At 51.8% G+C, this 230,686-nt stretch carries 172 protein-coding genes, 2 tRNA genes, 2 pseudogenes and 1 riboswitch (1 of these 177 running past the window's edge); of the genes and pseudogenes, 88 read left to right on the top strand and 88 right to left on the bottom strand.

What is annotated here, in order from left to right; translation table 11 throughout:
• Positions 1–1,933: the 3' portion of an NADP-dependent isocitrate dehydrogenase gene (locus tag J3P34_RS09310; RefSeq protein ID WP_210488089.1), read on the top strand. 293 nt of this gene lie to the left of the window's left edge; only the last 1,933 of its 2,226 coding nucleotides appear in the window; the start codon falls outside the window, past its left edge; the stop codon is at positions 1,931–1,933.
• A gap of 159 nt (positions 1,934–2,092) precedes the next feature.
• On the opposite strand, the gene J3P34_RS09305 is transcribed toward J3P34_RS09310, so the two are convergent.
• The 15 genes from J3P34_RS09305 to J3P34_RS09235 all read right to left on the bottom strand — a co-directional run bounded on the left by J3P34_RS09305 (position 2,093) and on the right by J3P34_RS09235 (position 20,395).
• Positions 2,093–2,851 carry an SGNH/GDSL hydrolase family protein gene (locus tag J3P34_RS09305; protein ID WP_246853630.1) on the bottom strand — a complete coding sequence of 253 codons (759 nt, stop codon included), beginning with the start codon at positions 2,849–2,851 and terminating at the stop codon, positions 2,093–2,095.
• A gap of 210 nt (positions 2,852–3,061) precedes the next feature.
• A complete protein-coding gene (locus J3P34_RS09300; RefSeq protein ID WP_210488088.1) occupies positions 3,062–3,541 on the bottom strand; it encodes a hypothetical protein in 480 nt (159 codons plus the stop codon).
• 182 nt (positions 3,542–3,723) lie between these two features.
• Positions 3,724–4,158, bottom strand: coding sequence for a contact-dependent growth inhibition system immunity protein (locus J3P34_RS09295; RefSeq protein ID WP_210488087.1), 435 nt, complete (start codon positions 4,156–4,158; stop codon positions 3,724–3,726).
• Positions 4,159–4,229: 71 nt separating this feature from the next.
• Positions 4,230–4,799: a hypothetical protein gene (locus J3P34_RS09290; protein ID WP_210488085.1), complete on the bottom strand. Its 570-nt coding sequence runs from the start codon at positions 4,797–4,799 to the stop codon at positions 4,230–4,232.
• Positions 4,800–4,913: 114 nt separating this feature from the next.
• A complete protein-coding gene (locus J3P34_RS09285) occupies positions 4,914–5,681 on the bottom strand; it encodes a leucine-rich repeat domain-containing protein (RefSeq protein ID WP_210488083.1) in 768 nt (255 codons plus the stop codon).
• Positions 5,682–5,762: 81 nt separating this feature from the next.
• Positions 5,763–6,500 (bottom strand): S1 family peptidase, encoded by a 738-nt coding sequence (locus tag J3P34_RS09280; protein ID WP_210488081.1) that lies wholly within the window; start codon positions 6,498–6,500, stop codon positions 5,763–5,765.
• Between the two features lie 296 nt (positions 6,501–6,796).
• Positions 6,797–7,864 carry an SDR family oxidoreductase gene (locus tag J3P34_RS09275; RefSeq protein WP_210488079.1) on the bottom strand — a complete coding sequence of 356 codons (1,068 nt, stop codon included), beginning with the start codon at positions 7,862–7,864 and terminating at the stop codon, positions 6,797–6,799.
• Between the two features lie 87 nt (positions 7,865–7,951).
• Positions 7,952–9,148, bottom strand: coding sequence for an MFS transporter (locus J3P34_RS09270; protein ID WP_210488077.1), 1,197 nt, complete (start codon positions 9,146–9,148; stop codon positions 7,952–7,954).
• A 385-nt stretch (positions 9,149–9,533) separates the two neighbouring features.
• Positions 9,534–10,748, bottom strand: a complete 1,215-nt coding sequence (locus J3P34_RS09265) for an alpha/beta hydrolase-fold protein (protein WP_210488074.1) — start codon at positions 10,746–10,748, stop codon at positions 9,534–9,536.
• A gap of 332 nt (positions 10,749–11,080) precedes the next feature.
• Positions 11,081–12,322 carry an alpha/beta fold hydrolase gene (locus J3P34_RS09260; protein WP_210488073.1) on the bottom strand — a complete coding sequence of 414 codons (1,242 nt, stop codon included), beginning with the start codon at positions 12,320–12,322 and terminating at the stop codon, positions 11,081–11,083.
• Between the two features lie 308 nt (positions 12,323–12,630).
• Complete coding sequence (locus tag J3P34_RS09255) at positions 12,631–15,591, bottom strand: M16 family metallopeptidase (protein WP_345890344.1); 2,961 nt, start codon at positions 15,589–15,591, stop codon at positions 12,631–12,633.
• A gap of 916 nt (positions 15,592–16,507) precedes the next feature.
• The gene (locus J3P34_RS09250) at positions 16,508–17,047 is read right to left on the bottom strand and encodes a hypothetical protein (RefSeq protein WP_210488072.1); all 540 of its coding nucleotides are present in this window, start codon (positions 17,045–17,047) and stop codon (positions 16,508–16,510) included.
• 66 nt (positions 17,048–17,113) lie between these two features.
• On the bottom strand, positions 17,114–19,057 hold the full coding sequence (locus J3P34_RS09245; RefSeq protein WP_210488071.1) for a DNA polymerase III subunit gamma/tau: 1,944 nt from the start codon (positions 19,055–19,057) through the stop codon (positions 17,114–17,116).
• A gap of 137 nt (positions 19,058–19,194) precedes the next feature.
• The gene (locus J3P34_RS09240; protein WP_210463383.1) at positions 19,195–19,857 is read right to left on the bottom strand and encodes an outer membrane beta-barrel protein; all 663 of its coding nucleotides are present in this window, start codon (positions 19,855–19,857) and stop codon (positions 19,195–19,197) included.
• Positions 19,858–19,960: 103 nt separating this feature from the next.
• Positions 19,961–20,395, bottom strand: coding sequence for a hypothetical protein (locus tag J3P34_RS09235; RefSeq protein WP_345890343.1), 435 nt, complete (start codon positions 20,393–20,395; stop codon positions 19,961–19,963).
• 182 nt (positions 20,396–20,577) lie between these two features.
• Here J3P34_RS09235 and J3P34_RS09230 point away from each other — a divergent pair, with 182 nt between their 5' ends.
• Together J3P34_RS09230 and J3P34_RS09225 are read left to right on the top strand one after the other, a co-directional pair.
• On the top strand, positions 20,578–21,387 hold the full coding sequence (locus tag J3P34_RS09230) for a nucleotidyltransferase (RefSeq protein WP_345890342.1): 810 nt from the start codon (positions 20,578–20,580) through the stop codon (positions 21,385–21,387).
• Positions 21,388–21,541: 154 nt separating this feature from the next.
• Positions 21,542–22,363 carry a metallophosphoesterase family protein gene (locus J3P34_RS09225; protein WP_210488070.1) on the top strand — a complete coding sequence of 274 codons (822 nt, stop codon included), beginning with the start codon at positions 21,542–21,544 and terminating at the stop codon, positions 22,361–22,363.
• A gap of 203 nt (positions 22,364–22,566) precedes the next feature.
• Here the strand turns inward: J3P34_RS09225 and J3P34_RS09220 are convergent, their stop codons facing one another.
• Entirely contained in the window at positions 22,567–23,313 is a 747-nt protein-coding gene (locus J3P34_RS09220; protein ID WP_210488069.1) for a class I SAM-dependent methyltransferase, read from the bottom strand.
• A 142-nt stretch (positions 23,314–23,455) separates the two neighbouring features.
• On the opposite strand from J3P34_RS09220, the gene pruA reads away from it, so the two are divergent.
• From pruA to J3P34_RS09205, 3 genes are all read left to right on the top strand, one after another.
• A complete protein-coding gene (gene pruA / locus J3P34_RS09215; protein ID WP_210488068.1) occupies positions 23,456–25,108 on the top strand; it encodes an L-glutamate gamma-semialdehyde dehydrogenase in 1,653 nt (550 codons plus the stop codon).
• Positions 25,109–25,422: 314 nt separating this feature from the next.
• A complete protein-coding gene (locus J3P34_RS09210; RefSeq protein ID WP_210488067.1) occupies positions 25,423–26,016 on the top strand; it encodes a GNAT family N-acetyltransferase in 594 nt (197 codons plus the stop codon).
• A gap of 50 nt (positions 26,017–26,066) precedes the next feature.
• Positions 26,067–26,555 carry a DUF4112 domain-containing protein gene (locus J3P34_RS09205; protein WP_210463389.1) on the top strand — a complete coding sequence of 163 codons (489 nt, stop codon included), beginning with the start codon at positions 26,067–26,069 and terminating at the stop codon, positions 26,553–26,555.
• A gap of 385 nt (positions 26,556–26,940) precedes the next feature.
• On the opposite strand, the gene J3P34_RS09200 is transcribed toward J3P34_RS09205, so the two are convergent.
• Positions 26,941–28,173, bottom strand: coding sequence for an ROK family transcriptional regulator (locus tag J3P34_RS09200; RefSeq protein WP_246853628.1), 1,233 nt, complete (start codon positions 28,171–28,173; stop codon positions 26,941–26,943).
• 215 nt (positions 28,174–28,388) lie between these two features.
• Between J3P34_RS09200 and J3P34_RS09195 the strand changes: the two genes are divergently transcribed.
• From J3P34_RS09195 to J3P34_RS09180, 4 genes are all read left to right on the top strand, one after another.
• Complete coding sequence (locus J3P34_RS09195; RefSeq protein WP_246853626.1) at positions 28,389–29,156, top strand: adenine nucleotide alpha hydrolase; 768 nt, start codon at positions 28,389–28,391, stop codon at positions 29,154–29,156.
• 162 nt (positions 29,157–29,318) lie between these two features.
• A complete protein-coding gene (locus tag J3P34_RS09190) occupies positions 29,319–30,704 on the top strand; it encodes a lysophospholipid acyltransferase family protein (RefSeq protein ID WP_210488064.1) in 1,386 nt (461 codons plus the stop codon).
• 802 nt (positions 30,705–31,506) lie between these two features.
• Entirely contained in the window at positions 31,507–32,235 is a 729-nt protein-coding gene (locus tag J3P34_RS09185; RefSeq protein WP_210488062.1) for an SGNH/GDSL hydrolase family protein, read from the top strand.
• Positions 32,236–32,333: 98 nt separating this feature from the next.
• Complete coding sequence (locus J3P34_RS09180; RefSeq protein ID WP_210488059.1) at positions 32,334–32,750, top strand: T9SS type A sorting domain-containing protein; 417 nt, start codon at positions 32,334–32,336, stop codon at positions 32,748–32,750.
• Between the two features lie 197 nt (positions 32,751–32,947).
• Here J3P34_RS09180 and J3P34_RS09175 read toward each other — a convergent pair whose 3' ends face one another.
• The 3 genes from J3P34_RS09175 to J3P34_RS09165 form a co-directional block, all read right to left on the bottom strand.
• Positions 32,948–33,949 carry a DUF6929 family protein gene (locus J3P34_RS09175; RefSeq protein ID WP_210488057.1) on the bottom strand — a complete coding sequence of 334 codons (1,002 nt, stop codon included), beginning with the start codon at positions 33,947–33,949 and terminating at the stop codon, positions 32,948–32,950.
• Between the two features lie 118 nt (positions 33,950–34,067).
• A complete protein-coding gene (gene uvsE, locus J3P34_RS09170; protein ID WP_210488055.1) occupies positions 34,068–34,961 on the bottom strand; it encodes a UV DNA damage repair endonuclease UvsE in 894 nt (297 codons plus the stop codon).
• A gap of 684 nt (positions 34,962–35,645) precedes the next feature.
• The gene (locus J3P34_RS09165) at positions 35,646–41,537 is read right to left on the bottom strand and encodes a carboxypeptidase-like regulatory domain-containing protein (protein WP_210488053.1); all 5,892 of its coding nucleotides are present in this window, start codon (positions 41,535–41,537) and stop codon (positions 35,646–35,648) included.
• Between the two features lie 225 nt (positions 41,538–41,762).
• Between J3P34_RS09165 and sucD the strand changes: the two genes are divergently transcribed.
• Positions 41,763–42,653 (top strand): succinate--CoA ligase subunit alpha, encoded by an 891-nt coding sequence (gene sucD / locus J3P34_RS09160; RefSeq protein ID WP_210488050.1) that lies wholly within the window; start codon positions 41,763–41,765, stop codon positions 42,651–42,653.
• Positions 42,654–42,749: 96 nt separating this feature from the next.
• Here the strand turns inward: sucD and J3P34_RS09155 are convergent, their stop codons facing one another.
• Positions 42,750–43,685, bottom strand: a complete 936-nt coding sequence (locus tag J3P34_RS09155) for a hydrogen peroxide-inducible genes activator (protein WP_210488048.1) — start codon at positions 43,683–43,685, stop codon at positions 42,750–42,752.
• A gap of 259 nt (positions 43,686–43,944) precedes the next feature.
• On the opposite strand from J3P34_RS09155, the gene J3P34_RS09150 reads away from it, so the two are divergent.
• The 4 genes from J3P34_RS09150 (at position 43,945) to J3P34_RS09135 (ending at position 46,610) form a co-directional block, all read left to right on the top strand.
• On the top strand, positions 43,945–44,421 hold the full coding sequence (locus J3P34_RS09150) for a Dps family protein (protein WP_210488046.1): 477 nt from the start codon (positions 43,945–43,947) through the stop codon (positions 44,419–44,421).
• 61 nt (positions 44,422–44,482) lie between these two features.
• Positions 44,483–45,040: a peroxiredoxin gene (locus J3P34_RS09145; RefSeq protein WP_123125458.1), complete on the top strand. Its 558-nt coding sequence runs from the start codon at positions 44,483–44,485 to the stop codon at positions 45,038–45,040.
• Positions 45,041–45,195: 155 nt separating this feature from the next.
• Positions 45,196–45,780 carry a carboxymuconolactone decarboxylase family protein gene (locus tag J3P34_RS09140; protein WP_210488044.1) on the top strand — a complete coding sequence of 195 codons (585 nt, stop codon included), beginning with the start codon at positions 45,196–45,198 and terminating at the stop codon, positions 45,778–45,780.
• A 20-nt stretch (positions 45,781–45,800) separates the two neighbouring features.
• Complete coding sequence (locus tag J3P34_RS09135) at positions 45,801–46,610, top strand: VOC family protein (RefSeq protein ID WP_246853624.1); 810 nt, start codon at positions 45,801–45,803, stop codon at positions 46,608–46,610.
• Positions 46,611–47,026: 416 nt separating this feature from the next.
• Here J3P34_RS09135 and rny read toward each other — a convergent pair whose 3' ends face one another.
• From rny to radC, 6 genes are all read right to left on the bottom strand, one after another.
• Entirely contained in the window at positions 47,027–48,619 is a 1,593-nt protein-coding gene (gene rny / locus J3P34_RS09130; RefSeq protein ID WP_246849988.1) for a ribonuclease Y, read from the bottom strand.
• A gap of 68 nt (positions 48,620–48,687) precedes the next feature.
• Entirely contained in the window at positions 48,688–48,978 is a 291-nt protein-coding gene (locus tag J3P34_RS09125; RefSeq protein ID WP_062542813.1) for a cell division protein ZapA, read from the bottom strand.
• 175 nt (positions 48,979–49,153) lie between these two features.
• Positions 49,154–49,450, bottom strand: a complete 297-nt coding sequence (locus tag J3P34_RS09120; RefSeq protein ID WP_123125455.1) for a hypothetical protein — start codon at positions 49,448–49,450, stop codon at positions 49,154–49,156.
• Position 49,451: 1 nt separating this feature from the next.
• Complete coding sequence (gene pheT / locus J3P34_RS09115; RefSeq protein WP_210488042.1) at positions 49,452–51,866, bottom strand: phenylalanine--tRNA ligase subunit beta; 2,415 nt, start codon at positions 51,864–51,866, stop codon at positions 49,452–49,454.
• Positions 51,867–52,302: 436 nt separating this feature from the next.
• On the bottom strand, positions 52,303–52,908 hold the full coding sequence (locus J3P34_RS09110; RefSeq protein WP_210488039.1) for a DUF1684 domain-containing protein: 606 nt from the start codon (positions 52,906–52,908) through the stop codon (positions 52,303–52,305).
• Positions 52,909–53,310: 402 nt separating this feature from the next.
• A complete protein-coding gene (gene radC, locus J3P34_RS09105) occupies positions 53,311–54,015 on the bottom strand; it encodes a RadC family protein (protein ID WP_210463402.1) in 705 nt (234 codons plus the stop codon).
• 149 nt (positions 54,016–54,164) lie between these two features.
• Between radC and J3P34_RS09100 the strand changes: the two genes are divergently transcribed.
• From J3P34_RS09100 to J3P34_RS09070, 7 genes and pseudogenes are all read left to right on the top strand, one after another.
• Positions 54,165–55,394 carry a metallophosphoesterase gene (locus J3P34_RS09100; RefSeq protein ID WP_210488037.1) on the top strand — a complete coding sequence of 410 codons (1,230 nt, stop codon included), beginning with the start codon at positions 54,165–54,167 and terminating at the stop codon, positions 55,392–55,394.
• A gap of 260 nt (positions 55,395–55,654) precedes the next feature.
• Entirely contained in the window at positions 55,655–56,467 is an 813-nt protein-coding gene (locus J3P34_RS09095; protein ID WP_210463404.1) for a hypothetical protein, read from the top strand.
• A 122-nt stretch (positions 56,468–56,589) separates the two neighbouring features.
• On the top strand, positions 56,590–57,240 hold the full coding sequence (locus J3P34_RS09090; protein WP_210488035.1) for a carboxypeptidase-like regulatory domain-containing protein: 651 nt from the start codon (positions 56,590–56,592) through the stop codon (positions 57,238–57,240).
• A gap of 87 nt (positions 57,241–57,327) precedes the next feature.
• A pseudogene (locus J3P34_RS09085) lies at positions 57,328–58,305 on the top strand (PLP-dependent cysteine synthase family protein); the annotation flags it as partial.
• 187 nt (positions 58,306–58,492) lie between these two features.
• Positions 58,493–59,749 carry a sensor histidine kinase gene (locus J3P34_RS22360; protein WP_210488031.1) on the top strand — a complete coding sequence of 419 codons (1,257 nt, stop codon included), beginning with the start codon at positions 58,493–58,495 and terminating at the stop codon, positions 59,747–59,749.
• A gap of 14 nt (positions 59,750–59,763) precedes the next feature.
• Entirely contained in the window at positions 59,764–60,195 is a 432-nt protein-coding gene (locus J3P34_RS09075; RefSeq protein ID WP_210488028.1) for a response regulator, read from the top strand.
• A 161-nt stretch (positions 60,196–60,356) separates the two neighbouring features.
• Positions 60,357–61,967, top strand: coding sequence for a DUF4832 domain-containing protein (locus J3P34_RS09070; RefSeq protein WP_210488026.1), 1,611 nt, complete (start codon positions 60,357–60,359; stop codon positions 61,965–61,967).
• A gap of 142 nt (positions 61,968–62,109) precedes the next feature.
• Here J3P34_RS09070 and J3P34_RS09065 read toward each other — a convergent pair whose 3' ends face one another.
• Positions 62,110–62,949: a sulfite exporter TauE/SafE family protein gene (locus J3P34_RS09065; protein WP_246853622.1), complete on the bottom strand. Its 840-nt coding sequence runs from the start codon at positions 62,947–62,949 to the stop codon at positions 62,110–62,112.
• A 278-nt stretch (positions 62,950–63,227) separates the two neighbouring features.
• A complete protein-coding gene (gene ade, locus J3P34_RS09060) occupies positions 63,228–64,886 on the bottom strand; it encodes an adenine deaminase (RefSeq protein WP_210488024.1) in 1,659 nt (552 codons plus the stop codon).
• A 111-nt stretch (positions 64,887–64,997) separates the two neighbouring features.
• Between ade and J3P34_RS09055 the strand changes: the two genes are divergently transcribed.
• The 6 genes from J3P34_RS09055 (at position 64,998) to J3P34_RS09030 (ending at position 71,722) form a co-directional block, all read left to right on the top strand.
• Complete coding sequence (locus tag J3P34_RS09055; protein ID WP_210463411.1) at positions 64,998–65,159, top strand: hypothetical protein; 162 nt, start codon at positions 64,998–65,000, stop codon at positions 65,157–65,159.
• 23 nt (positions 65,160–65,182) lie between these two features.
• Positions 65,183–65,878, top strand: a complete 696-nt coding sequence (cmk, locus tag J3P34_RS09050; protein ID WP_210488022.1) for a (d)CMP kinase — start codon at positions 65,183–65,185, stop codon at positions 65,876–65,878.
• Between the two features lie 20 nt (positions 65,879–65,898).
• The gene (locus J3P34_RS09045) at positions 65,899–66,792 is read left to right on the top strand and encodes a 4-hydroxy-3-methylbut-2-enyl diphosphate reductase (RefSeq protein WP_210463413.1); all 894 of its coding nucleotides are present in this window, start codon (positions 65,899–65,901) and stop codon (positions 66,790–66,792) included.
• Positions 66,793–66,868: 76 nt separating this feature from the next.
• Positions 66,869–67,411, top strand: a complete 543-nt coding sequence (locus tag J3P34_RS09040) for a DUF502 domain-containing protein (RefSeq protein ID WP_210488020.1) — start codon at positions 66,869–66,871, stop codon at positions 67,409–67,411.
• 467 nt (positions 67,412–67,878) lie between these two features.
• Positions 67,879–70,458, top strand: coding sequence for a family 20 glycosylhydrolase (locus J3P34_RS09035; RefSeq protein WP_210488018.1), 2,580 nt, complete (start codon positions 67,879–67,881; stop codon positions 70,456–70,458).
• A 127-nt stretch (positions 70,459–70,585) separates the two neighbouring features.
• Positions 70,586–71,722, top strand: coding sequence for a hypothetical protein (locus J3P34_RS09030; protein ID WP_210488016.1), 1,137 nt, complete (start codon positions 70,586–70,588; stop codon positions 71,720–71,722).
• A 184-nt stretch (positions 71,723–71,906) separates the two neighbouring features.
• Here J3P34_RS09030 and J3P34_RS09025 read toward each other — a convergent pair whose 3' ends face one another.
• Positions 71,907–72,254: a hypothetical protein gene (locus J3P34_RS09025; RefSeq protein ID WP_210488015.1), complete on the bottom strand. Its 348-nt coding sequence runs from the start codon at positions 72,252–72,254 to the stop codon at positions 71,907–71,909.
• Positions 72,255–72,707: 453 nt separating this feature from the next.
• Here J3P34_RS09025 and J3P34_RS09020 point away from each other — a divergent pair, with 453 nt between their 5' ends.
• From J3P34_RS09020 to J3P34_RS08990, 7 genes are all read left to right on the top strand, one after another.
• A complete protein-coding gene (locus tag J3P34_RS09020; protein ID WP_246853621.1) occupies positions 72,708–73,475 on the top strand; it encodes an alpha/beta hydrolase in 768 nt (255 codons plus the stop codon).
• Between the two features lie 607 nt (positions 73,476–74,082).
• The gene (locus J3P34_RS09015) at positions 74,083–75,291 is read left to right on the top strand and encodes a PQQ-dependent sugar dehydrogenase (protein WP_210488011.1); all 1,209 of its coding nucleotides are present in this window, start codon (positions 74,083–74,085) and stop codon (positions 75,289–75,291) included.
• Positions 75,292–75,320: 29 nt separating this feature from the next.
• The gene (locus J3P34_RS09010; RefSeq protein ID WP_246853619.1) at positions 75,321–75,842 is read left to right on the top strand and encodes an ATP-dependent zinc protease family protein; all 522 of its coding nucleotides are present in this window, start codon (positions 75,321–75,323) and stop codon (positions 75,840–75,842) included.
• A complete protein-coding gene (rimK, locus tag J3P34_RS09005; RefSeq protein ID WP_210463421.1) occupies positions 75,839–76,774 on the top strand; it encodes a 30S ribosomal protein S6--L-glutamate ligase in 936 nt (311 codons plus the stop codon). The genes J3P34_RS09010 and rimK overlap by 4 nt, the downstream gene beginning before the upstream one ends.
• Complete coding sequence (locus tag J3P34_RS09000) at positions 76,752–77,690, top strand: succinylglutamate desuccinylase/aspartoacylase family protein (protein WP_210488009.1); 939 nt, start codon at positions 76,752–76,754, stop codon at positions 77,688–77,690. Before rimK ends, J3P34_RS09000 begins: the two co-directional genes overlap by 23 nt.
• A gap of 110 nt (positions 77,691–77,800) precedes the next feature.
• Complete coding sequence (locus J3P34_RS08995) at positions 77,801–80,173, top strand: TonB-dependent receptor (protein ID WP_246853617.1); 2,373 nt, start codon at positions 77,801–77,803, stop codon at positions 80,171–80,173.
• A gap of 6 nt (positions 80,174–80,179) precedes the next feature.
• On the top strand, positions 80,180–81,127 hold the full coding sequence (locus J3P34_RS08990; RefSeq protein ID WP_210488007.1) for a DUF4249 domain-containing protein: 948 nt from the start codon (positions 80,180–80,182) through the stop codon (positions 81,125–81,127).
• Positions 81,128–81,302: 175 nt separating this feature from the next.
• On the opposite strand, the gene metF is transcribed toward J3P34_RS08990, so the two are convergent.
• The gene (gene metF, locus J3P34_RS08985; protein WP_210463424.1) at positions 81,303–82,256 is read right to left on the bottom strand and encodes a methylenetetrahydrofolate reductase [NAD(P)H]; all 954 of its coding nucleotides are present in this window, start codon (positions 82,254–82,256) and stop codon (positions 81,303–81,305) included.
• Between the two features lie 99 nt (positions 82,257–82,355).
• A complete protein-coding gene (gene metH, locus J3P34_RS08980) occupies positions 82,356–86,045 on the bottom strand; it encodes a methionine synthase (RefSeq protein WP_210488525.1) in 3,690 nt (1,229 codons plus the stop codon).
• Between the two features lie 80 nt (positions 86,046–86,125).
• Positions 86,126–86,233, bottom strand: a riboswitch (SAM riboswitch).
• 239 nt (positions 86,234–86,472) lie between these two features.
• Here metH and J3P34_RS08975 point away from each other — a divergent pair.
• A complete protein-coding gene (locus J3P34_RS08975; protein WP_210488005.1) occupies positions 86,473–87,516 on the top strand; it encodes an alpha/beta hydrolase in 1,044 nt (347 codons plus the stop codon).
• Between the two features lie 575 nt (positions 87,517–88,091).
• Here J3P34_RS08975 and J3P34_RS08970 read toward each other — a convergent pair.
• The 3 genes from J3P34_RS08970 to J3P34_RS08960 form a co-directional block, all read right to left on the bottom strand.
• Entirely contained in the window at positions 88,092–88,601 is a 510-nt protein-coding gene (locus J3P34_RS08970; protein ID WP_210488003.1) for a hypothetical protein, read from the bottom strand.
• 139 nt (positions 88,602–88,740) lie between these two features.
• Entirely contained in the window at positions 88,741–89,526 is a 786-nt protein-coding gene (locus J3P34_RS08965) for an SAM-dependent methyltransferase (protein ID WP_210463427.1), read from the bottom strand.
• Positions 89,527–89,723: 197 nt separating this feature from the next.
• Positions 89,724–93,347, bottom strand: coding sequence for an Ig-like domain-containing protein (locus tag J3P34_RS08960; RefSeq protein ID WP_210488000.1), 3,624 nt, complete (start codon positions 93,345–93,347; stop codon positions 89,724–89,726).
• 495 nt (positions 93,348–93,842) lie between these two features.
• Here J3P34_RS08960 and J3P34_RS08955 point away from each other — a divergent pair, with 495 nt between their 5' ends.
• On the top strand, positions 93,843–94,298 hold the full coding sequence (locus J3P34_RS08955; protein WP_210487998.1) for a hypothetical protein: 456 nt from the start codon (positions 93,843–93,845) through the stop codon (positions 94,296–94,298).
• Positions 94,299–95,090: 792 nt separating this feature from the next.
• On the opposite strand, the gene J3P34_RS08950 is transcribed toward J3P34_RS08955, so the two are convergent.
• From J3P34_RS08950 to J3P34_RS08925, 6 genes are all read right to left on the bottom strand, one after another.
• Positions 95,091–95,753, bottom strand: coding sequence for an oxidoreductase (locus tag J3P34_RS08950; RefSeq protein ID WP_210487996.1), 663 nt, complete (start codon positions 95,751–95,753; stop codon positions 95,091–95,093).
• A 9-nt stretch (positions 95,754–95,762) separates the two neighbouring features.
• A complete protein-coding gene (locus J3P34_RS08945; RefSeq protein ID WP_210463431.1) occupies positions 95,763–98,255 on the bottom strand; it encodes a DUF5916 domain-containing protein in 2,493 nt (830 codons plus the stop codon).
• A 33-nt stretch (positions 98,256–98,288) separates the two neighbouring features.
• On the bottom strand, positions 98,289–99,125 hold the full coding sequence (locus J3P34_RS08940; protein WP_210463432.1) for a CvfB family protein: 837 nt from the start codon (positions 99,123–99,125) through the stop codon (positions 98,289–98,291).
• Positions 99,126–99,658: 533 nt separating this feature from the next.
• Complete coding sequence (locus J3P34_RS08935) at positions 99,659–100,690, bottom strand: PorP/SprF family type IX secretion system membrane protein (RefSeq protein ID WP_210487995.1); 1,032 nt, start codon at positions 100,688–100,690, stop codon at positions 99,659–99,661.
• A gap of 11 nt (positions 100,691–100,701) precedes the next feature.
• A complete protein-coding gene (locus tag J3P34_RS08930; protein ID WP_210487993.1) occupies positions 100,702–104,529 on the bottom strand; it encodes a PKD domain-containing protein in 3,828 nt (1,275 codons plus the stop codon).
• Positions 104,530–104,679: 150 nt separating this feature from the next.
• Positions 104,680–106,557 carry a hypothetical protein gene (locus J3P34_RS08925; RefSeq protein WP_210487991.1) on the bottom strand — a complete coding sequence of 626 codons (1,878 nt, stop codon included), beginning with the start codon at positions 106,555–106,557 and terminating at the stop codon, positions 104,680–104,682.
• Positions 106,558–106,773: 216 nt separating this feature from the next.
• Here J3P34_RS08925 and J3P34_RS08920 point away from each other — a divergent pair, with 216 nt between their 5' ends.
• The 10 genes from J3P34_RS08920 to rodA all read left to right on the top strand — a co-directional run bounded on the left by J3P34_RS08920 (position 106,774) and on the right by rodA (position 118,545).
• Positions 106,774–108,039, top strand: a complete 1,266-nt coding sequence (locus J3P34_RS08920; protein ID WP_210487989.1) for a putative DNA modification/repair radical SAM protein — start codon at positions 106,774–106,776, stop codon at positions 108,037–108,039.
• An 80-nt stretch (positions 108,040–108,119) separates the two neighbouring features.
• Positions 108,120–108,263 carry a hypothetical protein gene (locus tag J3P34_RS08915; protein ID WP_190300266.1) on the top strand — a complete coding sequence of 48 codons (144 nt, stop codon included), beginning with the start codon at positions 108,120–108,122 and terminating at the stop codon, positions 108,261–108,263.
• Between the two features lie 16 nt (positions 108,264–108,279).
• The gene (locus J3P34_RS08910) at positions 108,280–109,116 is read left to right on the top strand and encodes a TIGR03915 family putative DNA repair protein (protein WP_210487987.1); all 837 of its coding nucleotides are present in this window, start codon (positions 108,280–108,282) and stop codon (positions 109,114–109,116) included.
• Between the two features lie 843 nt (positions 109,117–109,959).
• On the top strand, positions 109,960–110,571 hold the full coding sequence (gene purN, locus J3P34_RS08905) for a phosphoribosylglycinamide formyltransferase (protein WP_210487985.1): 612 nt from the start codon (positions 109,960–109,962) through the stop codon (positions 110,569–110,571).
• 222 nt (positions 110,572–110,793) lie between these two features.
• The gene (purH, locus tag J3P34_RS08900) at positions 110,794–112,323 is read left to right on the top strand and encodes a bifunctional phosphoribosylaminoimidazolecarboxamide formyltransferase/IMP cyclohydrolase (RefSeq protein ID WP_210487983.1); all 1,530 of its coding nucleotides are present in this window, start codon (positions 110,794–110,796) and stop codon (positions 112,321–112,323) included.
• Between the two features lie 635 nt (positions 112,324–112,958).
• Positions 112,959–113,987: a rod shape-determining protein gene (locus J3P34_RS08895; protein WP_149089326.1), complete on the top strand. Its 1,029-nt coding sequence runs from the start codon at positions 112,959–112,961 to the stop codon at positions 113,985–113,987.
• Positions 113,988–113,999: 12 nt separating this feature from the next.
• On the top strand, positions 114,000–114,905 hold the full coding sequence (gene mreC / locus J3P34_RS08890) for a rod shape-determining protein MreC (RefSeq protein ID WP_210487980.1): 906 nt from the start codon (positions 114,000–114,002) through the stop codon (positions 114,903–114,905).
• Positions 114,898–115,422 (top strand): hypothetical protein, encoded by a 525-nt coding sequence (locus tag J3P34_RS08885; RefSeq protein WP_210487978.1) that lies wholly within the window; start codon positions 114,898–114,900, stop codon positions 115,420–115,422. Before mreC ends, J3P34_RS08885 begins: the two co-directional genes overlap by 8 nt.
• On the top strand, positions 115,419–117,257 hold the full coding sequence (gene mrdA / locus J3P34_RS08880; protein ID WP_210487976.1) for a penicillin-binding protein 2: 1,839 nt from the start codon (positions 115,419–115,421) through the stop codon (positions 117,255–117,257). Before J3P34_RS08885 ends, mrdA begins: the two co-directional genes overlap by 4 nt.
• A gap of 10 nt (positions 117,258–117,267) precedes the next feature.
• Complete coding sequence (rodA, locus tag J3P34_RS08875) at positions 117,268–118,545, top strand: rod shape-determining protein RodA (RefSeq protein ID WP_210487974.1); 1,278 nt, start codon at positions 117,268–117,270, stop codon at positions 118,543–118,545.
• 218 nt (positions 118,546–118,763) lie between these two features.
• On the opposite strand, the gene J3P34_RS08870 is transcribed toward rodA, so the two are convergent.
• Positions 118,764–119,813: a hypothetical protein gene (locus tag J3P34_RS08870; RefSeq protein ID WP_210487972.1), complete on the bottom strand. Its 1,050-nt coding sequence runs from the start codon at positions 119,811–119,813 to the stop codon at positions 118,764–118,766.
• A 34-nt stretch (positions 119,814–119,847) separates the two neighbouring features.
• Here J3P34_RS08870 and J3P34_RS08865 point away from each other — a divergent pair, with 34 nt between their 5' ends.
• From J3P34_RS08865 to J3P34_RS08850, 4 genes are all read left to right on the top strand, one after another.
• Positions 119,848–120,168, top strand: a complete 321-nt coding sequence (locus tag J3P34_RS08865) for a 2Fe-2S iron-sulfur cluster-binding protein (protein ID WP_210463446.1) — start codon at positions 119,848–119,850, stop codon at positions 120,166–120,168.
• Positions 120,169–120,446: 278 nt separating this feature from the next.
• Positions 120,447–121,040 (top strand): thymidine kinase, encoded by a 594-nt coding sequence (locus tag J3P34_RS08860; protein WP_210487970.1) that lies wholly within the window; start codon positions 120,447–120,449, stop codon positions 121,038–121,040.
• Positions 121,041–121,832: 792 nt separating this feature from the next.
• A complete protein-coding gene (locus J3P34_RS08855) occupies positions 121,833–125,111 on the top strand; it encodes a S41 family peptidase (RefSeq protein WP_210487968.1) in 3,279 nt (1,092 codons plus the stop codon).
• Between the two features lie 270 nt (positions 125,112–125,381).
• Entirely contained in the window at positions 125,382–126,605 is a 1,224-nt protein-coding gene (locus tag J3P34_RS08850; RefSeq protein ID WP_210487966.1) for an RtcB family protein, read from the top strand.
• A 284-nt stretch (positions 126,606–126,889) separates the two neighbouring features.
• Here J3P34_RS08850 and J3P34_RS08845 read toward each other — a convergent pair whose 3' ends face one another.
• Entirely contained in the window at positions 126,890–128,029 is a 1,140-nt protein-coding gene (locus J3P34_RS08845; RefSeq protein WP_246853615.1) for a mechanosensitive ion channel family protein, read from the bottom strand.
• A gap of 250 nt (positions 128,030–128,279) precedes the next feature.
• Here J3P34_RS08845 and J3P34_RS08840 point away from each other — a divergent pair, with 250 nt between their 5' ends.
• Entirely contained in the window at positions 128,280–130,454 is a 2,175-nt protein-coding gene (locus tag J3P34_RS08840; RefSeq protein ID WP_210487964.1) for a bifunctional alpha,alpha-trehalose-phosphate synthase (UDP-forming)/trehalose-phosphatase, read from the top strand.
• Positions 130,455–130,743: 289 nt separating this feature from the next.
• On the opposite strand, the gene J3P34_RS08835 is transcribed toward J3P34_RS08840, so the two are convergent.
• Positions 130,744–132,528, bottom strand: a complete 1,785-nt coding sequence (locus tag J3P34_RS08835; RefSeq protein ID WP_210487962.1) for a glycoside hydrolase family 15 protein — start codon at positions 132,526–132,528, stop codon at positions 130,744–130,746.
• A 223-nt stretch (positions 132,529–132,751) separates the two neighbouring features.
• Positions 132,752–134,071, bottom strand: a complete 1,320-nt coding sequence (locus tag J3P34_RS08830; protein WP_210487960.1) for a leucine-rich repeat-containing protein kinase family protein — start codon at positions 134,069–134,071, stop codon at positions 132,752–132,754.
• Between the two features lie 187 nt (positions 134,072–134,258).
• Between J3P34_RS08830 and J3P34_RS08825 the strand changes: the two genes are divergently transcribed.
• The 9 genes and pseudogenes from J3P34_RS08825 (at position 134,259) to J3P34_RS22435 (ending at position 144,659) form a co-directional block, all read left to right on the top strand.
• Positions 134,259–134,498 (top strand): hypothetical protein, encoded by a 240-nt coding sequence (locus J3P34_RS08825; protein WP_210487958.1) that lies wholly within the window; start codon positions 134,259–134,261, stop codon positions 134,496–134,498.
• 855 nt (positions 134,499–135,353) lie between these two features.
• Entirely contained in the window at positions 135,354–136,109 is a 756-nt protein-coding gene (locus tag J3P34_RS08820; RefSeq protein ID WP_210487956.1) for a phosphoadenylyl-sulfate reductase, read from the top strand.
• A 17-nt stretch (positions 136,110–136,126) separates the two neighbouring features.
• On the top strand, positions 136,127–137,035 hold the full coding sequence (gene cysD, locus J3P34_RS08815; RefSeq protein WP_210487954.1) for a sulfate adenylyltransferase subunit CysD: 909 nt from the start codon (positions 136,127–136,129) through the stop codon (positions 137,033–137,035).
• 200 nt (positions 137,036–137,235) lie between these two features.
• Positions 137,236–138,513 (top strand): sulfate adenylyltransferase subunit 1, encoded by a 1,278-nt coding sequence (locus J3P34_RS08810; protein WP_210487952.1) that lies wholly within the window; start codon positions 137,236–137,238, stop codon positions 138,511–138,513.
• 77 nt (positions 138,514–138,590) lie between these two features.
• Positions 138,591–139,412 (top strand): uroporphyrinogen-III C-methyltransferase, encoded by an 822-nt coding sequence (gene cobA / locus J3P34_RS08805; RefSeq protein WP_210487950.1) that lies wholly within the window; start codon positions 138,591–138,593, stop codon positions 139,410–139,412.
• Between the two features lie 10 nt (positions 139,413–139,422).
• Entirely contained in the window at positions 139,423–141,132 is a 1,710-nt protein-coding gene (locus J3P34_RS08800; protein ID WP_210487948.1) for a diflavin oxidoreductase, read from the top strand.
• Positions 141,133–141,269: 137 nt separating this feature from the next.
• Positions 141,270–142,949, top strand: coding sequence for an assimilatory sulfite reductase (NADPH) hemoprotein subunit (cysI, locus tag J3P34_RS08795; RefSeq protein ID WP_210487946.1), 1,680 nt, complete (start codon positions 141,270–141,272; stop codon positions 142,947–142,949).
• Between the two features lie 207 nt (positions 142,950–143,156).
• Positions 143,157–143,744: pseudogene (locus tag J3P34_RS22440) on the top strand (precorrin-2 dehydrogenase/sirohydrochlorin ferrochelatase family protein); the annotation flags it as partial.
• A 93-nt stretch (positions 143,745–143,837) separates the two neighbouring features.
• The gene (locus J3P34_RS22435) at positions 143,838–144,659 is read left to right on the top strand and encodes a sulfite exporter TauE/SafE family protein (protein WP_428480448.1); all 822 of its coding nucleotides are present in this window, start codon (positions 143,838–143,840) and stop codon (positions 144,657–144,659) included.
• A 79-nt stretch (positions 144,660–144,738) separates the two neighbouring features.
• Here the strand turns inward: J3P34_RS22435 and J3P34_RS08785 are convergent, their stop codons facing one another.
• Positions 144,739–145,794 carry a homoserine O-acetyltransferase family protein gene (locus tag J3P34_RS08785; RefSeq protein WP_210487940.1) on the bottom strand — a complete coding sequence of 352 codons (1,056 nt, stop codon included), beginning with the start codon at positions 145,792–145,794 and terminating at the stop codon, positions 144,739–144,741.
• Positions 145,795–145,850: 56 nt separating this feature from the next.
• Between J3P34_RS08785 and J3P34_RS08780 the strand changes: the two genes are divergently transcribed.
• Both J3P34_RS08780 and J3P34_RS08775 read left to right on the top strand, forming a co-directional pair.
• Positions 145,851–146,291: an OsmC family protein gene (locus J3P34_RS08780; protein ID WP_246853613.1), complete on the top strand. Its 441-nt coding sequence runs from the start codon at positions 145,851–145,853 to the stop codon at positions 146,289–146,291.
• 224 nt (positions 146,292–146,515) lie between these two features.
• Positions 146,516–147,685, top strand: a complete 1,170-nt coding sequence (locus J3P34_RS08775) for a trans-sulfuration enzyme family protein (protein ID WP_210487938.1) — start codon at positions 146,516–146,518, stop codon at positions 147,683–147,685.
• A 346-nt stretch (positions 147,686–148,031) separates the two neighbouring features.
• Here the strand turns inward: J3P34_RS08775 and J3P34_RS08770 are convergent, their stop codons facing one another.
• From J3P34_RS08770 to J3P34_RS08760, 3 genes are all read right to left on the bottom strand, one after another.
• A complete protein-coding gene (locus J3P34_RS08770) occupies positions 148,032–148,451 on the bottom strand; it encodes a hypothetical protein (protein ID WP_210487936.1) in 420 nt (139 codons plus the stop codon).
• Between the two features lie 38 nt (positions 148,452–148,489).
• A complete protein-coding gene (locus J3P34_RS08765) occupies positions 148,490–149,389 on the bottom strand; it encodes a polysaccharide deacetylase family protein (protein WP_210487934.1) in 900 nt (299 codons plus the stop codon).
• Between the two features lie 271 nt (positions 149,390–149,660).
• Positions 149,661–149,852, bottom strand: coding sequence for a cold-shock protein (locus J3P34_RS08760; RefSeq protein ID WP_062542753.1), 192 nt, complete (start codon positions 149,850–149,852; stop codon positions 149,661–149,663).
• A 367-nt stretch (positions 149,853–150,219) separates the two neighbouring features.
• Between J3P34_RS08760 and J3P34_RS08755 the strand changes: the two genes are divergently transcribed.
• Positions 150,220–151,293 (top strand): oxidoreductase, encoded by a 1,074-nt coding sequence (locus J3P34_RS08755; RefSeq protein ID WP_210487932.1) that lies wholly within the window; start codon positions 150,220–150,222, stop codon positions 151,291–151,293.
• A gap of 27 nt (positions 151,294–151,320) precedes the next feature.
• Positions 151,321–152,067 carry a hypothetical protein gene (locus J3P34_RS08750; RefSeq protein ID WP_210487930.1) on the top strand — a complete coding sequence of 249 codons (747 nt, stop codon included), beginning with the start codon at positions 151,321–151,323 and terminating at the stop codon, positions 152,065–152,067.
• Positions 152,068–152,276: 209 nt separating this feature from the next.
• Here J3P34_RS08750 and J3P34_RS08745 read toward each other — a convergent pair whose 3' ends face one another.
• Positions 152,277–153,491, bottom strand: a complete 1,215-nt coding sequence (locus J3P34_RS08745; protein ID WP_210487928.1) for an OmpA family protein — start codon at positions 153,489–153,491, stop codon at positions 152,277–152,279.
• A gap of 323 nt (positions 153,492–153,814) precedes the next feature.
• Complete coding sequence (typA, locus tag J3P34_RS08740) at positions 153,815–155,620, bottom strand: translational GTPase TypA (protein ID WP_210463467.1); 1,806 nt, start codon at positions 155,618–155,620, stop codon at positions 153,815–153,817.
• Positions 155,621–156,182: 562 nt separating this feature from the next.
• On the opposite strand from typA, the gene J3P34_RS08735 reads away from it, so the two are divergent.
• From J3P34_RS08735 to metG, 4 genes are all read left to right on the top strand, one after another.
• On the top strand, positions 156,183–157,007 hold the full coding sequence (locus tag J3P34_RS08735) for a DUF3050 domain-containing protein (protein WP_210463468.1): 825 nt from the start codon (positions 156,183–156,185) through the stop codon (positions 157,005–157,007).
• A gap of 66 nt (positions 157,008–157,073) precedes the next feature.
• Positions 157,074–157,379 carry a hypothetical protein gene (locus J3P34_RS08730; protein ID WP_210463469.1) on the top strand — a complete coding sequence of 102 codons (306 nt, stop codon included), beginning with the start codon at positions 157,074–157,076 and terminating at the stop codon, positions 157,377–157,379.
• A gap of 11 nt (positions 157,380–157,390) precedes the next feature.
• On the top strand, positions 157,391–157,747 hold the full coding sequence (locus tag J3P34_RS08725) for a hypothetical protein (protein WP_210487926.1): 357 nt from the start codon (positions 157,391–157,393) through the stop codon (positions 157,745–157,747).
• A gap of 903 nt (positions 157,748–158,650) precedes the next feature.
• Positions 158,651–160,696, top strand: coding sequence for a methionine--tRNA ligase (gene metG / locus J3P34_RS08720; protein WP_210487924.1), 2,046 nt, complete (start codon positions 158,651–158,653; stop codon positions 160,694–160,696).
• Positions 160,697–160,777: 81 nt separating this feature from the next.
• Here the strand turns inward: metG and J3P34_RS08715 are convergent, their stop codons facing one another.
• From J3P34_RS08715 to J3P34_RS08690, 6 genes are all read right to left on the bottom strand, one after another.
• Positions 160,778–161,650 (bottom strand): energy transducer TonB, encoded by an 873-nt coding sequence (locus J3P34_RS08715; RefSeq protein ID WP_210487921.1) that lies wholly within the window; start codon positions 161,648–161,650, stop codon positions 160,778–160,780.
• A 96-nt stretch (positions 161,651–161,746) separates the two neighbouring features.
• A complete protein-coding gene (locus J3P34_RS08710; protein WP_210487919.1) occupies positions 161,747–162,619 on the bottom strand; it encodes a hypothetical protein in 873 nt (290 codons plus the stop codon).
• A gap of 155 nt (positions 162,620–162,774) precedes the next feature.
• A complete protein-coding gene (locus tag J3P34_RS08705) occupies positions 162,775–163,752 on the bottom strand; it encodes an NAD(P)H-quinone oxidoreductase (protein WP_210487917.1) in 978 nt (325 codons plus the stop codon).
• A gap of 180 nt (positions 163,753–163,932) precedes the next feature.
• The gene (locus J3P34_RS08700; RefSeq protein WP_210487915.1) at positions 163,933–165,096 is read right to left on the bottom strand and encodes a lactonase family protein; all 1,164 of its coding nucleotides are present in this window, start codon (positions 165,094–165,096) and stop codon (positions 163,933–163,935) included.
• A gap of 117 nt (positions 165,097–165,213) precedes the next feature.
• Complete coding sequence (locus J3P34_RS08695) at positions 165,214–166,428, bottom strand: MFS transporter (protein WP_210487913.1); 1,215 nt, start codon at positions 166,426–166,428, stop codon at positions 165,214–165,216.
• A 71-nt stretch (positions 166,429–166,499) separates the two neighbouring features.
• Positions 166,500–167,762 carry an MFS transporter gene (locus J3P34_RS08690; RefSeq protein WP_210487911.1) on the bottom strand — a complete coding sequence of 421 codons (1,263 nt, stop codon included), beginning with the start codon at positions 167,760–167,762 and terminating at the stop codon, positions 166,500–166,502.
• A 304-nt stretch (positions 167,763–168,066) separates the two neighbouring features.
• On the opposite strand from J3P34_RS08690, the gene J3P34_RS08685 reads away from it, so the two are divergent.
• Positions 168,067–168,330, top strand: a complete 264-nt coding sequence (locus J3P34_RS08685; RefSeq protein ID WP_210463478.1) for a hypothetical protein — start codon at positions 168,067–168,069, stop codon at positions 168,328–168,330.
• Positions 168,331–168,425: 95 nt separating this feature from the next.
• Here J3P34_RS08685 and pth read toward each other — a convergent pair whose 3' ends face one another.
• The 4 genes from pth to atpD form a co-directional block, all read right to left on the bottom strand.
• Entirely contained in the window at positions 168,426–168,986 is a 561-nt protein-coding gene (pth, locus tag J3P34_RS08680; protein ID WP_210487909.1) for an aminoacyl-tRNA hydrolase, read from the bottom strand.
• A 209-nt stretch (positions 168,987–169,195) separates the two neighbouring features.
• Positions 169,196–170,323, bottom strand: coding sequence for a trans-sulfuration enzyme family protein (locus J3P34_RS08675; protein ID WP_210487906.1), 1,128 nt, complete (start codon positions 170,321–170,323; stop codon positions 169,196–169,198).
• A gap of 295 nt (positions 170,324–170,618) precedes the next feature.
• Positions 170,619–170,867: an ATP synthase F1 subunit epsilon gene (atpC, locus tag J3P34_RS08670; RefSeq protein ID WP_210487904.1), complete on the bottom strand. Its 249-nt coding sequence runs from the start codon at positions 170,865–170,867 to the stop codon at positions 170,619–170,621.
• A gap of 93 nt (positions 170,868–170,960) precedes the next feature.
• Positions 170,961–172,466 (bottom strand): F0F1 ATP synthase subunit beta, encoded by a 1,506-nt coding sequence (gene atpD, locus J3P34_RS08665; protein WP_149089285.1) that lies wholly within the window; start codon positions 172,464–172,466, stop codon positions 170,961–170,963.
• Between the two features lie 546 nt (positions 172,467–173,012).
• On the opposite strand from atpD, the gene J3P34_RS08660 reads away from it, so the two are divergent.
• The 5 genes from J3P34_RS08660 to J3P34_RS08640 all read left to right on the top strand — a co-directional run bounded on the left by J3P34_RS08660 (position 173,013) and on the right by J3P34_RS08640 (position 179,502).
• Positions 173,013–174,890, top strand: coding sequence for a T9SS type A sorting domain-containing protein (locus tag J3P34_RS08660; RefSeq protein ID WP_210487902.1), 1,878 nt, complete (start codon positions 173,013–173,015; stop codon positions 174,888–174,890).
• A gap of 279 nt (positions 174,891–175,169) precedes the next feature.
• Complete coding sequence (gene purL / locus J3P34_RS08655; protein ID WP_210487900.1) at positions 175,170–177,452, top strand: phosphoribosylformylglycinamidine synthase subunit PurL; 2,283 nt, start codon at positions 175,170–175,172, stop codon at positions 177,450–177,452.
• Positions 177,453–177,548: 96 nt separating this feature from the next.
• A tRNA-Gln gene (locus tag J3P34_RS08650) sits at positions 177,549–177,621 on the top strand.
• A gap of 258 nt (positions 177,622–177,879) precedes the next feature.
• Positions 177,880–178,812: a ribose-phosphate pyrophosphokinase gene (locus J3P34_RS08645; protein ID WP_210463484.1), complete on the top strand. Its 933-nt coding sequence runs from the start codon at positions 177,880–177,882 to the stop codon at positions 178,810–178,812.
• A gap of 105 nt (positions 178,813–178,917) precedes the next feature.
• A complete protein-coding gene (locus J3P34_RS08640; RefSeq protein ID WP_210463485.1) occupies positions 178,918–179,502 on the top strand; it encodes a 50S ribosomal protein L25/general stress protein Ctc in 585 nt (194 codons plus the stop codon).
• 504 nt (positions 179,503–180,006) lie between these two features.
• Here the strand turns inward: J3P34_RS08640 and J3P34_RS08635 are convergent.
• The 3 genes from J3P34_RS08635 to J3P34_RS08625 are packed head-to-tail and all read right to left on the bottom strand — an operon-like array spanning position 180,007 to position 182,392.
• On the bottom strand, positions 180,007–181,143 hold the full coding sequence (locus J3P34_RS08635) for a DegT/DnrJ/EryC1/StrS family aminotransferase (protein ID WP_210487898.1): 1,137 nt from the start codon (positions 181,141–181,143) through the stop codon (positions 180,007–180,009).
• Positions 181,140–181,799 (bottom strand): acetyltransferase, encoded by a 660-nt coding sequence (locus J3P34_RS08630; RefSeq protein ID WP_210463487.1) that lies wholly within the window; start codon positions 181,797–181,799, stop codon positions 181,140–181,142. The genes J3P34_RS08635 and J3P34_RS08630 overlap by 4 nt, the downstream gene beginning before the upstream one ends.
• Positions 181,796–182,392, bottom strand: a complete 597-nt coding sequence (locus J3P34_RS08625; RefSeq protein ID WP_345890341.1) for a sugar transferase — start codon at positions 182,390–182,392, stop codon at positions 181,796–181,798. The genes J3P34_RS08630 and J3P34_RS08625 overlap by 4 nt, the downstream gene beginning before the upstream one ends.
• Before the next feature lie 252 nt (positions 182,393–182,644).
• Here J3P34_RS08625 and ispE point away from each other — a divergent pair, with 252 nt between their 5' ends.
• The gene (gene ispE / locus J3P34_RS08620; protein WP_210487893.1) at positions 182,645–183,457 is read left to right on the top strand and encodes a 4-(cytidine 5'-diphospho)-2-C-methyl-D-erythritol kinase; all 813 of its coding nucleotides are present in this window, start codon (positions 182,645–182,647) and stop codon (positions 183,455–183,457) included.
• Here the strand turns inward: ispE and J3P34_RS08615 are convergent.
• From J3P34_RS08615 to tgt, 3 genes are all read right to left on the bottom strand, one after another.
• On the bottom strand, positions 183,434–184,357 hold the full coding sequence (locus J3P34_RS08615; RefSeq protein ID WP_246853611.1) for a DMT family transporter: 924 nt from the start codon (positions 184,355–184,357) through the stop codon (positions 183,434–183,436). The genes ispE and J3P34_RS08615 overlap by 24 nt on opposite strands.
• Before the next feature lie 229 nt (positions 184,358–184,586).
• Positions 184,587–185,663: an LptF/LptG family permease gene (locus J3P34_RS08610; protein WP_210488516.1), complete on the bottom strand. Its 1,077-nt coding sequence runs from the start codon at positions 185,661–185,663 to the stop codon at positions 184,587–184,589.
• Positions 185,664–185,782: 119 nt separating this feature from the next.
• A complete protein-coding gene (gene tgt, locus J3P34_RS08605) occupies positions 185,783–186,913 on the bottom strand; it encodes a tRNA guanosine(34) transglycosylase Tgt (protein ID WP_210487891.1) in 1,131 nt (376 codons plus the stop codon).
• 171 nt (positions 186,914–187,084) lie between these two features.
• Between tgt and J3P34_RS08600 the strand changes: the two genes are divergently transcribed.
• The 3 genes from J3P34_RS08600 (at position 187,085) to rsmG (ending at position 189,845) form a co-directional block, all read left to right on the top strand.
• Positions 187,085–188,215, top strand: a complete 1,131-nt coding sequence (locus tag J3P34_RS08600) for a glycosyltransferase (RefSeq protein WP_210487889.1) — start codon at positions 187,085–187,087, stop codon at positions 188,213–188,215.
• A complete protein-coding gene (locus J3P34_RS08595; protein WP_062542709.1) occupies positions 188,206–188,814 on the top strand; it encodes an RNA polymerase sigma factor in 609 nt (202 codons plus the stop codon). The genes J3P34_RS08600 and J3P34_RS08595 overlap by 10 nt, the downstream gene beginning before the upstream one ends.
• A gap of 389 nt (positions 188,815–189,203) precedes the next feature.
• The gene (gene rsmG, locus J3P34_RS08590; RefSeq protein ID WP_210487888.1) at positions 189,204–189,845 is read left to right on the top strand and encodes a 16S rRNA (guanine(527)-N(7))-methyltransferase RsmG; all 642 of its coding nucleotides are present in this window, start codon (positions 189,204–189,206) and stop codon (positions 189,843–189,845) included.
• A gap of 112 nt (positions 189,846–189,957) precedes the next feature.
• On the opposite strand, the gene J3P34_RS08585 is transcribed toward rsmG, so the two are convergent.
• Both J3P34_RS08585 and J3P34_RS08580 read right to left on the bottom strand, forming a co-directional pair.
• On the bottom strand, positions 189,958–190,413 hold the full coding sequence (locus tag J3P34_RS08585; protein ID WP_210487886.1) for a DUF5713 family protein: 456 nt from the start codon (positions 190,411–190,413) through the stop codon (positions 189,958–189,960).
• Between the two features lie 55 nt (positions 190,414–190,468).
• On the bottom strand, positions 190,469–192,406 hold the full coding sequence (locus tag J3P34_RS08580; protein ID WP_210487884.1) for a peptidylprolyl isomerase: 1,938 nt from the start codon (positions 192,404–192,406) through the stop codon (positions 190,469–190,471).
• A gap of 136 nt (positions 192,407–192,542) precedes the next feature.
• On the opposite strand from J3P34_RS08580, the gene J3P34_RS08575 reads away from it, so the two are divergent.
• Positions 192,543–193,766, top strand: coding sequence for an MFS transporter (locus J3P34_RS08575; protein ID WP_246853610.1), 1,224 nt, complete (start codon positions 192,543–192,545; stop codon positions 193,764–193,766).
• Positions 193,767–194,137: 371 nt separating this feature from the next.
• Here J3P34_RS08575 and J3P34_RS08570 read toward each other — a convergent pair whose 3' ends face one another.
• Positions 194,138–195,991 carry an ABC transporter ATP-binding protein gene (locus J3P34_RS08570; RefSeq protein WP_210487882.1) on the bottom strand — a complete coding sequence of 618 codons (1,854 nt, stop codon included), beginning with the start codon at positions 195,989–195,991 and terminating at the stop codon, positions 194,138–194,140.
• A gap of 288 nt (positions 195,992–196,279) precedes the next feature.
• On the opposite strand from J3P34_RS08570, the gene J3P34_RS08565 reads away from it, so the two are divergent.
• Together J3P34_RS08565 and cysK are read left to right on the top strand one after the other, a co-directional pair.
• The gene (locus tag J3P34_RS08565; RefSeq protein WP_210487880.1) at positions 196,280–197,113 is read left to right on the top strand and encodes a serine O-acetyltransferase; all 834 of its coding nucleotides are present in this window, start codon (positions 196,280–196,282) and stop codon (positions 197,111–197,113) included.
• A 103-nt stretch (positions 197,114–197,216) separates the two neighbouring features.
• On the top strand, positions 197,217–198,131 hold the full coding sequence (cysK, locus tag J3P34_RS08560) for a cysteine synthase A (RefSeq protein WP_210487878.1): 915 nt from the start codon (positions 197,217–197,219) through the stop codon (positions 198,129–198,131).
• Positions 198,132–198,242: 111 nt separating this feature from the next.
• Here cysK and J3P34_RS08555 read toward each other — a convergent pair whose 3' ends face one another.
• The 17 genes from J3P34_RS08555 to J3P34_RS08475 form a co-directional block, all read right to left on the bottom strand.
• Entirely contained in the window at positions 198,243–198,512 is a 270-nt protein-coding gene (locus J3P34_RS08555) for a hypothetical protein (protein ID WP_210487876.1), read from the bottom strand.
• Entirely contained in the window at positions 198,500–199,033 is a 534-nt protein-coding gene (locus J3P34_RS08550) for a hypothetical protein (RefSeq protein WP_210487874.1), read from the bottom strand. Before J3P34_RS08550 ends, J3P34_RS08555 begins: the two co-directional genes overlap by 13 nt.
• A 130-nt stretch (positions 199,034–199,163) precedes the next feature.
• A complete protein-coding gene (locus J3P34_RS08545) occupies positions 199,164–199,886 on the bottom strand; it encodes a DUF3575 domain-containing protein (protein ID WP_210487872.1) in 723 nt (240 codons plus the stop codon).
• 469 nt (positions 199,887–200,355) lie between these two features.
• Positions 200,356–200,625, bottom strand: a complete 270-nt coding sequence (locus J3P34_RS08540; protein ID WP_210487869.1) for a hypothetical protein — start codon at positions 200,623–200,625, stop codon at positions 200,356–200,358.
• 155 nt (positions 200,626–200,780) lie between these two features.
• Complete coding sequence (locus J3P34_RS08535; RefSeq protein ID WP_210487867.1) at positions 200,781–201,098, bottom strand: hypothetical protein; 318 nt, start codon at positions 201,096–201,098, stop codon at positions 200,781–200,783.
• Positions 201,099–201,266: 168 nt separating this feature from the next.
• The gene (locus tag J3P34_RS08530; RefSeq protein ID WP_210487865.1) at positions 201,267–202,409 is read right to left on the bottom strand and encodes a glycosyltransferase family 2 protein; all 1,143 of its coding nucleotides are present in this window, start codon (positions 202,407–202,409) and stop codon (positions 201,267–201,269) included.
• A 150-nt stretch (positions 202,410–202,559) separates the two neighbouring features.
• Positions 202,560–202,633 (bottom strand) — tRNA-Ala (locus J3P34_RS08525).
• 221 nt (positions 202,634–202,854) lie between these two features.
• On the bottom strand, positions 202,855–205,992 hold the full coding sequence (locus J3P34_RS08520; RefSeq protein WP_210487863.1) for a TonB-dependent receptor: 3,138 nt from the start codon (positions 205,990–205,992) through the stop codon (positions 202,855–202,857).
• Positions 205,993–206,471: 479 nt separating this feature from the next.
• Positions 206,472–209,618, bottom strand: coding sequence for a TonB-dependent receptor (locus J3P34_RS08515; RefSeq protein ID WP_210487862.1), 3,147 nt, complete (start codon positions 209,616–209,618; stop codon positions 206,472–206,474).
• Between the two features lie 409 nt (positions 209,619–210,027).
• Positions 210,028–210,717 (bottom strand): C40 family peptidase, encoded by a 690-nt coding sequence (locus tag J3P34_RS08510; protein WP_246853609.1) that lies wholly within the window; start codon positions 210,715–210,717, stop codon positions 210,028–210,030.
• A 291-nt stretch (positions 210,718–211,008) separates the two neighbouring features.
• Positions 211,009–211,971, bottom strand: a complete 963-nt coding sequence (locus tag J3P34_RS08505; RefSeq protein WP_210487860.1) for a YheT family hydrolase — start codon at positions 211,969–211,971, stop codon at positions 211,009–211,011.
• Positions 211,972–212,579: 608 nt separating this feature from the next.
• Complete coding sequence (gene phoU, locus J3P34_RS08500; protein WP_210487858.1) at positions 212,580–213,284, bottom strand: phosphate signaling complex protein PhoU; 705 nt, start codon at positions 213,282–213,284, stop codon at positions 212,580–212,582.
• A gap of 144 nt (positions 213,285–213,428) precedes the next feature.
• Complete coding sequence (pstB, locus tag J3P34_RS08495; RefSeq protein ID WP_210487856.1) at positions 213,429–214,181, bottom strand: phosphate ABC transporter ATP-binding protein PstB; 753 nt, start codon at positions 214,179–214,181, stop codon at positions 213,429–213,431.
• 80 nt (positions 214,182–214,261) lie between these two features.
• Positions 214,262–215,146, bottom strand: coding sequence for a phosphate ABC transporter permease PstA (pstA, locus tag J3P34_RS08490; RefSeq protein ID WP_210487854.1), 885 nt, complete (start codon positions 215,144–215,146; stop codon positions 214,262–214,264).
• 3 nt (positions 215,147–215,149) lie between these two features.
• Positions 215,150–216,355, bottom strand: a complete 1,206-nt coding sequence (pstC, locus tag J3P34_RS08485; RefSeq protein WP_246853608.1) for a phosphate ABC transporter permease subunit PstC — start codon at positions 216,353–216,355, stop codon at positions 215,150–215,152.
• Between the two features lie 23 nt (positions 216,356–216,378).
• Positions 216,379–217,281 (bottom strand): phosphate ABC transporter substrate-binding protein, encoded by a 903-nt coding sequence (locus J3P34_RS08480; protein ID WP_246853607.1) that lies wholly within the window; start codon positions 217,279–217,281, stop codon positions 216,379–216,381.
• A gap of 28 nt (positions 217,282–217,309) precedes the next feature.
• Positions 217,310–218,608, bottom strand: coding sequence for a porin (locus J3P34_RS08475; RefSeq protein ID WP_210487853.1), 1,299 nt, complete (start codon positions 218,606–218,608; stop codon positions 217,310–217,312).
• A 575-nt stretch (positions 218,609–219,183) separates the two neighbouring features.
• Between J3P34_RS08475 and J3P34_RS08470 the strand changes: the two genes are divergently transcribed.
• Both J3P34_RS08470 and J3P34_RS08465 read left to right on the top strand, forming a co-directional pair.
• Positions 219,184–219,618, top strand: a complete 435-nt coding sequence (locus tag J3P34_RS08470; RefSeq protein WP_210463512.1) for a hypothetical protein — start codon at positions 219,184–219,186, stop codon at positions 219,616–219,618.
• A gap of 871 nt (positions 219,619–220,489) precedes the next feature.
• Positions 220,490–220,735, top strand: coding sequence for a hypothetical protein (locus J3P34_RS08465; protein ID WP_210487851.1), 246 nt, complete (start codon positions 220,490–220,492; stop codon positions 220,733–220,735).
• A gap of 9 nt (positions 220,736–220,744) precedes the next feature.
• On the opposite strand, the gene J3P34_RS08460 is transcribed toward J3P34_RS08465, so the two are convergent.
• Entirely contained in the window at positions 220,745–222,136 is a 1,392-nt protein-coding gene (locus tag J3P34_RS08460; RefSeq protein WP_210487849.1) for an undecaprenyl-phosphate glucose phosphotransferase, read from the bottom strand.
• 581 nt (positions 222,137–222,717) lie between these two features.
• On the opposite strand from J3P34_RS08460, the gene gmd reads away from it, so the two are divergent.
• The 4 genes from gmd to J3P34_RS08440 all read left to right on the top strand — a co-directional run.
• The gene (gene gmd, locus J3P34_RS08455) at positions 222,718–223,830 is read left to right on the top strand and encodes a GDP-mannose 4,6-dehydratase (protein ID WP_210487847.1); all 1,113 of its coding nucleotides are present in this window, start codon (positions 222,718–222,720) and stop codon (positions 223,828–223,830) included.
• Positions 223,831–224,790 (top strand): GDP-L-fucose synthase family protein, encoded by a 960-nt coding sequence (locus J3P34_RS08450; RefSeq protein WP_210487845.1) that lies wholly within the window; start codon positions 223,831–223,833, stop codon positions 224,788–224,790. It abuts the gene before it with no gap.
• Between the two features lie 135 nt (positions 224,791–224,925).
• The gene (locus J3P34_RS08445) at positions 224,926–225,813 is read left to right on the top strand and encodes a class I SAM-dependent methyltransferase (protein ID WP_210463517.1); all 888 of its coding nucleotides are present in this window, start codon (positions 224,926–224,928) and stop codon (positions 225,811–225,813) included.
• Between the two features lie 312 nt (positions 225,814–226,125).
• Positions 226,126–230,686: PQQ-dependent sugar dehydrogenase (locus J3P34_RS08440; RefSeq protein WP_246853606.1), on the top strand; the 4,561-nt coding region annotated here is incomplete at its 3' end.

Below are 230,686 nucleotides of genomic sequence, written 5' to 3'. Positions count from 1 at the left end.
CAAAGAACTGCAGGCCCAAGGCTATAACATCCCAGATTACCCCGCAGACGCGAAAACGGATGCTGAGAAAGAAATCAAAACCCGTTACGGAAAAGTATTGGGTAGTGCGGTGAACCCGGTGCTGAGAGAAGGAAACTCTGACCGTCGTGTGGCCGATGCGGTAAAACAATACGCCAGAAAGAACCCTCATTCAATGGGTGCCTGGACCTCCGACTCTAAGTCGCACGTGGCGCACATGGACGGTGGTGATTTCTATGGCAGCGAGCAGTCTGTGGTAGTGGAGCAGCCTACCGAGGTTAGAATTGAGTTCGTAGCCGCTGACGGTACCACTACCGTCCTGAAAGATAAACTGGCCCTGAAAGCCGGCGAGGTGATTGACGCTTCCCGCATGAGCAAAAAGGCACTGCGGGCTTTCTATGAGAAAGAGATCGCTGATGCCAAGGCATCGGGCTTGTTGCTTTCCCTGCACCTGAAAGCCACCATGATGAAGGTCTCTGACCCTATCATGTTCGGGCATGCCGTGACTGTGTTCTTCAAAGACGTATTTGAGAAGCACGCAGAACTGTTCAAATCCATCGGAGTTGATGCGAACAACGGTCTGGGTGATGTGTACAGCAAAATTCAGGCGTTGCCAGAAGAGCAGAGAGCAGCTGTAGAAGCTGATCTGCAAGCCGCTTATCAGAACGGACCGGCCATTGCTATGGTTGATTCTGACAAAGGCATCACCAACCTGCACTTCCCTAACGATGTGATCATTGACGCGTCTATGCCAGCTGCTATCCGTTCATCTGGCAAAATGTGGGGACCAGATGGCAAACTGCACGATACCAAATACATGATCCCAGACCGCAACTACGCGGGCATCTACCAGGAAGTAATCGATTTCTGCAAAGAGAACGGTGCTTTTGATCCTAAGACCATGGGTACGGTGCCTAACATCGGGTTGATGGCACAGAAAGCCGAGGAGTACGGCTCTCATGACAAGACCTTCCAGATCACTACCGCCGGAACAGTTCGCGTGGTGGATGCATCGGGCAATGGCCTGATGGAGCACCAGGTAGAGGAAGGCGATATCTGGAGAATGTGCCAGACCAAAGACCTGCCTATCCAGGACTGGGTGAAATTGGCCGTGACCCGTGCCCGCATCACCAACACGCCAGCTATCTTCTGGCTTGATAAAAACAGAGCGCATGATGCCAACCTGATCAAGAAAGTAGAGCGTTACCTGCAAGACCATGACACCACCGGGCTGGACATCCAGATCATGTCTCCGGTAGAGGCCATCCGGTATACCTGCGAGCGCGCCAGAGCGGGCCAGGACACCATCTCCGTGACCGGTAACGTACTGCGTGACTATCTCACTGACTTGTTCCCGATCATTGAGTTGGGTACCAGCGCCAAGATGCTTTCCATTGTGCCTCTGCTGGATGGTGGTGGACTGTTTGAAACCGGTGCCGGTGGATCTGCCCCTAAGCACGTGCAGCAGTTCATGGAAGAAAACTACCTGCGCTGGGATTCCCTGGGCGAGTTCCTGGCCCTGGCCGTTTCGCTGGAGGATTTGGCCTACAAGACCAAAAACGAGAAAGCCCAGATACTAGCCGAGACCCTGAACCAGGCCAACGCCGAGTTCCTGGAGAAGGACAAGTCACCTTCGCGTAAAGTGGGTGGCATTGATAACCGCGGCAGCCACTTCTACCTGGCGCTCTACTGGGCCCAGGCCCTGGCGGAGCAGTCCAAGAACGAGGAACTGAAAGCCAGATTCTCTTCTTTGGCCCAGGCGCTAACTGAGAACGAGGAGAAGATTGTACAGGAGCAGATCGCGGCCCAAGGCAGACCAGTAGATTTAGGTGGCTACTTCCACCCAGACTTCAACAAGGCGGCTGAGGCCATGCGCCCAAGCGCTACCTTGAATGCTTTCATTGACCAGTTCTAAGAGCTAATCAGTCTATAAACAAAAATGCCGCCTGAGAGAATCTCAGGCGGCATTTTTGTTTTAGCACGCTAATGTTAAAAGGTGAGTTGGTAAGCTTTGAATTTTTATTGCTTGCTGTTATCAGGTAATATCTGAGCGCAATTTTAGATTTTACCACCCCTACGGAAAAGCAAGAAACGACACCTGGAGCTCGCCTAACTTTTTATACCCTTGGGCATTCATATGGATAGGATCGCGATAATACAGATGCTTGTTATAGATATTATAGCCACCTACAGTAAACTGGTCAAGAACGGGAATGCCGTGGAGCGAGCAAATCTGTTTTTGCATCTCCACATATTTGTTCATCCCCTGCGCGTAAAGCGGATCGTAGCCTCCCCGGTCATTGAAAGCTTTGCTGGAGGTGAAAAAGTAAATGACTGCCTGAGGGTTTTTCTCATAGATCCTTTTTATGCAATAGTTGATCCCGCCTGCTTGAGTGGTTAGTTTCTTTTTATCATAGCCGTCAAATTCTGTATAGTCTGTGTAAGACCCAATCTCTCTTTTATTGGTATAGTCATTTGTTGAAGCCCAAAGAATATAGATGTCAAACACACCGGCTTCATCAACCTGTTTCTGAACAGATTTCCCCTGCAAGGAAGAAAAACCTGCACCAGGCACTCCGTAATTAGTAACAGTCAACCCTAAGGATTTTTTCCACATGATTTTGGCGCTGTCACTTTCAGGAATAACAGAAACAGAGCCACCAAAAACAGCTACAGACTTGCCGTAATTCAAAGATTGTGCAAATGGTAAACCTTCAATTTTATTTTGTGAGAAAACGTTGGTTGAAATTAGAAGGAAAAGAATAAACAAATAATTTAAGCTGCTTCTCATGGTGATAAATTTGAGGTTGTATTTGGTTGAAGATTGTTTCAAGTAATTTCTGGTTTAATTGAAGTCCTTGTTTTTTTTCTTTGAGGATCTTAATTATAGATAAGTTAAGTCTCTTTTTATAAGTTGATTTCTGATACGTCTATTGGCTTAATATACGCTCAACGGTTAGTATAAACGACGACTGAGGCAGTCGGCCGATGCTGGCGTTTAGCTCTTGTTAGCGGTTCGTGCTTTTTTCTATCGGAATATTGCTTATGCAAAACGAACAAAATATTCAACAATAATTAAAATCGGGACCAAGAACGGTAGTCCAACTGAGAACCACAGTCCCAGCTTATATAAGCTTTGTCTGTAGGATTGGCTATTGTCCTTGTTAAAGTTTTTATCTACTATGTATCCGAGGTTGTAAAATATATTGGCAATAAGCATCATAAATAAATAGCCAATCCCTTGAAAAAATATTGTAAACAAGGTTATTTCAAAGTTGTAGTCGTAAGGAGCGATCAAAAGCCCGCCGAGGATAGCATAAGCAAAGAAAGCAGTAACTCCTGCAACTACGAGTGCTAAATTGTATTTCCCTCTTTTATTTGACCACCATTCTCTACTTGCCAAAGAGTCATTTATTTTTTTGCCAACTAGCGACTGCGTATCTATACGTTCAGGTTTTATCACATATTTGACTCCAAATCCTGCCAGAATCAAAATACCTAATGCTAATATTATTGTTATCATTTAGTTGTTTATCATATGTGCATGACTGCTAAAGTCTGGCGAGGCCGTAGGCCGAAGGTTGGCGTTTATGCCTTGTTGGCAAGCGTTTTTCTTTTTACTTTATCTGATTATGTTTTTAGCTTCTTTTCTGAAAATGCAGGCAAAAATCGAAATCCGGTTAAGATAAATCTTCTAGTTTTGGTTTATTCGGTTAGTTTGAAATTATGAAAAGCATCGAAAATGTCTTTTCGGATATCTTTAGTTGTGTCAAACTCTTGTAGGACTTTTTTGTTAAAGTCGAATATTTTGCAGATTTTTTGCCGGTTTTCTTTTTCTAACTCCCAATATCTCTTATCGCTTTTCAGGACGTTCTGTAACAGATCGCCCTCGAAATAATCCCCTTCAGCCAAAATGTTAGACTCTAATGTTTCTATGGCTATTGGTATTAGGTATTTCAAACCGATGTTTTGGCCAATCATTATCCTTAAGTCTTCGGTTGTGAAGTCTTGAAGCGGCTTCTTTCTTAGTGAGCTGCAAGTCCTTATTAGATACGTACTTTCCTCTGGATCTAATGAAGGCCAAATCTTTTTCTCAAGGCTCTCCAAGGTTTTAGACTTCCAATTATCCTTAATTTTCATACTTTAAATGCTTGCCAACTTTTGGGCTAAAAAGCGTTTTAATGCTTTTTAGGCGATGTTAGGCTTAGTGTTTAAAAGCAACTATTATCAACTTCGTTTCTAATGACCTTAAATTCACTTATTGGAACAAAAGTGAATCCTAAGTACTGCCCTCCACTGCACCTCTCATAGACATAGAAGGTGGCTTCGCTTCTTGGGATCAATTGACTGTTTTCGGATGCTCCCCTTCCCCTATAGATGAATAACCCTGGGATCTCGTCATCAATATCTACATATGCAACCATTTCTCCTCTCAGGGCAAAAATTAGCCTCGTGCACCGATCACAGATATCCTTACCCGTCACCTTGATCCCAGTTTCCTTACTTATCAGCTCATTCGTGAATTCTCCATCATCCGAATCCCAAGGGTTGTTGAAGACATAGAGACTATCCCAAGTGAACTTGGTAAGGCTATCTAACCTTAGCTTATTGAATCTTGTTTTGGTGGCTTTGGAGTTAGCCTCAAATTCTTCTAGTGTTGCGACAATCCTATTTATCACCAGATCATTGTGTTTGTCTGATTCCCAACCAAACAACCTTAGTCCGATTAGAATAGCAGCCAACAGTAGGACAGCAATTACTGATATTTTGATTGTTTGCATAAGCGCCACAAAACTTCTATATCATTTGATATTGAGCCTAACGGACTAGTATAAACGGCGGCGGAGGCCGTCGTCCGAGGCTGGGGTTTATACAATGTTAGCACACGTTATTTTTTATTGTTTCAGCTGGTAACTTTCCTTTATTTCTTTCAAGCTTGTTTCCACATTGCCATATTTTAGATTAGGCAAAGACTTTAACTTTTTAAATTCAGCTTCTGGGTAATTCCATGATGAATTGAAGCGAACCAATTCTTTTAGGTGCAGAATAGGCTCAAATGGCTTATCCTGTGCCCTTGTATTGATTAAGGTAAGGTATTTCAGTTTTGTTAAACTTCCGATTGGCTTGAGGGAGGCAATCTTTTGGGCAGTCCACATACCACCGTCAATGCCGAGCCCTTGAAGATTTACTAAACTGGACACTGGGCTGAAGTCATTAATCTTATTCAGTTGCTCAAGATTAAGCGTCATCAAATTTCCTAGGCCGCTTAACACATCTATGCCTTCTACTTGTGCTGAACTACCTAAATGCAGATGCTTTAAAGATTTCATCTGGCAAAGGTTTGAAATGTCCTTGATTCCACTCCATTTAATATAGAGTCCTTCCAGATTTGGTACTCTACAAGCAGCATCAAAAATCTTCTGGTTCACCCGACTGCAGAACCATAGATACTTTACATCAGTTAAAGTCGGTAGAAGTTCACACCATTGGTCAATAATCTTATTCTGCTCCTTTGGTGTTTTATCAAGTTGGGTAATAGATAAGTTCAGTTTTGACTTTGGATGATAATCTTCCACTTTTGTAATTGTTGGGGGTGGAAATTTTGGTTCTCTGTTCCAGTACCAAAAGCCTAACTTAATTTGTTCTTCAGTTAATTCTTCCATAATGTGTGCTAACAGTCTCGTGTAAACAGCGTGCAAGGCCGTCGGCCGTGGCATGCTGTTTACACAATGTTGGCAGTAGGTTTATTTATCCCATAATCCATTCCATCCTTCTTTTTGAAAATCAGGCAAAATGTTATGATGCGCTAAACAAGTATAGATAGGTTCAACCGAAATCACTGACATAAAACCAAGTTCAGTGTCTCTATTGTTATTTATTAAAGATTCTACTATTATTCCCAAAGCAAACTGCCATTCAATCAAGCATAAACCACCGCTAAATCCTCCCCTTGGCATTGCAGAAATTATGAAATGAGGATGAGGTCCACTGTATTTGTCCACAACGGCATTAATTTCACCTCTTGCAGCTATTAATAAGGGTTCTTTTGAAAATGGAATCGGAGGGTATCCCATTATAACAGTTTCTGCCAGTACAAATTGAGAATCATTTATCCAGTCATCCAGGTGATCACCTAACGGAATAGGAATAATATCTTTTTCTTTACACACAATGGCTGCAACATCTACTCGTTCATCAGGGTGAAAATATGGACCATTTTCAAGGTTTAGCTCTTTAGGCCATTCGCTTCTATATTTTTGAGGGTCTCCATGAATAGTTGTATTACCGTTATCGTCAGGAACATAGTAACGTTCAGTAGTTGCCATTGATACAATTTTTACTTTGTCAACGACATGTCTGGCTGTAACAAAAACTCCATCCCCAACATGAAACGCAGATCCAATGCTTCTATCACCATTTGGAAGTTCAACCTCGATATAGGCCATAGCTCCCCTATAAGTATTGTATAAAGTTTTTACCATATTTATCACTTACTGCCAACTACTGTGTAAACGGAGTGAGTTCCGGTTATTGGTTCTGTGTTCTAACGTCAAACTTCCGTTTATCCGACCAACGGTAGTCAGACAACCGGAACCGGGCCGCCGAATATACTATATTGTGCAAATATTATATGAGCCATTCTGTTTTCGGCTTCTTTTTTCTAAAACGTACTAAAAACAAAGGAGGAGCAACTCTGCAGCTGCTCCTCCTTTGTTTTCATCTAGAGGTGAATCGTCTTAAATACTTCTTTCTTTTTCAGTACCTATGCCAGATTCTTCTACGGAATCAACCGGTCTTTTCGCAGCTGCTCAAACAGGTCAAAGAAAGATTCATCGGTTCTTTGGTAGACGTGGAAACCCAGTTGGCGGCTTTTGGACATATCGGTCATGACCTCGATGGGGCGGCCCAGGTCCAGGTCGGTGTGCCAGGCCGAGGCCAGGCGGTCCAGGTTGGGTTCGGCCAGGTTGTATTTCTCGGCGATCTGCCGCCATAACTCGCCGTCTTTCGCTAACTCGGCTTCCAGCGGATGGATGGTGCCATCATAGCCCACGGCCTTCACCCCGAACCATTGGGCCAACTGATACCACAACTTGTTCCAGCGGAAGTACTCGCCGTTGACTACGTTGAAGGCCTCGTTGCGGGCGGCCTCGGTGGTGGCGGCCCACACTAGGTGCTTGGCCAGCACGCGGGCATCGGTTACGTCAGAGAGGCCGTTCCATTGCGCTGAGGAACCTGGCCAGTGGAACGGCCGGCCGGTCTCTTTGCAGATGGTGGCATAGATGGCCAGGGTGGTGCCCATGTTCATGAGGTTGCCCACGGCCTTGCCGATGATGGTATGCGGCCGGTGGATGCTCCAGGTAAAGCCATCGCGCTCGGCGGCGGCGTACACCTCGTCTTCCTGGGCGTAATAGAAGTTCTCCATGTCAAGGCGCGGATGCTCCTCGCGCAGCGGCGTCTCGGGCAGAAACCCTTCGGTGGCGTAGGCCTCAAAAGGCCCCAGGTAGTGCTTCAGCCCGGTCACCAGCGCCACATGCTGCACCGGTTTCTTCGGCGACAATACCTTCAGCAGGTTCCGGACCATGGCGCTGTTCACCCGGATGTTCTCGGCCTCGGTTTCCTGGCGCATCCAGCTGGTGAAAAACACGTGCGTGGGCGCGATGTCGGCTAAGGCTGCTTGTAGGCTCTCGGGGCTTTGCAGATCAGCGGCCACGGGTTGCAGGCCGGGGACATCGGTTTGGGGATTGCGGGCCAGGCCGTAGGTGGTCCATCCCTGGGAAATGAGTTCCTGGGCCAGGTTGCTGCCCACAATTCCGCTGGAACCCACTACTAATGCTATCTGATTCATGGTGGTGTCTTAGGTTGAAGTTGATGTAAAAAGGTGCCTCGTTTTCGCACCGTTTTCTAAAAAGTACCTCCTTTTCGTCTTAAGAGTTTACGCGATGGCCAGTTTTCTGGCTTTTTGTCTATATGCCGCTACCAGCAGCAGGCAGAACAGCACCCCGGTAAACGCCAGCGCGGCGCCCACGTACTCCGGAGACGTATACCCGAAACCGGCGGCAATGGGCAAGCCACCCAGGAAAGCCCCCAACGCGTTGCCCATGTTAGAAGTAGCCTGCAGCAGGGAAGAAGCCAGCATTTCGGCCCCTTTGGCCTGCTGCACAATGAGCATCTGCATGGGCGCGATCATCCCAAAACCAATGGCCCCGATGAGAAACGTCATCATTATGGCGGTAGGTTTGAACTGGACCAAAGCGACCATAAGGAAGAGAGCTGCCACCATGCTCACCAACAGGAGGGTAGTGGTGGTCAACGGCGAGAACCGGTCGGCCAGCCGACCGCCCACGAAATTGCCTACCACCATGCCCAGGCCCGCTACCACCATGATAATGGTCATGACGTTATTGCTGAACCCGGCTACCTCGGTCATGAGCGGGGCGATGTAACTGATCCAGGCAAAAAAGCCGCCGGTGCCAATGGTGGAGATGCCGATGATGTACCACAGCTCCTTGTGCCGGAAAATGTTGAGGCTCTTGAGGAAGCTGGTATCCGATTCTGATTTCACCAAAGGCATCCAAACCTTCACCGCGAACGCCGCTACCAAGGCCACCGCCGCAATCAAGGCAAAGGAAAACCGCCAGCTATAGTTGTGCCCGATGAAGGTTCCCAACGGCACCCCAATGATATTGGCCACCGTAAGCCCCGCAAACATCACGGAGACCGCTCTTGCCTCGCGGCCTGGCTCGGCTAATTTGCTCGCCACCACCGCGCCTATGCCAAAGAACGCGCCGTGCGGCAGACCAGCCAGGAGCCGGGTAGCCATGAGCAAGGGATAACTGCTCATCAGGGCAAACAAGCCGTTGAAGATGCCCACCATCAGCATCAGTCCAATCAACACTTTCTTGGGCGGCATATTGGAGGTGAGGCCTACCATCAAAGGCGCGCCAATCACCACGCCCAGGGCGTAAATAGAGATGAGGTGACCCGCTTCCGGAATAGAAATGTTAATGGCCCTGGACATATCGGGCAGAATACCCATCATCAGGAACTCGGTCATGCCAATGCTGAAACCGCCTAGTAAAAGGGAAATCAGGCTCAGTTTGAAGAGGGGGGAAGAGTTGGTACTTTTCATGTAAGCGTATGATTGTTCATCCGGAGATGGTAAAAGGAAGGTCGTGCTTTCTTGCCCGGGATGAGCCGAAGAAAGCACAGCAACCGGTTTGTTGTTTAAAGGTAGGTAAACATAAGTTAAGCCAGCCGCAGCAGGTTGGTATGGTACAATAAACCACTGCCCCTAACGGAGTACCTGCCGCGCTAAAAAGTAAATACGAATTAGGTCTAACGATCCTGGTGCCTTGATGTTCCCCTGAAAAAGACAATTAAGTATAAACCCCATTTCTTCCTAAGGAGATCTGCACCAGCGTTTTAGTCCTGTTTTCTTAAAAACAGCCCCAAAACGAAGAGGGAGCGACTAGTGGCCGCTCCCTCTTTTATAAACCAAGCTTTGTGCCCCAACCCTACTGACCGGCTTCCAGGCTTTTTAACTTCCTTCGGGTTTCTGCTACCTCCTCCAGAGACAGGGCCTTCCTGAATGCTTCCATGGCGTTCTTCTTGTCGCCTATGGCCACGTAATAGTCGCCCATGGAGTCATGCAGGTTGCCGTCTGCGGGGTAATTGTCCAGGTTCAGCTTGAAGAACTGGTAGGCTTGGTCATACCGCTTGTTCTCCAAGGCAATGTAGCCCAGCGCATTCACCGCTCCTGCCGAGGGCAGCACCGGATACTGCATCATGGCTGACACCGCTTTGTAGTGGTCTTTGACGTACGCCACCGTGATGGTGGTATCATCCAGCTCTTTGGCCATTTCATATTTTTTAAACAGGAAACGCAACGCGTCCTGCTGGGCGGGCAGTGGCACCGAGCCGTGGTTTTCTTCTGGGTAGAATTTCCAGGTCCATGACAGGTTCCTGCTTTTTCTAAGCGTTTCCCTGAACTGGAGGGCCTCCCGCACACTATGGTTGTCGTTTGCCTTATCCTGCAGAACCCGCACCGTGTCCATGTCCTTGGCCATGGTGTTGGCCGTGGCCATGAAGAGGCTTTCGCCGACATTATCTTTCTGGGTCAGGACCTTCTCGGCTTGCCTCATGATCAATAGCTTGTCCCACCAGAGACTTGGGTCCAGAGCCACATAAGAATTGAAAAGAGTCGGTTGGTTGACCAAGGCACTAAGGACGGTTAGCCCGCCCAGGGAATGCCCCACAAACATACGGTAAGGCTGGGTGCTGTAACGCTTTTCAACGTAGGGCATCAGTTCTTTCTCCAGAAAGGCCATGAATTTTGGCCCTCCGCCCGAGGTCTTTAGATCATTGGTTGCCCTTCCATCGGACCAGAATGGATAATGCGTGGGCGTGAGGTCACGTGTCCGGTCTGTGTTTCTGATGCCTACTATGATCATTTCTGGCATCTTGCCCACCACCGTGCTCAGGTAATCTACCGTACCCACCATGGATGTAAAAAAAGCCTCGCCGTCCAGCAAATACATCACCGGAAACCTGGCCTTGCTCCCCGCCCAGCCCGATTTGGGCACGTACACCCAGATTTCGCGGTCTTCCTTTAGAATAGCGGAGTGAAAGGTATCTTTGTTGCCAATGGTAATTTGATTATCTGCCTTCTTGGCCGCTTGCCCGAAGCTAAGCGCTGGGAGCAATAATAAAACGAAGAGGAATACTCTCATAAGAGGTGGGGGGAGAAACGGAAGGATGGTTAAAAGTTGTTTAAGGATTGATATTCAAAAGTAAGCTGATCTTACCGATTACACGCAGGAAAACTCTATATATAATTTCCTGTATGTTTTGGTACTGTTTGCTTCCTAAATCAAGTTGTTGTTTTTACCTTTTTTGGTGAAAGCAGCCCGGAAACCTGCGTTCTGCCGGAATGCGTACGTCGTTACAGTGTAACGTCGCTACACCAATATGTAGCGTCGTTGCACTGCAACGACGTCATCCGGCAGGATGAAAGGGCGCTATCTTCCCAGAGCAAGGTTTGCCCGGACCAGGACACCTTCCATCATTTCGTCTGCTTCAGCTGGTTGATTTTCTCCAGGTTGTTCTTGCTGTTTTTGAGCGTGGAGGAGTCGTTTGCCGAGGTAGCAAGTGCAATGGCTTTCTGGAACTGTTGTTCTGCCAGTTTGAGGTTTCCCTGCTTCAGCAAAGCTTCCCCGTAGCTGTCAAACGCGTTAGCCGATTGCGGATTCTGAACGGTGTTGTATTTGAACGTCAGCAGGGCCAGGGCGATGTGATCTGGACTATTGAGCTGCTGGTAGGCAATGGTGTTGATCATGGGTTCCTTGAACCCGGAGTTCTTCAGCGCCTCAAACACCACCGCCTCGGCCTTCGGTGCTTTGCGTTGTTTCAGGAGAGCGGCCGCCTGCTTCATGCTCGCTTCCAGGGCCGCCATTTTCGCTTCGTGTTCCTGCCGCTGCTTTTCCTTGGTGGCGGCCTGTACCACCTGGTTAATTGCGTTCACCACCAGTTCCGGCTCTTCGCGGTGTATGTTGTGGCCGCTACTGGAGGTGATGACATGCGCGCCACTGGTAAACTGACTGAAGAACGCGTTGTGCAGGTTCCGCCATACTTCCACGCCCTGGGGCTCGTGCAGGAACAACTCCGGGGTCGCTCGTTTCTGAACCGAGGTCAGCACCACGGCCGGCACTTGGGGCAGCTTCCCGAAATGGGGTAGCTCGGCTTTCTCGAAAATCTGGTTGATGGCTTCGTTCTCCTGCTTGAACTTGGCAGGCACAAAGCTGTTCTGCAGCTCTATGTCTTTCATCGCTTTGGCATAGTCTGCCTTTTTCAGTTCCTGCATCATTTTCTCATGCGCCGGATCCACAAATACAAACCCCTTCACTTGGTCCGGGTGCTTTGCCGCGAAGGCACGAATAATAAAGGCTCCGTAGGAATGACCTACCAGAATGAAGGGTGCTTTGAGATTGGCCTTTTCCACAAGAGTTTCAAAGTCCTGCACCGCCTGTTCCAGGGTATGCGGATTGGGGTTAGGTTCCGAGTTGCCGGTTCCGGCCCTGGAGTACAGCAGCACCCGGTTGGTTTGCATCACCTCAGAGGCTACGTTGCCCCATACTTTATACGCTGTCCCAAAGCCCGATTCAAAAATGACGGTGTACTCTCCCGCGCCTGCCTGTACCATTTCCAGGGAGTGGTTCCCCACATTCACCATTTGGGTTTGCTGTGCATTGGCCAGCGCCATATTCCCCAGGAAAAACAGCAGCAGCAAAGTTCTTTTAAGCATCATAGAATTAGTTGTTTAGATAAGTTGTAGGTCAACCGGTTCTATATGAAGCCCCGGCAGAAGGTTAATATGTTGTAGATGCTATATAGAAGGCTGCGGTTGCCTGAGTGGTGTCATTTTTCCGGAATGGTGCTGCTCCGGGAAAGAAGCACAACGGGGTATTGAGGAGTATTCGCTTAGTTTTCCTGCGGATTGCTAACTCGATTTTGGCCTGTTTTATTGGAAACAGCCCAAAAACAAAGAAGGAGCGGCCGCAAGGTCGCTCCTTCTTCTAAACTAATTACTATTAACTAACAACTAATCACTACACCCTAGTACCCAAACAGCTCCTTTAAGGTTAACTGCTTCACAGTGCCGTACTTGGCCAGTTCCTTGAAGTTCAGTCTATCTTTTGACCCGATGACCAGAATGGTTTGGTTCTGGCCTTTCACAAACTGCTGCTGGAACGCTTTGATCTGGTCCAGAGTGAGGGCATCCAGGCTCTCGTAGATGTCGCGGCGAAGGTCATGGTCCACGCCCAGTTTGCGGGCCTGCTCATAGTTCATGAGAATGCCCACCTTATTGATGCGCTCCGTCGCGATGCTGTTGCGCACCGAGGCTTTGGCGTTGGTGAAGTTGGTCTCGGCCAAGGGCAGATCGTTCAACAATTCCTGCATACCGGCCATGGCCTCGGGTAGTTTGTCGCTCTGCGTCCCGATGTATGACATGATATAGTTTGCGCGGTCTTTGCGGCTGGCGTTGGCAAACCGTGAGCTGGCCGAGTACGCCAAGGCACGGGATTCGCGCAGTTCCTGGAATACGATGGCGCCCATACCGCCGTCAAAGTACTCATTGTACAGCCTGATGGTAGGCACCAATTTAGGGTCGTAATTCAAAGACTTGGTCAAAAACAGTAGCTCGGCTTGCACCATGTCATAATTGGTCCAGTACACCTTACGGTCTTTGATCTCCAGTTCTTTGAAGGCATTCTCCGCCGGGACAGGTTTCAGGGTAGCCGGTACAATGTGGCCGGTGTTCAAAGTAGCCGTAATGGCCTGCAACTCTCTGGGGCCGTAGTACAGCACGCGGTGCTGGTAGGTAGGAATGCTCTTGATGCGCGAAATCAGCTCGGCGGGTTTTACTTTCTTCAGTTCCTGCTCGCTCAGGATGTGCGTGAACGGGTTCTTAGGGCCGTACTTGGCGTAGTTCACCATGGCCACGCTGTGGATGGTGTTCTTGTCCAGTTTGGCGTCTTTGCGGTCTTTCAGGATACCGGCCACCATGTCGCTCAGAGCCTTAGGATCAGCTTTGGGGTTCTGCAGGAGGCTTTCAAATAACTGCAGGCCTTTCTCCAGGTTCGCGTCCAAACCGGTGAGGGAAACATACACCTGGTCCTGACCTGAGGAAACGCCAAAAGAGCAACCAATCTTGAAGAACTCCTTCTGCAGTTCCTCGGCGGTGTATTTGTCGGTGCCTAGGTACTGGAGGTAATCCACGGCCAAACCCAGTTTCAGGTCGTTGTTCGTGCCCATGTCCAGGATGTAGAACAGGTTGAATAGGCCGTTTTCCTGATTTTTGGTGTAGTACACCGGGATATTGCTTTTCAAAGTGCCTTCCTGGATGTCTTTCTTGTAGTCCACAAACTGCGGCTGCAGGTCAGAAACGGTGCGACTGGCCACCTGCTTGTAGAACTCAGACTGAGCCTCGCGGTTAGCCGGTACCGGCGTGATGGTGGGTTTCTCCACTTTCTGGGCATTGGGGTCCTGGCCGGTTCGCTTGTAAATCACGGCGTAGTTGTTTCCGTAGTAGCGGTTGGCCACGTCCATTACATCCTGCTTCGTGATCTTCTCAAAATTCTCCTCCTGTTTCAGGTAATCGGCCCAGTCCTGGCGCGCGATGAAGGCATCAACAAAAGCAGTGGCGCGGGCCGCGTTGCTCTCGTAGGCTTGCATCTTGCTGATCTTGTTCTTGTTCACGATGGCCGGAATCAACCAGTCCTCAAACTGGCCTTTCTTCACCAATTCAATCTGCTGCAGCAACAGGTTCTTCACCTGGTCCAGCGTTTGCCCTTGGCGCGGATTGGCACTCAGGAAGTGCGCGCTGTAATCATTGTAGACCTCGGCGAAAGAACCAGCGCCCAACGCGGCCTGCTTCTGGTTGATGTTCAGGTCAATGAGACCAGCCTGACCGTTGCTCAGAATCTGGTTGATCATGCGCAACACGATGGCGTCCTTTGATTTGATGCCCGGAAAACGGTACGCCAGCAGTAGGCTCTCGGCCTCCGGACCCAGAATCTCCTTTACCACAGGAGCGGTGATCGGCTTCTCCTGCGGCGGGGTATAGGTAGGGTCGGCTTTCTGCTGCCATCTCCCGAAGTGCTCATTGATGGTCCTGATTGTCTGATCAAAGTCCAGGTCGCCGCTCATGGCAATGGCCATGTTGTTGGGCACGTAATATTTATCGAAATACTTCTTAATCTCGGTAATGGACGGGTTTTTCAGGTGCTCCACCGTCCCGATGGTGGTCTGGGCGCCGTACTGGTGCGTGGGGAACAAAGCCGCAAACGCCGCCTCAAACGCCTTGTTGTTGTCAGAGTCCAGCGAGCGGTTTTTCTCCTCGTACACGGCCTCCAACTCGGTGTGGAACAAGCGCGGGATCATCACGCCCAGGCGCTCAGACTCCAGCATGGCCCATTTGTCTACCTGGTTGCTGGGGATGTCGCCGTAATAAATGGTCTGCTCTACCCAGGTGCTGGCGTTGGAGTTCTTCATGCCCATGGCCGCTACCAGTTTGTCGTACTCGTTCGGCACGGCGTATTTGGCCGCTACGCCCGAGATGGAGTCTATCTGGTGGTAGGTTTTCTTGCGTACAGCCGGGTCTTTCTGGGTGCGGTACTGCTCATACAGCGCCTCAATCTTGGCTAGTTCCTCTTTCTCCTTTTCCCAATTGATGGTTCCTAAGCGGGTGGATCCTTTGAAGGCCATGTGCTCCAGGTAGTGCGCCAAACCGGTGGCGTTGGCAGGATCGTTTTTGCTGCCCGCGCGTACCGCGATGTAAGTCTGGATACGGGGCGCATTGTCGTACCTGGTCAGGTACACCGTGAGGCCGTTGTCCAGTTTGTAGATGCGCGCTTTCAGCGGATCATTGGGCACGGTGGTGTAGGTGAACTCTTTCTTGGTCTCCGCTGCCGGAGTTTCGGTGACCATGGCGGTGGTTTGGGTTGGCGTACTGGTCTTGCACTGGGCAAACAGCACCGCTCCCATGAGGGAAAAAGCAATAAATCTTTTTTTCACGTCAGGTGGAATTTATCTGATAGATAGTAGTCAAATATAGGAAAACCGGGGGAGTTTATGATATTCTTTATAACGCTTTGATTTACAGGAGAAGTACAGATAAAGCAGTTTTCTTTTGTGGCCATCTGCTTTGCCGTTAAATGCTTTTTCTTGTGTACACGTAGTCTGCAATAGCTGGCGTGGCGCTGGTGTTTGCGTGGGTGCATGGGCTGGGTTGTTGCATGGCAGGGCTCCGAGCGCTCACGGCCGCGAGGCCCCGCCTTCCGGCCTCGCGCTGCGCCAGCTTCCTTTGCTCCTTTCAGTCGCAATGCCTTCGGCACCGGAACCTGACAAGGCGCTCCACCGAAAGGCTGGAAAAGGAAATACGTTTGCAGGAACGCCCCAAACTCACAGGTTTTGAAAACCTGTGAGGTCTTCTATTTATGACATGGTTCAAGTCTATGACTTGGACCCACCATGACCGGCAGTTTGCAAGGCCGTGAGGCGTTAGCCTCAAAAGCACACTTTTCCTGCTTGCCTGCCGCTCTATGCCTTTATCTAATTTTATAATTGTCAAAGATTCCTCCTTCGAAGGAGGGAGTGAGGATGTTTACACCTGCTGATTCACGCGTTCTCATCGTCCTTGAAATGTAGAGACAAGGCATGCCTTGTCTCCAACGTGTCCTCCGCATCAAGCAATGATTCCCTGAAAGGCAACCTGAGGTTTTATCAAACAGGCAGCAGCTGCAATTGCCATTTGCAGGACCTCCAGCCGCTGCGAAGTCTTTAGAGCAGATGGTAATGGTGGCGGGGCAGAGGCTGGTGCATTCCCAGAATTAACCTCCAAGGAGGGGTAGGGGTGAGTTCACATGCCTCTTAATTGTTATCAGTGTTCCATTTCAAGCCCATTTTGCAGAAAACAGCCCGGAAGCAGATATCACAACCGGGAAGCAGGAGAGGTGAGGGTGTTTTCGGCGGGGATGCCTAGTTGGCTGGAAAGGAGGTGGAGGGTTTTCTGGGCCTCCTCGGCGCTATCGGTGCGGAGTTCGTAGTCTGGTTCCTGGGATTGGGAGTAGAGCCCGATAGTGTACCATAGGACCGGCGCAGCGGGTTCGTGATCATGGGTGTGGCCGTGATCATGGTCGTGGTCCTCGGCGGTTCTGAGGTGAGAGGTGAGCCGCACAAGCCTGAAGCTAGGGAGAGGTGCCCATTTACCGGTTTTAAGGCCGAACATGCTCAGGTACTCCCGTACGCGGCGGTGCTGGAGATCGAGCTGAAAACCGTGGAAAGTGAATTTGAAGAGCACGCCCAGCAGGAGCAGCAGCGCACCCACTGAGAGCATCTGTATTGTGTCTACCGCATCGGTGCGCCACCAGGGGCTGCTACCTAAGACCAGGCCAACTAACAGCAGGGCGTACCCCAGGTAACTGAGGGGCCCAAAAAAGGAATCGGTTTTACGGTCTAGGAGGTGGCGCATAGGCACAAGTGGGTACAGACCTGTGAGACGCATAAGTAGCCCCGCAGGTTTAAAGAAAGCAGAAAGTTAGAAATCGGTATCCAGGCCCAGGCGGTTTTTCAGGTCTTTGAGGGCCGGATATAGATCTGCCAGGTAGTTGTACTTGTCCTGCGAGGTGTAGAGCTTGCGGGCGTTCTCCTGCTGTACCACGTCAATATGCACCTGCAAGCGGTTGTGGCCTAACGCTTGGCGCAGGTATAAAAGAAATTCCGGTTTGAAGCTGTTGAACTCGGCTACCTGTACCTCATTCTCCACTTGTAAATGCACCTCGGCCTTCTCGGCGTCAAAGTACCACTCGCGGTTCAGGATGGTGTACTCCAGGGTGCGGTCGGTGTGTTTCACGCGATCCACGTACTGTTGCCAGAGCTGTTGCAGTTTGTGTTGGTTGATGGTGGGCAGGGAGCCGGGCACGTAAGCCTCGTTCTCCTCTTCCAGTACCTCTACCGCGGGTGCCGCCGAGGCCGCTACTTTCTCCTCAATGTTCTTCAGGCTAGGCAGCTTGGATAGTTTGCGGCTGGCCAGGGGAGAAGCAATGGGCCGGGCTGGGGCTGCCGGAGCCGGTGCGGGCATGGGCGGTGCCATAGACGGTACCGGAGAAGGTGCCTGACTAGGGTAGGTGTCAAACACCGGATCCTCGCCCGCGTCCATATCAGAAGGGGCGGTGTTGTGGTGTGTTTCTGAGCCGTTTTTCGCGGAAGCGGCTGAAATCGGCGCCGCCGGTGCTGGAGCCGATGGGGCAATAACGGGAGCGGATGCCGGAGCCGGGCTAGCCGGAACAGCGGCTGGAGCGGAACCGTTGGGCGCGGCTACGCCGGAATTTCCATTAGTTTTTTTTTTGACCTCTCCGTTCACAGAGAGGTCTGAGGCAAGCTGCAAGGCATGCGGCAGGTGGGCCAGTTTCATGAGCAGCAGTTCCACGTGCAACCGCTGATTCTTAGCGGCTTTGAAGTTCTGGTCGCAGCTTCCCACCAGGTTCAAGCCAGAAAGCAAGAAACTCAGAGACGCCTCCTGCGATTGCTTCGCGTATTGGGCTTTGATGTTCTCAGAAACCTGCAGCAACTGTATCGTGACGGTGTCTTTGCACACCAATAAGCTTCTGAAATGCTCGCCAATGCCCAGCACGAAGTTGTGTGAATCAAAGCCGTTTTTCAGGATTTCGTCATAAAGCAGCAGGGCGCCGCTCAGGTTCTGGGTAAGCAGGTATTCCGTGAGGCGGAAGTAATAGTCGTAGTCCAGGATGTGCAGGTTCTGCACGGTAGCCTTGTAAGTAAGGTGATGACCCGAGAAGGTCACCATCTGGTCGAAGATAGACAAGGCATCGCGCAGGGCACCATCGGCTTTCTGCGAGATCAGGTGCAGGGCATCGTCATCGGCTTGGATTTCCTCTTTGGCGGCAATGCGGCCCAGGTGCTGCACCATGTCCTCAATCCGGATGCGGTTGAAGTCAAAAATCTGGCAGCGCGAGAGAATGGTAGGGATGATTTTGTGGCGCTCGGTGGTAGCCAGAATGAAAATGGCGTAGGCCGGCGGCTCCTCCAGGGTCTTCAGAAACGCGTTGAAGGCCGAGTTGGAGAGCATGTGCACCTCATCTATGATGTAGATTTTGTACTTGCCCGTCTGCGGCGCATACCGCACCTGCTCCACCAGGTTTCTAATGTCTTCTACCGAGTTGTTGGACGCGGCATCCAGCTCGTGCACGTTGAATGAGCTGTTGTTATTGAAGCTTTTGCAGGAATCACAAACGTTGCAGGCCTCTATCTCCGGCGTAATGTTCTGGCAGTTGATGGTCTTGGCCAGAATACGTGCGCAGGTGGTCTTGCCCACGCCCCGGGGGCCGCAGAACAGGAACGCCTGCGCCAGGTGGTTACTGCTGATCGCGTTCTTTAAAGTAGTGGTAATATGGTGCTGCCCCACCACGCTATCGAACGTAGTTGGGCGGTATTTCCTAGCAGATACAACAAAATTCTCCATCGCTCTACAAAGTTAAAGGTTTCTAAACCGATTGCGAAACCGAATCTGGGCAGGGCAGGAAGGTTCTTGGTTTAGTGCAAAGGGTATGATGTTTCTGGCCTGTTTTAAGGAAAGGAGGCCGGAAACATAAAATTGACCTACTTATCCGCTAAAGAATAATGAATCCCAAAGAGCAGATTGGAAGTGTTGATTTTACCATCTCTTAAAGATTTGTTGCTGTCATGTAGATTGAAGTTATGCCTCATTTCACAACTTAAGCCTATTTGAGATGAGATGGCACGAGCATATCCGAGACCCAGGGAAAGACCAAGGCTTAAGTTCTTTGCATCTGAGTACGAAGAATATCTTACTCCATCGCCTCTGTAAGTGTGTTTAAGTAGTATACCTAAGTTAGGGCCGGTATTCAGAAACAAGCCCGTTTCCTTTAGGTTTATGCCAATTAGAATTGGGATGGATAGGTAGCGGCGATTTTCTTTGAATAGAAACTCCTCAGCAGGTTCGTTTGGTAAATTATTAGGGTAATTTGTAAAGGTTGTGGCAGATCTTTTATTTTCAAACAGGAAGTTGGTTGCAAGATAGAATTTCTCAAACTGATACTTTGAAGAAACGCCAAAGGCTCCAATCAAAGCAATCTTGCCTTTATGTTCTAATTGGTTGGAAGCAAAAAGGATACTTTCTCCTAAATGGCTATAGTTAGGGCCAGCAAGAAGCCCAAGCTGAAAAGTGCCTGGTTGTTGCTGGGCAAAGCTGATTGTTGAGCCGGTGAATACACATAGTGCTAAAAGAATGTGTGTTTTCATGATGTATTACTTAGGTATATAATATTTTATATATTATTAAAACCTATATAACAGATTGAATAGTATTTACTTGCTTAAATTTATTTGTCGGTCTTGATAACCTTTACCTGAACGGCCGCTTCACCAGACTCACCTGCCCCATGGCGTCTTTCTCGTATCTGGCCAGGCAATTTGGCTGGAACTGGGCGTCAAAGTTCTGGGCTCCGGGGAACACTTCTTTGGGGGCGGGCTGGCCTTCCAGGAAGAAGTAGACTTTGGTGTTGCCGTATTTGGTGTGGGGCATGAAATCGCCGTACTGTTGCATCTGGTCCCAGAGGCTGTCTGAGACGGTGACGGCGTAGATGCGCTGGATAGGGCCGGTGTTGTTCTCGTTCCGGTAGATGGCTACTTCCTCAAAATCGCCGGAGAGGTCCTGCACGCCGGGCTGGGTGAAGGCATCCTTGACAAACCAGACCATGAGCGCGGCAAAGACCGCCACCAAGGTATATTTCAATTTATTTCCAGACATCACGTGTTCCTGCGTTGGTTTAAAGCCCAAACTTACGCAGGCTTGCCCTAACCGCAAGCGGGAAGTTTAGGAGCCGCTTTTTATAAAAAGGCTTAAAAACAGAGATTTCCCGCTTTCTGGTCAGTTGTGGTGCCGGGGAGATAACATTTTTCAAAGGATTCAGTAAATGCTATACCCACTGTTTCTATCATAAGGTCGGCTTCTGGCTACCTGTGAGCAGGGTAGTGGGCGGAGCGCCTAAGCAGGCGGGCATCTTTGAACCTTTCAGCACTGATAATACTATGGAATTGGATGATATGGCCCCAGAGGTGGCCCAGGAATTTTACCCGCAAGCCCTTAAAATGCTGCACGAAAGCGGACTGCCTTTCTTAATGGGCGGCGGTTTTGCCCTCAGACAGTACACGGGCATGCAGCGTGCCATGAAAGACATGGACGTATTCTGTAAGGCCGGAGACTGTCCGCGTTTGCTCAAGATCTTCAATGACGAGGGTTTCAAGACCGAGCTGGTGGATGCCCGTTGGCTGGCTAAGGCCTATAAAGAAGGCAAATACGTAGACTTCATCTTCAACAACCCCGGCAACAACATGCCCGTGAATGACGGCTGGTTCCGGAGGGCTCCGGACGGAACGGAGTTTGGGGTGCCTGTCAAATACATCTCCGCCGAGGACCTGTTCCGCTGCAAAATCTACGTGCAGAACCGCGAGCGCTACGATGGCTCAGACCTGAACCACCTTATTCTGCGCCACGGCGAGCACATGGATTGGGAGCGCATTCTGCAGACCCTGGAGCAGCACTGGCAACTGGTACTCATGCAGTTACTGTCTTTCCAGTTCGTGTACCCCTCTGAGAGAGACATCATTCCGCGCTGGCTGTTTGATGAGCTGTTGCTGCGCGCCAAAGAGCAGTTTGACATGCCACCGCCAACGGAAAAAGTGTGCCGCGGTCTGCTCATAGACCAGACCCAGTACGCCCCGGCCGTTACCGAGTGGGGTTTCAAAGCCATGACCATCATGACCATTTAACAAGATAGTAGATGTTTGAAAATAGATGTTTGATTTTCAGTAAGAAAGGGAGAAGGTAAAGCGGTTTTAAACCATCAGCTAATCTTCGCACGTATTCTATGGCTCAAACAAGATGTCTAACATCTAATGTCTAGCGTCTAAAATCAAATCAAGCATGGAACAACAACCGCAGACCTTCATTGCGCCGCAGCCCGTTCAACCGTTACAGCCCCAAGCCACTGATCAGCCCAGTCCCACTCCTGGGGCCCAAAAGCCGGTAAGGATTGCCGCCGTGGGCGATATCCACGTGCGGGAGACCGACAAAGGCAAGTGGGTGGATTTTTTCAAAGCCGCCTCTGAACAGGCCGAGATCCTGCTCTTATGCGGCGATCTCACTGACCATGGCTACGCGAAGGAGGCCGAGGTACTGGCGGAGGAAATGCGGGCCTGCACCATTCCGGTGGTCTGCGTGCTGGGAAACCACGACCATGACAAAGACGAGCATGATGCCATCCGCAACTGCCTTGTCCGTGACAATGTGCATTTCCTGGACGGCGACGCCGTGGTAGTGAAGAACGTGGGCTTTGCGGGGGTCAAAGGTTTTGGCGGCGGTTTTGACAAGTACATGCTTTCCATGTTTGGCGAGTTGAGCAACAAAGCCTTCGTGCAGGAAGCCGTAGACGAAGCCCTAAAGCTGGAGGCCGGTCTCTCGCGCCTGGATACTGAGTACCCCGGCGTAAAGAAGATTGCCGTGCTGCACTACGCCCCCATCAAAGCCACGGTAGAAGGGGAACCCGAAGCCATCCACCCGTTCTTAGGCTGCTCGCGCCTGGCAGAGCCCCTGGACCGCCAGAACGTGCTGGCCTGCTTTCACGGGCACGCCCACGTGGGCACTCTGGAAGGCGAGACTCCCAAAGGAGTAAAGGTCTACAACGTAGCCAAACCCATCCTGCAGAAAGCCGGCTTCGCCATGCCGTTTTTTTTGTTTGATGTCTAGAAGACAGTCCTGAGTTCTGAGTCTTTTGGCAAGAACTTGTAGGGGCAATCCCTTGTGGTTGGCCTTATTGTTTTCAGCGCGGGTTAGGTTGTTGGTGATAACAATAAAAAGGCGAAAGCTCCAGGCCCTGCGTGATTAACCAAACCAAGAATCACATAAGCCTGTTTAAGGTCCGATTTTCTGAAATCAGGCTTTAAACAGGCTTATTTCTTTATCCTTCCTATCCGGCTGAAGACGGGGAACCGCACTTCCTTGGTCTCGTTTTCAGGCCAGACTTCCTTCACCTGTTCCATAAAGCCATTCACCGGGTTTTCGCCATTCTTCCGGATGTAGGACTGCACACTGGACCAGGAATTGAGGTAACCTTCAAAATCAGGTAAGGCCCATTGAGCGGTGATGGCGCCGGTGAAAGCGGGTTCTTCCTGAAAGGGGAACGGAATGGTGGTATAGCCTTCGTCAACGTAGCGCCGCTCAAAATCCCAGTATGGGCCCACCGTGCCTGAGTAGAAATGGTTGAATAGGGCATCTACCTCCGGCGAGATGGAAAGCACGCCGTATCCCCAGAGGGCCAGAATAGCACCTGGCTTTGCTACCCGGTTCACCTCCTGGTAGAACTTCTCAAAGTCAAACCAATGCACGGCCTGGCCCACGGTGATCAGGTCAAAAGAATTATCCGGGAAAGTGGTGTGCTCTGCCGGCATCAGGTGGTAGGTGATGCGGTCTGAGGCAGATGCTTTGGAAAGCTGCTGCTCGCTGATATCGGTGGCGTGTACATGGGTGAAGAACTTGGCCAGTTCCGCGGCTACCTGTCCGTTGCCGGTGCCGCAGTCCCAGGCCAGTTCGTGCGTTTGCAGCAGGGAGCGCAGTTGCTGGTAGAGTTCTGGCGGGTACGTGGGCCTGAACTTCTTGTATAGACCCGACTGGGCGGAGAAAAGGTCTTTGGGTGCCATTACAGAGAAAATTAACGTTAGAAAGAGGAACCGTTGGGGTAAAAAGCCCATAAACCCATTGGCTACCATGGGTTAGCCTTTTTTACTCTAAACCCCTACCTTTGCTTATCTCATTACCTGAATTTAAAAACCAATACCCAATATGGCCAACGGATTTTTTAATGTCCCCATCCCGGTAAACGAGCCCGTAAAGAGCTACGCGCCCGGCAGCAAAGAAAGAGAAGAACTACTCAATGCCTATAATACGCTGCGCGAGCAGCAATTGGATATTCCCATGTACATTGGGAGCGAAGAAGTGCGCACCGGCAACCTAATGCCCGTAACTCCTCCACACGACCACAAACGCGTGATCGGGAATTACCATTACGGTAACGCCAGCCACGTGCAGCAGGCTATTGACGCCGCTCTGGCCGCCCGCGAGCAGTGGGCCCACATGCCTTGGGAAAGCCGCGCCGCCATCTTCCTGAAAGCCGCTGATCTGCTGGCCGGACCTTTCCGGGCACGCATGAACGCCGCCACCATGCTGGGTCAGTCCAAGAACGCCTTCCAGGCCGAGATTGACGCCGCCTGCGAGATGATTGACTTCTTCCGGTTCAACGTGAAGTACATGACGGATATCTACAAAATGCAGCCGGAGTCAATGCCGGGCATGTGGAACCGTCTGGAGCACCGTCCGCTGGAAGGTTTCGTGTTCGCCTTAACGCCGTTCAACTTCACTTCCATTGCTGCTAACCTGTGCGCCGCTCCGGCCATGATGGGCAACGTGGTGGTATGGAAACCAGCCAACACCCAGGTGTACTCGGCCCACGTGATCATGGAGCTGTTCAAAGCTGCTGGCTTGCCAGATGGCGTGATCAACCTGGTGTACGTAGACGGTCCTGAGGCCGGCGATGTCATCTTCAAGCACCGCCAGTTCGCGGGTATCCACTTTACCGGCAGCACCGGCGTGTTCAACAACATCTGGAAAACCATTGGCGAGAACATCAACTCTTACCGTGGTTATCCGCGCATCGTGGGGGAGACCGGAGGCAAAGACTTTATTGTGGCGCACAAATCGGCGCACGCCAAAGAAGTGGCCGTGGCCATTACCCGCGGCGCGTTTGAGTACCAGGGGCAGAAATGCTCTGCCGCCTCGCGCGCGTACATTCCTAGCAACATCTGGGAAGAGGTGAAGCAGCACGTGGTGGAAGACCTGAAATCCCTGAAAATGGGTGACCCAGAGGACTTCGGCAACTTCATCAACGCCGTGATCGATGAGAAATCCTTTGATAAACTGGCCAAGTACATTGATGCCGCCAAAAACGATGACCAGGTAGAAATCATCGCCGGAGGTAACTTTGATAAAACAAAAGGCTACTTTGTGGAGCCAACCCTGATTGTGGCGCAGGACCCGCAGTACGTGACCATGTGCGAAGAGCTCTTCGGACCGGTACTTACGCTGCACGTCTATGATGCCGATAAGTTTGAAGAGATTCTGGAGATTGTAGATACAACCTCTCCTTACGGATTGACGGGTGCTATTTTCTCCAATGACCGTTACGCAGTTGAGCTGGCCACAAAGAAACTGAGCCACGCAGCCGGTAACTTCTACATCAACGACAAACCTACCGGTGCCGTGGTAGGGCAGCAGCCATTTGGCGGTTCCCGCGCCTCAGGCACCAACGACAAAGCCGGTTCCATGCTGAACCTGCTGCGTTGGACCAGCGCCCGTACCATCAAAGAAACGTTTGTGCCGCCGGTAGATTACCGCTACCCGTTCCTGCAAGGCGGAAGCGCCGCTGAAGGTGCGCTCTAAGCAATTCTGATCTTATTTTCCTGAAAACAGCCCCTAAACGGAAATCCGTTTAGGGGCTGTTTTGTTTGCATCTTTTCTATCGTCATCCTGAAAGGATCTTGTGGGCGAACGACAGTGGCATTTACAACAACGCTTTTCCAGTTCACCCACAAGATCTTTCCAAGATGACAGTAGGAGGGAAGGGATGACAAAAGGAGAAGCTATCCCTGGAGACACCACAGGAGGCAAGAAAGCGACTTTCTGGGCAGCAAAAGGGGAAGGTTTACCCAAAGTCTGTTATCTTGGCTTTTAGAACTCACCAGAAGAAGCTGGCTATGAAAACTCCCGCACCGGTTACCCTCAAAGGCAAGCATGTGATACTCCGGCCCCTGCAGGAAAGCGATATCCCGGAACTGTGCCGGGTTGGTCTGGAGGAAGACCTTTGGCGTTTGAGCCTGAACGTACTGCGTACCCTAGAGGACATGGCGGCTTACGTGCAGGCTGCCCTCAAAGCCCAGGAAGCGGGCACGGCCCTTCCATTTGTCTACCAGCATCCCACCACCGGCGAACTCATGGGCAGTACCCGTTTCGGGAACATTGACGTGGCCAACAAGGGCCTGGAAATTGGCTGGACCTGGCTGGTGCCGGCCTGGCAGCGCACCGGCGTGAATACCGAGGCCAAGTACCTGTTGCTTCGGCACGCCTTTGAAGACCTGGGCTGCATTAGGGTGACCCTGAAAACCGATGTATTGAATGAGCGATCCCGGCAGGCCATGCGCCGCATAGGGGCCCGCGAGGAAGGCATTCTGCGCAACCACATGGTCACTTCAGACGGCCGCGTACGCGATTCTGTAATTCTCAGTGTCATTGACCGCGAGTGGCCCGATGTAAAGGCCCGGCTGGAGGGCATGCTGCAGCGCCAAAGCTAAAACTAATCTTACTGCCTGTTTCTGCGTATGAAGGAGAAATCCCCAAAACCATGCAGACAACCCCGCCCGTTACACCCGTTGATGAACGCCTGAAGTGGGTAGAGTCTATCTCCAGGCTACTGGATAACCAATTTGTGCTGCCGGGCACCAAATTCCGGTTCGGGTTAGACCCCATCATGGGTTTATTGCCCGTGGTAGGCGATCTTTCCTCCTTTGCCATGTCTGGGGTGCTGGTCATGACCATGGCCAAGCACGGAGCCAGCCGGGCGCTGGTGGTAAGAATGCTGTTCAATATTTTCCTGGATGCCGTGATAGGAAGTATCCCTATTGTGGGCTGGCTCTTTGACTTCGGGTACAAGGCAAACCAGAGAAACGTGAACCTGCTGCGCCGCCACTACCAGGAAGGCAAGTACCAAGGCAAAGGCACCGGTTTCATCATAGGCGTGCTCATCGCTTTCCTGATCTTATTCGGGCTGCTGCTTTGGGGCCTCTGGAAAGTAGCCGAGTACCTGTGGCTATGGGCCTCCTCGGCATGGTAATAATTTAGAAAGAACTTCAGAAAGATAACAAGCCTTGTTTTAGCCCTGTTTATTCAAAATCAGGGCTGAAACAAGGCTTTTCTGTTTGATAGAAGCATGCAATCTGGACCCGCTCGTGTACGCACGTATTGCAGATCCTCTTCTGCTTCCTGGTTTCAGAGTTCAGGCATTCCCCTCCATTCTAATTGACAGCACTCCTCCTGTTTGTCATCTTGGAAAGATCTTGTGGGCGAACTGAAAAGGCGTTGAAGAAACGCTACTACCGCTTGTTCCCAAGATCCTTTCAGGATGACAAAACGGTGTTTTAAAATGCGTGCGGACACGAGCCGGAGGCTCGCGCCAGCGCGGACCTTATGCCTCAGACATTAGAGCGATTAAATAGAGCTTAATTATGCTCCAGTGCCAGGTACCGATGACGCACCAGCAGGCAGGCCCCGATTACGCCGGCTTTCTCGCCCAGTTTGGAGACTTTGAGTTGCGTGTCATTGTTCACCAGGCTCAGGGAGTAGCGTTTGATGGCGCTTTTGATGGGCAGCAGGATGTAGTCCTCGGTAGAAGCCAGGCTGCCACCCAGTACCACCAACTCGGGGTTGAAGACGTTGATGAGCAGCGCAATGCCGCGGCCTATCTTGTCACCAATCTTAGCGATGAGTTCTATGGCCAGCACATCGTCGTTGTGGGCGGCATTGATGATATCCTCCAGTTGCAGGTCCTCCGGTTGGATGTTGTTCTGGGTAATGACGGTGGAGGCGCCGGCCAGCATGCTTTCCCGGAACATCTCAATCAGAGCCCAGCCCGAGGCTTCGGTTTCCAGGCAGCCTTTCTTGCCGCACTTGCACATCTTCTCGTTCTGGTACAGCGGAATGTGGCCAAACTCACCAGAATAGCCAGATTTGCCGTAGTACAGCTGGTTGTTCAGGATCATGCCCATGCCAATGCCGTAGTCCAGGTTCAGGAACAATACGTCTTTCTCGCCCTCTACCACGCCCGAGCAGAACTCGCCGTAAGCCATGGCCCGGGAATCGTTCTCCAGGAACACCTTAATGCCGATCTCCTTCTCAATGATCTTGCTCAGCGGCGCATCATGGAAGTCAAAGAGGTTGTAGTTATAACCTTTGGCGTAGTTGATACGACCCGAGAGGTTAATGCCTATGCCCAGGATCTTCTCCTTAGGAATGGGCAACTCAGAGATGAAGTTGTTGATGATGTGGCACAGTTCGTCCAGTGATTCTTTGTCGTTGGCCAGCTTATAAGGGTAGCTCTCGAAATCTGAGATAAGGTTCTTCTGGAAATCGGTGAGGCCGATGTTGATGTGGGAGGTTTTCACGTCAATGCCCAGAAAAAAGGCAGACTCGGGCGCCAAGCCGTAGACGTTGGGTTTGCGGCCCCCCGTGGAGTCTACTTTGCCGTGGTCCTGCACCAGGCCGTCTTGGATGAGGTCATTGAGCAGGCTGGTGATTTTGGGCACGCTCACGTTCAGTTCCTTGCTCAGCTCGGCAATGGTGGCGTTCCCCGTGTTGGCGAAATAAGAAATGACTTTCTTCTTGAGGTTGACGTTCTTAAAGGCCACCCCGGTAGAGAAATCACTGTTTATTTCCTCAAAGAAAGTCATTGTCATCTTCGGTTCGTATGCATGTAGCTAGAGGGGGAGCAGTTTTTCTGCTTGCTCTCCAAATTTAGTTATTTCCAAACAAGGAATGTCGCTTTTTCATAATTCTTCTGCACCTGTTTAGCACTATTCCTAAAGAACGATGCAGTCTGCTCGTAGTCTATTGATTGCCAGCACCCTGTGTCAAGAGCCTTCCGTTTTGAACCCGATTTTAGCAAAATACCTTGAAAACGGCCCGTCAGAAGCAGTACCTTACGGGCATGAAACCCCTTGCCATCTTTAACTGGAGCGGCGGCAAAGACTCCGCCCTGGCTTTGCACCGGATACAGCAGGCGCAAACTTTTTCCCTGCATGCCCTCTTCACCACGGTAAGCCAGGCCCACGGACGCGTGACCATGCACGGCGTACGCGAGGAACTCATGCAGGCGCAGGCAGCCGCTCTGGGTTTACCATGGCAACCGCTTTACCTGTCCGAGGGTGTCAGCATGCCGCTCTACAACCAGGCCATGGCCCAGGCCTGGACCCAGTTCAAAACCGATGGCGTAACGCATGGCATCTTCGGGGATATTTACCTGGAGGATCTGCGGCAGTACCGGGAGGAGCAATTGGCGCAGGTGGGGGTTGAAGCAGCTTTTCCGTTGTGGGGCGAGCAGCCCACGGCTTTGCTGGAGGAGTTCTGGCGTGCGGGTTTCAAGGCCAAAGTAGTCTGCGTGAACGGCCTGCACCTGGATGCCTCCTTCGCCGGCCATGACCTGGATGAGGCTTTCGTGCGGGACCTGCCCGCCCACGTAGACCCCTGCGGCGAGAATGGTGAGTACCATTCCTTTGTCTATGACGGGCCCAATTTTCGCCAGCCGGTGCCGGTGCAGTTGGGTGAGGTAGTGTTCAGAAGCTACGCCCCCGCTGCCCAGACGCAGGAAGACGAGTGCTTCGCGGAGAAGCCGGCACCCTATGACACCGGCTTCTGGTTCTGTGACCTTCTGCCCGCCTGAAAGAAAGTTCTCAGGATAAACCTGCTGTAGGCATACTTCCCGTAAAACAGCCCGTAAACGCCCGAAGTACCGGAATCCATCGGCGCAGCTGAGCTATTTTAAGGCCCTTTTTCTGAAATAGATTTGAAAATGCGTAGCTTCCTTCCCTAATCCAGAGCCTCTATGCTGTACTTTCTGCTTAAGACCCTTTTCAGGATAGCGTTGCGCGTTTTCTTCAGGCGTTTCACGGTGAATAACCGGCACTTGCTGTTCGCTGATGGGCCTCTCATAGTCGTCTCCAACCACCCCAACACGCTCATGGACCCTATTGTGACGGCCTCACTCATGAAGCAGAATATCTACTTCCTGGCCAAGAGCAGTTTCTTTAAACCGGGCATCCAGGGGTGGCTTTTCCATAGACTGTTCATGATTCCGGTGTACCGCCGCGAGGACGTAGGCGACAGCGGCACCGCCCAGAACGATGCCACTTTTGCCAAATGCTACGAATTTCTGGGCAAAGGCGGCACGCTCATGGTTTTCCCCGAGGGGAATAGTTTCATGCAGCGCCGCCTGCGTCCGTTGAAGACTGGTACCGCCCGCATAGGTCTGGGTGCCGAGGCCCAGCACGATTTCAACCTGGGATTGCGCATTATTCCGGTAGGCGTGAACTACTCAGACCCGTCCCGTTTCCGCAGCGATGTGTTTGTGAACGTGGGCGAGCCCATCCACGTCAAAGATTTCCAGGCGGCTTACGCCGATGACCCCTTCAAAGCGTCGCACGCCCTCACCGATGAGATAAAGGCTCGCCTGGAGTCCCTGGTCATCCACACTGAAACCGACGAAGAAGACGCCCTTGCCCGCCAGGTGGAAGCCGTGTACCAGGACCAACTGGTAAAAGAACTGGACCTGGCCCCGTCTGAGCCCCAGGAGCGGTTCCTCATCACCAAAGGCATTCTGCAGAGCATTAAATACTTTGAGGCCCGCCAACCCGAACGCATCCATTACCTGCGCGCCGAACTGCAAAACTACCTTCAGCACCTGGAGAGCGTAGGCCTGGTACCCGATGCCTTCAAGCGCATTCCCAAGCGCCGGGAGGTGGCCTGGGGCACCGTGCAAACCATCCTTTACCTGTTCCTTGGGTTTCCTTTCTACCTTTTCGGGGTGGTGCACAACTACCTGCCATACCTCTTGCCCGCCAAAATTGCCCGCATGCTCACCAAAGACATTGAGTTCTACGCGCCCATCATGATGACCATTGGCATGTTCACCTTCCCCATCTTCTATGCACTGATTGGTTGGGCAGTGCATGCCTGGCTGGGGTTTTCGGGTTGGGCCTTGGTGGCGTATTTGGTGGCTTTGCCTGTGACCGGTTTCTTTGTGCTGCACTATTGGCACCGCATCCAGATAGCGCGCCGCAACTGGATTTTCTTCTCGTTGTTTTCCAGGCGTACAACCGTGCTGCACAGCCTGCTGGAGCAACGCACCCGCCTGATGACCGCCCTGGAGCAAGCCCGCCAAGAGTTTTTGGCGTCTTTTCCGGAGAATAATGCTGAAACAAAGAGTGCTTGAAATTTTCTATCCTGGTTCAAGTCTGTGACTTGGACCTATCATGGGCTGCAGTTTGCAAAACCCATCTTCCTGGTTCAAGTCTGCGACTTGGACCTATATTGGCTGAAGTTTGCAACTTCAGTGAGGCGTGAGCCTCAAACCCACTTTACGGAATTACTTCCTATGGCATTCCCTCTAACTTTTTGGCTGCAGCCGCGGCCTGCGGGCGTTTGTCACTTTTCTCCTTGATGAGAAAAGTAACCAAAAGAATCAAGAAGAAAAGAAACTCGCTGCCGCTCAGACAGTCTTTTCTTCATTCTCTGTGACACCCCGCTGCCGCTATTTATTGCATAGTGAACTTACGCCACTGCCACTTGAGTAGCCACTGCCTGGGCTCGTCGGAGGTTGGGTTACGCACGCGCCCAACCTCCGGCGACCTGCATGAGCCTGCCTTGGTTCTAGAGCCGCTGCAATGCCTGCATCGTCCTTGCGGACGGATTGGGATTGCTGCCGTTCTTATCTTTTTCTCACCGGTTTTTGAATGTAGAGACAAGGCATGCCTTGTCTCCAGCGGGTCCTCCGCAATAACCAGAAGCTACCGGGAATAACAGATACTACCGCAAAAGGCACCCACAAGAGCCGCCCCTACATTTGTCTTGCCTCTCACCTCCAAATGTCACTCGCCGTTGTTGGTGTTATCACCAATAACCATAACTGCGTATCCCGGCGTCCTATCCCAAGTTGAACAATCCAAAGAAGCAGGCTGTTGCGTAGATGAGGTAGGAGGCGGGTGGTTCTGCTTCTGGTAATCAATTCTACCGTTATGCATTTTCTCTCTAGGTTAGTGTTGTTTTTCGCGGGTATTCTGTTTTTGGCGGGCTGCTCGTCTTCAGATAAGGAGGAAGTTGAAAATACGCCAACTCCTAAAATCCCGAGTTCACCTTCTGCTTCCACCGCTTACTTGGCCTTGGGCGATTCTTATACCATCGGGCAGGGTGTGGCGGCTACGGAGCGGTGGCCGGTTTATTTGGCTAATATGCTGGGGGCGGAAGGGGTGAAGGTGGGCGAGCCGCGCATCATTGCGCAGACTGGTTGGACCACTGCCAATCTCCTGCAGCGCGTGAAGTCTGAGAAGTTTGACGGAGATTTCGGGTTAGTCTCGCTTATGATTGGGGTGAATAACCAATACCAGAACCGCAGCCTGGAGGAGTTCAGGATGCAGTTCAAAGAGTTGTTGGCGCTGAGTACCAAGCTGGCGCAAAATGACCCTAAAAATGTGCTGGTGCTTACCATCCCAGACTGGGGTGCCACGCCTTATGCTTCGGGCTGGGACCGGGCGTACATTACGGCGCAGATCAAAAAGTTCAATGACGTGATCAAAGCGGAGACGGTTGTAGCAGGTATTACCGTTATAGATATTTATGACATGACTTTGGCCGTGAAAGAATCGCCGCAACTACTGGCACCTGATGGATTGCACTATAGCGGATTGATGCACCAGCTATGGGCGCGACAGGCCTTGCCGGAGGCGAAGAAGAAACTCTTGGATTAAATTTTTTTGGGAGGCCTCATTTTTGGAACGGTATATGTAATACGGATTTTGCCGCCGCAGCGGCATAAAATGAACCTCACAATCTATCCCGTATGGAAATGAAATTTAACGCATTTGGTGCCCTGTTAGTGGCAGGGATTTTAATGTTGTCTAGTGCCTCGGCGCAAACCCCAAATAAACCTATTGCTTTGCAGAAAACCGCTCCGGTGGCCAAGGTTGCTGCTGGTAAAGAGGCACCTGTCCGTCGTGAGACTTTATCCGGCATAGACCTGTTTCCCCAGGACAAAAAGAACGATATTTTCATGCTTTCTTTCCAGCAGGAGATCCCCGAGGACGGTGTACTGGAGCTCACCAATTATGCGGGGAAAGTATTATACACCACCGTCATCCCTAAGGGAGACAATACCCTGGCACCTCCCATGAACATAGGCAAATTGAAAACCGGCACGTACCTGGTGGAAGTAAAAACTGGCAACACGGTGTACTGGAAAAAGCTTCGCGTTAGGCTGAGGTAATATCAAGAAATCAGAGGTATGTTGCCTTTTGATAGAGATAAGCCTACCATTCTTGATTCCCCACCTAAGAGGGGGTAGGAGAGGGTTCCTCCTGAAGCTATCCAGCTGAGGCGTACTTTCTCAAGCCTTTCTTCTGAATTTTGCCAATAAAAAGGCCTGCGGTATTTTCTCCGCAGGCCTTTTTATTTGTGCTGATTTTACCAGTTGAAGGTGAGCAACACCAATTCTGAGGAACCGTCGTCATTATCGGCCACGGCCACGGCTTCCAGGTGGTGGCGGTGTTCGTCTATAATACAGATAGATTCAATCTTGCTTTTAAGGATGCTGCCGTCTTTCTCTTTCACGGGGACCACGGTCTGCGGTACGGTGGCCTGGGCAGAACCCTTAGGGTGGGCTTTGAGCCAGCCTACCAGGCTACCATAGACTTCCCCGTCCAGCACGGCGTTGGGCGTTTCCTCGGCGGAGGCCGTGAACAAGAGCCTGCCACCCAATCCGGTCGCCAGACCCGAGAAGCCGGTTTTGATCTGGGCCAAATCGGGTAGGACCCAGGGCTGGATGGCAGATGGTTGGGGTGCCTCGCCTCTGCCGCGCAGGAAAGACGTGATAGACGACAGCGTGTAGGTGATGAGCACATTATGGCCGCCCGGCGCAAAACGCTGCAGCAGGTACAGGTATTCCTCATCGGCTGAGAGACCTTCAATGTTGAGGGCGGCATCGCCGGTGATGGCTTTGTTCTGGCGCAGCTGATCGTAGAGTTTTTCCAGGGGTACCTGTACCGGTTTACCCGCGCCCTGCCGGGTGATGGGGACTAGATAGCCGACATTACGCATGCTGGTAGCGCCCGAGCCTACAATGAACAGGTACGGCTGCCCTTCCAGCATCACTGAGGTAATGGCCTCCAGGTCTGGTTTCACGGGTTTGGGGATGCGGCCGCCCACCATTGATTTCGCCTCCAGCAAAGACACTTTCTGCACCACCTTAAACTGCTCATTGAGACAGAACAGGTACGGCGAATCATCCCCGATGACGTAGTATTGGTCGCCCGCGCGCTCAATGCCCGAGGCCGAGGGAACGCCCTCCAGCACCATTTTCTGGGTTATAACAGCGGCAGGTTGGGCTGAATCTGAGGATGACTGGCAGCCGGTGGAGAATACAGTCATGGAAAGAAAGAAGCAAAAGCAAAGTTGACGTACGAACATAATCATTTTGGGTCTACCCTAAATCTGATCCATGGACAATGACCTATTCCTCGGATGTATGGTGTACGAGGCAAACTTGTTTTTAGCCCGATTTTAGAAAATTGACGATAAAACAGCATCAGACCAGGGCCATTTCTTCCAGTACCTGCCGCGCCCGCAGGCAACTGGCTTCCTTGTCTTTGATCTCCAGCATGATGTCCACATCCAGCCCGTTGAGGTGGGTAAGAAACTCGCGGAACAGCTCGGTCTCAATGCTGGTAATGTGCTTGCCCTTGCGCTCTCCGGGGCTTTGGGAGCTGTAGTCCATCATGAGCACGCCATCCTGCTCTGGGTGCCAGGTGCCGGACGCCAGTTGCAGGGCTTCTTCCATGGGCTCGCCGTTGTTCAGGCACTCGTGGTGGAAATTATCGAAGAGGATGGGGATGCCCGTTTCAGCGTGCAGTTCCAGGCAATCCTGCAGACTGTAAAGTCGGTCATCGTTCTCCACCACCAGGCGCGCCTTCACGGCCTCGGGCAGTTGGTGATGGAAGGTCTGGATAAAGCGTTTGAGGGCCGCAGGTTTGTCGCCGTACACGCCACCCGCATGGATCTGCAGTTTGGCCGTGGAGTCCAGCCCCATCAAATCCATGACGCTGCCCTGGTACACCAGCTCCGCGATGCTGTTGCGCACAATGCGCTCATCTGGTGAATTGAGCACCACAAACTGGTCTGGGTGCATGGAGATGCGCATGTTGTGCTTTTTGATGTAGTCGCCCAGGCGCCGGAACGTCATCTGGAAATGCTGCTGCCAGTTGTAGGTGCAGATCTCGTGCGAGGCGAACGGCACCAGCCCCGAGCTCATCCGGAAGAACAAGAACCCATGCTCCAGGTTGTATTCCAGGATGCGGCGCAGACAGGCCAGGTTTTTCTCCACCATCTGCACCAGCCGCTCCTCATTGTAAGAAGCCAGCCTGAACGTGCCCGACGAACTGCAGTCCAATGATTCATTCACACAGGGATATCCGATCTTCATGGTTCACAAGGTTTGATGCTATAAACCCTTGCCCTAGGCATAAGTTTATGGATTAGTTAACGAAGGCCCGCCCGTTGTGTTCCGATGAAGTGCTGTGTTTGGAGAAATGAGGTTCTGGCTTTGGACAACGTCTGCTTGATTCAGGTGCGTGACATAGCGTTTTAAACCCTTTTTCATAGAATTAAGTCGGCAACGGATTAGGCTGGAGACTACCAACCCATGGTTCAAGTCTGTGACTTGGACCTATTATGCGGGCAGTTTGCAACTACCCTGAGGCGTTAGCCTCAAGCTGAATATTTAACTTTTTCCGCTGGCGCGAGCCTCCGGCTCGTGTCCGCACGCATACTGAATGGAAAGGCCTACCCTCTTTTGTCATCCTGAAAGGATCTTGTGAGCAAACAGTATTGGCGTTTCTCTAACGTTTTTATTGTTCGCCCCCAAGATCTTTCCAAGATGACAGCGGGGGTAATTGTAGGAATGAAGGGTAAAGTGCGGGATTCCTGATAGCCAAAACAAGCCTTTCAGGAATGCGTGCTGACACGAGCCGGAGGCTCGCGCCAGCGGGAGCTTAGGACAAGTCCTATAAAGGGGAATGGAATGGCATAAAACGTTTCGGGCCTGTTTTCTGCAAAACAGGCCCGAAAACGGGAGTGTATACACTCAGGACTCAAGACTCAGAACTCCTTACTTCACGTTCACCTCTTTTACGCCTTCCCGCCCGAAGAAAGTAGGGAAATACATGAGCTCTGCTTTGGCCGGGTTCAGGGTGTAGGTGCCTTTGTAGCGGGGCAGCAGCTGGATGGTGAACGTGTACTTCCCTCTGCTCAGGTGGTTGGAGAAGATAGATACTTTGTGGCGGAAGTACTCGCGGTGCGCCTCGTAGCGGCCCCAGCTGGATTTGGAGTCATAGGTGCAACCGGCTGGGATGGGCACTTCAATCATCACGTAAGAGGCATCGGCTTTCACTTCAATTTCCACTTCCATCTGCACCGGTTTACCCGCCGACAAAGTGGCTTTGGCCTGCTTGGTATCGGCGAAGGACGTGCGCACCACGAAGTCTTTGTCTACCCGCGCCGGTTGAGCGATCCACTCGTTCTGGTAGGCGGTGAGATACAGCGCCAGCGAACCTTGTTTCTTGATGGTAATCGGCTGCGTAGGCGTAAAGGTGGTGTCAACCGGGAATTTTTTCAACGTGGCATTCACCCCTCCAGAGAGGAAAAGCTGGTTCTCTGGTGTCTGGCCTTTCTCTTTGACCAAATCTGGCAGAAGCGTCTCTAGGATTCTCGCTGATTCATAGGTGTTGCGCCAGTAACCGGTGCGCCGCTCATTCAGCAGGAACGCCTGGATTCTGAGCAGATCGCGCTCGTGGTTGCCAGCCGCTTTCAGGATTTCGTAGGCCAGCAGCGTGTTGGAGATGTGATTGTCAAACAGGCTGTTTTTGTTTTCGCCCCAATGCAGACCGCCCAAGGTGGTGGCGCGCTGGTACTTCTGCAGGGTATCTAAGGGAGCCCTCAGGTTCAATCGCTGCCGAAGTCTGGTCAGGCGGAACTGGTCTTCCAGAGAGAGTTTGGGTTGTTTCTCTAGCTTGGTCACGTACGCCGGGAAGTCAACTTTGGCATCTAGTTTCTGTAGAATCTCCAGGGCCCTAATCTTGTCCTGCGCGTCTTTTCTTTCCACGTGGAAGGTGAGGTAGTCAATAAGCGGTTGTTTTTTGAAACTGGTGGTGTAGCCTTCCTGCTGGGCCATGACAAGGGCTTCGGTAACATGATGACTGATCCAGAGGTAGGCAGGGCCGTTTTCCCACCAGCTCCAGGTACCGTCTTCTTTCTGGGTTTTCTCCAGGTGCCGAATCAGGCGGCGTACCATTTTGCCGTGCTCAAAATCTTTGCCCAAAGCCGCCTGGATGCGTTTCTCCCACAACAAGCCTTTCAGCTTAGAGGCGGCCTGTTCATTGCACCAGTACTCATAGCGGTGGAGGGCCTTGATCTCGTCCAGCATGACTTGCAGCAGACTGCTTTGGGCGTAGAAGTGCACCGGTCCTTTGGCGGGATCAAACGAAAGGGTAAGCGTGGTGTCAATGGGCAGCGACAAGAAAACGCCTTTACGCTCCAGCACGCCTTTTTTGTACACGCCAATGTGCCGTCGCTCGCCGTCTGAGAAGCCGCTGCCTTCCCGCAAAGAGTACATCAGTTCCACGGAGTCTGGTGCTACGGCCGGAGCCTGAATCATGACGGTATCGGTGAACACGCGGCCCAGTTTCAGGGTTTGTTGCCGAAGCGCTTGTCCGTTGAATTCAAACCGGGTCTGTACACTGGCAGTATCTGGCAGGTAGTTCACGGCTTTGCTGATGATTTGCGTTTTATCGCCTTCAATCAGGAACCTCGGGCCGCTCAGGGTCGCCATCATGGCCTTGAACGACCGGATCTCGGTGCTGGCGGTGCCGCTGCGTTTGTTTCCGTCCATGGCCAGCACGTGTGTTTTCCAACTGGTGACATCACCGGGGAAGGTAACCGGGAACGTGACTTTGCCCTGCTTATCGGTGGCCAGGCGCGGTTGCCAGAAGGCATAATCAGAAAAGTAGCTGCGGATGGAGGCGGTGGCGTCTGCCTCGGCGCCAGCCAGTAGCGGTTGCTCGGCCTCGGCTTTGCCTTTCCTAGTAGTAATGATGATGACGCCGTTCGCTGCCGCGGCTCCGTAAATGGCGGCGGCCTCTGTGCCTTTCAGGGTGGTAGTGGAGGCAATGGCGTTCGCCCCCAAATCTCCTATATTTCCGCTGAACGGCAGACCATCCACAATGATGAGCGGTTGTGTGTTGCCCTGGATGGATGAATTCCCTCTGATGCGGATAGGACCATTGGATTCTGCTACCTGCACACCGGCTACCCGGCCTTGCAATGCACCTTGTATCCCGTAGCCGGTGACCACCACTTCATCTAATGCTCTAACATCGCCCATCATTTTGATGTCTATGCGGCGGCTGCCCCTTACCGGTACTTCCTGGTTTATATATCCAATGAAGGAGATCACGAGCACACCGTTTGAAGGGGCTTCAATGGAGAACCTGCCATTCACATCAGTAGCAGTAGCTGTGTTAGTTCCCTTTACCTGAACCGTTACTCCCGGCATGGATTCTCCAGTGGCCGCATCAAACACCTGGCCTTCTACCTCATTGGAGTATCTCCCCAAAGAACCACTGTAGATTACCGTAGGAGCTGAGTTAGCAGGTGCCGGTACAGACAATGGGGCGGTTGTGATTGCCCGGCGTTTGGCGGCTTCCACGCTGTTCTGCAAATACGCTTCCAGGGCTTTGGTCTCCGGGGTAGGAGCTTTTAGCTGAGAGTTGCTGAAGAGAAGGCGCAATTCCCCGTCGGGCCGAATGGTCACCAGGGTGCTGATTTGCCGATGGTCTGCAAACACCAGCACCAGTTTGTATTTTTTAGGAGCCAGTTGGTTCAGATGATTTACGCTGCCCCGGTACATGGTTACCTGTTCATTGGAGGCGTTGGGTTCATACAAAAAGACAAACCTGGGACCCTCCGCAAACGTGGAATCCAGTTGCCAGTGCAAACGGCCGCTACCAGCTTCGGTGCGGTACTCGGGTTTTTCCAGAATTCTAGATGACCAGAAAGCGTTTTGGGCTTCTTCCCACTGGTGTCGCAAGCTCTTTTCTGTATAAGCGATTTCTGCCAGCGAGCCAGACGAAAGGTGATAAGAATTACCTTTTGCCGAAAGGAACACTTTGTCTGGGAACGTCAGTTTTTCGCGCATTTTCAGCAAACCAGGTTCAAAACGATGGGTGTAATTGGCTTCGGGCGTAAAGCTGGTTTCAAAATTTCCCAGCGAATAAAACTGCACCACATTAGGTCTGAAAGGCCCGGTCAGCAGAATTTTATCCCATTGATTACTGCGGTTGAAAGTTCTTAGGCTGGGGTTATTGGGTAAGTACTGCACGGTTTTTCCTTGCTTAAGGAAAGTGAGACCGGTATGGAAGTTCTGCTCCACGGGCACCAAGTACTGAGACAAGGCGCCTTGTTCAGATTTGGAAAGATATCCGGCTTCGGCTTTTTCCAGTAAAGCGGGCATCTTGTTCTGGTCGATACTCAGGATTAGTTTCTGCCCTTGTTTCAGGTACACGCTGTCTAACTCAAGGAAGTGTTTGGCCGTGCGAAGTTTCAGGGAATGGTACCCGCTGTCGGCCGGGAAAGAATAAGGCGGCACCACATCTGTGCCGGAGAAGTACACCGGTACCTGGTCCAGGAAAATCACATGCACGGGCACCACCCGGCCGGAGTCTACCACAAAGGGAGCGAACTGGGTGGTGCTGTCTGGAGTAGCGGTGTAGTTGGAGTAAAGTCCGCTTTCTGGGTACAGCAACTGGTAATAGGCCAGGCTGTCCAGGCCCATGCTTTTCCGCCATTGAGTCCACTGCAAAAGATGCGAGCCCTGGCCCGGCGCATCTTTCCTGGAAAAGGTACGCCGGTCTTTCCTGCTTTGGAATTTCTGGTATTTGGGAAGCGAAGGCGGTGAATCGTTCCTGAACTTTGAGGTGAGGGCGTAGGCTGTTACATCCACGTTGGCCGCAGGTTTGCCCTTGGCGTTCTTCACTTCTAAGGTGAGATTGGTTTTCTGCCCCGGATACACCGTAGCCGGGGCCTGAACGGTGATGTTCAGTTCATTCTTCCGGAAGGGAGCATTGTATTCCTCGCTTTTCACCTCGCCGCCCCACAGGTACTGCACAGACATATAATACGGCTCCTGGTTGGTGGCTTTGCGGGTGTTTTGCCAAAAGGAAGCGGTATCCTGGCCCCGGTCAATTAATTGGTTGTTTTTGTAAACGAAGTACCAAAAAGGCAGGCGTCTGGGGTTCTGGATGGTGAGGAAAAGCGAGTCGCCGGTGCGCTCAGAATAGAACTGGAGGTTGGCCGGTTCGTCTCTCAGTTCAAGGGTGCTTTGCAGCTTTTCGGAGGTGATCTGGTACTTCCGGACATGGGCCTGCAAAGGAAGAAGGGCCGGCAATTGAATGACTTGCGTCTGCAGTTTCTTACCCTGGGCATCGGTTAAGACCAACGTGGCTGTTTTAGGAAGTGATTTCTCGCCCTGCAGGTAGGTGGCCTGCACACTGTCTTTGAGCAGGGCTAATTGTAGGTGGCCGTCTTCAAAAGAGTATCGGCCGCTGGCGCTTTTGGTGCTCCGTTCATTGCTGGAATTCAGGAAAACGGCTTGCACCTGGTACTCCACCTTCGCCTTCGGGAAGATGGTGGCTGGAAGCTGGATGGTGGTTTCGCCGGAGTTCTCCAATGGCTGCTTATGTACCCACAGCGTGTCTGGGATAAACTGCACCGGATCATTGGTCTGCCTGATCTGCCTGGTGAGCACGGTGATTTCCACCCGGGCATCGGTTAAGGTTAAGCCGTTGGCATCGGCTCCGCGCAGGATTACGCTGTTGGTGGTGCCGGCAAAATGCTCGGGTTTTTCCAGCCTGAGGGTGTAGGTGTTCTCCTTCAGTTCATAGTCTTCGTACTTGAACTGAGTATTTGTGATGCGGTCATCGTCCCATTTTTTCTCCCGTACCAGGGCCAGGTTTACATAGGTATCTAGCCTGAGTTGGAGGGAGTCATGGAGCACGAAAGAACCCTCGTAGGCACCCGGCCGGAATGGTTTCAGGTTGCCCACCTTCTTGGTTTTGCTGTTACCATAGAGCTCTGCCTTTAAATTCTTCTTGTAGGGTTTTCCGCTTGGTTTCACCAAAAACGCCTTGTACTGCACCGTGTCACCTGGGCGGTACATGGGTTTGTTAAGAACTAAGTAGCCCCGAGGCTGCTTCTTTTCATATCTGTCATAGTTGCGGTACGTGTCATCAAAAATGGCAAATACTCTACGCACCACACCTTTTGGGTCATGGTACCTTAAACTATACACGATATCTCTGAAAGGATTATAGACAACTTTCCAAGCCGGCCCCCAGACGTAGTAAATGGGTTTTGTGTAGACAATCTTTCTCCAGAGTGGGAGATTATACTGGGCTTTCTTTGAAGACTGCTCTACCGGCACATAAAACGTGTAGCCTTCATGCGTCACCGAGAGCAGTCCGCTTTTCTTAATGTTGGCCCGCCGGTAACTTTCCGAGGCAGCATCGAAGGGGATCTTTTTCCTGCCCAGTTCAACCCTGGCGTTAGTGATGAGGTTGCCCAAAGTATCATACAGCACGGCCGCCAGATCCACGTGGTTCTTCAGGAGCTGCAGTTGCAGATTGGTCTGGCTCTCCAGAGAATACATCAGATCAGGCCCTGAGGTGTAGGTGTACAGGTAATGTCCCTGCGGCAAACGCTTCTGATAGGCCAGGTTAGTGGGGAAGGAGTCTACCTTGCTATGAAAAAAGCTCTCCCGCGCAGTTTGTATGCCTTTCTCATACAGCTGTTTGGCTTCTGCGTCTGTGATTCGGTAGAGGTAGGTGTAGTAACTGGTGGTACGGCTAGTGGCCAGATTCTTTTGCGCCCATGTACTTTGACTGAGCAACAGACAGCAGGCAAAAAGCAAGAAGAGGAAACGAGTGCGGAAGCAGGGGAGCAGTGGCATGCAGGGCTGTTTTTTGTCTTAATATAGGAAAAAAACAGTATTGCGCTGCATGCCGAGGAAAGCACCTTGCCTTGTTTTGGGCCTGATTTTAATGAAACAGAGCTAAAACAGAGGGAGCCGCTGCTAAGCCTTAATGCAGATTCTTCGTTTGGATGGGTGGCAAAAAAGCCTAATTTTGCGTACAGTTTTAACCAGAGCGTACATCTTTCACATAATCCACTACACATGAGTGTTTTAGTAAATAAAGATTCCAAAGTGATTGTGCAGGGCTTCACCGGCTCAGAGGGTTCCTTCCACGCACAGCAAATGATTGAGTATGGTACCAATGTGGTAGGTGGCGTGACGCCCGGCAAAGGTGGTTCTACCCACTTAGATCGTCCGGTGTTCAACACCGTAGCCGAGGCCGTACAGAAAGCCGGTGCTAACGTGTCTATCATTTTCGTGCCACCAGCGTTTGCCGCTGATGCCATCATGGAAGCCGCCGATGCCGGCATTGAAGTGATTGTGGCTATCACCGAAGGAATTCCGGTGAAAGACATGGTTGCCGCTAAAAACTACATCAAGAACAAGGCGGTTACCTTAATCGGGCCAAACTGCCCTGGCGTGATCACGCCAGGCGAGGCGAAAGTTGGTATCATGCCAGGTTTCGTGTTCAAGCCAGGAAGAATCGGTATCGTGTCTAAGTCTGGTACGTTGACGTATGAGGCTGCTGACCAGATTGTGAAAGCTGGTTTGGGTATCTCTACCGCCATCGGTATCGGTGGTGACCCTATCATCGGAACGCCTACTAAAAACGCGGTTGAGCTGTTGATGGAAGACCCAGAGACTGATGCCATCGTGATGATCGGTGAGATCGGGGGTAACTACGAAGCCGTTGCCGCTGAGTACATCCGCGCTACGGGTAACAAAAAGCCAGTAGTTGGTTTCATCGCGGGACAGACTGCTCCAGCTGGACGCAGAATGGGTCACGCAGGTGCCATCATCGGCGGTGCCGATGACACGGCGGCCGCTAAAATGCGCATCATGCGTGAAAACGGCATCTTCGTGGTAGACTCTCCGGCTGAGATCGGCGAGACCATGGTGAAAGTCCTGAACGGCGAAGCGGTGAACGCGTAAGCCTGCTCCCTTTTAGATATAGAAAGAGGCGGTTCTGCAAAGAGCCGCCTCTTTTGTTTTAAGCCTGTTTTCTAAAAATCAGCCTCTAAACAGCTTTTACTTGATCTTTACCACTCTTACCGGATGTCGCTCCTTCAGCCCGTCTGGTACGTGGGCGAAAATCTCATCTCTCAACGCCTCAATCAGCTTCTTTTTCAGGAAACTGCGGTGCACCACCAAACTCACCTCGCGTAGTGGCTGTGGCTCCGCAAAGGGGCGGATCATGGCTTTCTTCTCGTCTGACATGTCTTGCACAGATAGCTCGGGCAGCAGGGTCATGCCGCTCTGGGTCTCTACAATACGTTTGAGAGTTTCTAGGGAGCCGCTTTCGTAATCCAAGTGCACGTTGCGGATGCCTTTGGCGCGGTTGCAAAGCTGCAGCACCTGGCTTCTAAAGCAATGGCCGTCGTTCAGGAGCCACAGTTCGGCGGGATCAATGGCCTCGGCGGTGATGGTCTCGTTTTTGGCCAGTGGGTGAGAAGGGTGCAGGTAACCTACAAACGCCTCGTAGAAAAGCGGCACCTCTACAATGGTTTTATCGTGCAGGGGCGTCACCAGTAAGCCTACATCCAGTAACTCCAACCGCAGATTCTCCACGATGCTGCTGGTGACCAGTTCCTGGATGGTGACGTGCACTTTAGGGTACTTCTGGATAAACGAGGTGATAAACAGCGGCACTAGGTACGGGGCCAGGGTAGGGATAACGCCAATCCGAAGTTCGCCCGTGATACCGTCGCGCTGCACTTTCACCAGCTCCTCAATCTTCTTGAACTCGGCCACGGCCACCCTTGCCTGGGCAATCACCTCTTTCCCCAGCTCCGTGGGGCGCACGGGCACCCGGCTGCGGTCAAACACTTGCACCCCTAATTCCTCCTCCAACTTCTGGATCTGCATGCTCAAGGTGGGCTGCGTCACAAAGCATTTCTCGGCGGCAGTGGCGAAGTGGCGGTACGTATCTACAGATAGCAGGTATTCCAGTTGGGTGAGGGTCATCTTAGTATTGAATGATTGAGAGGTTGAGTGATGGAGTGAATAAAGCTTCTGAATGAATTTTTGGTGTTTATTCCAGATAGCCTTTTGGGCCTGTTATCTTAAAAAGCGACTTAAAAGGCTTTTTCCGGAACTGAGACAAAGGTAATAGATAATGGCTATGATAGTATAAGTACTATCAATTTGTTCTATATAATCGTTTCGGACACCTTTGTCGTATGGTTAGGCAATACAAGAACATTTTCTAACCTATCACACCACTATGGAATCACACAACGAATTAGGACTGGAACGCAGAGACACCAAAGACTTAGCCGTTAAACTGAATGAATTGCTGGCTAATTACCACGTGTACTATCAAAACCTGCGCGCCTTCCATTGGAATATCAAAGGCGGAAACTTCTTCGCGCTGCACGCCAAATTTGAGGAACTGTACACCGAGGCTTTTGAAACCATTGATGAGATTGCTGAGCGTATCCTGACCCTGCGTCACACGCCCTTGCACAGTTTCTCAGATTTCCTGGCCACCTCCAGCGTGCAGGAAAGAAAAGGCCTTACCTCAGATGTAGACACCGTGGCCGCTACCGTGGAGAACATCGGGCAGATCATCCACCTGGAGCGCGAGGTGCTGGCCCTGGCCGCTGAACTGGACGACGAAGGTACCCAGGGCCTCATCAGCGATAACCTGAATACCCTGGAGAAAAACCTCTGGATGCTCAACGCCTTCCAAGGTTCTTAATCCGCCGCGCTCCTAAAACACTACTAACACCCTTTATTTTCTTTTAACCTTTACATATACCATGTCACAAAACCGAGTACTATCTGTTGGGGCAGAATTCCCTGCCTTTTCCAAGAAAGCTGTTGTTTCTTTAGAGAGAGACCAAGAGTTTAGAACCATCACCGAGCAAGAGCACCGCCAAAACGACCAGTGGCTGGTGATGTTCTGGTGGCCGAAAGACTTCACCTTCGTGTGCCCCACCGAGATCGCCGAGTTCAACAAGAACTACGATGAGTTCCGCGACCGCGACTGCCAACTGATTGGCGCCTCCACCGATTCTGAGTTTGTGCACGCCGCCTGGCGCCGCGACCACGACGACCTGCGTGGCCTTCGTTTCCCTATGCTGGCCGACACGTCTAAATCATTAGCCGAAGAACTAGGCATCTTAGACACCGAGGAGAAAGTAGCGTACCGCGTTACCTTCATTGTAGACCCACAAGGCATCATCCAGTGGGTGAGCGTAAATGGCTTGAGTGTAGGCCGCAATGTAGCCGAGGTGCTGCGCGTGCTGGACGCCCTGCAAACCGATGAATTGTGTCCTTGCAACTGGAAAAAAGGCGAAGCCACTTTATCCGTTTAATTGTTTTTTATACAGGAAGGCTGCGGAGGGCCGGAAGGTAAAGTCTGTCACTTACCGGCCTCCGAAGCTTCTGTTTCCTTTTCACTTTCCGGAAAACGGGCCTAATTCCCTGCCTGGGAGCACAGCCTGCCCATCTTCCCTATCTATACTTTACCATGCTTTCTGTCATCCAAGAAACCCAACAAGATTTCCTGAAGGACTTAGGTCTTTCTGATCAAGCTTTCGCGCGCCTGGACCAACTGGTACAAGGCGACTCCAAATACCTGAAAGACCTGCGTATCAACCTCAAAACTGCCCTGCAGTCTGAGAACGTGACGTCCAAAGAAGCGTACCTCATTGCCCTGTCAGCGGCCGTAAACGAAGAAAACAAGACCTTGACTGAGTCTTTCCGGACGTTGGCTGCCTCCCACGGCGCCACTGACGCGGAATTGGCCGAGGCCGTTGCCGTGACCTCGCTGTTGAGCACCAACAACATTCTGTACCGTTTCAAGCACTTCATGCACACTGATTTCTATGAGTCAGCCCCGGCTAAAGTGAAGATGAACATCATGATGAACCCCGTGACCGGCAAAGAATTCTTTGAACTGGTGAGTCTGGCTATCTCGGCCATCAATGGCTGTGAGCGCTGCGTGACCTCGCATGAGGAAAGCGTACGCAAGCTGGGCGCTTCTGAGCAGCGTATTTTTGATGCCGTGCGCATTGCCGCCGTAGTGGTGGGCGTGAGCAAGGTCATCCGTTAGGATTCTTATCTCTATTGCCTATGTCATTGGCATTAAACCAGGTAACCGTTTCTGTGCAGCAATTGCCAGAAGCGGTTGCCTTTTACAAAGGCTTGGGCCTGCACCTGATTGTGCAAAGCGCCCATTACGCCCGTTTCGTGTGCCCCGATGGGCTTTCCACGTTCTCGTTGCACCAGCACCAGGAGGGTACCTTTCAATCCTCGGCAACCACCGTTTACTTTGAGTGCGCCCAGCTAGATCGGCAGGTGGCTTCCTTGAAAAGCCGGGGCTACGTATTCGAACAGGACCCCACAGACCAATCCTGGGCCTGGCGCGAGGCCTACCTGCATGACCCCTCGGGGAACCGCATCTGCCTGTACCATGCCGGTGAGACCCGCGTGAACCCAGACTGGCGCCTGCCCGAGAGCAAAACCAAACATTTCCTCACCGAGGCCCGGTTCACCAACTGGCTGAACTCCATCCAAACCGCCCTGGGCGATAATGATGCCGACTCCTTGCGAAGCCTTTACGCCCCGGATGTACGGTTGCTGGAATCGCCGTTCGCCGCGCCGGTATTCGGTCCTCTGAAAGTGAAACAGCACTGGGACAAAGCCATGGGACTGTACGCCAACGTATCGTACCATCTCATTGGGGTGCAGGGTGCCATTGGCTACGCGCAGCTGGAAGGTACCTGGGGCGCCTCGGAAAGCGTGGTCTACAGCGCCATGCTGGCCCTCCGGTTCAACCCCGCCGGCCTCTGCACAGAGGTAGTGGTTTGGGGCGGACCTACCATCTCCAAAGGCGTCATGCTGAAGAATGTTTCAGGGGTGTTTTCCAGAAACCAGGCCTGAAAGGGAGGAGGAGATTCTACCGAACTGTAGAAACCAGGCATCGCCTGGTCTCTATGGTACCTGATTAACGAAACCTAATTCACAGTATTGGCAGGGCAATCTCCGCTGGCGCGAGCGTCCCGCTCGTGTACAGGTATTGCTGAACATTGCCTTGCTGATGTGCAAAAGAGGATTTGGAATGCGTGCGGACACGAGCGGGACGCTCGCGCCAGCATAAATGTTTAATGCTGTAGGGGCAATCCCTTGTGGTTGCCCTAAACGGTTATTCAACCCAATGGGCAACCACAAGGGATTGCCCCTACATTCTGATGGAAAAGAAAAGGCCCTCCGCTTTGTAGCAGAGGGCCTTTTTTATCTGTTTTTCAAAAATCAGCCTCAAAACGAAAAGCTAATCACTGGCAATTAATATCTATTTACTATTTCGCGTAAGACACAGAGCGCATTTCCCGGATCACCGTGATCTTGATCTGGCCGGGGTACTGCATCTCTTTCTCGATCTTCTGGGAGATATCGAAGGAAAGCTGCTGGGCACGTTCGTCGGTCACGTTGTCGGCGTCTACCATGACGCGGAGCTCGCGGCCGGCCTGGATGGCGTAGCACTGGTTTACGCCGTCAAACGAGTGAGCGGTTTCTTCCAGTTCTTTCAGACGCTTGATGTAAGACTCCATAATCTCGCGGCGGGCACCAGGGCGGGAACCGGAGATGGCATCGCAGGACTGGATGATAGGCGAAATCATAGCCGTCATCTCAATTTCATCGTGGTGAGCGCCGATGGCGTTGCATACGTCTGGGTGCTCTTTGTACTGCTGGGCCAATTGCATACCAATGATGGCGTGCGGCAATTCTGGCTCCTCAGTCGTTACTTTCCCGATATCGTGTAACAGACCGGCACGTTTGGCGTGCTTCACGTTCAGGCCAAGTTCAGCGGCCATGGTGGCGCACAGGTTGGCTACTTCTCTTGAGTGCTGCAGCAGGTTCTGGCCGTAAGATGACCGGAAGCGCATGCGGCCTACCATCTTGATCAACTCAGGGTGCAGACCGTGAATGCCAAGGTCAATAGCGGTACGCTCGCCAATCTCCACAATCTCCTCTTCAATGCTTTTCTTCGTCTTAGACACCACTTCCTCAATACGGGCCGGGTGAATACGACCATCGGCTACGAGGCGGTGCAGGGAAAGACGGGCAATCTCGCGGCGAACCGGATCAAAACCGGAGATGATGATGGCTTCAGGGGTATCGTCTACGATAATCTCCACGCCGGTAGCGGCTTCCAGGGCACGGATGTTCCGGCCCTCGCGACCGATAATCTTGCCTTTGATATCGTCAGACTCAATGTTGAAGATGGACACGCAGTTCTCAATGGCGTGCTCAGCGGCGGTGCGCTGGATGGTCTCAATCACTACCTTTTTGGCTTCTTTGGTAGCGGTGAGCTTGGCCTCGGCCACAATGTCTTTGATGTAGGAAGAGGCGCGGGTAGAGGCTTCTGACTTCAGGTTCTCCACCAGTTGCTCACGGGCTTCCTCGGCGCTCAGGTTAGCGATGCGCTCCAGGCGGCTCAGGATCTCGTGGTGATCCTGCTCTACTTTGCTGAGTTTATCGCGGTACTGGGCCTCCAGGTCTTCTTTGCGCTTGTTGAAGCCGTCCAGTTGCTGGTTCAGTTTGTCTTTGAGAACGTCGGTTTCCTGCTCTTTTTTCTTCAGGTCTTCCTGCTGCTTGGTAATGAACTGCTCGCGCTGCTTTACCTTGTTCTCGTTCTGAATGATGATGTTTTTCTTACGGTTGGCCTCTTCCTCGTACTCGGCTTTCAGCTTCAGGAAATGCTCCTTGGCTTCCAGCATCTTGTCTTTCTTCTGGGTCTCGGCTTTCACCTCCGCCTCGCGGATGATGAGTTTGGCCCGCTCAGTGGCCTGTTCTTCCTGCTCCTTGAAGAGCTTCAGGAGCAGCACGCGGCCTACGTAGAAGCCTATCCCGGCGCCTACTACCGCTGCTAAAATGATATAAATAGTCATGGCTATAACTGTAAAGGGTTATGTTATAGCAATGACACTTGGCCAATAAATGCGGAGCGGACGGTTGATTATCCGAGCTGCAGAGAAGAGAGCAGTTGGTTTAAAGAAGAGAGTTTTTCCTCCAACGACAGTTGGGTTTCTACGGCGGCGTCCTCCGTTTTTATCTTGTCGGCGGCGGTTTCCAAGGCAATCATGGCCAGCAGATCCTGCTTGTCATGAATCCCGAACTCTTCCCGGAACATTCTCAGGCGCTCGTTCAGGTATTTGCCGGCTTGCCGAAGCCTTTCTTCCTCGTCCTCGTTTACCCGCATTGGGTATTCGCGGTCGGCTATCTTGATGCGTATAGATAACTCACTCATGCCCAAATGCTGTTAAGTGCTGCCGTGGCGCGTTTGTTGGTTAAAAGGTTGCCCTGCGATGTCATAAAAAAGTAAAAATTCCGCATGTCAAGCCTAAGGTTCTAAATTGGTATAAGGGCGTGCAGGCACGCATTTAAAGAGAACAACAACAACCGCAACCAGACAACCCGTTCTTCTATTCTCTTAAATAAGCGATGCACTTGTCAATTTCGCGCAAGTACTCGTTTATTTTTAGCTTCAACTCCGTTGAATTGGTAGTGTCTACTGCTATGGTTTGTACAATTTTACTAATATTATCTTGATTCTGAAAATTTTTTATCTCAGCATCTTTTTCCTGAATCACTTGCTGGAGGCGCGCTATTTCCTGGTGGGCTGCCTGTAGCCGCTCTTGCCCGGCCTGGTACTGCTGTACCAGCTGGCGCACTTTGCCCTCAATGGACTGGATCTGCTGAAGGGTGGATTGGTCAGACATCTTACTTCCGGATTACGGCTCCTAGTTGGTGCTCAAACTGTTGCATCAGGCGGTTCATGGTAGAATCAATCACTTTATCGGTCAGCGTCTGGTTCTTGTCCTGTAGGGTGAAGCTGATAGCGATGGCTTTTTTGCCGCTCTCAATCTTGTCTCCCTCGTAGACGTCAAACACATTCACCTCCTGGAGCAACTTACGTTCCACCTTCTGGGCCACCTGCTTGATCTGGTCAAAAGATACGGATTTTTCCACCACCAAAGATAAGTCGCGGCGCACTTCCGGGAATTTAGAGAGTTCCTCAAACACCAGCTTGTCTTTGTAGTTGCGCAACAAATAATCCCAATTCAGCTCAGCGTACCACACGGGCTCTTTCACGTCTACCTGCTTGCACACGCTGTCCTTCAGTAACCCGATATGACCCAAAGTCACATCGCCTTTCTGATAGGTCACGCCGCCCGCTAAATAGGGGTGCTCTGTGGGTTTGGTGGTGTAGTTAGGCTGACGGCAAAGCGTCAGGACCTGCTGCACCTGTCCGGCCAGATCATGGAAAGAAGCCTTAGCCGTGGCCTGCTGCCAGGTCTCCGCGGCGCGGTTGCCGGTCATGAATAAGGCCAGGTAGTTGTTCTCTTTGTATTTCTCGCCCTCTTTGCGGTATACCTTGCCAATCTCAAAGATCTTCAGGTCACGCTGACGGCGGTTGATGTTGTGTCTTAAAACTTCAAGCCCTGAGTACACCAACGTCAGGCGCATGGCATCCAAATCCTCTGAGTTGTAGTTCAGGATAGGCACCAGTTCAGCCGGGGTATTGCCTTCGGCGTCTTTGTAGTAGTTGGAGTTGGTGAGCGAGTTGGTGATGGTTTCCAGGAACCCGTTAGCCGCCAAGGCATCCGCGATGCGCTTGGTGATGACCTCCGGGTCAGGGTTCGGGAACTTGGCCAGGTAGCTGGAGGCCAGGTTCTCGCTTAGGGTGATGTTGTTGTAGCCGTAGATACGCAGCACCTCTTCCACCACATCGGCTTCGCGGGTCACGTCTACCTTGTGCGGCGGAATGGACAAGAGCAATCCTTCAGCGGTTTCCTCTAGAATATTGATGCCCAAGTCCGTTAAGATTTCCTTGATTCTGGTTTCGCCGATGTGTTGCCCAATGAGTTGGTGCACGCGGGAGTAGGTCACCTGAATCTGCGTAGGCTCTACCGGCGACGGGTAAACATCCACAATCTCCGACGAAATCTCGCCGCCCGCTACCTCCTGAATGAGCAAAGCAGCTCTCTTCAAAGCCGTAATGACCATGTTGGGATCGGTGCCGCGCTCAAAGCGGAAGGAGGAATCGGTTTTGATGCCGTGTACTTGAGACGTTTTTCTAATGCCGGCCGGCGCGAAGTAGGCGCTTTCCAGGAAGATGTTCTGGGTGGCCTCGGTCACGCCGGCCTGCAAACCCCCGAATACGCCCGCGATCACCATCGGCTCCTCGGCGTTGCTGATGGTCAGGTCCTCGGCGCGCAGGGTACGCTCCACGCTATCCAAAGTGGTGAACCTGGTGCCTTCAACGGCATTTTTCACGATGATCTTGCCGCCATTGATTTTCTCGGCATCGAAGGCGTGCATGGGCTGACCCAGCTCGTGCAGCACGTAATTGGTCACGTCCACCACGTTGTTGATAGGCGACAAGCCGATGGCCCGCAGCCGCTGCTGCAGCCACTTAGGCGATTCCTGCACTTTCACGCCGGAAACGGTCACGCCCGCGTAACGAGGACAGGCCTCGGGGTTTTCCACCTCTACGGAGATAGGCAGGTTGGTATTGGCGACCTGGAAACCGCTTAGGTCTGGTAATTGGTAAGGCGTTTTTAGCAAAGCCTGTAAGTCACGGGCAACACCCAGGTGCGAGGCAGCATCGGCACGGTTAGGCGTCAAACCGATCTCAAACACCTCATCAGACGCCAGTCCGAAGTACTGGGCCGCCGGGGTTCCGTTCGGTAGGTCAGTGTCCAGCACCATGATGCCGGAGTGGTCGTTGCCCAGGCCAAGCTCGTCCTCGGCACAGATCATGCCCTCAGACAAGGCGCCTCTTATTTTTGATTTTTTTATTTGGAAGGGCTCGCCGCCCGCAGGGTACAGGGTAGCTCCTACGGTGGCAATGACTACTTTCTGGCCCGCCGCCACGTTAGAAGCACCGCACACAATGTGTTTGGGCTCGCCGTCGCCGGTGTCCACGGTGGTCACGCTCAGTTTGTCGGCATCGGGGTGTTTGGCGCAGGTGAGCACCTCCCCGATGACCATGCCCTGCAAGCCGCCGGGTACTACGTCTATGGTTTCAATGCCTTCCACCTCCAGACCGGCATCGGTGAGGAGCTTGCCCACTTCCTGGGCGGGTTTATCTATGGCAATTAACGTCTTGAGCCAATCCAGTGATATGCGCATGGTGTGTAATCTCAGGGTGTGACAGGTGCAGCCACGCCGCACCTACAGCCGTTTTGCGGCTACAATTTTCAAAATTACCAAAAACTGGTTAAGATGGAGAAATCAGGGCGTTATTTTGTGGAAAACCTCCGCCAGGGCTTTGCATATCCTGCATTCAGAGGAATGAGAGCCGTTTTTTAGCTCCTTTTGGGAAAAGCGGGCTTGAAGCGGTTTTGGCACAGAAGCTCGCAGGTCCTCCGGACGCTGCGAGGTCTTTTGAGAGAGCGGTATAGCGTAAAGGTAACTTCCGCTGGCGCGAGCGTCTCGCTCGTGTCCGCACGCATTGCTGATTAGTGTGCTGCTGATGTGTTCAAAAGTATCAGGAATACGAGCGGACACGAGCTGCAAGCTCGCGCCAACAAATAACTCAGAACTCAAGACTCAGAACTCGCCAAGTTTACTTGGCGAAAGCCTGCTCTCCGGCCGGGATTTTCACCTTCAGACGGTTTTCGGCGGGGGGCATTGGGCAGGCGAACTGCGGGTTGTAGGCGCAGAAGGGGTTATAGGCTTTATTGAAGTCCAGCACGATGGTTTGGCCGTTGGGAATAGCGTCCAGGTAGCGGCCGCCGCCGTAGGTCTCAAAACCGTTGGTCTGGTCGGTGAAGGGGATGAACAGCGTATCTGAGGTGGAGCCGGCTTTCTGGAACAGCGTGAGCGTATGCGTTTGGCCTTCCAGTTCAAAGGAGGCTTTCCCTTTTACAAAGTAAGGTTCCTGGGTGCCGGTGGTCATAGGCATGGCAGTAGGCTCATTGCTTTCAATGGGCGTGAAATCAGCGGCTATCTCAAAGTCACGGGTCGGGGCGTAGTAATTGAGCTTGTTGAAGGAGCGGCGCAATGAATCAGGGAGGGGAGAGCGGGTGACGCTTCTGAAGGAGAGGTCCTTGTTTTCCCTGAATTTGAGGACGGCCTGGTTGTAGCTTTCATCATTGAAGAACAGGTCTTTTACCAGATAGCCTACAATAAGCAGCACGCCAATAAGAATAATGTATTTGAATCCTTTCATGAACTAAGACAGGTTGAGCGCGCAAAGGTCGGAAAGAAAATGATACAGTGGAGAAAGAAGCCGTTTTGGGCCTGTTTTTCTGAAAATGGGTCCAAAACACCGTAGCGGCGTTATCCTGTAACGCCGTGGTTCTATGGAACGAAATCACCTCTACCAAATAAGACCTTGTTACAAAGCCAGAATCTGAGTGGCAAGGATAATTTATTGAGATTTGAGTCGTGGGTTGCTGCGTAGGGTCACGGCGTTACGGTGTAACGCCGCTACAGTTTGAGTAATGACTAGTACGGTTTAGGCGCGTTTTCCGGAAAACAGGTCCTAAACAAAAAGGCAGCCACTTCTCAGCGACTGCCTTCCAGAAAGACAATCAACAATATACAATATACAATAAGCAATCAGCAATCACTAGAGAAGGTCTTCGTCTGCGAAGCTATAGTAGCTGCTGTCGGTGAAGATGAGGTGGTCCAGGATGGGGAGGTCCAAAACCTTTCCGGCCTCCTGAAGCTTTTTAGTTAAGGCAATGTCGGCGGCGCTGGGTTTTAATTGCCCCGAGGGGTGGTTGTGCACCAGGATAATGGCGCTGGCCAGGTTCTCCAAGGCATGTTTGAAGATGAGCTTCGGGTCAGCCACGGTGCCTGCCACGCCGCCGGTGCTGATCTGGATTTTCTTCATAATGGTGTTGGCCCGGTTAAGCAGGATGATCCAGAATTCCTCGTGGGGCAGGTCCAGCAGTTGCGGGCGGATGTAGTCGTAAATATCGGTGGAGCAGGTGATGCGGGTTTTCACGGCAGGGGCGGCTTCTTTGCGGCGACGGCCCAGTTCCAGCGCACTTACAATGGAGATGGCCTTGGCCTCGCCGATGCCTTTGTGCTTCTGCAGTTCCTTTACGGTAAGCCGGGCCAGGGCATTGAGGTCATTATCTACGGCGCTGAGGATGAGTTTGGCAACGTCCACGGCGCTCAGTTTTGCCGTGCCAGACCCGATGAGGATGCCAATGAGTTCGGCGTCGGAGAGGGCGGCGCGGCCTTTGAGCAGGAGTTTCTCGCGCGGGCGGTCTTCCTCGGCCCAGGACTTAATAGAGAGTGGTGCGGTGGCGTAAAGCGTAGACATACGGGATAATGCTTGTATAGAATTCAGAATAAAGTTTCTTGTACAATTTATATGACTTAGAAATAGTTCACCACCCGGCTACAATAACACGTACATCCTTCGTTAAGGAAAATTAGCTTTGTCGCATTGAATCAGTTTTATAGAAGCACATGACCAGATTGATCATCACGTTAATACTCGTATTACTCATAGATATTTATGTTTTCCAGGCAGTACGGACGGTGGCAGCCGCCTGGGCGCCAGGTGCCCGCAAAGCGGCTTACATCATTTACTGGGCCATCAGTTTGTTTACCTTAGGTACCCTGTTGCTGGCTTTGCTCACCCGGGGCTCGGCACCCAATCCTACGCGCATGCAGGTGGCCAATGTGCTCTTTATCCTGTTCATCTCTAAGTTAGTGATCGTGCTTTTCCTGTTCCTGGATGATCTGGTGCGCCTCACGCAGTGGTTCTCTAATACGGTACGAGGGCCGGAGAGCCCTAAGTTTGATGTGTCCCGGCACCGTTTCATGAGCCAGTTGGCCCTGGTGATGGGGGCACTTCCGTTTGGGGCACTTATCTGGGGCATGGTGAAAGGCGCCTATGACTACCAGGTGAAGAAAGTAACCCTCAGGTTTCCCAACCTGCCCCCCGCCTTTGAAGGATACCGGCTTCTGCAGATCACCGATATGCACTCAGGCAGTTTCCATTCCGGGGAGCCGCTGGAGAAAGCCGTGGCCCTCATCAACAAACAGGCCGTAGATGCGGTGGTCTTCACCGGCGATATGGTGAACAACGTAGCCTCTGAGGTGGAGCCGTATGTTCCTACGCTGGCTAAAATCAAGGCCCGCGACGGGGTTTTCTCCATCTTGGGCAACCATGACTACGGCGACTATGTGGCCTGGGAAAGCCGCGAGGATAAAATGCGGAACCTGAACACGCTCATCAATCACCACCGCCGGGCAGGCTGGGATATCCTCATGAACGAGCACCGCGTGCTGGAGCGCGATGGGCAGCAGATTGCCTTGCTGGGCGTGGAGAACTGGGGCCATCGCATGAATTTCCCCAAGTACGGAATTCTGTCCAAGGCTTACGCCGGCACAGAGCACCTGCCGTTCAAGATCCTGCTTTCCCATGATCCCTCACATTGGGACGGGGAAGTGAACACCAAGTACCCAGACATCGACCTTATGCTGTCTGGCCACACCCACGGGATGCAGTTTGGGGTGAACATCCCTGGTTTTAAATGGAGCCCCGTGCAGTACGTGTACAAACAATGGGCCGGGCTGTACCAGAAAGGGCGGCAGCACCTGTATGTGAACGTAGGTCTGGGATTCCTGGGCTACCACGGGCGCGTAGGCTTCTTGCCTGAGATCACAGTGTTTGAATTCAAGCGCGCTTAGAAAAGCTTTGGATTTGGATTGATCTAAAATTCTTTTGGTGATCTTTTGATCAAAGTACAAACCCTGTTTTTAGACCTTTTTTGCTAAAATGGCCTAAAAACAGGGTTTTTGTTTTGTTAAGTACTTTTATGGCTTTTGTGGAGAGAAACGGTGATGTGGATTAAGTGCAATCTATGAATAACCTGGCAGATGGGGTTGCGTAAAACTGCTGGAATGAGCTAAGCTACTTGGCCACAGATGTTCTACTTAAGAAACAGGTTATGAAAAAGTATATGTTAATGTTTATGGCGGCAGGGGCCTTTGCTTTCTCTTCTTGCCGTGAAGACGCCGGTACCTCTACAGAAACAAACGAAAACGACAGCGATACTCCAGACAACGCCTCCGGCGAGACCACCGACTCTTCTACGGTTTATAACTATGAGCGAGAGTCAAGAGATAGAGCCAACCGCATGTCCTCCCAAATCTCCCAAGACCTGAAACTAGACGCAGCCGCCCAGGCCCGCATCAGAACGGTGATGTATAACCGCGCCCGCATGATGAACGAGCTGGAGACCCGCTACAGCAGCACAAACCAAAGTGCCGGCCTTGCCGCAGACAGCAGCACCATGAGCGAAGACATGATGGTAGAAGACGATAACATGATGGACAGCGGTGCCGCCGTGCAGACCTCCAGTACCATGGAAGTGACCGGCTACCCTGATGATTATCCTACTCAATATTACAGCGAGATTGAGTCTATCAACTCCAATGTAGACATGGAGGTAAAAGGCTTCCTTACTCCAGAGCAGTTCAAGATGTATGAGGCCAACCGTCAGAAATATTACAGCACAGAGGCTAAATACAAAACCCAGGACGGCTCCAAACTCAAAATTGACGGTGATGAGGCCAAGCTGAAAGCGGGTCAAGCCAAAATGAAGAGAGACGGGGATGAGTCTAAACTCAAAACCGAGACCACCAAAGTGAAAAAAGACGGTGATGAGTCCAAGATCAAGACCGATGCCGCCAAAATAAAACGCGAGAAGGACGAGGTGAAATACAAGTCCGGTGACACTAAAATAAAACTGGAGAACTAAGCGTTCTCTCTGTATCTTTGAAAGGCTTGCCCGTAAGAAAGGCAAGCCTTTTTCATTGCATTTGCGCCCTTCTGTGTTCTATGAGTAAGCATTTTTGCTTTTTATTTCTTTTGATGTTAAGCTTGGCTGCCCTGCAGAGAGCCGCGGCCCAGACCACGGCGGGGCACAGTATCTGGGTAAGCGGGCAGGTATTGCGGGAAGACACCAAAGCACCCATCGCGGGGGCATCTGTGTACCTCAAAGCCACCGGTCAGGGGCAGGCCACCAATGAGCAGGGTGCCTTCCGGATCAAGATTTCCTCGGCTGATACGTTGGTTTTCCGGGCGCTGGGTTTCCGGGAGAAAATATACGTGCCCTCGCTGCGCAGCGTCACAGAGCTGCGGGTGAACATCCTGCTGCAGCAAGAGAGTGTGCAATTGAAAGAGGTACGGGTATCGCCTTTGTCGCCGGAAAAGGTAGACCGGGTGCTCAGGAATATGAAACCGCGCCCCGCGCCGCCCAAACCCCGGATGAACGTGACCGTGCCGCGCATCATCATCCCGCCCGGGCCGCCTGCCCCGGCAGACCTCATTACCAGCCCTTTGAGTTTCCTGTATGAGCAGTTCTCCAAAGAAGGAAGGCAGCGCTCCCGCGTGGCCAAACTCATGGAGGAACGCGAGCGCCAGAAGCAGGCCGAGCGCCTCATGATGCGGCAGGATTCGCTGCGGCAGGCCCGCCTGCGCTACAACCGCCTCTTCCGGGACACCACTACTTTCTATGAACCGCGCTGGTAACAGACTCCTGGACTGAACCCGGTAGGTCTTAAAAATTTGGTTACCTTTGTGCCTGATTCCAAGAGTCAAACCACCAAGAGACAAGGTATGTATTTCAATAATGTTATAGAGGCCATTGGTAACACGCCACTGGTGAAGCTGAACAGCGTCACGGACGGAGTGAAAGCCACTGTGCTGGCAAAAGTAGAGTATTTCAACCCGGGCAACTCAGTGAAAGACCGCATGGCCCTGCGCATGGTGGAAGACGCCGAGAAAGCGGGAATCCTTAAGCCGGGCGGCACCATCATTGAAGGCACCTCGGGTAACACCGGCATGGGTTTGGCCCTGGCCGCCATCGCCAAAGGCTACAAGTGCATCTTCACCATGTCTGACAAGCAGAGCCAAGAGAAGATCGATATCCTCAAAGCCGTTGGTGCCGAAGTCATCGTATGCCCCACCAACGTGGCCCCCGAGCACCCTGATTCCTACTACTCCGTGGCCAAGCGCCTGAACCAGGAAATCCCCAACTCGTTCTACCCTAATCAGTACGATAACCTCTCCAACACCGCCGCCCACTATGACACCAGCGGCCCCGAGATCTGGAAACAAACCGAGGGTAAGATCACCACGTTCGCTTGCGGCGTAGGCACCGGCGGTACCATCTGCGGTATCTCCAAGTACCTCAAAGAGCAGAATCCAAACATCAAAGTGATAGGCATTGACACCTACGGCTCAGTGTTCCAGAAATACAAAGAGACCGGCGTCTTTGACGAAGAAGAGATTTACCCGTACGCCACCGAGGGTATTGGCGAAGACATCCTGCCCAAGAACGTGAATTTTGACCTGATTGACCGGTTCATCAAAGTAACCGATAAAGACGGGGCCCTCATGACCCGCCGCCTGGCCAAAGAAGAAGGTCTGTTTGTGGGCTGGTCCTGCGGATCTGCAGTGCACGGCGCCCTTGAGTACGCCCGCGAGCACCTCACCGAGAACGATACCATGGTGGTGATTTTACCAGACCATGGTACCCGTTACCTGGCCAAAATCTACAACGATGACTGGATGCGGGAACAAGGCTACCTTGACTAAATCTTTGCTTTTAAGCCTGTTTTTTTAGAAACGGGCTTAGAACGGCCACCAAGCTTTCACCTTGGTGGCCGTTCTGTTTACAGAGGTTGCCGCCAACTGACTGTGGCTCAAGGCTGATTTTCTGCCAGCAACTTTGTGGCGGTAGCACCCGTTTTAAGCACATTGAACTTTCAAAACCTAACCTGTGGTCCTCCTTCAGATTTCCCCAAATAGTGCGGTAAGTTCTCCTGCCGGCACCCCTGGCCCCGATGGTCTGGTGTTGGTAGGGGATTTGATGGTGGTAACAGCCTACGTTCTGGTAGCAGGCACGCTTTTCTACCTGGCAATCCGGCAAAAAAACCAGGAACGGAAGGTAGTGCTGACGCTCTTCGGAGTCACTGCTTTAATGGGTGGTGCTTTGCACTCGCTCAACTTCTGGGGCGATGGCAATGACGGAGGCTTGTTTCTGGTGCTAAGGCTGGTATTTGGCGTGATTGCCTTGGTAGCCACCGGTTTGCTGATCAAGGCAGTACCGGGGCTTTTGGCTATTCCCAGCCCCGAGCAGTTGCAGAAAGCCAATGACGAGCTCAGGGAGCAGATAGCCGAGCGTGAACGAAGTCAGGCGGCCCTGCGCCAGGTGCAGCAGGACTTAGAGCAGCGGGTGCAGGAGCGCAGTGCCCGCGCCATCACCGCCACTCGCGAGCTGGAGCGTGAGGTGGAGAACCGCAAACGCGCCGAGAAGCAGCTTATCTCCAAAAATTACGAGCTGGTCAAGAAAAACGCTGATCTGGATGATTTTGTCTACTATGCCTCCCGTGACCTCCGTGCCCCGGTGCTCAACATCACCGGCCTGGTAGAAGCCCTAAAGGAGGAGTTGCCGCCGGATAACCCCGAGTTCAACCAGCTTTTCGCGCGCCTTGACGATTCCGTTTCCAGCATCCACCGCAAACTGTACAACATCACAGAGGTGAGCCGTATCCAGCGGCCGGTGAAGGAAGAGGAGCTGAGCATGGTTTCTTTCGCGCAGGTGTTGGAATTAGTGAAGGAAAGGCTGGCAGAGCCCCTGAGCATCGCGGAAGCGAACCTGCACACCGATTTTTCCGCTGCGCCGGAGGTGTACTTTTCTCGTGACAACCTCCTCAGCCTGCTCACGAACCTTATCTCCAACGCCATTAAATTCCGCGATGCCCTGCGGCCGCTGCAAATTACCCTGTCCACCCGGCACCAGGACCACTACCTAGTTTTAACGGTGCAGGACAACGGCATGGGCATGGACTTAAGCCAGTACGGCCAGCATTTATTCTCATTGTTCCGCCGGTTCCATGACCACGTGGAGGGCAGCGGCGTAGGATTGTATATTATTAAACGCATCATGGACAACAACCGCGGCAAAGTGGAGGTGGATAGCGTGTTGGGCGAAGGAACCACCTTCCAGCTGTATTTTGTGAACCATGAACAATAGACCGCACCAAGGATATGAAGAAACTGAAGGGCATCATGCTCGTCGATGACGATGATACAAACAACTTCCTGAACCAGCGTTTGCTGAGCCGGATGCAGATTACAGACAAGATCAAGGAGTTCCGCAATGGCAAACACGCCTGGGATTACCTCCACCAGTTAAGCGAAGGGAGCGTTGACACCGCCTCGGCGGATTACTTTAAGCCCTCGCTCATCCTCCTGGACATCAACATGCCCGTAATGAACGGGTTTGAGTTTCTGGGCATGTTTGAGCAACTGGACCCCGGTTTCCGGCAAGACATGGTGCTGGCCCTGCTTTCCACCTCAGAGCACAGCCAGGACACCGAGCGCGCCGCCGCCCGGAACATCGCCTACCTCACCAAGCCTTTGACGGCCCAGAAAGTACAGCAACTCCTGGATACCTATTTCCCGGAAACCGGCACGTAATTTATCCTTGCTCAGTATCAATAATATTCCTTGGGAAGCGTCATAATCTATAACCAATGATTGATTAGCTTTTTAGGGTTTTACATCTGTGCCTTGTTATATTGTTTTTGTTATTTGCTGTTGATTGAATCTTGTAAAAGACTAAATTTCGAATTCAATCAATGTTTATAACTGAAATCTTAATTAGAGTGAGTTGTTTTTCTTCTGACCGTTTTAAAGCCTTTTTGTGCTTTTGTTTTATAGTCCTTTTGTTTGGGTGTGAACCTGATGAAAATCAAGTTGTAGTAATTCCAAAGGCAGGAGAAACAATTGTTAGAAATGATACTGTTATAGTTTGGCCCGAAGAGATTCAATATGGGTTTAGGAATCCAATGATGGGTTTCAGAGAGTTTTTTTCTCCAGGGGTAGATATCAAAAGAAAAGATTACCCGCTTCCCTTTGGATCTATGGTAAAAGAATATATGCAGTGGGTTAAGTTAGAAGAATACGCCAATGATGATGTGGATAAAATCAAGGCCTATTCCAATCATAGATGGAAAGAAATTGAGAAGCAAAATGTAAAAGTTATACCTCGGGTTCTCCTGGAGTGGCCTGAGGAAGATGGGGTTCAAGATCCTTCTATTCCTGATGATATCCGGGGAACGCACTGGCCAAAGGACTTGCAGACTGGAGATTATTTCAGTGCCGACTTCAAAAATAGATTAATCAAGTTTGTAGAAAAGCTCGCTTTAGCTTGGGATAATGACCCTAGGGTTGCTTATGTGGAGATGGGTATAATTGGTCAATGGGCCGAACACCATACACCTTCTATAAGCGATTATTGGCCAACTAATTCTGGTGAGCCACATGTGCCAAATAAGACCTGGATCCCAGGAATAGAGAAGGTATTAGGCGATGTTTTTTCTGCGTCATTTAAAAACAAGAAAATATTAGTAAGGTATGCATATGATTTCAAAGATTATGAATTTGGTCTTATATGGGATTCATGGGCAATGCCTGAAGAGCAGGCTCGTGGTTATAGTGAAATAATGAAACTTCCCAACAGGTGGAAGAAACAACCTGTTGGTGGGGAGTTGACTTGGAACTGGGGTACTTTTGGTGATAAGTACCAAAGTGTAGAGGAACTTTTAGCTGATCCAGGTGAAAGATTTAGGATGGTGAATTTGATCCGTGAACTTCACTGCAACCATTTAGGAGGTATCACTTGGGCTAATTTTTCAGATGCAAATTTTTTTGAGAATGCAAATGAGGTACAAAAAGCCATGGGGTATAGATTTGTGATAGATGAATTCAAATATCCGTTAATCTTAAAGTCAAATGAAGATTTTAAAGTGAGGTTTTCTGTAACTAATACTGGATCAAGTCCTTTTTACTATGATTGGCCTGTAGAGATTAGCCTCCATGATGTAAAAACCAAAGAGAAGATTTGGGGAGGGAGTATAAAAAATCTCAAAATAAGCGAATGGATGCCTGGGGAATCTTGGGATGTAACCTCTCAATCCTATTTAACAAAGCCAAATAAAAACATAGTAGATGCTTCTTTCAGATTACCTTCAACTGTACCATCAGGTAATTACATTATATGTGTGTCAGTATTAGATCCATCTGGGAATATACCATCCTTACGGTTTGCAATAAACAATTATCATAATGGTGGAAGGCATCCGATGGGATATGTTGGCGTAAATATCAGGAGTATGGAAAATTATGCCGTAGACAAAAACTCCTTTGATGGTTTATTGTGGGATAAATCTTTGCATTATAAATTGTAAGATTTGATTCCTTAGCTTAAGATTTAGATAATGTTTCTCCCAAAGCTTTAAGGTTTGAGAGGAGAAACATTATTGCTAATAAAATGGATATTTGATGATTATAAATTATTTAAGCCTTTGCAATAAAGTGGTATAATCTTGATTATAGCTGGTATTTCAGGAAAATGTGCACCATAACGCTGATTCCCGCCAGCATGAGGCCCACTCCTATGAGTTTCTCGGAGAACTGCTGGGTAGGAGGGAATTGCTGACCTTTAAGAGTTTTACCCAGCAGCGCCCCAATCGCGAAGGCAAGCATGAGCGGCATGCTCTTGGTCCAGTCAATATGGCCCAGCCAGTAGTGCGAAGAAATCCCCGAGAGACTGGTCACCACCAGGATGAACAAAGACGTGGAGATGGCAATCTGTGATGGGATCTTGAACACCCTGATCATGATGGGCGTCTGCAAAAAGCCCCCGCCAACCCCAAAGAGCCCGGCAATGACGCCGGAACACAACCCGAAGAAAGCCATGAGGCTGCCGTTCAACCTATAAGCCAGGTGCCTGGGATGGTTCTTCCGGATAAAGGAAGTGGGCATGCGGTTTAGGCGGTACATCATGCCCTGCTTGCGTTTTTTCTCCTGTTTGTACGTGATGAGCATGTAAATACCCACAGCCAAAACAAACAGCGCAAACAGGATCTGCATCTGCAGCACGGGCATGTAGGCCACCAGAAAAGCCCCTATGAGGGTACCCACCATGGCCGGGAACTGCAAGAGCGAGGCCACCACGTAGTCAATGCTTTTCTCCCGGAAATTGAAGATGGAGGAAACCAAGGCCGCCGGCAGCAGAGCCGTCATGGCCGTGCCTATAGCCAGTTCAATGGGAAACTGGAAGAACATGATGAGGATAGGCACCATGAACACCCCACCCCCAAAGCCCACCATCGTCCCGAAGGTGCTGACCACAATCCCTACCGCAAAAAGGAGAATCTCTGTTAACAAGCCGCGCTTTTACTAGATGACAAGGTAAGAGAAAGAGGCAATCCCCTTTCCGCCGAAGTGTAATATAAAGACCCCATGAAGAGAGCCCTGCCCTTGCTTACCGTCCGGCAGAAAGAATAGTTACCCTGTCAAAAGCAATAATTTTGCCAGCGAGCCCAGAATAAGCAGTCTTAAGTAAAATAAAGCGCCTTTTCTCCGGCCAAAGCCCCAAGAATTTGCCTGTTTTTAGCCCGAAATTTATAAATCAGGCTAAAAACAGCTCTTAATCAAAAGACAGGTTATTCTCCTTCAAGGGTGGCGCAGGTGACATTCACAAATTGGAAGTGCTGACCATCAAACAGGCCTTTGTCGCTGAGTTTAAGGGACGGAATCACCAGAAGGGCCATAAAAGAGAGCGTCATAAAGGGCGAGGTGAGGGCGCTGCCCAGTTCCTTGGCGGTGCGGTCCAGTTTGGCATACTGCTGGGCTACCCAGTAACCATCTTCCGGTGACATGATGCCGGCCACGGGCAAGGGCAGCACTTCCTCACGTTCTCCATCCACCGCCGAGATGCCGCCTTTGGCCTCAATGAGCAGGTTCACGGCGCGGCACAGGCTCTCATCGTCCACGCCCACGGCAATGATGTTGTGCGAGTCATGGCCCACGCTGGACGCAATGGCTCCGCGCGTTAACCCGAAGTTCTTGATAAAGGCCAGCGCCGGCGCGGTGTTCTGGTAGCGGTTCACCACGGTCATCTTCAGGACATCCTGGGCCAGGTCGCTCACGATGTGGCCGTTTTCAATTTTTGGGTCCAGAAACAGCATTCCCGTCACCAGCTGGCCATTGTATGGCTCAATCACCCTGATCTTCACGGCATCACCGGCCGGGAAGCGGAACTGCTCTAAGGTTTTAGGCTCGGCGTGGAAGTTGTTGATGACCTCGCTGGGGGTGAACGCGATTTTGCTCTGGCCATTCTCCGCCACCAGTTGCCCGTTGATGTAGGTTCTGAGCACGTTGAAATCCCGCGGGTTATCAATCACGATGAAATCTGCCGGGTCTTTTTCCTGGAGCAGGCCCACTTCCAGTTTGTAGTGGTGTACCGGGTTCACGCAGGAGGCCTGTAGCACGTGGAACAAATCATGGCCCAGGGCCAGGGCGCGTTTCACCAGCTCGTTGATGTGGCCTTCCACCAGGTTGTCGGGGTGCTTGTCATCGGAGCAGAACATGATCTGGTCCGGGTGCTGGGCGAGTAGTTCTATGAGTGCATCGAAGTTCTTGGCGGCGCTGCCTTCCCGGATGAGGATTTTCATGCCGGCGGCTATTTTGTCCAGGGCTTCCTCGGCGGTGAAGCACTCGTGGTCGGTGGTCATGCCGGCGGTGGCGTAGGCCTGGGCCTCTTCGCCGCGCAGACCAGGGGCGTGGCCGTCTACCTGCTTATCGAATTTCTGCGCCAGCGTGATCTTCTGCATGACCAAGTCATCCCCGTTCAAAACGCCGGGCCAGTTCATCATCTCGGCCAGGTACTTGACCTCAGGCCGCTGGAACAATTCCTCAATGTCCTCGGGCGTGATCTCGGCGCCAGCCGTCTCAAAAGGCGTGGCTGGCACGCAGGAGGGCGCCCCAAAGAAGAATTTAAAAGGCACTTTCTTTCCGTTCTCCAGCATGTACTCCACGCCTTTGAGTCCTAGGACGTTGCCGATCTCGTGCGGATCTGAGACGGTGGCCACCGTGCCGTGCGGCACCGCCAGGCGCGCGAACTCTGAGGGCACCAACATGGAGCTTTCCACGTGCACGTGCGCGTCTATGAACCCGGGCAGGAGGTAGTGCGTTTCTGTGACGGCTTCCCGTACAATGCGGGCAATTTGGCCGTCCATGATCTCCAGGGTTCCCTGGTAGATTTCCTTCCGTAGGACGTCAATGATATTGCCACTCATTTTGTAGAATCTGGGTGTAGCCATGGTAAGTTTTTAAGGAGTTTTGAGAAAAGTAAGCCGGAAATGGTAGGGTACGTAAAAACCCGTAGCGGTTCCGGCAGATTACGTTTATCTTTGCAGTCAAAGTTAATGGTTTTGAGAAAGATTTTTTCCCTTGGGTTAGTGTGGTGCTTGCTGCTGGGTGCGGTGAGTCCCGCCTGTACGCGCAAGTCCTCGTCCTTGAGCAAGAAAACCAAAAGCTACCAGCGCCACCAGCGCTCGGGCAAAGGCATACCCTGCCCCACCAAAGATTGCTAATTAATTTCACCTAAGGCACTGGTATGAAGAAGATTGTAGTAGCCCTGGACGGGCACTCTTCGTGCGGTAAAAGCACTACCGCCAAGCAAGTGGCAAAAGAACTAGGCTACGCTTACATTGACACCGGCGCCATGTACCGCGCGGTTACCCTTTACTTTTTAGAGCATTACGTAGACCTCACCAACCCCAAGAAGGTGCAGGAAGCGCTTGACAACATTGAGGTCACTTTCCATCGCAACGCCAAATCGGGGCGTAACGAGGTTTTCCTCAACGGCCTCAACGTGGAAGACGAGATCCGGAAGATGTACATCTCAGACAAGGTGAGTGAGGTGAGCGTGCTGCCGGCCGTGCGCCATGCCATGGTGGCTGAGCAGAAGAAAATGGGCAAGCGCCGCGGCGTGGTGATGGACGGCCGCGACATAGGAACCGCCGTTTTCCCCGACGCCGAGGTGAAGGTCTTCATGACCGCCGAGGTGGAGATCAGGGCCCGCCGCCGCCAGCAGGAATTGTTTGAAAAGAAGCAGATGGTGCCGTTTGACGAGATTGTGGAGAACCTGAAGAAACGCGACTTCATTGACTCTACCCGCGCCGAGAGCCCTTTGAGAAGGGCCGAGGATGCACATTTGCTGGATACTTCCTATATTACCATAGATGAGCAGGTTGACTTTGTGCTGGATTTAGTTGCTTCGGCGCTGCTGCAGAAAGAACTTGCCCAGTAAACAGTTTGTTACCTTTGTGTATGAACGTAACCATAGATAAGAATTCGGGCTACTGTTTTGGGGTAGAGTTCGCCATCCAGATGGCGGAAGACGAATTGGAAGAAGTATCTGAGCTGTACTGCCTGGGTGACATTGTGCACAACAGCATGGAGGTACAGCGTTTGTATAACAAAGGGCTGCGCATCATTGACCGCGAGCAGCTGGAGCAACTGCATGACTGCAAAGTCTTGATAAGGGCGCACGGCGAGCCGCCGGAGACTTACCAGACTGCCCTGCGCAATAACCTGGAACTCATTGACGCCTCTTGCCCAGTGGTGCTCAAACTGCAGAACCGCGTGAAGCACGCCTATGACTCGGTCAAAGCCCACAACGGCCAGATCGTGCTGTATGGGCAGCAAGGGCACGCAGAGGTCATCGGGTTGGCCGGGCAGACCGGGAACGAGGCCATCGTTATCACTACTGAGGAAGACCTTGACAAGCTGGACTACACGCGTCCCATCACCCTGTTCAGCCAGACCACCAAAAGCACCAAAGGCTTCTACCGCATGAAAGAGCTTATTGAGGAGCGCGTAGCGGCGGTGCGAGCCAACGGGGTAGAGGTAATTGACCTGGATGCCAATGACAGCATCTGCCGCCAGGTTTCTAACCGTGAGCCGCAATTGGACAAATTCGCGCAGAACCATGATGTGGTAGTATTTGTGAGCGGTAAGAAAAGCTCTAACGGCAAGGCGCTTTACGCCGTTTGCCAGCGGGTGAACCCCAGAAGCTATTTCGTGGAGAACGCCGAGGAACTGGACATGGACTGGTTCAAAGACGCTAACTCCGTGGGTATCTGCGGCGCTACTTCCACGCCCATGTGGCTCATGCAGCAGGTAGCAGATGCCATTCAGGCGCAGCACCCAGTGGCGGTATAATTCTTAGAACAAAATATTAGAGACTCAGTATATTTGAAAGCCCCGGTGACGGGGCTTTTTTACTATCCTTCTGTTTATGAAAAAAATCTTACGCTATTTTCTGAATGGCTTCCTGATTGTAGCACCTATCTCCCTGACTATTTACATCATTGTGGCCACCATCAATTGGCTGGATGATCTGTTTTACATGGAATATCCAGGCGTAGGCCTCACGCTTATCATCATATTGGTGACAATAGTAGGGTTCATAGGTTCTCATTTCCTGGTGAAGCCTTTCTTTGTGCTCACTGAGCGCATCATGAGCCGCCTGCCGCTGGTGAACATGATCTACTCCTCGCTTAAAGACCTCTTTGATGCGTTTGTGGGCGAGAACCAGAAATTCAATCAGCCGGTGCTGGTGAAAATGACCCAGTACAATGATACCTACAAACTGGGTTTCGTGACGCAGCTTTCTATGGACGCGGTGAACCTGCCCGAGAAGGTAGCCGTCTATTTCCCGCACTCCTACAACTTCTCGGGCGAGCTGTTTCTGGTAGCCCGCGAGAACGTCACTTATCTTGAAATCCCAAGCAGCGAGGTCATGAAGTTTGTGGTATCCGGCGGGGTTTCCAAGCTCTAGGCTGCGGCTCAGAAAGCTGTCTGATTTTTAACTTCTGTTTAAAGTGCCTCACTGAGAAAATAGCCTTAAAAACAGAAAGCATTGCCACCCGTTTAAGGCCTGTTTCTATAAAATCAGGCTTTAAACGGGTTTCTTTATTTTGAGGCTTCTTTGCTTAATGTCTGCTCATGTATGCTGGAAACAACGGGCAGATTCTCCCCTCAAGGGGAAAATCTGCTTTTAATATCTGTAGTCGCTCTAATGACATTTTTCAAAAACTGTTAAAACTGTTTTCAGGCTTCTTTGCCAAAAACAACCCTAAAAACACCCAAGCAGTCAGGGAATTTAACCTTCCGGCAGAAGAAAGAGGGAAAGTCGGGCGGTAATGATATCTTTAAAGGCGCAAATCCTGGAGGTTGGAAAATAATAGAAATCTCTCTCTGCCTTTGGCTTGCTCATTGCATTGTGAATCAAAAACAAATCCCCTGATGAAACACCTTCTTGTTGGTTTACTGAGCCTGATTTCCATCTGCTCCTGCGGGCAAACGCCTCCTGCCCAACCCCAGGAAAAAACCGCTCCGACGGTAGACGTGCAACTTCAGCCCCTGAGCCTTACCTGGGAGGTGCTGGAGGAGAAGCATTTGGGTAAAAACCAGACGCTATCGGTGCTCACTTTCAAAAACAACGGGTCAGTGGCCTTGCCAGCCTCGGGTTGGAGTATTTACTTCCACTGTACGCCCTCTTTCACACCTAAAGCAACTGAGGCGCCTTTGAAGGTGGAATCCATCAACGGGGATCTGCTGCGTATGGTGCCCACGGGTAAATTCAAGGAGCTGAAGCCGGGAGACACGCAGAAGTTTGAGTTTGTGGCGGCCGGCCAGATTGTGAACGAGTCCCGGGCACCAAGGGGCTTCTACCTGGTGTGGGACAAAGAGCCTACCAAAGGTTACTCTATCACCAATGCCCAGGTTTTGAAGCCCGCCAAAAACATGGTGGGCTGGATTGAGCCCAAAGACATCTACACCCAGAACAGCAACATCAAAGACATCCCCGCCGAGCAGCTCACGAAGATTTTCCCCACCCCGGCGCAGTACAAAGAAACAGACCAGACTTTTACCCTGACCTCGGCGGTGCCGGTGATCACGGACGGAGTTTTCCAGAACGAAGCCGCCTTGCTGGCCGCTCACCTGGGCACCGTCTTCGGGCAGAAACCTGAGGTAAAGGCCTCCGGCACGGGCAAAGCCATCCGGCTGAAGAAAAAAGCGGGTTTGGGGAAAGAGGCCTATGAACTACAGGTGACCCCGCAGGAAATCCTGATCTCGGCCACTACGCCCGCGGGCGCTTTTTACGGCACGCAGTCTCTGAAGACCCTGTTGCCGGCCTCGGCGCTGGCCCAGACCCAGACCTCGGTTCTGGTTCCCGGGGTGCAGGTGAAAGACGAGCCGAGATTCGGGCACCGGGCAGTCATGTTGGATGTGGCGCGTAATTTCCATAAAAAAGAGGCCGTACTGAAACTGCTGGACCTCATGGCCCTGTACAAACTGAACGTGTTCCACTTCCACCTGAACGATGACGAGGGCTGGCGCCTTGAGATCCCGGGTTTGCCTGAGTTGACCCAGGTGGGTGGTCGTCGGGGCCATGACCCTGGCGAGAAAAATTTCCTGATGCCCGCCTATGGCTCCGGCCCCGAGGTGGACAAATCCAGCGGTAGCGGCTATTATACCCGCTCAGATTTCGTGCAGATTCTAAAATACGCCCGCGAAAGGCACATCAGGGTAATCCCCGAGGTAGAGACGCCCGGCCACGCGCGTGCCGCCATCAAATCCATGGACGCCCGCTACGAGCGGTTGATGAAAGAAGGCAAAACCGCCGAAGCCCAACGCTATCTGCTGCGTGATTTGAACGATAAATCGGTGTACCGCTCGGTGCAGTATTTCAATGACAACGTCATCAACGTGGCGCTGCCGTCTACCTACAACTTCCTGGAGAAAGTCACGGATGAACTGCTGACCATGTACAAAGAAGCCGGGGCGCCCATCCAGACCATCCACTTCGGGGGCGACGAGGTGCCAAACGGGGTGTGGGAGAAATCGCCGGAGGTGCAGAAACTCATAGCCCAGAACCCCGAGGTAAAGAACGTGGATGACCTGTGGTACTACTTCTTCGGGAAGGTGAGCAAGATGCTGGAGGCCCGCAAGCTGTACCTGTCTGGCTGGGAGGAGATAGGCTTGAGCAAGGTAAGAACCAACGGACGCCTGTCTTACGTGGCCAACCCGGCGTTTGTGAAAAAGAATTTCCATGTGGATGTCTGGAACAACCTGGGCGCCAACCTTGACCTGCCCTACCGCATGGCCAACGCTGGCTACAAGGTGGTGCTCACCAACGTAACCCACTTTTACATGGACCTGGCGTACCAGAAAGAATACGATGAAAAGGGCCTGTACTGGGGCGGCTTCCTGGATGTGGACAAACCGTTTTACTTCAATCCGTTTGACTACATGAAGAGCATACGGGTGAACGAGGATAACAAGCCGCTCAACTCCACTGCTGCTTTCGCGGGCAAGGAGCAACTCAAGCCCGCGGCCCGGGCCAACATTGTAGGTCTTCAGGCACCATTGTGGAGCGAGACCCTCACCTCGCCGGACCGTCTGGAGTACATGCTCCTGCCCAAAGTACTGGGCTTAGCGGAAAGGGCCTGGGCACCGGACCCTGCCTGGGCTTCTAACCCTGAGTCAAGCCAGAGCAAAGCGGCCTATGCGCAGGCTTGGTCCCAATTTGTGAACGTGCTGGGCAAACGGGAACTGCCCCGCCTCAGTTACTACGCCGGCGGATTCGGTTACCGGATTCCAACAGTAGGTGCCACGGTGCAGGACGGCAAAGTGCTGGCCAACGTGCAGATGCCCGGCCTGGTCATCAGGTACACCACAGATGGGGCAGAGCCCACCGCGCAAAGCAAAGTGTATTCCGGGCCTGTTTCTGAGAAAGGAACCATAAAGCTGGCCGCCTTTGACGTAGCGGGTAGAAGCAGCCGGGTGACCACCGTGGAGAATAAGTCCAGTGTGTTCTAAGCAGAACAGGACTAGTAAAGTGAATGACTCCTTCTAGGTGTTTATGAATGCGGCTCTCTATAATGGTAGTGAGCCGCATTTTGTTTAGATTGTTTTCTCCTGTTTAAAGCTCTGCTGATTACTGCTTATGAAAAGGCGTTTCTGGTTTAATGATGAAACATATGATTTCAAGCCCCTATATGAGGCTATAAAGAAGTATTACCCTTTAGGAGCAATCCATGATGCAGAGGATTATCAGGATGATAGCTCAGAATCTTTGTTGAGGTATGATACCATCCACAAAGGTGTTTATACGCGCAGCCATTATTCAGCAAAATGGAGAGAGGTTAAAAAATACCTGCAGAAAGAAGTAAGTAAGAAAATCAAAACTAACCACTTCCTTCCTGATCCTTGTTTTCAGGGCAGCCTGTTGCTTGACCAGAAAGGAGTAGATGGTTTAAAATGGACAAAAGAGCTGCACTTTTCCATTTGTTTGCTAGGTCCGTTTTACACCATTTTTGGTTTGGACTCAACAGAAATTTCTTTAGAGCGGGAGAAAATGTTCAGTGAAGATCAGGAGCCTAAGTGGCAAAGGTTTTCCCGAGCGCATGCTGTAACAGTATCCCCGGTTTTTGAATACAAGGAAGCCTTCTTGCTACTTCAGGAAAAGATTAGCAACTGGTTTGAAGGATATAAGTTTGTTCCTTATAATATCAATATGATGGAGATAGACGGGCTTGCTACGGAGGTGTACCAAAAGAATAAGAGTCTAACCGGAACCGTGTACAGCGCCTTGTTCAGCTCTTATATAGAATTGGATGCTCCCATAAGGGGAGATGATAGGTACGGTTATCAGGAGTGGCGGAAACCGGTAACGCTCACTGATGAAGACTTAAGAAAGCAGCAGCAGTTGGAAGCATCTAAGCTGAAAAGCAAAGAGCAAGCTGGCTCAAAAGAAGTTTCATTGCATAAGCTCTGGAAATACAAAGAACTTATAAAGTTACCGCAACTTACCAGGGCATTTATTTCAATACCTACATATTCCCTTCTGGACTTTACAGAACCCGGTCTTCTTTTGTTCACCACGGAGAAGACCGATATACCTCAGGCAACAAAGTATGAAGTTGTAGGGGAGGAGATCAGGTTAGACTCTGTGAACCATTATTGGTTTAAGATTGCCTTTATTTCAGAAAGAGATTTGAGATTGATTTTTCATATCAATCTAGAAGCTGGTGAAAAGAAAATCAAAGGAGACCTGGTGGAGCTTGTGTTTGAACGGTACTAACCAGTAAGCCTTTGATTTTCTTTTCTACAAATCGTTTTTAGCCCTTTTTCAGAAAAGCAGTCCTAAAACAGGTTCATGCCCGGTTGTCTTCTTAGAGCAATTCTGTAGGTTTCCTATACTCTTTGGTTGCCTCCGGAAGTCTAGGTGATATGGCAGAATACCAAAGCCAAAGACCAGGCGCGGGTTAATAGTCGTTGGTTTTCTCCAGGGCTTTCTCTGCTTTTCTGGCTTGCTTATCGGCTTTCATTCTGTTGCGCTGGGCCTTGCGTTCCATTTTAGCGGCTTGTTTGGCTTCCTTGGCGGCATTGGCGGCGTCTTTCTCTAGTCGGTTCGCCTCCTTGGCCCGGGCCTTGGCTATTTTGGCTTCAGCTTTGGTTTCCTTCCTTATCTCTGATAACTCGTTCAGGCGTCTTCTGTCATCCAGGGCTTTCTGCCTTATAGAGTCTTGCTGGGTGCTTTGCGCCGATGCCTGTAAGGAGAATAGCGAGATGCCGGCGGTAAGTAAAGTAAATAGTAATAATCTGGTTTTCATATGGTTGCAGCGGTTGGTTTTGCTCTTTTTTACGAATACTGGCCTAAAAAGGGTAGAAAACTGCTATATATAGATTCAGCTATCAGAAGAATAGGTTGGCGCACTTCCCAGGGAAACCCCTCTGAAAATAATTCTTCATGCTATCTGCTTTTGCGTACCTTACCAGATGCTGGAAAATCAAAATTTTTGGGTCCTGTCATTTTCGCGGGAGCGACCTTCGGTTTTAGGTTGGTGATGAAGCGTTCTGCGAGTGGATTTGTAACTGTGAGCAGGAAATCTCCAACAACCCAGCTGGCCTGAGTGAGTAAAAGTAAAGTTAGCAGCAATTGGGTAGGAGCCAGTTTATTGAAACTGCCTACCCGGGCTGATCTTTCTGCAAATTATTGACCACAGACAACTGCTTTTTTCGTGCCGTCCATCAGAATAAAATCATCTAATCTGCATTACCGGATCATGGGTACTGGGCCTAGGGCGCTGCTGGCGTTCCATGGCTACGGGCAGGAGGGGCATTACTATGATACCATGGCCCGCACCCTACAACCCGAGTACCGGGTGTACGCCATTGACCTTTTTTTCCATGGCCAGAGTACCCTGAGCAAGGCAGACCAGCCACTCTCCAAGAAAAAACTGCAGGCCTTTATCCAGGCCTTGCTGGAGAAGGAGGATATTGGCCGTTTTTCAGTAATGGCGTTCAGTATGGGCGGTAAATTCGCGCTTACGGTGCTGGAGAAGTTTCATGACCGCATGCAGGAGCTTTACCTCATTGCCCCCGATGGCATCAAGACGCACCTGCTTTACAGTCTGGCCACATACCCCGGCTGGATGCAGGGCCTGTTCAAGCGCATTGTACTGCGGCCCACGCGGTTTTTCCAGACCTTGAGTTGGCTGGAGCAGAAACGGTGGGTAGACTCCGGCCTGGTCAAGTTCGCCAACTGGCAGATGGACTCGCCCCAGAAACGCCTGCGCGTATACCGCAGCTGGACGGGTTTCAGCAATCTCACATTTGACACGCGCAAGATTGTGCGGCTCCTGAACCAGAGTAACATTGAGGTGAACGTCTTCCTGGGCAAGTATGACCAGATTATCTCGCAGAAAAGGCTGCAGGTGTTCCTGAATGCCCTCAAGCGGCATAACCTGGTGGTACTGCAGACCGGCCATACCAACCTGCTTTACACGGTAGCCACCTGGCTCAGGAATCACCGCTCAAAGACAGCCAACTGAGTTTCATTGCGTATACGCCCTAAAGGTGTTTTTGCCTGAGGTGAGCCAATGGAATTTGCCTGTCGGTTTTGGGCCTGAAATCTGGAAAATAACGTGGAAACAGCTTGGCAAAGTCCATTGGGGTTGCACAGGCAAACAAAGCGAAAGAAATGAAACTATTCTTTCACCCAGGGCTTGAAACGGCTTTTCAGGAGTACATGAAGTGTCTTAACTGTATCACGCTTTTGGTAATCCGGGTAAGAAAAATGACGCCCCACAAGGTGTTTAAATAAGGGCCCAGGAACTCATGGAAGTAAAAAGAAAGGATCATCAGCTGAAAAAAGAAAGCGTGACCCAAGACTTTAAGGAGAATTTTTAATTTAAGGATATGCACTAGGGGAATATTGTAATTTAAAGATTTACTTAGGAGTAATTTATAGTGGCTTTATTGGTGAAATACTGTTTTGTAAATCTATGAGTATGCTTAAATCTTGCGCTATTCCGCCTGTATTAATTTTTTACAATATTGAAATTCATTAATATTGTAAAACTATATACCATTTAAGTTTAATTTTTAATTGGAGTATTCGGGTATTTCCTCTTGCTCTGCAAACCTGCTCTTAAAACTATGAAACAAAGCACCATTCTGAAGTGGAGTACCTGTTTACTGGTGGTTCTCTGCCAACTGGGCTGCTCCTCCAACTCGGGCAAACCCGACGCGAACGAGGAAGGCGAGCGCACCTCTACCGCCGCGCAAGACACCGCCTCTGAGAACGTCACCGAAGCGCCCGCCGCTGATGCAGACCTGGCCAAGATCTCTTTGCCAGACGGCTTCCAGATCAGTTACTTCGCCCGCAATGTGGTAAATGCCCGCTCCATGGCTCTGGGGCCAGACGGTACGCTCTACGTGGGCTCCCGTGACAAAGGCAGCGTGTATGCCTTGCCAGACAGAAACAAAGACGGCAAAGCCGATGAGGTCATTACCATTGCCAGTGGCTTGAACATGCCCAACGGCGTGGCCCTGCGTAACGGCTCCTTGTTCGTGGCGGAAATCAGCCGTATCACCCGCTATGACAACATTGCCCAGAACCTGAAGAACCCGCCCAAACCGGCGGTGGTCTATGACAAATTCCCCACTGAGGAGCACCACGGCTGGAAATACATCGCCTTCGGGCCCGATGACAAGCTGTATGTTCCGGTGGGCGCGCCCTGCAACATCTGTCTTAGAAAAGAACCTGTTTACGCCGCCATCAGCCGCATGAACCCAGACGGCTCCGGCCTGGAGGTTTTCGCCAGTGGTGTGCGCAACACTGTGGGCTTTGACTGGCACCCTACCACCAAGGAACTCTGGTTCACTGACAACGGCCGCGACCTCATGGGCGACAACATGCCGCCGGATGAACTGAACCGCGCACCTAAAAAAGGCATGCACTTCGGGTATCCGTTCTGCCACGCCGGCGAGACCCTGGACCCTGAGTTCGGGAAAGGCAAGAACTGCGCAGACTACACCGCGCCTGTGCAGAAGCTGAACCCGCACGGTGGCACCTTGGGCATGGAGTTCTACACCGGTAACATGTTCCCCGAGAACTACAAGAACCAGATCTTCATCGCCGAGCACGGCTCCTGGAACCGCACCGAGAAAATAGGTTACCGCCTGAGCCTCTACCGCACCGATGCCCAAGGCAAGGGCAGCTTTGTGCCTTTCGCGGCGGGTTGGCTGCAGGATGGCAAGGAGTGGGGCCGCCCCGTAGACGTGGAGGTGATGCCAGACGGTTCTCTGCTGGTTTCTGATGACATGAACGATGCCATTTACCGCATCACGTACAGTGGGAAGTAACACCGCAGTTTAGGGCCTGTTTTCTGTAAATGGGCCCTAAACTGCCCAGCTTTGTGGGTATGAAGAAAGACAAACCTGTAAAAAGTATCATTGGCCGGCGCGAGATGGTGGATTTCCCCGACCTGGAGTTGTATGACATAGAAGCCAAGGTAGACACCGGCGCGTATACCTCTTCCATCCACTGCAACAACATAAGGGAGGTGGATTTGCCCAACGGGCAGCGGGCTATCCACTTTGAGCTCCTGGATGCCAACCACCCGGCCTATAACCACAAGGCTTTCCAGTTCACAGATTTTGACCTCCGGATTGTAAAAAGTTCGTTTGGCGATGTGCAGGAACGTTACGTTATCCGTACAAAGGTCCTCATTAACGGGCTGGAGGTTGAGACGGAGTTTTCGCTCTCAGACCGCAGCGACCTCAAGTACCCGGTGCTGCTGGGGCGTACGCTGCTCCGGCGCCGCTTTATTGTGGATGTCTCCAAAAAGTACCTGTCGCTCAAAGCCAAAAACAAGTCCAAAAAAAGTAACACACCCAAGAACTCCCCTTTATGAAAATAGCGATTCTCTCTCGCGACCCCAAATTATATTCCACCCGCCGGTTAGTGGAAGCCGCCCAGCAGCGGGGCCATGAGGTAGTGGTCCTGGACCACCTGCGCTGTGACCTGGTCATGGAGAAAGGTGACCCGCATATTCTCTACAAAGGCGAGTTGCTCACGGGCATAGATGCCATTATTCCCCGTATCGGGGCCTCGGTGACGTTCTACGGAACGGCCGTGGTACGCCAGTTTGAGATGATGAAGGTGAAAAGCGTAGTGGCTTCCCAGTCCATTCTGCGGTCTAGAGACAAACTCCGCAGCCTCCAGATCATGGCCCGGGCGGGCCTGGGCATGCCTAAAACCGCGTTCACCAACTACTCCAAACAAGTAAAGGAACTGATCAAGGAAGTAGGCGGGGCGCCGCTGGTGATTAAATTGCTGGAAGGTACCCAAGGGCTGGGCGTGGTATTGGCCGAGACCCAGAAAGCCGCCGAATCGGTGATTGAGGCGTTCCACAACCTCAAGGCCCGCATCATTGTGCAGGAGTTCATCGCTGAGAGCAAGGGCGCCGACATAAGGGTGTTCGTGGTGAATGGCGAGGTAGTAGGGGCCATGAAACGCCAGGGCAAGGAAGGTGAGTTTAGGTCTAACCTGCATCGTGGCGGCAGCGCCAGCCTTATCAAACTTACCCGCGCCGAGAAAACCGCCGCGCTCATGGCCGCCAAATCCCTGGGCTTGGACGTAGCCGGTGTGGATATGCTGCAGTCTTCCCGCGGGCCGCTGATCCTGGAGGTAAACTCCTCGCCGGGGCTGGAAGGGATTGAGAAAGCCACCCAGAAAGACATTGCCGGCAAGATCATTGAATATACTGAGCTGCTGGTGAACAAAGGGAAAACCAAAAAGTCCAAACCCAAGAGCACCCCAGATGGCGGAGATGATCATCAATGATATTCCCATCTACCCGGGCGACAGCAAACTCATCCGGTTGAATGTTTCCCGGCTGCCCAGCGGCACGCAGATAGACATCCCTATCCACGTTTTCAGGGCCCAGGAACCAGGGCCTGTGCTGCTGCTCATGGCCGGCATGCACGGCGATGAGGTGAACGGCATTGAGTTGATCCGGAGAATGATCAGGAGGAACCTGCTGCATCCTTTGAAGGGCACGGTGCTGGCCATTCCTATCCTCAACATTTACGGGTTCCTGAATTTCTCGCGTGAGGTACCAGACGGCAAAGACGTGAACCGAAGCTTCCCGGGCAACGCCAAGGGTTCTCTGGCCAGCCGCGTGGCGGCGCGGTTCACCAAAGAAGTTCTGCCGCTCATTGATTACGGCATAGATTTCCACACCGGCGGCGCGAGCAAATCAAATTTCCCGCAGATCAGGTGTCGCCTGGAGGACGGTGAGAGTGATGCGCTGGCCAAAGCGTTTGGGGCACCCTTCGTGCTGAACTCCAACTACCGGCCGGGCTCCCTCCGCAAAGAGGCCTCTAACCTGGGCAAAACCATCATTGTGTATGAGACCGGCGAGTCTCTGCGGTTTGATGAGCAGGGCATTATCATGGCCATGGAAGGGACCCAACGCGTCATGCACCACCTGGGCATGGCCGATAAATCAGTGCCGGCGTCGCAGCCTCCTTTGATCTGCCACCATACCACCTGGATCAGGGCACCCCGGGCCGGGCTTTTCCGCAGTTTTGTGAAAAATGGGCAGGAAGTTAGCCGGGGGCAGCAAATAGGCGCCGTTTCTGATCCGTATGGCGGAGCCACCCATCCCATCACCACGCCCGTGGCAGGCCACGTGGTAGGGCTCAACCACATGCCGGTCGTGAACCAGGGCGATGCCATTCTGCACATAGGTTACTAGCCTCATTTTTTTCGGGAAGGAAGTAGGGGTAAATACGGACTCAGCTGTCAATTACCTACATTGTAGGTAAATTCTACCTGCAACCAGTATCTATCTCAACTCTTTTCTGAATGTCCTTTCGTTATCAGTTCCGGGGCCGGTCTGGCCGCAGTCTCCGGATGCTTGCAGGTTTGGTTTTTCTGCTGCTCCCGCTCACGGGTTTTGCCCAAAGGTACACCATCAGCGGCTACGTGCGTGACGCCCAGACGGGCGAAAACCTTATTGGGGTAGCCATTCTCAACACCGTCACGGGGCAGGGCACTGCCACCAACGCCTACGGCTTCTACAGCCTTACCCTTCCCAAAGACTCAGTAAAACTGGTGCTTTCCTATGTGGGCTATGAGCGCAAGATGTTTTCGGCCTATTTAGACAAAGACGTGCAGCAAAACCTCTTGCTTACGCCTTTTGCCACGGCCCTGCAGGAGGTGGAGATTGTGAACACCAGGGAGGAGGACGTGCGTGAGAGCACCCGCATGAGTACCATCAACATGAGTGTGGCGCAGATAAAATCGGTGCCGGCCTTGTTTGGCGAAGTGGATGTGCTCAAAACCCTGCAACTGTTGCCGGGTGTGCAGTCTGGAGGCGAGGGAAGCAGCGGCCTGTACGTGCGCGGCGGCGGCCCGGACCAGAACCTGATTCTATTAGACGGCGTGCCGGTGTACAATGCCTCGCACCTTTTTGGGTTTTTCTCGGTGTTTACCGCCGAGGCCCTCAACAACGTGGAACTGGTGAAAGGCGGCTTTCCGGCCCGCTACGGTGGCAGGCTGTCCTCGGTGCTGGATATCTCCATGAAAGAGGGTAACATGAACAAGGTGGACGGCGAAGGCTCCATTGGGCTCATCGCATCGCGGCTGACGGTGGGTGGACCTTTGAAGAAAGATGTGGCATCCTTTATCGTATCGGGCCGCCGAACCTACATTGACGTACTGGCCCGCCCGTTCATGAACAAGGAAGACGGCGCGGGCGGCTATTACTTCTATGACCTAAATGCCAAACTGAACTGGAAAGTAAGCGAGAAAGACCGTCTCTACCTGAGTGCCTACCGGGGCTATGACGAGTTTTACGCCGATATGGAACGAAGCGGCGCCGATAGGGAGAAAAGCACCGCCGGGTTGGGTTGGGGCAATCTGACCTCGGCGTTCCGCTGGAACCGCATCATCAACCAGCGCCTGTTCCTGAACACGCACCTTACCTACACCAAGTACCAGTTTGACATCAGCAGCGAGGAAGAATCTACCTACCAGGGCGAAAGCTATGACTACAAACTCAAGTACCTGTCCAACATCCGGGACCTGAGCACCAAGCTGGACTTTGACTTTATCCCCAATCCCAACCATTATATCCGCTTCGGGACCCAGTACGTGCACCACCAGTTTCAGCCGGGCGCGTTGCAGGTGCGGGACAATAACGGCGGCTCGGCCGAGGACCTGAACGTGAATACCCAAAAAACCAATGCGCAGGAAGTGGGGCTGTACCTGGAGGATGACTTTAAGCTTTCTAACCGGGTAAAGGTGAACGTGGGCGTGCGGGCCAACGGTTTTCTGGTGAACAAGGAGACCTATACCTCTGTTGAGCCGCGGGCCTCTGTGCGGTTCATCGCCACGGAAAAGCTGAGTCTGAAAGCGTCTTACACGCACATGACCCAGTTCATCCACCTGCTCACCAACAGCGGCATAGGGCTACCCACCGATCTCTGGGTGCCGTCTACCGAGAAGATCAAGCCGCAGCGCTCGCGCCAGGTGGCGCTGGGTGCCACACGCACCATTGCCGGCGACAAGCTGGAAATCAGCCTGGAGGGCTACTACAAAACCATGCAGAACCTGATTGAATACAAAGAGGGCGCATCGTTCATTGGCATCTCCAATAGCTGGGACACCAAGGTGACTACCGGCAAAGGCTGGGCCTACGGCATGGAGCTGTTCCTGCACAAAAAGACCGGCCGCACCAACGGCTGGGTTGGTTACACGCTGGCTTGGTCTAACCGCCAGTTCTCGGATTTGAACCGGGGCAAGGAGTTTCCTTACCGCTATGACCGGCGCCATGACTTTGAGGTGGTGGTCATCCATCAGCTCAAGCCCAACCTCTCACTGTCGGGTACGTGGGTGTACGGCACCGGCAACGCGGTTACCTTGCCCGAGGCCGAATATGTGCTGGGCGAGGCCTGGGAAGGCGGCTACGGCGGTACCCAGACCTACAAGGACTACGGCGACCGTAACGGCTACCGCATGGCCTCTTATCACCGCGCCGACATTAGCCTGAGCCACACCAAGAAGAAACGCTGGGGCGAGGTGGTGAACAACATCAGTTTCTACAACGCCTACAACCGCAAGAACCCTTATTTTATCTATGTGCAGGCCGGCGAGAACCAGGATGATCCGCCAAGGTTCAAGCAGATCAGCCTGTTCCCCATCTTACCTTCCGTCAGCAAAACCTTTAAGTTCTAGATGCGCATGTTAGCTCCCGTTTTTACCCTTTTTTCCGGAAACCGACATGAAAACACCCGCCCGCTGGGTTGGGTCATGCGCTGCCTTCTGCTGGTCGGAGTTTTGTCTGGCTGTGAGCAGGACGTGGACATTGAAGTGCCCGGGCATACCCCCAAACTGGCGGTGCAGTACAACCTCAACACAGAGGCCCCCAAACAAAATATGTACATCGGGCGGAGCCAGTCGGTACTGGCCAGTGACAATCTCTGGCGGAACGGCCTGGTGAAAGATGCGTCCATCACCATCACCGACGGTAACGGTACCCTGCGGCAGGGCTTCGTGTTTGTGCCCCTGGAGTACAACCATGACATAGGCAACTATAAACCCACGAATGAATTTACGCCTGTACCGGGTCAGCAATACAGCCTTACCGTTAGCGCCCCGGGTTTTGAGACCATTGAGGGAAAACTCACCATGCCCGCCCAGGTGCCGGTGGCATCGGCCTCGTTCGTGCCCGATACCAAGAACGATGGATATAATTTCAATGGGCTGCTGCGCGTCCAGTTCAACGACCTGACAGGCCAGCAGGACTATTACCGCCTGCATGTGCGGCTGGTAGATGAAACAGGCCAGCCCGTAGGCAACCTCTATTCCAGGGACGACAACGATGACATCTTCGGGGAGGAAGTGGAGAAGATAAAGCTATCTACAGTCTTTGACGACGGCTGGGCCAAACAGGGCGTCATCACTTTCTCTGACAAGGTGGGTGCTTACGTTGGAAGCGGTTTGGCGCCTAAGTATATTGAGATTACGCTGCAGCACCTTACCTCAGACCTATACCTGTACGAGCGCTCCAAAAACAACTACCAGGAAGACAACCCCTTCGCGGAGCCGCTGAACCTGCACAGCAACATCCGGAACGGCTACGGCAACTTCGGGGGCATCACCGCCACCAAATACCGGATTCCGCTGTAAGTTTTCCCAGCGGATTGGTTTCTGTTTTTGGGCAGGTTTTGATAAAACCGCGCAAAAACGTGAGCCGCCGACAGCCCCAGTTGAAGGTGATACAAAAAACAGAAGGTCCATTTACCCAGGTAAATGGACCTTCTGTTTTTTGTATCTGTTTTGTGAAAATAAGCCGCTAAATGGCCTAGAAAATGGCCTTGGCTACCGCCACTGTGGCGTCTGATTTACTCATGGTGTAGAAGTGCAGGCATGGTACCCCGAATTCCATCAACTCTTTGCACTGCTGGATGGTCCATTCAATGCCCACCTGCTTCACGTCTTTGGGATTGGTGCAGGCTTCCACGGCGTTCACCAGGTCCTCGGGCAGGTCAATGTTGAAGTAGCGCGGCAGCACGTTGAGCTGGTTTCTGGTGGTGAGCGTTTTCAGGCCCGGGATGATGGGAACTGTGATGCCGGCGGCGCGGCAGGATTTCACGAAGTCAAAAAAGCACCGGTTGTCAAAGAACATCTGCGTAATGATGTAGTCAGCGCCCAGGTCTACTTTTTGTTTCAGGTAACGCAGGTCGGTGGCCAGGTTGGGGGCCTCCATATGTTTCTCAGGGTAACCCGCCACCCCGATGCAGAAATCCGTAGGCACGGGGTTTTCCATCTCCTCGTCCAGGTAGTGGCCGTGGTTCAACTGCACTACCTGCTTGATGAGGTCAGAGGCGTAGGCGTGCCCGTCCTTGTGCGGCCGGAAACCAGGCTCGGTCTTCACTGCATCGCCGCGCAGCAATAGCACATTGTCAATGCCCAGGAAGTTGAGGTCCATCAAGGCGTTCTCAGTCTCTTCCCGGCTGAAGCCCCCACAGATGATGTGCGGCACCGCGTCTACGTGGTACTTGTTCATGATGGCAGAGCAGATACCTACCGTGCCCGGCCGCTTCCGGATGGTGATTTTCTCCAGCAAGCCGTTTTCGCGCTCCTTGAACACGTACTCCTCGCGGTGGTAGGTCACGTTGATGAAGGGCGGCTTGAACTCCATTAAAGGGTCAATACCTTGGTAAATAGACTGGATGCTGGTGCCTTTTACCGGCGGCAGAATCTCAAAAGAGAAAAGCGTGTTGGTGGCGTTCTGTAAATGCTCAGTAACTTTCATTTGACGTAATGTCGTGTCTGTAGGCGTAAGCCTTGATATTGCTTTGGGTTTGATTCTGAATTGGGGCCGTTTTCAGCAAGCAGCCCCAAATCAGATTTCTTAGTAATTCAAGTTAGGTGACAGCCAACGCTCCGTTTCCTCCACGCTCATGCCTTTGCGTTGCGCGTAGTCGGTGACCTGGTCTTTCTCGATCTTACCCAGCCCGAAGTACCGTGACTGTTTGTGCGCGAAGTACATGCCAGACACTGCGGCCGTAGGGTACATGGCCAGGCTCTCGGTTAAGGTGATGCCGGTGTGCTTCTCCACGTCCAGTAACTGGAACAGCGTCGTTTTCTCGGTATGGTCCGGACAGGCGGGATAACCCGGAGCCGGACGAATGCCCTGGTATTTTTCCTTGATCAGGTCTTCGTTCGTGAGGCTTTCTTCCGGCTCATACGCCCAAATCTCTTTCCGGACAATCTCATGCAGTTTCTCAGCGAAGGCTTCGGCCAAACGGTCAGCCAGGGCTTTGGCCATGATGCTGTGGTAATCGTCATGGTCGGCTTCAAACTGTTGCACCAGCTCGTCCAGGCCAATACCAGCGGTTACCGCGAAGCCGCCAGTGTAATCTTGAAGGCCCGTTTCTTTGGGAGCCACGAAATCAGCCAGGGCTAAGTTAGGTACGTTCGGGCCTTTCTGGCCTTGCTGGCGAAGGGTCCGGAAGTGCGTTAACACCTGGTTGCGCTGCTCATCGGTGTAGATTTCCACGTCATCGTCGCCTATGCTATTGGCTGGGAACAAGCCCGCTACGCCGTTGGCGGTGAGCAGTTTCTCCTCTACAATGCGCTTGAGCAGAATTTGGGCATCGGCGTACAGTTTGGTAGCCGCTTCGCCTACTACGGCGTCTTCCAGAAGTTTCGGGAATTTGCCGTGCAGTTCCCAGGCCTGGAAAAACGGCGTCCAGTCAATGTACGGCACCAGTTCCTCCAGCGGGAAGTTCTGGAACACCTGCACGCCGGTTTTGGCCGGGGTGTACACGTCCTCTGCTTTCCAATCGATTGGTAATTTGTTCGCGCGGGCCTGCGGCAGCGGCAGGTATTTCTTGTCTTTCTGGCGGCTCAAATAGCCTTCGCGCATCTGGTCGTACTCCAGGCGGGTTTCCTGCGCGAATTTCTCCTTGTTATCGGGGCTCAACAGGTTGCCTACTACGGGCACGCTGCGCGAGGCATCCAAGACGTGCACCACAGTGCCGTTGTAGGCCGGCGCCACTTTCACGGCGGTATGCGCGCGCGAAGTAGTGGCTCCGCCAATCAGCAACGGAACGTTGAAATTCTGTCGCTGCATTTCGCGGGCTACGTGCACCATCTCGTCCAGGGACGGGGTAATCAAACCGCTGAGTCCGATCACGTCCACGTTGTGCTCACGGGCGGCATCCAGGATTTTATCGGCGGGCGTCATCACGCCCAAATCAATCACCTCGTAGTTGTTACAGGCCAGTACCACGCCCACAATGTTCTTGCCTATGTCATGCACGTCCCCTTTCACCGTGGCCATCAGGATTTTTCCGTTGGTCTGGCGGGTAGAAGTGTCTCCGTTGGCGGCGGCGCGTACCTTCTCTTCTTCAATATAAGGCAGCAAATAGGCTACCGCTTTTTTCATCACGCGGGCGCTTTTCACCACCTGCGGCAGGAACATTTTGCCTTCCTGGAACAGGTCACCTACCACGTTCATACCGTCCATCAACGGACCTTCAATCACTTCCAGCGGTTTCTGGTACAGGTGACGGGCCTCTTCCACGTCCTGGTCAATGTATTCTACCAGTCCCTTCACCAACGCGTGCGTTAAACGCTGCTGCACCGGTTCCTGGCGCCAGGCCTCGTCGCGCACGACTTCCTTGCCTTTGTTCTTCACCGTCTCGGCAAATTCCACTAGGCGCTCGGTGGCATCCGGACGACGGTTCAACAACACGTCTTCCACACGCTCCAGCAGGTCCTTCGGGATTTCCTCGTAGACTTCCAGCATACCCGCGTTCACGATGCCCATGTCCAGACCGGCTTTGATGGCGTGGTACAGGAACACAGAGTGCATGGCCTCGCGCACCGGGTCATTGCCCCGGAACGAGAAGGAAATATTGCTCACCCCGCCGCTCACTTTGGCACCCGGCAGGTTCTGCTTGATCCAGCGGGTGGCGTTGATGAAGTCTACGGCGTAGTTGTTGTGCTCCTCCATGCCCGTAGCCACCGTGAGGATGTTGGGGTCAAAGATGATGTCCTCGGCGGGGAAACCCACTTCTTTGGTGAGGATGTTGTAAGCGCGTTCGCAGATCTGGATACGACGCTCGTAGTTATCGGCCTGGCCTTCTTCGTCAAAGGCCATCACCACCACGGCGGCGCCGTAGCTGCGTACTTTGCGGGCGTGGTCTTTGAACACCGCTTCGCCTTCTTTTAAGCTGATGGAGTTCACAATGGCTTTGCCCTGCACACACTTCAATCCGGCCTCAATCACGCTCCATTTAGAGGAGTCAATCATAATAGGAACGCGGGCGATGTCTGGTTCAGAGGCAATCAGGTTCAGGAACAGGGTCATAGCCGCCTCAGAGTCCAGCATGCCTTCGTCCATGTTCACGTCAATGATCTGAGCGCCGTTCTCTACCTGCTGACGGGCAATGGCCAAGGCCTCCTCATACTGCTCGTTCAGAATCAGACGTTTGAATTGCTTGGAGCCGGTTATGTTGGTGCGCTCGCCAATGTTAATGAAGTTAGAGCCTTCAAACACCGTGAGTGGCTCCAGACCGGAATAGGTAGGAACAGCCGGTAATTGTGGGCGCGGACGCGGCGGGTATTCTTTGGCGATCTCCGCGATGGCTTTGATGTGCGGCGGCGTAGTTCCGCAGCAACCGCCCACAATGTTCACGAAGTTGTTGTCCAGGAAGTCTTTGATGTGCTGGCCCATCTGCTCCGGCGTCTCGTCGTACGCCCCGAAGGCATTAGGCAAACCCGCATTGGGGTAGGCACTTATATAGAACTTAGAAGCCTTGCTCAGAGACTGTAAGTGCGGGCGCAACTGCTTGGCACCTAATGCGCAGTTAAAGCCCACACTCAACAGCGGCATGTGCGACACTGAGTACAGGAACGCTTCCACGGTCTGGCCGGATAAAGTACGTCCGCTGGCATCGGTTATAGTACCAGACACCATGAGCGGCAGTCGCTTGCCGGTTTGCTGGCTGTATTGGTCAATGGCGAACAGCGCCGCCTTGGCATTCAACGTATCAAAGATGGTTTCCACCAACAACAGATCCACGCCTCCGTCTACCAGGCCGCGCACCTGCTCAGTGTAGGCTTCTACCAACTCATCATACGTGATAGCCCTGAAACCTGGGTTGTTCACGTCCGGCGACAAAGAAGCGGTACGGTTGGTGGGCCCGATGGCTCCGGCCACGAAACGCGGTTTCTCCGGCGTTCTGGAGGTCCACTCGTCGGCGGCCTCACGGGCAATGCGGGCTGATTCGTAGTTCAGCTCGTATACCAGGTCCTGCATGTCGTAATCGGCCATGGCAATGGAGGTGCCGCTGAAGGTGTTGGTCTCGGCAATATCGGCGCCGGCCTCAAAGTAGAGGCTGTGTATTTCCTTGATAATGTGGGGTTGGGTAATAGAGAGCAAATCGTTGTTGCCCTTCACATCCAGATGGTAGTCTTTGAAGCGTTCGCCACGGTAATCGGCCTCTTGGAGGTTGTACCGTTGGATCATGGTACCCATGGCACCGTCTAAGACTAATATGCGTTTCTTTACTTCTTCCTCAATGCGGGTCATCTTGTGCAAACCTAAAGGGTTAGTTGCGGCTCAAGAAAGGGCAGAGGAAAGTGGCGGGCGCAGGTGCGTAGGAGTTCCGTCACTTATCTCCCCCGGCGCGTAGGTGCAGCGGGTAGGAAGTAGCACCCAACTGAATTGGGTTGCTAAGACATCACTGGGCCTAATCCCTCCGTCTTTCTTGATAAGCATTAGCAAAGATACGGGCTGCGGTTGGATTCTGCAAACGCCCAGAAACCCAGCCAACATTCCCTGTTTACCTTTCTGTGGTAACGATTTTTACAGACCCGCGGATTGGTGCCGTATACCTGCGGCGTTAAGGCAGGTTTTACGTAAACTATTGAGAAATAACTAAGGAAGCATGGCTGGCTTCTCCTCTCAGAAATGCGTTACAAAACTTAACTATCTGCAGCTTGCTGATACCTCAACCATGAAACGGAATGTATGCAGCCGCCCCTTTGTCTTGACTGTACTTTTCTGCCTTAGTTTTCTGGGATGCCATAAATCTGGGGAGAATGCGCGTGACAGCCAGCACAAACAGGAAGTAGCCTCCAACCCAATTGATTTGGGGGAATTTACTTCCAAGACCACTGGAGAGGAAAAGCGGATTGACATGACGCAGTTCAAAAGAACCGCGCTGAATATTCCGTATGCGGGAACCCAGAACCCTAGGCAGACGCTGGATATTATTTATCCCCGCCGGGGAGTGGCGCCTTACAAAACCATTGTGCTGTTCCACGGGGGTGGTTGGATGGCCGGAGACAAGCGGTCAGAAGCGGTGGCACCCGTTTTCCAGGCTACTGTTCAGGGGTACGCGGTTGTATCAGTGAATTACCGGTTGTCTGATGAAGTGAAATGGCCCAAGCCCTTGCACGATGCCAAAGCTGCCATTAGGTTCCTCAGGGCCAACGCCGGCAAGTACCAGTTAGATGCGAAGAACCTAGTGGTGTGGGGTGCCTCGGCAGGAGGCCATATCGCCGAGATGCTGGCCGCCACCAATCACAAGCCCTCTTTTGAAGATTTGACTATGGGCAGCAAAGACAGTTCCAGCGCAGTACAAGGCGTGGTAAGCTGGTGCGCGGTGCACGATGTGAGCGCCCTTACTGATGCCGGAACCCCGCTCGCAAACAAAATCATGGGCTTTGACGTGCGCACCAACCGAACCAAAACCCACAATGCCAACCCCATAGAATTAGTTACCCCCAGGTTCCCGCCCATTCTCCTGGTGCATGGTACCGGCGATCAGGTGGTGCCTTACAAGCAGTCGGTGGACATGCAGAGAAAGGTGAACGAGGTTACGCGTAAACCCACGGCCCGGCTCATCACCTTTGAAGGCGCCATTCACGTGGACCCCGTCATTAAAACCAACCGCAACGTACACGAAAACCTTGATTTTGTAGACCGCATTCTATATCCAGAAGGCCGGAATCCTTACCGTTACGCAGGCCATCTGGAAATCAAGCTGCTGGAGTAGCCTGCAGAGGAATGCAGTCCACCGGTAACCAGATCCCAAAATCACTTGAAAAGGCTTTATTTCAGTGGTTATAGTAATCCCCTTACTTAGAGGGGCAGGGGTGGGTGTTCTTTTTGCCGAAGCCACATTCGTTACTAGTCTGGAAAACCATTTTAGCCATGTTTCCCGGAAAACAGTCCCAAAACACAAAGTATCAAAAATGGGAACCTTTCAATCTATATTTTTTGATGTTCCAAGGCAGTAGCATGAGGAGCTTAATCCCAAGCCCTTTCCTGAGGCTATCACCTCACTGAAGTTGAAAACTTCAGCCTATGGTAGGTCCAAGTTTAAAACTTGAACCAGAGCCTTTGGAGAAAGAAATTGAAGTAAGAACTACAGGCAGAAAATTCCCCTCATGGGAGGGGTAGGGTTAGGTTTTTTTCAAGAACTCAAAGACCCTTCTTGAATGCCGGAATGCGCAAGGCTAATTGACAAACGTTTAAGCCCTGTTTTCCCAAAATCAGCTTGGAAACGGAAAGGCCGGAAATAGAAAAAGCCTGCACGAGGCAGGCTTTTCAAGTAGGTTCGGGGAAGCATTAGAATGTGTAGCGGACGGTCAGAGCTCCGTCGCCATACAAGAAAAGTCCCGCTCTGTTGGTTTCGATAAATGGCTTAAAATCGACCCCAAGTGAAATCGGAATTTCCGTAATCTGATATTCCAAACCTACAATTCCGTCTATCCCCACCGTAGCGAGGTTTCTGTCATAGTTTTCTACATAGTGTTTGTTTGAGGACTTGAAGTAGTACCTTCCGCGGAAAGCGCCTACGTGTGCGCCGCCTCCGTAAAACCACTGCAGGCCCGGTACGGCAAACGCCGGGGCATGCAACTCAAACAAACCGGTTAACTGAAAACCCCTCCGGCCGAGGCCTGTTCCCAGGATTCCCTCAAACGCAACGGCGTCTCTGAAGAAATATTTCCCCGAGATGCCGGCCGAGTAACCGCCCACCCGCAGGCCTAAGCCCGCTTTCTGGGCCTGGGCGCTTTGCAGGTTCGCAAAGGAGAGCATCAGTATTCCCAGCCCAAAAATAAGATGTTTGTTTCTCATAGTAAAAAGAATCTTTGCAAAAGAAAGCAGAACGGTACTTGTCTCTCTAAAACTGCTGAGAACCCGCTATTATTTTACCTGTGCATAAAAACAGGCAAAGACACCTTATGGCTTTCTGGCTGAAAACCCGGCTGGCAAGTTAGCCTTTTTTGTACGATTGCAGGTAAGCCTCGCGGGAGGTGCGTTGGCCTACCAGCCGGAAGAAGCTGATCTGGTGGTCGGTATCTTTTTTGAGCCCGCGCGCAAAAGGGTCTTTTTTCTGGCCGTGTTCCTCAAAATCTCGCACGTATTGTTCCCTGATCAGGTCGGCGGCGGGCAGCAGTTCGGCGTTCTTGATCTGCACCAAGCCCGTTTTCTCCCACAGTTTGCGCCACCAGGCCACCGAGTGGACGTAGTACCAGTAGTTCTGGAAATCGGCGCGCAGGAATTCGGGCACCTGGTCAATGGTCTCTATCTCCTCCTTGAAACAAACGTCCACTATGCCAATGTATCCGTCTGATTTCAGGAAACGGCAGATATAGGGCAGGTACTTGTCATCGGTCCCGAAGTAGGTGTACGAGTCAATGACCAGCACCACATCAAAGTATTCCTCGGGGAAGGGCAGGGAGCGGGCATCGGCCTGGAGCGGAAACACTTGGTCTTCCAGGTTTTCTTCCTGTACCCGTTTGTAGTTGGCCGTGGCCGTGATGGCTTCATCCACGGCCCAGACCTGCACCCCAAACTCTTTGGCCAGGAAAATGGAGCTGGCCGCTTTGCCGCAGCCCAGGTCCAGTACGCGCATGCCTTTCTGCAATGGAATGAGCGAGGTGATGCTTTCCAGGTTGAAGAGCACGTTCTCACCCATGGAATGCTCGCGCACCCATGTGGGGTCATATTGGGTACTGCGGGGGAAATGGTGTTGTATCTGGTGTTGGGCGGCGTCCATGGAACAGGGAATTGGTTCTGCAGACTTTACGCGCAGCCAAGTTCTAATGTTGAGTAATTGCTTTTCACGGGAACTTGACAAGCGATCATAAAGTCTGTTCTCCTTTTAAGTTAATTACATGAAGGCAAAAAGATAAGTCCTTGGCTTATGGAGCCAAGGACTTATAGATGTTCATAAATCAGAAGGAGTAACCAAGTCTACCTCTTCATGACCCTTAGGGTTTGCACCCCTTGTTTAGACTCCAGGCGTACAAAATACAAACCTGCTGCCGTCTGCTTATCTACCCATTTAACCTGCATGATTGATTTAGCCTTTGCTTTACCTGTGGTGAGCGTTTTAACCAAGGTGCCATTGGCACTATAGATCTTTACACTATATTCTTCATCCTGGGCAAAAGCAAATTCAACCGTAGCGTCATCAGTGAATGGGTTAGGATATACCCGTAAAGTATTGCCGGATCCGCTTTGTAATCCCGCTTCACTTACTGCAGAGTTGATAGCGGAAACCGTAGGAGTAGTGGGAGTGTTAATGGTGATGGTGTAATCTTCGGCCTCGCCGTAAGAGATAGAACTACAGGCATCGGTGCTGGCCAGGATGGCGTTGTAGCGGCTTCTAACCCGCATTTGCCTTGGACCTGCTACGGCGGTGGTTGGAATGGTGATGGTGGCCGTTAAAAGGCTTGTTGTTGCGGAAGAGGATTTGTACACAAACTCGCCCGCATCATTGAAATCCCTGTCGCCATTGTAATCTATCCAGACGCCTAGTCCCTGCGGATAAGCCGCCCCTGACTGTACTTTAAGCGTGTAGGCTTGCCCCGGCGTAACGGCGGTAGTATAAGTTCCTGAAGCAGGATAGATGGTGTATCCTGTTGCAGTTCCGCCACCGCAGCCTGAGTTGTCGTTTACTAGGGTGTTAAAGCTGAAGTTGTTGATGAAATCCCCGTCTGAGCAGCCCATGGTATAAGTAGGGGCGCAACTGGTAATTGTAACTGAAACAACGGCTGAAGTGGTCACCTTGCCCAGGTTATCAGTTGCTTTGGCTGTAAGGGAATAGGTGCCCATGGCTACTCCAGACCAACTGTAGGAATAAGGGGCGGTAAGGTCTTCACGCAGTTTGGTGGTTCCAACATAGAATTCCACCTTTGACACTGTTCCATCTGGATCTGTGGCGTTGGCCGTGATGTTGATGGTGGCTGGTGCAGAGAAGGTAGCTCCGGTGGTAGGTGAGGTGATTGATACAATAGGGCCCGCATTTCCGGCAACGGTAATAGATCTGGCAGAAGAAGTAGTAGCCTTCCCTTGATTGTCTATTGCTTTGGCGGTGATGGAGTAGGTGCCAGCCGCAGCCCCGGTCCAGCTGTAGGAGTAGGGGGCAATCAAATCCTCGCCCACCTTGGTAGATCCAGCATAGAACTCCACTTTGGCTACCGTGCCGTCAGGGTCTGCGGCGTTGGCGGAGATGGTAACAGTTGCCGGAATGGTGAAAATGGCTCCGGCAGCTGGCGCAGTCAAACTGACAGTAGGAGCGGCATTGTCTGTAACTATTATAGATACGGCAGCTGAAGTAGCAGTTGCTCCTATGTTATCAATGGCCTTGGCGGTGAGGGAATAGGTGCCAACAGTTGCTCCCGTCCAGGTGTAGGAGTACGGTGCTGTCAAATCCTCGCCCAGCTTGGTTGTCCCGCGATAGAACTCCACTTTGGCTATGGTCCCATCAGTGTCTGCGGCGTTGGCATTAATGGTGATGGTAGCAGGAACGGAGAAAGTTGATCCCGCTAAGGGAGAAGTCAGGCTTACGGTAGGAGGAGTTGTGGTCTTTACCGTGATTGATTTGGAAGATGAAGTAGTAAACTTGCCTTGATTATCTGTCACCCTGGCGGTGAGGGAGTAGGTGCCAGCGGCAGCTCCGGCCCAGCTGTAGGAGTAGGGGGCTGTGAGGTCTTCACCCAGTTTGATAGTTCCTGCAAAGAATTCCACCTTGGCTACCGTACCATCTGGATCTGCAGCGTTGGCGGTGATATTGATTGCGGCCGGGTTAATGAAAACAGCTCCTGCTGCCGGTGCGGTAAGGCTTACGGTAGGAGAGGTATTAAAGCTAATTGATATGGTGTAATCTTCAGCCTCGCCATAAGAAAAGGAGTTACAGGCATCTGTGGCAGACAATATGCCCGAAAAACGGCTTCTCACCCGCATTCGGGTTGTACCTGGTGTTGCCGTAGTGGGGATGGTGACGTTAGCGGTTAAAAGGTTGGTAGTGGCTGAGGGTGAGCCGTAAATGAACTCGCCCGCATCATCAAAGTCCTTGTCTTGGTTATAATCTATCCAGACGCCAAACCCCTGTGCGTAACTTGGGCCTGACTGGAGTTTCAGGCTATACGTTACGCCTTTGTTTACAGCAGTGGTATAAGTACTAATAGGCGCGTAATTGGTGTACCCGGATGTGCTCCCACTGCCGCAGCCCGAGTTGTTGTTCACCAAGGTGTTAAAGCTTAGGTTGTTTATATAGTCTTGGCTAGAACAACTTGAAACATATATAGGTTTACAATAAATTGTGGATGCGATAGTGTAGGAACCCAGAGACCCATAGTCTGAGTTGGCTCCCATTGATCCGGCTACTCCATCAACGGTAAGATAATAAGTTCCGGCTGCCAAGGTCGTACTCAGGGAGGCTGCAAGGGTAGAAGGGTCTTCCGTTGCTACAACAGTGCCGGCAGAGTTGCGCAAGGTAAGCGAAATGTCCAGGTTAGGGTGCGTTGGATCTGGGCTTACGGTAAGTGCCGTCACTCCGCCAGGAGAAGTAAAGGAAAAGACGTCTACATCTGTGCGGGTGGAAATGACTCCTTTGTTATTATCCGCAAAAACATCTCCGTTGGTTCCTACAACCAATGGGGTAGCTGTTGTAGAGGTGTTACCATGGTCATCTAGGCGGTAACCAAAACCATTTAGGGTAGATATTTTAGATAAGTCATCTTCTGTGTTGTTGGCATAGGGGTATTCGCCTTTGCTCCACTGCACTACTGGTACATAGTACCCTGCCCCCATCACGGGCGCCCAGGAGCCTTGTCCCTCAAAATAACCTTCAACCGGGTTGGTTCGGCCATCATGTGATAACTGAAGCGTATGTCCGGCTTCATGGGTACCTGCCTCTCCTGCCCCCTTTATGCTAGTATTCCACACAAAGCAAGGTGTTTCACCGTAGGAGGTGCCTGCCCAGGTAAACGAACCAACGTATGCCGCGCCTCCCGCATTAGGGTAAAAATAGTTTGTAGGGGTGAAGATCACCCGCATGCGGCGATTAGCGGGAACGCTATTGAAAACGGCTTCACTAGTGGTCACATTGAGGGCGAAGGGACGGAAATCTTCACTGATCAGTTTCCATGCCTCAGTTATTTCAGCTTCGCTCAGGGTAGAAGGCGCTGCCACAATGGGGTTGCCGCTGTTGAAGTTTGAGTTCCATAGGGTGTTGGAAACGGTTTGGCCATCAAAGTCAAGGTACAGCACTGCTCCGGCTCCAGGCAAACTTTGAAGGATGGGAACGGCGGTTGCAACCGTGGGTGCTTGGGCTGGTTCAACCCGCCCCTTTTCCTTTCTTTTCTCATCTTTGGGTATGCCCACACAGAGCACCTTGTCTATGTCTTCTTCTGTCAGGTAAACTGATCCATCTGGAGTGGAAGAATAACGGAAAAGCCTTTTTTCCTCCCTCATGATGATGGAACCAGAAACGTTGCGGCCGCTCACGGCTAGGTTGAAACTACTGTATCTTGAGTCAGAGACTTCTCCGTAAAATAAGGAGGCAACCCCTTCCAACTTACTTGATTTCAATTTAAGTGTTAGAGGTTTGCCCCCTGGAAGTAGGTGGCTAACCTGGGCGCCAGGTGTCCCTGAGGTATTGGCTTGTTGGGCCTTTGTCTTATAAGTTGCAGCTATATCTTTTAATTTTCCGATATAGATGGGCACCTGAGCGAAGGCAGAACTTGTGACCCATGTAAATAGCAAAGTTGATAGAAATAGATAGAATTTTTTCATAAATATTTAGTTTGATTAAAAAGGGGATTATTTAATATTTTAGGTAATTCTATTCTGTGCTAAATAATGAGTATGTGCTGAGGTGTTTTATGATTGTATGTTAATTATTGCTGTTTTTGTTTTGAGGTAAAGGTTATAGTAGTGTAGTAAATTGAGTCTATTTGAATAGATTTGTGGTGATGGTTTTTGTAAGAGTTGCTTTATTTAATAATGTGATAGTGAGGTTTGTAATTGGGAATGTAGTTCTAATTGAGTGTGTTGATTTTGTTTGTTGAATGTAAGGATCTTATTATGAAAAGATATAAGACTGTATTTTATTCTTTGATTGGTTATTACGTGCTCCTTGCTTTAAGCTGTACTGCCTCTGATAGTTCAAGTATTACCAAAGTGAATGAGCCAAAAGCCGCCTCCCTTATGGGTACTTGGGTGGTGATAGAACAAGCAAATACCCCACTGTCTATCTTGCCTCTCTGTAAGTTTATCAAACAAGGGGCTATTTTTAAGTTTTCTCAAGACACACTTGAGGTGTATGTTTCTGGTTCAGGAAATCCCTGTGATGTTTTTCCATTCAGAGTTAGTGGTAATACCATCAGTTTCTTTAAAAATGATATGGTTTGGGTGTGTACCTATCAGTTAAGTTCAGATAGTTTAAAGTTGATTTCTAATAATTTTATAACTCCTGATAATCCAAAAGAAAAATCATCAGATGCTCTGTCTGAAATTGCGGTGGTTCTTAAAAGAAAATGAAAATCAACTTTGGTTAGGTGATGCTTTGATTTTTTGTGTTTATCCTGAAAGTTTGTAGTTTAATTGTTTTTAAAAGGTAAGTTAGGTGTTGATGAAATTTGTTAATTAAGTGGATTTTTGGGTGAATACTGTTGTAAGATGAAAATAAGAATTGCTGTATTATTTTTGTAAACAGTGGCGCTAATGAAGGTTTTTATTCTTGTAAATAGTGTTACCAATAGTGAATAAAAATGTTGTAAGCGGCTTTGTTAATATCAAATAAAATATGCATCTGTGTTGAAGTGTTTTAATACTTGTTCCGTAAAAGGCAAAAGGATTCAAGGGTTACTTAGATGTAGTAACCTTTCTGGATGCTCTAGCAAAATTATAAATGTTATTGATAATTAGTCAAATTTATCTTGATAAAGTATAATATGCAATACTTACTTCTTTGTATATTGTAGGTTATCAGCTAACTAACTTTAGCAAAAGAACTTTAGAAATGATCCTATGATTGATTTTCTGACAGTTCAATTCCCAAGAAGATTTAAGAAGAGGGAGAAATGCTTGTCCCAAGGTCTTGGAGTTAAAGGCTGTTTTAAACAGGGTTTCTAGCAGTTCCCGTAAACGGCTTTCCATGATTTATGACAGGGGCCTTGATTCTCTAGATTTAGGGAAGTAGAGGAGATGTCTAAGTTTTGCTCTGTGAAGGTCTTTTCTTCACTCCTTCAGTTTCAAGCCTGTTTTTTGGAAAACAGGCGGAAATGGCTTCTGCTAAAGGAGCAAACAACCATTAATAATCAGCAATCAGTTTCAGGCGTACCGCTGCATCTGCTCAGAAGGGTGGACCAGCACCCCGCCGCCGTCTTGTTTAGCGGCCTCCAGCATGGCTTTGGCTACAGTCTGGGCGTGGATAGCTTTGTACTTGCGCAGCGGGCCATTGAACAGGAAACCCGCTCCCTTCATGAAAACTTCGGCGGCTTTCTCGCCCAGCCTTAATTCCTGCCGCTCGCCTAAGAGCAATGAGGGTTGAAAGATGTGCACGGCGGTAAATGGCAGCTTTTTCACGGCCTCTTCCATCTCACCTTTCACCCGGTTGTAGAAGATGCGGGAATGGGCATCGGCGCCCAGCGCGGAGACTACCAGAAATTGGGTGGCAAAGTGAGAGGAGGTGATTTTGGCCAGGTTCACCACGTAGGTGTAATCCACCTGCCGGAACTTCTCTTTTGAGCCTGCTTTTTTAATAGTAGTGCCTAAACAGCAATACACGTCATCGGCGATGAGGCTGTGGCGGTGTTTCTCCAGGTTGTCAAAATCCACGATGATCTGCTGCAGCTTGGGGTGCTCTACGTCCAGTTTCTTGCGGCCCACGGATATTACCTTGTTGTAACGGGGGCTTTGCAGCAGCAGTTTGAGGCAGTGACTGCCTACCAGGCCACTGGCACCAGCAATAAGAGCAGCTTTGGCAGATACCATATCTCCGGGTTAGGTTTTAAGGGCTCTTCTGAGCACTTGGTAGTCAAGGTAATATAGCACCTTAACGGAGAAACTATTCAATTGTTTAGCGTGCAGGGTGTTCCTGAGGTTCAGGAAGTAATCGGGGCGGTCTGGCACTGTGCTGTCATAGATCGCATTTTTCCAGACCACGCTCACCTCACTGCCCGGGGCAAAACGCCAGCTGTAGACCAGGTCTATGTTGAAGGCGTTGAAGTTACGGGCATTGGCAGAGGGAGAGGCCGGGCGGTAATCCAGTGGGCGGCCATTGCCGTCTTCCTGCAGCAGGTAATACTTGTCAAACGTGGCGTTAGACCAGTAATGGCGCATGTTGAGGTTAAGGGCTGTGCGGGCGTTGAAAATGTAGGTGCCTGTAAGGGTGTTGCTTACGGTTCTCACCTTGCGGCGACCAAAGAAAATGCTGTCCTGTACCCCGTTGCCGGCAAACCCGAACCCGCGTGGGGTGTCATTGTAGCGGACGCCGTACACCAACTGCAAGTGGTCATTGACCCGTACCCGGGGACTGATGCCAAGCCATCTGTCCATTTCGCTGTACTCAGGAGCCCAATAGAAACCGAAGTCCAGGTCAACGGCCAACTTCTTGCGGTAGTCACTGGAGATGTATGAATTTACCTCCCACCCGGCGGGTTTGCGCCATTTCTGATCAGGAACCCCGTCTTTGTAAGAGCGGGGCTCAAAGTAGTCGTACCCGTCTTTGGGCAGCCAGACAATGGTGTACCCAAACGAGATGAAATTTTTGGTGGTGGCGTTGGTCTCTAGGAAATACGCCAGCTGGGTGAACGCGGCCGGCTTATAGAGCATGCGGTGCTGCACGCCCAGCGCGTTGTAGGCGTTGTTCAGCTTCCAGAAGGGCTTATAGAAATTGTAGGCCACCAAGGCCTGGGACTCGCGGGAGTTGTTGTTGTCAAGGTAACCCAGGTCGTTGATGTCATAGGTGTGGTTCTCGGCGATGTGCCTTAGCCTGAACTGGAAATTGCCGCTGGTCTTGCCAAAGGTGGCCGAGTAGGCGTGGCCCAGTTCCACCTTGTCGGTGCCCACGGGAAGCTCTCCTTTGTTGTAGTGCTGGCTCAGGTTCCCCGATAAGTTAAGGGTGTAGGAGTTCTTCTTGTTCGTGAGCTTGGTCATGAGGCCCGTCACGTTGGCGTTGTAAAAACCACTTCCGCGGGTCACGTTGGTGTTGGTGAACGTCACAAAGGAACTGTTCTTCAGGCTTTGGTCCAGCACCAGCACGTTGTAGTTCGTCACCGGATCGGTGAGTACCCTGAACTCCTCATTCGTCAGCCCACTTCTAAGGGTGGCGTAGGTGTTGCGGGTCACGGCGTTGAACAAGCCAATCCCCAGGCCTTTGTTTGTCCTTCCGGATATTTTGGTGGCGTTGACCAGGCTGGTTCTCTCGGGGTTTTCCACTACTTCCACCTGCTCGCCGTAGCGCTCCTTGTCATAGGAGAGGTTGTAGTAATTCATGGGCTGGGCCCCTATGCGGCGCGAGTAGAAAAGCCCGGCTTTGTTGAAGAGCTCGGTGCCCTCGGTGAAAAACTGCCGGTTTTCGTTAAAACGGACCTCAAACGGCGATAAGTTGAGCACCTGCGCATCTGACTGGGTCTGCCCGAAATCCGGTACCAGGGTCATGTCCAGGGTGAAGGCGTCGTTGATCCCGTATTTGATGTCCATGCCGCCATTGACGGTGGTTTTAAGGTCTTTCTTGCCGGGCTGGTCCTCCGGAAAATGGTCTACGTAGCCAGACAGGTACGGCATCAGGGACAAGCGCAAAGGAGCCTTGAGGCCGGTGATGCCGTGCGCCTCGCCAAACTGGTTTATCCAACCCTGGATAGAGCTGTCCACGAAATTCCAGAAGGCTTCTTCTTTATACCGGCGGGTAGAGCGCCAGAAGTTAATGCCCCAGGTCTGCACGTCTTTTTTAGGGAAACGGATGGCTGAATACGGAATGCGCAGCTCCACGCTCCAACCCTGCGGATGGCGCGCCACGGCGCTCTGCCAGACGGCGTCCCAGGAGGTTTCGTTCCCGTTGCTGGTGGCCTTGAAATCGGTCTGCACCCCGGCGGTGGAAACCTCAAACCCGAAGGCGTTCTGCTTGTCCAGGTAGGTGTCAAAGTACACGCCAAACATATCAGCGTTCACTTGGCCGCCATCGCGCTGGCTCAGCTGGGAAAGGATGGAGTCTGGGGCGGTGTCAAAGAGTATGGCACCCACGTACACGGCCTCATCGTCATACAGCACCCGCACCTCTGTCTGCTGTTTGGCAGGTGAACCGTTGGCGGGGGCCATCTGGGTGAAGCCGGTGGCGGGTTCTGTCTGTTTCCAGATTTCTTCATCTGGAAGGCCGTCTAATTTGGGTGGGGTAGCAGTTCTGACTGCGGTGATTTGCTTTGTGACTTTTGGAGCCTGGGCATAGGTGAAGAAGGTGCTGCAAAGACAAAGCAAAAGCAGACAGACGTATTTCATGGTTTTATGTGAGACAGGTTGTAGAAAGACAGATCAGGAACTAACCAAAAGACTAATGCCATCTGGCAATAGTTGCACCTCGCCACGTTTATATAAGGCACCAATGGCTTTTTTGAAGGTTTTTTTGCTCATGCCCAGTGTCTGGTAGATGAGCTCCGGGCTGCTTTTGTCAGTGAGCGGAAGGCGGCCGTTCTCGGCGCGCAGACGGGCCAGGATGACCTCAGAAGCTTCCCGCACTTCGTCATAGCCTTGCTTCTGCAGGCTCACGTCTAGCTTGTTGTCTTCGCGCACTTTCTTGAGGTAGCCCTGGGTGTACTCGCCGGGCGTGAGGCTGCGGAAAACCTCGTTGCGGTACAGCATGCCCAGGTATTTGTTGTTCACGATAACCTGGAAGCCCAGCGCCTTTTCCGGCCCGATGAGCAGCTGCACCTCGTCGCCTTCTTCCAACTCAATGGGGTCATAGTTCAGGAAAGGGCCCAACTTGGTGGAGCCCACCAAGCGGTCTGAGTTCTCGTCAAGGTACACGTACACCAAGGCCCACTGACCCACGTGCAGATCCTCGTGCTGGTTGCGGTAAGGCACAAACAGGTCCTTCTCCAGGCCCCATTCCATGAACGCCCCGAAGTTACTCACGTCCCGCACCTGCAGGCAGGCAAACTGGTCTACTTTGGCTTTCGGTTCCAGGGTGGTGGCAATAAGGCGGTCCTCCGAGTCGCGGTACACGAACACCGATATCATGTCGCCTACCTGCGCGTCTTCTGGTACGTACTTGCGGGGAAGCAGCACATCGCCGTCCTCAGAACCTAAATACATGCCGTGTTCTAATTCGCGGAGGATCTCCAGAAAGTTATAATCGCCTAAATGCAGCATACCAGAAGTGGGTTAAAACTTGAAACAAAGGTAGAAAATCTATACGGCACCTATCAAGCGTTAGCAAAACTTTGTCTCGGGAAATCCGTTTAGGGGCAGTTTCGTTAAAAACAGGCTTAAAGCAGGTAGAGTTTAATGGAGAAATATGGCTAGCAGATGATAACGCTCTGGCCTTTGGCGAATGCAGGGGCACCTCTTGTGGGTGCCTTTTCTTTGTAGTTTCAGCTTGTAGGGGAGTGGGAGACAAGGCGGTGCCTGGTCTCTACATCTGTAAATACATCTTCTCTGGTTCAAGTTTTCAACTTGGGCCAATCATGGGCTGGAGTTTGCAAATTCAAGGAGGCGATAGCCTCAAACCGGGCTCCCCGATTCAGTAGTTCCAGGCGTCATGCCAAAAAGAACCCACCCCTGCCCCTCCTAAGAGGGAAATCTTCGCAATTTCTGGTGTTGGTGTTCTCACCAACGACCAATATTCTTCAGAATGCCTTTTTGTCGTTTAGAGCCCGATTTTACAAAACCAAGCCCAAAACAGATTACCAGTACTGCGACGGGGAGTAAATGCTGCGGCGGTTGCGGAGCATGAGGCCCAGCACCAGTTCATGAGATCCATAGCTCACCTGGCTCAGCCCTGAGGTGGTAAGGTCATAGGCGTAGCCCAGGTGAAATTTGTGCTTGTACTGGAAGCCGGCCGTGAGCACCGCCGCATCCTGCAACCGGTAAGAGCCACCCACCCAGAACTGATCTCGCCAGAAGACCTTCGTGTTCAGATCCACGGAAACAGGGCTGGGTGCCGCGTATTTCACCACCACCGAGGGTGTCACGCTCAGGAAACTGCTCACGGCCAAACGGAATCCGGCGTGCCCAAAGAAATGCCGCTGCTGCTTGGCAGGTACGGTAGAACGCGTCTCCCGGAAACTGAAGGGGGTGGGTAGAATCTGGGCCACGGAAGCGCCCAGGTAAAAACGGGGGCTGTAGAGCAGCGCGCCCACCCCAATGCTGGGCAGCAGGCGGTTGTACTCATCGGCGTTCATGACCGGGTCTCCGGCGGTGCCGAAGGAAAGCATCTCGCGGTTCAGCCCGAACTGGGTGAACCCCGCTGCCACCCCGGCTGCCAATTTTAGGTGAGGGGTGAGCGGCTGATGGTAAGCGTAAAGCAGCTGCACCTCGGTACGTTTAAGGCCTGCTGCTTTGTCAGCCTGCATCAAAATGCCAATGCCGTGGTGCGGACGCGTTTTCTGGGCGTTGTTGCGGTACTCGGGTCGCCATTGGTTCTTGAACTTGCCCTTCACCGCGTTCTGGGGCCGGAAAGTAGTAGGTGGACTCAGGTAATCCATGCGGGCCAGGGGCATGTGCGCGCTCAGGTAATAGGAGGTAGGCGCCCCCTCCAGCCCCGTCCACTGGTTCCGGTAGCCGGTCCGCACATCCAGGTAATTGTCGGTGCCGCTTACGGCGGGGTTCAGGAGCAGCGGGTTGAGCATGTACTGGCTGTAGTGCGGAATCTGCTGTGCCAACCCCGAGAGCGGGAGACAGAGCAGGAAAAGCAGGAAGTAGCTGTTCTTTCTCATAGGCTCTGGGCTTAGCGCAAGATAGTGAGCGGTCCGGTGATCTTGGGCCGCCCGTTGCTTGGGTCAATAATGTAGTAGTAAGCGCCAATGGGCAAATCAACGCCGTTGCGTTTTCCGTCCCAGGGAGTGGGATAACCGCGGGTGGAGTACACCTGTTGACCCCATCGGTTGTAGATCTCAATATTGAGGTGCGGATAATCCTGGATGCCTTCCAGAACCCACGTATCATTGGAGCCGTCGCCGTTGGGCGAGAACGCCGAAGGGATTTGCAGCCGCTTGATCACCGTCACCACCATGCTGTCCACGTTGGGGCAGCCCGCCTCTGAAACTGTGCTCAGATAATAGGTGGTGGTCACCAGCGGTGAGGCCACCGGGTTCCCGATGTTCTGGTTGCTCAGGTTGGTGTTTGGAGACCAGGTAAGTTGACCTTCCCCGCTTCCTTCCAATTTGATGCTCTCGCCTTCAATGAGCAGGATGTCCTTGCCGGCATTTACTTTGGGGGTAGGCTGCAGTTTGATTTCCACTTCATCTGTAGCGCTGGCGCAAGGACTGTTGCTCACTGTCCAGCGGAGCGTGTAATCGGTGCCCAGGCTGCCGGTGAAAGTAGTCTTAGGGCTGGCCGGGTTGGCAAAGCTACCGCCGGTGCCCCGCACTACCGTCCATTGGCCCGTGGCCGGTGCCGGAATATTGGCCTCCAGGGTGACAGTGGTGAATCCGCAGAGCAGTTGGTCCGGGCCTGCTTTCGCCACCGGTGCCGGGGCAATGGAAACCGCTTTGCTGATGGTATGGGTGCAGCCCAACTCAGAAGTGACCGTGAGTCTGACCTGGTAAGTACCGTCCCGTTCATATTTGTGCGTGGCGTGCTGGGTTGCCGCCGATGACCCATCCCCGAAGTCCCAGACCCAGCCGGTAAGCTGGCCACTTGCCAGGCTGCTCATGTCCTGGAAAGAAACCGCATCCGCTAGGCAGCCCACCGTGGGCGAGAAATCGGCTTTGGGGGTTGGGGAAACGGTGATGGTGGAAGTGAAGGTCTGTTCGCAGGAGTTGGCCCCTTTCACCGTTAACCCTACCGTGTAGGTGCCGGGAGCCGCGTACAGGTGCGTAGGGCTGACCTCGGCAGAAATAGTGCCATCCCCGAAATCCCACTGGTAGGTGAGGGCGCCGCTGCCCCGGTCCTGAGTGGTGTTGGTAAAAAGGGCCGGCGTACCCTCGCAGACATTGGCCACCGTAAAGCCAGCCGCTGGGTTGGGCAAGACCACAATGGTTTTGGTAAGCGATGCCTCGCAGATAATCCCCGACCATATCCGCAATTGCACCTGGTAAGTCCCCGGTTTGGCGTACTGGTGAGTGGGGTTTGTTTCCTCGGATGAAGTGCCGTCCCCGAACGTCCACTGCCGCCGGATGATCTTCCCGAAAGCGATGGAGCTGGCATCCTGGAAAACCATGCCCTGCTCCCGGCAGAAAGAAGAAGCGGTAAACCCTGGAACCGGCACCGCGCCGCTGATGGTGTAGGAATGCGAGACGCTATCCTGGCAGCCTTTGCCTGACGTTACCACCAATTTCACCGTGTAGTTTCCCTCGGCGGTATAGCGGTGGCGGGGTGCAGCGGCCGTGGAACTGGTGCCATCGCCAAAATCCCAGCGGTAAGTCATGGTGCCCGAGGCAAGGGTGGATTGGTTCTGGAAAGCAGCTTCGTCCTTCACGCAGAGATCGGGCAGGGTAAAGGCGGCTACGGGCCGGGGGTGGATGACTACGGTTTGCTGTGTGGAATCCTGGCAGCCCTGGTCTGAGAACGCTTTCAATCTCACGGTGTAGTTGCCCACCCCGGCATATACGTGCTGCGGGTGCTGCTCCGTGCTGCGCGGCGTGCCGTCCCCAAAATCCCATTCCCAGCGTACAACGCGTCCCTGCGCTACCGTGGTCTGGTCCTGGAAAGCCATAGGTTCTTTGTCGCACGTCTGAGAGGCGCTGAAGCGAGCCGCCGGAGGGGCAAAGATGGTGACCTCCCTGGTGGTGTCTGCAACGCAGAAATTCTGGTTCGTGACGGACAGGGTGACTTTGTAGGTGCCCGGAGCTTTAAAACGGTGGGCCGGGTGTTGTTTCCGTGAGGTGGTGCCGTCCCCAAAATTCCAGCGCCATTGGGTGATGCTGTCGCCGGTGGTGACTTTGCTTTGGTCTGTGAAGCGGGTGCTATCATTGGCGCAGGCCACTGCATAGGAAAAACCTGCCTCGGGGTTGGGCAGAACCTCTACCTCTATATTAGTGGAGTCCTGCGAGTCACAGTCGTTGCCGTTTGATTTGGTAGTAACCAGGGAGACGTTGAACTTACCGGCCCTGGGGAAAGCGTGGGTGGGGTTCTGCTCACTGGAGGTGGTGCCGTCCCCGAAATACCATTTCCAGGCCAACGGCTCATACACGGCAAATCCCTTGAACCGGATGCTGCGCCCCTCGCAGATGCTGTCTGAGGCCACGGTGATGTTCTGGTTCAGGTTGGTCACGTTCGCCCCCGCCGAGTAGGCGTAGGATTCCACGTTACCCAGTCCGTACGCAATGGCGTTGAAGCCCTGATCTGCCGTAAGGGTGTGGTTCCCCGAAGATACCGTGTTTTGGGCGTAAGAATAGGCAGGGTTGGCGGGAACAGGTGTGAATGCCACCGGCTGCCCGTCTAACCGGAAACTCCCGATATCCGCCGTTTTCATGGTCACGTTGATGTAATGGCTGGAGATTTGGAAGAAAGGCGAAGAGTACAGCGTGATGTTTTTGAGGGTCTGTTCCACCGGGTTGATCAACACCATCTCCGGGTCACTGGGCACATCGTCGCAGAGCTGCGATTTGGTGTACTGCGTCACCTGCACCGGTTCTGAGGTGGTGATATAGTTGGCGATGGAGTTCTCAAATTCATGATACTGACCGCTGTTCTTGGTCACAGATTGGCCATTCACCGTAATAACGGTGTTGTCTTTAGAGGCTAATACCCGGTAAATGTCTCCCGAGGTACGGCTCTTGAAGGGCGCGGTCATGAAGTTTTTGCCCCAGGCGCTCACCGGGTAAAGCTGCTGGTACAGGTTATCCCCGCTGAACTGGCCGGGACAGGTGTAGGGCTCCGGAATAGCTGTGTAGGAACTGCCGGAGAAAACCGCAATCCGTTTGCAGGAGCCTATACCTGAATCAATCGACTCTACCTTGGTGCCGGTAAGGTCTCGCAGGGAGCGCACCTGGTATACTTCACCTTTCATCAAGGGCCGACTAGGGGAGAAGGGCTTTCCGGCGGGTTGGCCGCCCAGGGTCTCGGCGGTAGGCGTGATCTCCAAGGTGGTGTTGTCTTCCAGGGCCACCACCATGAGCTGGGAGGCCGCCCGGGCATCCAGGTACTGGGTTTGGTTGTAGCTAATCGCGTAATAGGAGCGCCCTAGGGTATTGGCCGGCAACACCAGTGTGGCCCCGGATTTATTCAGGTGGTAGATATGGGAGTACACCACCACCGGCTCTGTTGAAGTCACGTGTATGGCCTTGTTCTCAATGACCTCGCTGGAACCCACGTATGCCACCGAGGGGCTCACCGGAATGACAGTAACGGAGTTGGCGGAAACCTGGTGCGTGGTGGCGGCTCCTGCGCCAACGGTTACCTGTACCGTGGTGTTCACGTCTGAGGTGACATACAGGTTCATGCTGGAGATGCCCTGCGGTGGATTTGGGCCAGACTCATTCTGGATGTGCGCCATGTACCCCACCCAAAAGTCCCGCCCTTTATTAGAGGTGACTTGGGCTACAGAACAGAAGGCGCAGAGAAGCAGCACTAACAGGCAGATGCTCCAGCGTAGATGGGGGTAAAATCTCAATTTCCAGCGCTTTTGAATTTTAACCTCGTTTTCAGCCTGTTTTTGCAAAACAAGCTGTATTCTCAGATTAGGTCAATATAAGCTTTTTATAGTTATAGTGTTTATGCTGAGTGTTAAAATCAAAAATGAATGGGAGTAAATGGCTGAAATTTACCTGAACTCAGAAATCAGGGGTTGGGTGAAGCGCAGATCATTGAATTCATAGTACTGACGGGTGGTCTGGAACAGCTTGAAATCCTGCTGGTTATTGACCAGGGGCAGACGCGGGTAATACCCCAGCAGCACCTGAATGGTGTTAATAGGCAGGAACTCGTTTCTAAACCGCAGCCCCATGCCAAATCCGGTATAAGGCTTTTCTTTCAGGGGTGATTTGTTCTGGATGCTGGTAAGCCAGGCCAGATCCGCGAAGCCAATGATGGCCAACCGGAAGCCCAACAGGGTGAGGGGGGTGAAGAAATTGGTCTCGTAGTTAAGGACGAACTTGCGGTAACCCCGCACGGCGCCGGAACTGAACCCCCTGATGCCGTCTTCCTGGTCAATGTCCAGGGCAAACAGATCGGGGCGGCGCATACCCAGGGAGGCGCGGTTCCACAGGAAATGCCGCCAGCGCCAGTTCCTGAGGCGGTACAGGGGCGTGAAGTACAAAGCCTCTGAAGTGAGCACGCCTTGCTCCCATGAATTCTGATACCGGTAACTGCCGTACTCCAGGCCCCCGTACAGATAACCAAAATTAGGCTGGTATTTGCCGAAGGCGGCTTTCACCCCCAGGTACATCCGGTTCTTCTGGGCACCGTCCTCAAAGCCTGCCGTAAGCGCAATCAGGTTCCCTGCGGGGATATCCTCGGTGCGGCCAAACCCGAAGAGGTATTGGTCTTTGTAGTATTTCCTGAAACTGAAGCCAAAAGCGGTAAGGTAAAGGCGGGCGCTTTGGATAGTGGGGCCGCTGCCCTGGGTGTAATGGATGTTCATAAACCGGGCCGCCGTGATAAGCCGCGTGGGGTTGTCCATGGCCAGGTCATAGGACTTGAGCCGGAAGGCACGCCCAATCCAGAAATCCTGGATATTATAGTCCAACGGGATGTGGTTGATGACCTGACCTTCCCCGCCCTCGCCATTTTCTCCTTGGCCCTGCTCGTAATAATCTGGTATAAGGGTCTGGTACCAGGCCACTGAAGCCCCACCCGCATATTTGGTATCGGTGGAGAAGAAATCCCTCCGGAAACTAAGGCTCTGTTGCTTATAGTAATGGGTGTTCTGGTAGAGCAGTTCCGCCGAGATAAAGGTGTGCGAGATATTAGGGATGTAGTAGCTGCCCAGGAACTGCCAGGTCTGCGGCTCAGACAATCCAAAGCGATAGTTCGTTCTGAACTGGTGCCCGATGCCCATGAAATTGATGTCCCGCAGGCCCAGCCGGGTACCCGAGGTGCTGGCCGAGCCTGAGCCGCTGATACTGAACACGTCTTTGGTGACAATAACCACGTCAATGCTGTCCTTGGTGGAGGTGGAGTCATTGACCAGCACCCGGGCATCTAAAAGGTAGTCGGTCTGGCGCAGCAAACGCTCAGATTCAGACAGGTCCAGGGGCTCCAGCAAATCGCCTTCCTTAAACAGGATCTGGTTCCGGAGCAGGTTCCGCTTCGTGCGCATGTGCAGGGCATTGCCCAGGCGCTCCAGGCTGTTATCGGGCAGAGCAAGGGTATCGTTTATAGAATAGCCAAAGGCATCCAGCCTTTTGAAATAGATACTCCTGACAACTTTGTAGTTGTGTTGCGCATGGGTAGCCGGCAGCAGGGTGTTTTCCACGGGGCCCTCAATCCGGCGCGGTTTAAAGACCACCAGGGCTTTTACGGCCCGGCCAAACAGCGTCTTCTTCTGGCTGATGCGCTTCAGGGACTGCAGGAACTGTTTGTTGTCAGTGGTGTCTTCCAGTGGCGGGTAGAGGGAGGGTTGCGTGGAAGGAGGGGAGACCACCTGCGCCTGTGCACAAACGCAACTGAACCATCCTGCCATCAATAGCAGAAATAGCATTTGTGCGTGCACAGAAAATCTTGCGGCTGTCTTCATACCCTATTACCCATCCCTAAAATACGGCAAATTCTGCTTAGAACCACAATAGCGTCATAATTGCTATTTATATTAGCTTTATCCACACCCCTGTTGATAAATTGTGGCTAAAATTATTAGTTATTTAACTGCATGAGCTGTAACTTGCTAACGTATTCAATGATTTAAATAACATAACATATGCAGACTCCGCTTCTAGAAAAACTAAGTATTTTGGCAGATTCGGCCAAATATGATGTTTCCTGCTCTTCCAGCGGCGGTAAACGCAAAAACGAGGGCAAAGGATTAGGCAACGCCGAAGGCATGGGTATTTGTCACAGCTATACCGAGGACGGCCGGTGCGTGTCTTTGCTAAAAATATTGCTCACCAACTTCTGCATCTTTGACTGCGCCTACTGCGTGTCCCGGAAAAGCAACGACGTGAAGCGCGCCGCTTTCACGGTGCAGGAAGTGGTGGACTTGACCATCAATTTCTACCGCCGCAACTACATAGAAGGACTGTTCCTGAGCTCGGGCATTTTCAAGAACGCAGACTACACCATGGAACGCCTGGTGCGGGTGGCCAAGAAACTGCGCCTGGAGCATAAGTTCAACGGCTACATCCATCTCAAAACCATTCCGGGCGCGAGCGAGGAACTGGTAAAGGAAGCCGGCCTCTACGCCGACAGGCTGAGTGTGAACATTGAGTTGCCCACCGAGGAGAGCCTGCAGTCTTTGGCGCCCGAGAAGAACTTCAAGGAGGTGCTCACGCCCATGGGCCATATCAAAGACCAACTGGTGCTGGTGAAGGAGGAAAAGAAGCTGTTCAAGTCAACACCTTCCTTCGCGCCGGCCGGGCAGAGCACCCAATTGATTGTAGGCGCCACGGCCGAGACGGACCGCCAGATCATGACCCTCGCCGATGGCCTGTACCAGAACTTCAACCTTAAGCGGGTTTACTACTCAGGTTACGTGCCAGTAGTGACAGACAGCCGCCTGCCTCTCATCAGTACCCCGCCCATCATCCGGGAGAACCGGCTGTACCAAGCCGATTGGCTAGTGCGGCTCTACGGGTTCGAAGTGAACGAGCTGCTGGATGAGCAGAATCCGCAACTGGACCTGCAGATTGATCCTAAGTTGGCGTGGGCATTGCGCAACCGGCACGTGTTCCCCCTGGAGATCAACACCGCCGATTACGAGATGATCTTGCGGGTACCGGGCATCGGGATTAAGTCAGCGAAGAAGATAGTGGCGGCCCGCCGCTTTGCCCACCTCACGTGGGAGCACCTCCGCCAGATAGGCGTAGTGCTGAAACGGGCCAAGTATTTTATCACCTGCGGAGGGCGCAGTTTGGAGACGAGAGAATGGGACGAAGAAGCTATCCGGAGAAGAATCATTTTTGGGGAGAAGGGGAGCCGGGCCAGCCTGTGGGGCAGCCAGCTGGACCTGTTTCAGCAGGCGGGCTAGATAGCTTAAAGCCAAAGCGCCTTCCCCAACATAAGAGAAAAAGAATTGTTTTTGTAAAACCTCATAGATCATTATCCATTATGCCAACTGTAGCCAACCGCCAAACCGTAGCCCCAGTTTCTTTCCGTTGCAAGCTCAGCACCCTGGTGCCTTACCTGCGCCAACTCTCGGCTCAGCGCCACGAAAACAATGGCCGTCGTTCCTCCGTGCGGATTGCCTCCTAACTAATTATAAGCGCCCATGCATTTCTATACCTACGATGGTTCTTTTGAAGGCCTCCTGACGGTGGTGTTTGAAGCGTATGAGCGCAAGGAATGGCCTACCCAGATTGGCCGGGAAGGGGAGGCGCCGCCCGGTATCTTCGCGAAGCACCATTTCGTGCCTACCCAAGAAGACAAGGCCAAACGCGTTTGGGAGGGTTTGGGCAAAAAGCTGTCAAAAGCCGCCTGGGAAAACGTGTACAAAGCCTACCTCTGGGAACAGCCCGGCTTTGAGATGCTCATCTTCCAGTTCGTGCGATTGGTTTTCTCCAGTAAGCAGGACGGCATCGAAGAAAACTTCACCGAGTCCTGCGTGCAGAAAATGGCCGCCGTGGGCAAGCAGATGTTCCGGGAGAAGCACCGCATGGAAGCCTTCATCCGGTTCCAGCGTACGGAAGACGGTCTCTTTATCGCGCCCATCAGACCGGACTTCAACGTGCTCCCCTTAGTGGTGTCTCACTTTGAAAAGCGCTACGCCGATCAACACTGGCTTATCTATGACGTGCGCCGGCAGTACGGCGCTTATTATGATCTGCAAAGCGTACAGATCGTCTCCCTGGAAGAAGCACCCCTGAGCCTCCGGAAAGGACAACTCTCCCCCGAGATCCTGACCTCGGTAGAGCCCTTGTACCAGCAACTCTGGCAAGCCTACTTTGACCACGTGAACATCCCCGAGCGGAAAAATCAGAAACTCCACCTCCGCCACATGCCCAAGCGTTACTGGAAATACCTCACCGAGAAAAAGCCCCGCATGCAAGCCCACCAGCCCATCCAAAACAAGCAAGTCCCAACCATCGTGCCCAGGCTGAAAGCCTAAATCTTTGCCTTTTCCATATCAGAGCTGTTTTAGTAAAAACGGCTCTAAAACCCTGTTCTGCTTCCTTTTTACCCGCAAACTTAGGTTGAGGCTCTCGCCTCACTGCAGTTGCAAACTGCCGATCATGTTGGGTCCAAGTCACAGACTTGAACCATGGATAAGAGTAAGCAGATTGAGTAGATAGATGAGGAATAGGTACCTGCGGCGGGCCGGGGCGAAGGCCTACAGTGAGGCCGAGGCACGGACTGCCGCACGGATGAACTGTTCAAGCAGTAATTGCCTACGTTGGCAATGGAACAGGTAGCCTTAGCCAGGTGGTACCTTGATTGAAGCCTCACTGTCCGAGCGTCAGCGAGTTTGAGGCTTCTTGATTCTTTTGGTTACTTTTCTCATCAAGGAGAAAAGTGACAAACGCCCGCAGAGTGCATCTGCAGTTCTGAGACTTGGTAAGAAAAGAAGTAGGAGGTAAAGGCCGAAGAAAGGAACCAAGGGGAGCGCCAAGACCGGTAAGTGTAAACACCCCCTCTTAATCTCCCCTCAAGGGGAGAATCTGCGTTTTGTCAGCGTTTTTCAGAAATGGAAATAAAAACTGCAGTGGTGAGAAGCTATTTGATTTCTTATAAGTGATTTTGAGGCTAGCGCCTCACTGAAGTTGCAAACTTCAGCCATTATAGGTCCAAGTTGAAAACTTGAACCAGGAAAGAGAGAGAATCAGAAAGGGAGTTTAGAAAAGGGAACAAGCAACCACAATAGCGCACCATCATTTCAAACGTTTTCACCCGGTTTACCGGAAAATACCCCAGAAACACTATCTTTGCTCTTCCATTGACAGCAACAGCAGTTTTGGGTACCTCCGCAAAGAAAAAGAACATCGTCATTTTCGCTTCCGGCTCCGGGAGCAATGCCCAGCGCCTGCTGGAGCAGTTTGAAGACCACGCGCATATTCAGGTGGTGGCCCTTTTCTCCAACAACCCGGAGGCGTTTGCCTTGCAGCGGGCTCAGAATTATGGCGTCCCCACAGTGGTCTTTGACCGAGCCTCGTTACGGGCCGGTGAGGTGCAAGCGCAAGTTCAGGCCTACGAACCCGATCTGATTGTGCTGGCTGGTTTCCTGTGGCTCTTGCCCGCCGCTTTTGTGCAGGCTTTCCCCAATAAGATCATCAACATCCATCCGTCGCTGTTACCCAAGTTTGGCGGCAAAGGCATGCACGGGCAGCACGTGCACCAGGCCGTGATAGATGCCAAGGAAGCACAAACAGGCATCACCATCCACTACGTGAACGAGCATTATGACGAGGGCGCGCCTATTTACCAGGAGTTCTGCGCCGTGCACCCCGATGATACCTGTGAGACCCTGGCGGCCCGCGTGCTCACCCTGGAGCATCGGCATCTGCCCCGCGTAGTGGAGGAATTGCTCACGTCTGGCAAAAACAGCCCCGAAACGCCCGCAGCCTAACCCCGAAAAAAGAGATGAAGCGACTGACACGGCCCTTTCTACTGCTCTCACTGCTGCTTACGTGTCAACTGCGGGCCTTCTCCGGTCTGCTCTGCTCATTTAATTTAATTAGAATAATCGCTAACTCCCAGGCTGCAAAATTGGGAGCAAGCCCTGCTGTGCCCGGGCTTTTGCTGAGTCAAAGCCTGCCTGTTCCTTTCAGAACCTACATTTTCTACCTATATGAATTCCGTTAAAATCAAATCTGCCCTTATCTCGGTGTACTACAAAGACGGCCTGGAGCCGCTGGTGCGCGAGTTGCAGAAACAAGGCGTTACTTTTTACTCCACCGGTGGTACCCAAACGTTCCTGGAAGGCTTGGGCGCCGAGGTGGTGGCTGTGGACAGCGTAACTGATTACCCTTCTATCTTCGGGGGACGCGTGAAAACCCTGCATCCAAAGATCTTCGGGGGAATCCTGCACCGCCGGAGTCATGAGCAAGATCAGCAGGAAGTGCAGCAGTTCGAGATTCCGGCGTTGGACTTGGTGATTGTAGACCTGTACCCATTTGAGGAAACCGTGGCTTCCGGAGCTTCAGAGGAAGACGTAATTGAGAAAATCGACATCGGGGGTATTTCTTTGATTCGCGCCGCGGCCAAAAACTTCCAGGATGTGTTGATCGTGTCTTCGCGCGAGCAATACGGTGAGGTGGTAGAACTGTTGCAAGCCAAAGATGGCAGCACCGAGCTGGCCGACCGCAAGCGCTTTGCGGCCAAAGCCTTTGACGTGTCTTCGCACTATGACACGCACATCTTCAATTACCTGAGCAAAGAGCAGGACCTAGCCCCGGCCTTTAAGCAGAGTGAGCGCACGAGTCAAACCTTGCGTTACGGCGAAAACCCGCACCAAAAAGGATACTTCTACGGCGATTTAGAGGCTCTTTTTGAGAAACTGAACGGAAAAGAGCTGTCCTACAACAACCTGGTGGACGTAGACGCCGCTGTGTTGCTCATGGCTGAGTTTGCGGACCAACCGGCCGTGGCCATCCTGAAACACACCAATGCCTGCGGCGTGGCCGTGGCTGATTCTCTGCACCAGGCCTACGTGAACGCCCTGGCCTGCGACCCGGTATCGGCGTTCGGGGGCGTGATCATTGTGAACAAAACCGTGGATTTAGCTACCGCCGAGGAGCTGAACAAACTGTTCTTCGAGGTGCTCATCGCGCCGGGCTTTGACGCCGATGCCCTGGAACTGCTCAGATCCAAGAAAAACCGCATTCTGCTGCGCCAGAAACCAGTTCAACTGCCAAGCAAACTGTTCAAAACCCTCTTGAACGGCGTGATTGAGCAAGACAAAGATCTGGCCATTGAAACTGCCGCCGATTTCAAAACCGTGACCCAGCGGGCCCCATCACCGGAAGAGGTGGAAGGCCTGGAGTTCGCGCTCAAAGTCTGCAAGCACACCAAATCCAATACCATTGTGCTGGCGCGTGGAAACCAGTTGCTGGCCAGTGGCGTGGGCCAGACCTCGAGGGTAGATGCTTTGCGTCAGGCCATTGAGAAAGCCCGCTCGTTCGGGTTTGATTTGCAAGGTTCCGTGATGGCCTCAGACGCGTTCTTCCCGTTCCCGGATTGCGTGGAGATTGCCGCCGAAGCCGGAATCACCGCCGTGGTGCAGCCCGGAGGATCCATCAAAGACAAAGACTCTATTGATGCCTGCGATGTCCGCAATATGGCCATGGTCATGACTGGCGTGCGTCACTTCAAACATTAATCCTATCCTAAAGGAATATTCCAGAAGCCCGGCCGTTCTTTGGACAGCCGGGCTTTTTGCTTCCCGTTGAAAAGTACAAAGGCCGATTTAAGCCTGTTTTCTAAAAAACAACCATAAAACTTTGGCATAGGGAAAGGAAGGTTAGGATGATATAAGCTTTTCCGGATAAGGGCGGGTAGGAGGTGAACCCGGGTATTTTGCTAGGGTAACTGTGCCGTGCAGGAGGAGAGGGTAGGGTTCATGGGTGTGTAGTGTTGACCCTGAGCGAGTTAATAGCCATTCGTTCTGAGGTATAGGCACTGCTTGTTTGAATTGTACTAGTCGCCGATGTTATATGGGTAGGAGATAGTAGAATTGTATTATGGCATTACAGAGGAAAATGGTGGTATAGAAAGAGAGCGGATGCTGGTTTTCTGAGGTACATTGCGCTACAGGACGGGCAAACCCCGAGAGGAGGGAAGTAAAACAGCCATGTTTTTGGGCTCTTTTCAGGAAAAAAGACAGAAAACAGAACTGTCTCATGCTCAAGCGTAATTATTAGCGGGAAATACGTAATTTTGCGCCATTATAGTACCTGGTTAAGTAAATAAATTTCATATATAGCATTCTAACGGTGAGTGCACGACTGACAAATAATGGGATTATTTAATTTTTTCACATCTGATATAGCCATTGATTTGGGTACGGCCAATACCCTTATCATTCATAACGATAAAATTGTAGTTGACGAGCCTTCCATCATAGCCTTAGACCGGAGAACCAACAAGGTGCTGGCGGTGGGCCGCGAGGCGCAGCAGATGCACGAGAAAACCCACGAGAACATCAAAACCATCCGCCCTCTCAAAGACGGCGTGATCGCGGACTTCACCGCCGCCGAGATGATGATCAGGGGTTTGATCAAGATGATTGACAAAGGCAAAAAACGCCTGTTCCAGCCTTCTTACCGCATGGTGGTGTGTATCCCATCTGGTATTACCGAGGTGGAGAAACGCGCCGTAAAAGACTCCTGTGAGCACGCCGATGCCCGTGAGGTCTGGATGATCCAGGAACCGATGGCTGCCGCCATCGGGATCGGCATTGACGTGGAGCAGCCCGTGGGTACCATGGTGGTAGACATAGGGGGTGGTACCACTGAGATCGCCGTGATCGCTTTGTCCGGGATTGTGTGTGACCAATCTATCCGGGTGGCCGGTGACGTATTCAACAAAGACATTCTGGACCACATGCGCCGTCAGCATAACCTGTTGATTGGTGAGCGTTCCGCTGAAAGAATCAAAATTGAGGTAGGCGCCGTGCTCACCGAACTGGACAATCCACCCGCTGACTTTGAGATCCGGGGCCGTGACCTGATGACCGGTATACCGAAGGTGATAAAGGTAACTTACCAGGAAATCGCCATCGCGCTGGATAAATCGGTGTCTAAGATTGAAGAGGCCGTGCTTAAAGCGCTGGAGATTGCGCCACCAGAACTTTCCGCCGATATCTACGACAACGGTATCCACCTGATTGGTGGGGGCGCCTTGCTCAGAGGTCTGGACAAACGCCTGGCTGCCAAAACCAAACTACCCATTCACATTGCGGAAGATCCGTTAAGAGCCGTGGTACGGGGTACCGGTGCGGCCGTGAAAAACATTGAGGGTTTCCGCAACGTGCTGTTGAGCTAAGCACACGCGCCCATGCGGAAACTATTTATTTTCATCTTCCGGATTAGGGCTTTCCTGGTGTTCCTGCTGTTAGAGGGCGTTTCCATTTACCTGCTGTACCGGAGCAACACCTACCACAGTGCGGCATTCTATCAGTCGTCTAACTACTATGTGGGGCGTGTGCTGGAGATCCAGAGCCAGGTGGCTGATTATTTCCGGCTCACGGAGGTAAACCAGACGCTGGCGCAGGAGAATGCCCAGTTGCGGGCGCAGCTTACCCAGATTCAGGAACGCAAGCTCAACGACAGCCTGGGGGTGGTGAAGGATTCTGTGTTTGTGCAGGTCAGGGCCCGGGATCCGAAAGACTCACTCCAGGCGCCGCGCGATTCCCTGGAAGAACTGGTGTTCACCTATAGGCCGGCCCGGGTGACGAGTAACTCTGTAAGGGGGCTAAACAACCACCTGGCCCTGAATGTAGGCTCCGATGCCGGTATCCGGCCCGGGATGGGCGTACTCACCGCCAACGGGATTGTGGGCCGGGTAAAAGCGGTCTCCAAGCATTACGCCACGGTGACCTCCCTGCTACACTCCCAGACCCTGATCTCGGTGAAGCTGAAACGGAACAAAAGCCTGGGCTCCATTAAGTGGGACACGGAAAACCCCGAGACCGCCAGCCTGCATTACATTCCGTTGAGCGAGAAGATTTTCAAAGGAGACTCGGTGGTGACCTCTGGTGCCGGGGGTATTTATCCGCCGGGCATTATGGTGGGGCGCGTGATCAGTGTGCGCAAGGAGCTGGATAAAAGTTTCTACACCATTGTGGTGCGCCTGAGCGTGGACTTTGAGAAACTGTCTTACGTGTACGTGGTGGAAAACAAACGCAAGCCTGAGCTGGACAGCTTGCTGGTACAGTCAGGCATAACCGAAGAGAATGAATAGTTTTAGGTTCATACACTTAGTCCAGTTTGTGGTTTTGATGAGCCTGCAGGTGCTGCTCATGCGCAACCTGGTGCTGTTTGAGACCGGGTTCTGCTTTGTATACATCGGGTTTATTTTGTTCCTGCCCATTGAGATAGACAAGGTGCTGCTGCTGTTGCTGGGCTTTGTGTGCGGGTTCACCATTGACCTGTTCTATGACACGTCTGGGGTGCACGCAGCTGCCACGGTACTCATGGGCTACCTGCGGCCCTCCATGCTCAAGCTGCTCACGCCCCGCGATGGCTACGAGGTTTCTGACCACGCTAGTTTGCCCTCCATGGGCTGGCGCTGGTTCCTGACCTATGGCATGGCGCTTATCTTTGTGCACCACTTCACCCTATTTTTTCTGGAGCTCAACGGATTTAAACTGATTGGATTTACGTTAGCCAAGATAATAGCCAGCACATTGTTCACCGGAACGGTGCTGGTGATTTTTCAGATGTTATTTTTTGAGCGAAGAGCACGAGGTTTTAGATGAAGTACTTAGAAAGCCGCAAATACGTAATCCAGGCAATTTTCATAGCCATAGGAGCGGTTTATCTCATCAAACTTTTCTACATCCAGGTTCTGGATGACAGCTATAAAACCGCCGCCGAAAGCAACGCCATGCGCCGCGTGGTGCAGTACCCGTTCCGGGGCTTGGTCTATGACCGCCACGGGAAACTGCTGGTGGAGAACACACCGGTGTATGACCTCATGGTGGTGCCCAAAGAGGCCAAAGCCATTGACACGCTGAAATTCTGCCAGCTGGTGGGCATCTCCCTGCCGGAGTACCGCGAGAAAATCACCGCAGCCAAGAAGTACTCCTACGTTAAGCCCTCACCGTTCCTGCAACGCCTCACCAACGCAGAGTTTGCCGCCATCCAGGACAACCTGGTGGACTTCCCTGGTTTCTACATCAACGCCCGTACCGTACGTGGCTATCAGCATGGCAGCCTGGCCCATGCGTTGGGGTACATCGGGGAGATCAGCCCGCGACAGTTGGAGGACACTACCTACCACGGTTACCGTCAGGGCGATTATCTGGGCATCAGTGGTCTGGAGCGCCAGTATGAGCAGTTTCTTATGGGCAAGCGCGGGGTGAAATACACCATGGTGAACGTGCGCGGCATTGAGAAAGGGTCCTTCAAGAACGGCGAATATGATACTCTCTCGGTAGCGGGTAAGAACCTGGTTACCACCATTGACCTGGAACTGCAGAAGTACGCCGAGTTGCTTATGTCTGGTGGGAAGGTGGGCAGCATTGTGGCCATTGAACCCAAGACCGGCGAGATCCTGTCGCTGGTATCGGCGCCGTATTTTGATCCCTCGCTGCTGACCGGGAAAGAGCTGGGCAACAACTACATGAAATTGCTGCGTGATCCCACCAAGCCGCTGTTCAACCGTCCGCTCATGGCCACGTATCCGCCGGGCTCCATCTTCAAGCTGGCGCAGGCTTTGATCGCGATGCAGGAAGGCGTGCTGACCCCTGAGACTGGGTACCCATGTAACTGGTCTTTGGTGAAATGCTCGCACCGGCACCCATATCCGGCCAACCTGGGCATTGCCATTGAGCAGTCCTGCAACCCTTATTTCTACCAGGTTTTCCGCTCGGTGGTGGCGCGGGGCCGGTCTCGTAATGTGTATGAGGATGTCCGGCTGGGCCTGGATGAGTGGAACAAGCACATCAAAAGTTTCGGGTTTGCCGGCAATCTGGACATAGACCTGCCCGGCGAGAAAAAAGGGATGATGCCCAACGCCCGCTTCTATGATCGTATCTACAAACGCGATGGCTGGAAATTCCCCACCATTTACTCTGTCAGCATCGGGCAGGGCGAGACCGGCGTAACACCGCTGCAGATGGCTAACTTTGCTGCCACCATCGCCAATAGGGGTTATTACTACAAGCCGCACATTGTGCGCTCCGTAGGGGAGAACGGGAAACCGCTGCCTGAGTATTCCGTGAGAAACTACACCTCCGTGGACCCCAGGCATTTTCCGCCGGTTATTGACGGCATGCAGTTGGTGGTGGAGAACGGAACCGGCCGGTATGCCAGCCTGAAGCACATTGGCGTAGTCCTATGCGGCAAGACCGGTACCGTGCAGAACCCGCACGGCAAAGACCACTCGGTATTCATTGCCTTTGCTCCCAAAGATGATCCCAAGATCGCAATTGCGGTGTACGTGGAGAATGCCGGGGGAGGGGCCACCGCCGCCGCGCCCATGGCCAGCCTAATGATTGAGAAATACCTCACTGATACCGTGAAGACCACTTACCGCAAACGCTGGGAGGCAGACATGATCAACGGTAGTTTCTACAAATGGACCGATTAGCAAACATCAAATGCGGACCTCCTACAAAATAGCCAATAACATAGACTGGGTCACCATTGGGCTGTACGGCCTCATGGTGACGCTGGGCTGGATGAACATCTATGCCGCGGTCTATAATCCTGAGAACGTTACCAGCATCTTTGACTTCACGCTTAACTCCGGGAAACAGCTGGCCTGGATTGGTACCTCCGTGATCATCATCATCATGCTGTTTGCCATTGACTACAAAGCCTATGACTCGCTGGCCTACGGTATCTACTGGTTCGTGATTTTGATTCTGCTGGGTACTCTGCTTTTGGCTTCTCCGATTAAAGGGTCCCGTTCCTGGCTCGTGATCACTGAGTCTGTGCGGTTGCAGCCCGCGGAGTTCGCCAAGTTTGCCACGGCGCTGGCGGTCTCCAGGTTCATGAGCAGCATTAACCTGCGCCAGCAGAACTGGAAAGACCAGGCCAAACTGGCGGGATTGGCTTTGTTGCCGCCTATCATCATCATTCTACAGAACGAGACCGGTTCTGCCCTGGTGTTCGCGGCCTTCACCCTGGCGTTCTTCCGGGAAGGGATGTCGCCTTTGATCCTGATCATTGGCGCGGTAGCCGTGTTCGTATTTGTGCTCACGCTTCTGATTCCGCAATGGTACCTGGCGGGTATCGTCACTGTGCTGATGGGTGCTTACCTCTGGCTCAACTTCCACCGGATCAAGCGGTATCTGCCTACTTACATCAGTATTTGGGCGGCCGTCTTGGTTATGGTGTTCAGTGTAACTTACTTTATTGACAACATCCTGCAGGAGCACCAGCAGAACCGTATCAAAGTACTCGTGGACCCCGAGGTGGATCCTTTGGGCGTGGGCTGGAACGTGACGCAGTCCAAGATTGCCATCGGTTCCGGTGGGTTCTTCGGGAAAGGTTTTCTGGAAGGCACGCAGACCAAATTTGACTTCGTACCAGAGCAAAGCACCGACTTTATTTTCTGTACCGTAGGCGAGGAACACGGCTGGATTGGCAGTCTCATTATTGTGGCGCTCTTCATGGCCCTACTCATCAGGATCATTTACGTGGCCGAACGACAGCGCTCGGTTTTTGGGCGTACCTACGGCTATTGCGTGGCTTCCATCATCTTCTTCCACTTCCTGGTGAACGTGGGCATGACCATCGGGCTGGCCCCTGTGGTGGGGATTCCGCTGCCTTTCTTCAGCTACGGCGGCTCATCGCTATGGTCGTTTACCATCCTACTGTTCATTCTGCTGGCCATTGACGCGCACCGCAAACTGGATCTGGGCCGAGGGTAATTGGCGTATCAGGTAGCAAGTATCACGTAGCGAGATTGGAACCCGTTTCGGGGTTGTTTTTTGGAAAACAGCTTTAGAATGGAAAGCTGCAGACGCTCGCAGGACCTGCGAGCGTCTGCATAGATAAAGCGATATTCTTTCTATCTAACGCAAAACGCCCGCCCCTCGGGAGAGGGGGGCGTGTTGGGGGTGTTTTTTGGGGAACAGGCCGGAAAGGCTTAGGAGAATTTGCGTTCTATGAGCCTGGTGAGTTTCTGCACGTGTTCTTCTTTGCGGCTCCAGTTGTATTTGCTGGCTACATCGTGTTGCAGGTACTGTTTGGCCTGGTTTGGGTTGTCGTACTCGTCCAGTTGCTTGATCACGGCGTGGTAGGCCATGTTATCGCCTTCAAACAGCTCGTTGATGAATGAGAACCGCTGGTTAATTGAAATAGCTTCTTTCAGGGATCCTATTTTCTGGTCCTGCTGGCGGTCGGCCATGGAAGGAACTACGGGCTGCTTCAGGCGATCGTTCAGGTTGGGTTTCTGCTCGGTTTGCAGGCGCTCGTTCAGTCTGGGCTCGGGGTTCAGCGTGGGCTGAAAACTAGGCCGCGGCGTACTTGCTACGTGTGTACTCACGGCTGGCGCTGGGGCAGGAGCCGGGGCGGGTACCAAGGTAAACAGCTCGTCTACCTGCAAAGGCTGCAGCTCATTGAATCTGGCTACTACCTCGTTCACGGTGGTGCGCTCAGCCTCGTGCTCGGCCAGGAAACGGCTCAGCCTGGGGATGATCTGGTAACGGTCAACCTCGGTGCCGGAAAGCGTCTCCAGGAAGCGGCGGTACAGGTCTTTGTCAATGTCCTGGTACTTGAGGGTTTCCTGCAGTTTGGGTACGGAAAGGTCGTCCAGGCGCATGAATTTTTCCTCAAAAACCCCCTCAGGCTCCAATACGGCGCGTAAAGTATCCTGAATGGCCTTGAGTAGCAGTGGCTCAAAGTGCGGGCGTTTGATGGAGATCTTGCGGGACAGCACGTTCATGAACTGTACCAGGGCGTCTTTCACCTCGGGGTGTTCAAAATCAAAGTACGGGCTGCGCAGGTTGGCCATCTCATGGTTCCAGAGCGTGAGCAGCTCTCTGATCATGTAGAGGTTTACCTGTTTGATAGGGGTAAAGGAAATCAGTTGTTGGGCAGTAACGTTCTCATGATGAGCAAAATGTTCTTCGCTGAGGCGTTGGGCAAGGGCCTGGCTGTACTGGGCCAGGCGTATTTGATTATATTTGTCTTTCATTGGAGGAAGCATACGCTCGTAAATATAGCGAAATATGGCCGAATTAACGGTTTCTAATCTGGGCGGAATTGTGGTGAACGTAGCCCAGGGGCAAACGGTTCTGGCCGCACTGCAAGCCGCCAGAATTGATTGGATGCACGCCTGCGGCGCCAAAGGACGCTGCACTTCCTGCCGCATGGTAGTACTGGAGGGCGCGGAGAACCTGGCCCCGGATACCGCCCCCGAAACCCGTTTCCGCAACAACGGCCGCCTCAAACCCAATGAGCGCCTCACCTGCCAGGCCACCCTCACCGGACCCGTCACCTGCCGCGTTCCCCAACAAACGAAACTCCCGCACATTTCTTATACCAAGTGAAGGATTGAGTCATTGGTTTATTTGAAGATTTGGAGATGTGGAAATTTGAAGATGTCAGATTTAGCCAATGATTATTTCCAAATCTTCACATCTCCTAATTTAAACAATCTCTCAATCATTCAATTTTCTGATAGCCAATGTATTGGATAACTGTGTGGAAAAATTGTTCATTAGGAAAGGGGAGGGGGCTAGTACCTTCGCATCAGTTAATGTGGTTGTGGCCCCAGTTTTTGGAAGGGATAGCACATTAGCACCTTTAATAATTAGCACATTAAGTTATGTTCATAGAACCCCGGGTGGGAAACCGCCAGCAGGCCCAGAGAAGAGGTTGGATTGAAGTGATTTGCGGGTCTATGTTCTCGGGGAAGACCGAAGAATTAATCCGGCGGCTCAACCGCGCCAAGATAGCCAAGCAGTGCGTGGAGATCTTCAAGCCAGCCATTGACACCCGTTACCACGAGATTGACGTGGTTTCCCACAATGCCACCAGCATCCGTTCCACCCCCATCCAGTTCGCCAACGACATGCTCCTGCTGGGTAGCGGCTGCGATGTCTTGGGCATAGACGAAGCCCAGTTCTTTGACGAGGCCATCACCGAAGTTTGCGTGCATTTGGCCAACACCGGCGTACGCGTGATAGTGGCCGGCCTGGACATGGATTACCTGGGCAAACCCTTCGGGCCAATGCCGGCGCTTATGGGGGTAGCCGAGTACGTGACCAAGGTACACGCCATCTGCGTGCAGTGTGGTGACATCGCCTCCTACTCCTTCCGGAAAGCCGCCTCCCAGGAGAAAGTCCTCCTGGGCGAAACAGATTCCTACGAGGCCCGCTGCCGCCATTGCTTCCAGGAAGGCCTCAAAGGAAACTACTAGAAAGAGTCCTGAGTCTAAAGTCCTGAGTTCTAAGTCAGGTTTTCCAAAGCCGTTTTACCTCTTATTTTCTAAAAATAGAGGTAAAACGGCTTTTCGGTTTTAAGCAGAGAAGCAAATCCGCTGGCGCGAGCCTCCGGCTCGTGTCAGCACGCATTCCTTCCAACTGTAGAGACCAGGCACCGCATTGTCTCCACGATATCTGATTTGTGGTACCTGATCATATTGAGGCAACTTTCGCATTGAGGTAACTTTCGCTGGCGCGAGCCTCCGGCTCGTGTCCGCACATATTCCCGATCCTCTTTTGCTCATCACCAAGGAAGTAATTAGCAGCAATGCGTTTGGACACGAGCCGGAGGCTCGCGCTAGCGGGGTATTTAATAAAGTAGGGGCATCCTCCACCTTGGCCTATCCCCTGACAGGACAACACATGTTTTTCACTTTATCATTACTTCGGTCTGTCAGGGGACAGACCGAGGAAAAGGTAATCGAAAGCCTGGGATCAGAAATACGTGCGGACACGAGCTGCAAGCTCGCGCCAGCGATGAATCTGATTCTGTAGGGGCAATCCCTTGTGGTTGCCCAGTTACGATTGCCGCTCTATTAGGTCAACCACAAGGGATTGCCCCTACACCAACATAATCACGCCTATCTGTTTTGAGGCTGTTTGTGTCAAATCAGCCTCAAAACGCCAGATAAATTTTCGTGAAAACCAACCCAGCCCCTGCTTCTTTTGAATAAGCAGGAACAATCGTTACATTTAGTAATCCAATCTAACAAACAACCGCTTACCTTATGAAAAAGAGGTTTCTAGCCATTCTGGCTCTTTGCTGCGCAGGCAGCCTGGGGGCCATGGCCCAAACCCAAACCCCACTCTGGCTCAACACCCCGGCAATTTCGCCCGATGGCCAGACCATTGTCTTCAGCTATAAAGGTGATTTGTACAAAGTAGCCGCGGCCGGCGGAAACGCGACGCCGCTTACCATGCACGAAGGCTACGAATACATGCCCGTATGGTCACCAGACGGAAAATCCATTGCCTATGCCTCTGACCGCTACGGCAACTTTGACGTGTTTGTGATGCCCGCACAGGGTGGCGAGAGCAAGCGCCTCACGTTCCACTCATCCGCAGACCTGCCATCTGACTTCACCCCAGACGGGAAGAGCGTGATTTTTTCCTCAGCCAGGGTAGACGCGGCTTCCAACGCCATGTTCCCGTCCGGCGCGTTCTCTGAACTGTACAGCGTGCATACGGGAGGTGGCCGCAATGCCATGTTGCTCACTACTCCCGCCGAGGCTGCCCGCTACAACGCCGCCGGCGATGTGCTGGTGTACCACGATAAAAAGAGCCCCGAGAATAATTTCCGGAAGCACCAGACGTCTTCCACCGCCCGCGATGTTTGGGCCTACAACACCAAAACGAAGCAGCACACCAAACTCACCGATAACGTGGGCGAGGACCGCCAGCCGGTTTTCGCAGCCAACGGCCAGGACATCTATTACCTGAGTGAGCAGGTGAACGGCACCTTCAACGTGCGCAAGATGAGTCTGCAGAACCCTAAGCAGAGTGCCGCCGTCACTAACTTCGCCAAGCATCCGGTACGTAACCTGACCAGCTCCAAAGACGGGGTGCTGTCCTTTACCTACAACGGTGAGATTTATACCTTGAAGTCCGGCGCGCAGCCGCAGAAAGTAGCCATCCAGCTGTACACAGACATCCGCTCCAACCCCGAGACCGTGCTGCCCATCTCCGGCGGCATGACCGAGATGGAGGTGTCGCCTAACGGCAAAGAGGTGGTGTTTGTGAACCGGGGCGAAGTGTTCGTATCATCAGTGGACGGTGGCATTACCCGCCGCATCACCAACACGCCGGAGCAGGAGCGCAGTGTGAGTTTCTCGCCAGACGGCCGCAAGATTCTATACGCCAGTGAGCGTGACGGCAGCTGGAACGTGTATGAAACCAGCCTGGTGCGCAGCGCCGAGCCTTATTTCTACGCATCCACGCTGCTGAAAGAGGAGCCCGTAATCGCCACTTCCGCCGAGGAATTCCAACCGGCCTACTCACCGGATGGCAAGGAAGTAGCCTACCTGGAGGAGCGTGTGATCCTGAAAGTGGTGAACAAAGCCAATAAGCATGTGCGTACCATTTTAGGCAACGCCAACAACTACTCGTACTCAGACGGCGACCAGTACTTTGAGTGGTCACCAGACGGCAAGTGGTTTTTAGTGCAGTACAACCAGCCTAAGCAGTGGCTGAGCGAAGTAGGTTTGATATCAGCCAATGGAAAAGGCGAGATCATCAACCTGACTCAGAGTGGTTACTATGAGAACAGCCCGCAGTGGATGATGGGCGGCAAAATGATTACCTTCTACTCTAACCGCGAAGGTCTGCGCGGCAACGGCAACAACTCAGGCACCGGCGATATCTACGCGCTTTTTACCACCCAGGACGGTTTTGACCGCTTCAAACTGAGCAAAGAGGATTTCACTCTGCTGGAAGACCTGGAGAAACGCGAAGCTGCGGCTGGCGGAGTATCGTCAGAAAAAGACAAAACCAAAGCCAAAGGCAAAAAAGGCGAAGCCGCTAAAACTGCCGCTCCGGCCGGTATGGCGCTGGAACTGGACAACCTGCCCCAGCGCAAAGCCCGCCTCACCGCCACTTCCTCAGACTTATCTGATGCCGTGGTGACCGACAAAGGCGACCGGATGTTCTATTTGAGCCGCTTCGAGAAAGGCTATGACCTGTGGGTGACCAACCTGCGCGACAATGACACCAAACTGCTGGCCAAGCTGGGTGCCCGCGGCGGAGACATGGTTATGAGCAAAGACGGCAAGAACCTGTTTGTGTTAACCGAAGGCAAAATCCTGAAAGTAGACACCGAGACCGGCAAACAGGAAACCCTCAAGGTAAACGGCGAGATGAACCTCAACGCCGCCGCCGAGCGCGCCTACATGTACGACCACGTGATCAGGGAGCTGGAGAAGAAATTCTACGTGAAAGACCTGCACGGCGTAGACTGGAAATTCTATACTGACAATTACCGCCAGTTCCTGCCGCACATCGTCAATAACTACGACTTTGCCGATGTCCTGAGTGAATTGTTGGGCGAGCTGAATGCCTCGCACACGGGCGGAAGGTACAGCCACCGTGCTACTAATCCAGATGCGACGGCTTCTTTGGGGCTGTTCTATGATGAGCAGTACACCGGCAAGGGTCTGAAAGTGAAGGAAGTCATCAACCTGAGTCCGTTTGACCGCGCCAGCTCCAAAGTGAAACCGGGTATCATCATCGAGAAGATTGATGGGCAGCCCATTGAAGACAACACCGATGTAGACCAGCTCCTGAACCGCAAAGCCGGTAAGTACACGCTGGTGTCTTTGTACAACGAGAAAACGAAGCAGCGCTGGGAAGAGACCGCCAAGCCTATCTCGGCGGCAGACCTGAGCGAGTTGCTGTACCAGCGTTGGGTAGACAACCGCCGCAAAGAAGTGGACCGTCTCTCTGGCGGACGCTTGGGTTACGTGCACATCCGGGGCATGAACGATGCCAGCTACCGCACGGTGTATGAAGACGCTTTGGGCAAGAACGCGACCAAAGAGGCATTGGTGGTAGACACCCGCTCCAACGGCGGCGGAAACCTGCACGATGACCTCATCAGCTTCCTGAACACCAAGCAGTACGCCGAGTTCATTCCGCGCGGCCAGAACCTCTCAGACGAGCCCCGCAACAAATGGACCCGTCCATCCATCGTGGTGATGAACGAGAGCAACTACTCAGACGCGCACATCTTCCCGGTTCTGTACAAAGAACTGGGTTTGGGTAAAACCGTGGGCATGCCCGTGGCCGGAACCGGTACCTTCGTGTGGTGGGAAACCTTAATTGACCCAACCATGGTCTTCGGGATTCCGCAGGTGGGCTACCGCACCTTAGGTGGCGGCAAGTTCCTGGAGAACGCCCAACTGGAGCCAGATTACCTGGTGGCCAATGACCCCGCCTTGGTAGCCCAAGGCCGTGACCAGCAACTGGAAAAAGCCGTGGAAGTGCTGTTAAAAGAATTGCCGGCGAAGAAGTAATTCTTCTGGAATCAATGAATAATCAGAAGCCCTGCCTTTTTGGTGGGGCTTCTTTGTTTTTACAACCCTCCCCTGTCATCCTGAAAGGAACTTGTGGGCACGTTAGAAAAACGTTGAAGAAGCGCCACTACTGTTCGCCCACAATATCTTTCCAAGATGACAAAAGGAGAGAGACAAGAGCATTATCTATTTTTCTGCCCATTACCCCAAAACAGGTAAAAAACGCAACGCCCTTTTCACGTATAGCCTGTACCACCAATTTGTAGGACCATGGCTATTGTGCAGAACAACATCACCGTTTTCGGGGAAGAGATCATTGACCAGAGCGCTATCGATCAGTTGAAACGCTGCGTGAGCGAAGAAGACATTGGCGTGCTCACCGCCGATGCGCACTACGGCTACGCGCACCCCATCGGCGGAGCCGTGGCCTACAAAAACAAGGTTTCGCTGTCTGGGGTGGGATTTGACATTGGTTGCGGAAACAAAGCCGTGCGCACCGACATCATGGCCTCGGATGTGAAGATTGGAAGGGTGATGGATGAAATCGTAAGCACCATAGGGTTTGGGGTAGGTAGACCTAATCCCAAGCGCATTGACCACCCGGTGCTGGACCACATCAATAAAGCCGAGTTCAAACCCCAGCGCGAAATGCGGAAACTGGCGGTAGAACAATTAGGCACCGTGGGCAGCGGAAACCACTTCATTGATTTGTTCGAGGATGAGAAAGGCTTTCTGTGGGTAGGAGTCCACTTCGGGTCAAGAGGATTTGGGCACAAGACGGCCTCCGGGTTCATCGCGTTGAGTCAGGGCTTAAGCTTTTTTGATAAAGCGAAGGAAGGCTCTATGGATGCGCCGCCCATCCTGTTTGACATCGACTCTGAATTGGGCCAGGACTACATTGCCGCTATGTCGTTGGCGGGCGAGTACGCCTACGCGGGCCGTGATGTGGTGGTGGAGAAAGTGTTGGGGATTCTGGGCGGAAAAGCCACCGAGGTCATCCACAACCACCACAATTTTGCCTGGTTTGAGAGGCACCAGGGCGAGGATTACTGGGTGGTGCGCAAAGGCTGCACACCGGCGTTCCCCGGGCAGAAGGGGTTTATTGGCGCGAACATGTCCGATAACTCGGTCATTATTGAGGGCGTGGAAAGCGAATTGTCCATTCGGGGCTTATATTCTACCGTGCACGGGGCCGGTCGCGTGCTCAGCCGGAGGGCCGCCGCGGGTAAAACCAAGTGGATCAGGGACAAAAAAGGCGTGAAGCGCAAAACCGTGGTCTCACCGGGTCTGGTGGACTTTGACGCCGTGCAGCAGCGCATGAAAGCTCAGGGAATTGAACTGCGCGGCGCCGGGGCCGATGAAGCTCCTGAGGCTTACAAAAAGCTGGAAGACGTTCTCAAGTACCAGGGCAATACCATCAAGGTGTTGCACACGCTTCGGCCGCTGGGCGTAGCTATGGCGGGGGAAGACGTATACGATCCGTACAAAGATTAAGCACCATTTCCGTTATTTCAGCGGAAATACTGTGATATCCGATTCAGGCCTGTTTTGTGAAAATCAGGTCTGAATCGGATATTTTATTTTGACACTTGTTTTGGGTTGTTTTCCTGAAAATAAGCAGAAAATAGCAGTATCAGAATTGTAGGGGCAAACCCTTGTGGTTGCCATTGCGTTGGCCTCCGCAGTGTTGGTTGTTGGTGATAACTCCAACAACGGCAAACAGCGGTTCTGGCAAGTCCGTCAAGAAACCAGATGAATCCAAAATCAACTGCTGCTTACTACTTCCCGGTTGGGTCAATCATAGGGGCAAAGGAGTGGTAGGGGCTTTCGGCGAAGCCGGTGTTGCGGGTTACGGGCAGGCACTCGGGGTGGTTTTTCTGCACGAAGTCTACCAGCTTTTCCCGCACAAAGCAGCGCAGGTCAAAGGCGCTGGAAGAATCGGCGGCGCTCACCAGCACCCGCAGTTCCAGGGTTCTTTCTTTTGACTCGGTGACCTGTAAGATCCCAACCCGGCCATCCCAGAGGTGCGTTGCCTTCAAGACCCGCGCGAGTTCCCCGCGGAGCGCTTCTATGGGCGCGGTGTAGTCAAGGTACAGGAAAACGGTGCCCAGGAGCTCAGAGGTGGTGCGGGTCCAGTTCTGGAAGGGTTTTTCAATAAAATAGTTGATGGGCAGCACCAGCCGGCGTTGGTCCCAGATGCGGAGCACCACATAGGTGAGGGTAATCTCTTCCACCCGGCCCCACTCGTTCTCCACCACCAGCACATCGTCAATGCGCAGGGGCTGGGTAAACGCAATCTGGAACCCGGCGAGCAAATTGCCCAGCGAGCGTTGTGCCGCGAATCCCAGGATCACCCCCGCAATCCCCGCCGAGGTCACCAGACCAGTACCTATTCTCCTTACCGTTGGGAAACTCATGAGTACAAGGCACACGGCCAGGAAGACGATGAGAATGATGACCACGCGCCTTACAAACTGCAGCTGCGTGAAGAGGCGTCGTTCCCTGATGTTGTCAGCTTTGTCCAGCTGGTGTTTTTTCCGGACCTGGTACTGCACCACGTTCACCCAGCCAATCAGGAACCAGGCAAAGGCGCAGGTGAGCAGGATCTCCATGATGCGCCGCACCATTTCAAACGCCGTTGGGGTGAGCGGCAGCAGGGGCAATGCGCCGGCCAGCAGCAGAAGCGGAAGTAAGTAGGAGAGTGGTTTGCTGAGTTTGGCTAAAATGGCTTCTACCCAGATATGCGGAAACCAATGCTGGTAAGCCGACAAGACTTTGATGATCAGCCATCTGAGCACCATGCCCCCAATGAGGGCACCCACTACTACGCCGGTGCCTTGCAGTAGTTGGGGAATATGATCAAGGGCGAAGTGCCTGAGCTGGTCAAACACTTTCTCTGTTCTTAACTGTTCTAGCATTCCTTTGATCTGAAACTACAAGTTCCTGTTTACCCGCTATCCGGTAAAAGGGTTACCTGCGCCTTTTCCAAAGCCAGGCAGGCCAAAGGAAATAGCGTTTTCCATATGTTTTAACCAATCTGCCGGTAAAGGAGTAAAAAGAGCCGGGTGCCCCCGGAAAAGATGGACGCAGGCTGCTGTGCCCTAATCCAACTATGAAAGTGGTTCTTTTCTCCGGCAGGATGCCCCACATACCATAAAACCATACACTATGCCTAAAACGATCATCATCTCCAACCGGCTTCCCATTAAGGTACAGCGTACCGATAACGGTTTGTCTTACGAGACCAGTGAAGGCGGTCTGGCAACGGGCTTAGGGTCCATCTATAAAACCGACGACAACATCTGGATTGGCTGGCCGGGCACTTTCTTCAATGATGAGGCCGAGCAGGAGCAGGTTACTAGGGATCTCTCTGAGCAAAGCATGCACCCGGTATTCCTCACTGAGGCCGAGATCAGGGATTTTTATGAGGGATTCAGCAACGAGACCTTGTGGCCTTCTTTCCATTACTTCAGTCAGTATGCCGTGTATGACGACTCCTTCTGGGAAGCCTATCAGCAGGTGAACCGCAAGTTCTGCCAGGCCGTGATGGAGCGTGCCGAGCCCGGCGACACCATCTGGGTGCATGACTACCAATTGCTTCTGCTGCCGCAGATGGTGAGGAAGGAGGTCCCTGAGAGTACCATCGGGTTTTTCCAGCACATCCCGTTTCCGTCTTATGAGGTGTTCCGCCTGCTGCCCTGGCGCGAGGAGATCCTCAAGGGAATGCTGGGCGCCGACCTGGTAGGGTTCCATACCTTTGACGATGCCCGCCACTTCCTCAGCTCGGTGAGCCGCATTGTGGGTTTGACTTCTTCTCAAAACCTGATTGACAACGGCCATCGGCAGATTATGGTGGACGCCTTTCCTATGGGCATTGACTATGAGAAATATGCCTCCCTGGCCGCCTCAGAGGAAATGAAGGAAAAGCTGAATGAATACCGTGAGGCGCTGCATGACCAGAAGGTGATGTTGTCTATTGATCGGCTGGATTACTCCAAAGGCATTCCGCAGCGCCTCAGAGGGTTTGAGTTGCTGCTACAGGAGCATCCAGAGTTCCGAGAGAAAGTAACCCTGTTTATGTTGGTGGTTCCGTCCCGCGACCAGGTAGAGCAGTACCGCGAGCTGAAAGAAACCATTGATGAATTGGTGGGCCGCATTAACAGCTCTTACCGCACCATCACCTGGAACCCCATTCAGTACTTCTACCGCTCTTTCCCCTTAGAGGAACTCTCGGCGCTGTATGCCCTGGCAGACATTGCCTTGGTGACGCCCATGCGCGATGGCATGAACCTGGTCTGCAAAGAATTTGTGGCCAGCAAACTGGACCAGAGCGGCGTTCTGATTTTGAGTGAAATGGCCGGTGCTGCCAAAGAACTATCAGATGCTATCCTCATCAACCCCAATGATTTGGGTGCCATGGTGCTGGCCATGCAAGAAGCAATGGTCATGCCCGAGGAGGAGCAGAAACTTAGGATGCAGCACATGCAGGAGATCTTGAAGCAGTATGACATCCATCACTGGGTAAGCATTTTCATGAACCGGCTAGACTACATCAAGATAAAGCAGATGAGCCTGGCCACAGAATATCTGTCTGAGGAAGAGCGTGACGATCTTCTGAAGGCCTACAAAAAATCAGGTGAGCGCATTCTCTTCCTGGATTATGACGGCACCCTCACCTCGTTCCATAACAACCCCAAGCACGCCAAACCAGACGGTGAACTGCTGCAGGTATTGGGCTGCCTGGCCCAGGAAGAAGGAAATAAGATCGTCATCATTAGCGGGCGCGACCGCAAGACCCTGGAGGAATGGTTGGGACATCTTGAGGTAGACATTATTGCGGAGCACGGCGTCTGGGTGCGCGAACACGGCAAGGACTGGAAAATGCTGCACCACCTCACCAGCGACTGGAAAACCGAGATCAGGCCCATCCTGGAACTGCTGGTAAGTCGCACCCCCGGCTCGTTCATTGAGGAAAAGGATTTCTCTCTGGTGTGGCATTACCGTAAAGTAGACCCGGGCCTGGGCGAACTACGTGCCCGCGAACTGCACAACCATTTGCAGTACCTGGCCTCCAACATCAACCTGCAGGTCATGGAGGGCGACAAAGTGCTGGAGGTGAAAAACGTGGAGGTGAACAAAGGCCTGGCCACCCTGCGCTGGCTCGAAGAGCACCCGCATGATTTCCTCCTGGGCATCGGCGATGACCGCACCGATGAAGACATGTTCCGGATCATGCCCAAAGAAGCCTTCACCATTAAAGTAGGCAGCAAACGCTCCCTGGCCCGCTTCAACCTGAACAATACCGTGGAGGTGCGCAAACTGCTGCAGTCGCTTTGCTCTTGAGGAGATTGTTGATTGTTAATTGCTGATTGTTGGTTGATTTGTGAAAAAGAGGCGGGAAACAGAGACGTATCACCCCGCCCTGCGGGCACCCCTCCTGATTCAGGAGGGGAGTTTTTGGCTGCCAACGCTATAGCACTAGCTCCAAAGACCTCGCAGCGTCCGGAGGTCCTGCGAGCGTCTGTGCCAACTGCGGTTTCAGCCCTGTTTTCAGGAAATTAGCCCTAAAACACTACAAAATAGAAAGGCTCACCAATCTGGTGAGCCTTTCTATTTTGTAGGTTAAAAACCGCTATAATAGGAACGATGGTTTGTCCAGGCGTTTGGAGATGCGGTAGGCGGCATTCAGCAGACCCACGTGGCTGTATGCCTGCGGGAAGTTGCCCCACTGGCTTCCGTCTTTGGAGTCTACGTCTTCGCTGAGCAGGCCCAGATGGTTCGTGTATTTGAGAATGTTCTCGAACTCCGCAGTAGCTTCCTCCAGTCGGCCTACGCAGGCCAGGGCCTCAATGTACCAGAACGCGCAGATGAGGAACGTGCTTTGCGGCACCCCGAAATCATCGGCGTGTTTGTAGCGGTAGAAGAGCCCCTCGGGGGTTTTGAGTTCTTTCTCCATAGCAGCCAGGTGCGACTTAGCCCGCTCGGAGGCAGGGTCAAGGTAGTGCATCATGATAAGCTGCAGGGTACTGGCGTCCATGTGGGTTTTCCCAATGGCCTGGGTGTACACGCCCTGCTCAGGGTCAAAGCACTCCTCAATTTTAGCCGCGGCTTGGTTCATCAGGTCCGTGGCTACTTTGCCTAGTTCCTCATCGCCCATGTAGCGGGCCGCGCTGGCCGCCGCCGATGCCCCGGCCCAGTGGAACAGGTAGGTGTAGCAATGGTACTGCGCGAAATCGCGGAACTCCCAGAGGCCGGCATCCGGCTCGTGCAGGGTCTGCTTTATCTTGTCCAGGGTCTTGTAGATCAGCTTCTGCGACTCAATACGCTCGGCATCATTGAAGCGCCGGTCAATGTAAAGCGGAAGCAAAGCCACCAGAATCTGGCCGTAGACATCGTTCTGGATGTGGGTGTAGGCATCGTTGCCTATGCGCACGGGTTTGTTGCCCAGATAACCGTCTAGTTCCAGCTCAATCTCGGTGAGTTTACTCTGGGCGCTGATGGAGTACAGAGGCTGGTAGCGCTGCGTGTCTTTGGCCGTGATGTTGGCGATGAAATGGAAGTACCGCTCCATTTCCTCAAAATGACCGATGTTGTTGAACGCGTTGAGGATGTAGTAGGTGTCGCGCATCCAGCAGAAGCGGTAATCCCAGTTGCGGCCGCTGCCGGGGTGCTCGGGCAAGCTGGTGGTAGGCGACGCGATGATGGCGCCGGTGTCTTCGTACTGGTGTATTTTCAGGGCTAACGCAGAGCGGATCACCTGCTCCTGGAAGAAGTTGCTGATGCTGGTGTTCTTCACCCACATGCGCCAGTAGCGCGTGGTCTGCCGCAGGAACTCCTCAGCGGTGCTTTCCAGGTTGGCCTCCAGTGGGGCGCCATAGGTGAGCACAAAATACAGCGTCTCATTCAGCACGAAAGGCTGGTCTTCCAGGATGTAGCTAAGGGAGGCGTTGGTGGTGAGGCGCACTTCCTCGTCCATTCCCAGGAACGCGATGTGGTTGCTGCTGCGGCGGCGCTTCAGTTCCAGCTGGCCGTAGTTACCCACCGGCCTGCAAACCGCGCTGATGCGGGGCGAGCCGGTCAGCGGTTCCACTTTCCTGATGAGCATCAGGGGTTTGTAGTAGCGCTGGTGCTGCCGGAAACGCGGAGCGAAATCGGTGACGCGGTAGGCGCCATCCGCGCAGGTGATCTCGGTGCACAGAATGTTGGTGTTCTCCACGTAATACTGGTTCGAGGTGAACTCCTCGGCATCTGGTTTAAGGGAGAACTCGCCGCCTTTCTGCCGGTCCATCATCGGGCCGAAAACAAAGCTGCTGTCAAATCTGGGCCAGCAGAGCCATTCAATATTGGTGTCTTTGTGGATGAGGGCCAGGTAGGCGCAGTTGCCAATTAGCCCCATGTCATAGGTATGTTTCGCCATACTTTTCTGCGGATAGGTGATAGCCAGTGAATGTCTAAGGTTACATGTACCGGATTAGAGGTATAGAGGTTTCCTTATTTTTACCGACCCCGCAAAGAGGCGCCGTTCTGGGCTTGTTTCCTGAAAAACAGGCCTAAAACAAAACCTGCTTTCCTGCCTTCCCTCTGGCGGAATAGCCACAGAAAAGCAGGGAGTAGGGCAGGAGAGGCTAGAGGAGAATTTCTTATTGCATCTTTTCTATTTGCTCCACGATGGATGCAAAATCAGGCCGATGGGTTGGCGCCGGGTGCATACAAATTTGTTTCAGCTGCCAGAGTTCTGCCACGCAAGCATGATGGGCATCTTCCGGCGCTAAATGGTCCAGCAGATCTTCTAAGAGACATCCGAAGGCCCTTACTTCAATCTTTTCCAGAGCAGTGGCTTTCTGTGCGTCCGTTTTGTCATACAGCGTAGCCGCCCCAAAATCACCAAACAGCGGATGTCCCGAGGCGTCTACCAAAGTATTGTGCGCGTACAGGTCGCCATGCATGATACCACGGGCGTGCAGGTGCGCTGCCGCCGAGGCAATGCCCCCCGCAATACTCAGGGTTTCCTGCAAAGTGAAAACGGTCCCTGCTGGGTAGACATCGCGGGTGCAGGAGGCAAAGCTGGGAGAGCCCCCCAGGTTCCGGTAACCCGCCGGGATGAGTTCCAGCACCAGTCCCTGCTTCAGCGCTGGATGCTGCGTGATCTTGCCCAATACCTGCACCAGGTTGGGGTGCGATCCGGCGGCCATGCAAGCCCGCATCTCGTCCTGGGGCAAACCGTCGCTGGTGACTTCGCCTTTGAACACCTTTACCGCCACGTGGGCCGGGGCATCATGCGCCTTTGGGTTTTGCCAGTGGGCCCTGGAGATGACACCCGAGGCGCCTTCGCCGAGCACATCCTCCAGCACCAGCTCCTGCCAGGCAACCTCCTCCAGTTCCTCCATTTGGTGGTCGTGCTGGTTGGATGGGTTCCCCGAGATAGCCAGCCAGGACAAACGCGGCAAGGAAAACAGCCATTCCGGAAGCTGGGTGATCTCGTTGGCAGATATCCTGAGCAGTTCCAGGTTCTGACAGGCCGCCATTTCCTCAGGAAGACGGGTTAGCCTGTTACCCGCCAGCATTAATTTCTGCATGCGGGCGCATTGGCCAATAGAAGCTGGTAATTCCGCAATCTGGTTGTTGGTTAAGATGAGCCAGCGGGTATTCACCGGAATGGCATCCTCGGCAATATGCCTGATCTTACACGCCTTAAACCCAATCATCTCCAGTTGCGGGCACTTTGCCAATACTGCCGGGAACTCAGTAAAGTCATTCTCAGAGAAGAACGCGATTTTCAGGTTTGTGAGTTGGGCAAACTCCTCCGGCAGGTGCGTTAAGCGATTGCCCGTAAGGTCCAGGATCTCCAGAGTAGCAGCGAGGGATAAGATTTCCAGGGGAAACTCCGTCAGGTCACACGATAGCTTCAGTCTTGATGCCCCGGTCAGTTCGCCGGCCTGTAGTTGGGATAGGGTGTGCATGGATGCGCGGTTTTGAAGCGGTGAAGGTAAGGATTGATTTTGGATGCTGCTGTCAGAAGCGGTCTTCTTGCTTTTTTTAGTTCTTTTTGCTTTTCCAAGCCCTCTCTCTTCTGGTTCAAGTTTTCAACTTGGACCTACAATGGTCTGCAGTTTGCAACTGCAGTGAGGCGTTAGCCTCAAAACCACTTTGGAGATATTACTTCCTACTTCTTTTCTTACCAAGACTCTTGGCTGCAGCCGCGGCCTGCGGACGTTTGTCACTTTTCTCCTTGATGAGAAAAGTAACCAAAAGAATCAAGAAGAAAAGAAACTCGCTGACGCTCAAACAGTCTTTTCTTCCGTAAGGGTACCACCTGGCAAAAGCCTTTTGTTTCATGGTGAAATTGCATCACTGCCATTGGAGCAGTTCCTGCCTGCGCTCGTCTGAGGTTGGGTTACGCATGCGCCCAACCTCAGACGAGTGCATGTTAGCTGCCTTGCCAAATGAGCCGCTGCAATGCCTTTATCGTCCTTCGGACGGGTGGGAGATGCTGCTGTCCTCGTCTTGTTATAATTGGTTGTAGAATGTAGAGACAAGGCATGCCTTGTCTCCAACGGGTCCTCCGCAATAAACGGTAACTACCTAACAAATCCGGAAATTTCTGCAAAGGGCACCCATAAGAGGTGCCCCTTCATTTTTGCCATCTACCGGAGATTGGCTCACCAATTCGTTGTGGTTGCGTACCCAACCTCACCACCGTTATTGGTGTTATCACCAACAACTAAGACTGCTGTTCAACCGCTTTCTGACGCATTCCTGAATTTCCCTCCTTAGAGGGGTGGAGGTGGGTTCTTAGGGAACCAGTTCCAAATCAGGGATTTGCGGCAAAGATGCTTTTTTGGGTGGAGTATAGAGATAAAAACTTGAAGCTTTAAGGCTGTTTTCAAAAAAAGAGAGGTAAAAGGGAACACTGGTTTTTGAGAATGCGTTAATGCTGGAGATGATTCATTGGGAGTTGCATAAAAATACGGAGGGTAGACCTCCTAAATTTTTATCTATAAACTCTATTAAATTGATAGGAAAACTTGATTTGTGAAGATCGGTCCCTACCTTTGTGTCATCTTCATTAACAGACAGATACAGATAACAGACTACATGGTCTATTCTTCTCATACAAAGCGAATGTGCTTCTGCTGTTGCAGCTCCTGCTGCTGTTGTTGCTAATCTCTGGCAGTCAACAAATACCTATTGCCTACTCGGGCACCCCAATAATTCAAATTTCTTACCTAGTACTTTCTTGCCATGGCCTCTTCAAAACAAGAGCAGGTGTCTCGATTAATACAAGAGACAGAAGGCTTAACCATAGACCAGACGTTTGCGTTGCTGGTCAACCGTTTCTCCAATGAGGTGACTTTCTCTTCCAGCTTCAGCTTTGAAGACCAGGTGATCTCGCATCATATCCTGGAGAACAACTTCCCTATCCGCATTTTCACGTTGGACACCGGCCGCCTTTTCCCCGAGACTTACTCAGTGTGGAGCAGGACCAATGAGGCGTACAATACGCGCATTAAGGCCTACTATCCTAACAATGAGCAACTGGAGGAGTTTATCCATAACACAGGGCCCAACTCTTTTTATGAGTCTACCCAGAACCGGAAAGACTGCTGCCACATCAGAAAAGTGGAGCCGCTGAAGCGGGCGCTGGCGGGCAATTCCATCTGGATTACCGGTCTGCGCGCTGAGCACTCTCCGGTCCGCGGCGTTCTGCCCAAGTTTGAGTGGGACGAAGGAAACCAGCTCATCAAGTTTCACCCCCTGCTTTACTGGACCACCGATGAGGTGATGGCCTTCATCAAGCAGAACAACATCCCTTACAACAAGCTACACGACAAAGGCTTCATTTCCATTGGTTGTGCACCTTGTACCCGCGCCATTCAGCCGGGCGAGGATTTCCGGGCTGGGCGCTGGTGGTGGGAAGACGCCAGTAAAAAAGAGTGCGGTCTTCACGTGACCGAGGAGCAGCCAGGGGTAGCCAACTCATTAGCCAAAATCGTTTAGCATAGCATTTTCAGATTATGTCAGCATATAAATTAGATTACCTGGATCAGTTAGAATCAGAGGCGATTCACATTTTCAGAGAAGTGGCGGGCCAGTTTGAGCGCCCGGCGCTGCTGTTTTCCGGCGGAAAAGACTCTATTGTGTTGGTGCACCTGGCTTTGAAAGCCTTTAGACCCGGCAAGTTCCCTTTCCCGCTGGTGCACATTGACACTGGCCACAACTTCCAGGAAGCCCTGGATTTCAGAGATTACCTGGCAGAGACCATTGGGGAGAAGCTTATTGTGCGCAACGTGGAAGACACCATCAAAGCCAAAGGCCTCACCGAGCAGAAAGGCAAACTGCCTAGCCGCAACGGCCTGCAGACCTATACTTTGCTGGACACCATTGAAGAATTTGAGTTTGATGCCTGCATTGGCGGCGCCCGTCGCGATGAAGAGAAAGCCCGCGCCAAAGAGCGCATCTTCTCGGTGCGTGACGAGTTCGGTTCCTGGGATCCTAAGTTGCAGCGCCCCGAGCTCTGGAACATCTACAACGGCAAAATCAACAAAGGCGAGAATGTGCGCGTGTTCCCTATCAGCAACTGGACCGAGCTGGACATCTGGAACTACATCCGCCGCGAGAACATTGAACTGCCTTCCATCTATTTCGCCCATGAGCGCGAGGTACTGGAGTTCGATGGCCGTCTGGTAGCCACCAATGAGTTCGTGCAACTTCACGATGACGACGTGGTGACCCGCAAAACCGTCCGTTACCGCACCGTGGGCGATATGACCTGCACCGCTGCCGTGGAATCAAGCGCCTCCACCCTGGACGACATCATCAACGAGATCATCGCCACCAACACCAGCGAGCGCGGCCAGACCCGCATTGACGACCGCGTTTCTGAGGCCGCCATGGAAGACCGTAAGAAAAACGGATACTTCTAATTGAATGATTGAGTGCTGGAGTGAATGAGAGAATTGTTCGGCTCCGCCTCATGAAAGTGAATAAATGAAAAATGTCGGCGCAGCCGATGAAAGATATAGAAAGTGAATCTTGGGGTGAGCCTCCTTTTAGGTCTGTTTTTTAGAAAGCAGGCCTAAAACAGACTCAAGACTCAGAACCCAAGACGCAGAACTCATTGAAAATGGATATTCTAAGATTTTTAACCGCCGGGAGCGTAGATGATGGCAAGAGCACTTTGATTGGGCGTTTGTTGTATGACAGCAAGTCCATCATGGTAGACCAGCTGGAAGCCATTGAGCGGAGCACCAAGAACAAGGAAGAAGGCCGCGTGGACTTGGCTTTGCTCACCGACGGGCTTCGCGCGGAGCGGGAGCAGGGCATCACCATTGACGTGGCCTACAAGTACTTCTCTACGCCTAAGCGCAAATTCATCATCGCAGATACGCCTGGTCACATCCAGTACACCCGCAACATGGTTACCGGCGCGTCTAACTCAGACCTGGCCATTATCCTCATTGATGCCCGCCACGGCGTGGTAGAGCAGACCCGCCGCCACTCCATCATCGTTTCCCTGCTCAACCTGCCGCATGTGGTGGTGGCCGTGAACAAGATGGACCTGGTGCACTACTCGCAGGACAAGTACAATGACATCGTGATCGATTACTCCCAGGTGGCGGCTTCTCTGGGCCTGAAGAATGTGACCTACATTCCTATCAGCGCTTTGAACGGCGACAACATTGTGGAGAAATCAACCGCCATGCCTTGGTATGACGGAGGTTCCCTGCTGAGTGTGCTGGAGACCGTGGAGGTATCAGAAGACATCAACCTCACCGAGGGCCGTTTCCCGGTACAGTATGTCATCCGCCCTCAGACTGAGGAACTGCCTGATTACCGCGGTTACGCTGGCAAAATCATCAGCGGTATCTACCGCAAAGGCGACAAGGTGGTGGTACAGCCATCGGGTATTGAGAGCACCATCTCGGCGGTTGAACTGGGCGGCAAGGAAGTAGAAGAAGCCTTCGCGCCGCAGAGCGTGGTCCTGCACCTGGCAGACGACGTGGACATCAGCCGCGGTGACATGATTGTGAAGCAGGATGCCCCGGTGCAGGTGGCGCAGGAGTTTGAAGTGGTATTGTGCTGGATGAGCAACACGCCGCTGGTACCCAGAAACCGCTACCTGCTGCAGATTAACAGCCGTAACGTGCGCTGCGTGGTGAAAGAACTGGAATACAAACTCAACGTGAACACCTTGGAGAAAGAACTCTCCCCGGTATCGGCGGGTTTGAATGATGTAGTGAAAGCCACCATCAAAACAGCTTCACCCATTGCCTTTGACACCTACCAGAAACTGAGAGCCAATGGCGGCGCCATCCTCATTGACGAGACCAGCAACGTAACCGTTGGCGCCTGTATGATTACCACTCAGGCCAGTGAGAAGCCTTTCTGGCCCGAAATCTAGAAAACGGCCCTAAAACGGAAGTTCATACCATTGCCGCCGTCGCCCGCACGGGAGCCGGCGGACTTACAAACAAAAGCATGCAAGCAGCGCCACAAAAAGGAAAAGTGATCATTGCAGGCGCCGGTCCCGGCGATCCTGACCTGATCACGGTGAAGACGGTGAAGGCGTTGCGCCAGGCCCAGGTGATTCTGGTGGACCGGTTGGTGAGCGAAGAGATCCTGGAAACGTATGCTTCGCCCTCGGCGGAGATCGTGTACGTGGGCAAGCAGTGCCGGAGCCACGGTACCACGCCGCAGGCCACCATCAACGAACTGCTGGTGGAGTACGCGTTATTGGGTAAAAACGTGTTGCGCCTAAAAGGTGGCGATGTGTCTATTTTCTCCAACGTGCTGGACGAACTGCAGAGCCTGGTGGCCCACGAGATTGATTACGAGATCATCCCCGGCATTACCGCAGCTTTGGGAGCAGCGGCCTACGCCGGTATTCCCTTAACGGCCCGGCAGCATTCTACTGCGGTACGTTTTCTCACCTTCTACACCTATAGCAAACTCACCGATGCCTATTGGCAGGAACTGGCCCAGACGGAAGACACCCTGGTGTTCTACATGTCCAGTGAGCGGCTGGCCGAGGTAGTGGAAAAACTCACGCGTCACGGCATCTCAGAAGAAAAACAACTGGCTGTGGTAGAACAGGCCACTACGCCCCTGCAGCACGTGCAAACCAGCAGTTTGTACGATTATGAAAGGAACCTGGGCGGGAAGACGTTTGTCTCACCTTCGTTGGTAATCATTGGCAAAGTGGTGAACCTGCACCATGAGTTCAAGTGGTTCACCAACAACCCAACTAGAGAATATTACTTCAAGCCGGTCACTGAACAAGTGGGCCTGGTAATTCAATAATGTATCTGTCATGTTAGCAGAAGCTAAATTAAAAACCTTCCTGGATCTGGTCCAGCAATCGTCTAAAGAGGAACTGTTGTGGATGAGCGGTTACCTGGCCGGAGTTACTTCTGCCCCTGGGGTAGCCGCCTCAGCCGCTGAGTCTGCGGCTCCTGCCACCAAGCCAGCGGTAGGAAAGGTAACCATCGCGTACGGCACCGAGACCGGCAACTCCAAGCGCGTGGCCACTGATCTGGCGGGCAAAGCCAAGAAAAGCGGCATCAACGCCCGCGTGGTGAGCCTGGACCAGTACCGCCTCAATGACCTGGAGAAGGAAGAATACTTCTTAACCGTCATCAGCACGCAGGGAGAGGGAGATCCGCCGGCCGGCGCCCAGAAGTTCTATGACTACGTGCACCAAACCGATAAAAAGCTGCCTAAACTCAAGTACAGCGTGCTGGCTTTGGGTGATACTTCTTACCCGCTGTTCTGCAAAGCCGGCGAAGACGTGGATGCGCAACTGCAGCGCCTGGGCGGTAGCCCTCTGGTGCCCATCCAGAAGTGCGACGTGGATTACGAGGACGAAGCCAACGCCTGGTTCCAGAGCGTGCTGCAGACCCTGAACAATGCCGCAGCCCCAGCCTCGGCACCTGCTGCTGCCCCTGCTCCGGCCAAGAAAACCGGTAAGAAAATATATAACGGCACTATTCTCACCAATATCGTATTGAATGACATAGGGTCTAACAAGTCAACGCACCACATTGAGATAGAGGCCGAGGATTTGGCTTACGAACCCGGTGATGCGTTAGGCGTGGTACCCAAGAACCGTCCGTTCACGGTAGAGGCCATCCTGAAGGTGACCGGCATCTCACCGGAGGACAAAGTGACCCACCGGAACAGCGAATCTACGGTGAGAGAACTGCTGCAGGACAAAGTGAACATCACCTACCTGCCCGAGCGCGTGGTGAAAAAGTACGCTGAGGTGGTGGAGCAGGACATCCCCGCCACCCGCATTGATTTACTGGACCTTTTGAGAATTTACCCGGTAAAAGACGCCGAACAGTTCAAAGAGGTAATCCAGATTCTGGAACCTATCGCCCCGCGTTTGTACTCTATCTCTTCGTCGCTGGAGGCTCACCCCGGTGAGATCCACGTGACGGTAGCCAGAGACGAGTTCAGAATCAACGAGGAGCTGCTGTGCGGTCATTGTTCAGATTACCTTTCTGAGCAAAAGGAAGGCCAGCCACTGGAGTTCTACATCCACAAGAACAGCCAGTTCAAACTGCCGGCTGCTGATAAGGATGTGATCATGATCGGGCCTGGCACGGGAGTGGCGCCTTTCCGCTCTTTCCTGGCCGAGCGCGATGCCACCGGGGCCGAGGGCCGCAACTGGCTTTTCTTTGGGGACCAGCACTTCGCCACCGACTTCCTGTACCAGACCGAGATCCAGAGCTGGTACGAAACCGGTATCCTGACCAAGTTCAACGGTGCCTTCTCCCGCGACCAAAAGGAGAAAGTGTACGTGCAGCACAAGATGCAGGAAAACGCTGATACTTTCTATGAGTGGCTCTCTTCTGGCGCGTACGTGTACGTGTGCGGGGCCAAAGAACCCATGAGCGTTGACGTGGAAAACACCCTGCTGCAGATCATCGGGTTGGGCGCCGGTTCTTCGCCAGAAGAAGCCGCCGTATACCTGGAGCAACTGAAAGAAGAAGGCCGCTACCTGAAAGACGTGTATTAGTACGCTGTTTTCCTGCAAGATCGCGCCAGCGAAAGGCATCAATCAAATTCTGTTTTAGGCCTTTTTCCCCGGAATCAGGCCTAAAATGGTAAACAACCCAAACAGGAAACCTCCTGTCATCATTAAGACCGGTTACCATGTCAACTGAGAAAAAGAATCTGTCTCCTATAGAGAAAATAAAAGAGGTGAGCGAAGGCTTACGCGGCACGCTGAAGGAAAGCCTGAAAGACGAGATCACGGGGGCCATCCGCGAGGATGACACTGCGCTGGTGAAATTCCACGGCATGTACATGCAGGATGACCGTGACCGCCGTGAGGAGCGCGCCGCCAAGAAACTGGAGCGCCTGTTTTCCTTCATGATCCGGTTGCGCCTGCCCGGCGGCTTCATGACCCCAGAACAGTACGTCGCCACCCACAACATCGCAGGCGAGAACTCCACGGGCGTCATCAAAATCACCACGCGTCAGACGCTGCAGTTGCACGGGATTGTGAAGGCCAAGACCAAGCCCACCATCAAAGCCTTCAACCTGGTGGGGCTGGATTCCATCGCCGCCTGCGGCGACGTGAACCGGAACGTGGTGGCCTCTGCCAACCCGCTGGAGTCTCCGCTCCACGAGCGCATCTACCAGTACGCCGATAGAATCAGTGACTACTTGTTGCCCAAGACCCGCTCTTACTATGACGTGTGGCTGGACGAGGAGAAAATCTACAACAAGGTGGAGGAAGAGGACCCCTTGTACCAGGACCGCTACCTGCCCCGCAAGTTCAAGATTGGGTTGGTGATTCCGCCTAACAATGACTCAGACGTTTTCGCGCAGGACCTAGGCCTCATCGCCATCATTGACAACGGGGAACTGAAAGGCTTCAACCTGGCCGTGGGCGGTGGTCTGTCATTTACCCACGGAAACCCGGAGACCTACCCGCGCCTGGCTTCTGAGATAGGCTTTGTGAGCACCGAGGAATCTGACGACAAGCTGTTCAAGGCTGTGTATGAGGTCCTGACCGTACAGCGCGATTTCGGGAACCGGGCCGACCGCAAACTGGCCCGCCTGAAGTACACCGTGGACAACATGGGCTTGGACGTTTTCCGGGCAGAGGTAGAAAAACGTGCAGGATTCGCTTTGGAGCCGGCCCGGACCTTTGAACTGAAGACCCGCGTAGACCACTACGGTTGGGCGCAGAGCTACACCGGCCTGTGGCACTACACAGTGTTCGTGGAGAACGGGCGCATCACCGATCTGCCTACCGCGGCCTTGAAAACCGCCCTGCTGGAGGTAGCCCAGACCGGCAAAGCCAACTTCCGGTTCACCTGTAATCAGAACGTGATCCTCAGCGACATCACCGATGAGCACAAAGCCGAAATTGAGCAGATCCTGGTAAAACACAGCGTAATCCCGCACACCGAGGCTGCTTCACTGGTGCGCAAGAACTCCATGGCCTGTGTGGCCCTGCCTACCTGCCCGTTGGCTTTGGCCGAGGCCCAGCGCTATCTGCCGGAGCTCATCACCAAGATTGACGGCGTTTTAGCGAACCATGGTCTGCAAGACGAGGAAATCATCATCAGGATGACAGGCTGCCCCAACGGCTGCGGCCGCTCGGTGCTGTCTGAGATCGGGTTTGTGGGCACGGCTCCGGGCCACTACAACCTCAACCTGGGCGGCGATGAGCAAGGCTACCGCCTGAACAAGCTCTACAAAGAGAACCTCAATGAGGCGGCCATTCTGCAGGAACTGGATGTGTTGTTCGGGGCCTTCAAACAGAACCGTCTGGCGGGCGAGCGCTTCGGTGATTTCGCTTACCGCACGCTGGTCAACTAAGCTTTTTTGCAGCCTAGAGGGATTTGCAGGGCTGCTGCCAGACTCTCCGTCTCATTCTCTGCCCAGGCAGGTTTGCGTTTAGGGGCTACTTTGAAGGAAGTAGCCCCTAAACACGGATTAATAATCCTAAACCTGATAGGTTTACTAGAGATTACATTTATATTTGATTAAGCTACTATTTTGGGTCCTCCCGAAGAAACTAAAAAGATGAACTCCACCGCTGCTATAAAAGAGCAAAACGAACTGTTCCCGGTTTTCCTGAAGCTGGAACATCTGCGCGTGTTGGTAGTGGGTGGAGGCAATGTGGGTCTGGAGAAACTGACGGCGCTGCTGCAGAACTCACCCAAAACCACCATCAAAGTGGTGGCAACCCAGTTCAACGAGGCCGTTCTGCAACTGGCCCAGGAACAGAACAATATTTCCCTTATCCTCAAGCCTTTCAGCCCGGAGGATCTGGACGGGGCCGACATTGTGATTGTTGCCGTGAACGACCGCGCAGTCAGCCGTGAGATCAGCCTGGAAGCCAAGCGCCAGGGCAAACTGGTGAACGTGGCAGACACGCCCGAACTCTGCGATTTCTACCTGAGCTCGGTGGTCCGGAAAGGCAACCTCAAGATCGCCATCTCTACCAACGGCAAATCGCCCACCATGGCCAAGCGCTTGAAGGAGACCTTCAACGAGACCCTCCCCGATGAACTGGACGAGGTGTTGGACAACATGCAGTCCATCCGAAATCAACTTTCCGGTGATTTCTCGGCCAAGGTGACCCAGCTCAATGACATCACCAAGGTACTAGCCGTGAACGAAAGACCCGCTCCGGTGGCGCCGCGGCGGCCAGAAAAACCCTGGAAAAAGATCGCCTCCGGCGCGGCTCTGGCCTTCTTCTTCATGATCCTGGGCCGGTTTGTGTTCTCGGCTATTACGTTTGACGAGGTTTCGACCTTTGTGGGGAACATTGAGCCTATCTTCTACTGGATGGTTTTTGCCGGGTTCCTGGCCCAGATGGTAGACGGTGCCCTGGGCATGGGCTACGGCGTTACCAGTACCACTGTATTGCTGTCTTTGGGCGTTAACCTGCCGGCCATTAGCGGGAGCATCCATACTGCCGAGATTTTCTCCAGCGGGATCTCGGGGTTCAGCCACTATAAGTTCGGAAACGTGAACCGGAAACTGTTCAAGGTCCTGTTGGTGCCCGGGATCATAGGCGCTATTGTAGGAGCCTGGCTTCTGTCAGAAATAGGGGAGGAGTACGCGAACTATGTGCGGCCTATTCTGGCGGCGTACACGCTGGTGCTGGGGGCCAGAATCATCTACACGGCGTTCAAGAAAAACAAGGAGCGCAAGAAGATCAAGATGGCCGGGGTGCTGGCCGGGGCCGGCGGTTTTCTGGATTCTTTCGGGGGAGGCGGTTGGGGACCTTTGGTGACCAGCACGCTTATTGCCAAAGGCCGCACGCCTCGTTTCGTGATAGGAACGGTAAGCATCACTGAGTTCTTCGTGACCTTCGCTAGTGCCTTGACCTTTTTTGCCATGCTGGGGCTGAGTCACCTGCAGGTGATTGTGGGACTGGTATTAGGCGGCATGTTAGCGGCTCCTATCGCTGCCAGATTGGTAGGAAAGCTACCCATGAAAACAATGTTCATTGCGGTAGGAACACTGGTGATTATCTGGAGCCTGCGCATCCTATTAAAAGCCATAGGGCTGTTCTAAAGGCATAAAACCTAAAAAGCGTTTGGGGCCTGTTTTTATGAAAACAGGCCCCAAACGCTTTTTAGTAGGAATGATAAATCTAGATGGAAAGAATGGTGCCGGAAACCGGGTTTTCTTTCTGCACTTCTGCGTACCAGGCTGTGAAATGCTGAGAGATCTTTTGCCCTTCAATGATAAAGCCATCATGGCCGTAGTTGGAATCGATCTCCACGTAAGACACATTGGGCAGATGCTGGGCCAGGAACTGCTGTTCCTGCACGGGGCACAGGATATCGCTGCTGATGCCAATAATCAGCGTTTTCTGGCGTATTTCTGCTAAAACAGGCTCTAAACGGCCGCCCCGTCCGCGGGAAAGATTGTGGCTGTCCAGGGCCTTGGTCAGGAACCAATAGCTGTAGCCATTGAAGCGGTTCACCAACTTATCGCCCTGGTAATTCAAATAAGAAGACACGCGGTAATTGTCCAGTTTCTCAGGGTCTGGGTCGGTTTGGTTCTGGGCCAGGATGTGATAATTGCGGTAGGTGAGCGTACCCAGCGCGCGGGCTGCTTTGAGGCCTTTGCTGCCCGCCGTTGGGCTGGGCTCTCCCCAGGTACCGTCGGCTTCCAGCATGAGGCGCTGCGTGGTATGGATGCCTATGCTCCAGGTGCTTTCAGCGGCGGCGGTAGCCAAAAGGAACAGGTTATCAATGACCTCAGGCTCTGCTACCGCCCATTCCAGAACTTGAAAGCCACCACAGCTGCCCCCTCCCAGAATATGGATTTTCTCCAGCCCCAGGTGTTCGCGCAGCAGGATGTGCGCCCGTACCATGTCGCGGATGGTGACCTGCGGGAACGTGTTGTAATAAGGTTCCCCGGTCTGGGGATTTGTGCTCAGCGGACCGGTGCTGCCGTAGCAGGAGCCCAGAATGTTGGCGCAGACAATGAAATGCTGCTCAGGGTCTATGACTTTACTTTCCCCCACTATACCATCCCACCAGTCCAACACATTGGAATTAGCGGTAAGCGCATGGCAAATCCAGACCACATTGCTTTTATTTGCGTTCAGCTTACCAAAGGTGTGGTAAGCGATTGTGATTTCCGGAAAAGTTTGCCCGCCTTCTAATTCAAAAGGTTGGTTATATTGGAAATAATTCATGTAGTACCTTTTACTTTTGCAAAGTAAAGGCCTACAGGTGTAAAACCGTAATAAAAATGATAAAGATTGAGATGAACCGCGTAGGCGGAGACTATGGTTTTGAGGCCAAAGACGCGAACGGCCACATCATCACCACTGATACCAGCCCCGAGAGCGGCGGCGTGAACTTTGGCGTGCGCCCCATGCAGATGCTTCTGATGGCTCTGGGCGGCTGCGCCGGCATTGACGTAGCCATGATCCTGAAAAAGCAGCGGCAGGAAGTAACCGGCTTCCGGATGGATATCTCCGGTGAGCGCGAGAAAGGCAAAGAACCATCCCTCTGGACGAACGTGCACGTGGTGTTTGAACTGCAAGGCCCCATTGACCAAGGCAAAGCCGAGCGCGCCTGCGAACTCTCTATCATGAAATACTGCTCCGTAGCCGAGACCCTGCGCCGCGCCGGTGCCCAGGTCACCTATGAGGTGCGCGTCACGGCGCAGGTAAGTCCTGAGTCCTGAGTTTTTCAGGAGCGTACAGAAGCGAAGAAATGTAGCGGCGTTACACCGTAACGCCGTGGTACTATGAAACGATAATGCCACACAGAGAATAGGCCTTGCTACACCGTAGGAAGAAGCTTCTGGTAGATTTGAGGCTGCGTTGGTACTTGGGCACCACGGCGTTACGGTGTAACGCCGCTACAATGGCCAGCCATTAGCACATTAAAAAATTAGCACATTAACCCATGGAATACCATCCGCTTACCAAAGCCATCAGAATACAGACAGAGCGCACGAATGAGATGGAACATGCCACGCCTATGTTCCTAACCAGCAGTTTCGCCTTTGATAATGCCGAGGACATGCGGGCCGCCTTCGCTGATGAAACCGACGATAACATCTACAGCCGGTTCAGCAATCCCAGCGTGCAGGAGTTCACCGATAAGATGGTGGCCTTGGAAGGTGCCGAGGCGGGTTACGCCACGTCTTCGGGCATGAGTGCTGTATTCGCCTCGTTTATGGCCTTGCTGAAATCGGGTGACCATTTGCTGGCCTGTAACTCTATCTTCGGGAGCACGCATACTATCATCACCAAATACCTGCCCAAATACGGCATTGAGTACAGCTACGTGTCTGCAGACAAGCCCGAGGAATGGGAAGCAGCCATCCGGCCGAACACCAAGATGCTTTACATTGAGACGCCAACCAATCCCGGGCTGGACATCATTGACCTGGAGTTTGCTGGCAAGCTGACCAAAAAGCACAACCTCATCTACAACGTGGACAACTGCTTCGCCACGCCGGTGAACCAGCTACCCATACAGTACGGTGCCGATCTGGTGGTGCACTCCGCTACCAAGTGGATTGACGGTCAGGGACGAGTTTTAGGCGGGGTAGTAGTAGGCAGAAAAGAGCTCATCAAAGACATTTACCTGTTCTGCCGCAGCTCAGGCCCAGCTTTGTCGCCGTTCAACGCGTGGGTTCTGAGCAAGAGCCTGGAGACGCTGGACGTGCGCATGGAGCGCCACGCGGCCAACGCCTTGTCCATCGCGACCAAATTGCAGGACCACCCTAAATTGAACTGGGTAAAATATCCGTTCCTCCCCACCCATCCGCAATATGAGATCGCCCAAAAGCAGATGAAGAACGGTGGCGGATTGTTCTGTTTCGAGCTGAAAGGCGGTCTGGAAAGCGGACGCAAGTTTCTGGACAGCCTGCAACTCATGTCACTCACCGCCAACCTGGGCGACACCCGCAGCATCGCCTCGCACCCGGCCAGCACCACCCACGCCAAGCTCACCGAGGAAGAACGCCAGGCAGTCAGCATCACGCCCGGCCTCATCAGAATCTCCGTAGGCCTGGAGTACGCCGATGATATTTTGAACGACATTCTGCAGGCGCTGGAGAAGTGCTAGGAATGTAGCTGATGGTTTTTAGTTATTAATTAAAGCGCTTCGGGCCTGTTTTTCTGAAAACAGGCCCGAAGCGCTTTAATATTTTCGCTGGCGCGAGCTTCTAGCTCGTGTCCGCACGCATTTCAGAGATTAACTCCTGTACTCACTCCTGTCATCTTGGAAAGATCTTTTGGACGAACTATAAAGGCCTTGGAGAAACGCTATTACCGTTTGCTCACAAGATCCTTTCAGGATGACAAAAGAGGTGATCAACCATGCGTGCGGACACGAGCCGGAGGCTCGCGCCAGCGGAGTAGAATGTCACCTGAAAATAAAAAAGGGTTTTGGGTGAGAAGAAATAGAAAAACTAGAGTTCCAGGATCATTGCAAAGAGAATAGGAATTAAGATCAAAATGCAAATTATCAAAGGCTTCCAGATCTTCTTGTGCTGATAGACTGAACTATTCGGGAAATGCTTTTTGTAGACGTATTCAGTCAGTATAGACCCGCCAACAATATTGAAAAAGTAAGTCAAAGATGATTGGGGCCTTTCTGGAATGTTGACAATGTAAATGGTCATGATGGTATAAAGAACACAAACAAGCAGCATTGTAATTGCCTCTTTTCTCTTTCCAATGTCCTTCAAATTCTGAAATAAGAGGACTCCTCCAAAAATGGAAGAGAAGAAAATTGAAAAGCCCCATATAGCTTTCTTAGAATAAATTTTAGGGTGACTTTCCTCCTCTGGAAGTTCTCCTTGGTGAAGGAGGTTGCTTAAGTTTTCCATTTAATCCTTTTTCTCTGAAGTAAGATTCTTTCTTAAGCCTAAAAACTGTTCACAATGCTATTATGCAAACCTTTGGTGCTCCAGTAGCCACTGGCGATGATGCGACGGATGGTGAACAACGGGTCTTGCGGATCACGTTTGGTGGCTAGGATATAAGCCGCATCAAAACCACGTTTCTTCAGTTCAGGAATGGCTTCAGGCCGCCACAAACCAAACGGATAGGCGAAGTACTTGATGGGTTTGCCGGTGATGGCCTCCAGTTGCTTTGTGGGTTTCTCAATCTGGGTGATCCAGTCTTTGCCTTCGTACTTCTTCACGTTGTGGTGGTCATAGGTGTGGGAGCCTATCACGTGCCCGGCATCTGACAATTCTTTGATCTGCTCTTTGGTCATGTAGTTGGGCCGACCAATAGAAACGGTCATGATGAAGAAGACGCCTTTGAAGCCGTACTTGTCCAGTTCTGGTTTAGCCACGGTGTACTGGTCCAGCTTGGTGTCGTCAAAGGTGAGCATGATGGGCTTGCTGGGCAGCGGCGTGCCTTTGGTGAGGTAATCCTGCAGTTGGTCTGGCAAGATGGTGTGGTACCCGCTATCAGCCAGCATCTTCATCTGGGCCCTGAATTCATGGGGCTTCACGATGTAGTCTTTGCCTACTTTTCCGTCATGGGAGTTCCACTCACGTATCTGGTGGTAGCACAGAATGGGCACCTGCGGGCGGGCCAGGATGGTGGCGGCAGTGGCTGGTTCAGTATCGGTGGGGGCAGCGGTTTGGGTAGATGGAGCCGGAGCTTGTTCTGTCTTGGCGCCGGCCGTCACTACCGGCGTGGCAGATACGGCAGGGGTATTCTCTGTTTTTTTATCGGGAGTGGAGCAGGCAAAGAAACTCAGCCCAAGGGCTGCCAGGAGGAAGAAATGACTTCCGGGTTTAGTAAAAGGCATAGGTATTAAAAAGGAAGATCTGTAAAGTTAAATACCCTGGCTGCCAGGAAATCCGCTCCAGGGCGGCTCGCCATGCCAAGAATATTTCAATTGTAATCTACTCAATCTTGCGGTAATCTGAAGCTGTTTTAGCCCTGTTTTCTATAAAATAAGCCAAAAATGAAAGGCTGATTTCTCCAGGGCAGGGATTTATGAAAATGGGTAGGGCCTAAAAGCAAAAAGGGCCTCACGTGTGGTGAGGCCCTTTTGGAGGACTGATGTATATTAAAACTTAAGCAAGTTTCACATTTACAGCGTTCAAACCTTTGCGGCCTTCTTTCAGCTCAAAAGTTACTTCGTCATTTTCTCTGATTTCGTCCACCAAGTTAGATACGTGCACGAAATACTCCTCATTGGAGTCTGCGTCTTTGATGAAACCAAAACCTTTGGAATCATTAAAGAATTTTACTTTACCGTTTTTCATTAATGTGATAATGTTATAATAAACAAATGTAGAGATTAAATTCTACATTCTGTCTTTTTAGACGAAGTATATTACGGAACATGTCTTTTTTAGTTCCTGGAGCCGTTAACCTAAGCCCATAGCCAGCACCCGCAGAGCACTACAAAGACAGGTTTGGGCACTAGAAGTCTGCAGAGAATCAGGCTTTTGGAATTTTCCTGTTTTAAATCATCCTGCTGAGATAACCGAAGTGTAATACTTTGCCAAAGAGAATTTTAATATCTGTAAGTGGCTTTTGATACCTTGCAGATGAAAGCGTTTCTCCTTGGGTTAAAGGTTAAACCCCATGAGGAACGTTACTTTTAGTATTAGAACAGAAAAGCATTCCATGGCAGAAACACAGAACACCATTAAAGTAGGGCTCATTGGTTTCGGGATGGCCGGCCGCATTTTCCATGGGCCATTCATCCACCTGGTAGCCGGGCTGGAACTGGTGCGCATCCGGGAGTCACGTGAGGAAAACATCCAGATTGCCCGCAGCCGCTATCCGCAGACGCAGATCACGAGCCAGGTAGATGACATCCTAGATGACCCAGCCATTGATTTGGTGGTGGTGGCCACGCCCAACAGTTCGCATTATGGTTTAGCAAAACAGGCCCTAAATGCAGGCAAGCACGTGGTAGTGGAAAAGCCGTTCACGCCCACCGCCGCTGAGGCCGATGAACTGATCCAACTCGCCCAACAGAAAGGAAAGATTCTTACCGTTTACCAAAACCGCCGTTGGGACAGCGATTTCAAGACGGTGCAGAAAGTGCTGGCGAGCGGCGTGCTGGGGAACGTGGTGGAGTACAAAGCCCACTTTGACCGGTTCCGGCCGGCGCTCAAAGGCAATACCTGGAAAGAAGAAGAGGCCCCTGGCTCGGGCATCGTCTTCGACCTGGGTTCTCACCTCATTGACCAGGCCTTGGTGTTGTTCGGGCTCCCGCAGGCTATCTCCGCCGATGTCAGAATTCAGCGCCCCAGCAGTCCGGTAGTAGACAAGTTTGAGGCCACACTGTTCTATGAGCATCTCAAAGTAACCTTATCGGCGGGGTTGCTGGTGCGGGAACCAAGTCCAAGATACATCCTCCACGGTGACCAAGGCTCCTTCCTGAAGTACGGCTTGGACGTGCAGGAAAAAGCCCTCAATGATGGTTTGCTACCCCACCTTACGCCTAACTGGGGCGTAGAGCCCGAAAGCATATGGGGGCAATTGAACACCGAGTTCCAAGGTCTTCATTTCACGGGGAAAATAGAAAGCGAACCTGGCCATTACCGCAGCTTCTATGAGAATGTCTACCTGGCTATCAAAGGAGAGGCGCCGCTGGCGGTAAAGCCCGAGCAGGCCCGGGACGTGATCAGAGTAGTGGAACTCATCATGCAGAGCAGCCAGGAGAAACGGACTGTTCCGTTTAGCATATAGTCACTTGGATTTAGGTACGCGTAATTTATGACAGCAAAAACAAAATATATTGCTTTTGTGGGCTGGGTGATTCTTTTGGCTAGTTGCCAAAGTCAACCCAGCAGCAATTCAACTACAGATTCTTTGGTAAATAAGTTAATGGGCAGTTCCGAACTTACTCCCGAATCAGCTCACCCTAAAGCAAGAAAACTACTAACGGAAGACTTCTACTGGAGTTCTATTGATGAGAGCGGACCTTTTGGTAATGATGACGGCTCAGATGCATTTTATGAGTTCAAACAGTGGCGGGCTGAAAACAGAAATAATAGCCTAACCATATTCCTTGACCAGCTTTTCAGCGAGTGGAATTTCCCAAAGTTTAACCTACAGGAATTGGATACTGTAAAAATCATCCAATACATGAGCAACAAAGCGGAAGTAAACGCAGCGGAGAAGGAAGAACAAATGGCTACGCTGGAGGAGTACTCCAGAAAGATGGCGAAAGAAGCTGGAAAGGAATTCGATGAGGAGCAATTTAGAAAGATGGTGGAGGCAACCTCATCAAGTATGGGAGGCAGATACCTGCTTGGGCTTGATAACGCAATAATTGCCGTAGGGATGGGGCAATTTATTCTGGAAGGTAAAATTGATAAGGAAATTAAGAGTCTTGCCACAATAGCTATAAAACGCGAACTTTTACCTATGCTGATTGAGAGATGGGACGGTCACTATAGAGGCGAGAGGAAAGAAAAGCTAAATAAGATGTTGATTGCTTTTGATAGAATGGAAGAGTAAAAAACTGGTGACAAAACCTCAGCATAAGATGCGGTCAATAGACTTGGCTGACGTTTAGCGTTTGGTTTTCACAAAATACTATAAAAAAGGCCCGCCATATAACAGCGGGCCTTTTTTATAGTAGAAAGTCGTTTCTACATCCTCTACATGAAGAAACAGCTTTGATAGGTTAAAAGAGCATGTTGGTTGTAGGTAATGGGCTAGGGTAATTAAATCTTGACAAACTCTACTCTGCGGTTATTGGCCTTGGCCTCTGCCGTGGTGCCTTTGTCCAGCGGCTTGCTTTCACCCTGGCCTTTGGCTTTCAGACGGCTATCCGCAATGCCCTGGTTCACGAGGTAGGTTTTCACAGCCTCGGCGCGTTGCTGGCTCAACTTCAGGTTAGAGGCGTCGTCACCGTCTGTGTCAGTATGGCCATCTACGCTGAAATTAAGGGAAGGTTGCTCCTGCATGAGTTTTACAATGCTGTTGAGGGTACCCATAGATTCTGGCCTGATCACGGCTTTGTTCGTGTCAAACTTCACGCCGTAGGTCACAATCTTTCCGGTGGCCAGCACCTGGTCATAAAGTTTCTTGCCACCCTCGGCGATGAACACGTTTTTCACCATGGCATTTCCTTCTATCCGGCGGTCTGATTTTATCTTCAGGTTAACCGGTTTACCGGTGACGTTGGGGATGTTGATGAGGCGGTGCTGGTCCAGGTAGATTTTCATGCTGCGCTTGTTGAAGGCGATGGACACGTGGCGCCACTGGCTTTTGGTACCGGCGGCCTCCAGTTCCGCAGAATTCGACCCGAAGTTTTTGAAATGTACCCCTTCTGGTGAAATCACAATCGGGTCCCAGAACATTCCGTGGGTAGCCTCGTTGTACTTGTTCGCGTCGCTCAGGAAATAGATTTCATAGGCCATGTTGGGGTTGTCTGAGTCAAAATAGACGTCCATCTCCACCGTAAACGTTTCAGGCAGATAATTCTCGGTCTTCATCAATGGGCTGATGGCGGTGCCGTTGCTCACCAGGTGAATCACATCAGTGCCGCCAAAGGAAGCTACCTCCGCGTTTCCGTTTTTCAGATCCCAGCGGGAAGGGAACTCGCCGTTTTCCTCACCTTTGAGGTTATCGGCGAACAGTACTTTGTCACCGGGCACGAAATCATATTTGGTCCAGACTTTCGCCTTAGCCTCCGGGGCAGCCGCAGTGACCTCGGCCTCTGCTTCCTCTGCCGCAGTTTCCTGGCTTTCCTTTGCTGCCCCGCTAGATGCTTTTTTACCGCTGGTTACCTGGTCTGCCGTTTTGTTTATTTTGGCATCTATCTTCTCGTTGACCTTGCTTTTGAGTTTGTCAGCGATGTTGAACTGAGCGTGTGCCGGAAGCACTAAAAGGGAGAGGGCCAAAGCCCCGCCAAGCATAGAAAGTCTTGAATTCATAACAGAAAGGAATGAAGGGTTTGAATATGTGATAGAAGTTAGTCTATGAGAGTGCCAGTAAATTGTTCAACCCTGGCCGCTTATATAGACAAGGAACCTTAAGGCAACCCCTATCCCCGTGGATGATCCCTGAAATAAATTCTGCTTGCCTAATATCAGAGCAAAGCAAAGCGTGACTTTTGCGAAAGGTGGGAAATGAAAAGGAAGATGGGTGAAGGTCTTTGGCCGGCCTTTTCATTTTAGGCGTGATTTTAAAAAAACAGCCATAAAAAAAGCCTTACCGCGGGTAGCAGTAAGGCTTTTAAAGGAAATATCAATACTTATTATCCTTGGGAGTTTCCGTAGCGCTTGCGCTCGTTCTCGTCAAGGTAAATTTTACGCATTCTAATGCTCTTAGGCGTCACTTCCAGCAATTCGTCTTTCTGGATGTATTCCATGGCTTCTTCCAGGGAGAATTGTTTCTTAGGAACAATCTTCACGTTGTTGTCAGAGCCGGAGGCACGCATGTTGGTCAGCTGCTTTCCTTTCTGGATGTTCACAGTCAGGTCATTCTGGCGGGAGTGCTCACCGATAACCATACCCATGTACACGTCCTCGCCGGGCTCTACGAAGAACACACCGCGGTCCTGCAGTTTGTCAATGGAGTAAGCGGTACCTGGACCATTTTCCATCGCGATCAAGGAACCGTTGATACGACCCGGGATTGGGCCTTTGAATGGCTCGTAGCTGATGAAACGGTGGTTCATGATGGCCTCACCGGCAGTGGCAGTCAAAACGTTGTTACGCAGACCAATCAGACCACGGGCCGGAATGTTGAACTCCAAGTGCTGCAGGTCGCCTTTAGGCTCCATGATCAGGAGGTCACCTTTACGCTGGGTTACCAATTCAATCACCTTACCGGCAGACTCTTCAGGAACGTCCACTACCAGGTGCTCCATTGGCTCCATTTTCTGGCCGTTCTCTTCTTTGAAGATTACCTGTGGCTGACCCACCTGTAACTCATAGCCTTCGCGGCGCATGGTTTCAATGAGTACAGACAAGTGAAGGATACCGCGTCCGTACACCAGGAAGGTGTCTTCTTTGTCGGTCTCGTCAACACGCAGGGCCAGGTTTTTCTCGGTCTCTTTGTACAGACGGTCACGCAGGTGACGGGAAGTTACAAATTTACCTTCCTTCCCGAAGAAAGGAGAGTTGTTGATAGTGAAGAGCATGTTCATGGTTGGCTCATCAATAGAGATGCGCTCCAATGGCTCTGGGTTCTCGAAATCAGCTAAGGTATCGCCAATGTCAAAGCCTTCAATACCGGTCACGGCGCAGATCTCGCCGGCAGATACAGACTCAACTTTCACTTTGCCAAGGCCTTCAAATACCTGAAGTTCTTTGATCTTCACTTTCTTGATAGAACCATCGCGCTTGCAAAGGCTCATGTTGGCGCCTTCTCTCAAAGTACCGCGCTTTACGCGTCCAATGGCGATACGGCCCACAAAAGAAGAGTAGTCCAAAGAGGTAATCTGCATCTGCGGCGTGCCTTCTTCTGAAGGAGCCGGAGGGATTACGTCAATGATAGCCTCCAAAAGAGGAATGATGTTATCGGTTGGTTTCTGCCAGTCGGTGCTCATCCAGCCGTGTTTGCTGGAACCGTACAACGTCACGAAGTCCAGCTGGTCTTCAGTGGCGTCCAGGTTGAACATCAGGTCGAACACCATTTCGTGTACTTCGTCCGGACGGCAGTTTTCCTTGTCTACTTTGTTTACTACCACAATCGGCTTCAAGCCCAGAGAGATAGCTTTTCCTAGCACGAAACGGGTCTGCGGCATAGGGCCTTCAAAGGCATCTACCAGCAGCAATACGCCGTCGGCCATTTTCAAAACGCGCTCAACCTCACCCCCAAAGTCGGCGTGACCAGGCGTGTCAATGATGTTGATTTTCACATCTTTGTAACGCACCGATACGTTTTTGGAAACGATGGTGATGCCGCGCTCCCGCTCCAGGTCATTGTTGTCCAGGATCAGGTCGTCGAACTGTTGGTGCGCGTCAAATATCTTTGAGGCGTGGATGATTTTGTCTACCAGCGTGGTTTTACCGTGGTCCACGTGGGCAATAATCGCGATGTTGCGGATACTTTGCATTCAGAGGTTATTTTCAGCCCGCAAAGGTAGGGTTTTTCTCAGGCTTTTCTATACTTTTTATGAAAAACGCCTTTTGCCCAACCAGTTACGGATGTTTGCTTGTTGGGAAGAACAGCACTATGCACTACTAAGTTCCGGTTACGGCCATGCTTCATAGTAGAAGTACGGTAGATTACCACTCCGCCAGGTACTATATTTACGTATAAGGTAACAAGCATAATTAGCCACAAGGCCCAGGTCAGGTATTTTCAATATCAAGGGTGGATTTCAGCTAAAAAGGTCAGCCAGAAAGGCAGGTGGGAGCATTCCAGCGCAGGTTTCTTGCATTTTGACAGAAGGTAAATCACTGACTTTAAGTCTTGAGAAACCACTTGAGAAACAATGGTCTTTTTTGTGCTAAAAAGAGAAAATAAAAATAAAACGAACGTGCGTTTTTTGCGTAATCACCGGTTCCAAACGTACCTTTACCCTCCAGGATAGCAGTCTGCAGAAGAGGAGATGTTTGGGGGCCGGGACCGGAAAATCCGTGGTCTGTCTATACCTAATTCTATACCCCCATACTATGCCCGTAACTTTAGATAATTCCGTATCCTTATCCACCCTGTCTCCCTATTATCAGGAAAAGATAAGTTGGCTACAGCAGTCACTTCGCCCGCACCGCGAAGCCCTGATGCAGCATCCGCTCTACGAGTCCATCTATGACCTGGCCGACCTGCGGGTTTTCATGGAGCACCACATTTTTGCCGTTTGGGATTTCATGAGCCTGCTCAAAAGCCTGCAGCGCCACCTTACCTGCGTAGATGTGCCCTGGACCCCGCACGGCACCCCTGCCAACCGCAGACTCATCAACGAGATTGTGCTGGAAGAAGAAACCGATGTGGACCCCGCCGGAAACCCCATCAGCCATTTTGAACTGTACGTGCGGGCCATGGAAGAATGCGGCGCCGATGTCCGTCTGATCCACGAGTTCATGGCCGGTCTGCACCAGGGCAAATCGGTGTTCGCCCAACTGGAGAACCTGCCAGTGCCGGGCCACACTCGCGATTTTGTGTCGCACACGTTCCAGATCATCAACAGCGGCCAGGTACATCGCATCGCGGCCGCCTTCACCTTCGGGCGCGAGGATGTAATCCCGGACATGTTCCGCTGCCTCATTGGTGACCTGAACCGCCGTTACCCCGGTACCCTTGACACCTTCCAATATTACATGGACCGCCACATCCAACTGGATGATGAGGTACACTCACCGCTGGCCATGCGCATGGTGGCTGAATTGTGCGGCCAAGACGAGCACAAATGGGAAGAGTGCCTTCAGGAAGCCATAGCCTGCCAGAAGATGCGCCTGCACCTGTGGGACGGTATCTTGGCCAGCCTGCGACGCTACTAAGCGGCCTAAATCCTTTGGGTGGGGGTTGACGTACTGTAAAGCACAGAGACCTTAACACACAAGACTATGGATTTAGAGAACCTGAGCTCCAACAGCGAGAATATTGAGAATACCGGCTACCTGATTTTAAAAGCCTTTAAAGCCAAAGGCACCCAGGCCGAAGAAGTTTTAGGATGGACTGAAATCTACCCTTTCCTGCACCAGGAGGATGAAAAGCTTCATTACCAGGATGTGCAGAAACGAGCCGAGGAACATTTACGGAACCAGGGATACGCCACGCCAGACCCATCTGGTCTGCGGTTGACGCCTGTAGGCTACAAAGCGGTGCAGGAACTGGAGGATGAGGATTTAAGCCAAAGCAACGCCCGTTAAGCCCCAGTAAGATGCAGACGTTTTTGAGGAGTTTTGGAGAAAAAGGACGTAAAACGTCTGGGTTGGTTCTGTGCCTGTTATGGGGTGCGATGGCCGTCGGCTGTACCTCCTCCCGGGAAAGCCCACCATTGGAAACCGCCGGTCAGCAGCGTACCTACCGGACCACGCCCACCCCGCGCGACCTGAACAACCAGGCCAGCCAGGTGAACCAGAAAAAGAACATAGAGGACCGTAACCCCAACTCGCCCGGAAACCAGACCCCGGCCGTCAGGAGCCAGAAAATACTACCTGGTAGGCAACCCGTAGCGCCAGACACCATCCGGCGCCCCGCCATGCCACCCGCCGTAGGTACTACCACGGGCCAGTAACAGAAACCGTTTTCAGGCCGTTTCCCTGAAAACAACCCCAAAACGCCGCGATTTCCAAGGAGGTCGCGGCGTTTTATTTTGCTGTGTGGATAACGGCTTGTGCAGACCTGAAACCCACCCCAACTCCTCTGAGGAGGGGAATTCTGGAATGCATCAAGAAGCAATTAAGCCGCAGTTCCGGTTGTTGGTGATAATACCAATAACGGTGGGCGAGATTGCGAGAGAACTGTAAGAAATGTAGGGGCACCTCTTGTGGGTGCCCTTTTTGGTAGCGCCTGTTATTTCCAGTAGTTACCAGTGATTGCAGAGGGCCCGCCGGAGACAAGGCATGCCTTGTCTCTACATAATCAGATAACCAAACCAAATGCCATAGCAGGCTGGTTCCTGCGGCAGGCTGGGGCGAAGGCCTACAGTGAGGCCGAGGACCGGCCTGGCGCACGGGTGAACTGTTCAGGTGGCAATGGCCTGCGTGGACTATGGAACAGATACCATTTGCCAGGTGGTACCTTGATTGAAGCCTCACTGTCCGAGCGTCAGCGAGTTGGAGGCTTCTTGATTCTTTTGGTTACTTTTCTCATCAAGGAGAAAAGTGACAAACACGGGCAGACCGCGACTGCAGTCATGAGGCTTTGTAGGAAGGCGGTAGGAAGTAAAAGCTTAGAAAGTGTCTTTGAGGCTAACGCCTCACTGCAGTTGCAAACTGCAGGCCATGGTAGGTCCAAGTCACAGACTTGAACCAGGAAAGAGGGAGGCTCCTTAGAACCAGCAAATCCAGTAAAAGAAAATGCTCAAAGAGAAAATAACTCAACCCGGCAGGAGAGAGAAAAGGCATTTTTATTGCCCGTAGAACCACAAAACAACCTCCCTGCAAATTCGCTATATTTGCCCCTTCAAAGAAAGACTATGGCTGAAATAACCTATCCCCAACGATATACTTTGACCGCGGCGCTGCCCTACGCCAACGGTCCCGTGCACATTGGGCACCTGGCCGGCGTGTACATTCCCGCCGATATCTATGCCCGTTACCTGCGCTCGCGCGGCCGCGACGTGAAGTTTGTGTGCGGATCTGATGAGCACGGCGTTCCTATCACAATCCGGGCCAAGAAAGAAGGCATCACGCCGCAGCAGGCTGTGGACAAATACCACGAGCTTATCAAGAAATCCTTCGCCGATTTCAACATCTCCTTCGATATCTATTCGCGCACCTCGTCGCAGACGCACCGCGAGGTGTCCTCCGGTTTCTTCCTGAAACTCTACAACGAGGGCAAGTTCATTGAGCAGACTACCCAGCAGTACTATGACGAGAAAGCCCAGCAGTTCCTCGCCGACCGCTACATTGTGGGAACCTGCCCCAAGTGCGGAAACGAGAACGCCTACGGCGACCAGTGCGAAAGCTGCGGAACCTCGCTCAACGCCACAGACCTCATCAACCCCAAAAGCACTTTGAGCGGCGAGCCTCCCGTCCTGCGTGATACCAAACACTGGTACCTTCCGCTGGACCAATACGAGGCCTGGCTGCGCGAGTGGATTGTGGAAGGACATAAAACCGACTGGAAAACCAACGTGTACGGGCAGTGCAAAAGCTGGATCGATCAAGGGCTGCAACCCCGCGCTGTAACCCGTGACCTGGACTGGGGCGTGCCCGTGCCAGTGGAAGGTGCCGAAGGAAAAGTGTTGTACGTGTGGTTCGATGCGCCCATTGGGTACATCTCTGCCACTAAAGACCTCACGCCCGACTGGGAAACCTACTGGAAAGACCAGGGCACCAAGCTGGTGCACTTCATCGGCAAGGACAACATTGTGTTCCATTGCATCATCTTCCCGGCCATGCTCAAGGCCCACGGCGATTACGTGCTCCCCGACAACGTGCCCGCCAACGAGTTCCTGAACTTGGAAGGCAACAAAATTTCCACCTCCCGCAACTGGGCAGTGTGGTTGCACGAGTACCTGGAGGAACTGCCCGGTAAAGCCGATGTACTGCGTTACGTACTCTGCGCCAATGCCCCTGAGACCAAGGACAACGACTTCACCTGGAAAGACTTTCAGGCCCGCAACAACAATGAGTTGCTGGCCATCTTCGGGAATTTCATCAACCGGGTGGTGGTACTCACGAACAAATACTACAACGGCGCCGTGCCGCAACGCGGTGAGTTGACTCCTTTTGATGAGGAAGTACTGGCCCAACTAGCCGATTTTCCTGAGAAGGTTGCCGCTTCCCTGGAGCAGTATCGTTTCAAAGAAGCATTGGGTGAACTGATGAACCTGGCGCGCCTGGGCAACAAATACCTCGCCGACACTGAGCCCTGGAAACTGATCAAGACAGATGCCGCTCGCGTAGAGACCATCATGAACATCGCGCTGCAGATCTCAGCCAGCCTGACCATCTTGTCTGAGCCGTTTTTGCCGGAAACAGCCAATAAACTCGCCGCGATGCTCAATTACACGCCGGGCAAGTGGGACGAGGCGGGTTCACCTGATCTCATTCCTTTGGGGCACAATATCGGCGAAGCCGCTTTGCTGTTTGAGAAGATTGAAGATGCTGTGATTGAGGCGCAGGTGCAGAAACTGCTCAATACCAAGAAGGAGAACGAACTGGCGAACGCCGTAGCCGCGCCGGCTAAAGAAGACATTAACTTCGAGGATTTCTCCAAGATCGACATCCGGATAGGCACCATCCTGGAAGCCGAGAAAGTAGCTAAGACCAAGAAACTCCTGAAGCTGAAAGTGGACACCGGCATTGACCAGCGCACCATCGTGAGCGGTATTGCCGAGCACTTCAACCCCGAGGAAATCATCGGGCAGCAAGTGAGTGTATTGGTGAATCTGGCGCCACGCGAGATCAAAGGCATTGTGAGCCAGGGCATGCTCCTGATGGCCGAGAACGCCGATGGTTCTTTAGCTTTCATGCAACCCTCTAAGCCAGTGGTGAACGGCGGTGGCGTGAGCTAACTGAACACAAGCGTCGTTTTGGGTTATTCCCTGAAAAGGAAGCCGAAAGCAGAAACCAAATAGAAAAGTCCCGTCAGGAATTTACCTGCGGGACTTTTTCTTTGCAGGTTTCGCGGGTTCATCCATTATTTGGAAAGTCACGGGTATTGCATACCTTGTTTTTACTTTTCTACTGTTTACCAGGGCAGGGTTCCAGGCGGTTGAAGCTTCCAGTTTTTGAAGGACTGCTTTATTAAAACCGTCGTATGAGCTGTTTAGAGCCTTAAATTCCCCCAAATGGCCTGCCTCATCTACCGTAAACTGTATGTAAATAGTGGCTTGTACATCTGCATAGAGTTCATTTTCAGGGTAGGGGATTGTACTGGCTAGCTTTTGTACGAAAGCCTGGATACCGATTTTGGGCTCGGCTCTTTGGTCCAGCTTTATGAAGATAGAATCTTTCTGGGCGGGCCGGTACGTGAAGGCAGAAACCAGCAGCGAATCTTTATAGAAGTAGTGCGAGTTTTCTGTGCTGTCTTTGTTCCAGTAACTGCTGTTGCCAGTGCCTTTGACCAGATAGGGTTTGTTGTCACTATTCCACAATTGTGCGTAAAGTACGCGCGTGCCATTGGCTACGATGTCTGAAGAGGGTTGTCCGGCTTTTGTGAAGGTATGCACCCTGGCCTTCAGGTTGCTGAAATAAGGCTCTACCAAATGATCAGCTTGGACTCTGACATACCATAAATAATCATCGGCTTCGTCTAAAGAGGTTGTGCCGGTTATAAAGCTTTTCTGCTTCAGTGTATCATATTCATAATCTTCTGTCCGCACTTTATTTTCCTCTAAGAAGTAGCGCCTTTCAAAGCCAGTTTTAACGCCCCGTTGGGTTTGGAACCTTTCTGAAAAGTATCTGACCTCTTGTGAGAAGGTCGTCACAGAAAGCAGGGAAAGAATAAAGCAAAAGATGAAGCGCATGGGAGGGGAAGTCTCATGGGAATGAGGTGTAAATATAAATAGAGGAAAGCATATATAGGAACCGAAGCAGAATTGCCTCGTTATTGATCCCAAGCGTTAATCCTCAATGAAGACCTGATTTTTGGGCGGGAATAGCATGTCAACAGCCTGTATGAGCCTAGCGCGGGTCTTCTTGTTGCGCTTGATCAAAGCCAACGACTTGTACTGGAACTGCTGCAGGCGGGCCACGTCCTGCGCAACGGTAAAGTTTTTCAGGTGAGACTCCAGGAAGAACTGGCTGATGTGCTCGTTCCACTCATCTTTGTTGCCCCAATAATGCGCGAGCCAAGGTTTGGCTTCCCGCAAGCTGTAGGTCTCCTGCAGGGCCACCGAAAGCGCAAACTGCTCAATAAGGCGGGGCGTTACCTGTTGGGCGCACATTTTGTCGCAGATATCCAGCGCCAGGGTTACGGCCGCCAGGTTGTGCTGGCTTGGCAAAGCCACCACGCCTGCGTTCCACATCTGGTGGTGCTCATTCAGTTTAAACCTTCCCAAATCCATGCCTTGCACCTGCTGCCACATCCGCTTCTCGGTTTTGCTCGGCAGCTCAGAGAGCCTTCCTTCGGGTTGGTGCATGAAGGCCGTCCCGTTCCTTAGTTGGCTGCACAACTTCTGCGGGTTCTGGTACAGGAATACGTCTGAGTCTACGTACATCACCGGCTGGTCTGGACTCTCCTTGATGAGTTGCTCAATGGCTTTGATCTTCACGCGCCAGAAGAACTGGTGCGGACCTTCCCAAGCGGTGAGCTGTTCCTGGGTTACGGTGATCACCTGCACCTGCTCCTTGAGGCGCTCATAGTATTGCGGATAATCGGTGAAGACGTAGATGGTGTTCAACTCCTGCTGGTACCTCAAAAACGACAGAATGGCGAAGTTTGCCTGGTAATGGTTTTTGATGTTGGGACCAAAAGTGAGGAACAGTAGGTTCATGCAGGGCTTCAGTGAAGAATCAGAAGGTTAAAGATAAGGTGAAAGGATTGACCATGAAAAGAAGGAGTGCCTGCTCCTTTGTTTTAAGGCCATTTTTCTGGAAACAGGCGCTAAACCTAAGGTCTTCTCCTTTACTCTATCGGGTGCTTTGGGGTTTAATCCCGGGATACCTTGAGAACGATCTTTCCAATATGGCCGCTGCTTTCCATGAGTGCATGTGCCTGGGCGGCCTCGGCTAAGTCAAAGGTTTTATAGAGGACGGGTTTGAACTTTCCATTTTCCAGGTTGGGCCAGACGTGCTGCTCAACTTCGGCGGCGAGGGCGGCTTTGAAATCAGCGGAGCGTGGGCGCAGGGTGCTGCCGGTAATGATGAGGCGCTTCTGCATGACCTGCCGCACATCAAACTGGCCCTGAGTACCTTGCATGGCGTTGATGAACACTAACCTACCATCGGGTTTGAGCAGGCTCAGGTTCTTGGGGATGTATTCACCGCCAATCATGTCCAGCACCACGTCCACCCCATCTGCTTTGAGTTCCTCGGCGAAGTCCTGGGTCTTGTAATTGAGGCAACGGTCGGCGCCTAGTTCTTCGCAGGCGCGGCATTTCTCATCGGTGCCTGCGGTGGCGTACACTGTGGCGCCCCAGGCCTTGGCCAACTGAATGGCCGTGATCCCGATGCCGCTGCTTCCGCCGTGCACCAGAAAAGTCTCGCCAGGCTGTAAAGCGCCTCTTTGGAAAACGTTGTGCCAGACGGTGAACACGGTCTCGGGCAGGGAAGCGGCCTCGGCAAAGCTCCAGCCTTGGGGCACGGGCAGGCAGTGGCGAGCGTCCACTACCGCGTATTCGGCGTAACCCCCGCCGGGGAGCAGAGCGCAAACGGCATCACCTTCTTTCCAACGCTCCACCCCCTCGCCGCAGGCTTCCACGGTGCCCGCAATCTCCAGGCCTGGGATGTCAATGGGAGCGCCCACAGGTGGCGGATAATTGCCTTTGCGTTGTGCCACATCAGGGCGGTTGATGCCGGCGGCGTGCACGCGCACCAAAAGCTGGCCCGCCTCCGGTGCCGGAGTAGCACGTTCCTGTACCTGCAATACCTTGGGTGCGCCTGGTTCTGTGATCACCACTGCTTTCATAGTCCCATTTTTTAAATGAAGTATATAGAACCTATACCTTTTGCCGGGAAGGAGGTTTCAAGCTGGGCGCAAACCGTTGGAAATACTCCGATAGCCTACTTTAGGTAAGGCAGGAACCAGGAAATGGAGGAGTCGGTTTAGGGCTTGTTTTGCAGAAAACAGGCCCTAAACAGTTTAGAGTTACGGTCTTGGAGTCTCTGGGAAAGCAGGCACTACCTGTACGTAAACCGGTGATGGCACCGCGGCGGAGTTTCCGGTGTAGGTCAGCTTGCCGGTCTGGGTGTCTACTTTGAAGGTGGTGATGTTGTTGGAGCGTTGGTTGGCCACCAGCATGGTTTTGCCCGATGGGCTGAGAGTGAAGTTGCGGGGCCAGTTACCCTGAGTGCTTGCGTGCTGCACCAGCGTGAGTTTGTTTGTGTTCTGGTCAATGGCGAAAACCACAATGCTGTTGTGCCCCCGGTTAGAGCCGTAGAGGAAACGACCATCAGCGGAGACGTGGATGTCAGCGCAGGAATTTTCTCCGGTGTAGTCTGCGGGCAGCGTGGGCACGGTTTCCACCTCGGTAAGGGCACCAGTCTGTGGATTATAGTTGAAAGCCGTAAGCGTGGCGTTCAGCTCATTGATGACGTAGGCAAAGCGCTTGTTGGGGTGAAACGTAAGGTGCCGCGGCCCGGCGCCGGTCTTGGCCGTGAAAGCCGACTGCCGCTCCAGTTTGCCGTTTTCTTTGTCAATTTTATAACTGATGACTTGATCAATGCCTAAATCCACGGCCAGTGCGAAGTTATTGTTGGGGTCTGGGGTGATGCAGTGCGCGTGCGGACCATCCTGCTGCTGCGGCCGAGGACCTTTGCCGGCGTGCTGTTCCATATCAGTGGAGGCGCTCAAACGGCCATCGGGTTGTACCAGGTAGGCAGAGACGTTGCCGCCCACGTAGTTGGCCACCATGGCCATTTTGTTTTTGTGGTCCAGGCTGATGTAGCAAGGCGCGCCGCCCAAAGAAGGTTGCTTGTTGAGAAAAGTCAGGTTTCCGGTTCTCTGGTCTACGGAGAAGGCACTCACCGCCCCGCTTTTCTGGCCCTCGTATTCAGTGGTCTCATTCACCGCGTACAGGTGCTTGCGGTCATTGTCCAGGGTAAGGAACGATGGATTCTCCCCGCCTTTCACCGCGAAGGCCCTGGTCAACGTCCCGTTCTCCTCGTCTAACCGGTAGGCGAAAATGCTCTCTGCATCTGGCTTGGCGTAAGTACCCACGTACACCAGCATTTCCTGTTGCGAGGAGGAACTTTGCTTTACCACAGAACAGGCCACCAGCATCACGGTTAAGACGATTAAAAGAGACATCATTGTTTTCATAGATCAGAGGAACGAAGTGTTGGTGAAAGATGCCAAAAAGATGGCAAAGCAGAAAAAGCTTTTCCGTTTTACGGCTGATTTCTTGAATAAGGGAAGAAAACGCAGATCCTATCCGGCCTGCAAGCGCCTTACCACATAGTAGAACCCCACAATAGCCACCAGGCACAAAGCACTGGCACCCCACCATAGGGTGTCAAACCCAAAGCTGGCGATGACCGTGGTACCCACAAACGGCCCTATAATATGGGCGGCAGAGTAAGACAAACTGTAAAGCCCCATGTAAGAGCCTCGGTTATGCGCACCAGAGCGCTGCACCGTAATTGTGCTCATAAAAGGCATGGCCAGGATCTCAGAGAGGCTCATGAGCAGCACCGAGATCACCAGCACCGGGAACCCTTTGGCCACGTTGAGCAGTACAAACGCCAGCGCCAGCAGAAACAAACCCAGCACAATCATCTTCCATAGCGCGTGTTTATCGCCTATGAGGTACACAATGATCATCTCCAGCAGGAACACAACCATCCCGTTGAATGCTAGTAGCGCACCAATCTGCAGTTCAGACAAGTGGTAGACCCTTCTGAAGTAAAGCGGCATAGTGGAGAAGAACTGGAAGAAGGCCACGGCAAAGCAGCAGCACAACACCGCAAATAAGACAAAGAGGCCATCACGGTAAGGAGAGCGGGTAATCGCTGGCGGCATGGGTGTCTCTCCGGCTGTCTGCGGTTGGGGATCGTGCCCCTGCCGGTGCCTGAAATACAGGAAAAACAACACCCCCGCAGAAAGGCTGGTAAGACCATCGGCCAGGAAAAGCCATTGGTAAGAAACCGTAGCCAGAATCCCGCCCAAAGCCGGCCCGATGGAAAAGCCCAGGTTAATGGCCATACGGTTAAGGGAGAAGGCGCGGGTCACGTTCTCGGGCCGGGCGTAGGAACTCACCGAAGAGGCGTTGGCCGGGCGCAGGCACTCGGTTAATAAGCTGAGGAGGAAAATGCCGCCCGCAAAGAACTCAAATTGCTTAAACGAGAGCATCACAAAGAACCAGGCGCCACCCAGCGTCAGGCTGAAGAACTGCACCTTGAAATGCCCAATCCTATCGGTGAGCCAGCCGCCCAGGAACGTGCCGCACATGGAGCCCACCCCGAACAGACTTAACAGCACGCCTACCTGCTGCAGACTGAAGCCCAGGGCCTCGGTGAGGTACACGCTCAGGAACGGCACCACCATGGCCCCGCTGCGGTTGATGAACATCACGGCGGCCAGAAACCAGGCTTCTTTGGAAAGTCCGCCGAAGGCGTTGCGGTAAAGGGAAAGGATTGGGGTCATTCTAAAGCGGGTAGCGGCACAAAAGTAGAGAAATGAAACCAACTCTGCCGCTTATAAATGAACCGGGCTTTTTAAACTGGGTCAGGTACGGCCAGGTTGAAATTCAGCTCAGTTGAGGCCTGCAACCGGCGCACCACCAGGTATAACCCTCCGGCGGTGAAGACACCCAACGCGCTGCAGGCCCACCACAGCGCGTTGAACCCGTAGGCATCAATGAGGTGGGTACCCGCCAGAGGACCCACCACAAACGCCACCGAGTAGGAGAGCGTGTAGAGTCCCATATAGGAGCCTCGGTTCTGCAGACTGGACCGCTGTACCGTAAGGGTACTTGTAAAGGGCAAGGTTAAGATCTCTGAAAGAGCCCAGAAAACCACCGAGAGGACCAGCACCAGAACCCCGTTGGCCATGGGAAGCAGCAGGCAAGCCATAGCCAGCAGCAGGAGTCCGGGCACAATCATATTCCAGAGCCTTCGCACCTTGCCCAGTCTATAGATGATGACCATCTCCAGGAGAAACACCAGCAAGCCCTGCAAGGCCATTAAGGCGCCAATCTCAGACTTAGACAAGTTATGCACCTGTTGCCAGAACAAGGGCAGGGTAGTGAATAATTGGGAAAACACCACCAGATAGCAGCAGCACAGGAAAGCAAAAGCCAGGAACAACACATCACGGTACGAGGAAAGCAAGGAGCTGGAGTTTAACCCGGGATCTTTTGGTTGGGCATGCGGGCTGGCTTCCACTGCCGCGGACTTTCTGTTTCTGAACAAAAAGAAAAACACCAGGCCGGCCGTGAGGCACGTGAGGCTGTCGGCCAGAAAAATTAGTTTATAAGACACCGTGGCCAAAAAGCCTCCAAGCGCCGGGCCTAGGGAGAAGCCCAGGTTTATGGCCAATCGGTTCAGGGAAAAGGCCCGGGTTACCTGCTGAGGCGGCGAGTAGCCGCTCACCGCAGATTCATTGGCCGGCCGCAAGGTCTCGGTTAAGATGCTCAGCAGGAAAAGCCCTCCGGCTACCGTCTCAAACCGCTGCATCCAAAGCACAACCATAAACCAGGCGCCGGTCAGTAGATAACTCCCCAACTGTACCTTGAAATGGCCAAACTTATCGGTGAGCCAGCCGCCCAGAAAGTTACCGATGGTGGCACCCACCCCATAGAGGCTTAGCAGCACCCCAACCTGCTTCATACTGAAACCCAGAGATTCTGTGAGGTACACGCTCAGGAACGGCAACACCATGGCTCCGCTGCGGTTGATAAGCGATACTGCCGCCAAATGCCAGGCTTCTCTTGGGAGCCCACTAAAGGCATTGCGGTAAAGGGAAAGGAGTAGAATCATTGGGGGGAATTGCGCGACGCAAAATAAGGTAAATGGCACCAATTCAAAAGCATACACCGGGTGAGAACGTGGTTTTAACTTCCGCGGACCTGCGTCTGTCGAGTCTCAAGTAGTATGCTTGCAGCATTTCTTAACTTTAATTAAACAAGGCTCCGGTGCTTTAAGGAAGGGAGTTAACGAAAAAGAGCGAATTATCCATCAAGCCACTTGGGTATTAGGCAGGCGCCCAGCCGCTAATCAGAAGGAAGCCAGGAGAAATCTCTTAATACTGGCAGTTTACGCAAGAAAAATAAACCAAAAAGCCATGCTGCAACTAGAATTGAAAAGGAGCCAGCCGGAAAGGGTGAAAGAGCAGGAGGAGTTTGCCCTGGCCAATGAAAAGCTGCAGAGATTTCAGGATCAACTTAGCCATCACCTCCAGATGCTTTTAGATGAGGTGGTGGCGCTCGGAAATAAAATGGAGACCGATACCGCCGCCAATGGGGAGTCTATGAGCCGGAATTTCAAACGTCTGAAAGTACAGGCCGAACTTCTGGCCCGGAATCTGGAACTGCTGCGCGCCGTCTAACGACAACTCATTTCCCTGAAACTAAGCCAGCGTTTGGAGGCTGTTTTATAGAAAACGGCTTCCAAACGCTGGCTTAGTTTTCTTATACAGGGAAATTACTTATTGAAGAAGTTCATGGTGCGCTCCAGCCCAATAGTCCCGAAGGAAAGGCTCATCTCGGCGGCTTTTTCAATATGCGTCTGCAAGTCAATCTGCTCATCGGCAGAAAAGGGGCTCAACACATAATCTACCTGCCGGCCCTTGGAGAACTGTGAGTCCACCCCAAACCGCAGCCGCGGATATTCATTATGGCCCAAGGTCTCCTCAATGTGTTTGAGGCCGTTGTGCCCGCCGGCGCTTCCTTTGGCGCGCATACGCAGTTTACCGAAGGGCAGGGCCAGGTCATCGGTGATCACCAGCATCTGCTGGGCCGGAATCTTCAGAACGCTTAGCCAATGTGCCACGGCTTTGCCGCTCAGGTTCATGAAAGTGGTGGGTTTCACCAAGGTGAAGTGCTTGCCTTTGGTTTTGAACTCGGTCACAAAGGAGTGACGGCCGGTGTCAAAAGAAACCTCGTGCTTTTTGGCCAGGTGATCCAGCACCATAAACCCGATGTTGTGCCGTGTATCAGCGTATTCTGGGCCAATGTTGCCCAGGCCCACAAGTAAGTATTTCATATCAGTTGGGGTGTCATCTGCTGGCTGAGCAGTCTCTTTGCCGCCGAGCCAGTTGACTAAACGTGTAAACATCCTGCAAAGGTAAGGCTCTTAGTTCATAGTGTTTAGTTGTCAGTTTGTGGTAATCTAGATTTTGAAGGTATCAGGACACTCAGTAAGCTCATTTCCTTCTGAACTATCAACAATCGCTACTAACAAATCGCTAACACCTAAATAGCCGCCAATCCCTGCTCCAGATCCGCGATGAGTTCCTGCGCATCCTCGATACCCACGGACAACCTGATGAGGCCCACGGTGATGCCCATCTTCTCCTGCTGCTCCTGGGTGAGACCACGGTGCGAGGTTCCCAGCGGATAAGAAATGGAAGTAGTAACCCCAGCCAGTGACGGAGCAAAAGGAATATGCGACAAGGCTTTCATGAACCGGTTCACGGCTTCGGTTTCATCCGCGATTCTGAAGGACAGCATACCGCCGCAAAGGCCATTGCCCTGCTTTTGCGCCAGCTCGTGCTGCGGATGCTCCGAGAGACCGGGATAGAAGACGGCCTGCACTTTGGGGTGCTGTTGCAGGTATTGGGCCACGGCCAATCCATTGGCAGAGTGCTCCCGCATTCTGAGCTTCAGGGTTTTCAGGCCACGGGCACCCAGCCAGCTCTCAAACGGACTCAGATTCAGGCCCCAGGTGCGCATGATCTGGGCGGCCCGGGTAGCGTCTTCGGCTTCTTTGGCAATGAGCACGCCGGCAGTCACATCGCTGTGGCCCGAGAGGTATTTGGTTACGCTGTGGATGACCAGATCAGCACCCAAATCCAGCGGACGGGTAATCACCGGTGAGGCAAACGTATTGTCTACCACCAGTTTGATACCCCTGGTTTGGCACTCCTGCGCCAGTTTGCTAAGGTCCATCACCATCATCATGGGGTTGCTGATGGTCTCGGCCAGGAACAGTCTAGTGTTTTCGCGCACGTAGCCTGCCAGGGAGTAAGTATCAGCGGTAGGCACGTAACTAACCTCTATGCCCAGCCGGATGAGTTCATTGGAGAGCAGGGAAGAGGAGCCGCCATAGATTTCCTCGGCGCAGAGTACGTGATCGCCGGCTTTGGCGTACACCAGTACCGCGGTGAGAATCGCCGACATGCCGGAGGAGGTAGCCACCGCGCCTTGTCCATGTTCCAGTTTATTTACTTCCTGGGCCAGTTCCTCGCTGTTGGGGTTGCCGTAGCGGGTGTACATGTAATGCTGACCAGGCTCCTGGAAGTAAGCCTCCAGCGCATTCAGGTCTTCAAACGTGAAAACCGAGGTCTGGTAAATGGGGGTGATCTTTGGCGAAATGGACACTTTATTAATTAGGAATTAAGAATTAACGATTAAGAATTGAAGGTGTTCTTAAAGTTTGCCACAGTGCCATTGTTGGTGTTATCACCAACAATCCAACGTCAAGAAAAACCTTGGCTCCCTCACATTCTTTACAAACAACCCGCAATCAACAATTAACAACCAACAATTCTAAAGGTAGTCAGAAAGCAGTAATTCTATTGATTCTGTTTTAGACCTGCTTTTGCGGAAAGAGCTAAAAACAAAAGCCCGTCTCCTGGAAAGAAGAACGGGCTTTTTAAATGGAAAACAGGAAATCTTAGGCGGTTACGGCTTCGGCCAGGACAATGATCTTGTTGTCTAGCACCTCCACAACTCCCCCGTCAATCTGGAAGGCCACTGGGGCTCCGGTGGCAGGCGTAATGCGTACCGTTCCGTTGGCCAGGGCACTGATGAGGGCGGCGTGGTTGTTCAGCACCTCAAATCCACCATTAATGCCCGGAAACTTAACCGAGGTTACGTCGCCTTCAAATACTCTTCTATCTGGGGTAATGATTTCTAAATACATTTCTTAGGAGTTCTGAGTCTTGAGTCTTGAGTTCTGAGTCAAAATCTTGCACAGACTCTGGACTCAGAACTCAAGACTCAGAACTAATGAATATTATTTTGCTTCGGCCATCATTTTCTGACCTTTGGCAACGGCGTCTTCAATGGTACCAACCAGGTTGAAGGCTGCCTCAGGCAGGTTGTCATGCAGACCGTCCATGATTTCGTTGAAGCCACGGATGGTGTCTTTGATGTCAACCAACACTCCTTTCAAGCCGGTGAACTGCTCGGCTACGTGGAATGGCTGAGACAAGAAACGCTGCACACGACGCGCTCTGTGTACGACTAATTTATCTTCTTCAGATAATTCGTCCATACCCAGGATGGCGATGATGTCTTGCAATTCTTTGTAACGCTGCAGGATCTCTTTCACGCGCTGCGCGGTGTTGTAGTGCTCAGCACCTACCACATCAGCGGTCAAGATACGGGAGGTAGAATCCAGAGGGTCTACCGCAGGGTAGATGCCAAGCTCAGAGATTTTACGGGAAAGTACAGTAGTAGCATCCAAGTGAGCGAAGGTGGTCGCTGGAGCCGGGTCAGTCAAGTCATCCGCAGGTACGTAAACGGCCTGTACAGACGTGATGGAACCACGCTTAGTAGACGTGATACGCTCTTGCATGGCACCCATCTCAGTCGCCAAAGTTGGCTGGTAACCTACCGCAGATGGCATACGACCTAAAAGAGCCGATACCTCAGAACCTGCTTGGGTGAAACGGAAGATGTTGTCAATGAAGAAAAGGATGTCACGGCCAGAACCGGTACCATCTCCGTCACGGAAAGATTCAGCAATGGTCAAACCAGACAAGGCCACACGGGCGCGGGCCCCTGGCGGCTCGTTCATCTGACCAAATACGAAGGTAGCTTTAGAGTCTTTCAACGCGTTAGCGTCAACTTTGGAAAGATCCCATCCGCCGTGCTCCATAGACTCCATGAACTCGTCACCGTATTTCACGATGCCTGATTCAATCATCTCACGCAGCAAGTCATTTCCTTCGCGGGTACGCTCACCCACACCGGCAAACACAGAAAGACCACCGTGGCCTTTGGCGATGTTGTTGATCAACTCCTGGATCAATACGGTTTTACCTACTCCGGCACCCCCGAACAAACCGATTTTACCTCCTTTAGAGTAAGGCTCAATCAGGTCAATTACTTTGATACCGGTATATAATACCTCTGATGAAGTAGAAAGGTCCTCGAAACGTGGCGCGTTGCGGTGGATAGGCAGGTCTACCAAGCTGGCAGGCTGCGGAATACCGTCAATGGCATCGCCAATTACGTTGAACAGACGGCCTAGCACGTTGTCGCCGGTAGGCATTGAGATAGGAGCCGCAAGGTCAGTTACTTCCATGCCGCGGGTTAAGCCCTCAGTTGCGTCCATCGCAATGGTACGCACGCGGTCTTCGCCTAAGTGCTGCTGAGTTTCCAGTACCACGCGGGCACCGTTCTCTTTCACCACTACCAGGGCATCCATGATGTTGGGCAACTTAGAATTCTCACCCGAGAAGCTAACGTCCACTACCGGACCGATCACCTGGGTAATTCTGCCAATATTCGCCATTTGGTTGGTTTATAATTATTTAGATAGATACAGTACTCAATCAGGGTGCAAAACTACTGCATTCTTCCCTCATTTCCATAGAAGTAGGTAAAAAGTTTTGGATGTAAAAGGCATTAAAGCGCGGTTTTCGGCCAAGGTCTGTTTTAGCGCCGATTCTGGCAAAATAGCCCGGAATCGCTTTGCAGATACTAAGGAGGGAAGTAAAGTTAGTTTTGGCTCCACACAGCTCAGGAACACACTCGCCTTTGATAATTTTGCTAAAGCCTGAGCCACTGCATCCAGATGGTAAATCCGGATATTTTCTGTTCACGGCCGCCCTTGAACGCGCGAGCTGGTTTGTCAAGGTTAGGCCTAAAGAAGCGTCCCTTTAGGTTTTGGGTGATAGGTACGGGTCTGTTTTTAAGGCGTTTTTGAGATCTCAGGTGAAAACAGGATCTGCCATTGGTAGGGGAAACGCCGATTGAAGTTGTCAAAAGGTAAGTGGCCGCGTCTTAAGTAATGCGCTGGTTGCCCGCTCCTTTCGTCACCACCAGATCCAGGCCATATATGAAGACCAGACTTGTACGTTTCTTTTTCCTCTTCTTTTTACCTTTTTCATCCTTGGCGCAGACGCAGCAGTGCTGGGAGTGCTCCATTCCCGGTATTGCGCTGTATGACTTTGATGTGCAGGTTCCCAAACCCACCGATCCGGCGGCGCTTACTGCCTGGCGGAAACTTTTCCTGCCGGCCGGGCACGTGAACAACATCCTGTCTACCACCCTTGGCGACAACCCCTGTTTCACTGTCTTCCACGCCGATGACCTGGAAAGGGACAGCCCCGATCCGGACCACATTAACCTGCCGGGCACCCGTGACCAATCCTACGCCGATTACCTGGTAACCGGCACTGTAACCGGCTCCGGCGATGACTACACCGTGCAAATCAAAGTCATAGGCGCCATCAACCGGAAGGTGGCCGTGACCAGCAGCGCCTCCTTCAAGCTCTCTGACCCGGATGGTCCGCGTGATGCCGCCGTGCGGGCCGCAAACCAATTGAACCCGCTGCTGGACAAGATCAGAGCCTTTGAACAAGCAGAAAGGGAAGCCAGCACCAATGTGGCCTTGCTATCTATGATGATTGGGCAGGTGCAGCCAGTGGACATCAAGATCACACCAGCCAAAACGATCCTGAGCAAGAACGAGGAGATAGACGTGGAGATTGAGATGGTGGATTGCGACGGCTACAAACTTAAAAACCGGAAAGTGCGGTTCACCTCCGGCGAAGTGGCCGGCCTTTCCGTTCCCGGCACCACCTGCGGCCAGATCATCCCCTCAGAAGTCACCACTGATGAGCAGGGAAAGGCGAAGGTGAAGTATAAAGCCGGTAACCAGGCCTGCTCGGGCAAGATTGTGGCCTACTACGGCTTTACCCATCCCAACGGTAGCCCTGGCATTATGTACGGAGAGGTGCCCATAAACGTGGAGAACACAGACACCTGGTATGTAGATGTGCACTACCATTATAGAATGAAAAGATCTTTGGATAAGACCTCTCAAACCTCAGAAGGTACCAAATATGATAAAGGCTCTTCTAATTATGAGACAGAGTACAGGGCCCAGTTTCTTTACCGCCCCAAGGAGCCCATGACCGACAACATCAGCATCAGTTCACTTGCTGAACCTGAAGCTGAAGGCCAGGTTTTTGATTTCTTTGAGCAGGGCAGCCATACTTCCTTCGGGAATTCTTACATGAAAATGGTCTACAAAGGCGGCCCTGTTGTGACGGACCGCAACCGTCACCTGGCCACCGGTAAGCCAACTGATAGGCGTCTGGCGGCTATCAACTTTGATTATGGCCGTTTCGGGGATATGCTGAGCCTGGCGCTTGATTTTGAAGTTGACCGTACCTCTACCCAATCAGGGGGCTTGGGCAACGGTACTAATACCTCTAAAGACGTAGAATCTGTGGGGCAGGTAACGGTATTTGACGGCATAAACGGAGGCAAGATAGAGGTGTTGCCGCCTACGTCCACGTCCAGGTTTAAGATGTACAAGGTTACCTTCCATGAGGAAAAAACCAACAGTTCTTCCGGTTCCCGCATCACCTGGAGTGAAACTGTCAGAGCCTACATCATGTCGCCCACCATTGTTACGGGCATCTTTGATAACCTTGAAACCAAAGAAAGCGGCCTGGAACTGGAGCAGAACTTTCCCAACCCTTTCCAGGGCTCCACAGTTATCTCGTACACGCTACCAGCCAGGGCACAGGTTTCCCTCACGTTGTATGATGTGGCAGGTAGACCCATGAGGGAATTGGTGCATGAGACCAAACCCGCCGGGTTCCACCGGGTAGAACTGTCTGGCCTTGATCTGAAACCCGGTATGTATTTCTATAAATTACAGGTGGGTAACCAGGTGGCCACCAAAAGGATGATCCATTTGTGAAGTCATAGAAAAGCAACTTAGCCACTTATTGATTAATGACTTCAAGAGCCGGTGCCGGGTAAGCGCCGGCTCTTTGGGTTAGCTGCGGTCTGGAAAACTGGTTCAGAACACTTAGGGTTTCGCCTTTTGGGCAGCTTGTAAACTTCAAATGAGGCAATTCAGGGAGACTTTCTACCGTTTCTGAAAGCAATGATTTCATGCCCAGGGGCTTCCTTTTAGGGGCTGTTTTTCGGTTTTTGTCCTGCTTTTGGGAAAACACCTGAAAAACGATGCAAAAAGATGGCAGTGCCTTGTAAAAGAAATCTTTATTTTTGCCTTGTCTTACCAAACCCAATACCCGTCTTGGAAACCCAGACCCTGACTACCGTAGAGACCGCCCAGAAACTGGGCCTCCTGCCCGAAGAATTCGACCGTATCAAAGAAATACTAGGCCGCACGCCCAATTTTACCGAGCTCAGCATCTTCTCTGTGATGTGGTCTGAGCACTGCTCCTACAAAAACTCCATTGTCTGGCTCAAGACTTTGCCCAAAGACTCACCGCGCATGCTGGCCAAAGCCGGCGAAGAGAATGCCGGTCTGGTAGACATTGGCGGAGGTTTGGCCTGCTCCTTTAAAATTGAATCCCATAACCACCCATCGGCGTTGGAGCCTTACCAGGGCGCGGCCACCGGCGTGGGCGGGATCAACCGTGATATCTTTACCATGGGTGCCCGGCCTATCGCGCAGCTGAACTCCCTGCGTTTCGGGAACCCTAACTCAGATAAAACCAAGCGCCTTTTAAGAGGTGTGGTAAAAGGGATCGGGGATTACGGCAACGCTTTCGGGATCCCGACGGTGGGTGGCGAGCTGTTCTTCGATGACTGCTACAACGTGAACCCACTGGTAAACGCTTTCTCGGCGGGTATTGTGGAGGTGGGTAAAACCGCCAGCGCTACCTCGCACGGTGCCGGAAACCCGGTGTTCATCATCGGGGCGGCTACCGGCAAGGATGGTATTCACGGCGCGGCCTTCGCTTCTAAAGACATCACCGAGGATTCTGTGAATGATTTGCCGTCTGTACAGGTGGGCGATCCTTTCCAGGAGAAACTGCTTTTAGAGGCTACTTTGGAGATTCTGGCCACAAACCGCGTGATCGGGATGCAGGACATGGGAGCCGCCGGTATCACCTGCTCCACCTCAGAGATGAGCGCCAAAGGCGAAAGCGGCATGGAGATCTGGCTGGACAAAGTACCTACCCGCCAAGCCAACATGCAGCCGTTTGAGATCCTCCTTTCCGAGAGCCAGGAGCGTATGCTGGTGGTGATGGAGAAAGGCGCCGAGGACCTCATCTTCCAGATTTGCGATAAGTGGGATATGTCCTGCGCCCAGATTGGCGAGGTAACCGATACCAAACGCCTGCGCTACTACGTGAAAGGCGAACTGGTGGCCGATGTGCCTGCCGAAGACCTGGTATTAGGCGGAGGAGCTCCGGTTTATCACCGCGAGTACCGTGAGCCAGCTTATTATCAGGAAGCCAAGAAATTCTCCATTGACTCTGTACAGGAGCCAACTGACTATAAAGCCGTAGCCGAGTTCCTGGCCACGCACCCCAACATTGCGTCTAAGCGCTGGGTGTATAAGCAATATGACTCCATGATCGGGACGTCTACCTTGACCACCAACCGCCCCGCCGACGCCGGCATTGTGAAGGTGAAAGGTTCTGACAAGGCCATCGCCATTACCGTAGACTGCAACAGCCGCTACGTGAACGCTGATCCTGAGGAAGGTACTGCCATTGCCGTGGCCGAGGCCGCTCGTAACATTGTCTGCGCTGGCGGCGAGCCCGTGGCCATTACTAACTGCCTGAACTTCGGGAACCCGTACGTGCCGGAGGTGTACTGGCAGTTTGTGGGCGCCATCAAAGGCATGGGCAAAGCCTGTACCGCTTTCGGGACCCCAGTAACCGGTGGTAACGTGAGCTTCTACAACCAGTCCTCGGACGAAGGTCCGGTGTTCCCAACGCCAACCATTGGTATGCTGGGGATTGTAGAAGACAAAGCTAAAACCATGACCCTGGCCTTCCAGAACGAGGGAGACGCTATTTACCTTTTGGGTGATGCCGCCAATGACATCGCCTCCAGCGAGTACCTGTATTCTTACCACAACGTGAAACTGTCTCCGGCCCCGGCCTTTGACATGGAGAAAGAGTTGGTGTTGCAGAAAACAGTAAAATCCCTGATTGAAGAATCGCTCATCCAGTCGGCCCACGACTGCGCCGATGGTGGTTTGTACATCACGTTGCTGGAGTCCGCCATGCCTAACGAGCTGGGATTTGCCGTGACCACCGATGAAAATTTCCGGAAAGACGCATATTTATTTGGCGAGAGCCAGAGCCGCGTGGTGGTGAGCGTAAGCCCGGCCCAGCAGGAGGCGTTTGAGAATCTGGTAGCCGGTAACGGCCTGACTTTCAAAAAAATTGGTGAGGTGACTGCCCGTTACTGCGAGGTGGACGGGGAGGTTTTCCATGCCATCCAGGTCATCAAAAACAGCTATGACACCGCCCTGGAGCGGATTATGGAATAAATTTTTTGAAAAATTTTTCGCGTGGTGTATTGCGCTGAAAGAATTCTTTTCTACCTTTGCAACACCAAACGACAACAACAGGTTGTCAGCGGAAATTGTCCGATGGTGTAACTGGCAACACGTCTGATTTTGGTTCAGAAGAGTCCAGGTTCGAAACCTGGTCGGACAACTTAAAACCTCTGTTTCTGCAAAGAGACAGAGGTTTTTTGCTTTTATAGCTTTGTGTTTCTGGGCAGAAGAAGCGGAAAAGGCCTGCTAATGGTAAGTTGGTGATTCTGAGTGCGTTTGGATTATGCCAAGGAAATTATAGCCTAAGTAGTTGTACTGTTAAGTTTCTGAAAAAGTACCACTTATTTTTAGGCGCTTGGTTTGGGTCTACCAAAATAAGGAGTAATTTTGCGACTTCATTCGGCAACCCTCTTTTCCCATGAGCCCAACGGTAAAGATTTTCTCCGGAACAAATTCCCGGTATTTCGCTGAACAGGTAGCTGCCGCTTACGGTCTGCCTTTAGGTGACCTAACGGTGCAGCACTTCTCTGACGGCGAGATCTCAGTTCACTTCAATGAGTCTGTACGCGGCTGCGAGGTGTTTTTGATCCAGTCCACGTTTCCGCCCGCTGACAACCTCATGGAGCTCATGCTGCTGGTAGACGCGGCCAAACGGGCCTCAGCGCACAAAGTGATTGTGGTAATGCCTTATTACGGCTACGCCCGGCAAGATAGAAAAGATAAGCCGCGGGTTTCCATCGGGGCCAAGGTGATGGCCAACGCCATCCAGTGCGTAGGTGCTGACCGCCTTATGACCTGTGACCTGCACGCTGGTCAGATTCAGGGCTTCTTTGACATCCCGGTGGACCACTTAGACGGCTCGGCCATTTTTGTGCCTTACCTGCGCAGCCTCAACCTGGGCCAGGACCTGATCTTCGCTTCTCCGGATGTGGGAGGCGTGGTAAGAACCAGAAGCTTCGCTAAGGTATTCGGGGTGGAGATGGTAGTCTGCGACAAGCACCGGAAACGGGCCAACGAGATTGCCTCTATGCAGGTGATTGGCGATGTAGACGGGATGGACGTAGTGCTGGTAGATGACCTGGTGGATACCGCCGGAACTATTACCAAAGCCGCCGAGTTGTTGCGTGACAAAGGCGCAAAAAGCGTACGGGCCATTGCTACCCACGGGGTATTGTCTGGTCCGGCCATTGACCGCATTGAGAACTCCGTACTGGAGGAACTGGTGATTTCAGACACCATTCCTTTGAAGCGGGAGAGCTCTAAAATCAAGGTGCTCACGTTCTCAGACCTGTTTGCCCGGGCCATCAGCAACGTGGTAACCCATGATTCCATCAGCTCACTGTTTATCTAATTGCTGATGGTTGATTGCCACACAAAAGGAGTCTAGTGTCTAACATCTAGCTACTAACGTCTTCTTCAAAAGAGTTTTTTCATTTTTTTATTTATATCCATTTTTATGCAAAGCTTAGAGATTATAGGGTTTAAAAGAGCAAATCTCGGTAAATCCGAAGCCAAAGCGCTTCGTGAGGAAGCTCAAGTTCCATGCGTGTTGTACGGCGGTGCTGAGCAAGTTCATTTCTCATCGCCTGCTATCCTGTTCCGTGACCTGGTGTACTCTCCGGAGGTTTACCAGGTAGATCTGAACATTGAAGGCACGCACTACAAAGCCATCATGCAAGACTTACAGTTCCACCCAGTAAACGAAATGTTGCTGCACGTGGACTTCCTGTTACTGCAAGACGAGAAAGAAGTGAAAGTTGATGTACCGGTACGTTTCACTGGTACTTCTCCAGGGGTTATGGCCGGTGGTAAACTGGTGACCAAACTGCGTAAACTGCGCGTGAAAGCACTTCCTGCTAACTTGCCAGATTCAATCGCGGTGGACATCTCTGACCTGGAGTTAGGTAAGTCTATCAAAGTGAACAAAATCACTCCTGAGAACTACACTATCTTGACCAACCCACTTTCACCAGTGGCTACGGTAACTATCCCAAGAGCTCTGAAAAGCGCTCAGACAGAGGAGAAAAAAGGCAAGAAATAGTCTGTTGCTTCTTGAAGTCTTTGGAAATCCTGTTCTGCCCCTGGCAGGGCAGGATTTTCTCTTTAAGAGCAGGATTTACGGGATTTATTTGATTGATCAGGATTAGGAATATTGTCAGCCAGTCATAACCCTACCAAATTCCCCGTGCGCTTATGAATAAACGGTACCTAAGTTGAGGATTCCCCTCCTGGGAGCAGGGCCGTTAAGTTTTAAAAATCTAGCTGGTTCAAGTTTCCAACTTGGACCTACAATGGGCTGAAGTTTGCAAATCAGTGAGGCGAGAGCCTCAAATCTCACGATTGGCAATAGAATCTATACAAGTACAAGACTCAGTGGGGGACTGAACAGCCCTGCCTCTTGGGAGGGGCGGGTTTACTCCCTCAGAGAAAGGTATCTAGGACGCACAAAGAATATTATATTAGTATTACTGTACGGAGTTGGGTATTCTTCTCTGCTCAATCCATCCATCTGCTCAAATTCTGGTTTCTGCCTATTTTGCCAAAATCAGCCTCTAAACGCTTTTCTGATGACATCAGCCACCCGTTCCTGATCTGAGAACGAGAGGCTGGAGCCGGAGGGGAGGCACAGGCCGCGAGCGAACAAATCATCGCTCACGTGCTCGCCGAAGTAGTCGCAGGATTGGTAAAGCGGCTGCCGGTGCATGGGTTGCCAGAGGGGACGGCTTTCGATGTTTGCGGCTAATAGTGTTTGACGCAGGGCCTCTGGGGTGAGTTGGCTTCCTTGTTTGATGGTAAAGCAACTGAGCCAGCGGTTAGAGTAGAAGCCCTCGGGTTCCTGGTGCCATTCCAGTTCAGCCACGTCCCGCAGCAATTCCTGGTAGTTGGAGAATATCTTTCTCCGCTGTTGTACTCTTTCTTCCAGCACCTCCAATTGTCCCCGTCCGATACCCGCGCAGATATTACTCAGCCGGTAGTTGTAGCCCATCGTGGTGTGGTGATAGTAGGGTAAATCGTCTTTGGCCTGCATCGCCAGCCAACGGGTTTGTTCCACCAAATCGGATTCAGAAGACACCAGCGCGCCGCCGCCTGAGGTGGTGATAATCTTGTTTCCGTTGAAGGAGAAAACCCCCATTTTCCCGAAAGTACCCAGTAAACGACCCTTGTATCTGGAGCCGAGGGCTTCGGCAGCGTCTTCAATGATGGGCACTCCATAGTGTTGGGCCAGTTCCTGGATTTCCTGCATTCTGGAAGGCATGCCGTAGAGGTGCACCAACATAAGGGCCTTGGGCAGTTTGCCGTTCTTGTACCGGTTTTCCAAAGCCTGCTCTAAAGCAGTAGGGCAGAGATTCCAGGTAGTGGGCTCGCTGTCTATGAGCACGGGAGTGGCACCCACGTAGCGGATGGGATTGGTGCTGGCCACGAAGGTGAACGTAGAGCAGAAGACCTCGTCTCCGGGACACACGCCTAAGGCAAGCAAAGCCAGGTGCAAGGCAGCGGTGCCCGATGCTAAGGCGGCTGCGGCCGGTACTCCTATGTAGCTGGCCAATTCCTGCTCAAAGCCATTTACATTGGCGCCAGCGGTGGTAATCCAGTTCTGGTCAAAAGCCTGTTGCACATATTGCTGTTCCCTGCCGCCCATGTGCGGAGGCGATAGGTAAATGAATTCTCCTTTTTGGCTCATGCCGTCTGTTTGATGATGCGGGCCGGGACCCCCACGGCGGTGCAATAACTGGGCAGGTCTTCGTTCACTACCGCGCCCGCACCTATGGTGGTGAAATCGCCCACTTTTTTGTTTTGTAAAATAGTGCTGTTGGTGCCGCCGTAAACACCCGCGCCCAAACGTACACAGCCACTCACCGCTACCTGCGGCATCAAAGAGCAAAAATCACCTATGATCGCGTCATGCCCTATGGTGCAGGCCAGGTTCAGCAGCACGTGCCGCCCCAGGGTTACGTTGTTCGTCAGGATGCAGTTCTGGCAGATGATGGTGCCTTCACCAAAGTGGTTTTTCTGCTCGGGGTTGCACAGCACCGAGGGGTGCACCAGCACCGGGAACTTCAATAAGGGGCTCAGCAACCGGTCAGCCACGTCTGTTTTGGCGGCGCAGTTGCCAATGGCAATAGCTACGCACAGCGGGGTTTCGGTGTCGTTGAGCTGATCCACGGTGCCAAGGTACGGGTAGCCGCAGATGGTGGGGTGAGCCGAGGGGGCATCGTCATAGAACCCTACAATCTCCCATTTGGGCGTGGCCTGGTTTATCTGCAGCAAAAGCATGAGCACCTCGCGGCCCAGTCCGCCGGCACCTACAATAGCAATTCTTTGTTTAACGGTATTCATGAGGAAGAGGGGTTGGAGGAGCCGGTGAAACGCTCCATGGTGGCTGTGCCCGGGGCCGAGATGCCTTCGGGTTTAAACAAGTGCTTTATGGTGCGCCATAAAACCAGCAGATCAACCCGTAGAGACACATGCTCCACGTACCATACGTCATAAGCGAATTTCTCTTCCCAGCCCAAAAGATTGCGGCCGTTGACCTGTGCCCAACCCGTAATACCGGGCTTCACATCGTGCCGGCGAGCCTGCTCCGGGGAGTACAGCGGCAGGTAATCCATAAGCAGCGGGCGCGGCCCTACAATGCTCATCTCACCTTGTAACACGTTGAAGAGCTGCGGTAGTTCGTCCAGGGAAGTTTTGCGGATGAATTTCCCCAGCGGGGTAAGGCGTTGGGCATCGGGAAGGAGGTTTCCGTGCAGGTCCCGCGCCTGGGTCATGGTCACGAATTTATAGAACGCAAACGGCTTGCCATGCAGGCCCGGGCGCTGCTGCCGGAACAAAACCTGCCCGTTGAACCCCACACACAGAACCACCGCCACCAGCACCATTACGGGCCACAGCAATAGCAGCGCACTCCCGGCTAGCAGAAGGTCAAGCAAGCGTTTTCCGTAAGGCAGATACATGAATAATGTGCTAATTTTTTAAGGTGCTGATGCTGCTATTGGATTGACAAAACAGACAATAAAAATTGATTAAGAAATGTTAGCCTTTTCAAGAAAACGTTTTGAGCCTGATTTCTTAAAAGCAGGTTTAAAACGGAAGATACCAAATTTAATGTTTGTATGGCTATTCCCCGGTTCATGGGCATTAAACACTAACAACTAATTACCAATCACTAGTATCTTGCGGGCATGATTCAATTCCCGAACGCGAAGATAAACCTGGGCCTGCAACTGGTGGAGAAGCGCCCCGATGGGTTCCACAACCTAGTCTCCTGTTTCTATCCTGTAGGGTGGACAGATGCTCTGGAGATTCTGCCCGTGCAGGGAGAGGCCTCTTTTACGCTCTCAGGATTGCCGGTGCCGGGCGCTCCCACCGCTAATCTCTGCTGGAAAGCCTACGAACTCCTGCGCCGCGACTTTGAACTGCCCATCATCCAGATGCACCTGCACAAGGTCATTCCCATGGGGGCCGGCCTGGGGGGCGGCTCCGCCGATGCCGCTTTCACGCTCAAACTCCTGAGCCAGCAATTTGCTTTGGGATTGTCTAATGAGGCCCTTGAAAACTACGCCCGGCAACTGGGCAGCGACTGCGCGTTCTTCATCAGGAACCAGCCGGTGCTGGCACTGGAGAAAGGCGATGTGTTTGAACTTATTGAGGTGAATCTTCAAGGTTGGCACCTGCTGCTGGTCTACCCCAACTTTGCCATCAGCACCGCCGAGGCCTACGCCGGGGTTTCGCCCCGTTTCCCTGAAAAGAGCCTTAAAACGCTCTTGGCGCAGGACATCTCTACTTGGAAAAACGAAGTGGTGAATGACTTCGAGGCGAGCTTGTTTCCCAAATACCCAATCCTATCTGAACTGAAGGCGCAGTTGTACTCCATGGGCGCGGTATACGCGTCTATGTCCGGCTCGGGGTCTACCATGTACGGTTTGTTCAAAACTGCGCCCGAAGGGCCATTACCTTTCCCGGAGGATTACTCAGTTTGGCAAGGCGTCCTTTAAGCGGTTCTGGCGCCGGTTGATCACACTCTCCAAGATGGGGTGCAGAAACACGCTGAACAGGATAATAGCGGCCCCATAGTAAAAGCCCGCCGACATCTGCTCGCCTTCTTTGAAAATGAAAAAGGCCAGCAAAATGCCGTACACCGGCTCCAGGTTCACGGTGAGGTTCATGGTGTAGGCGCTGAACTTGTGCATGAGGCGCACGGCCGCCGTGTACGCGTAGACCGTGCAGACCAGAGCCAGCATGGCAATACAAAGCACATCAACCCAGGTAAGGGCAAGGTGCAGTTCGCCGGTATCGGTCATGAACTGACGGTAAAACGGAAAGAAAAGGCAAGTAGCCAGCCAGGCCCCGGCCATCTCATAGCAGGTGATGGTGGCTGCCGAGTGCTGTTTGGTGAGTCTGCTGTTGATGATGGTGAAGCAGGAGGCCAGAAACGCCGAGCCCACCGCCATGGAAATGCCCACCGCATGGTCAAATTCAAACCTGAAGATGACATACAGGCCCACCATGATCAGCAGGGCCAAAGCTACCTCGTGCGGCCTTATTTTCTTGTTCGTGAAGATGGGTTCCAGAATGGAGGTCCAGAGGCTGGACGTAGCCATCCCCGCCAGACAGATAGACACCGAGGCCACCCTCGCCGAGGCGAAGAACAGAATCCAATGCGCCGCAATCAGAAAACCCACGCCCAGGATCTTGGCGATATTCCGCCGGCCAATCCGCAGAGACCCTTTCCTGAGTTTGATCACCACCGCCAGTGCCACCGCCGCCAGAATAGTCCGGTAAAACACCAGCTCCACCGCCGGAATAGAGATGAATTTTCCCAGAATGGCCGTAAAGCCCCACAGCAGAATGATAAAATGAAGTTCCAGGAAATCTTTAAGCCGAGGGGTTTGCAAGAGAATTAGGAATTAGGAATGTGGAATTAAGAATGAGTAGAGTGGGTGGCTCCCAGGCCGTTTTCTGAAAAATGGCCCCGAAACAGCAAAGCTGCTTGTGGCGCTTCACCACGCCGCCCTGCGGGCACCCCTCCTAATTTAGGAGGGGAGTTTTGGGGTGCTTACAGGACAGCGCTTGCTCAGAAGACCTCGCAGGGTCCGGAGGTCCTGCGAGCGTCTGTGCCAACAACTACCGGGGAACCGTCCGGTACAAGATAACCCCGATAATACTAAAGACGAACAAAGGAACGAAGGCCGCCAGCTGCGGCGGAATCCCGCCCACCGAGGCCAGACTTCGGCTCATCATCACGAAAATGATAAAGATAAAAGCCAGCACGAAGCCCAAGGCAATCTGCAGACCCACGCCGCCGCGCACCTTGCGGGAACTCAGAATCACCCCGATAATGGTGAGAACCGTGATGGCGAACGGATAGCTCATGCGCTCATATTTCTCGGTCATGTACATCTCCACATCGGTGGCGCCGCGCAGGATTTTCTCGTCAATGAGCTTGTTCAGCTCGGCATTGGTGAGGGTCTCTTTGAGGCGGTAGGTACTGGCGAAGTCCTTGGGCAACAGGTTAAGCGTGGTGTCAATGGCGCCGCCGTTGAAGACCGTTTCCTTGTCGCCGTTGAAGGTGCGCAGGGTGTAGGAGTCCATGTGCCACTTCTGTTTGGTGCTGTCCCACCGGATAGACTCTGAGGAGAGTTTCCGGATAAGTTCCTGCTTTCTGATGGTCTCCAGCGTGAATTTGTAGCCCACATCGGCGTGGTTGTTATAGCTCTCCAGGTAGGCGTAAGAATCTGGGCCTATGCGGAAGTGCACGTTGCGGCCCTCAAAGGTGTAGGGGTTCTTTACGTACTTAATTTCAAAGGCCACCCGTGTCTTGTTGGCCGTAGGAATCACATAGGAAGAAAAGAAGAAGATGAAAATCCCGATGATCACTGACCCGATGATGTAGGGCACCAGCATGCGCTTAAACGAAACCCCGCTGCTCAGGATGGCCACAATCTCGGTGTGGGAAGCCAGTTTGGCCGTCACAAACACCGTGGCAATGAACACCGTGATGGGGCTCAGCATGTTAATGTAGTGCGGGATCATGTTCATGTAGTAATCTACCAGAATGATCTTCACAGAGAGGTTATGCTGAATGAAGTCATCATTCTTCTCCACGAAGTCAATCACGCAGATCACCGCAATCAGGATGATCACCACAAACACGAACGTGGTCAGGAACTTCTTGAGGATGTAATTATCTAATAGCTTCAGTTTCACACTTATTCAATTATGAATTAAGAAGTAAGAATTAGGAATTGATTTTCCATGCAAATAGCGGGATTCATCAGCTTCCAATTCTTAATTCCTAATTGTTAATTCCTAATTCTTAATTACAAACGTGTCATTAGTTTCTTTACCATCTCATCTTTCCAGGTCCGGAAGGTGCCGGCAATGATCTGCTCGCGCGCCTGGCCCACCAGCCACAAGTAGAAGGTGATGTTATGCACACTGGCAATCTGGGCTCCCAGCATCTCAGTGGCATGCATAAGGTGACGCAGATACGCCTTAGAATAAAACGTGCTCACGTAGCCGCCCAGTTCCGCATCAATGGGAGAGAAATCCTCTTTCCAGCGCTCGTTCCGGATATTGATGATGCCTTGGGTGGTGAACAGCATGCCATTGCGCGCGTTGCGGGTAGGCAACACGCAGTCAAACATGTCTACGCCCAGGGCGATGTTCTCCAGGATGTTGGCTGGCGTGCCCACGCCCATGAGGTAACGCGGTTTGTCACTGGGCAGTATGTCGCAGACCAGTTCGGTCATCTCGTACATCATCTCGGCAGGCTCGCCCACTGACAAGCCCCCGATAGCGTTTCCGGGCCGGTTTTTAGAAGCAATGGTCTCCGCACTCTGGATGCGCAGGTCTTTGTAGGTGCTGCCCTGCACAATGGGGAACAGCGTCTGCTCGTAACCATACTTGCCCTCCGTAGAGTCAAAGCGGTCAATGCAGCGTTGCAGCCAGCGATGCGTACGCTCCATAGAGTTGCGGGCGTAGTTGTAGTCGCAGGGGTAAGGCGTGCACTCATCAAAGGCCATGATGATATCCGCCCCGATGGTGCGTTGCGTGTCCATCACGTTCTCGGGGGTGAACAGGTGGCTGGAGCCGTCAATGTGCGAGCGGAATTTCACGCCGTCTTCAATGATCTTGCGCGTGCCCGAGAGGGAGAACACCTGGTACCCGCCGCTGTCCGTTAAAATAGGGAAGTCCCAGCCGTTGAATTTATGGAGGCCGCCGGCTTTCTCCAGCACGTTCAGGCCCGGGCGCAGGTACAGGTGGTAGGTATTGCCCAGGATGATCTGGGCCTTTACGTCTTCTTTGAGCTCGCGCTGGTGCACGGCTTTCACGGTGCCGGCGGTACCCACCGGCATGAAAATAGGGGTTTGTATTTTGCCGTGCGCGGTGGTCAATTCACCCGCGCGGGCTTTGGAAGCGGGATCTTTCGCTACTAAATCAAAGGTCATGTACAAGGGGTAAAGTGCTGGAAAAGCCTTGTTTATAGCTGGTGTGGGCGGCGGTTAGGCAACCCACGCTTTTCCAAACGGCAAAGATACAAACAACCTTTTGTTCTGCCGCCCTGCGGGTAGGCTGCGCATGAATATTTGTGCTATTTTTGGATTCTGTTTTCAATTGCTTTGGACTACTCATTCATTCTTTCTGTTTCCCTCTTCTATCTGCTGGTGGCCTGCGTGCTGGTGCAGTTGTTTTATAAATTCTACTATTTCCTGCCGCTCGCTTTTCACCAGAGACAGGAGGTAGCCCCACCATCGGCTTTGCCGCCCTTGTCTATCCTGGTCTGTGCCCATAATGAGGTGGAGAACCTGAAAGAGCTGTTGCCGCTGCTGCTGGAGCAGGAATATCCGCAGCCAGTGGAGTTCATTATCATAGATGACCGTTCCTGGGACGGCTCCCATGTGCTGGTGAAAGAATATGAAATGGAGCACCCCAACGTTAGATTACTGCGGGTGAAGGAAACCCCGGCGCTCATGAGCCCAAAAAAATACGCCCTTTTCCTGGGTATTAAAGCTGCTCAGTATGAGCACTTACTGCTCACCGATGCCGACTGCAGGCCCCTGTCTGCCCAGTGGGCGCAATACATGGCCAGCGGTTTTTTAGGCCAAAATGATATCATTTTAGGCGTTTCTCCGTATATGCAGATATATGGATTCTTAAATCATTTGATCCGTTACGAAACCTTCTTAACGGCGATGCAGTATCTGTCGTTTGCCAAGAAGGGCCAGGCGTATATGGGAGTGGGGAGAAATCTGGCTTATACCAAATCAACGTTTTTACGTAACAAAGGCTTTGCCTCCCATATAAGGTCCTTGGGAGGGGACGATGATTTATTTGTGCAGGAAGCTGCCAAACACTCTGCCGTCCAGATTGTCATTGACCAAGACGCCCAGACAAGCAGCACCCCGGAAAGCCGGTGGCGCGACTGGTGGCGCCAGAAACGGAGACATTTGGCGGCAGGGCGGCAGTACCAGAAGAAGGAGCAGTTCAGACTCGGACTTTTTGTCTTGTCAAATGGGCTATTTTATGTAATATCACCTGTTCTTTTAGGTTTACAGTATCAACTGCTATGGGTTGGCCTCATTATTGGGGTGAGGTATGCCGGACTGTACGGGACGTACCTACCGGTGGCCCGCCGCCTGCAAGACCCGCTCAAGTGGTGGCTGTTGCCCATATTGGAACTAGGATATTACCTCAATTACATAGGGATCGGGATCTCTGTTTTAACGACTAAAAAGGTAAGATGGAAGTAAACAAACAATTCTCCGCGAAAGCGAAACACGATTTTAAACTGATCCAGTCAGCGGTGGAAGACGGAGATGAGAAGGCCTACGCCGAGCTGATGCAGATCTACAAAAAGCCGGTTTACCACGTAGTCCTTAAGATGGTGCGCAACGCCGATGATGCCGAGGACCTCACCATTGAAGCCTTCGCGAAAGCCTTCCGTAACCTGCATAAATTCAATCCGGAGTACGCCTTCAGTACCTGGCTTTTCCGTATCGCCACGAACAACTGTATTGACTTCATCCGGAAGAACAAGATCAAGACCATGAGCATTGACTCAGCCATCAAGATCGATAACGGCGATGAGATTACCATTGATTTCAAAGACAACAACCTGAACCCGCAGGAGTCTGCCATCAAGAACCAGAAGATAGAGATCATGCAGTACATCGTGAGCAAGCTGCCAGACAAGTACCAGCGCCTGGTAACGCTGCGCTACTTTGACGAGTTGTCTTACGAGGAGATTGCCACCGAACTCAGTGCCCCGCTTGGTACCGTAAAGGCCCAACTGCACCGCGCCCGCGAGTTGCTCTATGACATGGTAAAGAACAAGAAGCACCTGATCTAGCAAGTATCACGTAGCAAGATTTTAAAGTTGAAATGTTAGCAGGAAGCAGCCCATGTGGCTGCTTTCTGTGTTTAGGGCCTGTTTTACAGAAATGGGTTGTAAACGGATTGATACACCAACCTCCCGCAAGTTTGAGCGCAGCGGTAACTTGTGGGTACCATGGTGCCAGTTTGTAACTGGCTTTGACCATGATCCGGTATTGGATTGCGCCAGTTGCAAACTGGCAGTCAAGTTCACTCCAAGTTACCGTTCCGCTCAAACTTGAAGTATAGGAGACTTAAGCCCTTTTTCCTGAAAACAGTCTCAAAACAAAACCACCAGTACTGACTTCTGACAAACTCAGGACTCAGAACTCAAGACTCAGAACTCCTTTCGTTATCTTTGAGCCTATGAACGCACAATCTGTGGATATCCTTACCCATTACTTTCCAGATCTCACCCCAGAGCAACAGCAGCAGTTTGCGCGCCTGGCGGAGCTGTACGTAGAGTGGAATTCCAAAATAAACGTGATCTCCCGCAAAGACATGGACAACATTGTGGTGCACCACCTGCTGCATTCCTTGGGCATTGCCAAAGTGGTGCAGTTTCCGGCGGGCACCTCTGTGATGGACGTAGGCACCGGCGGTGGCTTGCCGGGTTTGCCTTTGGCTATCCTGTTCCCCGAGGTGAAGTTCCATCTGGTTGATTCCATAGGCAAGAAGATCCATGTGGTGCAGGAAATTGCCCAGGAACTACGCCTTCACAACGTGAAAGCCACCCACACTCGTGCCGAGCAGGTGCACGAAAAGTATGATTTCATTGTCAGCCGGGCTGTGGCCCGCCTGGCTACTTTCTACCAGTGGATTCAGTTCAGCTACAAAAAAGACTCAGTGCCCGGTCAAGGTCTGTACTACCTCAAAGGCGGCGACCTAACCGAGGAACTAGCTGAGTCTGGTCTGGTGCACAAAGTGTTTGACTTGAGCAGTTACTTTCAGGAAGATTTCTTTGAGACGAAGAAAGTAGTGTTTGTGCCGCTGCACCCAACGGCTTAGGCTGTTTTCTGAAAAGCAGCTCTGAAATAGATTCAGATAAAATGTAGAAGCCGCTTCAAATTTGGAGCGGCTTCTGCATTTTATAAGTTAGAGCAAAGGCTCTATAGATTCATTACCAAGTGCGCCATTTATCAATAATCGTAATATTGGTTTTAAACCCGGATGTTGTGATTATCCGCTCCATTTCATTGATAATTTGCTCTCGCGCTAAAGTGTCAATGTCATTGTTATCCTTTTCTGATAGTGCGTTGAAGTTCTCAATGCTTCTTTTGAGGATGGCTAATTCCTGCTCTTGATTAAGGTTAGGGTAATTGCGTTCTATCTCCTCCACCATATTCCTAAGAATGAGTTGGGCTTCCTTCACCATTTTCTTGCTATGATAGGAGTCCTTAGCCATATCGTTCAGAAAGCCCTTCTTTTTCAACTCCTGTATCTTCATAGCAGCAGTACCATGTTGTAGCTTTGGACCTTCTTGAAACTTGTCAATTGGAAAATTTTCAATAGGGCTGCCAGTGCAACTTGTTGTAATAAGGCTAATTAGGATAAGAGCAATGAATATCTGTTTCATCAAGAATAATTGTCTACTTGGCTTAGGTTAGTGTGAAGCAACAAGGTCAGTTGTATTACCTCACCAACTCCACTTTCTCAATTCTATCCCCAATATTCAACTGGTGTACCACGTCCATGCCTTTTACCACGCGGGCGAAGATGGTGTACTTGCCGTCTAGGTGTGGGGTGGGAGAGTGGGTGATGAACCATTGGCAGCTCTCGGTGTCTTTGCCTGCCGAGGCCATGCCCACGTAGCCTTCTAGGTAATTCAAATCCGCGAACTCAGAGCGGATGGCGTAGTCCGAGGAGCCCCAGCCGTCGCCGCGGGGGCAGCCGCCCTGCGCCACAAAATTGGGTACCACCCGGTGGTAGTTCTTGCCGTTGAAAAAGCTTTGTTCCAGCAACTCCACAAAATTGGCCACTGAGCCGGGGGCGTCTTCCACGAGCAATTCAAAAACGATTTCGCCTTTAGAGGTGTTCAGGCGAGCTTTCTGGTTTTTCTGCAGCTTGTTCACCGTGGCCCAGTTGATAGGATGGCTGAACGGAGTGGCCGGTGTGGGTGCCGAGGTTTTGCCTTCCAGATAATCCAGGGTTTTCTGCAGTTCCAGGTACGTTTCAATGTCGCGAGGTAGGGTAAGTTTGTTGCGGGCCTGGGTCAGAAAGGAGCGGTCTGCGTAGGCGTTTTTCATGTTCAAATCCGGATTCCGGATGGCGCCCGCAGCAATGCCTACCATGGCTACATCCCCGGATTGGATGGCTTTTTGGAAAATAGAGTTGAAAACAGGAGCCGCTGAAGCATCAAAGTTTTTCTGACCCCTGATGGCTGCCAACGCTTCAATACCTGCTGTGCTGATGGCCGGGTGCGCCGCCCCGAAGGTCTGTTGTTCAATGAATGGATACTGCGTGGCGTCTTTGCTGAGGGCCGTGAGCAGGGCCGCTTTCTCGTAAGGATTTTTCGCTGAGGCAAACCGCCTTTGAATTTCCTGGCTTACTGGCTGTTTTTGACCCGCAGAGGCCAGGGCAGCCCCAAATAAGGTGGCCCGTACGCGCCAGTCTTTTTGTGCCTGGGCCGCTTGCAGTAGCCGCGCAGATTCTGCGGCGGGCGCTTTGGCGGTCAGGTACTCGGCAGCGGAGAGAGCCACCAGCGGATGTTTGTCTGACAGGGCATTCCAGGAGATGGTTTGCACGGCAGCGTACGGTAACTGGTACAAAGGCCGCACAGCATTGATCCGAACACGATAATCGGTGTCTTTTTGGAGCACTGCGTTTACCACCGGAGCCAAGCCCACGGTATCGGTCATTTTGCCCAAGGACAGGGCTGCTGCCATGCGCACGTTGGCGCTGGGGTCTTGCTGCACTACTTTAAACACCTGTGCTTTGGCCTGACTGGGGTCTAGTTTGGCAGTGCGGCCCAGAAAGTGGGCGGCACCCAGACGGGCTTCTTCCTGGCGTGAAGCCAGCAGGGCCGCGGCTTTGGTAATCGCCCCGGTGTAGTTGAGTTTCCGTTGGCCGGCGCGGTAAAGGGCCCAGGCCTGCGCCGCCTCCATCTGTGGTTGTGCCGTGTATCTATAGATCATATCCAATCCGTTCTGCGAGGCGCATTTACCCCAGGCCTCCAGAATCTCGGCCCTCACCGGTATGTTCTGCTCTTGGTTATACGCTTCCATCAACGCCGGTTCTGCCGAGGCACTTCCTATCTGCCCCAAGGCATAGGCACTTGCTTTCCGGACCTCGGGCTCCGGGTCTTTCAGGGTTGAGGCTAAAGCGGGAACGGCGATGCTGTCCTGCACTGATCCGAAGGCCAGGGCTGCCTCACGGCGGTACATGGTCTCGGGGCGTTCCAGAAATTCCAGCAGGGCCTGGGTTTTGCGTTCGTCCTGCAGGGTGTAGATTTTGCGCAAGGTAGCGTCGCTGAATTTATTCACGCCACCCGCGGCGCTGTTCTGGGCGGGTTGCCGGCACGCAACGGCCAGAAGAAGCAAAGCAGCGGCGTTTCTGAGTTGTTTTTTCATAGAGAGCACTTGAGCACGGAAGATACAAAAGAGTCCTGAGTCTTCGGCACCGCCACCCGGCAGCAGAAACCGAAATACCGTTTTTGTATTGTTTTGGGGAAAATGGGGGAGAAACGCCGCGTGGATTGTCTTAAAAATGCAGACCTTTGCGCCCGTTATGATTACCGCTGCCCCCGCTACTAGTACTTATTCGTTTCGTTTCTGGATGCTGTGCCTGAGTTCGTTTCTCTTTTCGGCCAGTTTCAACATGATCATCCCGGAGTTGCCTAACTTTCTCACCCACCTCGGCGGGGCCGATTACAAAGGCTACATCATCGGGCTGTTTACGCTCACGGCAGGCCTCTCGCGCCCCTTCAGCGGCAAACTCACCGATACCGTGGGCCGCTTGCCGGTCATGTACTTCGGCGTGGCAGTCTGCATCCTTTGTAGCCTTTTGTACCCGCTGCTCACCACCGTTTTCGCGTTTTTGCTCTTGCGGCTCATCCATGGGTTCTCCACTGGTTTCACGCCTACCGGCGAATCGGCGTACATCGCTGATATTGTGCCGCTGGAGCGGAGAGGCGCCGCCATCGGGATTTTCGGGTTGGCCGGAAGCCTGGGCTTGGCGGCTGGTCCTGCCATTGGGGGGGAGTTCAGCCGGCATTTCTCTTTGAACGCGCTTTTCTATTCCTCGTCCGGTATGGCGCTGCTTTCTATTCTGGTGCTGGTCAATTTAAAAGAGACCCTGCCTAATCCGCAGAAATTCAGGCCTGGGCTGTTGCGCATAAAAAAAGATGAGATTTTTGAGCCGCGCGTGATGCCCACCTTCATTGTGATGCTGCTTACGTTATCCTGCTACGGCGCCGTGCTTACCGTCACTCCGGATTTAAGTCAGCACCTAGGCATACAGAACAAGGGGCTGTTCTTTACTTTCTACACCGTTTCTTCTATTGGCGTGCGCTTTCTGGCAGGTCGCGCCTCAGATCGTTTCGGACGGGTTCCCATTCTTCGGATTTCTACTTTCCTGATGGCTATCTCCATGGTGGTGCTAGGCTTAGCCGAAAACAAAGCCATGTTCCTGGGCGCGGCAGTCCTGTACGGTTTCGGGACGGGCATGAACTCGCCCACCCTCTACGCCTGGGCCATAGACTTGAGCCATCCAGAGCGCCGGGGCCGCGCCATGGCTACCGTGTACATCGCCTTGGAAGCCGGCATCGGCCTGGGTGCCTTCGCCTCTGGCTGGATCTACGGAAATGAGATAGGTGCCATCCCTTACGTGTTCTGGGGTGCCGCGGCTCTGTGCTTTCTGGCGTTCCTGTTTGTGATACTGGGGAATTTCAAAAGGAGTCCTGGCAGAGAAGTCCTGAGTGCTGAGTCTTGAGTCCTGAGTTGAGGGAAAGCAAGCGGGAGGTCTTAGTAGTACCGTTGCTGTTATCACCATAACTTTCCGGTTAACGGGAGCCTGAGCCGGTTTTCCTTGGAGTACCACCTCGTTACAATGTAACGAGGCTACATTTCTGGTCTGTAGCGACGTTACACTGTAACGTCGTACGCATTGCGGAGCCCGGTGCAAGGGCAACCCCAATGGATTGCCCCTACAAAAGGTTATCCATAAACTTTTTATAGCCTGTTTTTAGTAAAAAGCACTAGAAACGCCATTGTGGTTGTTGGTGATAACACCACCAACGGCGTCTGTATTCAAGAGCTTCAGACCAAGAATTCCTAACTCAAAACTCAAGACTCAGAACTCCCTTACAAATACCCTTTCGCCTGTAACCTGAACAGCTCCGCATACCGGGTGCCTTTGGCGATGAGTTCTTCGTGGGAGCCCATTTCTACGAACTGCCCGTTCTCGATGACCAGGATGCGGTCTGCCATCCTAACGGTGGAGAAGCGGTGGGAGATAAGGACGGCGGTTTTGCCTTGGGTCAGTTCCGCGAAGCGCTGGAAAACTTCGTGCTCGGCGCGGGCGTCCAGGGCGGCGGTAGGTTCATCCAGGATCAGGAGCTGGGCATCGCGCATGTAGGCTCTTCCCAAGGCTATTTTCTGCCACTCACCCCCGGATAAATCCACACCTTTGTTGAACCGCCGGCCAATGATCTGGTCGTATCCCTCGGGCAGTTTGGCGATGACCGTGTCCGCTAAGCTTTGCTGCGCGGAGGTTTGGATGCGGGGACGGTTCTCTTTTTCCTCAATCCGGCCGATGGCGATGTTGGTGCCCGCGCTCATCTGGAAGCGCACAAAGTCCTGGAAGATGACGCCAATCTCGCGGCGGAGATCAGCGGGGTCGTACTCGCGCAGGTCAATGCCATCCAGCAGGATTCGGCCCTCAGTGGGATCGTAGAGACGGGAGAGCAGCTTGACCATGGTGGTTTTTCCGGCGCCGTTTTCGCCTACCAAGGCCAGTTTCTCCCCGGCATGCAAGGTGAAGTTAAGGTGCCGAAGGGCCCATTTCTCTGAATTGCGGTACTGGAAACCCACGTTCTCAAACGTGAAGCCGTGTTGGATGGGCCTCGGGAAGGGTGGGGCCGAAGGCAGACGCCGGATGCGCGGTTGCAGCTCAAAGAAATCAAAGAAATCCTGGAGGTACAGCGCGCCCTCGGCCACGCTGGTGAACCGGTTCAGTACCGATTCCAGCAGTCCGCGCAGGCGCATGAACGAGCCGGAGAGAAACGTCAACTGACCTAAAGAAACCTGGCCCTGCACGGTTTGCAGGAGCAGGTAGACGTAGGCACCGTAGTAACCGGCGCTGCCCAGTGCGGCGAACACACTGCCCCAGCCGGCCCGGCGGGTAGACAGTTTCTTGTTGTCTCTGTAAAACTGGTCTGAAAGCGTGCGGAAGCGATCTACCAGAAACCCTGATAGCCCGAAGATCTTCACTTCTTTGGCCGTATCGTCGCTGGCGCCGGTCTGCCGCAGGTAATCCAGTTCGCGGCGCTCGGGGGTCCAGCCGTGTACCAGCGAGTAGCTCCGCTCGTTGAAGTGGGACTCGCCCAAGAAAGCCGGCAACACCGCCACCAAGAGCAACAGCAGAAGCCAGGGATAGAAAGCGATGAGTCCGGCGGCGAGGAACACCATGGAGAGGATGTCCTGCATCTGCCCCAGGACCTGGCTCATGAGAATGGTGCGACTCAGGGTTTGGCGGCGGGCTCGTTCCAGTTTATCGTAGAAAGCCGAGTCCTCGAATTGGTCCAGGTCCAACTCAGCCGCGTGTTCCATGAGCCGCACCGAGGATTGGTTCGCGAACAGGTCGCCCAGCAGACCATCTATGAGTGCGATGCCGCGGTTGAGGAAATCTGAGATCACCGCCAACCCGAATTCAATGGCCACCAACGTGAGCAGGTAACCCAGCAGTTTGTCGTCTGTACGGGAAAGGCGCACCACCTCGTCAATGATCAACTGGCCCACGTAGAGCATGGCCACCGGCACCGCCGCCCTAAGCAGACGCAGCACCACGTTGATGAAGGCCATGCGCGGGTTGGTCTGCCAAACCATCTTCAGGAACGGCGGCAGGTGTTTCAGGGCGCTCACCCGCTCCTTGACTGAAAGCTGCGGTTGTCCCTGCCTGGGTGGCTTTCGCCCGAAAAGATTATCCCAAAATGCCATAGGCGGTGAAGTTATAGAAAAGCCCTTTACTTACGCGCTTTAAAGTAAAATGTAGGGGCAGAAGTAAGAGAATACCCGTCTGGCGTAGGTGCGGGCAGCATGTTACAGACTTAATTTCTGTTTTAAGCCTGCTTTCCTTAAAACGTGCGTAAAACAAGGTGGGTGCTATACTGTAAGAAACCAAAGGCACTGCGCATCTGCCTGCCAGCGGCTTTACCTTTGCATCGCCTAAATGAAAGAGAGAAGTTTTTTGTTTCCCTGGGAGGTATAATTTCGTAGGTAGTTTTTATGGAAGAATCATTTTTAAATCGGCTCTGGAGTCTCCATCAGCAGAACCAACTCCGGATACCCACCGGTCTGCTTTGCCAGTTCCTGAACCGGCTGTTGCAGATGCTTTTCCCGCCCCTGGCAGAGCAGCCCTTCAGGGATGCCGATGCGCTGGCCCAAGAGGCCACATTTCTGGAGCAGGAACTGGAGTCTCTGCTGGAAGGCGTGCAGCACATCAGCGCGTTTCCGGCCCCTGAGACGGTCAGCCGTTTCATGACCCAGTTGCCCCATCTGCATGAGCGGCTCATCGCCGATGCCCAGTTTATTCTGCAGGAAGACCCGGCGGCCCGCCACATTGAGGAGGTGATGCGCTCTTACCCTGGTTTCTACGGTATTGCCGTTTATCGCATCGCGCACCTGCTGTACCAGGAGGGAGTGCCGCTGCTGCCGCGCATCTTAACCGAGTATGCCCACAGCCGCACCGGCATTGACATCCATCCAGGCGCCCAGATCGGGTTCCCTTTCTGCATTGACCACGGCACCGGTATTGTCATAGGCGAGACCACCACCATAGGTAGAAACGTGAAGCTGTACCAGGGCGTGACGCTGGGCGCCTTGAGCGTAGCCAAGTACATGACCGACCTCAAGCGCCACCCCACCCTGGAAGACAACGTGATTATCTACGCCGGGGCTACCATCCTGGGCGGCAACACGGTGATAGGCGCGCACAGTATCATTGGGGGTAACGTTTGGCTCACCGAGAGCGTACCTGCGTATTCACGGTTATATCATCGGGCCCAGATCAAGGTAAGCCGGTCAGAAGCGCCGGAAGACATTCTTGATTTCTCAATTTAGTTTTATCCCCTATGGGATTAATGAAATAATTTTACATTTGTACCAAGCCTTGGCTAAGGACTTTTGCCTGGGATTGGTACACTTATAACGTAAACCTTACGAGATGAAAGCAGAAAACATATTGCAGACCATCGGGGATACCCCCACCGTACGAATCAACAAGTTATTTGGCCCCGATGCTCAGGTTTGGATGAAACTGGAGCGTGCCAACCCCGGCGGAAGCATCAAAGACCGTATTGCCCTGTCTATGATTGAAGACGCCGAGCAACGCGGTTTACTCAAGCCCCATAGCCACATCATAGAGCCGACCTCAGGTAATACCGGGGTGGGACTGGCCATGGTGGCAGCCGTGAAAGGCTACGAACTCACCCTGGTGATGCCCGAGTCTATGTCCATTGAGCGCCGCCGCCTGATGGCCGCTTACGGTGCCCACCTGGAGCTGACCCCGCGCGAGAAAGGCATGAAAGGCGCCATTGAGCGTGCCAATGAACTGGCAAGCCAGAACGAGAACGCCTGGATTCCCATGCAATTCGATAACGAGGCCAACACCCGTGTCCACATAGAGACTACCGCGCAAGAAGTGCTGCGCGATTTCCCAGATGGCTTTGACTACCTCATTACCGGCGTAGGAACCGGCGGCCACATCACCGGCGTAGGCAGGGTTCTGAAAGAGAGATTTCCTAACCTGAAAGTGTTTGCCGTAGAGCCCACCTTGTCTCCGGTATTAAGCGGCGGCGCCCCTGGTCCGCACCCAATCCAAGGCGTAGGCGCAGGTTTCATTCCCAAGATCATGGACATGTCTGTGCTGGACGGCGTGATTCAGGTAGACCCTAAAGATGCGTTTGAGTATGCCCGCCGGGCGGCCAAAGAAGAAGGCATCTTCATCGGGGTTTCTTCGGGTGGTTCCCTGTCGGCGGTAGCCCAGAAGCTGGCCGAGATTGAGCCGGGTGCCCGTATTCTCACCTTCTGCTATGACACCGGCGAGCGTTACCTGTCTGTGGAAGGATTGTTTGTGTAACTAACCTTTGCCTATAAAAACAGAGCCGCTCCTGCTATTACAGGAGCGGCTCTGTTTTCGGCCTGTTTTCTTAAAAACAGCCCCTGAAACGCTAGGGCTAACGCAGTGTGCTTAATAACAGGAATACTCAAGCGTGGTGGTAGAAGTAGTGGTTGCAGCACCTGCGGTAGAGGTAGAGATAGAAGCCGTAGTTGGGTACCCCGCCTCATTGTATTGGTAACTGTACTCTGTGACCGTCTCTGTGGTGAGGCCACTTGTGAGATCGGTGGAAGAAAAGATCGTGCGGGTGCGCATGTTCTTGTTGAAATTGATCACCGAGGAAATAAAGCTGATGGCTTCCTGGTCTTGGCGGCGTTTGTTTTCCTTATTCAAGTCAAACATATAGCGGGTAACGGTACGTTGGGTGGGTGAGACGTAGGTTCTGACGGTGTTTTACCACCTACCCACTCGAAGTCAATTGTGTACCGAACGGATACTGTGCCTGATCTTTCCATTTTGGCCGTATACTTGATGAGTTGGTTTTGGCCGTTGTACTCTGCTTCGTTAAAGTAGATAATTCCGGTGGTGTTGGTGCTCCGTAGTTCTGTCCACTTTCCCTTGTCATTGTACGTAATCATGTCAGAAACTTGTGCGATGCCTGTCTTCGCATCCATGTACTGGCTTTCTTCTATGCGGCCGCTACTGCCGTAAGTGAAATGGTAATAGCCTAGGGTATTACCATCCTGAAGATAACGCACCTCTGAGATCCTGTCGCTTTCAAAAACTTGTTCCACGGAGCTGCCTGTTCCCGTTGATTGCCTTAATTCCTGGCAAATGGTTTCATTGGGTTGCAGCTCAAGGTCTTCTCCACAGGCAGTTAATAATATGGGTAACCAAAGCAAAAGGCGTAAAAATTGTTTCATAAGCAGGTTATAAAAAGAGAGAAAAGGAGGGATGATCTGTGTTCCCATAAAATGAGTTTGTACCATTAGGGCTTTTGAATGTTGAAGGATTTTGGGCGGAGTGGCGAAGTCATGGGCCGCATAAACGTGGTTAAAAGGCTATGCCTAAGCTAAAGCCAAGACCTCTTATCCCAGCAAAGGGAGCATTGCCTTTTACCGTTACTCCTTTCTCCGTTACGGTAGCGTCTATCTTGGCACCCCCGGGCAAATCATCGTTGATAGATTCAATATCTTCAGCCAATTCTCTTCTTTCCTGGGGTGTCATGGCGCTTAGGTCAGCCGTACCGTCTAAATCAAGTTTCATCTTTCCAAAGTGCCCCCCCAAAATGTACCAATCAAAAGCTATCCGTTTGGCGATCAACCACTGGGAGCCAATCATGAGTCCGCCCCCAAAGCCTTGTACATTTCCGTCTATCGGAATGATGTACGTGTTGGAATTGGCCTCATATTCATGTGTATAGGTAGCGTCAAGGTTCATGTAGCGCCCATACAAAGACAGGTATAGACCCCTTGCCCCGGGTTTCTTGCCAGAATAGAATCTGATCTCACCGGTATAGGTTTTATCCGCGACAGTGGAGTTGGTGAGATAGTCTCTCATGTCATCCTCTTCGTCTATGAATTTATCCAGAGCCTTCTCCACCGCGAAAATAGAGGCGACCTTTGTTTTGGGTATAAAACTGTAGCCGCCCACAAACGTTATCTTGCGGGTCAAAGAGCGTTCATAGCTCAGGTTATAGCTATTCAGGACCAGAGAGGATAAGTTGATTTTGACTATGTTTTTCCTGAAGACCTCTTCTTTGCCTTTACTGTTCAAGCCCGGGCTATTTTGTTTCCCTAGTGCCGGGGAAGCAAGTTTTAAGCTGTCTGGTTGGTATTTTGTGGAGTCAGTCTGCCCAAAGCAACGGAATATGGTGAGTAATAGAACAAGAGTTAAGGATAATTTCATATAATTTTGTATATAGAATTTATCCAAAGGTGACCGTTAAAGCCCGTTATAGCAATACTTACAAGTAGGTATTATATTAATTTTATAAAAATTTGTAATAAATACGGTTAGTTTGTGTTTGCTTCCTGATTCACCTATCCAGAAGCTATACTCTTTGTAATCTGAGATCCTGACCACGATATAAAACAAAGCCGCTCCTGTTATGACAGGAGCGGCTTTGTTTAGGGGCTGTTTTCTTAAAAACAGCCCCTAATCGGAAAATGCCTCAAAGGGTACTTTCGTTTAGAACTTGAATTGAGAAGGTCCAGAGGGTTAGTTCTGAAACGCCTACCAATCATTAAGAATTCTGGTCAGTTCCTGAGGACGTCTGATCAGATCCTGAGGCGGCAGTTGATTGGCCTGTCAACCCTTGCACAGAGTTGGTAACGGTATCCAGAAGGGCACGCCGTTTCCCTTTACCAATGGCTGAAAGGGCTATGCCCACGCCTGCGGCTCCCAGCAGGGAATACAGCACCTTTTTATTCTTCACCAGGCTTTGCACTCCGGTTAAAAGAGACTTATCCTTTTTGACTTTGTTCTTCTTGGTCTTGTTCTTATTCTTTGACATGGCGGTAAGGTTTGAATTTAATGGATCAAAGTGAATGGGTTAATACGATATTATATGTGGTTAACCCTTAGTATGCACCTACGCCACCCACGTCTTTTGGTTTTTACCGGCCAGCGAATTGCCGAAGAAGCACGTTCTTTCCCTGGCTTTTATGATTACTTTTCGTCGTCTGAAGAGCCGTTGTCTGGGGCAATGGTGAGGGGAGGAGGGTTGTTCCCTTTTAGTTTCTTTTTCTTTTTTAAAGGTTTCTTTTCCTTGACCTCTTCCGGTTGATGATGAGCCAAATGCTTTACCACGGCCGTGATCCCGTCCACCAGATTCCCCGCCCTGTCCGGACCTATCGCTCTGGCCAGAGCAACCCCAGCCCCCACCGCGCCAACCAGGGCGAGTAAAACCCGGTTATCGCTTATAAACGGCTTTACCGCTTTGTAAAAGGTCTGGTGTTTGGTTCCTTTTTTCTTTTTCTTGGCCATGGTCTTTTCTGAAAAGAATCTGAAAGTAGTGGGATTCTGGAAGAGGACATTCAATACCTCCTTCCTGCCTTCTCTACGTGTCCCCTAGTTCTGGGTTCTTTTCCTGAAAACAGCCTTAGAACGCACTCTCAGTCAGTCCCTCATTAAAACCGGCTAAAAGCTTGTCCATTATCGTTGCTTTTTGAGCTCCTCTAAGGGGTAGAAGCTGTCGCGCCAGTAGATGCCGCCCTGCCGGATGGTCTTCACCGCCGATGCGATCAGGATGTAGACCATCACCGCGCCCGCGAAGGGGATCATAAGGGCATGCCATCCTTTGCTATGGATGCCGCTTTTGAACTGCATGAGCAGCACCTGGGATAGAAGCAGCACCACGGCCAGCAACTGCCCTGTTGTTCCCGCCAGCAAAAGCAAAGGAAGGGGAAGCACGAAGACCAGAAGCGTAGCCACAGCCATGCCCAGTGCAGTGGGGAAATGGTAATTTGCCACCGAGAACGTGTTCTTCATCAGGCCCCGCACAAACTCCTGAAGGCTGGTGTACCACTGTAAGGAAATTTCCTTATTACCATACACCACATCCTGCCTGAAACCCGCTGCTTTTATCTGTTCGCCCAGTTTCAGGTCATCATCCGGCCGAAGCGAGAAAGCCTTGTGGGTACCCGCCTGTTCGTAGGCGGCCCGTTTGACTAGGTTGAAAGCACCTATTCCAATAGATGCATCAGATTTGGGGTTACGCACTTCCCAAGGCCTCTGTCGAAGTTCCAGCATGATGGCAAACGTGCTCATTACGCTTCTGAACAAGCCAGACGGAGAAGTGATCTCGGGCATGACGGTCAGGTGGTCTAGGCGATGGTCCTCCACGTATTGCATGGCTTTTCTTAAGGCTTGCCGGCCGTACATCACGTCGGCATCGGTGAACAGCATCCATTCCTCTGTAGTATGCAGGTACCCCTGGTACAAAGCGTGGTTTTTTCCTAGCCAGCCCGGAGGCAACTCCGTCACCGTCCTCACTGATATAGCCGGATTTGCCTTTACCATTTTCTCCAGGATCTGCGGGGTACGATCCGTAGACCGGTCATTGATGACCAGGATTCTGGCCTGGGGATAATCAACTTGACAGATGCTGGCCAAGGCCTGTTCCAACTCTGCCTCCTCATCTTTGACGGCCACAATGATAGCCACCGGCGGCTCCGGTGAACCCGCTTGCGGCGAGACGTTCTTCAGGTACTTTACCCTGCGGCTATTGACAAGTAAGTAGATACTCGCGCAAACCCACGCAAAAGTGATCAGCAACGCATAGCCGGTGAGTAACATAATGCAGTGTTTGGTTTGGCCTGTATTTACTTAGAATAAGCAGAAAACGGTATTATTGTTCGGCAGGGTTCCAGAAAAAGTCATTTAGGAACCTTAGTATATGAGCACAAAAAAAGCGGCACTTACTTTTGTAAGTGCCGCTTCAGAGAGTGGAGAATATCGGAGTCGAACCGATGACCTCTTGCATGCCATGCAAGCGCTCTAGCCAGCTGAGCTAATCCCCCGTTTTGATGTTACAAAAGTAATAGCCTTTCTGATAACTACAAAATCTTTTCGGCGCATTTCTTCATTTTGCTTTCCGTGTAACGGCGGATTTTGAGGCACGCCAGAGGTAAATGGCTGACTTGTTTAAACTTATGTAATGATAAAAATTAGCTCAGATAGACAGAAAAAATCGGGCGAAATGTGTTTTCGCCCGATTTTCTGAAAAAGAGGTTAGAAACGTTTACTGGAAAAGGTAACGTACCCCAAGCTGTCCTTGCCATCTGGAAGAGAAGGTAGTGGTCCAAACATCGCCAGTGGGGTTATTGAAGGTGAAGAGCGGCCGGTTATTCTCATCGCGGCGGCTGAACCTCACCAGCTCAACAGCGGCGTTGTTCACGAAGTAGTTACGTCCCCAATCCTCGTTAAACAAATTACCCACGTTGAAGATATCCAGGGTTAGCTGCAGGGTGTGGTTTTTCCCTCCCAGGTTGGCGAAAATATCCTGGGCCAAACGGAGGTCCACGCGGTGGGTCCAGGGCGTGCGGGCGCCGTTTCGCTCAGCATACTGGCCCCGGCGGGTTTTCAGGTAATCATCGTTCTCAATAAAGGCGTTCAGGTCTGCCCACTGCTGGGCTGCGGTGCGCGTCACGGCACCGGAACTGCTGGTGATATCTATGAGCCCACTTTCTTCAATAGTACGCGGCACGTACAGCAAGTCGTTGGCGTTGCTGCCGTCATTGTTAATGTCGCCCGCGTAGAGGTAGGTGAAAGGCGTGCCTGATTGACCTTCGTAGAACAAGGATAAGGTGGTGGAGAAGTTGTTCAGCCATTTAAACGTGTAGCCCCCGGAGGAAATAACTCGGTGCCGGATATCGAAGCGGGAGTAGGAAAGCTCAGGGTCGTTGGGGTTCCGGTATACCTGGTTGAACTGCCAGTTGGACCGGGCGGTGCTGCTGGCCCCGGAGTTCACGTCCTCAGATTTTCCATAGGTGTACGCCACCATGGTGTTGAGGCCCATGTTGAAGTTTTTCTGCAACTGACCAGTTAAGGTATAAGTGTAACCGCGGTTGGTGTTATCCAGCAGAATCACGTTGGTGAAAGAAGAGGAAACCCGCCCCGATGAATATAGCGCCCGGTTGTCTGGGCCACTCAAGGTACCGACGGGGGAGAGCAGGTTGATATCGCGGTACACAATGTCATTCATGGTTTTGGAGTAGATACCTTCTACAGTGGCAATGATGCCTAGAGGAAGGGTGTAGTCCACGGCCAGGTTGGTTCTGAAGGTCTGCGGAATCTTGAAGTCTTCGGAAATCAGGTTGATCTCCGTGGTGCTCACGGCCGGGCCCAGGTTCCGGACCTGGCTGATGTCGGTTACAAACCGGTTTGGCGCGGCCTGGTTTCGTAGCTGAAGCGAGCTGAAAGTGATCCCGTTGTTCACAAACTGATTAGACAGCCACACAAACGGCACCCTACCCGTGAAGATACCGGTACCGCCCCGCACCTGTATGGTTTTGTCTCCGCGCACGTCCCAGTTGAAGCCCAGGCGCGGAGCCCACAGAAGCTGCCCGCTGGGTGTCACATCTGTCCTCAAGCTTGAATAGGGGGTGTTGGCAAAAGCGGTCTCTACGGCCTGGTTGCGGGCGGGTTCATCTGGGATAACCGGAACATCCAATCGCAGCCCCAAGGTTACCCTCAGGTTCTCCAGTACATCCATCTCATCCTGTACATAGAACCCTAACTGCGCGGCGTTGAACTCGGCGGCCGGTGTAGGATTGCTTTGGCTGGCGGAATAGGTCTGCTCTATCTGGAAAGGTCTGCCGGCAAAGAAATCCTCGGCGCTGTTGAACTGGTAGTAAGCGTTGTAGTTGTTGATGAACAGGTTCCGGAAACTGAAGAACTCGTTGTGCGTTCCCAACGTGAAGGTATGGCGCCCCCTGAAAATGGTGAGGTTGTCTGTGAACTCAAAGATGTCCTGGTCCAGCTCGTTAAAGGCCGAACTCCGCTCGGTGCCGGCGGTGATGGTGTTACTGCCGCTTCCTGCAAATCGGATGGTTACCTGCGGAAAGAGTGCGCCGGGTGTCTCCCTGTTATCTCTGATTCTGGAATAACCTACAATAAGGCTGTTAGAGAAGCTCTCAGAGAAGCGGCTGCGCAGCTCGGCTACGGTGCTGTTGGTGGTACTGTTAAACTGGTACGCATTACCCCCAAAGCGGAAAGTGGTGTTGGTACGGGTGATGTTCTCGTCAAAGGCGTCTACAAAGTTGTGCCGTAGGGTCAATTGGTGCCGGTCTGTGATGTTCCAGTCCAAACGACCAAAGATTTTGTTGCTTTCGGTCAGGCGGTTGATAGGCCCTGAGGTGCCCGGGTCATACCCGTACTTGATGCGCAGCGTATCTTCAATTCTTCTTACATCCTCTGCCGGTACAATGGAAGCCGGATCGCCCAGGTTGAACAAGAGCGGCTCGGTGCGGCGGGTAATCTCACCGTTCAGGAAGAAGAACAGTTTGTCTTTGATAATTGGTCCGCCTATCCTGAAACCCGTCTGATAATCTTTAAACTCAGCCGTTTCCTGGCTGGTGACTGGGTCATCGCCTACTATGTTTTCATTGCGCCCAAACGCATAGGCAGAGCCTTCCCAGTTGTTGGTACCGGAACGGGTAACGGCGTTGATCCCTCCCCCGGTGAAGTTCCCAAATTTTACATCGTAAGGGGCCAATACTACCTGGATCTGGTCAATGGCATCCAGGGAAATAGGCTGCGTACCCGCCTGGCCGCCCGGGGTACCGGTGCCGGAGAGACCGAACACGTCATTATTCACGGCTCCGTCAATGGTGATGTTGTTATAACGGTTGTTGGCCCCGCCAATGGAGTTACCGGAGGCTTGTGGCGTAAGGCGGGTGAAGTCCTGCAGGGAGCGGTTCAGCGTGGGTAGGCGCTCAATCTGCTCCCGGGAGACGTTGGTGGCGGCCCCCGTCCGGTCAGCGTTGATCACGGCGCCTCGTTCAGAGACTACCTGCACCTCACTCAGGCCCACGGCGCTGGCTGCCAGGTTTATATCCAGCCTAAGGGTTTGGCCCAGGGAGAGGAATACGTTTTCCCGGCGCTGGTCCTGGTAGCCAATATAGGTAGCGGTGATGGTGTAAGGGCCACCCACCCGCATGTTCTGCAGATTGTACCGCCCATTTTCATTGGCACTGGCGGCATATTGGGTATTGGAAGGAGTATGAACGGCCACAATGGTAGCGCCTGGAAGCCCTGCACCACTTGCGTCTGTGATCTCACCAGTCATGGAGGCAGTAGTAGCGCCCTGTCCCCAACTAAGTTGACCAGACAAACACATGACCAGGAGAAGTATTAGGGGAGTAAATAGTTTTTTCATAAAGGTTCTGTTATGCCAAGCTTTTAAGTGAACTAATGAGCGGCGTTGGTAATAAAGGGCAAAAGGAAGAGGCGCATTAGGGTCAGATAAACTCCTCCAGAGGAAAGATGTGGAGGCAACCAGCCGTGCAGGGCCGGGGAGGGCAGGACCTATATAGTATATGTTTAATACTAACTATTAGTAAATCACCTAGTTAGCCGTTCTCTTTACGGTGCCGCACAGGACAAGTTTATTTCTGCAGAAAACTTATTTCTGCCTTAACACTCAGGTAAAGCGCTAAAATAGTAGAGCCCTTGTCTCTCAGCCTGGCCAGGTGGAACCCAGCAGAGTAAGGTGTTTTCGTTTTATGGCTACTTTCTGTAAACCGGGCTAAAAACAGTGCGAGCCAGATAGGGCTCTGTCCGGCTCGTAAAAAGTAAAGCGCATCAAAAAGGCGAACCTTGTGGTTCGCCTTTTTGATAAGTGATTAAGCTAGCTCATTATTGGAAGATGTAACGCAGACCAACTTGTCCTTGCCATCTTGAAGAGAATGTTGAAGACCAAACATCTGCAGCTGGTTTGCTGAAGGTGAAGGAAGGACGGTTGTTTGCATCACGGGCAGAGAATCTTACCAATTCTACTGCTGCGTTGTTCACGAAGTAGTTCCGTCCCCAGTCTTTATTGATGGCGTTTCCAACGTTGAATACGTCAAGTGTCAACTGCAGCGTATGTTTCTTAGCACCCAGATTAGCAAAGATGTCTTGAGCTACACGAAGGTCTACACGGTGTGTCCAAGGAGTGCGGGCACCATTACGCTCTGTGTACTGACCACGACGGCTTCTCAGGTACTCATCACCTTCAATAAAGGCATTCAGGTCTTCCCATTGTTGATCTGGAGTGCGGGTAACCACACCAGCAGTATTTTTCAGGTCAACCAAAGTAATGTCTTCTCTGTTACGTGGAACGTACATCAGGTCATTACCAGTGTTTCCATCAGCATTCAGGTCTTGCGCATACAGGTAAGTGAAAGGAGTACCTGACTGACCTTCGTAGAACAGAGAGATAGAAGTGCTGAAGTTGTTCAACCAGTTGATGGTGTAACCACCTGAAGCAATCACGCGGTGACGGATGTCAAAACGAGAGTAAGAAAGCTCTGGATCGTTAGGGTTGGTTACGATCTGGTTGAACTGCCAGTTAGAACGGGCTGTGCTGCTAGTACCGCTGTTTACGTCTTTAGACTCACCGTAGGTATAAGCTACCATGGTATTGATACCGTTGGTGAAGGTCTTCTGTAACTGACCGGTTAAGTTGTAGCTATAACCTTTGTTGGTGTTATCTAACAAAATTACGTTAGTGAAAGAATCTTCAATTCTTCTGCCGTTGGTAGAAGTTGGGTAAACAGGACGTGTATCTGGACCTGTTAACTTAGAAGTAGGGTTCTCCAAGTTGATATCTTTATAAACAACGTCATTCAAGGTCTTAGTGTAAATACCTTCAATTGTTGCAATGATACCTAATGGAAGCGTGTAGTCTAACGCTAAGTTAGTACGGAATGTCTGTGGGATCTTGAAGTCTGATGTTACCAGGTTGATCTCAGCAGTTGACCCAGCAGTTCCTAAGTAGCGGATTTCGTCAATGTTAGACTCGAAATTGCCCGCCTTGGTTTGGTTCTGAAGGTTCAAGGTGCTGAACGTAATACCATTGTTGGTAAATTGGTTTGACAACCATACAAATGGTACACGGCCGGTGAAGATACCAGTACCACCACGAAGCTGTACAGTTTTATCACCTTTTACATCCCAGTTGAAACCAGCGCGAGGAGCCCATAACAATTGGCCACTTGGGGTTGCATCTGTTCTTAGGTCAGTATACTCTGGGTATTTGTCAAAAACAGTCTCTACTTTTTCATTCCGGGCAGGGGTGTCTGGCATCACAGGAACATCCAAACGAAGACCTACTGTTAAACGCAGGTTATCAGTAAGGGAGATTTCATCCTGTGCGTAGAAACCAAGCTGCGCGGCATCAAACTTAGCAGCAGGATTTGCGTTGGCGTTGGTGTAGGTTTGCTCAATCTGGAAAGGTCTTTCATCCAGGAAATCCTGAAGGCTGTTGAATTGGTAATAACCGTTTCCGTTGTTGATGAACAGGTTTCTGAATCTGAAGAACTCGTTGTGCGTACCAAAAGTGAAAGTGTGGGCTCCTTTGAATACGGTCAGGTTATCTGTGAACTCAAGGATGTCCTGATCCAGTTCGTTGTAAGCCGAGCTACGCTCAGTACCAGCAGTGATGGTGTTGCTACCGCTACCGTTAAATCTGATGGTTACTTGCGGGAATAGGGCACCTGGCGTGTCGCGGGTATCTCTGATTCTAGAGTAACCAACTAATAAGCTGTTAGAGATGCTTTCAGAGAAGCGGCTTTTCAATTCGGCTACTGTACTGTTAGTGGTGTTAGAGAACTCATAAGCATTGTTCCCGAAACGGAAAGTGCTGTTAGTACGGGTGATGTTGTCATCAAAAGCGTCAACAAAGTTATGGCGCAAGGTCAATTGGTGACGGTCATTGATGTTCCAGTCTAAACGAGCGAAGAGCTTGTTGCTTTCAGTGCGACGGTCAATAGAACCAAAAGTACCTGGATCATATCCGTATTTATCACGCAGGGTCTGTGCAATGGTTCTCACATCAGCTTCTGGTACAATTGAACTGGCATCTCCCAGGTTATTCAAAAGAGGCTCAGATCTGCGGGTCAACTCACCGTTCAGGAAGAAGAACAGTTTGTCTTTCAGGATAGGACCACCCACGCGGAAACCAGCCTGATAGTCTTTGAAGTCAGCTGCTTTCTGGTCAGTGATAGGGTCTTTGCCTACGGTTTTCTCATTACGGCCGAAAGCGTACACAGAACCTTCCACGTTGTTTGTTCCTGAACGGGTTACGGCGTTGATTCCACCACCGGTGAAGTTACCGAACTTCACATCGTAAGGAGCCAATACCACCTGGATCTGGTCAATAGCGTCCAGAGAGATAGGCTGGGTACCAGCCTGTCCACCAGGAGTACCGCTACCAGCCAAACCAAACACGTCATTGTTCACGGCACCGTCAATGGTGATGTTGTTATAACGGTTGTTGGCACCACCAATAGAGTTACCGGAGGCCTGTGGCGTTAAGCGGGTGAAGTCCTGCAGAGAGCGGTTCAAAGTAGGAAGACGCTCAATCTGCTCACGAGACACGTTTGTAGAAGCACCGGTACGGTCAGCGTTGATCACGGCACCACGGTCAGCCACAACCTGTACTTCGCTCAGACCTACTGCGCTTTGAGCTAAGTTGAAATCCAGTTTAAGGTTCTGGCCCAGAGATAAGAATACGTTTTCTCTCTTTTGGTCTTGGTAACCTACGTACGTGGAAGTAATAGAGTAAGGACCCCCAACGCGCATGTTCTGCAAGTTGTAACGGCCGTTAACGTCGGCGCTTGCGGCGTATTGGGTGTTAGAAGGAGTGTGAATCGCCACTACCGTAGCACCGGCCAGGCCAGCCCCACTAGCATCAGTGATTACACCGTTCATTGAGGCGGTTGTTGCGCCCTGACCCCAACTTAGGTGCATAGGCAAACACATCACCACGATGAGCATCAATCGGGTAATAAGGTTTTTCATAAAGGGTTTTTTTTGTGCAAAAAAAGAATTGGTAAAAAGGAAATAGGTAAAAAGAAAAGTAGGTGAGACTACTGTTAAGTTAACATTAGGAATGTTAACAGAATTTAGAAGGGAAGAAAATGCAAAATTCCTATGGGAGGAAAACATTTTATTGGCGGTCAGTGTATTGACGGCGCAAAGATAGAGAGTTAATTCTTTTGTTTTGCAACCAGATTCAAACTTAGCCGCAAGAAAATAAAACCGTTAGCTGCCTGGGGTTAAGGTTTTGCTAACGGTTTTTCAAAGTTGTTAATTAGCACTTATTCTATCCCATTCTTCATTATGGGATTAGTAAAAATACGTAATTCTTCTAGCGATTTTCCTAAAGGGCCGCTTCTTCAAAAAAAGGAAAATTTAATAAAAAGGTAACTTAGATGGCAGGGCGCACGGCCTTCACGAATATCTTCTGGTAGTAAGGAGCGAAGAGGTTGTCTTCCTTCACGCCCAGAGAAGTGGAAGCATGGATGAACAATACCTCGTTCTGGTTTCTCACCTCGGTGACCATACCCACGTGGGTAATGTTGTACTCACTTTTAGAGGAACTGAAGAACACCAGGTCACCGGCCTGTAATTCCTGGGTGGAGATAGGAAGCCCAAACTGGCTCTGCTCGGTAGACGTGCGCGGCAACATGACATCAATGGCCTGGAAAGAGGTGCACAGCAGGCCAGAGCAGTCCATGCCTATGCGGGAAGTGCCTCCAAGTTGATACGGAGTGCCGGTGTAAGACCGGGCGGTGGAGATGACAGTCTCAATGTCGCGGCGCATGGCACGGTTGCTGCCCAGGTGGATGGAGCCTGGCGTATTACGGCCCCGTCCCGAGGAGATATGGATTTCTTTGAGTGGTTTTTTGGAGCCTGATCTACGCGCCATTCTTTCCCGCTTCTTCATCTCGGCAATTTCCCTGGCCGACCGGTACTTTTCATTGGGCTTGCTGAAGGTGGAGTAAGAAGATTTTCCGCAGGAGCCGAGCAGCATCATCAGGCTCAAAAGAAGCAGAGTTGATTTTTTAGAGACGTTGTTCAAGGCTTTCTGTTGTTGGCGCATATCAATAAGAATCAAAGATAAAGCATTCCACTTTTTTATTAAAATGAGTTTCCTCTTTACCCTTCCGCTCCAGCAACTCATTAAAAAAGTATTCAGAAGACACTTGAATGACCGAGAACCCCTATGGTAACGGCCGCAATGATTTGGGCAGTATTTTAATATTGACCACTCAAACAAGGTTTGAAGCTATGTGTTTGACCGTCAATGTGTTTTGGTTAGATATTTTTTGTTGGCTTATTTCAGGCAGCGTTGTGCGTTGAAACACTTGTTTCAAGGCAGATTTTGCAAAAACAGCCTTAAAATGGCTTACACTATTCCTTGCAGAAACGCCACGGCCCGACGCTCAGAATAGTAACGGCCTTTAAAAAAGCCCTCTGAGAAACCCACATGGCCTCCTTCTTTGGGCATCTCCAGGTAGAAGTTAGGGTTCTGCCGGGCCTGCTCCACCGGGAAGCATTCTTTGGACAGGAAGGGGTCATTCTGGGCATTTACCAGCAGCGTGGGCACTTTGATGCGGTGCAGGTGAGAAACCGAGCTGCAGCGCTCATAATAGTCGGCGGCGCTTTCAAAGCCGTGCAGAGGCGCGGTGTAGCGATCATCGAACTGCTCAAACGTAGTGATCTGCTCGTAGCCGGTAAGGTCCAGCTCAAATCGCTGCGACTTCTCTTTCAGTTTTTCGTGAAGAGACTTCAGGAAACGCCTCATGTAAATGCGGTTGGCGGGTTTGGCCAGTTGCAGGCAGGCGCTCTGCATGTGGCAGGGCACCGAGAAAACCGCGGCCCGGGCCACCTGCGTCGGCACCTTATCAGACCATTGTGCCAGGTAATTCAACGTGAGGTTGCCGCCCATGCTGAAGCCCACCAGGTGGATGGTCTGGTACTTGCCCGTCTGCAGGGCGTGGCGTACCACCAGGTCCAGATCCTCCACGGCGCCCATATGGTAAGACCTCAGCAAGTGATTGGGCTCACCGCTGCAGCTCCTGAAGTTCCAGGCCAGGGCATCCCAGCCGACTTTGTTCATGGCCCGCACCATGCCTTTCATGTAAGGCCGGTGCGTATCACCCTCCAGCCCGTGCGAAATCACCACCAGCGTCTGAGAACCTACCTTAGACCAGTCCAGGTCCAGGAAATCCTTATCCGGAGTCTGGATCCTTTCCCGGGTGTACTTGTGGGGTGGAAGGCGCCGGAGCGTACTGGGGAGAATGGTTTGGAGGTGTCCGTTTAAAAGAAAAAACGGCCGCCGGATATCTGGAGTGGGAAGTAAAGGCATAGGGTCACTGCCGGGTAAGTCTCTTGCCGGAGCCCGTAAAAGTAAAGCTTTTCAGGGGCGGCTGCAAACAGAACGGCCGCAGGCAGGAACGGATTGTAATTGTACTATATAAATTCATCGGCCGATTGCATAGGTTGGGCGTGAACAAATGCCCGTAGACCTAAAAGGCAGAATTCTGGAAATAAAAGCCCCTATGTTTGTCATGTTGTTACTTAAAGAGTAGACTTTTATCCTGAATTTACCTGGCGATGAAAAATAAAGATATCGTTGAAAATATAATTCCTCAAAGTCACTTATGCCACCAGACAGAAGGTGAGTTCATGACTGCGGAACAGATGATTGTAATGGCGCAGACCAAACTGGAGTTTCTGAAGGCCATGTACCGCCAGCAATTGGGGTATGAGCTTTCGGTAGATGCCATCGTTGCTTAACTGATTCTCTATCCGGGCTGCTATGGGGCTTCTCCGGGAAAAATGGCTCTGAAACGAGTCCTGCGAGTAGTTGTGTAGCAAATAAAGGCAGCTGCGCCAGGGATAAGATAGCATTCCAAAAGAAATGCCTGACCTTGCGGTCAGGCATTTCTTTTTCAGTAATGAGAAGTATTTTCTTTAAGGCATCTGGTCCGCATCCCCAGAGTCTTTGTCCTTTCTCTTTTTCTTTTGTTTGTGCTTCACCACCTTGGCATCCACGTAGAAGACAATCTCCTCGGCGATGTTGGTGGTGTGGTCGCCCATCCGCTCCAGTTTCCTGATGATGCCGGCCACTTTCAGGCTTTGGTAGATATTATCAGGGTGGGTCTGGAAGTACCGCATGAGCACCTTGTCGGTTCTGCCGTGGATTTTGTTCAGCAGTTTGTCCTGCTTGATCACCTGGCGGGTCAGCTCTGTGTCTTCCGTGAAGAAGGCTTTGCGTACGTTGCGCAGCATGGTCTCGGTGCCCTCAAACATCTCCAGCAGGCGGCTTTCTTCTAACAAGGTGGGCTCAATGGGCGGCTTGGCTTCCTTGAGCATGGCGGCAATGCTCTCGGCGTAATCGCCAATACGCTCCAGGTTGGCGTTGATCTTCAGGATGGCCAGAACCCAGCGCAGATCCACGGCCACCGGGTTGAACAGCGCGAAAATGTTCTCGCACATGCGGTCAATCTTGATGTCATAGGCATTCACCTTTTTCCCGCTTTTGACCACCCGTTTCGCCAGTTCTGCATTGGAGGTCATGAGGGCTTCTCTGCTGGCTGCCAACTGGAAGTCCACCAGATCCCACATTTCCTCCACTTTGGTTTTTATCCGAAGAAGTTCTTTATCTAATTGATTCATATCTAACCTTGATTCTGCTAAAAGAAGGTACTTGAAAAGCAGGACTTACCCTAATGACCTGAGTTGATTTGCTCCATGCGCCAGCGCTACGTTTAAGGCACGTTTTCAGAAAATCGGTGGTAAAACGGAGACGATGACCGGAAATCAACCGAAACGGCCGGTGATGTAGTTCTGCGTGCGCTGGTCTTTGGGGTTAGTGAACAGCGTTTTGGTTTTGGCGTACTCCACCAACTCGCCCAGGTAGAAGAATGCGGTGTAATCGCTCACGCGGCCGGCCTGCTGCATGTTGTGCGTTACAATCACAATGGTGTAGTTCTCTTTGAGCTGATGGATTAACTCCTCGGTTTTGGCGGTAGAGAGCGGGTCCAGGGCCGAGGTAGGTTCGTCCATCAATACCACCGAGGGTTCAATGGCCAGGGCGCGGGCAATGCAAAGGCGCTGTTGCTGGCCGCCAGATAGCTCAAAGGCGCTTTTCTTCAGTTTGTCTTTCACCTCATCCCAGAGGGCGGCTTGTTTGAGGGAACGCTCCACGCGCTCCTCAATGAAACTCCTGTCTTTGGTGCCGTTCACGCGCAGGCCGTAGGCCACGTTCTCAAAGATGGACTTGGGAAAGGGGTTGGGTTTCTGGAACACCATGCCCACGTGCTTGCGCAGATCGTCTACCTGAATGTTGGTTTTGTAGATGTCTACGCCGTCAATGAGAATGTCCCCCTCAATCTTTACGCCGTCAATAAGATCGTTCATGCGGTTGAAGCAGCGCAGGTACGTAGACTTGCCGCAGCCCGAGGGTCCAATGAAAGCCGTTACCTGGTTTTTTTTCATGGCCATGGTAATTCCCTTGAGGGCATGAAAATCGCCGTAATAGAGGTGAACGTCTTTGGTTTCTACACTATTCATATTGCTTATAAGAGGAGCAGCCGGAAAAGTTTGATTCTTGTTTCAAGGCCATTTCAATAAAACCTGGCCCAAAACATAAATTAGTTCATTTTTACTTTTTTGCCGAAGTATCGGCGTAGCCAGTTGGCCAATAGGTTGGCCAGCAGCACAATGAGGATAAGCACGAAGGCAGTGCCGTAGGCCATGGCCCTGGATGCCTCAATGTTGGTGCCGCTGGTGGAGATGACGTACAGGTGGTAAGGCAGGGCCATGACCTGATCAAAAATGCTGGTGGGCAGTTTGGGCAGGAAATACGCCGCCACCGTGAACAGGATGGGCGCCGTCTCCCCGGAAACCCTTCCAATGGACAGGATCAGGCCAGTAATGATGTTGGGAAACGCCATGGGCAATACCACGCGGCTTACCGTCTGCCATTTGGTGGCCCCTAAGGCCAGTGACCCGATGCGGAAAGAATCATCAATGGCCTTGAGCGACTCCTCGGTGGTCCTGATCACCACGGGCAAGGCCAGCAAGCCCAGCGTGAGGGAACCGGCCAGGATAGAGTCCCCGAACCCGAACTGATTCACGAACAAGGTCATCCCGAACAATCCGAACACGATGGACGGAACCCCGGCCAGGTTATTGGTCATGAGTTTCACAAACCGCTTGAACCAGCTGTCTTTGGCGTATTCATGGATGTAGATACCTGAGAGAATGCCAATAGGGAACGCGAACAGCATGCTGCCCGCCACCAGGCACAGCGTACCAACCAGGGCTGGGAAGATACCACCCTCGGTCATGCCCTCGCGAGGCATCTCGGTGAGGAATTCCCAGCTGATCACGGAGATACCCTGCACCAGGATAAAGCCCAGGATCACCATAAGGATAGCCACCACCGTGAAGCTGAGCAGCCGGAAGATGAAGAAGGCCGCGCTCTGCGCCAGGTTCTTGCTTTTATGCGACGATGAAGTAGTTCCGAAAGCCATGGCTTATCTGTTTTCTTTCTTTTTAGCCGAGACGAAATCCACGGTAAGGTTAATGGCCAGCGTCATCAGGAACAGGATACAGCCCAGTGCGAAGAGTGCCTGGTAATGGATGCCTCCCTGCGGGGCCTCGCCTAGTTCTGCGGCAATGGTCGCCGGAATGGTGCGCACGGGTTCCAGGAACGTGTGCGGGATCACCGAGGCATTGCCCGTCACCATCAGCACGGCCATGGTCTCGCCAATGGCCCGCCCGATGCCCAGGATAGCCGCCGTGGAAATACCGGAAATGGAGTAAGGAATGATGACTTTGTAGATGGTCTGCCACTTGTTGGCGCCCAGCGCCAGGCTGGCTTCTTTCATGGCCCGGGGCGTGGTGCGCATGGCATCCTCAGACACTGAGATGATGGTAGGCAGCGCCATAATACCCAGGACAATGCTACCGGCCAGCGCAGTCTCGCCCACCGGCAAACCGAACAGATCCTGGATAAGCGGCACAATCACCACCAAACCAAAGAAGCCATATACTACCGATGGGATACCCGCCAGCAACTCAATCACCGGTTTCAGGATATTCCTCACCTTGGGGTTTGCGATCTCCGCGAGGTAAATGGCTGAGGCTAAGCCTAGAGGTAAGGCAATCAGGATAGCGCCCAAACTCACCCACAGGGTGCCCAGAATAAGGGAAAGCACCCCCAACTGCACCGCCGGCTGGATGGTAGGGTACCACTGCCGGCCCAGCAAAAAGTCACCCAGGGAGACATTGGCCAGTTCTATCCGGTGGCCTTTGAAATCTTTGGCCAAGTACTCCTCAGGGAAGAAAGCCAGCATGTTGGGCTCTTTGGCCACCAGTTCATTCAGGCGCTGGGGCAGGTACTCAAAATTGGCCCCAATCTGTTCCTCGGTGTAGTAATCAGTGATGTCATCAATGGAGAACAGCTTGATGGGGGCATTGGGGCCACCCACTTCTTTCCAGTTGGTGATGTTCTGGTCAAAAATCTCCTTCACCTCAGCCGGCTTCAGTTCTTTGACCGGGTTGTTCTGGTGCACGGCAATCACGGAGCCCTCGGCCACCGGCGACTGGCTGAAAATGCCCAAACCTTCTTTGAACAGGAAGAAGACAATCAAAAGCACGGTGATACTAGTCACCGTGCCGCTGATGGTAATCAGGCCTTCAATTAACTTTTCGCCCAGATTGTGGAAGTACCTTTTCAAGGGAATGGGTTAAGCGGGTTGAATTATTTGCTCAAAGGAATGTAGCCAATCTCCTGTACCGTATTCTGGCCTTCGGTGGAAAGCACGTAATCTACAAACGGCTTCACTTTGGCCTCTGAAGTGGCGTCATAGAAGAAGAACAGCGGACGAGAGATAGGGTAGGTTTTGTTCTTGGCAGCTTCCATGCTAGGGGCCACAAAGGTTTTGCCTTGGTCATAAGACACTGCCAGCGCCTTCACTTCTTTGGTTTCATAGGCCAGGCCAATGTACCCTATGGCGCCTTTGGTCTGGCTTACAGACTGTACAATAGAACCGGTGGCAGGCATCATGAGGATACCGTTGGCGTAGTTCTTTTTGTCCATCACGTGCTCTTTGAAGAATTCATAGGTACCGGAGCTGGTCTCGCGGGAGTAAGGCACAATTTTCTCGTCGGCACCGCCTACTTCTTTCCAGTTGGTGATTTTACCGGTGAAGATGCCTTCCAGTTGCTCGCGGGTGAGTTGGCTCACCTTGTTGCTGGGGTTTACAATAATAGAAAGGGCATCATATGCGATAAGGGCTTCTTTTACATCTTTCTTGGCGCCTTTCAGTTTCAGTTTCTCCTCGGTCTTCAGGCCGCGGGAAGCCATAGCGATGTCTGTGGTGCCTTCCTGCATGGCAGACAGGCCCACCCCGGTTCCGCCGCCCACCACGGTAATAGCAGCGCCCTGGTTTTTGGCCATGAATTTCTCTGCTTCCTGCTGGGCCAGCGGCAGCACGGTGTCACTGCCTTTCACGGTGATGGTGGTAGCGCCGGAGGTAGCTTTGTCTCCTTCTACATTCTCTTTTTTGGCATCGCCGCCTTTGCTGCAGGCGCCCAGTAACAAGGTAGCAACCAATAGACTGCTCACCTGCGTTTTGATAGATTTTATCATTGTAGTGTTCATGTTTTTGCGTCTGTTTCAGGAAAAGACCTTAGAAATTGATTTGGGCCTGTACCCTTAATAATTGTCCGTTCTGGCGGTTGTCCAGATTGCGGCCGTCCCGGTTGGTGCGGTCGGTGATGGTGTATTGGGTGGCCAGTTCAAAGGCGGGCATGGGCTGCCATTCCACCCCAATCTCGGTCTCGTACACTTTGCTGAAGCGGGCATCGGTCTCCGCTTTCCGGCCTCCCTCAAAGTATTGGACTTTCAGGAACGGAATGAAGTTCTGCTCTCCAAATTTGAAGGCATACATGGCCTGGGCGTAACCTCCGGTCAGGGATTTGGTCTTGATGCTGTAGGTGGCTGGGTCAAAAGTTGGACCTTCCCCCACGTTGTACTCAGCCTGGAACCCGAAGGGCTTCGGGTACAGCACAAAGCTGGCGGCCACCCGGCGGTCAGCAAAGTTTCCGCCCTTGACCTCGGCGTTGCTCAGCTGGTCTGAGGTAACAGTGTACACCCCGGTGTACGCCTGGATGCCGGGTTCTATGATCTGCCCGTTCTTGAACATGAAAGGGTAGGAGAGACGAGCCACCAAGTGCTGGTTGTTGTTGGCTTCCTGTTTGTTCGCGGTCTGACCGTTGTACACACCCAGGGCGAATACTCCGTAGTCGCCGGAGCCTTTGAAGCGGGAATTGGCCAACTCACTGAATCTCTTCCGGATGTGCTCCGGGGCCCAGTAGAACATAACGCCCAAGTCCCGCTCGTTGGGCAGGGCTGTGTTAAGGGCATCGCCCCGGTCAAGCGTGAGGCGGTTCTGGCTGGACTGCATGTTCTCAAATCCGTACGGGATTTTGCTCTGGCCAATGCGCACGCGGTATTCTTTTTTCTTGTCCAGGGACACATCGGCGTAAGCATCCCTGATCTGGGCAAAGTGAATAGAGGAACTGCCCGATGGCGTGGAGGCTAAATCTGGCTGGATGTAGATGTACACGCGTTCGTGCACGTTTCCGCTGAACACCAGACGCGCCCTCCTGATGAGGAACCCGCCGTTATTGCCCACGGATCTGTCGTATTCTGTTCTCAGGTCTGGGTTGCTTTCCAGCAGTCGGTTATAGCGGACCTGCACGTAACCGCGCAGGGAAATCTTTTCATACCAGTGGGCTTTGGCTGCTTCCGGGGCTTTAGGTTTGGCTACCACTGAGTCTTGGGCAGAAGTAACTGTGGCCGAGTCCCGGGTTGGGTTCGCAAGAACCTGGGCCTGGGCTACCCCAGCGGAAAGCAAAAACGCAGCAATCACACTTATTTTTTTGAAATAAGATCTGGGTACGCTTTTGTTTATGGGTGAGAACATAAGCAAAAAGTGAAGTGTTAAAATTTATATTTCCGTAAGTGTGGCCTCTTTGCATTTAGTCAGGATGAAAAGAGGCTTCTGGCGGAAAGAACATTTGCTGCAGCATGCAATGCTTTAGCTTTTGTTCTGCCCTGCAAAAGACAAACCTTTAAAAATTAGTCTCGGGTTTTCATTGGCTGTCTTTTGATGGTGCAAAAGTAGAGGGGCAGTATTGCCTGAATATTACTTCTGTGTTACCTAATTGTTAAGAAGCATAAAGAGACTTGTCTCATACCTGGGTACCTGGAAGGTGTTTGTCTTCTGGTTTGGAAAGAGATAAAAATGAAGCAGCTTAAAATAGAACTTTCCAGGCGGGTTTGCCCGTAGATAGATTAATCAATGCTGGAAAGCCCAAAGAGGCGTTTTAAAGCCGATTTCTTTGAAAAAGCTTTGAAATAAAGCTCTGAGGGTAAACTGGTTGCTGCGGAAATGAACAGAATCAGAAACAGAAGTTGAAGTTTGGGTGATTGCTTAAATTATTTTATATTTAATGACACTTTTTGTAGAATAAAGCTCCACGTAAGTCAATTGTTGCTATGGCTAGAACCATCTTATTAATTGAGCCCTACATTACCATCACGGTAGACTCTGAGACCTCTATTTTGTACGTAGACTGGTGGGGTGATATCACGAAACAGAACGTGTTAGATGGCTGCCGTTTCCTCCTGAACATGCTGGAGCAGGAAAGATGTCACTTAATCCTGAACAATAACTCAAACGTAACCACCCACTGGAAAGCCACCGCCATTTGGGCCGCCACCGTAGGGTTCCTGGAGCTGGACAAAACCACCTGCGCTTTCTTCGCGTGGGTAAAGCCACCTAAAAGCAATATGTCTCCTGATTATGGCGTGCGGTTAGATGTAAAGAATGTGAAGGTACGCATCTTTGATAGTCAGCTTGCCGCAGAGAGGTGGTTGCTGTCTACCAAAGAAAAGATAAAAGCCTCAAAAGATAATGCCGTAGCCGTTTGAGTAGGAGTTAACCAGAAAGCATAACCCTTAAGCAGATACAAGCTACAAGGTCCATGCAAAGGAACTGCCGGGTGCAAGCTATGGTAGTCCTTTTGCATGGACCTTTTGTTTTCTAAGCAGAGTGCCGGCTGTTTCCTCATTTTGGAACTGATTTCCGGAAAACTGCCTCAAAACGATAACTCAGGAATTCGTATGTCTGGGCTATGCATCCACACGGATGTTTATGAAAAGACTTAGGCCCCAGTTGCACCGGAAACCATAATGGTTTTCCTGCCTCTTTTCATGAAAATAGGATAAAAGCACTAGCCTGTTATAGTAGCTGATGTTTGAATAGTTACAGATTATTAGAAAATGGGCGTGGAGCCCTTTTCTGTATTTTCTCTCCTGTGTCTGGTGATGAGCCGATGATAGATAGGCTTATGATGGCTTTTTTTCTTGTGTTAAGCTCTTGTAAGCCTTTGTTCTGTATTATATATTTTTCGTTTAATGCTATGTATTATTCTAATTCTGTTTTTATTCGCTTTTACTTTCTTATTATTGTGATTTAAAGAAGAAGAGAATTGCTGTTTTGTATTTGGTATAAATAACTCTGTTATGAGTTGATTGAATTCAAAGGAATTAGCAAAGATTATTGTGGAGGTGATTTGTAGTGATCTCGGGTTAGGTAAAGATTATAGAATGCTATAGGTTATTTAATGGCATTTTGATGGAAAAATTTATGCCCATAGTAAGATAGAAAATAAAGGAATTTCATGAATGTATTTGATTTGCGGTGATTAGTTGAAGGAGTAAGGGTGAAATAAACGCAACTATTTATTTGTGTTGTAAGTACTTATACTGAAAATTGTTGTCCATTATTTAAAAGCAACATATGACCGAAGTAGCCGTGTTATTTATTTATGGGGTAATAGGTGCTACTGTAGGCCTTCTGGTAGCTGTTTTGATAAGGAAAATGGTTATCGCTTTTTTTGGAAAAAGCATGATTAGTGTTGGTATAAGCTACTGTTTAGTGCTTATTGGAGTCATTCTGGTGATGAATATGAGTCATTCTAAGTTAGAGGCTTTTAGTTCTATTTTTAGAAACGAGCAAAAGCCCGCTATTGAAGCTAAGGTTTAGATATTACCTTTAATAAGCATCCCTATCACCTCTTATTGTAAGCCAGATTGTTAAAAACACAATTTTCAGGTCCAGGAGAAGTGACCAGTTCTCCAGGTACCAGATATCGGCCATAATCCTTTTCTGCATGCTTTGCATGTCTTTTGTCTCGCCCCGGAAACCATTCACCTGGGCCCATCCAGAAATACCCGGAGTCAAATAATGCCGGACCATGTACTCATCAATCACGGCAGAATAGTCCTCTGTATGTTTCAGCATGTGCGGCCGCGGCCCAATAACCGACATATCACCTAGCAGAACATTCAGAAACTGAGGCAATTCATCAATATTGGTCTTTCTGATAAAAGCTCCCACTCTGGTAACTCGGGCATCTCCCTTGGAGGCTTGTTTTTTGTCTGATTCGTCATTCAAATGCATGCTTCTGAATTTGAAGCAATAGAAAGGCTTGTTGTACCGCCCAGAGCGTAACTGCCTGAAAAATACTGGTCCCTTTGACTCAAGCTTTATGATGAGTGCCATAACAGGGATGAGCCAGCTAAGGATAAAAATTATTACCAATGAAGAGACCACCAGGTCAAAGACCCGTTTAACAAACCGGTTGGCCCGGTCTTCCAGTGGTTCCTGTCTATGGCTAAGGATAGGTGCGGGTCCGTTAAAATCAATAAACACATTCTTCTCCAAAAACAGGTTTATCTCCGGTACCAGCCTAAAGCGGATCATGTTTTTATCGGCTTCATGGATCAGGGCGTCTACCCTTTCCTTGTCTGGGGTAGGCAGGGTGTAGAATATCTCAGAAACGCCCATGGCTTTGGCCCGCGGAAAGCATTGGTCTATAGACCCCAGAATATCCAGGTTTTGAGCACTGCTGGGCCTGTCATCAAAAAAGCCTTCTATTTTGTATCCCAGGTGCGGGGTTCTATTGATGTAGTCCCTTATCTTTTCCCCTGTCTGGCCCGCTCCAATAATGACCACTTTCTTATAGTTCATAAGGAGGTGGCGCTTGGTCTTCCGGATAAAGAGAAATGCCACCTTCACGGTGAGCAGCACAAAACCAAACAAGAATGAGCTGAGCCACACAAACTCAAAGGTAAGGGCTAGCTGTCTAAGGGTTAACTTCAAAGCCAAAAGGCCAGAAAAGTACATAGCCAATGCCAAAATGGTGGCTTTAATGGTTGGTATGGCTTCTCTGCTCAAAACGTCCTGGTATAGCTCAACCAAATGGGAACAGTAGAACCAGATGAGGTTAAATAAAAGGAAGTTGAGTTTGTATTGATCTGGAATTCCGGAGTCTAAGTAGGAGGGGCTGGTTAGTAAAAGGCCGATGGATAAGGAAAGATTTAGGAATAGGTAATCAATAGATATGCTTATCCATTTGAAAAAGGTAGTGTACTTATATGACATAATGGATTTAACATAATTATTGTGTTTATTTAATACACTATATCAGATATTCTAGGGGAGGTGGGGAGGAAATGTGAATTAAGTAAAAATAAATTTAAAAAAAAATAGAAATGTTGAGATTTAATAGTTTATATTTGTAAACGATCATTATTATGCTATAGGCTTAGAAGGCCAGTAGAAAATATAACCCACCTTTAACCTGGAAAGTAGGAGCAGCGCGTTAATTCGCTCACCTTTCAAAAGACCAGGTTTGTAAACCATAACTCAAATATGGTGTCTGAAGCAATGGTTATCTAGTTCAAGAGATAAGCTCCATACTTAATTCTGCTGTTAACAGAAATCCAGAGACACTTCATTGTCAAGTGTTGGAAAGCAAAATAATTAGAAAGCCTGCCGCCACTTTCTTCCTTACCGCAGTTCACAGGGTAGCGCTTTTATAGACAGATATATAAGAAGGTTTTCCTTGTGGAGGAAAACAACCATATCCTGTCATGCCGCAAGCCTTATGCTTCCACCACCTACTTCTTTCCCCTATCCAGTAAAATATATCTATAGCAAAACTTATATACTATATCAATAGAATGAAAAAGGCATTAATCACAGGTATTACCGGGCAAGATGGCGCCTATCTAGCTGAGCTGCTCCTTATGAAAGGGTATGAGGTGCATGGCATAAAGCGGAGAAGCTCCCTTTTCAATACAGAAAGAATTGACCATCTGTACCAGGATCCGCATGAGAAGGATGTCAATTTCAAGCTGCATTATGGTGATTTAAGCGATTCAACCAACATCATCCGCATCATCCAACAGGTGCAGCCAGATGAAATCTATAACCTGGGGGCCATGAGCCATGTGCAGGTAAGCTTTGAGACGCCTGAGTATACCGCCGATGTAGATGCGATGGGTACTTTAAGGGTTTTGGAAGCCGTACGCTTGCTTGGGTTAACCCAAAAGATCAGAATATACCAGGCCTCTACCTCAGAGCTTTACGGCCTGGTGCAGGCGGTGCCTCAGTCAGAAACTACTCCGTTTTACCCTCGTTCCCCTTATGCGGTAGCCAAACTTTATGCCTACTGGATTACGGTAAACTACCGCGAAGCCTACGGAATGTTTGCCTGCAATGGGATTCTGTTCAACCATGAAAGCCCCCTGAGGGGAGAGACATTCGTGACCCGCAAAATCACCCGCGGGACTGCTAAAATAGTACTAGGCCTCCAGGATAAGTTGTTTTTAGGAAACCTGGATGCGCGCCGGGATTGGGGACATGCCAAGGATTATGTAGAAGCCATGTACCTGATATTACAGCAGGAAACGCCGCAGGACTACGTCATTGCCACCGGGGTGACCACCACTATTCGGGATTTTGTAAGAATGGCCTTTGCCGAGGTAGGAGTGGAGCTTGAATTTGTAGGGGAGGGCCTGCAGGAAAAAGGAATTGTGTCTTCCTGCTCAAACCCAGACTACCTGCTGGAAACAGGCAGAGAAGTAGTGGCCGTTGATCCCCGGTATTTCCGCCCCACAGAAGTGGAGTTACTCATTGGGGACCCAACCAAGGCCAAAAAGCTGTTGGGGTGGTCACCTAAATATGACCTGCCAGCATTGGTGAAGGAGATGATGGAAGCTGATATTGAGAATTTCCAGCGGGAAAGGATTCTGCAGGAAGCCGGTTACCGGGTAAATAACCAATTTGAATAGATGCATCCAGAGGCCAAAATATATGTGGCAGGCCACAAAGGCCTGGTGGGCTCTGCCATCATGAGAAAACTGGAGCAGGAAGGCTACCAGAATCTCCTGTACCGTACCTCCAGAGAGCTTGATCTCCGGCACCAACAAGAAGTCAATGACTTTTTCGCCGCTGAAAAGCCCGAGTATGTTTTCTTGGCTGCCGCCAAAGTTGGCGGTATTGTGGCCAACAACATACGCAGAGGGGAATTCCTGTATGATAACCTCATGATCCAGAGCAATGTCATCCATGCCTCCTACCAGAACCAGGTGCGCAAACTTCTGTTCCTGGGCTCTTCCTGTATCTACCCCAAGCTGGCGCCCCAACCCCTTAAGGAAGAGTATCTGTTAACCGGCGAGCTGGAGGAAACCAATGAACCCTACGCCATCGCGAAAATAGCGGGCATCAAACTCTGTGATGCTTACAGAAGCCAATACGGGTGCAATTTCATCTCCGTGATGCCCACCAACCTGTATGGTCCCAATGACAACTATGACCTGCAGAACTCCCATGTACTGCCCGCATTGATCCGGAAGTTCATTACCGCTAGGGAGAAACAATCGCCCATGGTGGAGCTTTGGGGAAGTGGTAACCCTAAACGAGAGTTCTTGCATGCCGATGATCTGGCTGATGCCTGTATTTACCTGATGAACACCTATGACGAGCCTGGCCTGATTAATATAGGCGTAGGAGAAGACATTTCTATCCTGGATTTGGCAAAACTGATCCAAAACGTAGTGGGCTATGAAGGCCGCATAGTGCTGGACAAGAGCAAACCCGATGGTACCCCACGCAAACTGTTAGATGTTTCCAGGCTTAAATCCCGTGGATGGGAAGCCAAAATCTCCTTGGAGGATGGTATCCGGAAAGTGTATGAGGAGATTAACGCCTTGTATAGAGTGGAGTGGCAGCAGGAGCTAACAGAAGTGTAAACCACAGAAATAGCAGAAGTTATTTTTTCTCTCTGTCATTAACTGGTTAAGGTTTCCTGCCCTCACTTCATTCTAATCAGAGGCAGCGAAACAGGTGTAGAAAATTAAATTCATGTGATACCTAAACCCAAAACCATGTTGAAGGAAATCCAACCTTATTTGCTTCCAGATGCAGAGATCAAACAGCTTGATAAATACCTGGAATGCCCCATTGAAAATCCCACAGAAGGGTTAAAAGCCAACGCTTATTACTTTAATCACCCTGAGTGGGCAGAAGAGTATCTCACCTACTGTCATAGGAGCGACAGCTTCAGAAGCAGATGGCAAGCCGCCGTTGGCGATTGGACAAACAAAATAGTGTTAGATATTGGTTGCGGACCCGGAAACATCTATGCTACGCTCAAGGGCAAACCCAAGCTTCTGATTGGGGTTGATGTGGCTCCCAAATCTTTGGAACTGGCGGGTGAGCTAGGTTACCTTCCAGTTCTTGCCGATGCCACGCACCTACCGTTTGTTTCTGGTTTTGCTGATATCGTGACATTGAACGCCGCCCTTCATCATTGCGAGGACATGGCCGCCATCTTAAAAGAAGCTGCCCGTCTGGTGAAACCCGGAGGCTTGATTGTAACAGACCATGATCCGCAGTATAGCGCCTGGAATTATAAAGGATTGGCCAAAGTACTATGGGAGGGTCGGCTTATTTTCTACAAGATCACTGGCCATGGTTTCCATAAGACAGATAGCCAGCAGTATTGGGGCTTGAAATGCGAAATCCACCATAAACCGGGGCACGGGGTCACCAAAGAGCTCTTTACAGATACCCTAACGCCAAATGAATTTGAGGTCAAGGTTTTCCCGCACAACCATGAGTTGGGGGCAGAGGTGTTACAGGGCCAGAAAGGCAAGGCGTCGTTGAAATACAGGTTAGGGAACATCTTGTCTGGCCGGGATCCTAATGCCGATGCCAGTGCCCTCTCCCTGATGTGTGTGGCTAAGAAGAAAGAACTGGCGCCTGTAGATTGATTATCCTGCAGTTAAAGATAAAGATGGGGTGGGGCTTTCTGTTTAGAAGCTCCCCCTTTTATAGTGCGAGGCAGTTGGATTGTGGGTGTTATTGGAAAAGTAAAATAAAGCATAGTTAGTAATTGTATTTTGGGGTTTTATAGAATAATAAAGATTTGGTTTAAGAAATAGAGATAGCATATAGTTCTAATTGATAAAGAAATTATATCTAAAAATTAAGTAGTTTCTGTTTGTTGCTCCCCCGCTTATTCTTGGTGTTGAGTCTGATTGTGAATGTTTTGTATAAGATATTATAAGCAGTAGCGTAGCTTTATGAAGACAAGTTTTACTTTCCAGTTATGGAAGTGTATACTCTTGCAGGGTTTTGCATTTTCTTTATTTCTTTTTCCTTTGGTTGGGTCGGCGCAGTTGCCAACCAGTTTCCAAAAAGTAGAACTAATAACAGGCCTTAAGAACTCTATAAACTTTGAGTTCGCGCCAGATGGCAGAATCTTTATTCTGGATAGGTATGGGGAGCTGTTCATTTATAAGCCCAACCTTCAAACAACAGTATCTGCCGGTACTTTAAACGTTTTCCACGACATGGAAGAAGGGCTCTTGGCCATTGCCTTTGACCCTAATTTCACGGTGAATCAGTATGTCTATATACATTATTCACATGCCACCCTTCCAAAGAATAGGGTTTCAAGGTTCCTGATGAACGGTGACAATCTTGATCTCACCTCAGAAAGAGTACTGCTGGAATGGACAAGTGACCGAAACGGGTATTTCCATGCCGCCGGAGACATGGATTTTGATTCAAAAGGGAATTTATACATTGCTATTGGTGATAATTCAAATCACTCACAGTATGCTCCCCTTAATGAAACAAATGCAAACCTAAGTGCTGAAAGAACCTCTTCAAATACTAATGATTTCAGGGGTAAAATCTTAAGGATAAAACCTGAGGCAAATGGGACCTACACTATTCCGGCAGGAAACCTGTTCCCCAACGGAGAGGGTGGTTTACCCGAGATTTACGTAATGGGGGCCAGAAACCCATTTAAAATATTTGTAGACAAAGGCCTTACCGATTGGCTTTTCTGGGGAGAAGTGGGGCCAGATGCGGATGTTGCCAGTGATGCCGGGCCAGAAGGTCTTGATGAGATAAACCTTACCAAAAGTGCGGGCAATTATGGTTGGCCCTATCTCTCAGGTGCTAACCGGCCTTACCTTAATACCTACGCAGAGCCAGATTTCTACTATGATAAAAACAATCCGGTAAACCTCTCCAAATGGAATACAGGCGCAAAAACGTTGCCTCCAGCCCAATCTTCCTGGTTAGACTTTTTTCACCAATGTTACCTGGCAGGCCCCAGATACTACTACAATTCAACACTAAACAACCCTAAGAAGCTGCCTTCAGAGTTCAACCAAGCCTTCTTCTATTTTGACTTCAATCAAAGTAAAATCTGGGTTGTGAAACTAGACGCCACCGGTAAAATCCTGTCAAACCAACCATTCGCGCCAAGTATCACCGGGGCGGGTTTCATGGATTTGAAAATTGGACCAGACGGACAGTTATATATCCTGGAATACGGCGCTGGCTGTTGCCCCGGAAACGTTGGTAGCGGTAAGCTGGTCAGATTAGATTATACCGGAATTGATACAAACAAAAGCCCTGTCGTGGCCCTTAATGCAAGTACTATCTCTGGACCTCTGCCCTTAACGGTTAATTTCTCCAGTGAGGGTACTTCTGACCAGGACGGAGATGCCCTTACCTATGCCTGGGATTTTCAGTCAGATGGGACGGTAGATTCAAACGAGCCAAACCCATCTTTCACCTTTACTCAAAAGTTAAATTATGATGTACAATTACGCGTAACAGATACAAAAGGAGCTACAACCTCAAAATCAATTAAAATTTACGCTGGCAATACCGCGGCCACTTTTAAGTTTAACAGCCCGGTAGATGGCGGCATGATAAGTTGGGAGGATAACCTCAACTATGACATTGTGGTGAATGACGCTGAGGATGGCTCCACCTCCAATGGTACCATAAGCAGCAGTTCTTTAAATCTAGTTCCGGCTTTTGGGCACTTAACCCATTCACATGACGGTATTACCATCAATAATACAAAGGGTACTTTTTACCTGGACCCCAGTGGGCATGATGCTCAGGGACCCGATGATATCTTTTATATTTTCAAGACCAGTTATACAGACAAGGGTGGCTTAACCGCTTTTGATCAGGTTACGGTACACCCTAAAATTATGGAGGCAGAGTATTATGATACTGAGTCAAACACTCGCCTGATAGATAATACAGACCAACTGGGAGGGGCCTCTTATTCAGTAAGGGCTTTGTTGCATGGTTCTTATGTGATGCTGGCGGGTAGAAACCTGAAAAATATTCACTCTGTCTCGTACAGAATTGCTTCCACCTTGGGCGGTACCATTGAGGTGCACCGTGACTCCCCAGATGGGCCTATCCTTAGCACAGTAGTAATCCCTGTTACTGGTAGTTTAGACAGATGGGGAGATGTGACCGGGGCCATCACAGACCCTGGTGGCAAACACGACCTTTATTTTGTATTCAAGAAGCAGGCCGGGGACATCAACCTCTTTGACGTGAATTATATTGAGTTCATTGGGGCCGGTGTTTCAGTAGACATGACGCCACCTGATATATACTCAATCAAGGGCATGTCTAAAAACCAATTCCAGGTGAGGTTTAACGAGGCTCTAGACAAAGCCTCTGCTGAGTCTATCTCTAATTATAGTGTCAGTAACGGGATCAGCATTCTATCGGCGGTCTTGCAGGGAGACCGGAAAACCGTAGTGTTCAATACCACCAGCATTGTGCCCCAGGTACAAAATGTCTTTTCCGTTTTATATAGAAAGAATGAAAGTGGTGTAGTATCAACTACGGTCTTGAATAAAAACTTCACTTTAGATGAGGTATTTATCAGGATTAACTCTGGTGGACCTGCCGTGGAGGTGAATGGTGTGCAATGGTCTAAAAGCCAGTTCCATACTGGGGGTACCAGTGTTACCAAGGCCACTGTGCCCATAGATAATACCACTTCTGACGTAATTTACTTGTCTGAGGTCAACAGCAACTTTACCTACAATATTCCAGTGCCTCAAAGAGGGGTTTATGATGTTAAACTACACTTTGCCGAGTTGGATTACACCAAAACCGGGTCAAGGCTGTTCAATGTTGACATTGAAAACGGGCAATACACGCTTTCCAACTATGACATCTTTGGTAGAGCTGGGTATAGAACAGCACAAATAGAAAGGTTCAATGGTATCCAGGTTAATGATGGTTCTTTGACCATACCTTTCACCGGTGTTCTGGGGAGGGCCAAGGTAAATGCCATTGAGGTGGTCTATGGAAAGGAAACGGTGCAGAAACCCAATATCACCATCACGAACCCTGCAAGTGGCGCCACGGTTGTTCAGCCTTTCAAAATCAACTTCAATGTAAATTACTGGCCTATTGGTGGCCAGACGTCGCATATTCATAAGATAATAGACGGTGTTGATAAAGGCGATGTCATTACCACAACCCCTATTACGGTTGATGGTCTATCCTTGGGGTCTCACACTTTAAAACTTGCGTTGGCAAACGCAGACCATAGCTTAACAGAATACAGCCATGAGATCCAGATCAATGTAGCTTCCCAACTGCTATGTGTTGACAATCCCTTCCCGGTAAAATGGACGGAGCACATCATAGGACCAGACGTTGCTTACCGGTCTGCCTACATTTACCCGGTAGATATCAACAATGATGGGTTCAAGGATATTGTAACTGGCGGATGGTGGTACCGCAACCCCGGAATACCTAACGGAATTTGGACCCAAAACATCATCGGTGCCCCCATGAACAACATGGTGCTTGTTCATGACCTAGACAAGGACGGAGACTTAGATATTTTCGGCTTCCAGGGAAAATACCTTAGCTCACAGATGGCGTGGGCCCAGAATGATGGGAAAGGAAACTTCATTATCCACACCAACATTCCTGGTGGTTTTCCGGCGGGTTCAACCCAGGACAAAACCTTTGTAGCAGGGGCAGCCATTGGTAACTACAATGGGGTGGAGAATATCCAGATTGCGCTATCCTGGAATGGGGCTGACGCAAACAAATTGCCTGTGCAGATGTTGACCGTTCCAGCCAACCCCGCCGCTACTGCCTGGACCATAAAAGACATCATGCCTGTAGGTGTAGGAGAGTCTATTTCTGCCGTTGACATAGACAAAGACGGCGATCTAGACCTTTTCCAAGGGAAAAATTGGCTGAGGAATGACAATGGCTCCTGGACCCAGTTTGCGACAGGGGTCACGCTTCCTTCTAAAATGGAGCGGAATGGATTCTTTGACCTTGACCGGGACGGCGTTCTGGAAGCGGTTGTAACCGAAGATGGGGTTGATAGAGAGATTAGCTGGTTGCAAATTCCTACTGATCCTACCAAAACCTGGACCAGGAAAGTGATAGGCACCGATGTAGATGCCGGTCTTAGTCTGGATGTAGTGGATTTTGACTTTGATGGCGACTTAGATGTGATCACCGGCGAATGGAAAAATGACCACCGGCTGATTGCCTTTGAAAATGATATTTGCGATTCCGGAACCTGGATCAAGCGGATTCTGCATGCAGGCGGCGCTACAACACCAGATCACCATGACGGTACTCAAACGGTAGACCTTGACAATGACGGTGACCTGGATATCATCTCTATTGGCTGGGATAAACGAACCCCACGGATTTTCGTGAATGGTGGAGGCGGTGCTACGAACCAGCCGCCGGTGGTGTCGGCGCCGGTTCCGGACCAGAGCGTGGCGGCGGGGGCGGCCTACGCCTACACCGTGCCGAGCGGGACCT

The organism is Rufibacter aurantiacus, assembly GCF_017916345.1.
Classification (GTDB): Bacteria; Bacteroidota; Bacteroidia; order Cytophagales; family Hymenobacteraceae; genus Nibribacter; species Nibribacter roseolus.
This window is presented reverse-complemented; position numbering and strand designations above follow the sequence as displayed.

What these genes read in the sequence shown, in the direction of transcription:
- J3P34_RS09300 (WP_210488088.1), bottom strand. Translation starts at nt 3,541, where the DNA reads ATGATAACAATAATATTAGCATTAGGTATTTTGATTCTGGCAGGATTT.
- J3P34_RS09295 (WP_210488087.1), bottom strand. Translation starts at nt 4,158, where the DNA reads ATGAAAATTAAGGATAATTGGAAGTCTAAAACCTTGGAGAGCCTTGAG.
- J3P34_RS09290 (WP_210488085.1), bottom strand. Translation starts at nt 4,799, where the DNA reads ATGCAAACAATCAAAATATCAGTAATTGCTGTCCTACTGTTGGCTGCT.
- J3P34_RS09285 (WP_210488083.1), bottom strand. Translation starts at nt 5,681, where the DNA reads ATGGAAGAATTAACTGAAGAACAAATTAAGTTAGGCTTTTGGTACTGG.
- J3P34_RS09280 (WP_210488081.1), bottom strand. Translation starts at nt 6,500, where the DNA reads ATGGTAAAAACTTTATACAATACTTATAGGGGAGCTATGGCCTATATC.
- J3P34_RS09275 (WP_210488079.1), bottom strand. Translation starts at nt 7,864, where the DNA reads ATGAATCAGATAGCATTAGTAGTGGGTTCCAGCGGAATTGTGGGCAGC.
- J3P34_RS09270 (WP_210488077.1), bottom strand. Translation starts at nt 9,148, where the DNA reads ATGAAAAGTACCAACTCTTCCCCCCTCTTCAAACTGAGCCTGATTTCC.
- J3P34_RS09265 (WP_210488074.1), bottom strand. Translation starts at nt 10,748, where the DNA reads ATGAGAGTATTCCTCTTCGTTTTATTATTGCTCCCAGCGCTTAGCTTC.
- J3P34_RS09260 (WP_210488073.1), bottom strand. Translation starts at nt 12,322, where the DNA reads ATGATGCTTAAAAGAACTTTGCTGCTGCTGTTTTTCCTGGGGAATATG.
- J3P34_RS09250 (WP_210488072.1), bottom strand. Translation starts at nt 17,047, where the DNA reads ATGCGCCACCTCCTAGACCGTAAAACCGATTCCTTTTTTGGGCCCCTC.
- J3P34_RS09245 (WP_210488071.1), bottom strand. Translation starts at nt 19,057, where the DNA reads ATGGAGAATTTTGTTGTATCTGCTAGGAAATACCGCCCAACTACGTTC.
- J3P34_RS09240 (WP_210463383.1), bottom strand. Translation starts at nt 19,857, where the DNA reads ATGAAAACACACATTCTTTTAGCACTATGTGTATTCACCGGCTCAACA.
- J3P34_RS09225 (WP_210488070.1), top strand. Translation starts at nt 21,542, where the DNA reads ATGGAACAACAACCGCAGACCTTCATTGCGCCGCAGCCCGTTCAACCG.
- J3P34_RS09220 (WP_210488069.1), bottom strand. Translation starts at nt 23,313, where the DNA reads ATGGCACCCAAAGACCTTTTCTCCGCCCAGTCGGGTCTATACAAGAAG.
- pruA (WP_210488068.1), top strand. Translation starts at nt 23,456, where the DNA reads ATGGCCAACGGATTTTTTAATGTCCCCATCCCGGTAAACGAGCCCGTA.
- J3P34_RS09210 (WP_210488067.1), top strand. Translation starts at nt 25,423, where the DNA reads ATGAAAACTCCCGCACCGGTTACCCTCAAAGGCAAGCATGTGATACTC.
- J3P34_RS09205 (WP_210463389.1), top strand. Translation starts at nt 26,067, where the DNA reads ATGCAGACAACCCCGCCCGTTACACCCGTTGATGAACGCCTGAAGTGG.
- J3P34_RS09200 (WP_246853628.1), bottom strand. Translation starts at nt 28,173, where the DNA reads ATGACAATGACTTTCTTTGAGGAAATAAACAGTGATTTCTCTACCGGG.
- J3P34_RS09190 (WP_210488064.1), top strand. Translation starts at nt 29,319, where the DNA reads ATGCTGTACTTTCTGCTTAAGACCCTTTTCAGGATAGCGTTGCGCGTT.
- J3P34_RS09185 (WP_210488062.1), top strand. Translation starts at nt 31,507, where the DNA reads ATGCATTTTCTCTCTAGGTTAGTGTTGTTTTTCGCGGGTATTCTGTTT.
- J3P34_RS09180 (WP_210488059.1), top strand. Translation starts at nt 32,334, where the DNA reads ATGAAATTTAACGCATTTGGTGCCCTGTTAGTGGCAGGGATTTTAATG.
- J3P34_RS09175 (WP_210488057.1), bottom strand. Translation starts at nt 33,949, where the DNA reads ATGTTCGTACGTCAACTTTGCTTTTGCTTCTTTCTTTCCATGACTGTA.
- uvsE (WP_210488055.1), bottom strand. Translation starts at nt 34,961, where the DNA reads ATGAAGATCGGATATCCCTGTGTGAATGAATCATTGGACTGCAGTTCG.
- J3P34_RS09165 (WP_210488053.1), bottom strand. Translation starts at nt 41,537, where the DNA reads ATGCCACTGCTCCCCTGCTTCCGCACTCGTTTCCTCTTCTTGCTTTTT.
- sucD (WP_210488050.1), top strand. Translation starts at nt 41,763, where the DNA reads ATGAGTGTTTTAGTAAATAAAGATTCCAAAGTGATTGTGCAGGGCTTC.
- J3P34_RS09155 (WP_210488048.1), bottom strand. Translation starts at nt 43,685, where the DNA reads ATGACCCTCACCCAACTGGAATACCTGCTATCTGTAGATACGTACCGC.
- J3P34_RS09150 (WP_210488046.1), top strand. Translation starts at nt 43,945, where the DNA reads ATGGAATCACACAACGAATTAGGACTGGAACGCAGAGACACCAAAGAC.
- J3P34_RS09145 (WP_123125458.1), top strand. Translation starts at nt 44,483, where the DNA reads ATGTCACAAAACCGAGTACTATCTGTTGGGGCAGAATTCCCTGCCTTT.
- J3P34_RS09140 (WP_210488044.1), top strand. Translation starts at nt 45,196, where the DNA reads ATGCTTTCTGTCATCCAAGAAACCCAACAAGATTTCCTGAAGGACTTA.
- J3P34_RS09135 (WP_246853624.1), top strand. Translation starts at nt 45,801, where the DNA reads ATGTCATTGGCATTAAACCAGGTAACCGTTTCTGTGCAGCAATTGCCA.
- rny (WP_246849988.1), bottom strand. Translation starts at nt 48,619, where the DNA reads ATGACTATTTATATCATTTTAGCAGCGGTAGTAGGCGCCGGGATAGGC.
- J3P34_RS09125 (WP_062542813.1), bottom strand. Translation starts at nt 48,978, where the DNA reads ATGAGTGAGTTATCTATACGCATCAAGATAGCCGACCGCGAATACCCA.
- J3P34_RS09120 (WP_123125455.1), bottom strand. Translation starts at nt 49,450, where the DNA reads ATGTCTGACCAATCCACCCTTCAGCAGATCCAGTCCATTGAGGGCAAA.
- pheT (WP_210488042.1), bottom strand. Translation starts at nt 51,866, where the DNA reads ATGCGCATATCACTGGATTGGCTCAAGACGTTAATTGCCATAGATAAA.
- J3P34_RS09110 (WP_210488039.1), bottom strand. Translation starts at nt 52,908, where the DNA reads ATGAAAGGATTCAAATACATTATTCTTATTGGCGTGCTGCTTATTGTA.
- radC (WP_210463402.1), bottom strand. Translation starts at nt 54,015, where the DNA reads ATGTCTACGCTTTACGCCACCGCACCACTCTCTATTAAGTCCTGGGCC.
- J3P34_RS09100 (WP_210488037.1), top strand. Translation starts at nt 54,165, where the DNA reads ATGACCAGATTGATCATCACGTTAATACTCGTATTACTCATAGATATT.
- J3P34_RS09095 (WP_210463404.1), top strand. Translation starts at nt 55,655, where the DNA reads ATGAAAAAGTATATGTTAATGTTTATGGCGGCAGGGGCCTTTGCTTTC.
- J3P34_RS09075 (WP_210488028.1), top strand. Translation starts at nt 59,764, where the DNA reads ATGAAGAAACTGAAGGGCATCATGCTCGTCGATGACGATGATACAAAC.
- J3P34_RS09070 (WP_210488026.1), top strand. Translation starts at nt 60,357, where the DNA reads ATGTTTATAACTGAAATCTTAATTAGAGTGAGTTGTTTTTCTTCTGAC.
- ade (WP_210488024.1), bottom strand. Translation starts at nt 64,886, where the DNA reads ATGGCTACACCCAGATTCTACAAAATGAGTGGCAATATCATTGACGTC.
- cmk (WP_210488022.1), top strand. Translation starts at nt 65,183, where the DNA reads ATGAAGAAGATTGTAGTAGCCCTGGACGGGCACTCTTCGTGCGGTAAA.
- J3P34_RS09045 (WP_210463413.1), top strand. Translation starts at nt 65,899, where the DNA reads ATGAACGTAACCATAGATAAGAATTCGGGCTACTGTTTTGGGGTAGAG.
- J3P34_RS09040 (WP_210488020.1), top strand. Translation starts at nt 66,869, where the DNA reads ATGAAAAAAATCTTACGCTATTTTCTGAATGGCTTCCTGATTGTAGCA.
- J3P34_RS09035 (WP_210488018.1), top strand. Translation starts at nt 67,879, where the DNA reads ATGAAACACCTTCTTGTTGGTTTACTGAGCCTGATTTCCATCTGCTCC.
- J3P34_RS09030 (WP_210488016.1), top strand. Translation starts at nt 70,586, where the DNA reads ATGAAAAGGCGTTTCTGGTTTAATGATGAAACATATGATTTCAAGCCC.
- J3P34_RS09025 (WP_210488015.1), bottom strand. Translation starts at nt 72,254, where the DNA reads ATGAAAACCAGATTATTACTATTTACTTTACTTACCGCCGGCATCTCG.
- J3P34_RS09020 (WP_246853621.1), top strand. Translation starts at nt 72,708, where the DNA reads ATGGGTACTGGGCCTAGGGCGCTGCTGGCGTTCCATGGCTACGGGCAG.
- J3P34_RS09015 (WP_210488011.1), top strand. Translation starts at nt 74,083, where the DNA reads ATGAAACAAAGCACCATTCTGAAGTGGAGTACCTGTTTACTGGTGGTT.
- J3P34_RS09010 (WP_246853619.1), top strand. Translation starts at nt 75,321, where the DNA reads ATGGGCCCTAAACTGCCCAGCTTTGTGGGTATGAAGAAAGACAAACCT.
- rimK (WP_210463421.1), top strand. Translation starts at nt 75,839, where the DNA reads ATGAAAATAGCGATTCTCTCTCGCGACCCCAAATTATATTCCACCCGC.
- J3P34_RS09000 (WP_210488009.1), top strand. Translation starts at nt 76,752, where the DNA reads ATGGCGGAGATGATCATCAATGATATTCCCATCTACCCGGGCGACAGC.
- J3P34_RS08995 (WP_246853617.1), top strand. Translation starts at nt 77,801, where the DNA reads ATGTCCTTTCGTTATCAGTTCCGGGGCCGGTCTGGCCGCAGTCTCCGG.
- J3P34_RS08990 (WP_210488007.1), top strand. Translation starts at nt 80,180, where the DNA reads ATGTTAGCTCCCGTTTTTACCCTTTTTTCCGGAAACCGACATGAAAAC.
- metF (WP_210463424.1), bottom strand. Translation starts at nt 82,256, where the DNA reads ATGAAAGTTACTGAGCATTTACAGAACGCCACCAACACGCTTTTCTCT.
- metH (WP_210488525.1), bottom strand. Translation starts at nt 86,045, where the DNA reads ATGACCCGCATTGAGGAAGAAGTAAAGAAACGCATATTAGTCTTAGAC.
- J3P34_RS08975 (WP_210488005.1), top strand. Translation starts at nt 86,473, where the DNA reads ATGAAACGGAATGTATGCAGCCGCCCCTTTGTCTTGACTGTACTTTTC.
- J3P34_RS08970 (WP_210488003.1), bottom strand. Translation starts at nt 88,601, where the DNA reads ATGAGAAACAAACATCTTATTTTTGGGCTGGGAATACTGATGCTCTCC.
- J3P34_RS08965 (WP_210463427.1), bottom strand. Translation starts at nt 89,526, where the DNA reads ATGGACGCCGCCCAACACCAGATACAACACCATTTCCCCCGCAGTACC.
- J3P34_RS08955 (WP_210487998.1), top strand. Translation starts at nt 93,843, where the DNA reads ATGAAAAGATATAAGACTGTATTTTATTCTTTGATTGGTTATTACGTG.
- J3P34_RS08950 (WP_210487996.1), bottom strand. Translation starts at nt 95,753, where the DNA reads ATGGTATCTGCCAAAGCTGCTCTTATTGCTGGTGCCAGTGGCCTGGTA.
- J3P34_RS08945 (WP_210463431.1), bottom strand. Translation starts at nt 98,255, where the DNA reads ATGAAATACGTCTGTCTGCTTTTGCTTTGTCTTTGCAGCACCTTCTTC.
- J3P34_RS08940 (WP_210463432.1), bottom strand. Translation starts at nt 99,125, where the DNA reads ATGCTGCATTTAGGCGATTATAACTTTCTGGAGATCCTCCGCGAATTA.
- J3P34_RS08935 (WP_210487995.1), bottom strand. Translation starts at nt 100,690, where the DNA reads ATGAGAAAGAACAGCTACTTCCTGCTTTTCCTGCTCTGTCTCCCGCTC.
- J3P34_RS08925 (WP_210487991.1), bottom strand. Translation starts at nt 106,557, where the DNA reads ATGCTATTTCTGCTATTGATGGCAGGATGGTTCAGTTGCGTTTGTGCA.
- J3P34_RS08920 (WP_210487989.1), top strand. Translation starts at nt 106,774, where the DNA reads ATGCAGACTCCGCTTCTAGAAAAACTAAGTATTTTGGCAGATTCGGCC.
- J3P34_RS08915 (WP_190300266.1), top strand. Translation starts at nt 108,120, where the DNA reads ATGCCAACTGTAGCCAACCGCCAAACCGTAGCCCCAGTTTCTTTCCGT.
- J3P34_RS08910 (WP_210487987.1), top strand. Translation starts at nt 108,280, where the DNA reads ATGCATTTCTATACCTACGATGGTTCTTTTGAAGGCCTCCTGACGGTG.
- purH (WP_210487983.1), top strand. Translation starts at nt 110,794, where the DNA reads ATGAATTCCGTTAAAATCAAATCTGCCCTTATCTCGGTGTACTACAAA.
- J3P34_RS08895 (WP_149089326.1), top strand. Translation starts at nt 112,959, where the DNA reads ATGGGATTATTTAATTTTTTCACATCTGATATAGCCATTGATTTGGGT.
- mreC (WP_210487980.1), top strand. Translation starts at nt 114,000, where the DNA reads ATGCGGAAACTATTTATTTTCATCTTCCGGATTAGGGCTTTCCTGGTG.
- J3P34_RS08885 (WP_210487978.1), top strand. Translation starts at nt 114,898, where the DNA reads ATGAATAGTTTTAGGTTCATACACTTAGTCCAGTTTGTGGTTTTGATG.
- mrdA (WP_210487976.1), top strand. Translation starts at nt 115,419, where the DNA reads ATGAAGTACTTAGAAAGCCGCAAATACGTAATCCAGGCAATTTTCATA.
- rodA (WP_210487974.1), top strand. Translation starts at nt 117,268, where the DNA reads ATGCGGACCTCCTACAAAATAGCCAATAACATAGACTGGGTCACCATT.
- J3P34_RS08870 (WP_210487972.1), bottom strand. Translation starts at nt 119,813, where the DNA reads ATGAAAGACAAATATAATCAAATACGCCTGGCCCAGTACAGCCAGGCC.
- J3P34_RS08865 (WP_210463446.1), top strand. Translation starts at nt 119,848, where the DNA reads ATGGCCGAATTAACGGTTTCTAATCTGGGCGGAATTGTGGTGAACGTA.
- J3P34_RS08860 (WP_210487970.1), top strand. Translation starts at nt 120,447, where the DNA reads ATGTTCATAGAACCCCGGGTGGGAAACCGCCAGCAGGCCCAGAGAAGA.
- J3P34_RS08855 (WP_210487968.1), top strand. Translation starts at nt 121,833, where the DNA reads ATGAAAAAGAGGTTTCTAGCCATTCTGGCTCTTTGCTGCGCAGGCAGC.
- J3P34_RS08850 (WP_210487966.1), top strand. Translation starts at nt 125,382, where the DNA reads ATGGCTATTGTGCAGAACAACATCACCGTTTTCGGGGAAGAGATCATT.
- J3P34_RS08845 (WP_246853615.1), bottom strand. Translation starts at nt 128,029, where the DNA reads ATGCTAGAACAGTTAAGAACAGAGAAAGTGTTTGACCAGCTCAGGCAC.
- J3P34_RS08840 (WP_210487964.1), top strand. Translation starts at nt 128,280, where the DNA reads ATGCCTAAAACGATCATCATCTCCAACCGGCTTCCCATTAAGGTACAG.
- J3P34_RS08835 (WP_210487962.1), bottom strand. Translation starts at nt 132,528, where the DNA reads ATGGCGAAACATACCTATGACATGGGGCTAATTGGCAACTGCGCCTAC.
- J3P34_RS08830 (WP_210487960.1), bottom strand. Translation starts at nt 134,071, where the DNA reads ATGCACACCCTATCCCAACTACAGGCCGGCGAACTGACCGGGGCATCA.
- J3P34_RS08820 (WP_210487956.1), top strand. Translation starts at nt 135,354, where the DNA reads ATGGCCTCTTCAAAACAAGAGCAGGTGTCTCGATTAATACAAGAGACA.
- cysD (WP_210487954.1), top strand. Translation starts at nt 136,127, where the DNA reads ATGTCAGCATATAAATTAGATTACCTGGATCAGTTAGAATCAGAGGCG.
- J3P34_RS08810 (WP_210487952.1), top strand. Translation starts at nt 137,236, where the DNA reads ATGGATATTCTAAGATTTTTAACCGCCGGGAGCGTAGATGATGGCAAG.
- cobA (WP_210487950.1), top strand. Translation starts at nt 138,591, where the DNA reads ATGCAAGCAGCGCCACAAAAAGGAAAAGTGATCATTGCAGGCGCCGGT.
- J3P34_RS08800 (WP_210487948.1), top strand. Translation starts at nt 139,423, where the DNA reads ATGTTAGCAGAAGCTAAATTAAAAACCTTCCTGGATCTGGTCCAGCAA.
- cysI (WP_210487946.1), top strand. Translation starts at nt 141,270, where the DNA reads ATGTCAACTGAGAAAAAGAATCTGTCTCCTATAGAGAAAATAAAAGAG.
- J3P34_RS22435 (WP_428480448.1), top strand. Translation starts at nt 143,838, where the DNA reads ATGATCCTGGGCCGGTTTGTGTTCTCGGCTATTACGTTTGACGAGGTT.
- J3P34_RS08785 (WP_210487940.1), bottom strand. Translation starts at nt 145,794, where the DNA reads ATGAATTATTTCCAATATAACCAACCTTTTGAATTAGAAGGCGGGCAA.
- J3P34_RS08780 (WP_246853613.1), top strand. Translation starts at nt 145,851, where the DNA reads ATGATAAAGATTGAGATGAACCGCGTAGGCGGAGACTATGGTTTTGAG.
- J3P34_RS08775 (WP_210487938.1), top strand. Translation starts at nt 146,516, where the DNA reads ATGGAATACCATCCGCTTACCAAAGCCATCAGAATACAGACAGAGCGC.
- J3P34_RS08770 (WP_210487936.1), bottom strand. Translation starts at nt 148,451, where the DNA reads ATGGAAAACTTAAGCAACCTCCTTCACCAAGGAGAACTTCCAGAGGAG.
- J3P34_RS08765 (WP_210487934.1), bottom strand. Translation starts at nt 149,389, where the DNA reads ATGCCTTTTACTAAACCCGGAAGTCATTTCTTCCTCCTGGCAGCCCTT.
- J3P34_RS08760 (WP_062542753.1), bottom strand. Translation starts at nt 149,852, where the DNA reads ATGAAAAACGGTAAAGTAAAATTCTTTAATGATTCCAAAGGTTTTGGT.
- J3P34_RS08755 (WP_210487932.1), top strand. Translation starts at nt 150,220, where the DNA reads ATGGCAGAAACACAGAACACCATTAAAGTAGGGCTCATTGGTTTCGGG.
- J3P34_RS08750 (WP_210487930.1), top strand. Translation starts at nt 151,321, where the DNA reads ATGACAGCAAAAACAAAATATATTGCTTTTGTGGGCTGGGTGATTCTT.
- J3P34_RS08745 (WP_210487928.1), bottom strand. Translation starts at nt 153,491, where the DNA reads ATGAATTCAAGACTTTCTATGCTTGGCGGGGCTTTGGCCCTCTCCCTT.
- typA (WP_210463467.1), bottom strand. Translation starts at nt 155,620, where the DNA reads ATGCAAAGTATCCGCAACATCGCGATTATTGCCCACGTGGACCACGGT.
- J3P34_RS08735 (WP_210463468.1), top strand. Translation starts at nt 156,183, where the DNA reads ATGCCCGTAACTTTAGATAATTCCGTATCCTTATCCACCCTGTCTCCC.
- J3P34_RS08730 (WP_210463469.1), top strand. Translation starts at nt 157,074, where the DNA reads ATGGATTTAGAGAACCTGAGCTCCAACAGCGAGAATATTGAGAATACC.
- J3P34_RS08725 (WP_210487926.1), top strand. Translation starts at nt 157,391, where the DNA reads ATGCAGACGTTTTTGAGGAGTTTTGGAGAAAAAGGACGTAAAACGTCT.
- metG (WP_210487924.1), top strand. Translation starts at nt 158,651, where the DNA reads ATGGCTGAAATAACCTATCCCCAACGATATACTTTGACCGCGGCGCTG.
- J3P34_RS08715 (WP_210487921.1), bottom strand. Translation starts at nt 161,650, where the DNA reads ATGCGCTTCATCTTTTGCTTTATTCTTTCCCTGCTTTCTGTGACGACC.
- J3P34_RS08710 (WP_210487919.1), bottom strand. Translation starts at nt 162,619, where the DNA reads ATGAACCTACTGTTCCTCACTTTTGGTCCCAACATCAAAAACCATTAC.
- J3P34_RS08705 (WP_210487917.1), bottom strand. Translation starts at nt 163,752, where the DNA reads ATGAAAGCAGTGGTGATCACAGAACCAGGCGCACCCAAGGTATTGCAG.
- J3P34_RS08700 (WP_210487915.1), bottom strand. Translation starts at nt 165,096, where the DNA reads ATGATGTCTCTTTTAATCGTCTTAACCGTGATGCTGGTGGCCTGTTCT.
- J3P34_RS08695 (WP_210487913.1), bottom strand. Translation starts at nt 166,428, where the DNA reads ATGACCCCAATCCTTTCCCTTTACCGCAACGCCTTCGGCGGACTTTCC.
- J3P34_RS08690 (WP_210487911.1), bottom strand. Translation starts at nt 167,762, where the DNA reads ATGATTCTACTCCTTTCCCTTTACCGCAATGCCTTTAGTGGGCTCCCA.
- J3P34_RS08685 (WP_210463478.1), top strand. Translation starts at nt 168,067, where the DNA reads ATGCTGCAACTAGAATTGAAAAGGAGCCAGCCGGAAAGGGTGAAAGAG.
- pth (WP_210487909.1), bottom strand. Translation starts at nt 168,986, where the DNA reads ATGAAATACTTACTTGTGGGCCTGGGCAACATTGGCCCAGAATACGCT.
- atpC (WP_210487904.1), bottom strand. Translation starts at nt 170,867, where the DNA reads ATGTATTTAGAAATCATTACCCCAGATAGAAGAGTATTTGAAGGCGAC.
- atpD (WP_149089285.1), bottom strand. Translation starts at nt 172,466, where the DNA reads ATGGCGAATATTGGCAGAATTACCCAGGTGATCGGTCCGGTAGTGGAC.
- J3P34_RS08660 (WP_210487902.1), top strand. Translation starts at nt 173,013, where the DNA reads ATGAAGACCAGACTTGTACGTTTCTTTTTCCTCTTCTTTTTACCTTTT.
- purL (WP_210487900.1), top strand. Translation starts at nt 175,170, where the DNA reads ATGGCAGTGCCTTGTAAAAGAAATCTTTATTTTTGCCTTGTCTTACCA.
- J3P34_RS08645 (WP_210463484.1), top strand. Translation starts at nt 177,880, where the DNA reads ATGAGCCCAACGGTAAAGATTTTCTCCGGAACAAATTCCCGGTATTTC.
- J3P34_RS08640 (WP_210463485.1), top strand. Translation starts at nt 178,918, where the DNA reads ATGCAAAGCTTAGAGATTATAGGGTTTAAAAGAGCAAATCTCGGTAAA.
- J3P34_RS08635 (WP_210487898.1), bottom strand. Translation starts at nt 181,143, where the DNA reads ATGAGCCAAAAAGGAGAATTCATTTACCTATCGCCTCCGCACATGGGC.
- J3P34_RS08630 (WP_210463487.1), bottom strand. Translation starts at nt 181,799, where the DNA reads ATGAATACCGTTAAACAAAGAATTGCTATTGTAGGTGCCGGCGGACTG.
- ispE (WP_210487893.1), top strand. Translation starts at nt 182,645, where the DNA reads ATGATTCAATTCCCGAACGCGAAGATAAACCTGGGCCTGCAACTGGTG.
- tgt (WP_210487891.1), bottom strand. Translation starts at nt 186,913, where the DNA reads ATGACCTTTGATTTAGTAGCGAAAGATCCCGCTTCCAAAGCCCGCGCG.
- J3P34_RS08595 (WP_062542709.1), top strand. Translation starts at nt 188,206, where the DNA reads ATGGAAGTAAACAAACAATTCTCCGCGAAAGCGAAACACGATTTTAAA.
- rsmG (WP_210487888.1), top strand. Translation starts at nt 189,204, where the DNA reads ATGAACGCACAATCTGTGGATATCCTTACCCATTACTTTCCAGATCTC.
- J3P34_RS08585 (WP_210487886.1), bottom strand. Translation starts at nt 190,413, where the DNA reads ATGAAACAGATATTCATTGCTCTTATCCTAATTAGCCTTATTACAACA.
- J3P34_RS08580 (WP_210487884.1), bottom strand. Translation starts at nt 192,406, where the DNA reads ATGAAAAAACAACTCAGAAACGCCGCTGCTTTGCTTCTTCTGGCCGTT.
- J3P34_RS08575 (WP_246853610.1), top strand. Translation starts at nt 192,543, where the DNA reads ATGCAGACCTTTGCGCCCGTTATGATTACCGCTGCCCCCGCTACTAGT.
- J3P34_RS08570 (WP_210487882.1), bottom strand. Translation starts at nt 195,991, where the DNA reads ATGGCATTTTGGGATAATCTTTTCGGGCGAAAGCCACCCAGGCAGGGA.
- J3P34_RS08565 (WP_210487880.1), top strand. Translation starts at nt 196,280, where the DNA reads ATGGAAGAATCATTTTTAAATCGGCTCTGGAGTCTCCATCAGCAGAAC.
- cysK (WP_210487878.1), top strand. Translation starts at nt 197,217, where the DNA reads ATGAAAGCAGAAAACATATTGCAGACCATCGGGGATACCCCCACCGTA.
- J3P34_RS08555 (WP_210487876.1), bottom strand. Translation starts at nt 198,512, where the DNA reads ATGTTTGACTTGAATAAGGAAAACAAACGCCGCCAAGACCAGGAAGCC.
- J3P34_RS08550 (WP_210487874.1), bottom strand. Translation starts at nt 199,033, where the DNA reads ATGAAACAATTTTTACGCCTTTTGCTTTGGTTACCCATATTATTAACT.
- J3P34_RS08540 (WP_210487869.1), bottom strand. Translation starts at nt 200,625, where the DNA reads ATGTCAAAGAATAAGAACAAGACCAAGAAGAACAAAGTCAAAAAGGAT.
- J3P34_RS08535 (WP_210487867.1), bottom strand. Translation starts at nt 201,098, where the DNA reads ATGGCCAAGAAAAAGAAAAAAGGAACCAAACACCAGACCTTTTACAAA.
- J3P34_RS08530 (WP_210487865.1), bottom strand. Translation starts at nt 202,409, where the DNA reads ATGTTACTCACCGGCTATGCGTTGCTGATCACTTTTGCGTGGGTTTGC.
- J3P34_RS08520 (WP_210487863.1), bottom strand. Translation starts at nt 205,992, where the DNA reads ATGAAAAAACTATTTACTCCCCTAATACTTCTCCTGGTCATGTGTTTG.
- J3P34_RS08515 (WP_210487862.1), bottom strand. Translation starts at nt 209,618, where the DNA reads ATGAAAAACCTTATTACCCGATTGATGCTCATCGTGGTGATGTGTTTG.
- J3P34_RS08505 (WP_210487860.1), bottom strand. Translation starts at nt 211,971, where the DNA reads ATGCCTTTACTTCCCACTCCAGATATCCGGCGGCCGTTTTTTCTTTTA.
- phoU (WP_210487858.1), bottom strand. Translation starts at nt 213,284, where the DNA reads ATGAATCAATTAGATAAAGAACTTCTTCGGATAAAAACCAAAGTGGAG.
- pstB (WP_210487856.1), bottom strand. Translation starts at nt 214,181, where the DNA reads ATGAATAGTGTAGAAACCAAAGACGTTCACCTCTATTACGGCGATTTT.
- pstA (WP_210487854.1), bottom strand. Translation starts at nt 215,146, where the DNA reads ATGGCTTTCGGAACTACTTCATCGTCGCATAAAAGCAAGAACCTGGCG.
- J3P34_RS08480 (WP_246853607.1), bottom strand. Translation starts at nt 217,281, where the DNA reads ATGAACACTACAATGATAAAATCTATCAAAACGCAGGTGAGCAGTCTA.
- J3P34_RS08475 (WP_210487853.1), bottom strand. Translation starts at nt 218,608, where the DNA reads ATGTTCTCACCCATAAACAAAAGCGTACCCAGATCTTATTTCAAAAAA.
- J3P34_RS08470 (WP_210463512.1), top strand. Translation starts at nt 219,184, where the DNA reads ATGGCTAGAACCATCTTATTAATTGAGCCCTACATTACCATCACGGTA.
- J3P34_RS08465 (WP_210487851.1), top strand. Translation starts at nt 220,490, where the DNA reads ATGACCGAAGTAGCCGTGTTATTTATTTATGGGGTAATAGGTGCTACT.
- J3P34_RS08460 (WP_210487849.1), bottom strand. Translation starts at nt 222,136, where the DNA reads ATGTCATATAAGTACACTACCTTTTTCAAATGGATAAGCATATCTATT.
- gmd (WP_210487847.1), top strand. Translation starts at nt 222,718, where the DNA reads ATGAAAAAGGCATTAATCACAGGTATTACCGGGCAAGATGGCGCCTAT.
- J3P34_RS08450 (WP_210487845.1), top strand. Translation starts at nt 223,831, where the DNA reads ATGCATCCAGAGGCCAAAATATATGTGGCAGGCCACAAAGGCCTGGTG.
- J3P34_RS08445 (WP_210463517.1), top strand. Translation starts at nt 224,926, where the DNA reads ATGTTGAAGGAAATCCAACCTTATTTGCTTCCAGATGCAGAGATCAAA.